The organism is Thioalkalivibrio sp. AKL10, assembly GCF_000381845.1.
Taxonomy (GTDB): domain Bacteria; phylum Pseudomonadota; class Gammaproteobacteria; order Ectothiorhodospirales; family Ectothiorhodospiraceae; genus Thioalkalivibrio; species Thioalkalivibrio versutus.
Map to the genome: position 1 here is coordinate 56,513 of NZ_KB907142.1, position 228,520 is coordinate 285,032.

Below are 228,520 nucleotides of genomic sequence, written 5' to 3' on the forward strand. Positions count from 1 at the left end.
CGCATCATCCCAGGCGATATTGCTGATGGCATAGGTTTTGAGATAAGGAAGCCCTTCCGGGTGGTACAGCACTTCCCCGATAAAGCCGTATTCGCTGTGGGTCAGCTCGAGGATGTCCGCAAGCAGTCCGTCGAAGGCCTGCCTGCGGTCCTCGTCGGTATCACGAATGAACTCCGACTGGGCACGGGTGATGACGTCGCCGAGCCGCCGCAGGTCGCCGAGGGCATCGCTTAGCGCCTGCTGTTCAGTGGAGTCGATTTCCGCCTCGACCGCATCGGCGAGGTCACGCAGGGATCGGCGCTCGTCCTCGCTCAACTGCCGCGGCTGGCCGTCAATCAGGCAAAGGGTGCCCACGCGGTAACCATCAGAGGTGACAAGCGGCGCGCCGGCATAGAACCGGATCTGCGGCTCCCCGGTAACCAGCGGGTTGTCGGCAAACCGGGAGTCCGCGCGCGCGTCGCGGATTTCGAGGATATCGTCCCCGAGAATCGCGTGACCGCAAAAGGAGATGTCACGCCCGGTCTCCGGGGCCTCGAGCCCCTGCCGGGACTTGAACCACTGCCGGTCCTCGTCGACCAGCGAAACCAACGCGATCGACACCCCGAACATCCGCCTGGCCAGACGCGTGAGTCGATCAAACCGCTCCTCGTCCGGGGTATCCAGGAGCCCCTTTGCCCACAGCGCTCGCAACCGTTCCTGTTCGTTTCCGGGGCGGGGAGGCGTTTTCAACCGGGTTTTCCGTGGTTAGGGGTCGATAGACCACGATACTGCCACGTCTCACCCCCCATCCCAACAGGTGTAATGTGCCACCCTACTGGGTACTTCCAGGGAAACACTGCATTCGTGTCCAGGCGGATGTTTACTCCCACTCGATGGTGGCGGGGGGCTTGCCGGAGGTGTCGTAGGTGACGCGCGAGATGCCGGGGATCTTGTTGATGGTGCGGCGCGAGACGTGGTCGAGGAAGTCATACGGCAGGTGCGCCCAGCGCGCGGTCATGAAGTCGATGGTCTCGACGCACGCAGTGCGACCACGTAGTCGTAGCGTGGGCCATCGCCTATCACGCCCACCGACTTCACCGGCAGGAAGACCGCAAAGGCCTGCAAGGTCTTGTCGTACAGGTCCGCCTTGCGGAGCCCCCCTGATGAAGGTCGCATCGGCCCGGCGCAGCAGGTCAGCGTATGCCTTCTTGACCTCGCCGCGGATGCGCACGCCCAGGCCCGGCCCGGGGAACCGGTGGCGATAAACCCTCCCGGTGGGCAGACCTAGCACCACAGGGCCATCGCCACCCAGCTCGCGGACCCGCTCGGCCATGTCACGGCCACTGATAGACGCCGCGGTTGAGCGCATCACGAATGGCCGAGATCAGCTTGTTGCCTCTCAGCGTCGCGCCGGTAAAGGCGTCAATGTCGTCCACCACCTCCTCCGGCGCGTAGAGATCGAATAGGGCCGATAGCGGCCGCCCTTCGAGGTAATCGATGGCCTGACGGTGCTGGCGCATCACGGCATGAAGTTCCTCGTGCTCCTCAAGCGCCAGATAATCCACTCCCTGGTAGCTCAGGTACCGGAACCGGACGTTGTGGAAATGATGGTCCCGCAGATCGAACTGGATATTGACCTGCATCGCGCCCCGGTCCGAAAACACGCCTCGATAGCGCCCGTCCAGGTACGTCCCGGGCGACAGGCCGAGCAGCACCCGGCCCGGCGGATGGGTGGCGGGTTCCCGCGTGGGCGCTGAAGCCTCGGGCCGTGCCTGGGGTGCCGGTGCATCGGCCAGTTGCCCTACCCGGTACTGTTCCAGCATGACGGCGGCCCTGGGGCTGTGCGGACGCCCGGGCGTCTTGTTGTACCAGCCTTCGGTGGCATCACGGCCGCACCACTCCAGTATCACGTCCTCGGAGGTGGGGTGACGCGGAATATAGTCCGTCACTTCGTACACCTGGCCATCAATGGCCTTCCAGCAGCTCTCGGCACTGTCGTGGGCCGCGAGTTCGGGTTCCGTCACCAGGCGCTGATCGTCGTGGGTCTCGCGGGTCTCCGCGACCAGCGCGCTGACGGCCCAAAGGGTGACGATCACGGTGCAGAAGGCCACGAACGCGGTGTAGGCAATCTTGTTCACGGTCATAGGAAATCAAACGCCTCCGTATGAATGCGGCCCCTGGGTACACCGGCGCGGCTTAGCAGACCCATCAGGTGCTGCACCATGCCGGGCGGCCCGCAGATGTAGATCTCCCGTTCCACCAGGTCCGGGCAATGGGCGCGGATGAACGCTTCGTCCACGGGGCCGCGATCCTGGAAATAATGGATCTGTGCATCGAAATGCGGGTGCCCCTGCGCGATCTCCCGAAGCTCGTCCATGTAATAGGCGCGGTCCGGTCGATTGGCCAGGTAGATCAGGGTGACCTCCGGCCCGGCCCCGGGCTCCCGCTGGAGGGCCCGGGCGCCGGACACGAAGGGCGTAATGCCGATGCCGCCACCGAACCAGAGCTGCCTGCGTTGCGGCTCGCATCGCTCGAAGAACTGCCCGTAGGGGCCCTCGATCTGCACGGCGGTTCCCGGTGTCACCGTCTGCAATGCCCGGCTGGCGTCGCCCAGGGCCTTGATGCCCACCCGGACAACGTCCTCGCCTGGCGCCGAAGAGATGGTGTAGGGGTGCTCTTCTCCCCGGCCGGCTTCCAGGCCCGGGTCGTGGGGGGTGAGGTACATGAACTGTCCCGCGGCATGAGACATGGCCCGGCCCCTCGGGGCGAGGGTGATCTCCACCACGTTGGACGCAAGGGCGGTCACGGCATCGACGGTATAATCATGGCGCCCCAGCCGGGGCGACAGCACCTTGCGCCAGAGCACTGCGGCAACCGCCAGGGCCGCGAGCCCCCACCAGAGCAGCGCATGCTCCACCAGCATGACCGCGTGCGCGAACGCCAGCAGGAACGCGGGCACCGACAACAGGTGCAGACGCTTCCAGCGCTGGTAATGCGGCCTGCCGAAAAACTGAAAGGTGGGCGCGAGAAAGATCAGCATCAGCGCCAGTGCGCCCCAACCGATGCATACCGCCCCGTGTTCAAGGGGCGGAAAGATCACCTGTACGGCCGCTTCCGGAGAAATGGGCAGCGCCCCGAAGGCCAGCCACACCACGTGCAGCATGATCAGGATGAAGGCCGCGAAACCCAGTATCCGGTGCAGGGTCCAGATGCGCGGCAAACCGCCGAACCAGCGATCCAGGCCCGGCAGGCGCACACTCAGCATTGCACCGACCAGCAGCGCGCTCAGACCCAGCACGCCGGCCAGGTGACCGAGCGCCGAGAGCACCTCGGCCGCGCCGGCGCCCGGCCGCGGCCACCAACGCGGCCACGCCACCAGTACCGGCAGCAGCAGCAACACCACGACAATCCAGTCACCCGCTCTGATGCGTCTGAACATGGGATCCGTTTATTCCAGGAAGTCCACCTCGGCACAGTCTAGGTAACCGCCGATCAATGTACACGCTCGCGTTAGTGCACCGTGTCTTCCGAGGCAAGGCGTAGCCCCACGGCCGGTAGTCGTGCTACCGGCCGTGGGCTAAGCAGGATCCTGAAGCCTCCGCTATGACGCCGGTCAGCACCCGCCATTGCGAGTCTTTCCAGTCACTCCCACTCGATGGTGGCGGGGGGCTTGCCGGAGATGTCGTAGGTGACGCGGGAGATGCCGGGGATCTCGTTGATGATCCGCCGCGAGACGTGGTCGAGGAACTCGTACGGCAGGTGCGCCCAGCGCGCGGTCATGAAGTCGATGGTCTCCACCGCGCGCAGGGCCACCACGTAGTCGTAGCGCCGGCCGTCGCCCATCACCCCCACCGACTTCACCGGCAGGAAGACCGCGAACGCCTGCGAGGTCTTGTCATAGAGATCGGCCTTGCGCAGCTCCTCGATGAAGATCGCGTCGGCGCGGCGCAGCAGGTCGGCGTATTCCTTCTTCACCTCGCCGAGGATGCGCACGCCCAGGCCCGGCCCGGGGAACGGATGGCGATAGACCATCTCGGTGGGCAGGCCCAGCTCGACACCGATCTTGCGCACCTCGTCCTTGAACAGCTCACGCAGCGGCTCGACCAGCCCCAGCTTCATGTTCTCCGGCAGGCCGCCCACGTTGTGGTGCGACTTGATCACGTGGGCCTTGCCGGTCTTGGAGTCGGCCGACTCGATCACGTCCGGGTAAATCGTGCCCTGGGCCAGCCACTGCACGTTGTCGAGCTTTGCAGCCTGTTCGTCGAACACGTCGATGAACAACCCGCCGATGATCTTGCGCTTGGCCTCCGGGTCCTGGATGCCCGCCAGGGCGCTCATGAAGCGCTCCTCGGCATCCACACGGATCACCTGCACACCCATGTGGCGAGCGAAGGTCGCCATGACCTGGTCACCCTCGCCCTCGCGCAGCAGCCCGGTATCCACGAACACGCAGGTCAGCTGGTCGCCGATCGCCTTGTGCAGCAGCGCGCCCACCACCGAGGAGTCCACCCCGCCGGACAGGCCCAGTACCACGTGATCGTCGCCGACCTGCTCGCGCACCCGCGCGGCCATGTCGTCGATGATGTTGTCGGCCGTCCACAACGCCGCGCAGCCGCAGATATCGTGCAGGAAGCGCTCGATGATGCGCTGGCCCTGGGTGGTGTGGGTCACCTCGGGGTGGAACTGCACGCCATAGAAGCCGCGATCCGGATCGGCCATGCCGGCGATCGGTGCGGAATCGGTGGAGGCCATCAAGCGGAAGCCCTGCGGCAGCTCGGTCACGTGGTCGCCGTGCGACATCCACACGTCCAGCAGACCATAGCCCTCCGGCGTAGTGTGATCCTCGATGTCACGCAACAGCGGCGTATGGCCACGGGCGCGCACCTGGGCATAGCCAAACTCGCGACGCTCCGACGGCTCGACCCGACCACCCAACTGCGCGGCCATGGTCTGCATGCCGTAGCAGATGCCCAGTACCGGAACCCCCAGCTCGAACACCGCGTCCTCGGCGCGCGGGGGCTGGTCGACATTCACCGACTCGGGGCCGCCGGAGAGGATGATCGCAGTGGGATTGAACGCCCGGATGTCGGCCGCCGGCATGTCCCAGGCATGCACCTCGGAGTAGACCCTGGCCTCGCGCACGCGGCGGGCGATCAGCTGGGTGTACTGGGAACCGAAGTCCAGCACCAGAATGCGGTGGGCGTGAAGATCCTGGGTCATGAGGTCATCCGGTATCCCGGCCTGCGGGCCGGGAGTATGTCAGGTAGGGATACCCGGCCATCGTGGCCGGGTCAGTCCATGCGGTAGTTCGGGGCTTCCTTGGTGATCGCCACGTCGTGCACATGGCTCTCGCGCATGCCGGCGGCGGTCACGCGGACGAAATGCGGCTTGGTCCGCATCTCTTCGATGTTGTGTGCGCCGACATAGCCCATGGACGAGCGCAGCCCGCCCATCAGCTGGTAGATGATGGCGACGATCGAGCCCTTGTACGGCACCCGGCCCTCGATCCCCTCGGGCACGAACTTGTCGGCCGAGCTGTTCGGATCCTGGAAGTAGCGATCCGAGGAGCCCTGCTGCATCGCGCCCAAAGAGCCCATGCCGCGATAGATCTTGTAGGAGCGGCCCTGGTACAACTCGACCTCGCCCGGGGCCTCTTCGGTCCCGGCGAACATCGAGCCCAGCATCACGCAATCGGCGCCCGCGGCGATCGCCTTGGCCAGGTCCCCGGAAAAGCGCACGCCCCCGTCGGCGATCATCGGCACACCCGTGCCCTTCAGCGCCTCGGACACATCGGAGATCGCCGTGATCTGCGGCACGCCCACGCCGGCCACGATGCGGGTGGTGCAGATCGAGCCCGGCCCGATTCCGACCTTCACGCCGTCGGCCCCGGCCGCGACCAGCGCCTTGGCAGCATCGGCGGTGGCGATGTTGCCACCGATCACCTGCACGTCCGGGTAGTGCTTCTTTACCCAGGCGACGCGATCCAGCACGCCCTGGGAATGCCCGTGCGCGGTATCCACCACCAGCACGTCCACCCCGGCCTCGACCAGCGCGGCCACGCGCTCATCGGTGCCCTCACCCACACCCACCGCGGCACCCACGCGCAGACGGCCCCGCTCGTCCTTGGAGGCATGCGGGTGCTCGGTGGACTTCTGGATGTCCTTGACCGTGATCATCCCGCGTAGCTGGAAGTCGTCGTTGACGACCAGCACCTTTTCGATCCGGTGCTTGTGCAGCAGCTCCAGCACCAGCTCGCGGTCGGCCCCCTCGGGCACGGTAACCAGGCGCTCGCGCGGGGTCATGATCTCCGAGACCGGGGCGTTCATGCGGGTCTCGAAGCGCAGATCGCGGGAGGTCACGATACCCATCAGGTCGTTGCCGGAAACGATCGGCACGCCGGAGATGTGATTGGCGTCGGTCAGCGCAACCACGTCGCCGATGCTCGCATCCGGGCCGATGGTGATCGGCTCGCTGATCACACCGCTTTCGTATTTCTTGACCTGCCGGACCTCGGCGGCCTGGGCCTCCGCCGACATGTTCTTGTGCACGATCCCGAGCCCGCCCTCCTGGGCCATCGCGATCGCCAGGTTGGCCTCGGTGACCGTGTCCATCGCGGCCGACACCACCGGGGCGGACAGCGTGATCTCGCGGGTAATCCGGGTACTCAGGTCGACATCACGCGGAACGACATTCGAATGCCCCGGGATCAGCAGTACATCATCAAAGGTAAGGGCTTCACCGAGTATCCGCATGCACCACTCCAGGCCAGGCCCGCCGGGACGCAAGGGGGAAAATCCCGGGGGCGGATAAATAGCCGTTCAGTATAGAATTCGGGCCCTTCCGGGACAAGCACAGACACACATGCAAGGGCCGTGCGCAGACGCCCGGACAGCACCCTGATAGGATGCGAATCCATCCCGAGCCCCCTGCCAGGCGAGACCCATGCCCGAGCGCGCGCCTACGGCCCGCATCACCCGACGCACCGCGCTGGCCCTGTTGCTGGCCCCCGGCCTCGGCCTGGCCACTGCGTCCAGCGCTCGCGCCGACTGGTGGCGCTTCGGTCAGGACATGTTCCGCTCGCTGATCACCCGGCCACCGGAATTCGCCGGGTTGTCGACCGCCGAGCTGATCGAGGCGGTGCACGAGGCCCTGGTCATCGCGACCCACGCCGCCTCCGAGACCCTCAGCCGGCGCAACGGCTTCTACGGCAACCCGGACGTGCGCATCCCCCTGCCCGAGGTGCTCGCCACCACACGGCGATCGCTGGGCCGACTCGGCATGGCCGCGCCGCTGGACACCCTGGAGGAGCGCATGAACCGCGCGGCCGAGGATGCGGTATGGCAGGCCCGGGAACCCTTCATCCGGGCGATCTTCGCGCTCGATCTCGACGATGCCCGCGGCATCCTGCTGGGGCCCGAGGACGCCGCCACCCGCCATCTGGAAACACAGATGCGGCCGCGCCTGACTGAGGCCATGCGTCCCGCGATCGAGCACAGCCTGGACGCCGTGGAGGCCATGACGACCCACCGCGAGCTGGAGTCGCGGATGCGCGACATCCCGTTTCTGGCAAACGTCCGCCTGGACCTGGCCGAGCATGTGCTGGAGCACACCATGGACGGCCTGTTCCACGCCCTCGCGGAAGAAGAGGCCCGCCTGCGGGTCGACCCCGTCGGGCGCGGCACCGATGTCTTCCAGCGCGTCTTCACCCGTCTGTAACCATCGAGCCCCTCATGAGCGACGCCCCCGTCTTTTCCGTAACCGAGCTCAACCAGTGTGCCGACGGCCTGCTACGTGACGGGCTTGGCCTCGTGCGCGTGGAGGGCGAGGTATCGAACCTGCGTCAATACGCATCCGGGCACCAGTACTTTTCGCTGAAGGACGAGAACGCCTCGGTGAGCTGCGTGCTGTTCCGCGGACGCTCCCGCCAGGCCGCCCGCTTTGCCGACGGCGACGCCGTACAGATCCAGGGGCGTGCCGGAATCTACGGCGCCCGCGGGCAGTTCCAGCTGATCGTCGAGGCCCTGCAACCGGCCGGCGAGGGCCGCCTGCTGGCCGCCTTCCAGCGCCTGAAGGAAAAGCTCGCCGCCGAGGGCCTGTTCGACGCCGAGCGCAAGCAGCCACTGCCCGCCTGGACCCACCGCCTGGGCGTGATCACCTCCACCCAGGGCGATGTGCGCCACGACATCGAACGCACCCTGGCGCGGCGCTTCCCGCTGTTGCTACCGGTCACGCTTTACCCCACCGCGGTGCAGGGTGCCCAGGCCGCCGGCCAGATTGTCGCGGCCCTGGAACAGGCTGCGGCCGAGGGCCGGGTCGACGTGCTCATCCTCGCCCGCGGCGGCGGCTCCCTGGAAGATCTGCAGGCCTTTAACGAGGAGAGCGTCGCGCGCGCCATCGCCGCCTGCCCGATCCCGGTGGTCAGCGGCGTGGGGCACGAGACCGACACCACCATCGCCGATTTCGTCGCCGACCTGCGCGCCTCCACGCCCACCGCCGCGGCGGAGGCTGTCAGCCCGGATGCCGCGACCCTGCGCCACCAGCTAGCGCGGGCCCGCGAACGCCTGAGCGGGCTGCTGGGCCAGCGCGTGGCGCGCCACCAGCAGACCCTGACCGCCCTGCATACGCGCCTGGAACGCCGCCACCCGCGGCAAATGCTGGAACGCGATGCCCAACGCCTGGACGACCAGCGCGAACGCCTGCAGCGCGCCTGGTCGCGCCTCGAGGAACGCGCCCGGGTGCGGTTGCAACACGCCCGGTTGCGTCTGGCCGGCGCCTCGCCCGGCACCCGCCTGGCATCCGCCCGCATGCGCCTGGATCACCTGCGCCAGCGCCTGGTGCGGGTACGCCCGGACCACGACATCCTGCAGCGGCGCGAGGCCCTCGCCCGCCTGCAACGCCAACTGCAAACGGCCACCCACCAGGCCCTCGTCGCCCGCCAGCGGCAGCTTGACGCCACCGCGCGCCAGCTGCGTTCACTGGGCCCGGAGGCAGTGCTGGAACGCGGCTACGCGATCCTGCAGACCACAGAGGGCGAAGTCCTGCGCGCCGCGGATCAGACCGCCAGCGGCGAATGCGTGCATGCACGTCTGGCGCGCGGGCGCCTGGACCTGGAAGTCACCGCCACACACGGCGACAACTGAGCCGCGGTCTCCCGGCCTTTAACCACCGACGGCACACAGACAATCGCGTGTAACAGGAAGACGGGAATCGCGCGAAGGGGTAAGAAGGAAGTGGGTAGCCTGGGGTCAGCACCTGCAAGGCCATCCCGGCCGCAGCGCGGCGGAGAGCCGGGATGGCCTCCGTCACGCACACCCCCACCAACGTGCCCGCCCCCACCGCCGGGAACCCGGATACCTGGTCAGCACACCCCAAATCCCGTAGGAGCGTGCTTGCACGCTCCCACAGCTGTGGTTCCACAGACCCACGCAGGACAGCAGCATCCGGTGGCAGTCAGGAGAGCAGGACGAGATTGTCCCGATGGATCAGCTCCGGCTCGAGCAGGTAGCCGAGCTCGGCCTCGATGCGATCGGCACGCTGGCCGCGGATACGCTGAATCTCGCTGGCCGCGTAGTTCGTAAGCCCCCGTGCCACGGCGGTCCCGTCCGGATCCACGCAGGTCACGACCTCGCCGCGGCGAAAATCCCCCTCGACGCTGACCACACCTACCGGTAGCAGGCTGCTCCCCGATTCGCGCAGCACGCGTGCGGCCCCGGCGTCCAGCTGCAGCTGACCGCGCGAGTGCAGCTGGTCCGCCAGCCAGCGCTTGCGCGCCGCCAGCGGTTCGCGGTCCGGCTTTAGCCAGGTGCCCAGTGCTTCGCCCTTCAGTACCCGCCCCATCACCTGCGCCTCGCGTCCGGAGGCAATCACGGTATGCGTGCCGGAACGGGCCGCGCGTTCGGCAGCCAGCAGCTTGGTTGCCATGCCACCCCGGCCCAGGCGACCGAAATCGGCTGCCACATAGCGGTGAAGCCCGGCATCCGAGGCCCGGCCCTCCTGGATCAAGCGGGCATCCGCATGCTTGCGCGGATCGCGATCGAACAGGCCATCCTGGTCGGTCAGGATCAGCAGCAGGTCGGCCACCACCAGGTTGGCCACCAGCGCGGCCAGGGTATCGTTGTCGCCGAGCCGGATCTCCTCGTAGGCCACGGTGTCGTTCTCGTTGACCACCGGGATCGTGCCCATCTCGAGCAGGGCCAGCATGGTGCTGCGGGCATTCAGGTAGCGCGAGCGGTCGGCGAGGTCATCGTGGGTCAGCAGGACCTGCGCCGCATGCAGATCGTGGCTGGCGAACTCGCGCTCGTAGGCCTGAACCAGGCCCATCTGCCCGACCGCAGCGGCGGCCTGCACGTGGTGCAACTGGTGCGGGCGCTCGGTCATGCCCAGCCGACGCATGCCCTCGGCCACCGCCCCGCTGGAGACCAGGATCACCTCCAGCCCGCGCCGGCGCAGCGCCGCGATCTGGTGCGCCCAGGACTCCAGCGCCGGGCGGTCGAGCCCGGCGCCATCGGCGGTGATCAGCGCGCTGCCAATCTTGACGACGACCCGGCGAATGGCGGGGAGCGCCCGTGTGGCAGACGCTGTCACGCGGGGTCCTCCGGCTTGTCCTCCGGCGTCCCTGTCGCACCCCGCCGATCGGCCTCGGCCGCCGCCTGCGCGGCCTCCTCGACATGACGCATCACCGCCTGCAGCAGGGCGTCCACGCCCTCACCGGTCGCCGCGGAGATGGTAAACACCGGATGCGCCTCGCCCTGGTCCGCACGCACGCGCTCGCCCAGCGCCGCAAGTTCCTCGGCATCCAGCAGTTCCTTCTTGTTCAGCACAATCCAGCGCGGGAGGGCCGCCAGCTTGTCGCTGTGGTGTTCCAGTTCGGTGATCGCGGTGCGCAGGTCCACCAGGGGATCGGCCTCCGGGTCCGGCGGGGACACGTCCACCACGTGCAGCAGCAAGCGGGTGCGGGCCAGATGCTTGAGGAAACGCGTACCCAGACCCGCTCCCTCGGCCGCGCCTTCGATCAGCCCGGGGATGTCGGCGATCACGAAGCTCTGGTTGACCCCGATGCGCACCACGCCCAGTTGCGGGATCAGGGTGGTGAACGGGTAGTCGGCGATCTTCGGGCGCGCGGCCGAGGCCCGCGCCAGCAGCGTGGACTTGCCGGCATTCGGCAGGCCCAGCAAACCGACGTCGGCCAGCACCATCAGCTCCAGCGACAGCTTGCGCAGGTCGCCCGGGGTGCCCGGCTTGCTCTGACGGGGCGCCTGGTTGGTGGAGGACTTGTACCGGGTATTGCCGAGCCCGTGGAAACCACCCTGAGCGACCAGCAGACGCTGACCCTCGTGGGTCACATCACCCAGGATCTCGTCGGTCTCGGCATCGCGCACCTGAGTGCCGATCGGCACTGCGATCTCCAGATCCTCGCCGGAAGACCCCGTACGATTGCGCCCCTTGCCGTTCTCGCCACGCTCGGCATCAAACCGGCGCTGGTAGCGAAAATCGGCCAGGGTGTTAAGGCCTTCGTCGCCCACCAGCCATACGGAGCCGCCATCTCCGCCGTCACCCCCGTCGGGCCCGCCAAAGGGGATGTATTTCTCGCGGCGGAAGCTGACACAGCCATTCCCGCCGTCGCCGGCCTTTACGGTAATGGTGGCCTCGTCGATGAACTTCATTGCTTGCTTCCCGAAGTACAGAACAAAAAAAGCCCCGTCGAACGGGGCTTTTCGCGAACGCTTCGCTGTCCGGCCGGCTTACTGCTGCGGCTGGATGCTCACGAAACGACGGTTGTGCGGGCCACCCACCTTGAAGACGACCTGGCCGTCAACCTTGGCGAACAGCGTATGGTCCTTGCCACAACCCACGCCCTCGCCGGGATGATACTGCGTCCCGCGCTGACGAACGAGGATGTTGCCGGCGCGCACGACCTGACCGCCAAAGCGCTTCACGCCCAGGCGTTTGCTCTCGGAATCGCGCCCGTTGCGGGTACTGCCGCCTGCCTTTTTATGTGCCATGGTTCAGCTCTCCTGAATGCCTGCGGCGATCAGCCGGCGATGCCGGTGATGCGCACGGTGGTGTAATGCTGGCGGTGTCCCATCTGCTTCTGGGAGTGCTTGCGCCGCCGGAATTTCATGATGTGGATCTTCTTGGCGCGGCCATGGTCTTCGACCTTGGCGGTGACCTTGCCACCGTCCACCAGCGGGGCCCCGACGCGGACATCGTCACCCGCACCGACCATCAGCACCTGGTCGAACTCGACCTCGGAACCGGCCTCGGCCTCGAGCTTCTCGATGCGAATCACGTCGCCTTCGGCGACGCGGTACTGTTTACCACCTGTTGCGATGATCGCGTACATTTCCCTGGGACTCCGTTGCGATACCTTGTGTGGACCAGCTGACTGGGAGCTGGTCTCGCGAAAGGGCGGAAATGCTAGCAGCGCTTCTCGCTCGGGTCAATGCCGGGAAGCGGCCAGGCCGCGGGAACGCTCATGGACGGGTACACGTGGACACCCCGTTTTTTCGATCCGGGGCGCGCGGCAACAGCCCTTGACCCATCCGGCCCGCAAACCGCTCCGACGCGCGCCCGAACTTGTACATTAGGCAGCGTTTCCCTAGCATGCCTTCGCCCCTCACGACCACCTCACATGAGCCTGCTTGCCTACCCCCATGCCCATTGAAGCAATCCGAGAACTGGCGGCCGACGACATGCAGGCCGTCGACCAGTGCATCCGCGAGCGCCTTAGCTCGCCGGTGGTGCTGATCAACCAGCTCGGACACTACATCATCCATTCGGGCGGCAAGCGCCTGCGACCGCTGCTGGCCACCCTGTCAGCGCGGGCCTGCCATGTGCAGGGCCAGGATCCGGTGACCCTGGCGGCGGTGGTGGAGTTCATCCATACCGCGACCCTGCTGCACGACGATGTGGTGGATGCCTCCGAACTGCGCCGCGGCAACGAGACCGCCAACCACATCTTCGGCAACGAGGCCGCCGTCCTGGTCGGTGACTTCCTCTACTCGCGCGCGTTCGAGATGATGGTCGAAGTCGGCTCCATGCGGGTCATGGAGATCCTCTCCCACGCGACCAACGTGATCGCCGAGGGCGAGGTGATGCAGCTGATGAACTGCCACGACGCCGACGTCGACGAGCAGCGCTACATGCACGTGATCCAGTCGAAGACCGCCAAGCTGTTCGAGGCCGCCTGCCAGCTGGGCGCCATCCTGGGCGAACGCCCGGAACACGACGAGCAGGCGCTGGCCCGCTACGGCATGCACCTGGGCACCGCCTTCCAGCTGATCGACGACGTCCTGGACTACTCCTCCGATGACGAGGTGACCGGCAAGCGCATGGGCGACGACCTCGCCGAGGGCAAGCCCACGCTGCCGCTGATCCATGCGCTGCGCGTGGGCTCCCCCGAGCAGCAGGCCGTCGTGCGCCGGGCGATCGAAGAAGGCGGCCGCGATCAGGTCGACGCCGTGCTGCAGGCCGTACACGGAACCGACGGCCTGGCCTACACCCGCTCTCGCGCCGAGGCCGAAACCGACGCCGCCATCGAGGCGATCTCCACATTGCCCGATTCGCCCCAGCGTCAGGCCCTGATCGATCTCGCCCGTTTCGCCGTCGGGCGCAACCACTGACGCGGCGCGACCCACGCCGCATGGCGGGTCGACCGTTACCGATAGGATTTTCAGCGCCCGGGGCATGGACACGCCCCGGGAGGCTCGGCATAATAGCGGGCTCGGTTCGGAGTGTAGCTCAGCTTGGTAGAGCACTGCCTTCGGGAGGCAGGGGTCGAAGGTTCGAATCCTTTCACTCCGACCAACCTTCTTCTTGACCCTGGTCTTCCGGCCTGTGGCCCGATTCAAGCGGCCCATCCGGAAGCGGCCAGATCCCGATCACGTTCAGGCCCTGCGGACACGTCCATGACCGCCAATACCCCGGCCGTTCGCGGCACCCTCTATATCGTTTCCGCGCCCTCGGGTGCCGGCAAGACCAGCCTGGTCGCCGCCCTGCTTGAATCGGTGACGGCGGTGGAGGTCTCGGTTTCGCATACCACACGGACGCCGCGCGCCAGCGAGGTCGACGGACAGCACTACCACTTCGTCAGCGCCGAGACCTTCCTCGGGATGATCGAGGACGGCCAGCTGCTGGAACACGCCAAGGTGTTCGACAACTTCTACGGCACCGCGCTCGCCAGTGTCGACGAACGCCTGGACGCCGGGGTGGACGTGATCCTGGAGATCGACTGGCAGGGTGCGCGCCAGGTGCGCGCCGCCGTGCCGGATGCGCATTCCATCTTCATCCTGCCGCCCTCGCGCGACGAGCTGGAACGCCGCCTGCGCGGCCGCGGGCAGGACGAGGAAGACGTGATCCAGCGCCGTCTGCGGGATGCCGAATCCGACTGCACGCATTTCCGCGAGTACGACTACACCGTGGTCAATGCCGACTTCGACCAGGCCGTGCGCGATCTGGCCTGTATCTTCCGCGCCAACCGCCTGCGCACCGTGGAACAGGAGATCCGATCCGCATCCACGATCGGGAATCTGTTGGCGGGCGCGCATGGGTCGGCGTAACATGCAAGTTTCAAGAATTTACTGACCGGAGTATCCGATGGCACGCGTCACCGTCGAGGACTGCCTCGAAAATGTCGAAAACCGTTTCCAGCTGGTGCTGATGGCTGCCCGCCGGGCCCGCCACATTGCCCACGGGAAGGAAGCCCGCGTACCCGAGGACAACGACAAGCCCACGGTGATCGCCCTGCGCGAAATCGCCGCCGGCGTGGTGGGTATCGAGGTGTTCGACGAACACGACGAACGGCCCCAGAACCAGATGCTGGACTTCAGCACCATCCGTCATCTGGAACAGCTGGAAGCCGACGAGCGCTAGGAGATTTTCTGAATGGCCGCTGGGCAGCCAGCTTCGCCCGGGGCCCCCTCCTCGGTACCGGGCGACTCGACCCGATTCCTGATCAGCGATTTATGTTCCGAGCTCGAGTCCTACCTCGAGCCGGAAGAGGTCGAGGAGGTCTATCGCGCCTATCTCCTGGGCGCGGAATCGCACGAGGGCCAGACCCGCAAGACCGGGGAGCCCTACATCTATCACCCGCTCGCCGTGGCTCGCACCATGGCCGAAATGCGGATGGACCACCAGGCGATCAGCGCCGCCATCCTGCATGACGTGATGGAGGACACCGCCACCAGCAAGGACCGTATCCGCGCCGAGTTCGGCGAGGAGGTCGCAGAGCTGGTGGATGGCGTGTCCAAGCTGACCCACCTGCAGTTCCAGTCGAAGGCCGAGGCGCAGGCGGAAAACTTCCGCAAGATGATGCTGGCGATCACCCGCGACATCCGGGTGATTCTGATCAAGCTGGCCGACCGCCTGCACAACATGCGCACCCTCGGTGTGATGCGCCCGGACAAGCGCCGCCGCATCGCCAAGGAAACCCTCGAGATCTATGCCCCGATCGCGCAGCGCCTGGGCATGAATGCCATGCGCCGCGAGCTGGAGGAACTCGGTTTCTCGGCCAAGCACCCCTGGCGCGCCGCGGTACTGGAACGCGCAGTACACCGGGCCGGCGGCAACCGCCGCGAGCCAATGAAGAACATCGAACAGGCGATCTGCTCGCGCATGGAGGCTTCCGGGATCATCGGGCGCATCTCCGGGCGCGAGAAGAGCCTGTACAGCATCTACCGCAAGATGCGCGACAAGCACCACTCGTTCGAAGACGTGTTCGATGTCTTCGCCATCCGCATCATCGTCGACGACGTGGACACCTGCTACCGCTCGCTGGGCGTGGTGCACAACCTCTACAAGCCGGTTCCGGGACGTTTCAAGGACTACATCGCGATCCCCAAGTCCAACGGCTACCAGTCGCTGCACACCATCCTGTTCGGTCCGCAGGGCGCCCCGATCGAGGTGCAAGTCCGCTCCACCGAGATGGATCGCGTGGCCGAGAGCGGGATCGCCGCACACTGGCAGTACAAGGCCGGCAGCGAATCCAGCCGCACGGCCCAGAGCCGGGCACGCGAATGGCTGAAGGATGTCCTCGAGATCCAGAACAGCGTCGGCAACTCCATCGAGTTCCTGGAGAACGTCAAGGTCGACCTGTTCCCTGACGAGGTCTACACCTTCACCCCCGAGGGCGACATCCTCGTGCTCCCGCGCGACGCCACCCCGATCGACTTCGCCTACGCCGTGCACTCGGACGTCGGCAACCGCTGCGTGGCCGCCAAGATCGATCGCCAGCTCGCCCCGCTGTCGGTACGCCTGCAAAGCGGCCAGACGGTGGAGATCGTCACCTCGCCCGGCGCCCGCCCCAACCCGGCCTGGCTGTCCTTCGTGGTCACCGGCAAGGCGCGCACCGGCATCCGCCACTGCCTCAAGTCCATGCAGTCCGAGGAGGCCCGCACCCTCGGCGAGCGCATGCTGGAAAAGGCGCTGGAATCCATGGATACCAGCCTGCCCCGCATCTCGCCGGCCCGCCTGGACCAGATGCTGGACGCAATGCAGCTGGAAGACCTGGACGCGCTGTTGATCGATATCGGCCTGGGCAATCGCATGGCCTCGCTGGTGGCCCGCCAGATGGTCGGCAAGGAAAGCCCCGACCCGACCGCCACAGAGCCCGCCACTACGACCACGCTCGCGGTCAACGGCACCGAAGGGCTGGTGCTGAATTACGCCCGTTGCTGCCACCCGATCCCGGGCGACCCGATCATTGGCCAGTTGAGCGCCGGGCGCGGCCTGGTGGTTCACCGCGAGAACTGCCGCAACGTCCTGCACGAGAGCCGCGACCGGTCCGACCGCACCATCGCGCTGGAGTGGTCGCATGAGCCCCAGCTGCAATTCACCGCCGCCGTACGCACCCGCACCGCCAACCGCCGCGGGGCGCTGGCCGACATGGCCGCGGTCATCGCGGATCACGGCTCCAACATCGAGCACATCTCGTTCAACGAGCAGGACGGCCACTCCACCGCGATGACCTTCCTGCTGACCGTACGTGACCGCCAGCACCTGGCCCAGATCATGCGCGGCCTGCGGCGGCTGTCCGACGTCCTGCGCATCTCGCGCCAGCGCGGCTGACACGCAACGCCCCCGCTGATCCGCCACCCGGCGGGCGGGCTTCTTGCAGGCGCCCCGTGCGCAACGGAAGATCGAGGCATGATCGCCGACATCCTCAACGAAACACTGAGCGTCGCGCTCACCGCGGCGCCCTGGTTGTTGCTGGGCCTGCTGGCCGCCGGCGCGGTCAAGGCCCTGATCCCGGAGGCCGCCCAGCAGCGCTGGCTCGGCGGCGCCGGCCTGGCGGCCACGGCGCGTGCCGCCGTCGTCGGTGCACCGTTGCCGCTTTGTTCCTGCGGGGCCATCCCCACCGCCCTGGCCCTGCATCGCGGCGGCGCCGGTCGCGGGCCCACCACCGCCTTCCTGATCGGAACGCCGGGTGTCGGCGTGGACTCGCTTGCCATCAGCTACGCCCTGCTGGGCCCGGTGATGGCCGTGGCCCGCGCCCTTGGCGCCATCGTCACGGCCATCACCACGGGGTTACTGGTGGGGCGCACGCGCGCCGCGACGGACCCCCCGGAGGCAACCAGGGCCGAACCCGACACCTGCGGCGGATGTTGCGCGAACGACACGGACTGCGCCACGCCCGAAGCCCCAAAACGCCTCTCCGCACGGCTCCGCAGCGGACTGCACTACGCCTTCCACGACGTGCTCGACGATATCCGCCTGTGGCTGGTGATCGGCCTGCTGGTCGCCGGCGCCCTGCTCGCCCTGGTCCCGCCGGCCACCCTGGCCGCCTGGGGCTCGGGCCTGCCGGCGATGCTGGTGATGGCCGTCATTGGCATCCCGATGTACCTCTGCGCGACCGCCGCCACGCCCATCGCCGTGGGTCTGATCGCGGCCGGCGTCTCGCCCGGCACCGTGCTGGTCTTCCTGCTGGCCGCGCCGATCACCAGCCTGGCGACGCTGGGCGTGTTCCGCCGCGAACTCGGCACCCCGGCGCTAGTGCTCTACCTGGCTGGAATCGCAGCCACCACCATCGCGCTGGGGCTCGCCCTGGACGCCGGACTGGCCCACACCGGGGTCGACGTCGCCACCCAGATGGGCGCCGCCGGCGAGTTGCTGCCCGCCTGGCTCGAGTGGAGCACCCTGGTCATCCTGATCGTCCTGGCCACACCGGTCCTGCGCCGGTGGCTGGACCGCCTGATCCCTCACCCACAGCCGCGGAGCGCGTAAATGTCCAATCGTTCCATCGGACTCGATGAACCGCTGTACCACTACCTCCTGGAGCACTCGCTGCGCGAGCCCGACGTACTGGCGCAGCTGCGCGCCGAAACGGCCGGCCTGCCGGAGGCGAACATGCAGATCGCCCCGGAGCAGGGACAGTTCATGGCGCTGCTGGCGAAGCTCATGGGCGCACAGCGCTATCTGGAGATCGGCACCTTCACCGGCTACAGCGCGCTGGCCATCGCCCTCGTCCTGCCGGAGGACGGCGAGGTCGTCACCCTGGACAACAGCGCGGACTGGACCGCCACGGCCCGGCGCTACTGGGAGCGCGCCGGGGTCGCCGGACGCATCCGGCTCGAGCTGGGCGAGGCGCGCAACACGCTGCAGGCGCTGGAGGCCGCCGGCGAGACCGGTCGCTTCGATCTAGCCTTCATCGATGCCGACAAGACCGGCTACCCCGACTATTTCGAACACTGCCTGCGCCTGGTACGTCCCGGCGGCCTGATCCTGATCGACAACACCCTGTGGCACGGTACCGTCGCCGACCCGGACGACCAGCGCGAAGACACCCGCGCGATCCGCGCCTTCAACGACGCCCTGCATCCCGACGAGCGCATCGACCTCTCGCTGGCCCCCATCGGCGACGGCCTGACCCTGGCCCGCCGCCGCTGAAGCAGAGGCTGCTCTGGATTCACCACAAAGCCTCCGGAGCGCATCGAGAAGGACCGGGTCAAGGGCGAATCCTCCACGAAGCCTTTACAGGCAAAGGCCGCTGTCGCCAAGGCCACGGCGGCATATGGCACGGCGCTCCACTGACTGCACCACCCAGCCCGCCTCGACCTCGTCCAGCTCCAGGCGGAATTCGTAGGCACTGACGGCATCGTCGCGCAACCCGGTCAGGCGGACCTCGGCGCGCTCCGGACGCGGCTGGTCGATCTCCAGCCCGGCGTAGTCAACCGCCAGTCCAGAATGCCAGGGGCTGGCCGCCAGCCACGCCATCACCGCGGCACCGGGCATCACCGTGGGCGCCTGCGAAGGCACCACCTGCGCCTCGAAGGCGGTAGGCGCCGGCTCCCAGCCGTCCGGCGCAGTGCCCGCTTTCGGGGCCGAAGCGGACGTGGCACAGCCCGCCAGCAGTACCGTCAGACACCCCCATGCAACCCGCCATCCCCATCGCATCCCGTGGTTCCTCTCGCAAAAATTTCCTTGCGCTCGAACATACCGGACCGCCAAACGTCCTACCATGGCAGAAAGACCAGATCAGTCCGCCGCCCTGCGCGGACCGGGAGGAAGACACCATGACACTGCTCAAGCTGCGCCACATCCTGATGACGAGCCTTTGCGCCCTGTTGCTGGCCGCAAGCCCGCTCCACTCCGACGAGCATGCGTCGGCCGCAGAGGACGACACCACCGCCAGCGAGATGGAAGAACTGCGCGAATCCTGGGCCGAGACCCGCGAGGAGATCCAGGAAGAAAGCACCGAGGCCGGTGAGGCCACCCGCTCGCGCACCCGCGAGACCCTGGACGCGATGGACCGCGAACTCGGCCGCCTGGGCGACAACCTCCGCGAGGGCTGGGATGACCTGAGCGACGCGACTCGCGAGCGCCGCGAACGCGCCTACGACGGACTGGTCGAGGAACGTGACCGCCTGGCCGAATGGTCGAGCGAGATGCGCGAGCGCTCCTCCGGCGCCTGGGGCGGTATTCGCGACGGGGCAAAGGACGCCTGGGGCGGCGTGCGCGACGGCTCGCGCAAGGCCTGGGGCTCGGTGCGTGACGCCTTCCGCGGCGGCGACGAACCGGCCGGGAATGCGGGCGAGCCGGACGTTCAGGACTGATGCGGCGACACCCATCGCTCACCCCCTGGATCGGCAGCGCGGCGCTGATCCTCGCATCCGCCAGCCTGACCGGTTGCGACGGGTTCGGCGGCGCGTCCGGGACCCCCGACCACCTGGAGCGTACCACCGATCCGGAGGTCCTCCAGCGCGGTGAGCGCCTCTACCAGCAGCACTGCGTCGCCTGCCACGGGGCGCAGCGCGAGGGCGCCGAGGACTGGCGCCAGCGCAACCTGGACGGCACCCTGCCGCCGCCCCCGCTGGATGGCAGCGCCCATACCTGGCACCACCCATACTGGCAACTGAAGGACATGATCCGTTTTGGCGCCGAGGCGCGTGGCGGCGCCATGCCCAGCTTCGAAGACACGCTCTCGGAGGCGGATGCCGAGGCGATCATCGCCTGGCTGCAGTCGCACTGGCCGGACGAGATCTTCGAGGCCTGGACACGCTACGACCGCAACCACCCCACCCAGGCCGACTGGGAAGAGGCCATGGGCGAACCCTGGGTGACCCACCCCGACGGCTAACCCGACGCCGAGCCATACGCACACCGCCGCGCAGCCCCGATACAATGCACACGGAATGAGTCGGCCTGTACCGGCGTCATTCGAATGAGACGCTGCGCGGTCACCGCATGGCAGGGAATGCAGTAAAACAAGGACGGCCGGGAGGGGCCCATGCATGATGCCAAACAGCGCGCGTGTCACAGCGAGCACCGGGGGTGCGCGTGAATCGACGCGCCAACGACTTCGCGGCGGTTAGCGAACAAGCCCGTCTGCAAGGCCTGGTCGAGCAGGAACGCCAGGCAAGGCGCCGCGCCGAGACCCTGGCCGAGACCCGGCTGCAGGACGTCTACGCCAAGCAGAAACAGATCGAGCTGCTCAACACCATTGCCTCGACGGCCAACCAGTCGGACTCCATCGCGCATGTTCTGCGCTCGGCCCTCGCGGCCATCGGGCAGTACCTCGACTGGCCGGTGGGGCATGCCTATCTGACCCGACACGACGAAAACAGCGACTACAGAGAGCTGAAACCCACCGGCATCTGGCACCTCGCCGCCACCGAGCCATTCACCGAGTTCCGCGAGAACACCGACAACACGCCCTTTGCCAGTGGCCACGGGCTACCCGGCCGGGTACTGACGAACGGCGAACCGGCATGGATCGAGAACCTGGCCGCGGACGACAATTTCCCGCGGGCACCGCAGGCCGCCGCCAGCGGCCTGCGGTCCGGATTCGCGTTCCCCGTCATGGTCGGCCAGGAGGTCGCCTGCGTCCTCGAGTTCTTCGCCGCCGAACCCACCGCCACCGACCCCGACTTGCTGTGGCTGATGTGGCAGATCGGCGTGCAACTGGGCCGCGTGATCGAACGCAACCGCCACGAAGAACACCTGCTCCACAACGCCTCCCATGACCAGCTGACCGGGCTCCCCAACCGCCGCCTGTTCCACGACCGCCTGGCCCATGCCATTGCCCGCGCCACCCGCGAACCCTTCAACCTGTTCGCCGTGCTGTTCGTGGATATCGACCGCTTCAAGGTCGTCAACGACAGCCTCGGGCACCCGGCCGGCGACGAACTGCTGGTGCGGGTCGGGCGGCGCCTGCTGAACGCCCTGCGCCAGAACGACACCGTCTCGCGGCCCAAGGGGGACGAGGCCAACCGCCCGGACGACACCCTCGCGCGCCTGGGCGGCGACGAATTCACCATCCTGCTGGAAGGCCTGCACGAGCCGGTGGACGCCCTGCGCGTGGCCGAACGCCTGCAGGCCGTGCTGCACGAGCCGTTCACCATCGCCGGGCAGGATATCTACGTCACCGTCAGCATCGGCATTGCCACCCGCCCCTACGGCCAGAGCTGCCCCGCCCGCGAGACCAACGCGGCGGACGACCCCGCGCGCCCGGCCACGCCGGACGACCTGATGCGCGAGGCAGACATGGCGATGTACCGCGCGAAGTCACTGGGCAAGGCCCGCTGCGAGTTCTGCGACCCCGGCATGCAGACCCAGGCGCTGCAAAGTCTGGCCCTCGAGACCGACCTGCGCCATGCGGTGGAGCGCGGCGACTTCATCGTCCACTTCCAGCCCATCGTGTCACTCGGCGAGGACTGCATCACCGGCTTCGAGGGCCTGGTGCGCTGGCAGCGCAACGGCGCGCTGGTCGCGCCGGACGACTTCATCCCGATCGCCGAGGACACCGGGCAAATCCACCTGATCGACATGCAGGTGCTCTACACGGCCTGCTGTCAGCTGGTGCAATGGGGGATCGACCACCCCGAGATGCCGCTGACCATCAGCACCAACCTATCCGCCCGGCAGCTCACGCGCCCGGGACTGGTCGACGAGGTGCAGACGATTCTTGCCGGCACCGGGGTGCCGGCCTCCCAGGTGCGCCTGGAGATCACCGAGACCGCGACGCTCGGCAATCTCGACGAGCTGATCGAGACCCTGCACCAGCTCAAGGCCCTGGGCATCAGCCTAGCAATGGACGACTTCGGCACCGGCTACTCGTCACTCAGCTACCTGCACCGGCTACCGCTGGACATTCTCAAGATCGATCGCAGCTTCGTCTCCGGGCTAGACCACGACGAATACAGCCAGCGCCTGGTTCAGACCGTAATCCACATGGCCCGCAACCTGGGTCTGGAGGCCGTGGCCGAGGGCGTCGAAAGCCATACCCACGCCGCGACGCTGCGCGCCCTCGGCTGCACCCTGGCCCAGGGCTACTACTATTCCCCACCGGTGGACGCCGCCAGCGCCACGGCCCTGCTTTCCGGCGATGCCCTGGTGGGCTGTCGGTAGAACGACCGACGGCTGCATGAACTCGGAAAAGCATGGGGGTGCGTGTCACACGGCCTGCGGTGCCACCCCACGCCGGCGCGCGATCACTTGACGCACCACCAGCTTTTCCAGCTCCACGATCACGAACACCGCCAGCCCGAAAGCCAGGATGCGCGCCCAGTCGTCCGCACCGATGGCGGTAGTCCCGAACAGCGTGTGCATCAGCGGGACATAGGTGAACGCCAGCTGCAGCACCACCAGCACCCCGATCGCCAGCCACATCGCGCGCGAGCGGAACAGCTCCCCGCCCGGTAGCACCGGCTGGTGAATCAGCCGCAGATTCAGCAGGTAGAACGCCTGTCCGGCCACCAGGGTGTTGATCGCCACCGTGCGCGCGACCTCGTCGGCGACCCCGGCAAGACTCTCCATGTAGACGAAGTGCCCGAAGGTGCCGGCCCACAGCAGCAAGGCAACGAACGGGATGCGCCACAGCAGGAAGCCGGACAGCAGCGGGGCATTCGGCGCGCGGGGCGGGCGCTGCATCACCCCCGGCTCGGCGCGCTCGAAGGCCAGCGCCATCGCCAGCGTCACCGAGGTCACCATGTTGACCCACAGCACCTGCACCGGGGTCAGTGGCAGGGCCAGGCCCATCAGGATGGCCATCATGATGGTCAGCGACTGCCCGGCGTTGGTCGGCAGCATGTGCAGGATCGCCTTGCGGATGTTGTCGTAGACCGTGCGGCCCTCCTCGACCGCATGGGCGATGGACGCGAAGTTGTCGTCCGCCAGCACCATCTCCGAGGCCTCCTTGGCCGCTTCGGTACCCTTCCCGCCCATGGCCACGCCCACATCCGCGCGCTTCAGCGCCGGGGCGTCGTTCACCCCATCGCCGGTCATGGCGACGATCCGTCCGCCCGTCTGCAGCGCCTTCACCAGACGCAGCTTGTGCTCCGGCGAGGTCCGCGCAAAGACATCCGTGCGCTCCGCGATCTCCGCCAGCGCGGCATCGTCCAGCGCATCCAGCTCGTGGCCGGCACGCGCCTCGGCATCCCGCCCCAGCCCCAGCTGCTCACCGATCGCCCGCGCAGTGGCCAGGTGGTCCCCGGTGATCATCTTCACGTCGATCCCCGCCGCGCGACAGTCAGCCACCGCGCGGATGGCCTCCTCGCGCGGCGGGTCGATGATGCCCACCAGCGCCAGCAGGGTGAAGCCACCGGCCTCGACATCGTCGAAACGCAGCTCGCCACCGTCCACTTCGGCCTCGCGCACCGCGACCGCCAGCAAGCGCTGGCCACGGGCCGCCACCGCCTCCATCGCCGCGTGCCAGTGTTCCGGATCCAGCGCCTCGCGGGTCTCGCCATCCACCTGCTGCTCGCTGCAAAGCTCCAGCACGCGCTCCGGCGCGCCCTTCAGGAAGATCCGCGCGTGCCCCTCATGGTCGTGGTGCAGCGTAGCCATGTAGCGGTGATCCGACTCGAAGGGGATCACATCGATGCGCGGGTGGCGTTTGCTCTCTAGGGGCACGTCCAACCCGGCCTTGCGCGCAAGCGTCACCAGCGCGCCCTCGGTCGGGTCGCCTTCCATCACCCAGTCGCCATCCTTTTCGTACAGCTGGGCGTCGTTGCACAACAGACCCGCGCGCAGCACCTCGCTCAACAGCGCGTCGTCGTCCGGGTCGATGTCCCGCTCGTCCTCGGAGAACTGGCCCTGCGGCGCGTAACCCACGCCACTGACGCGGATCTCGCGGGTGGCCGTACGCAGGGTCTGGGCGGTCATCTCATTGCGTGTAAGCGTGCCGGTCTTGTCGGAACAGATCGCGGAGACCGCACCCAGGGTCTCCACCGCCGGCAGGCGGCGGATAATGGCATTGCACCGCGCCATCTTCTGCACCCCGATGGCCAGGGCAATGGTCATGATCGCTGGCAATCCCTCGGGGATGGTGGACACCGCCAGGCTGGCCGCAGCCAGAAACATCTCGTCCAGCGGATAGCTGCGCACCCAGTAGCCGAAGGCAAAGGTGGCCAGCGCAAGCACCACGATCACCGCGGCCAGCCAGTGGCCGAACTGCTCCATCTGGCGCACCAGCGGCGTCTCCAGCCCCTCGACCTCGCCGAGCATGGTGGAGATACGCCCGATCTCGGTGTGCTCGCCGGACGCCACCACTACGCCCATACCACGGCCAAAGGCGACCAGCGTGCCGGAGAAGGCCATCCCGCGGCGATCCCCCAGATCCGCCTCCGACTCTACCGCGGCGGTGTCCTTCTCCACCGCCACTGACTCGCCCGTCAGCACGGCCTCCTCCAGACGCAGATTCTTGGTCTCGAACAGGCGCAGGTCCGCAGGTACCCGGTCCCCGGCCTGCAGGTACACGATGTCCCCCGGGACCAGCTGCTCCGCGGGGATCTCGCGCCGCTCGCCGCCGCGCGCCACCAGCGCGCGCGGGGAGAGCATGCGGCGGATGGCATCCAGCGCCTTCTCCGCCTTGCCCTCCTGGACGAACCCGATCAGCGTGTTGATCAGGACCACGGCCAGGATCACACCGGTATCCACCCAGTGACCCAGCAGCGCCGTCCCCAGCGCGGCTACCAGCAGGATGTAGATCAGGACATTGTGGAAATGGCGCAGGAAGCGCCGGAGAACACCCGCCCGTTCGGGCGGACGCAACTGATTGGGGCCGTAGTGCGCCAGGCGCTCCTCGGCCTGTTCTGCCGTCAGCCCCTCGCGCGAGGTCCCCCAGTGTTCGAACGCGGCATCCGCGTTCTGGCTGTGCCATGCCGGGACATCGCGATCCGCGCGGGGGGACTGGGGGTCGGAAAGTTCGGCCATGGGCAACCCATTCGCATGTCAGCGCTGCCCTATCGTCCCCCGGCACCCGGGGAACGGCAAGCCCCAGGGAAACCCTGATCGGTGTATCCCTGGATGCCTGCCTGCCGCATCGGCGAACGGATCAGAACTGCATCCCGACCTTGCCCATCACGCGCATGTTGTCGGCATCCGCGCGGCGGCCGTCGAAACGGTCGTTCTCGGTGAACTGGTAACGCGCCTCCAGCCCCAGGAACCACTGGCGATCCAGCTGGTACTTCAGGCTGCCGCCCACCTGGGCCGCCCACAGGCCGTTCGTCTCGTCGTCCAGCTCGGCCCGCACGTAACCGATGCCCGGACCGAAGCCCAGCGACAGACGTTCGTTCGGCTCGAACATCCAGTGGCTGTTGATCTCCGCGCTGGTCATCTTCAGTGGGTCGTCGCTGTAGCGGGTCACGCTGAAGTGATGACGCAGCACCCCGGTGGCCGGCTGAAACAACTGGCAGTTGGCACCGATCTCGACGCCATAGGCCGCATCCGAACTGGCATCGGAGAGGTCCGGAGAAACCACCCCGCCCAGCAGGGCCACGCTGGGCTCCATGCCGCGCTCGACCGCGCTGGCCTGCGCGAACGGCACCAGCACCAATGCACCCAGGGCCAACATCGACATCGTCTTCTTGTGCTGCATCGCACACCTCCTGATCAATATGAATAAGCAGACGCTAATGGTAGCCCAGCATGGCGTGATCTTCATCACGCGCTTACGGAACGCGTGGCCCGGAATGGAATTTTCCTCCCCGCAGTTGCATCTCTCAGCCGAAGCTCGACCCCGGACGGGGTTTCCTGATCCCTGAAACATTCAGGGGAACCCTCGGCGGCCGAAGGCCTCGAAGGGGGTGAACCCGCCCAATCCGAAAAGGCGAAGTTCGCTCTTCCAAGCAACAAGAAGAACCATCCACTCAGAAGCAAACGGAGGACCTCATGTCCGACCAACCGAATGCAAATCGTCGAAAGTTCCTGCGTCAGGCATCCGCGGCCGTGGCGGCCATCCCGGTGATCAGCATGGCTGGGATGTCCACGGCCAAGGCCGACAACCCCAAGGCCGAGGACGGCCATCGCCACGACTACGTGAACAATGCAGCAGACGCTGCCGGTCACGAGGACTACTCGGAAGGCGAGAAGTGCAAGAACTGCGCCTTCTGGGGCAGCGGTGACGCCGAATGGGGCCAGTGCTTCCACGCTGACTTCCAGGGCGTTCAGGTGAACGCCGCTGGCTGGTGTGACGAGTACGTCGGGGCCTGATCCTGACACCTCCGTCCGGTCCGGGTATCCGGGCCGGACGCTTGCCTCCCGCAGCGCTCCCCCGCTGCGACTTGCATCCCCGCCGCACCTCCCCGCAAGCTAGACCCTCAATTCCGTAAACCGGCCTCACCCTTGCCGAACGTGGCCGAAAGGAATGTGCGTGCCTGACCACTCATCCCGGCCGTCTCGCCGCATCGCCTCCGGCGACCCACGCCCCGACTCGCGAGTCGGCCGCTGATGGATCTCTCGCCCGCCGCTTTCACCATCCTCTACTTGGTCTACGGCCTGGCGTTTTTCTCGCTGGGCGTGATCGCCCTGGTCCTGCCGCGGGGCGATGGCACGCTGCCGTTTGCCCGGCATTTCTGGCTCCTGGCCCTGTTCGGCCTGGTCCATGGCACCTACGAGTTCCTGCAGGCCGCAGGCCTGCACTATCCGCCCGCCCGGGACCTGTGGCTCAACGCCACCTGGCAACTGCTCTCCTATGTGCCGCTGCTGGAATTCGGACGGCGCGCCCTGATCGCCAGCCATGCGCGCATCCGCCTGGATGCCCTGTGGCTGTACCCAGTCATCGTCGCCGGACTGCTGCTCGTCATCGGGATGGCGGAGGATCCGGGCCGCGGCCTCGCCAATGGCGGGCGCTACCTGGTCGGCTTCCCCGGCGCGCTGCTCGTCGGCCTGGCCTTCTGGTTCCTGCTGCGGCGCCCCGCCCTGCGCGCCCCGCAACCCGGCGATCATGGCCGCCACTATCCGGCCGTAGCCACCCTGGCACTGGCCTTCCTCGGCTATGCCCTGCTGACCCCGTTCCCGGGGACCGTCGATCCGGGGCTGCCCGGCTGGCTGCCAACCTATGGCGACTTCCTCGAGGCGACCGGGCTGCCGGTACAGCTGTTGCGCATGTTCACGGCCCTCCTCGCCGGCATCGCACTGATGAGCCTGACCCGTACCCTGGGCACCCAGCAGGGCGACGACCTGCTGCGCATCCTCGACACCATCAACGGCTTCGTCTATCGCTGCCGCAACAACCCGAGCTGGGACGTGATCAATGCCGAGGGCGCGCTCGAGGAACTCACCGGGTACCCGCGCGGGGATTTTGTCGAGGGCCGCATGACGTTCGGCGATCTGGTCCATCCGGATGATCGCGAACGGGTATGGCGCGAGGTCTCGGAAGGCCTTCAGCGCTCCGGTCAGTTTCAGATCCAGTGGCGCATGATGCGGCAGGATGGGGGGGTATGCTGGGTATTCGAACGCGGGGCCGGCACCTACGACGACCGGGGCCGGCTTCGGTACATCCAGGGCCACGTGATCGATGCCGGCGAACTGGTCACCACCAGCGAGAGCCTGCGCGCCAAGACCGACGAACTGGAGGCCTTTCGCTCCACCCTCGATCTGACCCTGGACGCGGTCTTCCTGTTCGACGTCGAGACCCTGCGCTTCATCTACGTGAACCAGGGAGCAGTGGACCAGACCGGCATCCCGCGCGAGGAACTGCTGACCCTGCACCCCTTTGATATCAAGCCGGACTTCCCTGAAGGCCGCTTTCGTCAGCTGATCGAGCCGCTGCGCCGGGGCGTACGCGACCAGCTCCGCTTCGATACCAGCCACCGGCATCGCGACGGCTTCGATGTGCCGGTCGAAATCTCCCTGCAGATGGTGGCGCCCCGCGGCGAGACGGCCCGGTATGTGGCGATCTCGCACGACATCACCCAGCGCAAGCGCAACGAAGAGGCGTTGCTGCAGGCCCTGGCCGAGCTGGAGACCTCGCGCGACGAACAATCCCGCCTGCTGGAACTGACCCAGCGCGAACAGGGGCGCATGGCCGCTCTGCTCTCCGCGATGAGCATCGGCATCCTGTTCGAGGACCGCGACGGCCGCGTGGAATACGTGAACCCGGCCTTCCGCCGGATGTGGGCCATCGACAACCAACTGGAATTGGTGGGACGGGCCTCACGCGAGGTGCTGGAGCACTCCACCCACCGCTTCGCCCGGCCGGACCACGCCTCGCGCCATGTGCTGCACGTGCTGGATACCCACGAGATCAGCGAACGCTTCGAGGTCGACCTGTACGACGGGCGCATCCTCACCCAGGTCTCCTACCCGGTGCACGATACCGACGAGCGCACGATCGGCCGCCTGTGGCTGTACGAGGACGTGACCCACGAGCGCCAGACCGCCCAGCAGCTGGTCTATCTGGCCGAGCATGATGCCCTGACCGGGCTCTACAACCGCCATCACTTCCAGAAGCACCTGGAACACATGATCCACAGCGAACGCCGCCGCAGCGGCCGCTTTGCCCTGCTGTATTTCGATCTCGACGAATTCAAGACCATCAATGACACCTTCGGCCACCGCGCCGGAGACACCGTGCTGGTACGCGCCGCCGGCGAGATCGCGGCACTGGTGCGCAGCCAGGACATCTTCGCCCGCCTGGGCGGCGACGAGTTCGCGATCCTGGTCGACCGCGAATCGGATCAGGAACCGATCGAGCTGGCCGAACGCGTCGGCCGCGCGATCGCCTCGATCCCGTTCCGCTTCCGCGGCCAGAACTACCGGCTCACCGCCAGCATCGGCATCGCCCATTACCCCGAGCACGGTGACAACGTCGAAGATCTGGTGGCCCACGCGGACACCGCGATGTACCAGGCCAAGGACCTGGGCAAGAACACCTGGGCGGTATTCGACCGCAGCCGCAACACCGCCGAGCACATGCTGGAGCGGATGTCCTGGAGCCAGCGCATCGCTACGGCCCTGGAGCTGGGCCACCTGGAGCTGCACTACCAGGGGATCTACGCCATCGATGACGGCCACCTGCACCACCTGGAGGCCCTGGTGCGCATGCGCGACCCGACCAAACCCGACGAGATCGCCATGCCCGGCCAGTTCATCCCGATCGCGGAGAAGACCGGCCAGATCCTGGATATCGACCGCTGGGTGATCCGCGAGAGCATCGCCCGCCTGGCCGGCGACCCGACGATCGCCGGCATCGCGATCAACATCTCCGGGCGCAGCTTCGACGAACCCAGCCTTCCGCAGTACATCGCCCAGCAGCTGGAACAGCATGCGGTCGAACCCCGCCGGCTGATCATCGAGCTGACCGAGACCGCCGCGGTGTCCGAGATGCAGGACGCCCAGCGCTTCATCGAGGCGCTGCAGCACACCGGCTGCACGGTGTGCCTGGACGACTTCGGCTCCGGCTTCTCCACCTTCGCCTATCTCAAGTACCTGGGCGTGCAGATCCTCAAGATCGACGGCATGTTTGTGCGCGACCTGCCCAACAACCGCGACAACCAGGCCTTCATCCGCGCGATGGTCGATGTCGCCCGCGGTCTCGACAAACGCACCGTCGCCGAGTGCGTGGAAGACGGCCCGACCCTCGCGATGCTGGCCGAACTGGGCGTGGACATGGCGCAGGGCTATCACCTGCACCGGCCATCCCTGGAGATCCCCCGCGAACGGAGCGACACGGAATAGGCCCAGCGTTCCTTTCCGGAAAGCGGCTCAGTCCATCACTTCGACACACACTCAACGAGCTCCGCCCCACCCCCCTCGAAACGAAAGCCGACGGCATCCGTCGCGACCCGGAACTCGCCTTCCGCCTGTATCCAGCCCTGTTCCAGGACGCTCGCGTCAACCCGCTCGAACAGCCGCTGCAGCGCCAACGCAGTGGCACCCCGGGCCGCGTATTCCAGGCCGTGGCGCTCCCATCCGGCACGGGCCGCATCCGCCAGTCTCCAGCCGGTCTCGACGAACCCGGCAATCCACAGCGCGCGCAGCACCCCGTCACCCCACTGCTGGCGCAACTGCGCCATCCCGGAACGCGTATCCGCGGCGGCCTCCACCGTCGCGACCAGCGATGCTGGCAACAGCTCGCGCCAGTCACCGCTCTCGAAAGCGCCCGGCATCAAATCCTCGTCGATAATCTGAACGAAGTCCGGGACCGGGTCGGAACCCGTGCGCTGCGCCAGCTGGATCAATGCCCCGGCCTCGTCGCGATAACCGGACAGGGCGAATCCGCACAAGTGATGGTCCACGATGTCGTGCACGAACACCGACGTCGGGATGCGCTCGCCGGCAAAGGGCGTCGCCGCGATCACGTCCGTGCCGCGTCCTGGCAGATCCAGCTTCCAGCCACGCACCCCAAAGCCATCCACCCAGGATTCGGCGTAGTGCACCGGGATGGCCACGCCACCCTCGCCCCCATCCTGCATGCCCCGTTCGCGCGTCATTGGCTCCTCTCCGTTCAAGGTGTCGTCCTTGCACTTTACCGACCGGTCAACTAGTGTGCAAAGACATGGAAGCCATCACCCCCAAAGACACCCGCGGTGCAAGCCGCAAAGCCCTGCTGCAGGCCGCCCGCGACCTCATTGTCACGCGCAGCTACGCCTCCGTCGGCATTGCCGAGATCTGTGCGCAGGCGGGCGTGCGCAAGGGCAGTCTGTACCACTTCTTCCCCGGGAAGGAGGCGCTCACCCTGGCGATGCTGGACGCGCTCTACGCGGACTTCGAGCGCGACGTGCTGATCCCCGGGCTGTCGGGCGCCAACGGGCTCCGCGCTCGCATCGACGCGTTCGTCCACGCGATCCATGCCTTCGAGGCGCGGATGCAGACGGAATCCGGACAGCTGCCCGGCTGCCCCTTCGGCAACCTGGCGGTGGAGATGGGTACCCACAACCCGGCCCTGCGCCAGGCGATCCGGAAGCACCTGGATGCGGTCACCGCACATTTTCGCGCCGTGCTGGACGCGGCCGTACAGAACGGCGAGCTTCCGCCCGAAACCGACACCGCGGCCGCCGCCGAACAGTGGCTGGCGCTGATGGAAGGGATCCTGGTGATGGCCAAGGCCGATCAGGATCCGGCCACGATCCTGCGCCTGGGCCCCGCGCTCGGGGCGCTCCTGCTCAACCCGACCCCGGAGGTCCACCATGAGCGATGAACACTTCCCCCTGCATGACGCCGCCAGCGCCCCCGACGCGAAGCCGGCCTTCGAGCAGGCCGAGCAGACCTTCGGCATGGTCCCCAACCTGATCCGCAAGATGGCCAGCGCGCCAGCCCTGGCGGAGGCCTATCTTTCCCTCAATACCCTGCTGCAGCAGACCTCCATGAGCCCGACCGAGCAGTGCACCCTGTTGCTGACGGTCAGCCGCTATCACGAATGCGACTACTGCATGGCCGCGCACAGCATGACCGGCCGCATGACCGGCGTTCCGGACGGCGTGGTCGATGCGCTGCGCGAGGACCGGCCGATCGACGACCCGAAGCTGGAGGCGCTGCGCCAGTTCACCCGCGCCATGATCGAACAGCGTGGCTGGGTCGACGAGGCCACCCAGCAGGCCTTCCTGGACGCCGGCTACACGCACCCGCAGATACTGGAGGTGATCCTGGCGATCGGCCTGAAGACGCTGTCCAACTACACCAACCACATCGCCGGCACCCCGGTCGACGAGCCCATGGCCGGCGAGCGCTGGACGGCACCGGGCGCATAACCGCGCCGTCCCAACGTCCCCGAAGGAGAAACCAACATGAGCGAAGAAACCGCCGATCTTGTTGTCATCATGATCACCGGGCCGGAGAACAAGCGCCGTCTGCCGTCGGCCTTCTTTCTGGCGGCCACCGCCGCCGCAAGCGAACAGAACGTCATCATGTACTTCACCGGGCCGGCCACGGAACTGCTGAAAACCGGCGTCGCCGAGAACATCCATCCCATGGAGGGCGGCAAGAGCATCGCCGACTTCATGAAGAACGCCATGGACAACGGCGTCCAGATGATGGGCTGCCGGCAATCGCTTGAGCTGAACGGAATGGATGAATCGGATCTGGCCTACCCGGACCTCCCCTTGCTTACGCCCTCGCAGGCCTTGCCTTCGCTGGGGTCGGCCGGCAAAGTCCTGACCTGGTAATCACCCGAGGGGCCGCACCGGTGGCCCCTCTCCGACCGGAGGCGTACAGGGGCGTGCCGGACCATCGCAAGCGCATCCTCCTGCTGTCCGCCTATCGCGCCGACAGCCACGCGGCCTGGGCGGACTGGTTAACCAGCACCTTCGATGCGTTCGACTGGCGGCTACTGGAACTGCCGGGGCGCCACTTCCGTTGGCGCATCCGCGGCAACCCGATCTCCTGGCTGGACGAACTGGCGACCACGGAAGCCGAAGCGGTCATCGCCACCTCGATGGTGGATCTCGCCACCCTGCGCGGACTCCAGCCCCACCTCGCGGCCCTGCCCACGCTCTACTACGTGCACGAGAACCAGTTTGCCTATCCGCTGGGCCCGCAACAGGTGGATTCGGTGGACCCGCAGATGGTGCAGATCTATGCGGCGCTGGCCGCGGACCGCGTCGCCTTCAATTCGGCGTTCAACCGCGACTCGTTCCTGGAAGGGATGGCGACCCTGCTCGGGCGCATGCCGGATGCGGTACCTCCTGGGATACGCGACCGACTGACGGAGCGCAGCGCGATCCTCCCGGTGCCGATCCAGCCAACGGCCGTGGCCGGCGGCACTCGCGATCCGGGCCTGATCCTCTGGAATCACCGCTGGGAATACGACAAGGCCCCGGAGGCCTTTGCCGAGGCCATGCTGACGCTGGCCGGGTCGGGCGTGGATTTCCGTCTTGCCCTGCTGGGGCCGCGGCCGGCGAACGCCCCCGAACCCCTGCAAAAGCTGCGCGAGGCCCTGGGGAACCGGATCATCGCCGATGGCAAGCTGCCCCGCAGCGAATACGACGCGTTACTGGGCCGCGCAGGTATCGTCGTCAGTACCGCCCGGCACGAGTTCCAGGGCCTGGCAGTGCTGGAGGCCAGCGCCGCTGGTGCCACACCGCTGGTCCCGGATGCCCTGGCCTACCGCGAACAATACCCCGATGCCTGTCGCTACCCGCAAGGCGATGTCGACACGCTGACGCAGCGCCTGCAGGCATGGCTGCAACAAGGCGCCCCGCCCGCACCCGACGTCCGCGCGTGGACGCCGGGGCGATTGGAGCCGGACTGGAAACGGATGCTGGACGACCTCGTTATGGGCGACCGCAAGGGATCACAGGTCAATCGCGGCTGACGACGACCCGATCCGACATCTCGTCCTCGGCCACGAACACCGGGCGGATCACGTCGCGGTAATTGCGGATGCGCTGCACGTAGTACACCGGCTGATACCCGCGCGCATAGCCGTAGCGCAGATCCTTGTAGTAACGCTCCTCGGTCAGTAGCGGCAGGATCTCGCGCATGTCGGCCCAGCGATCCGGGTCCCGTCCCAGCTCGCGCGCCAGGCGGCGCGCATCCAGCAAGTGACCCCGGCCGATGTTGTAGGCCGCCAGCGCCAGGTAGGTACGATCCGGCTCGACGATGTCATCCGGCAGCAACCCGTGCTGACGCTGCAGGTAGCGGGCCCCGCCGTCGATGCTCTCCACCGGGTCCAGGCGATCCACGCCCAGCGACTCGGCGGTGCGACGGGTCAGCATCATCAGCCCGCGCACGCCCGTCGGGCTGCGCGCCTCCGGATCCCAGTGCGACTCCTGATAGGCCAGTGCAGCCAGCAGATCCGCGGGCAGATCCGTGCGCTCGGCCGCCTCCTCGAAGTGGGGATGGTACTGGGGCAGGCGATCCTCTATGCGCCGGTTCAGCGCGCGCAGGTCGACGAAGTCGAACTGGTTGATGTAGGCGTAATAGCGCTCGTCCACGAGGTCGCGCAGCTCGCGGCCACCGGCGCCCTGCATCCAGGTGGCGGCCAGCTCGGCGAGCTCGGCATGCTCCGGATCGACATACCACCCCAGCGCGCGCGGCGCGGACAGATCGAAGGCGATGTCGAGATGCGGGAAGGAGCGGCGGTTGTAACGCACGATGTGCGAATCAGCCACGGTGCAGCCGATCTCCTGCCGGGCGACCTGCGCCATCAGGCGCTCGGTGCCGATCTCGCGCACCTCGAAATCGACCGATTCCGGAAGCGCCTCCTCCAGGGTTTCGACGTAGCTACTGCCGGCCGAGACGACCAGATCGACGCCCTCCAGCTCGTCCGTCGAACCCGGCAAGCCGGACAAGTCGCGATGGCAGACGACCTGCTCGCTCACCTCCATGTAGTGCGGACCGCGGCGAAAGCGCTCGTCACGCGACGGCAGATGGGTCAGACCCGCTGCCGCCATGTGCGCCGCGCCGGATTCGAGCGCATCGAGGACACCGGAAACCGAGTCGGCCATGACCCATTCCACCTTCCAGCCATGCGCCAGGGCAAAGCCTTCGACCAGGTCGTGCTCGGTGCCGGACGTCTCCAGATGCTGGTCAAAGTACCAGGTGGTGGGTGCGTTGCGGGTCACCACGCGCAGCGTTCCGGTCTCATCCACGGAGGCCAGGCGATCGCCCGCAGCCGCGTTGGAAACCATCGTTCCGGATTGCCCGTTCTCCGAACCACACCCGGCCAGTAACGCCAGCAGGGCCGCCGGGATCAATGCCCGGAAGGCTCGCCCACAGCGCGCGGAGCGAGTGACCCGTCCCTTGCGCTTCGATTGTTCGGTCATACCGGTTTCCTTCCCGTCGGCAGCCGGCGTCAAACGCCAACCGATTCCATGACGGATCCATGAATGTCCGATACAGAGACTAGGGTTTTGCGGAGTGGTTCTCAAAAATACCCACACTCGCGGGGTTGCAGAATCACCAAGTATCCGTTCACGGATGTTCGGCTCACCCGTGCCGGTGGGCACAAGGGCGACACGCCCTGTACAGTCGAAGTCCGGCCCATCGCCGAGCGAACGACCGCGGCCAGGAACAAGGCCAAAGGCTCCGCCAAACCCAGCGGGCATCCTTGAGGCCAGGGAGGCACTGATCAATTCGCACGCCCGTGCTCGAGTTGATCAGTGCCTCCCTGGGGGAACGCCTCGACATCCGCGCGATCCAATCGCCCGTCACTTGCCAGGAGCGCGACAACATGCCCGTGGAATCCCTTCTCCTCCTCCTGCTCATCGGCGGCATTGCCGGCTGGCTCGCAGGCCTGCTGGTACACGGGTCCGGGCAGGGCATCCTGCTGAATATCGTGGTTGGCGTGATCGGCGCCTTCCTCGGCGGCTGGCTGTTCACCCAGCTCGGGGTGCAGGCAGCCGGACTGATCGGCAGCCTTGCCGCCGCCACCGTGGGCGCCGTGCTGCTGCTCGGTCTGCTTGGCTTGATCCGAAAGGCCTGATCCACCCGATCCAAGGAGTTCTCATGATCCAGATCCTCGGCATCATCCTGCTGGTTGGCGGCCTGATCGCCGCCCTGGTCGGTGTTCAGGACGCCTTCGGCATGCGCGAGCGCGCGGCGCGGCTGTTCCTTGGCCGCTTCACCCGGCGCACCCTCGCGCTGCTTATCGGTGGCGGCGTGGCCGCGCTGATCGGCCTGATCCTGATGACCTCGAAAATGTGATGCGGTTGGCGTGATCTTCCCGAGGCGGTAGGGTCCGCCTCGGGGGAGCCTGCGACCGACACCGGACGCGGCATCGCTGCGGCCCCCGTGGAACAAAAAACGAGGGGAGACCGCATGACTCTGACACCGTCGCGCCGCCTGGCGCTCTCGATCGCCGTTAGCTCCGCCCTGTTTGCCGCCCCCGCAACCCTGATGGCCGCCGGCTTCTACATCCAGACGCAGGGCGCGTCCGGCCTCGGCCGGGCCCATGCGGGGGATGTCGCCGTCGCCTCAAATGCCTCCACCATCTACTTCAACCCGGCCGGCATGACCCGCCTGAAGGGCAACGAACTCCAGGCCGGTGTGCATCTGCTGATGCCCAACTCCGAGGTCAATCAGCGCAGCACCCAGATCCCCGGGCGCGACAGCAGCAACCCCTACGACCCGACCCCGGTGCCCAACCTGTACTGGGCACAGCAGTACTCCGACCGAGTCTGGCTGGGCTTCGGCCTCAGCGCCCCGTTCGGCCTGAAGAATGAGTACAACGACGACTTCTTCGCCCGCTACGACTCACTGGAATCCGACCTGCGCGTGCTCAATCTGCAACCGAGCATCGCGTTCGAGCTGACCGACCGTATCTCTATCGGCGGCGGCCTCGACCTGCAGTACGCCGATGCCACCCTGCGCAGCGCGACACCAGACCCAGCCGGTCTCAATCCGGACACCGACGGGACATTCGAACTCGAGGGCGACAACTGGGATGTCGGCTTCAACATCGGGATGCTGTTCGACCTGAGCGATGCGACCCGCCTGGGCATCCATTACCGTGAAGGCGTCACGCATACCCTCCAGGGCACAGCCACCGCGACGTTATCGACAAACGACCCCCGACGCGCCCAAGTAGGCGACACCATCGTTCAAGGTGGCCAGGCCGACCTGAAGCTGCCCGATATCGCCTCGATTGGCATTCGTCATCGCTTCAGTGACCGCTGGACCGGCCTGGCCCAGTACACTTGGTTCAACTGGTCGAACTTCGACGAGATCCGGATCCAGTTGCCCCAGGGCAACGAGCAGGTGCTGGAACAGAACTACCGCAACAGCTACGCCCTGGCGGTGGGGGCCGAGTACGCGATGAACTCGCGCTGGACCCTGCGTGGCGGCATCCAGTACGACCAGACCCCGACGCAGACCGACGGGCGCAGCACGCGCACCCCGGATGGCGACCGCACCTGGTTCTCCTTCGGTGCCAGCTACGCCAGCAGCGAGCGCTTCACCTTCGACCTGGGCTACAGCTACATCCACATCGCCAGCGAGGATCTCGACATCACGCGCAGCTTTAACGGGACCGACATCAACATGCAGGGGACGACCAAGGGTCACGTGCACGTCCTGTCGGCCGCCATGCGCTACCACTTCTAGCGCCGAATCCGGGGCTGGGCATGCGCCTCGCCCCGTTCATCACCACTCCAGCTCCACTCCGCAGGCCGCCGCCAGGGCGCGTCGGTCGGCGTCGCTCAGGTCGCGCCGTCCGGCGTTGGCCTCGCCCAGGATCGCGTGCATCACCGCCGCCGGGTCGTCCACGTGCTCGATCCCCAGGGCGTGCCCCAGCTCGTGCGCCAGCGTCAGGCGCAGCTCGTCCGCGTCACTGGCCTTGAACACGGTGATGGAGCGCCGCGTGCCCTGCTGCTCGTAGACCGCCATGTCGAAGGCACCGGTCGCGCCGATCTCGCGGTTCAGTTCCGCGACCCGTTCGTTGAAGCCATCGATCTCGCCCTCGAGGTCGCGGATCTCGCGGTTGAGCTCGTCGCGCCGACGCTCCAACGTGCGGCGGCCCTGCTCCAGGTCGTCCCGCGCCGCATCCAGCGCCCGGCGCTGCCGTTCCAGCCGCTCGCGGTTCCCCGCGCTGTGCGCCATGCGTCCGGCATTCCAGGCGGCCACCGCCTCTTCGTACTCGCGCTGGCGCGCCTGAAGGTCCTCCAGGCGCCGCTGGTAACCCGCGGCATCCGCTGCCAGCGCCGAGTGCCGGTGATCCAGACGCTCCTCGCGCTCGGCGATCCCCCGCTTGAGCCGGTCCAGCTCCGCGCGCGCCCGGTCGCGGCTCTCGGCACCCGCCTGGCGCTCGTCGAACACCAGCCGCACCGGCATGCCCTCCCCCTCGCGCTGACGGAAAAGTGTTTCCGGCGTCCGCCCGTCCCACATGCTCACGGCCGCATCCAGGGCCGCCTGCACTGCGTCACGCTCCAGCCGGAAGCGCGGGTCCACAGCCTCCAGATGCAGGGTGATGGGCACCTCGCAGCGCGGCGCGGCCAGGTGCGCATGCCCGGCGGAGCCGCCCGACAAGTGCCCCTCTTGCCACAGGACACCGCCCAGCGCGAGCGCCCCGACACCGCCGACCAGCCATAACGGTATTGCCATTACAGTTCCTCCCTCGCACGCACCCAAGGTACCAGCCAGCGGGTGCCGCCACCCGCGTTTGCCCCGTCATGACGCGCCAGGCACCATTGAACCCATTCGATACCCCCGATTCAGGAGACTGCCATGCTGCGCACCCTTCTTGCCGCCCTGCCGCTCGTTGCCCTGCCGCTCGTCGTCCAGGCCGAGACCCCGAACATCCAGCCCGGTCTCTGGGAAAACCAGACCACCATGATCATGGAAGGCATGGGCGGCATGCCGGACCAGACCGAGACCAGCACCGAGTGCGTCACCCAGGAAGACATCGACCGCGGCGAGAACATCATCGAGGCGCCGGAAGGCTGCACCCTGGACCACGTCGACATGAGCGCCGACCGCATGGACTACACCATGAGCTGCCCCGGCCCGCAGGGCGGACGCATGCAGATGGACGGCAGCATGCGCTTCATGGGTGACCGCGCCGAGGGCGAAATGACCAGCGAGATGGACACCCCCATGGGCCCGATGAACGTGCGGATGGAAATGCGCGGCCAGCGCATCGGCGACTGCTGACCCCCCGTATTCACCACGGAGGTCACAGAGGGCACGGAAACGAAGAACGATCTGGAAAGAGCCGCAAGTACGGGGCGCGACTTGCGTCACTTCAGCCCCCGGACTTTTCTTCGTGCCATCGTGGTCGTTAAGCCCTGCGCCAGAAGAGGATCTGATTGTTGGCCGGCAGGTCGATGACCGCGGCGGGCTCGAGGCCGGCGGCCGTGGCGAGGGCATCCAGGTCGGCGCGGTCACGCACGCCCATGCCCGGATCTTGCGCCCGCAGCATCTGGTCGAACCGGGCGTTGGATTCGGCAGTATGCGAACCGTCGTGGGCAAACGGGCCGTACAGCGCGAACAGCCCACCCGGCGCCAGTACCCGGGCCACGCCGGCAAACAGCGCCTCCACCGCCGGCCAGTGCATGATATGCACGGTATTCGCGCTGTAGACGTACTCGAACGGCCCCTCCGGCCAGGCATCCCGCAGCACGTCCAGTTTCAGCGGGGGCCGCAGATTGGGCAGGGCCGCGTCGCGTCGCCAGGCCTCCACGCCCGGCAGGTTCTCGGCCACGTCACTGGGATACCAGTCGAGATGCGGCAAAACCGCGGCGAAATGCGCCGCGTGCTGCCCGGTGCCGGCGCCGATCTCCAGCACCCGTCCATGCGCAAGGAACTGCGCGCGCAGCTGGGCCAGGATCGGCGCGCGGTTTTGATCCGCGGCCGGGGCATAGGGCTTGTCGGAGGTCATCGCAGCGATCCGTTCACGGGGGACAAGGCAGTATTCTGGACGCCCCGCAACCGCACTGCCATGATCGGGATACACCCTATTTCCAGGCTGCCCTGATGACACCCCGCTTCCGGTTGTTCCTGCCCGCCCTGCTCGTCCTGTTGCTGGTCATCGGCGGCGAGGCGCTGGCCCGCGACATGGCGACCGACCCGGAGCGCCTGCTGCCGGTCGAACTGGCCACCGTCGGGGTGGATGCCGGCTCCGGCACGCCCATCGCGCTGTTGCGACACCCGGCGTCCGGCGAGGTGGTCCCCATCGTGATCGGGACCGACCAGGCCCGCGCGATCCTGCTGGCCATGCACGACATAACACTGTCGCGCCCGCAGACCCACGACCTGATGATCGACCTGCTGGAGCAGATGGATGCGCGCCTGGAACGGGTGATCATTGACGGCCTGGAGAACGGTACCTATCTCGGCTGGCTGGAGGTACGGATCGCCGGCGAGGCCGAACCCCGGTTGATCGACACCCGCCCCAGCGACGGGCTCGCCCTGGCGGTACGCAGCGGGGCCGCCATCCATGTCGCGCCGGAAATCCTGGAGGCCGATGTCGCCTTCGACTACACCCCGCCGGGCGAGGACGAGGTCGTCACCGCCCTCGGCATCACCGTTGTGGAGGCCCGCAACGACCTGCGCGAAGCCCTGCAACTGCCGGACGAATCCGGCGTACTGGTCAGCCGTGCCGCGGGCCGCGCCGCCGCCGCGGGCCTGACCCACGGCGCCCTGATTCTGAAAGTGAACGGGCGCACGCCCACCACCCCGATGGACTTCCTCGAGGCGATCTCCGCGACACCGGAGGGCGAGCCCGCCGAAATCCGCTACTGGCTGGATGGCGAGACCCGCAGTATCACGCTGCCCACGGACGTCCCCGAGATCGAGGAGTCCGACGACGCCCTGACCGTCTGAGCAGAGCCGGAACGGACGCGGGTCAGTCCCGCGGCGGAAGCCGCGGGCGCAGCCAGTCGAGCGTGGCGGTGGTTGCCAGATCATGCTCGCCGGCGGTCGCGCCGGGCGCCAGGTCCTCAAGCACCTGACCGGCCAGCTGCTTGCCCAGCTCCACCCCCCACTGATCGAAGGCGTTGATCCCCCACAGCGTGGCCAGCACGTAGATCTTGTGCTCGAACAGCGCGATCAACGCGCCCAGCGTGGCCGGATCCAGGCGTTCCAGAAGAATCAGCGTGCTCGGCCGATTGCCGGGGAAGGTCCGGTGCGGCGCCAGCGCATCAATCGCCTCCGGCGACTGCCCGGCCGCCGCCATCTCGGTGCGCACCGCGGCCTCGTCCTTGCCCATCGCCAGCGCCTCGGCCTGCGCCACCAGGTTGGCCAGCAGCAACGGGTGCTGCGCCGGCAGGTCGTGCTCGGGGCGGGCCACGCCGATGAACTCGGCCGGGATGAAGCGCGTGCCCTGGTGGAGCAACTGGAAGAAGGCGTGCTGACCATCGGTGCCCACCGCACCCCAGACCACCGCGCCGGTTGCGTCCGTCACGACCTGCCCGTCCAGCCCCACGCGCTTGCCCAGGCTCTCCATCTCCGCCTGCTGCAGGTACGGCGGCAGCAGCGACAGGCGTTCGTCGTAGGGCAGTACCGCGCGCGACTGCGCCCCCAGCAGGTTCTGGTTCCACAAATCCACCAACGCCATGCGCACCGCGGCATTGCCGGAGACCGGCGTCTGGAGCACGTGCTCGTCCATGGCATGGGCCCCGCCGAGAAAGGCACGGAAGCCGTCCATGCCAAGGAGCAGCGCCACCGGCAACCCGATGGTGGACCACACGGAATAGCGCCCGCCGACCCAGCCCCAGAAGCCGAACATGTTGTCCGGGTCGATGCCGAACTCCGTTACCCGGTCGCGTGCGGTGGAGACCGCCACGAAGTGGCGCGCGACGGCCGTGTCGTCCGGCGCATGCCGCAGCAGCCAGGCGCGGGCCGCACGGGCGTTGGTCAGGGTCTCCTGGGTGCCGAAGGTCTTCGATGCGACGATGAACAGCGTGGTTTCCGGATCGGCCTCGCGCAGCACGGCGGAGAGCGCCGCGCCATCCACGTTGGAGACGAACTGCACGGTCAGCGGCACGCCGTCGGCCGTCGCCTGTGCATGCGGCGCAAGCGCCCGGCAGACCATGCGTGGCCCGAGGTCGGAGCCGCCAATGCCGATGTTCACCACGCGACGGATCGGACGCCCGCTGTAGCCACGGTGGACCCCGTCGTGGATCCGTCGCACGAACGTCTCGACCCGGTCGAGCTGCGCATGCACCTGCGGAACCACGTCCGCGCCATCCACTTCACAGTGGGCGTCGCGCGGCAGGCGCAGGGCCGTGTGCAGGGCCGCCCGCCCCTCGGTGGTATTGACCCGCTCGCCGGCAAACAACGCGCGCAGCGCCTCCGATACCTCACAGGCCGCAGCGCGCTCGTACAGGGCATCCCAGGCCGCACCGTCCAGGCGCTGGCGCGTCCAGTCCAGGCGCAACCCGGCGATCTCCTGCACGTCGCGTTGCACGCGATCCGGATCGCGCGCGAACAGCTCGCGCAGGGACTCGTCCGCCAACCGTCGGGCCTCGACCCGCAAGGCACTTTCCATCACCGCACCCACTCCTGCCGTCATCCTGTTTCCTCGATTGTCCCAAGCCCAGAGTGCCGCCCCGGCCCCTGCGTTACAATTAACAGAAAGTCATCCGGCGCCGCCGGTTCCGCACTTGGGGATTTTTTGCATGCGCATCCTGTTCGCCAGCAGCGAGGCCTACGGTCTGGTCAAGACCGGGGGGCTCGCCGATGTCAGCGCCAGCCTGCCCGCCGCCCTGCGCCGGCGGCGCCAGGATGCCCGCCTGGTGCTACCCGGCTACCCCGAGGCCTGTCGCAACCTGGTGGATGCCACCCCGCGCCCGGGTCCGGACGGCGCCCCCTGGCAGATCATCGAGGGCCGACTGCCCGGGACCCGGCTCCCGGTCTACCTGATCGACTGGCCGGAATACTTCCAGCGCGCCGGCAACCCCTACAGCGCCAGCAACGGCATGGACTGGCCGGACAACGCCCAGCGCTTTGCCGGTTTCGCCCGCGCCATCGTGGCGCTGGCGCGGGACGAGGCCGGGCTGGACTGGGCGCCGGAACTGATTCACCTGAACGACTGGCAGACCGGTCTCGTGCCGCTGCTGCTGGACCCGGAGCGCACCGGCGTCGAACGCCCGCGGACGGTGTTCACCATCCACAATCTGGCCTACCAGGGCCTGTTCCCGGCGAGCACCGTGCAGGATCTGAACCTGCCCGCGGACCTGTGGCACCCGGAGGCCCTCGAGTTTCACGACCAGCTTTCGTTCATGAAGGCGGCCCTGATCTTCGCCGACGCGATCACCACCGTCTCGCCCACCTACGCCCGCGAGATCCAGGAACCGGTCCACGGCATGGGGCTGGACGGCGTATTGCGCGCCCGCAGCGCCGACCTGCACGGCATCCTCAACGGGGTCGACTACAGCGACTGGGATCCGGCGCGCGACCGCCACATCGCCGCGCGCTACAGCGCCGAGGACCTCGCGGGCAAGGCCGCCAACAAGGCTGCTCTGCAGACCCGCATGGGCCTGGAGGCCAACCCGGACATCCCGCTGCTGGGCCATGTCGGCCGCATGGTCGACCAAAAGGGTGTCGATCTGCTGCATGCGGCCTGCATGCCACTGCTGGAGGCCGGGCGCATCCAGCTGGCGCTGGTCGGCTCCGGCCAGAAGGACCTGGAACACGCCACCGGCGCCCTCGCCCGCGCTTACCCCGGCCAGGTCGGCGTGCACATCGGCTACGACGAACCACTGGCCCACCAGATCGAGGCCGGATCCGACCTGTTCCTGATGCCGTCGCGCTTCGAGCCCTGCGGGCTCAACCAGCTCTACAGCCTGCGCTACGGCACCCCGCCGGTGGTCCACGCCACCGGCGGTCTGGCCGACACCGTGGTGGATGCCACGCCGGAGAACCTGGAGGCGGGCACCGCCACCGGTTTCAGCTTCACCCCGGACAGCGTCGCCGCCCTCGGCGCCGCCCTGGAGCGCGCCCTGGCGCTGTATACCGCCCGCGGCGACGGCCACTGGGAACAGCTGATGCACAACGGCATGGCACGCGACTTCGGCTGGACCGCCAGCGCCGATGCCTATCTCGCCCTGTACCGCGAACAGCTTCCGCGCCGCAGCCGGCGTGCGAAGGCGGCATCTGCGCTATAATCGCGTCCTTTTCGCGACCTCCCGAACCCCAACCGGCAAGCCCAGGCAGCGGCGATCGTCGTCCTGCGCGCACAGGCCCGATATGACTCGAAGCGATCAACACGACCGATTCCTCCCCAAGGACAAGGAACTGCGCGCCCGCGTGCGCCTGTTCGGGGAACTCCTGGGCAACGTGATTCACGACCTGGAAGGCCAGGCCGTGTTCGACGCGGTGGAGAAGCTGCGCCGCGGCTTCGTCAGCCTGCGCAAGGACGAGGATCCGGACCTGCGCCGCCAGCTGATGGCCAACATCACGCACTTCGACGCCTCGCTGACCGAGCGCGTGATCCGCGCCTTCAGCATCTACTTCAGCCTGGTCAACATCGCCGAGGAAGACCTGTTCTACCGCTGGCGCCGAGCCCAGGTCTCCAGCGGCGAGCCGCTGTGGACCGGCTCCTTCGACCAGACCCTGCGCGAGCTGCATGGCGAAGGCGTCACCGCCGAGGAGCTGGAACGCCTGCTCAACGAGCTGCACTACCAGCCGGTGTTCACCGCCCACCCCACCGAGGCCCGCCGCCGGACCACGATGGAGAACCAGCGCCGCGTGTTCGAGACCGCCGACCGGCTGAACCAGCCGGGGCTGGGCGAGGAGGAACGCCGCCTGATCACCGAGGAACTGGAGACCCAGATCCAGATCCTCTGGCGCACCAACGAGGTGCGGGTAAAAAAGCCGCAGGTTCAGGACGAGATCAAGTACGGCCTGTTCTATTTCGAGGAGAGCCTGTTCGAGGCCATCCCGCAGTCCTACCGCTTCCTCGAGAAGGCCATCCGCCGGATCTACGGCGTCAACCCGGACGGCAGCCTGCCGGTACGCATCCCGGCCTTCCTGCACTTTGGCTCCTGGATAGGCGGCGACCGCGACGGCAACCCGAACGTGACTCCCGAGGTCACCGAGCTGTCCTGCCGCCTGGCAATGGAACAGGTCCTGCGCGAGTACCTCAAGCGGGTCAACCACCTGCGCAACGTGCTGACTCACTCGTCCTTCATGTGCCAGCCGTCGCAGGCATTCCTCGACAGCCTGGACGCCGACTCCAATATCGCCAACGCGGTGTTCCAGGGCGCCTCCGACCGCTTCGAGAGCGAGCCCTACCGGCGCAAGCTCTACATCATGCGCTACCGTCTGCGCGAGACCCTGGGCACCGTGGTGCGCCGGGTCCGCGGCGAGGCCGCCGTGCTGCCGACCAACAGCGCCTATGCCGACGCCCAGGCCTTCCTGAACGACCTCAAGCTGATCCGCGACTCGCTGGTCAGCCATGGTGATCGCAACATCGCCAGCGGCGCGCTGACCGACCTGATCCGCCTGGTCGAGACCTTCGGCTTTCACCTTCACCACCTGGACGTGCGCCAGGAGTCCACCGTCCACTCCGACGCGATCGCGGAACTGCTGCGCCAGTTGGCACCGGACACCGACTACGCCGCGCTGGACGAGACCGGCCGCCAGCAGGCGCTGAGCGAACTGATCGCCTTGGAGAACCTGCCCGAGGTGGACCGCAAGGCCCTGGGCGAGAGCACCCGCGAGACCCTGCGCGTGTTCGAGGTGATCCAGAGCATGCGCCGCGAGGTCGGTCCGGACGGCATCGGCACCTACGTGATCTCCATGACCCACGCCGCCTCGCATGTGCTGGAGGTCCTGCTGCTGGGCCGCCTGGCAGGTCTCGCGGGCAACGACGAAGAAGGCAACCCGTTCTGCCATCTGCGCATCTCGCCGCTGTTCGAGACCATCGAGGACCTGCTGCATGTCGAGGACGTCCTCGAGGGCCTGCTGTCCAACCCGGTGTATGCACGATTGCTGGCCGCCTCCGGCAACATCCAGGACGTCATGCTCGGCTACTCCGATTCCTGCAAGGACGGCGGCATCCTCGCCTCCAGCTGGAACCTCTACGAGGCACAGAAGAAGATCGTCGGCATTACCGATCGCTTCGGCGTGCGCTGCCAGCTGTTCCACGGCCGCGGCGGCACCGTCGGGCGCGGCGGCGGCCCGACCCACGAGTCCATCCTCGCCCAGCCCCCGGCCACGGTGCAGGGCCGGATCAAGTTCACCGAACAGGGCGAGGTACTGTCGTACAAGTACTCCAACGTGGAGACCGCGGTGTACGAGCTGGGCATGGGTGCGACCGGCGTCATGCTCGCCTCGCGCAGCCTGATCCGGCCGCCGCGCAAGGACCGCGACGACTACCGCGCCACCATGCACGAGCTCGCGCAGGCTGGCGAGGATGCCTACCGCGAGCTGATCGACCGCACCGAACGCGTGCTCGATTACTTCTACGAGATCACCCCGGTACAGGAGATCGGTTTCCTGAATATCGGCTCGCGGCCATCGCACCGGCGCAAGACCGACCGCTCCAAGAGCTCGATCCGCGCGATCCCCTGGGTCTTCGGCTGGGCCCAGGCGCGCCACACCCTGCCCGCCTGGTACGGCATCGGCACCGCGCTGGCACAGTGGCGCGGCGAAGACCCCGAACGCCTGGCCCAGTTGCAGCGCATGTACCAGGAGTGGCCGTTCTTCCGCTCGTTGCTGTCCAACTGCCAGATGGCCCTGACCAAGGCCGACATGCGCACCGCCGCGGAGTACGCCCGCCTGTGCAGCGACCCGGAACTGGCCGAGCGCATCTACGTCCTGGTGCGCGAGGAACACAGCCGCACCGTCACCGAGGTGCTGCGCGTGGCACAACTGGACCGACTGATGGACGAAACGCCCCTGCTGGCGCGTTCGCTGCAACGGCGCAACCCGTACCTGGACCCGCTCAACAGCATCCAGATTCACCTGCTGCGCGAGTCTCGCCAGTTCGACGCCGAGGCCGACGACGACACCGACGAAAACCCGTGGCTGTCGCCCCTGCTGCGCTCGATCAACGCGATCGCCGCAGGCATGCGCAACACCGGTTAGGGAGAGGCTGATCACGGGCCGCCCGAGCCGGTGGTCCGCGATCGTCATCCTGCTAGGGAAACGCTGATTAATGTGTACCCTCGCGTTGGCACCCCAGGTTTTCCGAGACAAGGCGCGGTGCGCAGCCGGTAGTGGTTCTACCGGCAACGGCCGCAACGCAGGATCGGGGAACCTGGGGTGCCAACCCCACAAGCGATTGAATGCAGGGGCTCGGCCGCTTTTGCGTGGGAACGGCGTTGCGGTTCCCTTGTGCAGAATGACTGCACGGCAGTCACCGCGCCTTGTTCGCACGCAAAAGCGACTCGAGCGCGAGCGTGCACATTAATCAGTGTTTCCCTAGAATCACGCCATGCGCCTGCTGCTACTGATCGTCGCCATCGTCGCCGTGTTCCTTGCGGTGCGCACCCTCGTGCGCTCCACCAGCAACCGCAAGCAGGTCCACCAGGATGAACGGCCCGAACGCCTGAAAGAGGGCGGCGCGGTAATCCGCTGCGCCTTCTGCGGCGTGCACGTGCCGGAGGCCGAGGCCTACCGCGACGGCGACCGCCTCTACTGCTCACCGCAGCACGCCGAGGTCGACCGCAACCGCTCGGACGCCGACTCCCGCACCGAAGACGACTGACCCTCGTCCATGGATAACCAGTCCGGGGGGAACACGCCGATCGACGCCGACACCCGGCGTTCCGCCTGGCTTTTCGCGCTCTACCGGGTCTTTGTCGCGGCGGTCCTGCTACTGCTCGGGCTGTTCCCGGATACCCCGCTGGGGCTGCATCTCGTCACCCCCCAGTTCTACGCGGTCATCGCCACCGCCTATCTCGCCTTTGCGCTCGTCGCCGCCGCCTTCGCCTGGCGCTGCACCCACAATCCGGACACCACCAGCCTCACCCGTATCGCGTTGATCGGCGGCGCCGGCGACGGCATCGGCCTGATCGCGTTGCTGATCGTCTCCGGAGGGGTTGGCGCCGGCATTGGCCTTCTGCTGGTCCCGGCCCTGGTGGCGGCCGTGCTGCTCTCCAGCGCACGCTTCGCCCTGACCCTGGCCGCGATCGCCACCCTGGCCCTGTTGCTAGCCGAGGGCGTGAGCGCACTATTCCTGCACCCCGCCGATACCGCCATCACCCAGGCGGGGCTGCTGGGTGCCACCCTGTTTGCGGCCGGCCTGCTGGCCCGCCAGTTCGCCCGCCGGGCCGGCGAGACCCGCGCCCAGGTGGAACGCCAGGAGGTGGATCTGGCCAACCTGGCCGAACTGAACGCGCAGATCATCGCGCGCATGAGCGCCGGTGTCATCGCGGTCGACCCGGACGGGTACATCCGCTCCATCAACGAGGCCGCGCGCCGGCTGCTCCCCCCGCGGCCGGGACGCCACCTGTCGTCCCTGTCGCCCTCGGTGGCACGCGTGATCCGCGACTGGCAGCGCAACGGCATGCCCACGACCAGCCAGCAGCTGCCGGGCGACCGCGACCAGCCTGCCCTGCGGATCCGTCTGGCCCCGCTGGGTGACCGCGGCGACCAGGGCAGTCTGCTGATCCTGGAGGACGCCGCCGAACTCCAGCGCCAGGCCCAGGCCGGCAAGCTGCAGGCCCTCGGCCGCCTGACCGCCAGCATTGCCCACGAGATCCGCAACCCCCTGGGAGCCATCAGCCACAGCGCACAGCTGCTCGGCGAATCGCCGGATCTCAAACCTCACGACCAGCGCCTGCTCGACATCATCAACAACCAGAGCAAGCGCGTGAACGAACTGATCTCCAACGTCCTCAGCCTGTCACGCAGGGACGCCGGAGGACGCGAGCGGCTGAACCTTCAGGAGACCCTGGATCGCTTCGCCGAGGAGTTCTGCGGTGCGCTGCAGTTGCCGCGAGAGACCCTGCATGCGCGCATCGAACCGGCCGATTCCGAGATCCAGTTCGACCCCTCCCAGCTCAACCAGATCCTGTGGAACCTGTGCAGCAATGCGCGCATCCATGGCGGCCACGATCAGCCCGACAGCCCGCCCATCGTGCTGCGCGGCGGCGCCGGCCAGGTCGCGCGGGTGGTCAGTCTGGACGTGATCGACGCCGGGCCGGGCATCTCTGCCGAACAGGAAAAGGACCTGTTCGAACCGTTCGTCTCCGGGCGTGCCGGGGGCACCGGCCTTGGCCTGTACATCTCGCGCATGCTGTGCGAAAACAACGGGGCGTCGCTGGAATACGTCCACACACCCATCGGCGGCTGCTTCCGGATCCTGTTCGCCCCCCTGGAAACCGATTCGCCAAAGGAACAAGGCGCATGAGTATCCGCCACGTGCTGGTCGTGGACGACGAGCCCGACATCTGCGAACTTCTCGAGATCACCCTGGCCCGCATGGGCCTTGAGGCCACCACGGCCACCCGACTCGAGCCGGCCCGCGCCCTGATCGCCGAGCACGACTTTGACCTGTGCCTGACCGACATGCGCCTGCCGGACGGCGACGGGCTGGACCTCGTCCGCCACATCCAGAGCGAACGCCCGGAGCTCCCCGTGGCCGTCATCACCGCCCACGGCAGCGTGGATACCGCCGTCCTGGCGCTGAAGCTGGGCGCCTTCGACTTCGTCAGCAAGCCGGTGGACCTGAAACAGCTGCGCGAATTGATCGACGCGGCCCTGCGCCTGGAGCCGGCTGCCTCGATCGCGGAAGAGCCCGGCGACGACGCCACCCCGGCCACCCCCGATGACAGCCCCCTGCTGGGCCAGTCCGAGCCCATGCAGCGTCTGCGTGCCACCATCCACAAGCTGGCGCGCAGCCAGGCCCCGGTGTTCATCTCCGGAGAGTCCGGATCCGGCAAGGAGCTGGTCGCGCGCGAAATCCACCGCCTCGGCCCGCGCGCCGAACGTCCGTTCGTGCCGGTCAACTGCGGCGCCATCCCCGGCGAGCTGATGGAGAGCGAATTCTTCGGCCACCGCAAGGGCGCGTTCACCGGCGCCACCCAGGACCATACCGGTCTGTTCCAGTCCGCCGACGGCGGCACGCTGTTCCTCGACGAGGTCGCCGACCTGCCGCTGCCGATGCAGGTGAAGCTGCTGCGCGCCATCCAGGAACGCGCCATCAAGCCGGTCGGTGGCACCCGCGAGATCCCGGTCGACGTACGCATCCTCAGCGCCACCCACCACGACCTGGAAAAGGCCGTGCGCGAGGGCCGCTTTCGCCAGGATCTCTACTACCGCCTGAACGTGATCGAGCTGAAGGTGCCGCCGTTACGCGCGCGCCGCGGCGACATCGAACGCCTGGCCACGCGCATCCTGCAACGCATCGGCGAGCAGTGGCAGACCGGCGACCTGGAGCTGGCACCCGACGCCCTCGCGGCCCTGCAGGGGCACGGCTTCCCCGGCAACGTCCGCGAGCTGGAGAACATCCTGGAACGCGCCGCCACGCTGTGCGAAGGGCCGCTGATCCGCGCCGGCAACATCGACCTGCCGGCGAACGGTCTGGGCACCGAACCCACCCCGGGCGCGGAGTACGGCGAACCCGAGAACGGCCTCGACGGCGCGGAGAGCGCCCTGGACGACCAGCTCGCCGCGCAGGAACGCCAGGCCATCGCGACCGCCCTGCAGCAGACCGGCGGCAACCGCACGGCCGCCGCACGCCTGCTCGGCCTCAGCTTTCGCCAGTTGCGCTATCGCCTGAAGAAACTCGGGATCGAGTAGTCAAAACCCGGCCTACAACAGCTCGAACCACTCGTTCAGGGCAAACCAGATCACGTAGCCGCCGTACAGCAGCAGGAAGATGACACTGAGCACCGTGATCGGGCGAAACCCCTTCACGTCTACCTGATAGGACACATCCTCCCCCCGCGCACGGCGGCGGCGCACATCCATCCAGCGCGACACCCGCCACCAGACGAACAGCAGGATCAGGATCACGGTCAGAAACTTCAGCATCGGGGTTCGCTTCCTCGCACGGGACTCGCAACAGAGCTGAACGCGACACTACCGGAGAACGCCCGCCGCCGCATCGTCCCCACCACCCGGCGCCCCAAGTGCTGCCTGGCGCCCATCACCCCGGCGTCATCCCGGCCGCAGCCCAGCGAAGAGCCGGGATCTCCGCGGCCATGGCCACCCCGACGCCCGAGATCCCGGATAACCGCTCCGCGGTTTCCGGGATGACGACACAGGGGGTCACGCGCGGCGTCCCGCGTTGTGCTGACCTCTGTGGGAGCCTGCTTGCAGGCGAAGCCCCCGCCAAACCTGAACTGCCTACCCACGCCGCTTCGCATGCCGCGTGGCCGGCGCATTCCACGGATCCTCCGGCCACGGGTGTTTCGGGTAACGGCCCTTCAACTCGCGCCGCACCTCCGGGTAGCCGTTCTCCCAGAAACTCTTCAGATCCTGGGTGACCTGCACCGGGCGCCGCGCCGGCGACAGCAGGTGCAGCACCAGCGCCACGCGACCTCCGGCCACCGCGGGCGTTTCCTCCAGGCCGAACAGCTCCTGCAGCTTCACCGCCAGCACCGGCGGGTCCTGCGTGTAATCCACCCGGTGGGCGGAACCGGAAGGCACCGCGATACGGGCCGGCGCCTCGCGCTCCAGTCGCTGCTGATGCTCCCAGTCCAGCCGCGCGCGCAGGATCGCCACCAGGTCCAGCCGGTCCAGATCGCGCAGCCGCGTCATTCCGGCCAGGTACGGCCCCAGCCAGTCCTCGAGACCGGCGAGTAACGCGGCGTCACCCATGTCGGGAAAGTCCGCCTCCGGCATCGCCTGATGCAGCAGCTGGATGCGCGCGCGCAGCTGGGTCGCCGCGTCATCCCACGGCAGCAGCGCCAGCCCTTCGCGGCGCATCCGTTCACACCAGCGCGGGATCGTGGACGCGGGGTCGTCCAGCGCGACCATCTGCCGCTCGACCACCAGCGTGCCAATGCGGCGGATGCGCGCGTTCTCCAGCCGCGCCCCGTCCTCCACCCAGTCGCAACGCGTCTCGCGGTGGAAAATCTCCGGGGCCTCGCGCTCCAGCGCGGCGAGGTCCAGCGCCACCGCGCAGCGGATACGGGCCTCGCGTTCGGCGTCGGTGCAGTCCACCGCCACCAGGTACTCGGCATGCGCCAGGCGCTCGCGCTCCGACAGCAACGCCCCGCGGCCATTGCCCATCACGAAGCGCCCGGCCTGCCCGCCGCGTGGCCGCGCGATGCGTTCGGGCCAGGCCAGCGCAGCCAGCACCCCCAGCGCCACACCCTCGTCCAGTACGGATTCTGCTGCGCCGGCGCTGTCGTCCAGCCGCGCCAGGGCCTGCTCCAGCCGCCGCAGCCCGGACTTCCAGGCGCGGCCACCCGCACGCCGTGCCTGCACCAGGCGCTCCCCCAGTTCCAGCGGGGCACCCGGCCCGGCCATTCCCGGCTCCTCGACCACCACCGCCAGCTCGCAGGCCAGGCGCGCAAGTCCCCGCTCGCGCGCCCGCAGCAGCATGTGCGCCAGGCGCGGATGCGTCGGCAGCCGCAGCAGGGCGCGGCCGTGATCGGTGATCCGCCCTTCGGCGTCCAGCGCGCCCAGCTCCGCGAGGATTGCCTGCGCGGCGGCCATGCCGTGCGCCGGCGGCGGCTCCAGCCAGTCGAGTTCGGCCACCGCCTCGCCCCAGCCGGCCAGCTCCAGGGCCAGCGGCAGCAGGTCGACCTGTTGCAGTCCGGGTGTCGCGTAGTCCGGGCGCTGTACCTCCTCGGCACGGGCCCACAGCCGGATCGCGACGCCGGGTTCGGTCCGTCCGGCACGGCCGGCGCGCTGTTCCGCCGCGGCCTTCGAGGCGGCGACCGTCACCAGTCGCGACAGCCCGGTGGCGGCATCAAAACGCGGCTCACGGGATAGCCCCGCGTCGACCACCACGCGCACACCCTCGATGGTCAGGCTGGTCTCGGCAATGTCGGTGGCCAGCACCACCTTGCGCTCGCCTTGCGGAGCCGGGCGCACCGCACGGTTCTGCTCCTCCGCCGACAACCGCCCGAACAACGGCGCCACCCGCGCGGGGCCGACCGGCGTCTCCACGGTCTCCCCCAGGCGCGCAGCGACCTCGCGGATCTCGCGCTCGCCGGGCAGAAAGACCAGCACCGAACCCGGCTCGGCCTCCAGTGCCTCTCGCACGGCCTGCGCCACGGCGTCGGCCAGCGGGGCGTCCTTCTTCGGCGGCGCGTAGCGCACCTCCACCGGGAACTGTCGTCCGCGAGCCCGCAATACGGGCACGGGGTCCGCCTCCGGCCCCGCAAGCAGTCGCGCCACGGCCTCGTCGTCGAGGGTGGCGGACATCACCACGATCCGCAGCTCGGGGCGCAGCAACCGGCGCACCTGCAGCGCGAAGGCCAGCGCCAGTTCGGCCTCGGGCCGGCGCAGGTGGAACTCGTCGAACACGACCGCGCCGACATCCTCCAGCAGCGGGTCGGCCTGGATGCGGCGCAGGAACAGGCCATCGGTGACCAGCTCGACGCGGGTTTGCGCCGAGACCTTCTGCTCGTCGCGTACGCGGTAACCAACCGTCTGCCCGACCGGCTCGCCGCGTTGCCCGGCCATGAACGTGGCCGCCATGCGCGCGGCCAGGCGGCGCGGCTGAAGCACGATGACCCGCCCCCCGGATACGGAATCCGCCAGGTGCAGCGGCACCCGCGTGGTCTTGCCCGCCCCCGGTTCGGCCACCAGCACGGCCGCACCGCGCGTGGCCAGCGCGGCATCCAGCGGACTCAGCAGGTCATCCAGCGCCTCGGGCGAGGCATTCGGGGTTTCGGCCATGGGCAGGTCAGTTTTCGACGACGCGGGTACCGGCCTGCACGCGGTCGCCCGGACGGGTCACGACGCGCTCGCCCCCCTCCAACCCTTCCAGGATCTGGGTCGTGAACCCGGAACGGCGGCCCACCTCGACCCGTCGCGGCTCCGCACGCCCGTCCTCGACCACGAACACTGACCACTCGCCACGGTCGCGGAACAACGCACTGGTCGGCACCTGCAGCACGTCGTCACCCTCCCACAGCAGAAACTCGGCCTCCACGCGGTAGCCAACGGCCAGCCCGGCCAGGCGCGCCTCCACCGCATCCAGATCGAGGATCACCGGCACACGCTGTTCGTCCACGCCCAGCGCGGAGATCTTGGTGAAGCCGAATGGCTGCACCCGACGCACCGTGGCGTCCAGCTTCGCGTCTCGACCCCAGTCGGTCAGGCGCACACGCATCCCCGGTACCACGCGCACCGCATCCATCGACAGCAGGTCCACCTGCACCTCCAGGTCGTCCAGATCGCCGACGACCAGTACCGGCTCGCCGGCGCCGATGGTGCCCTCGCAGCAGCGGTAGCGCTCCAGCACTACGCCCTCGGCGGGCGAGCGCACGGACAGGGTATCCGCCTCGGATTCCGGCATCTGGCCGCTGGCGATATCCAGCACCACGCGGGCACTCTCGATCTCGCTGCGCGCGACCTCCACCGCGGACTCGCCCGCGCGCACGGCGGAACGCGCCCGGTCGCGCATCGTCTCCATGCGCTCCATCTCGGTCGCGGACACCGCCCCGCGGTCGAACAACTCCTGGTGGCGGCGATACTCGGACTCCGCGAAACGCGCCTCGGCCCGCAGGTTCTCCAGGTTCGCCTCCGCGCTTTGCAGCCGCGAACGCGCGGCGGCCAGGTTCTCGCGCGCCTGCTCGCGCGAGCGCGCATCCAGCGCCGGCGTCGGCAACGGCTCCAGGCGGAACAACGTATCGCCCAGCGCCACCGCGTCGCCCTCCTCCAGCGCCACCCGATGCAGATAGCCCGCAATCGGCGCCGACACGGTGTAGGTGTCGCGCAGCCGGGTACGCCCCTCCTCGCGCACCGTCTCCTCGAACGCCCCGGCCCGCACCTCGCTCAGCGACACCGGCACCGGCTGCGGCCGCAGCGCCCACACCAGTGCGGCCACCCCCGCCAGCACCACCAACCCGATCGTGATCCGCTTTTTCATCAACATGCCATCAGTCTCGCAAATCCCGCCTCGACGCGCCCAGGGCCACCCCCGAGCAACACGCCCCCCACACGTAGGATGCGACGAGCGAAGCGAATCGCATCAAGACGGCGCCGGGAAGCCGCGCGAATGGCCGGTATCCACGGTTTCGCCACCTTTCTGCATCGGTGGATTCCCGTGGCTTCCAGATGATGCGATTCGCTCCGCTCATCACATCCTACGTCGCTGCCCCGCGCCGCACCCACCCAAATCCGTACCCGTCATTGCGAGGAGCGCAGCGACGAAGCACAAAAGCGCGCAGCGCGTTGAACGGCCGCAGGCCGACCTGAAAGGCGAGCGCAGCGAGTAATCTCCGAAAGCTGGGAATGCGTTCAAGATCCGGCTGTGGTGGTTCCGGATGGAGATTGCCGCGTCGCCTTCGGCTCCTCGCAATGACGGCCGGCCTGCTCGAATGTTGGGCGGTCCTCCGGAATGTCATTCCGCGGCCTTCAGGGCCTGCACACGGTCGAGGCTCTGCAGGCGGCGCCAGGCGAGGAACGCGGTCAGACTGGCCGCGACCAGGATGCCCAGCGCGGCGAAGCCGTAGGCCTGCGGCGTGATCACCAGCGGCACACGCATCAAATCCATCGCGAAGGCCTGGTTCAGCAGCCAGGCGAAACCGGTACCGGTGAGCCAGGCGACCGGGATCGCCGCCAGCGTCAGCACGGCGATCTCGCCCAACAGGATCCAGCTCACCTGGCCACGCGAGTAGCCGAGCACCTCCAGCGTGGCCAGATCGCGGGCGCGTTCGGCATAGGTGATGCGCGCATTGTTGTAGGTCACGGCGAAGGCGATGGATATGGCCAGCGCGACGAATACCAGCGCGAACACGATAATGGTCTCGCCGATGTATTCGCGGATGTTGCGCTCGGCTTCCGCGATCAGACCGACGCTGGCCACGCGCGGTCGATCCGACAGCCGCGCGAACAGCGCTGCCTCCTGCGCGCGGTCGGTCAGCAGCCAGGCCCCGGAGACGGCCGGCCCCTCGCCGATCAGGCGATTCAGCGCCGGGCGGTACATGTAGGCGCCGACGCCGATCGGCTCCTCCACCACCCCGGCCAGCGGGACCGAGACCGTGCGCCGGCGCCCCTCCAGGATCTCCAGCTCCACTGGATCCCCGACGCGCAGCCCCAGCTGCTCCGCCAGGTAGTCGGTCAGCAGGATGCCTTCGTCCGGCAGGCGACCGCGCCCGCCGGCCATCGGCAGCTGACGCAGGCGCGGTTCCGCGTCCAGTCCCAGCAGGCGCACGCGTTCCTCGCGGTTCACCCCGACCAGGCGCACCGGCACCGCGCGGAAGGTCTCCACCGCCAGCACGCCCGGCTCGTGGCGCAGCTCCCCGGCCACCCGCGCCGGCACCGGGTCGGTGAACTGCAAGTCGATGTCCATCTGCAGGACCTGGCCGTACTGGGTATCCAGCATCTGGTCCACGGCGTTCAGCTGGTAGGCGCCCATCAGCAGCAGTCCGCCGGACAGACCGATGCCGATCACCGACAGCACGGACTTCAGCCGGTGGCGCGCGAGGTTGCGCAGGATGATGCGGGTCGGCTGGTCCAGCCCGCGCCACGCTGCCGTGCGCTCCATCCAGCCGCGGTGAAAACGTTCCGGTGCCGGTGGGCGCATGGCCTCGGCCGGGGCCATGCGCACCGCCTGCCAGACCGCGCGGAAGGTGCCGAGCATGGCCGCGCCCATCGCCACGGCCACCGCCAGCACCATCACCCAGGGCTGCAGGCGAAAGCTCATCTCCGGGAAGCGGAAGTACTCGGCGTAGATGCCGGCCAGGCCCTGCGCGGCCCAGGCCCCGAACGCGAGCCCCAGCGCACAGCCCACCAGCACGATGCCGGCGGTCAGCAGGGCGTAGTGCGCGGCAATCGCACCATTGCCGTAACCAAAGGCCTTGAGCACCGCGATCGGCTCGCGCTGCGAGCGGATGATGCGTCCGACCACGACGTTCAGCAGAAACGCCGCCACCGCCAGGAAGATGGTCGGCAGGATCGCCGCCTGGGCGCGCAGCTGGGTCAGCTCCTCGGACAGGAAGCGGTGCGAGAACTGGTCCTCGCGCCCGTAGGCGCCCAGGCCGCCGTAGCGGGCCAGCGCGCGGTCCATGGCCTCGATCACGGGCTCCGGGTCGGCGCCCGCTTGCAGACTCACGGCGACGGAATTGAACGCCCCTTCCATCCCGTAGGCGGCCGCCAGCGCGCGGCGGTTCATCCACAGGATGCCGTAGCGCTCGTAGTCCGGCAGCAGGTCGGTGGGGCTGATCTGGTAGACGAACTCCGGCGACAGCGCGATGCCGCTGATCTGCAGGTCGGTCAGGCGCCCGTCGATGATCGCGCGCAGGGCATCCCCGCTGCCCAGTCCGTGCGCCTCGGCGAAGGCCTCGCTGACCACCACCTCGCGCTCGCGCCCGGGCTCGGGCAGCCGGCCCTCGCGCAGGTAGAGCCGGTTCAGCAGCGGCTCGCCCCCGTCCGGCAGGGAGAGCATGGTGCCCCGGATCGGGTCGTCGAAGCCGGCGACCTCCAGGCGCACCGGGGCCTGCACGCGGGTCTCGATCTGGTTGATGCCCGGCGCGTCGCGGAAGCGTTCCACCGCGCTCTCCGGCGCGCGCGTGATCTCCGCGAACACGTCGGCGAACTGGTATTCCGAGTAGAAACGCTCCTTGGTGATGGTCAGGGCGTCGAGACTGGTCACCGCGATCACCAGCGTCATCACCCCGCTGGCGATCACCAGCGCGATGGCCGCCGCCTGGCCCTTCAGGTGGCCGAGATCGCGCAGGATCTTGCGGTTCAGGGCGCGCACGAGACGGGACCGGCGCCGCTACCAGTGCAACGAGGAAGGAGACTGTCGGCTGGCATTCTCGTGAATCTCGCTCACGCGGCCGTCGCTCAGGTGGATCACGCGATCGGCCATCTCGCCGATCACCGCATTGTGGGTAATGATCGCCACCGTCGTATCCAGGCGCTCGTTGATGTGCTGCAGCACCTCCAGTACGCGGATGCCGGTCTTCGAGTCCAGCGCGCCGGTCGGCTCGTCGCACAACAGCACCGCTGGCTGCTTGGCGATCGCGCGGGCGATGGCCACCCGCTGCTGCTCGCCGCCGGAGAGCTGCGAGGGGAAGTGGTCCATGCGGTCCTCCAGCCCCACCAGCGCCAGCGCCTCCTCCGGCGGCATCGGGTCGCGCGAGATCTCGGTGACAATCGCCACGTTCTCGCGCGCGGTCAGGCTGGAGATCAGGTTGTAGAACTGGAACACGAAGCCGACATGGTCACGGCGAAAGGCCGTCAGCGTTCGCTCGGAGGCCTGTGCCAGGTCCTGGTCGCGGTAGCGCACCTCGCCCTCGGACGCGGTATCCAGCCCGCCCATGATGTTCAGCAGCGTCGACTTGCCGGAGCCCGAGGCCCCCAGCATCACCACCAGCTCACCGGTATAGAGCTCCAGGTCCACGCCGCGCAGGGCGTGGATCGTCACCTCGCCCATGCGGTAGACCTTGGTCACCCCGGCGGCACGGAAGATCACTTCACGCCCGGCGTGCGGCGCATCTGGAGCGGGCGCCGTGGCTGTATTCATGCCGCCCGGGGCGCAACCGATCCTGATCCAGCGGCCAGGCGCTCGGCCGCCGGTGCCGCACCCGTATCGGGCGCGCCGGGCAGGATGCCCCCGTCGCCGTCCAGGCTCATGGACCACAGGCTCAGCAACAACAGCAGGATGATCAGGATCGGGATCAGTACGCGCGGATTCATCAGTCACGCCCTCGCTCGCGGGAATCACCCCATGCTGCCACAGGCCAGCCCCGGGGACTCTGGCCGAAGGGGAAAAGGCCCCGGCGGAACTGCCAGAACTACTGGGTGTCACATCGAATTCCACCTCAGAACGAAAGGATTTACCATGAAACGTTCACTGCTCGTGATCGCGATCGCCGGAACAGTCCCGGGGCTCGGCCTGGCAGAACCCCGCATGGTCGATACCGATCGCAACGTGTACATCCCCTCCGAGGAGGACGGGCGCGCCGTACTGAGCGTCGGCGCGGTGTACAACGACGAAGAGTTCCGTATCCATTACAAGTACGAGACCGACGATCCCAGCTGGTATCACCAGGTCTGGCGCTACGAGGATGGCGACTGGGTCCGCTACGGTTCCGGCGGCCCCGGCCCTGACGAACATGGCCTGTACGAAGACCGCATCTCCATGATGCTGGATGACGGCGCGGTCGACGGCTTCGATCGCCTGGGCGGCTGGATGACTGCCCACGAGGGCATGCGCAGCCTGACCTCCGAGGTGGACTCCGAGGCCGTGACCGAGCATCCCAAGCTGGGTGGGGAACTGGGCCGCAGCGACGTGCGCAAGTACCTGCCCCAGACCCGCACGACCGAAGACCCCACGGAAAAGTCCTGGGACCAGATCAAGGACGACGGGGCCCTGGAGGAGCTGCAGAAAGCCGGGGGCTTTATCGATCTGTGGCAGTGGCGCTCGCATCGCAGCCACCCCATGGGCTACGCCGACAACAACTACGTGCTGCACTACCGGCTGTCCTCCGAGGGGGACAGCATGTTCACCGACAACTGGGACGACGAGCAGGACCAGCCCGCCTGGATGTTCGACCCCGAGCAGACCGGCTCACGCTCCCTCGACTGGGAGGCCCTGCTGGATCGCCAGTACGATCAGGATGACCACTACTACATCTCCGAAGACAATGCGGTCCCGTTCGACCCCGACCACGACTGGGAAGAGGGTGACGTCATCCCGCAACGCTTCCTGCAGGAGCCGAGCGGCAGCCGCGGGGCCATCAGCGCCTCGGGCGCTTACGAGGACGGTGCCTGGCGCATCGCCCTGACGCGTTCGCTGGAAGCCCCGAACGAACGCGACAGCAAGACGCTGGAACACGGCGGCACCTACAACGTGGCCTTCGCCGTCCACAGTGCTGCGGGCGCCCGCTGGCATCTGGTCTCGCTGCCGCAGACCCTGGGTCTGGAGAACGAGGACGCGGACATCGTGGCCCGCCGGGTGGACGGCAACCTCGACGACGCGGAACCGGAGTGGACCGAGATCGAGGTATTCTATCCCGGCCAGATCACCAATCAGTTCCTCCACAGCGAGAAGCACCCCGGACAGGCGCTGGTGCTGGAAGGCGAGCTCGGCGTCCGCGACGAGCACGACCTCGACACCCTGCCAGACTTCATCGTCGACATGGAACGCCACCTGCTCGAACAGGACGACTGAGCCGAACCGCCCCGGAACCTCCGTCCGGGCACGTCTTCAGGGGGCTGCGGACGCACTCGACGGGCGTCGTGCAGCCCCCCTGATTTGTTGTTTTGCGCCCAAATACTTACCCTATGCACATCGCACGACCCGTGACCGGCGCGCCATTCGGGCTTCCAGCGCGCGCCACGGGACGTCCTGTGCCGCCTTCAAAGGCGCGCACGACAACGATTTCAGCCAACGCTAAGGAGCAACAATGTCCGCACTGATCTGTGGGTCCATGGCCTACGACACCATCATGGTGTTCCCCGATCGCTTCAAGAACCACATCCTCCCGGACAAGGTGCACATGCTGAATGTGTCCTTCCTGGTCCCGGACATGCGCCGCGAGTTCGGCGGCTGCGCCGGCAACATCGCCTACAACATGAAGTTGCTGGGCGCGGACCCGACCATCATGGCCACCGTGGGCGGCGACTTCACCCCGTACGCCGACTGGATGGACAAGCACGCCATCTCGCGCACGTTCGTCAAGGAGCTGAAGGACACCTACACCGGTCAGGCCTTCATCACCACCGACCAGGACGACAACCAGATCACCGCCTTCCACCCGGGCGCGATGGGCTTCTCGCACCAGCAGAAGGTCACCGACGCCGACGGCATCAAGGTCGGCATCGTCTCCCCGGACGGCCGTGACGGCATGATCGAGCACGCCCAGCAGTTCGCCGACGCCGGCATCCCGTTCATGTTCGACCCGGGCCAGGGCCTGCCGATGTTCGACGGCGACGACCTGAAGCGCTTCATGAAGAACGCCACCTACGCCGCGTTCAACGACTACGAAGCGCAGCTGACCGCCGACCGCACTGGCCTGAGCCTGGAACAGCTGGCCGAAATGGTCGACGCCATGATCGTCACCCGCGGTGGCGAGGGCTCCGACATCTACACCGGCGGCAAGAAGATCACCATCCCGTCGGTCGAACCGGCCGCGATCAAGGATCCGACCGGCTGTGGCGACTCCTACCGCGCCGGCATCCTGTTCGGCCTGGAAAAGGGCTACGACTGGGAAACCACCGGCCGCATCGCCTCGCTGATCGGCTCGATCAAGATCGCGCACTCCGGCACCCAGAACCACCACTTCACCGCCGAAGAGTTCGCCGACAAGTTCGAAAAGGCCTTCGGCTACCGCTACTAAGCAACGCCGCCGCCCCGGGCACCCGCCCGGGAACGCAAAAGGCCCGGACCGAGTTCGCTCGGCCCGGGCCTTTTTTGTGACTGGATGGCGCCAACAACACCGCCACCCCCTGCCCGCACCAACCGCACCCCCCGTCCATCCCGCCCGCAACGCCATACCCCGTCACCCCGGCCATAGCGCCATACCCCGTCATCCCGGCCGTAGCGACGCGAAGAGCCGGGATCTTCAACGCCAGCCCAACCCCCAAACGCCCGAGATCCCGGATAACCGCTTCGCGGTTTCCGGGATGACGCCGTCTTCCAGACCGCCGCAAGGCTTGGGCCCCACCGGTGGGGGCATCACTGTGGGAGCGTGCTTGCACGCGAAGCCCCTGGCCGCGCCCGACTCTGGCAGGGGCTTCGCCGGCAAGCCGGCTCCCACAAGACATTCCTGCAAGGCTATTCGCCGTAGTGCGTACGCGCCCGGATCACAATCACCAGCAACTGCTCATCCCGAATCGTGTACAGCAGACGGTCCTTGTAGCTGATCCGCAGGGAGTAGTACCCGCGCAGATCACCAACCAGCGCCTTGCCGCAGTACGGGTCGACCGCCACCCGGTTGCGCAGGATCTGCTTCACCTTGTCGCGCAGCTTCGGCGCCAGACGCCGCAAATCCTTCTCCGCTTGACGGGTGAACCGAATGGTCCAGGTCACTGCTTCTCCCCGAACACCTCCTCGAAGCCCAGCGTATCGCCCTCATCCGCCTCGCGGCGGCCCTGCTCGAATTCCTGCCGGAAACCGGGCTCGGAGAGCAGCTCCAGGGTCTCGATCAGGCTGGCGTACTCGTCTTCCGACATCAGCACCGCATCGCCGTTGCGATGCCGGATATGGTAGATCGCGTGCTGTTCGTTCACGCCCTTGATCAGATCGAACAGACCCTTGCGGGCCTCGGTAGCCGTCAGCGTCGTCATCGCCACTCACCCGAAACGTACATAAAGTGGTACATATCGTGCGCCCACCGCACAACCCGGTCAAGACTGAACGGCCCGAAGCGGGATCGGGTCCCTGTAGGAGCGTGCTTGCACGCGAAGCCCCTGCCCGCACCAACCGCTGCCCCCGTCATCCCGCCCGCAACGCCATACCCCGTCATCCCGGCCGCAGCGAAGCGAAGAGCCGGGATCTCCAACGCCAGGCCCAACCCCCAAACGCCCGAGATCCCGGATAACCGCTTCGCGGTTTCCGGGATGACGCCCTCTTCCAGGCCGCCACAAGCCTTGGCCCCCTTTGGGGGCATCACTGTGGGAACGTGCTTGCACGCGAAGCCCCCGCCCGCACCAATCGCCCCCCGTCATCCCGCCCGCAACGCCATACCTCGTCATCCCGGCCGTAGCGAAGCGAAGAGCCGGGATCTCCAACGCCAGGCCCACCCCCAAACGCCCGAGATCCCGGATAACCGCTTCGCGGTTTCCGGGATGACGCCCTCTTCCAGGCCGCCACAAGTCTTGGCCCCCACCGGTGGGGGCATCACCGTAGGAGCGTGCTTGCACGCGAATGCCCCTGCCCGCGTCCGACTCTGGCAGGGGCTTCGCCGGCAAGCCGGCTCCCACAAGGCATTCCTACAAGGCCTCAGTCGCGCTGGTAGGTGCCCACCAGGCGGTTCATGCCGATCACGTGGGGCTCGGCGTGCTCCAGGAACTGCCACAGGGTCAGGCCGGGCGGGAGCTGCAGGTCGGCGTCCAGCGCCAGCAGCCAGAAGAAGTAGTGGTGCTTTCCATGGCCCTCGGGCGGCATCGGCCCGCCGTAGCCGGTGCGGCCGAAGTCCGTCTGGCCGGTCGCGCCCAGATCGGTCGCCTCGGACAGGCCATCCAGATCCGGCGGCAGGTTGTACAGCACCCAGTGCACGAAGCCGTAGGTGCCCGGCTGGATCAACGGCGCATCCGGGTCATGGCAGATCACCGCCAGGGACCCGGCGCCCTGCGGCACGTCCCGCCACCGCAATGCCGGGGAGGTGTCCTCACCCTCGCCGCTGTGGCGTTTGGGGATCGGCTGGCCAGGGCCAAAGGCGGAACTCGACAGCTGCATCTCGGACAGTGCAAAACCCATGGCGTACTCCTTTGCATTACCTACCCGCACGGTAACGCCGCCGACCGCCGGTCTCCAAGCCAGTACGTGAAGCCCGGCGCTTGCAGACCGCGGACGGCACACGGATGATCCGCGCATGCGCAAGCTACTGAAGAAATGGCTGGGCCGGCGGGATCCGCTGGCGTCCGCCGCCCAGGCGGTTGACCATGGCCGCACGGGCATCGAGACCGTCCTGGGGCTGCCGCACCGACTGTCGGTGCCGCTGCTGCGCCGCCACTTCGGCGACGACGCCGAGCCTTCCGACGCCACCTTCCGCGAGACCGGTCGCGACGGTTACTGGAAGCTACCGCCGCCCGCCCCCGAGTTCGAAGTGCACTTGTACGGCGACCCGGACGGCCGCCTGACGCTGGGCACCATCCGCGGGCACGGCCCGTACGCCGGCCTCGTAGTCTTCAGCGAATGGTCGCCGGATCACCCCGCCGCCGTCTGGCAGCTGCGGGTCGAAGAACCGGCCGGCGAGTCCGCCCAGGCCCTGCACGACCACCTGCTCGACCCGGACCGCGCATGACATACCACTGGAAAAAGCGCACCACACCCCCAACGTTGGGTTAAGCAGGCTCGTCGCGGGCGGCGACGCTCGCAGCGAAGGCTGTGACGCAAGAAGGCGGGGCCCTCCGCAAACACTCCACCCAGGCACACCGACCACCATGACGCGAAAGCCCCAGTCCATCTCACTGGTCCTCGGCAGCGGCGGCGCCCGCGGTCTGGCACAGATCGGCGTGATCCGCTGGCTGGAGGAACACTCGGATTACCGCATCCGCTCCATTGCCGGGGCCTCCATGGGGGCGGTGGTCGGCGGCATCTACGCCGCCGGGCAACTGGATGCCTACGAGGACTGGGTAAAGTCCCTGCGCCGTCAGGACGTCTGGCGACTTCTGGACTTCTCCTTCCGCGGTGCCGGGCTGATCCGTGGTGACCGCCTGATCGAGAAGCTGCGCGACATGCTCGGCGACATGGACATCGAGGATCTGCCGATCTCGTTCACCGCCGTGGCCACGGACATCGAGCGCGAACGCGAGGTCTGGCTGAACTCCGGCTCGCTGTTCGACGCCATCCGCGCCTCCATCGCCATCCCCACCGTGTTCACCCCGGTGCGCCTCAAGGGCCGGCTGCTGGTGGACGGCGGCCTGCTGAACCCGGTCCCGATCGCCCCGACCCTGACCGACGACACCGACATCACCCTGGCCGTCAGTCTGAACGGCCGCGTCGGCGAAGAGCTGATCCGTCCCGAGCGCCCCAAGGCGCCCGACCCGGACCGGGAAGAACCCGACAGCGGGTTCCTCAACCACCGCCTGACAGATGCCCTGCCGGATCGCGTCGGCAGCTGGCTGCTGGACTGGCAGGACAAGCTGGGCCTGGGCGAGACCGACCCCGGCCTGAGCCGTGAGCAGGAAGCCCACGCGCTGGGCATGATCGACATCGTCTCCCACTCCATCGAGGCCATGCAGGGCACGATCGCGCGCTTTCGCATCGCCGCCTACAACCCCGAGCACCTGATCGAGATCCCGGTCAACGCCTGCGGCATATTCGACTTCCACCGCGCCGCCGAGATGATCGACCTCGGCTACGAACTCGCCGACCGCAAACTAGGGAGACGCTGACCACCCCCAGTGGGAGCATCCCCGTGGGAGCGTGCCTGCACGCGAAGCCCCTGCCCATATCCTCCCGGCCATCGCCCCCACCAGGTCATCCCGGATAACCGCTTTGCGGTTTCCGGGATGACCGCGCCTTCCAGACCGCCAGCGGCTGGCTTTCTGCAAAGAGGAGGCCTCGGATCAATGCTTGAAGTGCACGAACAGCCGCCCGTGGTTCTTCGAATCCTTCTCCAGGCGGTGATAGCGCGCCTTGACCTCCGGCTGCTGCAGAAAGCGCAGCACGCGCTTCTTCAGCTGCCCGCTGCCCTTGCCGTGAATGATCTCCACCGTCTTGATGCGCTTGTCGCAGGCCTGCTCGATCGCGCCGTTCAGCTCGGCATCGATCCGGCGGCCATTGCGGAAGCACTCGTGCAGATCGATCGACAACCGCGACATCGCGAACCCCGCGAGTAGAGGCTCAGTTCACCGTCACCACGATACAGCGCGCCAGCTGCTGCACCTTGTGCGAGACACTCCCGGAGAGCAGCCCCTGCAGACCCCCAAGGCCGCGCGAGCCCATCACCACCATGTCCACGTCGTGATACTCCGCCTGTTGCAGGATCACCTTGGCCGGAGAGCCGTCTTCCACATGGTGCTCGATGTCGGTCACGCCCAGATCGGTGAAGTATCCGTGGGCCTGTTCGATCAGCTTCTTCGCGATATCCCGCAGCACCTTCGGCGGCACCGCGGCGCCCACGGCCGCACCGCCCGCTGCCAGCGGCGGATCGTTCGGGTCCGGCAGGTCCGAGAGCTGGCGGATATGCGGCGGCACCTCGCCCTGCAGCAGCACGCTGACCAGCACCACCCGGGCGTGATACTTGGACGCCAGATCCGCGGCCACTTCCACCGCCCGCCAGGCGTTGGCGGAACCATCCACCGGCACCAACATGGTCTTCAGTTCCATACCGCGCTCCTTGTTCCTCACCCCGTGGGACCCAGCCGCCTCCGCGGCCGTTCAGTCGCCGCCCAGACTGCCAGAGTTGCCCCCCGCGCGCAGCACTTTTCAGCACCCTATACTGGGCAGAAAATCGGCACAGGAACCGCGATGACCCGCCTGTTCGAAAAGACCTATCTCAAGCCCGGCGCCGCCCCCGGCCACGGCGCCCACGCCACCGAACACCCGCACGCCGCCGACGCCACCGTCTCCGCCTGGCACTACCATCGCGAACAGCTCGTCGAACTCGACCCGCAGCGCACCCTGCGCGAAGGCGTGCCGACCCTCGACGGCGGATTCGTCTGGCTGCACCTGCAGGGGGCCCCCAGTCCGCGCCAATTGCACGACCTGGGCGAGGCCTTCGACCTGCACCCGCTGGCGCTGGAAGACGTGCGCCACCAGGGCCAGCGCCCCAAGGTGGACTTCTTCGACGCGCAAATGGTCGCCATCCTGCGTCAGCCGCGCCATCACAACGGCAACATCGAACTCGACCAGCTCAACCTGTTCGTGGTGGGCACCCACCTCGTCATCAGTGTCCATAGCGGCGCGGCCGATCCCTTCGGGCCGGTCCGCGAACGGATGCGCAACGCCAACCGCAACTTCAACCGGCTAGGCGCCGCGTACCTCGCCTACGCCCTGATGGACAGCGTGATCGACCAGGCCTTCCCCGTGCTGGAACACATCAGCGAACGCCTGGAGACACTGGAAGAGACCGTCCTCGACCAGCCCGACCGCCACACCCTCAACGAGATCCACATCCTGCGCCGCGAGCTCCTTGTCCTGCGCCGCCAGCTCTGGCCCACGCGTGACGTGATCGCCCGCCTCATGCGCGACGACCTCGAGCCCTTCACCCCGGAGCTGTTCCCGTACCTGCGCGACGCCTACGACCACACCATCCAGATCATGGATCTGCTGGAGTCCTACCGCGAGATGGCGGCCACCCTGATCGAGGCCTACATGTCCGCCATCAACCAGCGCTCCAACGACGTCATGCGCGTGCTCACCATCATCGCCACCATCTTCATACCGCTCACCTTCATCGTCGGCATCTACGGCATGAACTTCGAACACCCCGACAGCCCCTGGTCCATGCCCGAGCTCTACACCTACTACGGCTACCCCATCCTGCTCGGCATCATGCTCGCCGTCGTCGCCGTCATGCTCTACCTCTTCCGCCGCCGCGGCTGGCTGTAACAACCCCCACACCCCACCCGTCGTCGCGAGGCCGCAACGCGGCCGCGCCCCGCTGCCACACACCTACCGCCCCACCGTCTTCCCCGGCCTCGCCAAACACCCCCGCCGCAGCCCCACACCCCGTCATCCCGGCCGCAACGCCACACCCCGTCATCCCGGCCGTAGCGCAGCGAAGAGCCGGGATCTCCAACGCCAGCCCAACCCCCAAACGCCCGAGATCCCGCATAACCGCTTCGCGGTTTCCGGGATGACGACACTGGGACAAAGAGCAGCTTCCCGAGCAACAAAGCCAACGACGGACCGGGAACAACGGCAGGGTCGGACCGCGATAACGGGTTTGAGGCCTCGCCCGGCCGGGCTATAGGGACGAAACACCGGGGCGATGGGAGACAATCAAAAAAGCCGGGCGGGGAGCCCGGCTTGTTGAGGGGACTGGGGCTTGTTACCAGTCAGGGGCCCCTTCGTCATCGTCATCGTCGTCGTCTTCTTCGTCGTGGTCACCCATGGAGCCGCCGGCCGCACCACCTTCGGCACCACCGCCGCCCATGGTGCCGCCGCCACCGGCGCCACCAGCACCCCCTTCCGGAGCACCCGCGCCGCCACCGGCAGCGCCTTCGGGAGCGCCAGCGCCTCCTTCAGCACCGGCACCGGCCTCCGGGGCACCGGTATCTGCGCCGGCGTCGCCGCCCGCCTGGGCGTGCGCCGCGCCAAGGCCGCCCAGCGCAAACATGGAACCCAGCACCATCGCGATCGCAGTTTTCTGGAAAGTCGACATCATGGTTCTCTCCTTCAAGTTGGAATCGAGTCACAGCCAACCGAATCGGGCCAGTCAGGCTTTCAATTGACTGCGCCAGGGAAGGAGCAAGGGGGATGCCAAACATGACCCCTGCTGACGAAGATCACATCATCGAAACAAAGTGTGATCGATTCCGCTGGCTCACACCGCAACACTCCACTCCGGAATGATGCAAAACGACACATGGGTTATCGCGACCGGGTCAGAACGCCACACCGCCCACGCGGAAAACAAGATCATGCGCCCGCCAGGGCGAACCGCGCGCCCGAGCTTCGTGCCAGAACCAGAATGCATTCACAGGAAGACACGCAGACCGGAAGGTTCAGGGTTGGCGAGTGCCCAGGGCACCGGACGCCACGGCGCTTCGCGCCTCACGATGACGGGACAGCTGCCCCACATTTGGCAGGCACCAACGCCAAACCCGAAACCCCGGCCGCGGCGCCCCACCCTGTCATCCCGGCCGCAACGCAGCGAAGAGCCGGGATCTCCCACGCAAGCCACCCCACCCGCACCATCCAAACCCCACCAGCCCCGTCATCGCGAGGCCGCAATGCGGCCGCGGCGCCCTTCCAACCGAAGCCACAGACGACAACACCGCCACGGATCGGTAAGGTGACCCCCAAACGAAAACGGACCTTCGTCACATGGAAGTCACCCCCGGCAACCCGGCCCACGCCGCGTTCATCGATCACGACACCGCAACGCCCCTGGCCGCCCCCGAGCAGGTCGAGGCGTTCATCGAGCGCTGGCGCGACACCGGCGGCTCCGAGCGCGCCAACTACCAGCTCTTCCTCACCGAGCTGTGCAAGCTGCTGGAGCTGCCCCACCCCGACCCGGCCAGCGACGACACCGCCGACAACGCCTACGTGTTCGAACGCCGCGTCACCATCCGCAACCCGGACGGCAGCGAGAACCGCGGCTACATCGACCTCTACCGCCGCGGCTGCTTCGTGCTGGAGGCCAAGCAGACCGGCAAGGGCCTGCACACCCAGGGCTGGGACAAGGCCATGCTCGCCGCGCAGAACCAGGCCGACCAGTACGTGCGCGCCTTGCCGCAAGACGAAGGCCGCCCGCCGTTCATCGTCGTCACCGATGTCGGCCGCAGCCTGGAGCTCTACTCCGAGTTCTCCCGCTCCGGCGGCACCTACGTCCCCTACCCGGACCCGAGCCGCCACCGCATCCGCCTGGAAGACCTGCGCGACCCCGAGATCCAGCAGCGCCTGCACCACCTGTGGCTCGCGCCGGACCAGCTCGACGCCAGCAAGCACGCTGCCCGCGTCACCCGCGAGGTCAGCGCGCGCCTGGCCGAGCTCGCCAAATCGCTGGAACAGCAGGGCTTTGAAGTCGAGCGCGTCGCGCACTTCCTCAAGCGCTGCCTGTTCACCATGTTCAGCGAGGACGTCGAACTCCTGCCCAAGGGCAGCTTCACCGCCCTGCTGGAACGCCTGCAGCAAAACCCCGAACACTTCCCCGACGCCATGCGCTCCCTATGGGAGACGATGAACACCGGCGGCTTTGAGGGCCAGCTGATGCACAAGCTGCAGCGCTTCAACGGCGGCCTGTTCCAGAACATCGACCCTATCCCGCTCAACGCCAACCAGATCGGTCTGCTCATCCAGGCCGGCAAGGCCGACTGGCGCTTCGTCGAACCCGCCATCTTCGGCACCCTGCTGGAACGCGCGCTGGACCCGCGCGAACGCCACAAGCTCGGCGCCCACTACACCCCGCGCGCCTACGTGGAACGCCTGGTGATGCCCACGCTCATCGAGCCCCTGCGCGCCGAATGGAACACCGTGCAGGTCGCCGCCGAGGCCTGGCTGCAACAGAACAAGCCCGACAAGGCCCTGGACGAGCTGCACCGCTTCCACCACCGCCTGTGCGAGACGCGCGTGCTCGACCCCGCCTGCGGCTCCGGCAACTTCCTCTACGTCGCGCTGGAACACCTCAAGCGCCTCGAAGGCGAAGTGCTCAACCTGATCCGCGACCTGAGCGCCGGCCAGGCCACCTTCGACACCGAAGGCCTCACCGTCGACCCGCACCAGTTCCTCGGGCTGGAGATCAACCCACGCGCCGCCGCCATCGCCGAAATCGTGCTGTGGATCGGCTACCTGCAATGGCACTACCGCCTGCACGGCCGCCTCAGCCTGCCCGAACCCATCCTGCGCGACTTCCACAACATCGAATGCCGCGACGCACTGATCGACTTTGATGCCCGCGAACCCATGCGCGACGACCACGGCGACCCCGTCACCATCTGGGACGGCATCAGCTACAGGAAAAGCCCCGTCACCGGCGAACTCATCCCCGACGAGACCGCCCGCACCCCCGTCTACCACTACAGCAACCCGCGCCGCGCCGAATGGCCCCCAGCCGACTTCATCGTCGGCAACCCGCCGTTTATTGGAGACAAGGCCATGCGTCGCGCCTTGGGAAATGGGTACGTCGATGCCCTCCGCGCTGTTTGGCGCGAGCTCCCAGAATCAACAGACTTCGTCATGTACTGGTGGCACATCGCCGCCGAGAAAGTCCGCAAGGGCGAAGCCCGGCGCTTCGGCTTCATCACCACCAACAGCCTTCGCCAGACCTTCAACCGCCGGGTGATAGAACCGCACCTCAGCGACAGCAAGCAGCCGCTATCGCTGGGTTTTGCGATACCAGATCACCCCTGGGTCGATAGCAATGATGGCGCGGCGGTCCGCATCGCCATGACCGTTGGAGTGGCAGGTGAAACACCGGGACTGCTGCGAAAAGCTGTCAAGGAGCGAAGCGATGGAGACGACAGTCGTTCAGTTGAGCTCAGCGCCCGTCGCGGCAAGCTGTTTTCCGACCTTACTGTCGGCGCCGACGTCGCCGGTTCCGGAAAGCTAATTGCGAATAGAGGTGTATCTTCGAATGGCGTAATGCTTGCTGGTTCCGGGTTTATCGTAGCACCAGACCAAGCCGCGATTCTTGGTTATCCAGACAAACCAGGAATTCAGCGTGTCATTCGGCAATACCGCAATGGACGCGACCTCACACAAAGGCCTCGCGGTGTGTTTGTGATAGACCTCTTTGGTAGGGATCTTGACGAAATACGCCAAAACTTTCCGGAAACCTATCAGTGGATCTACGAGCGCGTAAAGCCTGAGCGGGACAACAACCGAAGAAAGAAGCTCAAAGAAAAGTGGTGGCTTTTTGGTGAAACTCGCGTCAAGTGGCGGGGGGCCAGTGCAGGCCTCTGCCAATACATCAGCACTGTGGAGACTACCAAGCACCGACTATTCTTTTTCCTTGACGCGGACATCTTGCCTGACCACATGCTTGTGAACATTGCGAGCGATGCGCCGTCCCTTTTGGGGATTTTGGGGAGTCGAGTTCACGTCGTATGGTCTCTGGCGGCGGGTGGTCGGCTGGGCGTAGGCAATGATCCCCGCTACAACAAGACCCGCTGCTTCGAGACCTTCCCCTTCCCGGAACTCGACGACCAGCAGGCCGCCACCATCGGCCACCTCGCCGAACGCATCGACGCCCACCGCAAGGCACGCCAGGCCGAACACCCGGACCTCACCCTCACCGGCATGTACAACGTGCTGGAAAAACTGCGCGCCGAAGAGCCTCTGACCGAAAAGGAACGCACCATCCACGAACAGGGCCTCGTCTCCCTGCTGCGCGAACTGCACGACAACCTCGACCGCGCCGTCTTCGACGCCTACGGCTGGAACGACCTCGCCGACCGCCTCGTCGGCCGCCCCGGCGCCACCACCCCGCTGCCGGACAAACCCGCCGACCAGGCCGAAGCCGAAGAAGAACTCCTCGGCCGCCTCGTCGCCCTCAACGCCGAACGCGCCGCCGAAGAAGCCCAGGGCCACATTCGCTGGCTGCGTCCCGACTACCAGGCCCCCGAAGCCACCCAGACCACCGCCACACTCGAAGCCAAACCCGAGGCCGCCGCCGACATCCCAACCGAACCGGCCAAAAAGCCAACCTGGCCCAAATCCATGCCCGACCAGGTCGAAGCCGTCCGCCGCCTCCTCGCCATCGGCCCCCAAACCCCGGAAGCCCTGGCCAGCCACTTCAAGCGCAAACCCACCAAATCCATCGCCCAGGTCCTCGCCGCCCTCCAAATCCTCGGCCAGGCCACCACTGACAACGACCACTGGCGCCTGACATGACAAACGACCAGCAGCATCAAGGGTTCACCGCCCGGCCATGGCCCCAACCCGCATCGACAGCCGCGCGAACCCCGTGTTAACACCCAACCGGGCCACGCATCCGTCTGATTCCAAATCCATTTCTTACACCGGGCAGCCGGTCCAATATCCAATTGAACACGCGCGCACGTTCATCCAATATCCGTGCGCGCTACCCAATCACTGTTAGGCAGAATGAATGAGTAGTCTCAGTCTGATAGAAAAGCAGAAGTTAGAGCGTGAACTCGGCATGTCGAGTGGCTACGTGCTGGGTTTTTCAAATCGTACTTTCGATGACTTTTTCAGAGAAGTTGTCGGTGTTTCGATTTACGACCCCTACTATGACCAAGCATCGGGCTCAAAAGCTCACAGAACTCGTTCATTCTGGCGGCTGGCAACGGATGAACAAGTCTTGCTGTTTTTGAACGGTCTACTCGAAGGTTGGGAAATCTATTCAGATGAACCTATTCCAAGTTCTGCCGAAAAACTTCTAAAGCAAATTATCCGAAGGCTGGGAGGACATAGCGAACCTGTGGCTCAGCCAGATGGTGAAGAAGCGCGAGTCCAAATTGATGAAAATGTGAGCCAGCGTATCTTCTCCCAATTGATCGAACTGGCTGATATGACGCCACAGAGTCGTGGGTTCGGCTTTGAGCGGTTCCTAAAAGACCTATTTGATGCATACGGGCTTTCTGCGCGCTCTTCGTTTCGTCTAATCGGCGAGCAGATAGATGGCAGCTTTGTATTAAATAAAGAAACTTATTTATTGGAAGCAAAGTGGCAAAACGCCCCGACGGGAGCCGCAGATCTGCACACCTTTGAAGGTAAGTTAAGCCAGAAGGCATCCTGGTCCCGAGGTTTATTCTTGAGTAACAGTGGTTTTTCCAGCGATGGTCTTCAGGCTTTCGGTAAGGGGAAACGGATTGTATGCATGGATGGTTTGGATTTGTCAGAAATGCTTAGACGAAGGCTGGCCGTGGCAGATGTTTTGGAGGCAAAAGTTCGGCGAGCGGCAGAAACAGGCCGACCTTTCATTCCTGTCCGTGAGCTGTTTATCTAAACGTGAGCAAGCCTAACCAGTTGCTGCACGCGGATAAATTACTCGCTACGCTCCTAATTTACCGGTGAGCAAGGCGTTAGAACTTTACGGACATAAGTCAGACTATGGATAGAGAGAAAGAATTGCTGAAAAGGCATCTCAGAGAGATGCTGGAATTGCTAGAAGATCCCGAATTCAGCCCGGCAAGTCTGAGAGCATGGCAGCACTTGTGGCGGTGGGAGGATCACTATTCACATGATATTTCCCGGCGCCTTGCTCGAATCGAAAAGCGACTAGAAAATGGTAATACTGGCCGTTGTGCTCTGTCAGAAGAGCGCAACGGCGCAGGCGTGATTAGGCTAATAACTGGGATGGAGGACCGGCTTTCCGAAGAGCGCAAGTACCTCACCAGTTGGCTAAAGGGTTGCGAAGATATCACTATAGTCGATCCTTACTTCTTTTCATTCGGCGGCCCCAATAAAGTCTTTCGGACCCTGGGCAACTATACGAACTGGTTAGAGAACGGACTTATACCGAGCTCAGCGCAGCAGTTAACCATATTCCATCTGCCGGGACCGAACGGGAAGGTTATTAACTCTTTCAAAGGCTTTTGCAAACGGAAAAACATTAAGCTCGCCCACCATTCGACCAACGAGATTCACGACAGGGTGATCATCAAAAACGGAGAAGTTGGTCGTGCACTTGGTACCTCATTTGGCGGATTTGGAAATAAAATCGCATTTATGCTGGACCTTCCTGATGAGGATTTGCATGCATTCAAAAGAGAACTCCACCGTATTGCCCGGGGAGAGTTCTAACAATGCAAGCCACGGCGACGTCTACTACATTGCGGCTTTGCCTCCATTTCGTAGCCGCGCGTGCTTAGCGGCGTTATGCCTTGAACATACAGGAGCTACGAAATGTCTGGTGAATATAAAACGTTTATTGCGAAACCAGTTGGTGATGATGGTGTAGGTGTAACTGTTTATTGTCACGGTAAAACATACAACTCCCGTCTTGGTGAAGTTGAGGATTGGATAAAATCATTGATGAACTCACAAAACGTACTCAATTATGAAGTTGAAGTACAGGACTCAACATGGGCTGAGGCAACATTGAAGCGAGATGGCTTATTCGAAACTCACTTTGGTGGGAAGTAACTCGCCGCTCTCACAAAATATGAGAGATATTCTGCATAACACGGCGCTTCATCCGACGTCAGGCCGCGACGCGGCCTTCCTCGGCTGAGCTTGGCGTTAGATTTCAAATATGATGCTCTCCAACGATTCACCGTTTCTAAATATTCAGCGATCAAAAAAGGGGACAGATTTATTTTCTCATGGCTAACGTGAGTGTGACGGGGTCGGACCACGGTAATCGTTTGTATTGCACACGATTAAACTGCCCCGAAAGCTTGTTTAACGCCTTTAAGCGCCCATTTCGACGCTGAAATCGGCCGCTGGGGGCGTCTGGCGGAAATCGTGTAAGGCGACGACGGAGAGGCTGTATGGCTCAACTCAGGAGATTCGATGATTCTTAAGGAGAAGGACGGCCCAAGCGGCCAGGATGAACGCTCAAAGGCCGGGCACCAGCAGGAACAGGACGTGGCGTTCTACCTGCGGCGCGAATTCGGCGACGATGAGGGCGTGCGGATCATCAACGACCTGCGCATCGAGCATAACGGGGAGCGCGCGCAGGTTGACCACCTGGTGGTGCACCCCTATGGGCTGGTCATCATCGAGTCGAAGAGCATCTACGGCGAGGTGAAGGTGAACGGCCATGGGGAGTGGTCCCGTAGCTACCGCGGCGACTGGTACGGCATGCCCTCCCCTGTGCGGCAAGCGGAGCTGCAGGAGGCCTTGATCAAGGATCTCCTTCGCCAGAACGTGGAGAAGTTTCTCGGCCGACTGCTGGGCCTCCAGACCCAGATTGGCGGACGTGACTGGCGGACGCTCTGCGCCGTATCCAGCAGCGCGATCCTCCACCGCGACGACATGCCTCGTGCGATCACGAATCAAGTGGTGAAGAGCGAGTTTGTCGCGGGGAAGGTGCGGGAACTGGTCGGCTCGCGGGCGAAGGGATTGGTAACCGTCAAGCCGCGCTTCAGCCAGAAGGAAATCGAAGGGATCGGGGAGTTCCTGCTGCAAAGCCACCTCGGGCAGGGTACAAAGGCGTCGGCCGTGGCCGAGCCGGCCCCGCGTGTCCAGGAGCCGCCCGTTTCCGATAATCCCGAGCCGGCACCAAAGGCGCAGCGAGCGCCGACGCCAGAGCCGCAACCCACCCAAGCCGGGCCCTCGCCGGCTACGAGCCCCAGTCAGCCCTCCACTCTCGCCTGCAAGAAATGCGGCGAGCAAGACAAGCTGACCGGCATGTACGGCAAATACGGCTACTACGTGCGCTGCGACTCCTGCGGCACGAACACCTCAATGAAGGTGCCCTGCCCCGCCTGCCAGTCCCGCAAGGTGCGAGTGACCAAATCCGGCCCGACCTACACCAGCGCCTGCCAGGACTGCTCCAACGAGTGGGTGGTGCTTGAGCAGCGTGGCAGTTCTACCGAGCAGTAGCATCCTGACTTCGACGATTCCAGAGACCCTGAAAAGCGGCGACAAACGTGCGTTGAGGGTTGCGGCGTTACCCCCCACCGGGAGGGCTAGCGTCTGACTGGTATTTGGGAGCGCTACGCGACCGTCCCGCATCAAGCACAAGGCGATAAGAATGGCAAAGTATGAAGTGAAGCAAACCGCGGTAAGCCAGGTGCTGGCTGACGTGCGAAGCGACAAGATTGCGATTCCGGAACTGCAGCGGCCGTTTGTCTGGAAGACGTGGCAGGTTCGGGACCTACTGGATTCGCTCTACAACGGCTACCCGGTCGGCTACCTGATCACTTGGCAATCCGTTGGTGCGAAGCTCAAGGGCGGAGAGGTCGCTGCTCACCAGCAGATTCTGATCGACGGGCAGCAGCGGGTAACCGCCCTTCGCGCCGCGATTGCTGGCCAGCCTGTCGTCGGTACCCGGTATCAGAAAAAGCGCATCGCGATCTCGTTTAATCCTCTAACCGAGGTGTTCGCAACGCAAACGCCTGCGATCCGAAAGAGCAATGAGTGGATCCACGACATCAGCGAGTTCTACTCCGGCTCGAGCCAGCTAACCTTTCTGCGCAGTTATTTCGAAAAGAATCCGGATACCGACCAGCGCAAGGTCGAGGATTCGGTAACGAAACTCGCGGCAATCGAGCACGCCCAGGTCGGCGTCATCTCGCTGGCGGATGATCTGGATGTCGAAACGGTCGCGGAGATCTTTGTTCGCATCAATGCCAAGGGCGTCCCCCTCTCGAGCGCCGATTTCGTGATGAGCAAGATCGCCACCTACGGTAACGAAGGCCGAAACCTGCGAAAGCTGATCGACTATTTTTGTCACCTGGCCGTGGCGGGGCACGCCTTCTCGGACATCAAGGAGAACGACGAGGAATTCGCCGCCACGGAGCATCTTCAGAAAATACAGTGGCTTCGAAATCAGTCAGATGAACTCTTCCAGCCCGAGTACACCGATGTAATCCGCATTACCGGATTGGTTGGATTCAACCGAGGCAAGGCGGGCGCGATCGTGAGCGAACTCTCCGGGCTGGACCCCGAAACCCGGAAGATCGATGAAGCTCGGATTCCGGGTGCCTATGAGCGATTTGGCCATGCCTTGGATCAGTTGGTAAGCAAGACACACATCGAGCGCTTCGTGATGATGATCAAATCAGCGGGGTTCATAGACGCCAGCATGATCGGGTCGAAAAACGCGCTGAACTTCGCCTACGCCTTGTATCTACTGTTGCGTCAGGATGGCGACATGACCGAAGGACAACGGTCTCGGATCATCAAGCGCTGGTTTGTGCTCACCCTGCTCTCGGGTCGGGCTGTAGGGAGTTTTGAGTCGACTTGGGAGACCGATCTGAGACGAATTCGTGAAAGTGGTGCTGAACGTTACCTCGAAATACTCGAGGAGTCCGAGCTCGGGGAGGGATTTTGGAATGTGGCGCTCCCTCAGGAGCTCAACACACCCAGCACTCGCAATCCGGCTTTCCAGACGTATCTCGCGGCGCGGGTTAACAGCGGGGGCCGCGGATTCCTGTCCAAATCGATCAGCGTCGCGCAGATGATCGAAGGTCACGGCGACCTGCATCACATCGTCCCCAAAAACCACCTGATCCAGAACGGGTTTCCTAAGCAGGGGGACTACAACCAGGTGGCCAACTTCGCGCTCACCGAAACGCCTATCAATATCGCGATCAAGGATCGTCCGCCCAAGGAGTACATGGCGTGGATATCCGAGCAGATTGCCACAGGGCAATTTCGGCTTGGCGAGATCACCAATCAGGAAGACCTCAAGGCGAATCTAGCCGAGAACGCCATACCGGAGTTTATCGGGGACGTCACGGCCACCAACTATCAGGAGTTCCTGGAAGCGCGCCGCAAAATGATGGCCGCACTCGTCCGCCGATACTACGAGGCACTGTGACAGCCAGCCGAGCAGACGACGGGTCGGCCCACCACGGTACCGGACTGACTTAAAACGCCTTTCCGAATCAGGCGGACTAATTCAGGGCCTTAAACGGCGCATTCCGGCCCATAAATGGACCTCATGACGGGGTCGGACCACGGTAACCGACTGACTTTACAACGATTGTCGAATATCAAGGGCTGTTCCAAGGCCTTAAACGGCGCATTCCGGCCCATAAAAGGGCTCTTGCTCTGGGATTAGATCCCACTCCGGCACCGCAAAGGGGATCGGTAGAGTCTCGGACCGCTCCGACGGATTGCCGCGGCCTCTTCGAGGCCTCGCAATGACGGCGGGGAATGACAGGGCAGACGTTGCTTTGGCCCTCCGCCTCATATTCGAGTAAGAAATCACGGTTTGATCCGATACTATCCGGAATCCGCGCGACAGTGCGGGGCGCTTGGCCCATGGGAGGGTGGCTCCCCATGCTCGCCCCTTGGAAGGAGTAGTCGATGCAGTTCTCGCAAAAGGTGCAGCGGATCAGCGGGCGGTTGTTGAACGCCATCACGGTCGCTTTCGTGGTCCTGCTGGCGGGCATGATTGTGATTGTGGGCAACAGCCTGTGGCAGAACCAGCGCCTGCTGGACGAGCTACGTCACATCACGGAGGAGCGAGGACAGCGCATCCAGCTGGCGTCCGATCTGCTGGAGGCCGCCTACAATCGCCACCAGACCATGGTGAATCAGGTCATCACCGACGACCCCTTCGAGCGTGATGACCTGATGATGGCGTACCACCGCTGGGGGAACCGGGTCGGCGAGGTGCGAGCGGCCCTCAATGAGCGCGTGACCGAGGATGCGGCGCGGGCAAGACTCGAGGAACAAGATGCCCTGATCCCGGAGATCGTGAGGCTGCAGGACCAGGTGGTGGACCTGGCGGCCCGCGAGGAGATCGCGCCGGCAATGGCGATCCTGAGCGAGCGTCTGTTTGATCTGGATCGGGAGTTCGACAGCTCCATCGAGGCGTTGCGAGCACATGAACGCGCCCAGATGGAAGCGGCAGCCGAGCGCGCAGGCGAAGTCGGGGCGCACACGCAGCGCTTCATGCTGGTGTTCGGTGGTGGCGGCGTGGTGTTCGCGTTGGCTCTGATTCTGCTCACCCGGCGGACCCTGGTGACCATGCACCATGATTTGCGCGAGCAGGCGTCACAGCTCGACGAGGCCGGACACCGGCTGCAGCACGAGGCTAGCCACGACCCGTTGACCGGTCTACCCAACCGGCGTGCTTTCTATAAGCGCCTGCAGGACGCAATCGCCTGGTCCCAACGGACCGGCGAAGCGTTCTCCGTAGGCTTCATCGATCTCGACCAGTTCAAGCCGGTGAACGATCGGTTCGGACACGCGGCGGGCGACGAACTGCTGGGGGTGGTCGCCCGCCGGCTGGAGGAGGCGCTCAGCGAGCCGGCCTGTGTGGCCCGGGTCGGGGGTGACGAGTTTGCGGTGCTACTTTTTGGCGAGGATTCAACCGAAGCCGAGGGGAAGCGACTGCAGGCGGCGGTGTCCCGGCCGGTCCAGCTTGCTGCGGGCGAGGTCACGCTGGCGATGACTCTGGGTTGGGCCTACGGTCCGGGAGACGGCGATCCAGACGAACTGCTGGGGCAAGCCGACCGCGCGATGTATGGTCTCAAGGCGGGGCGCGGGACGTAGCCGGAGAAAGAGGACACCACCTTTCCGATCCGACCCGGCACCGCGAATGCTACCAACAAGGTCTCGGGCCAGTCCGGCCGATTGCCGCGGCCTCTGCGAGGCCTCGCAATGACGCCATCTCACCCTTTTCCCCCGCCCCTTCCGGTCCTGACGACACGCGGCGTACTCTTCTGTAAGAACACGGCCTTGTTTTTCCTCCACGGAAGATAGGATCTCCCCGGGGTCGGGAGAATGGAGGAAGACGGTGTCGGACCACGGTAACTCGGCGAACAGCATGTGAGTGAATGAGGCGTCATAGTGAAAACACTGACTTTCAGGTATTGGGACCGCATTCGATCCAGCTTATGGTTCATCCCCACCGTGATGGCCCTGGGCGCGGTGTTTTTGGCCTTCATAAGCGTCGCCCTGGATAGGCCGGTGACGAACTGGTTGTTGCGTTCGTGGGGCTGGACATTCACCGGTGGAGCCGAGGGGGCCAGCGCCGTGCTGGGGGTCATCGCCGGATCGATGATCACCATCGCTGGAGTTGTGTTTTCGATGACGCTGGTCGCCCTGTCGCTGGCGACGTCGCAGTTGGGGCCGCGCTTGCTCCGCAATTTCCTGCGCGATACGACGACTCAGGTCGTGCTGGGCACGTTCGTGAAAAACGGGGACAGATTTATTTTCTCATGGCTGACGTGACGGCGGACCGCCAGGATGCCGCCGCTCAACGCGACAGCCGATGATCTGCTCCACCTCATCCACAAAACGCTGGTTGCCGGTGAGTTGGCCGCGCTGCAACGCCTCGCGCATCAACGACGGACGGGGGTCGGGGTCAGACCTTGCCTTTTGCCCCCGGACGGGGGTCGGGGTCAGACCTTGCCTTTTGCCCGACCTTGCCTTTTGCCCGACCTTGCCTTTTGCCCCCGCATCAGGGGAGAGGCAAAGGGCAAGGTGTGACCCCGTGATTCCACGAGAGCGACCTACCCCATGGATCGCTGGACTACCCACCCATAACACGGCAGGCCGACGCTAGAACTTTTGCGATCAGGAGATGCGGACACAGCTACGCGGCGTCGAGGACCCGCAACTCAACGTGCAACCCGGCGGCCGCTGCCATGTTCACCAGGGCATCGAGGCTAAACACGTCGATCTTTCCTCGCATCAGATCAGAGACTCGCGGCTGCGTGACTCCGAAGAGTTTCGCGGCCTCGCCCTGTTTCATTTCCAAGCGAACGAGATGGTCCTTGAGGGCCCTCATCAGAGCGGAACGCAGCTTCATGTTCTCCGCTTCTTCCGGGGTGTTCTCAATCGCATCCCACACGCTGTCGAATCGGTGCTCGGTCATTGGCCTATCTCCTGCAGCAAATCGCGATAACGCTGAGCGGCCAAGTCCAGATCGCTCTTGCGGGTTTTTTGTGTCTTCTTCCAGAAGCAATGCAGCACGTAAACCGCATCCCCGAACTTGGCGACATAGAGGACCCGAAATGCTCCGGCCTCGTCTCGAAACAGACTTTTGGGGTCAGACCTTGCCCCCTACCGCATTCCTTGTCGACCGGGTGCGACGAGACGGGTCATCCGAGCGTGTCCGGCAAGGCGTAACTCGTGCTGCGTCCACCGCCCGGGTTCTTCTTTAATGCGCCTCGAGCCACCAAGTCCGCAATGTCGCGCTGCGCCGTATCCTGCGAGCACTTGGCCATCCGGGCCCAACGTGAAGAGGTCATCCCACCTTCGAATCCGTCCAGCAGGCGATTGAGAACCTTGATCTGTCGGGCATTGAGCGGCTCCGTGGCGAAGCGCTCCCAGAATTGGGCCTTGAACAGCACGTGCTCGAGTGCATCCTGGGCGTTGCTCAGCGAACGCTGCAGGCAGCCCAGGAACCATTCCAGCCACAGGGTGATGTCCAGGTCCCCCTGTTTCTGAGTCCGCTCCAGGATGGCGTAATAGTCACTGCGTTCCCGAAGGATCTGCCCGGACATGCTGTAGAAACGTTCCGCCGAACCATCCGCTCGTGCCAGCGCCATATCGGCGATTGCCCGAGCGATACGCCCATTTCCATCCGCGAACGGGTGAATGGTCACGAACCAGAGATGGGCCTGCCCCGCCACCACTAGCGGATCCAGAGGGCCGGGCGCCTTGAACCACGCGACGAAGGCGTCGACCTCCCCCGGGATTCGCTCGGCCGGTGGCGCGGAGAAGTGCACCGTCTCCCGACCAACGGGACCCGACACCACCTCCATCGGCCCTTCATCGTCATCCCGCCAACGCGCGACCGGAATCCGCGTCATCCCGCTACGTCCCGTCGGAAACAGGGCCGCATGCCAGTCGAACAGCCGATCCACTGTCAGTTCACGGTCAAAGGACTTCGTGGCATCCAGCATCAGCTCGACCATGCCGTCGACGTCCCGCCCTGAAGCGGTCAGTCCACCCGCCTCCAGGCCGAGGCGACGTGCAAGCGAGGAGCGCACCTGATCCAGAGGCAGTCGCTCGCCTTCGATCGCGCCGGAATCCACGATATCCTCCGACAGCACGCGAAACGACGCTTCCTCGCGCAGTGCGAATCCCAATCCCTGCATCCTTCCGAGCAGCCGACCCTGCTCGCGCGCGGCCGCAGCCAGCATCGGCGCGATATGTTCCGCGTCCCACTGCCAGTGGGGCCAGCCGGTCAGTTCCCAGATGTATTGCACGGCATTCTCCGCAATCTATGCGTAGATTATGCGGGTCAATCTCCGCATTTCCAAGCGGCTTCGGAGTCAGACCCTGCTTGTTGCCCATGAAGCGCGGTCACATAACGGGTCCGGTCACATAACGGGTCGGACCACGGTAACAGACTGACTTTAAACCGATGGTGGAATCTGAAGGGCTGTTTCAGGGCCTTAGACGGGGCATTCCGGCCCATAAATGGGCTCTTGCTCTGAGATTAGATCCCACTCCGGCACCGCAAAGGGGATCGGTAGAGTCTCGGGTCGCTCCGACGGATTGCCGCGGCCTCTTCGAGGCCCCGCAATGACGGTGGGCCGGGCTTGCGTGCGCTCAAACGCCACGAACCGTGAGCGGAGGTCTGGTGGCTGCCTAGTTCTTCTTCGACGCTCCACCAGGGAGGTGCGGCAGGCGTTCGCTTCGCCAGACGCGGACAACCCTCACCCGACCGGGATCACCCCGGTACACGATGCGGCACGGTGGATGGACGACCTCTCGCAGGAACGGCTGGTCAAATTCGGGCACCACCCTGCCGATGTCGGGGTGGTCGTTCTTCAGGGCCTGGACTCGTTGGAAAATCTCTTGCACCAGCGTCGGTCCGACCTCCGGCACGCCTTGCTCCGAGTACCACTCCTGCATCTGCTCGAGATCGCGCAGGGCGGTTTCGGCAAACGTGATCGTAATGCCGGGCATATTGCTAGTTGAGACCGAGCTGCGCCCTGGCCTCGTCCAGCGAGACTTCCCGGCCGGCCTCCAGGTCCGCCAGACCCGCGACGACGGCCCGCATGAATTCCCGCTCTTCCTCGGCCTTTTCGTAATCCGCCACCGACTGCACCACGGCAACACCCCTGCCCCGGCTAGTCAGCAGTACGGGCCGGTGAACCTCGGCCACGTGTTTCATAACCCGTCCGGGATTCGCCTTCAGGTCGGTCAGGGGGACCAGGTCTTCGGAAAATTTGATCATCACGATCCGCTCCATCATAAGCCGCCGTTAGGGCGGACTATAGCGCCTGTTAAAAGGGCCATGGAGAGCACTCTGTGTAAGCAAGACGGGGGCGGACCACGGCGACCAGGCGTATTCCGGCCCACAAATGTGCTCTGACCACGAGAAAAGGAGAAAGAGGACACCCATCTCCTTCCGGACGCCACGCCGTCATCCCGGAAGCCGCGCAGCGGTTATCCGGGATGACAGTGCCTGGCGTCGCGGTCGTGCCGCGCTGGTTGCACCCGGTCAACTAGGGAGATGCCAGTGTCTATGCCGCCACCAGCCTCTTGACCTTGAGATCCTTCCGGTGCTGCTCCGCATGCCAGAGCTCATATTGAGACTGCTGGTTCAACCAGCTTTCCGCCGAGGTAGCGAACGCGATGGAAAGGCGGATGGCCATTTCGGGGCTGATCCCCGCTTTGCCGTTGAGCACGGCGCTCAGGGTTTTTCGGCTTACGCCCAGGGCTTTTGCGGCTTCGGTCACGGACAGCCCAAGGGGCTCGAGACAAAGCTCGCGCAATACTTCACCCGGATGGGGAGGGTTGTGCATCAACATCGGCGCCACCTCAGTCGTAATCCTCGTAATCAACAATTTCGGCATCTCCATCCTTGAATCGGAACGTCACTCTCCAGTTGCCACTGACGACCACGGACCAGATTCCGGCACGCGCGCCCGAGAGTTCGTGCAGCCGCAGGCCGGGCAGGTCCATATCCGCGGGCCCTGACGCGGCATGGAGTCGGCCCAGAATGAGTCGAAGCCTTTTGGCGTGCACCGCCTGAATCCCCGCAGTGCTGCCAGAGTAGAAAAACTTCGCCAATCCTTTGTGCTTGAAGCTTCGAATCATTCAGAAATCGTACCCTGCAACGTAACAGGTTACAATCCTCGACGGGGGCTGACGGGAAGGACGGGGTCGGACCACGGTAACGGACTGAGTTAACGCGGCTTTGCGAATCTGAAGGGCTATTTCCAGGGCTTAAACGGGGCTTTTGGGCCCGTAAATGGGCTATTGCGGTGACGAGTCGCCGACGAGCGGAGGCGAAGAACTGCGGATGGGGTGCGCTACACTGGGGCGCACCCTTGTCCCGCCATCCATCATGCTGCTCACGTTCCTGATCATGTTCGCCCTGCTGGGGCTTGGCGTCGCGCTGATGCTCTGGCATGCCCGGCTGGTGTTTTCGGTGGAGCTGCGCGATGGCGCTGCCCGCGTGCGGCGCGGCAAGCCGCCGTCCGGCTTCGTGAGGGGCTGCGAGGACGTCGCACGACGTTACGGGCTGACGCAGGGCCGGATCCAGGCCGTGCGCACCGACCGGGGTGTCGAGTTGCGCTTCTCCCGCCACCTCCCACCGAAGACGCATCAGGCCTTTCGCAACGTCTGGACACCCCCGCCCGGCGGAGGGGGAGGCGGCGGCATGCGCGCGACGGGATAGCGAGGCGCGGGGCTCGGGGTCAGTCCCTGGCTTTTGGTCCCGTGGCAATCGAGCGGCATCCAGGCCACTCCGACCGATTGCCACGGCCTCTTCGAGGCCTCGCAATGACGAAGGGGCCAAGTTCGCAAAAAGCTTCACACCGCATGCATTATATGAGCGGGTGCGAACCTGAATTCTGGGTGGTTCGCGTAGAGATGGCGGGTACTAGCCCCGCGGAGCCAAGGGGGCGATGTTGAAGCTGACTATCGAAGAGCCGGGACCGTATCGGTTTGCCCTGAGCCATCTGGGCTTTCGCCCGTTCTTCTTGCTGGCAGGGCTGTACGCCGTGCTGGTCGTGGGTCTGTGGACCTGGCTCTACCAATTCGACATGGCGGCGCTGCCCACGGCCGCCTTTGGCGGGCCCTTCGCCTGGCACGGCCATACCCTGATCTTCGGCTACGCCATGGCGGTGGTCGCCGGGTTCCTGCTCACGGCTGTGCGCAACTGGACCGGGGTACAGACGACCCACGGGCCCGCGCTGCTGGTGTTGGCCGGGCTCTGGCTCGGCGGCCGGGTGGCGGCGTTGTTCGGGGACCCCGGCCTGGTGGCCATGGCGCTGTTCGATCTCGGCTTTACCCTGTGGCTGCTGGCCGCCCTGGCCCGCCCGGTATGGCAGACGCGCCAATGGGCCCAGCTCGCCGTGATCGGCAAGATCGCGCTGCTGGGGGCCAGCAACGGATTGTTCTACCTGGGCGCCTTCGATCTGCTGGATGGCGGCCAGCGCCTGGGACTCTACTCCGGGGTCTATCTGGTGCTGTCGCTGATCCTGATGATGGGGCGCCGGGTCATCCCGTTCTTTATCGAGCGCGGGCTGGATGGTGCCTTTACGCCGGTGAACCGGGACTGGCTGGACCGCCTCGCCCTGGTGCTGTTGCTCGCCTTCTGGCTGGTGGAGGTGTTCCTGCCATGGGCCCCGGTCGCGGCGGGGCTGGCGGCTGGGCTGGCCGTGGCGCATGGCATGCGCTGGGCGGGCTGGCATACGCCGGCGCTGTGGCGCAAGCCATTGCTCTGGGTGCTGATGATGGCCTACGGCTGGATCGTGGTCGGCTTTGCCCTGCGGGCCGTGGCCGAATTCACGCCCCTTAAGGAAACACTGATTAATGAACACGCTCGCGTTGGCACCCCAGGTTTTCCGAGACAAGGCGCGTCGTGCAGCGGGTAGTGGTTCTACCCGCAATCGGCGCAACGCAGGATCGGGGAACCTGGGGTGCCAACCCCACAAGCCGATGAATGCAGGGGCTCGGCCGCTTTCGCGTGCGCACGGCGTTGCGGTTCCCTTGTGCAGAATGACTGCACGGCAGTCACCGCGCCTTGTTCGCACGCGAAAGCGACTCGAGCGCGAGCGTGTTCATTAATCAGTGTTTCCTTAACCCGATGGCCGCGCTGCACGCCTTCACCTACGGGGGCATCGGCATGATGACCCTGGGGATGATGACGCGCGTCGCCCTGGGCCATACCGGACGTAACGTGTTTGACCCGCCGCGGGTCCTCGGGCTGCTCTTCGGCTTGCTGGCCATCGGGGCGCTGGTACGGGTGGCCGGCCCCCTGCTCTGGCCGGCCTTGACCGCCAGCTGGATGAGCGCCTCGCAACTCCTGTGGATCGCGGCCTTCGCCGGGTTTCTCTGGGTTTATGCCCCGATGCTGGTCAAACCGCGCGTCGACGGGCGTTACGGCTAGCTACCGAACTGCCGAGGCCGGACCACGGCAACCGATTGGCTTAACGAGCTTGTCCGGGTTCGAAGGGCTCGTTGAAGGTCCTGGACGGCCCGACCTGAGCGTCGAAACAGGCGTTGGGTGAAGGCCGGACGGCGTTTACCACCCGGAGGCCGAGTGGGTGCGGGCTCGCAGGGGCCAGACACGCCTGGAGGATCAGGCGCGGGCGGTTGCCCTCCGGCGGTCGCGGGAGCCGAAGGACGGGGGCGACCGGGAATTCGCGCACCGGGCAGCAGTAGCCGAACCCTCGGCACAAAAAAACGCCCGGGATGGTCCCGGGCGTCCTGGTCTGCATGCCGGGCAAACCGCCCGGTTCAGGCCGCGCTTACTGCTGGTACTGCTCCAGATCGAAGCGGTCGGCGTTCATCACCTTGGTCCAGGCCCTGACGAAGTCCTTCACGAACTTCTCCTCGTTGTCATCCTGGGCGTACACCTCGGCGTAGCTGCGCAGGATGGAGTTGGAGCCGAACACCAGGTCGATGCGGCTGGCAGTCCACTTCACCTGGTCGCTCTTGCGGTCACGGACCTCGTAGATGCCGTTGTCCGCAGACTTCCAGGCGTTGGCCATGTCGGTCAGGTTAACGAAGAAGTCGTTGGTCAACTGGCCTTCACGGCCGGTGAATACGCCATGCTTGCTGCCGCCATGGTTGGTGCCGAGTACGCGCATCCCGCCGATCAGCACGGTCATCTCCGGCGCGGTCAGACCCATCAGCTGGGCACGATCGAGCAGCATCTCCTCCGGCTTGACCACGTAGTCCTTCTTCAGCCAGTTGCGGAAGCCATCCGCCAGCGGCTCCAGCGGCGCGAAGGAGTCGGCGTCGACCATCTCGGCGCTGGCATCGCCACGCCCCGGATTGAACGGCACCAGGACATCGTATCCGGCCGCCCGGGCGGCCTGCTCGATGCCCACGCTGCCACCCAGCACGATCAGGTCGGCCACGCTGGCGCCGGTCTCGGCGGAGAGCTGCTCGTAGACCTTGAGCACCCGGTCCAGGCGCTGCGGCTCGTTGCCCTCCCAATCCTTCTGCGGGGCCAGGCGGATATGGGCACCGTTGGCGCCGCCGCGCATGTCGGAGCCGCGGAAGGTGCGGGCGCTGTCCCAGGCCGTGCTGACCATCTCGGCAATGCTGAGGCCACTCTCGGCGATCTTCTTCTTGGTCGCCTCGACGCAGTAGTCGGTGTTGCCGGCCGGCACCGGGTCCTGCCAGATCAGGTCTTCCTGCGGCGCTTCCGGACCGATGTAGCGGGTCTTGGGGCCCAGGTCACGGTGGGTCAGCTTGAACCAGGCGCGGGCGAAGCAGTCCTGGAAGTACGCGGGATCCGCCATGAACTTCTCGCAGATGGCCCGGTACTTCGGATCCATCTTCATCGCCATGTCGGCGTCGGTCATGATCGGGTTGTGGCGGATGGAGGGATCGCTGGCATCCACCGGCTTGTCCTCCTCCTTCATCTCGATCGGCTCCCACTGCCAGGCGCCGGCGGGGCTCTTCTTCAGCTCCCACTCATGGCCGAACAGCAGGTCGAAGTACCCCATGTCGAACTTCGTCGGATGGGTGGTCCAGGCACCCTCGATGCCCGAGGAGACGGCGTTGGCGGCCTTGCCCTGCATGTTGGGATTCTTCCAGCCGAAGCCCTGTTCCTCGACATCGGCCCCTTCGGGATCCGGACCCAGCGCACCGGCATCGCCATTGCCGTGGCACTTGCCCACGGTGTGGCCGCCGGCGGTCAGCGCCGCGGTCTCTTCATCGTTCATGGCCATGCGGGCGAAGGTCTCGCGGACCTGCTCGCCGGTCTTGAGGGGGTCGGGCTTGCCGTTGACCCCTTCCGGGTTCACATAGATCAGGCCCATCTGGACGGCTGCCAGGGGGTTCTCCATGGTGTCGGGCTTGTCGACGTCGCCGTAGCGCTCGTCGGAGGGTGCCAGCCATTCCTTCTCTGCACCCCAGTAGGTGTCCTTCTCGGGATGCCAGATATCCTCGCGCCCGAAGGAGAAGCCGAAGGTCTTCAGACCCATGTTCTCGTAGGCCACGGTCCCGGCCAGGATCATCAGATCCGCCCAGCTGACCTTGTTGCCGTATTTCTTCTTGATCGGCCACAGCAGGCGGCGCGCCTTGTCCAGGCTGACGTTATCCGGCCAGCTGTTGATCGGCGCGAAACGCTGGTTGCCGGTGCCGCCGCCACCGCGGCCATCGGCAATACGGTAGGTGCCGGCCGCGTGCCAGGACATGCGGATCATCAGCCCGCCGTAATGGCCCCAGTCGGCCGGCCACCACGCCTGGCTCTCGGTCATCAGCGCGTGCATATCCTTCTTCAGGGCGTCGAAGTCGAGCTTCTTGACCTCTTCCCGGTAGTCGAAGTCCTCGCCCATCGGGTTGGTCTTGCGGTCATGCTGATGGAGGATGTCCAGGTTCAGCGCTTCCGGCCACCAGTCCATGACCGAATGGCCAGCGGCGGTCTCGCCGCCATGCATGACCGGGCATTTGCCCATGTTCTGATGCTCACCCATATCGTTCTCCATTTTTTCGCTGCGTTCAGCTGGTTCGTGTTTCGGAAGCCGTCATCCATATGTCATCGATGGCTTTCCTCAGGGACCGCAAGCCGTTCCGACCCTGGGCCACCTTCGGCCAGGGTGGCTTCACTGTCCACCTGCCCTTGAAGCTAGGCCTCACGAGCCATTAGTTCCAGTTGATATTCACCATGATCGAGATAGCCTCCCGCTATCTTTACGCGAGAGGCTCTACAGCGCGATGGGCTACAAGATGCTCTCGATCGCTCGGCGCAGCTCGGGGGACCCGGGGCCAGCCTGGCTGGGGAAGTGCGCCACCACCCGCCCCTCTCGGTCCACCACGTACTTGTAGAAGTTCCAGCGCGGGGCGGCGGCCTGGCGGGCCAGTTCGCGAAAGATCGGGTGGGCGTCCGCGCCGCGCACACTGATCGGCCTGAACATGTCGAAGGTGACGCCGAAGTTCTCGAAGCACACCCGGGCGGTTTCGGCCTCGTCGTCGGCCTCCTGATTGAAGTCGTGGGAGGGGAAGCCCACCACCTTCAGCCCCTGGTCCCGGTAGTCCTGATGCAACTGTTCCAGCCCACCGAACTGGTCGGTGTAACCACAATGGCTGGCGGTATTGATGATCAGCAGCGGATGGCCCTGAAAGCGTTCCTGCAGGCTGACAATCTCGGACGCGTGCAACCGGCCCAGCTCGTGCTGGAACAAGGCCTCGGTATCGGGCTCCGTGGCGGTTGCGCAGGCCATCGGCAGCACCAGCAACAGGGAAGCGAACAAGGGCGCAAAACGGGACATCGCAAGTCTCCACAGGGGCTCGGCCTTCAGACCAGCGGCGCACCTGTGGGTTCTGTGGAGGGCCGGTTCGTGACTGCCAGCCCGGGGCCACGATGGCGCCGAACATCCTCCATTTCGGTGCTCCCTTTTGGACATGCCATAGCCTCACGGGCATGACGGGCGTACCCTTGATCGCAGACATCAACGAAGTCTCTAGCCGATGATTGCCTACACCCGCCCGCTCCTGCTGCTTGCCATCATCCTGCCGCTGACCACGGGCTGCACGGCCGTGAAGGTCGCCGGTGCCACGGGAAGCGCCGCCGTCAGCGTCACCACCGGCGCCGCCAAGGCGACCGGCAAGACCGCCGGAGCGGTGGGACGTGCCGTCACTCCGGGCAGCAAGCAGGACAAGGACGACGACTGAGATACCGGCCGGCCGGGGACGGACGCAAGCCGCGAACTGCGTTTACTCGGCGCTCCTGACCGCAACGGCCGCTCCAAGGGCGCGCACGCTGGCCCCTGGGCCGCAAACGGGGCCCTTGCACTCCGAGAGCATGCGGCCAAGGGGAATGGCCGCCCCGTTTCTGAGCTTGCCGGGCCCGCGTGACGGTGGCAGGTCTTATCCACCGACGCCTTCACTTCCCCGCTCGCATGGCAGTCCTGCCCGCCACCAGGCGAGCATGCCGCCGCGAAGCTGGCGGGCCTCGTAGCCGCGGGCCCGCAGCTTGCGCACGGCGGGGATGCTGCGGTGTGCACTGAGGCAGATGGCCACCACGGGACGATCGGGATCGAGTTCCAGGTCCGCCAGGCGTCGCTTGGAAAACTGCGTGATCGGGAGGTGACGCGCGCCCGGGATACGACTCCGACGATGCTCGACACCGGTGCGCACATCCAGCACTTGCACCTGGGCGTTCTCCATCGCCTGCGCCAGTTCCTCGGGGCTCATTTCCGGCACGCGGCCGAACGGCCACCACTGGCTCAAACCCATCGTGATCACCTCCTGTCCACGGGCAAGAACGCGGTCGAACTTTGTCTTGTGCCCCGTACCTAATTCGCGACGCGGCGAGGATGGGCTGTTCTCAGCACTGACCGCGCGAAAAACCATCGCCGAAAGGAAAATCATTATGGATCATCACGACGAAGAGTTTCTCCGTCGGGCGCAAGCCGCGCGCGCTCGCATCAAGGAGATCGAGCCGCAACAGGTAGACGCCAGCCTGGCATCCGGTGCGGTGGCCATCGATGTGCGCGAACCCGGGGAGTACCAGAAAGGCAGCCTGCCGAGCGCCCGCAATGTAGCGCTGGATTCCATCACGCGTCAGATCGAGGGAGTCGCACCAGACAAGGACGCGCCCATGGTCTGTTTCTGCAATGGTGGAAACCGCGGGGCATTGGCGGCGGCCCAGCTGGTGGATCTGGGCTATACCAATGTCCAGTCCATCGCCGGGGGACTGCGCGCCTACCAGAAGGCAAACGACACCTAAGAGAGCTCCGCCTGACGACCGGATGGTCTTGGGGTCCAGCTTCGGATTTTCCGACCTTGCCCGTTGCCCCCGCCCTAAGGAAGCACTGATTAGCCACAAGCGTCAGCCAGGTCCAAGGACGGTGCGGGCTCGGGTGTGTCCATCCAGCACCCGGTGGCCGACGGTGGCCCTGGAGCGCAGCGGTAGGCGCCCAGCGGCTCCACGCGCCTCCTTCTTCGTCATCCCGGAAACCGCGTAGCGGTTATCCGGGATCTCGGCGGCTGCTGGGGTTGTCCCGACGGGGGAGATCCCGGCTCTTCGCTTCGCTCCGGCCGGGATGACAGTGCAGGGGCAAGGGCTATTGTCGTCCCCGGATGATCCCCGTGACTGGCTGACCCTGATTGTTAATCAGGAAAGGGGAAGACGGGGCAGATCTCGGTCTGCGCCCGCGCGAGGGCTCACAGGCGTTGGCAGGTGTACCGTTCGCCGGACGCGTGCTCGACCACGAGGCGCGTGGGCGATTCGGCGACGATCCGCGTGACCTCCGTATGCGGGAGTTCCGGTAGCCGCGTAGTGATCTGCCGGATCAGGTGGCGCTGGAGTTCGACACCTGATGGGGAGCCGGGCGACAGGTCCAGGGCTTCCACGGTGAGTGTGATCTGCTGCTCCTCGCGCTGCCACTGCCCCTCGCTGGTCGCGATCAGCGTGAGCGGCCACAGGCCGAACTGGGCCACGGCGTCGCCCTCGCTCTTGTACCGCCCGTCCGGATGCAGACGGGAGCGCGTATCGAGCTGCAGATTCAGTTGGCTCGAGCCAATGGTGGCCAGTTGCATTACGGCAGGACAGGCCCAGTCGCCGTCCAGCTCCGTGGTGTCCGCCCAGGCTGCGCCGGCGAAAACCAGGGAGATGCAAAGACCCAGCACGGGCCACGATCGATTCATCAAACGCGTCTCTCCAATCCAGTCTGGCTTTCCGGCACGGGCAGTAGGCGCGGGCAAAGGGCAAGGTTTGACCCCGTAGGGCTTCGGTTATGCGCCTGCTCCCCTCCAGCGCCCCGAATTCGTGGGGCTTCAGCCGATTACCACGGCCCCTTCGAGGCCCGCAATGACACAGCACTGCGGGGTTATTGGTTCGGCTTTGGATACGCGCCCCACCCTCGCCTGCGCGGGTCCACGCCGCAGGTTGAGCCGAGTACGGTGCGCTGACCGCAGGACGCCCCGTTCGGACTCTGGGTGTGACCGACTGCTTCGTCGGTTCGATGTCACACATAAGCGTTAGTCGTCCGTTATGTTACGCTGCGCGGGAGCCTCGCGCGCCCTGAAGGCGCTCTTGACGGGGCCCGACCAGGAGAGACTGCGGTGCGATCAGTCACGCATGCACACCTTCCCGCGCTGGCCTTGGTAATGGCCGGCTTTCTGCCCTTGGCACTCCCGCTGCCGGCCCTTGCCGACGACGGTGGGTATCGGCTGCTCAAGCTGGATGGCTACAAGGTGAAGTGGGGAGACCAGCAGTTAGGGGTGGGGGCCAGCATCAGCTATGCCTTTGCCGGGGAGGCGTTACGGTTCGATGATGCGCACAACTGCCGCGATCTCGCACCGATTGACGAGCTTCTGGGCGAAGCCCTCTCCATGGAGACGCTGGATCGCGAGGCCGCGGCGGCGTTTCGGGTTTGGGAGCGCGCGGCCGGTCTGTCATTCCACAAGGTAAGCGATACCCGGGAGGCGGATATCATCCTCGGTGCCCAGGGGCAGCCGCGTGGACGGGCATTCGCCAACGTAGCCTACGCACCCGATGCGGACGATTTCTCCAACGTTTCCTACTCGTCCGATGCGGAAGTGGATGTGCGCACCATCGAACAGTCGCTGGTGTGTCTGAATCCTGCACACGAGTGGAAGGTCGGATTCGACGGCAACAAGGATGTGTACGACATCCGCTATACGCTGACTCACGAGATCGGTCACGCCATCGGCCTGGACCATCCCGGGCCATCCGGGCAGGTGATGGGATTCAGGTACACCGAGGACTTCGCCGACCTGCAGCCCGGCGATCTGCGCGGAGTCCAGCGGCTCTACGGGCGCCCCGCCGATACCCTCGACACCCAACTGGCCGAGATGCCGACCGAGGACGGGGAAAGCGCATTCACCAGCGACCTCTTCCTTGACCCGAACGGCCGTATCGTGCCCGTGACCGGTGTCGATAGCGGCCTTGGCATCGGCGAGAAGTAGCTCCGAGTCAATTCAGGGGCAGGTCTTTCCCATGCCCCTGCTCCACCACGAGCGGCCCCCACCCGTAGCACGCCAACCGATTGCCGCGGCCCCGCGACAGGACGTCGCATACGTGGCCGGTTACCGTAGAGTGACCGTACCGATGGGCCAAGGCGGGGCCGGCTCCCGGCAAGGGACTCATTACCGGAGACGGGACCCCGAAAATTGAGTGCGGATAAACCCTCGGCAATACGTGGATCGGAAGGCATTTGAAAGACAACCCCCTGCCGTTTTGCCCCTCTTCTGCCTGGTGGCTGACCGCATGGCTGGCCGGCGGGATGTTGCTTGCTGGCTGTGTCGGCGGGCCGCCATCGGCGGAGCCACCCGTCGCCACGGGGGCCGCGCCGCAGGAGCAGCCCGCCGCCGCGGCAGACGGACCCGCGGAGGGCTTCGCCAGCCTCCGGGACGAGATCCACTACTACCTCGAACGCCTGTCGGATCGCGCGTTCACCGAGACCTACGGGGGCGAGGAGCATCCGCGTACCTGGTACACCGCGGCCGAGGCGCTCGGCCGGATCGGTGCGCCGGCGGTCCCGCATCTCGTGCCCTACCTCGATTCCGATGATCCGTGGGAACTGAAACTCGCGCTGTACGCCCTGATGCTGGCTTCGCAGGATCCGACGGTGACCTCGCAAACCGGGGGCGAGTACATCCGCCTGGGAACCGTCCTCGACGAACGCGAGAACGTGGCCAACCGGGCCCTCGCCCGCGACTGGTGGGAACGCTGGGGCCACCTCTGGGATTAGCAAGCGCATCCGCGCTCGAACGAGCAACACGGCACGGGTGACGAAGCGCTTACTGGATAGACGATACGGGACCGACATGGCAACGCCCCCGCCAGGGTCAGCGCGACGCGGTGTCCGACACACGCATCAACGCACAACACGCGTTCGGCAAGCGCAGGAGGCCCGAATGGGAATATCGGCGCGGGCAGTGGCGAGGTCCAGGCGCTGCTTGATGATGGTGGCCTCCTCGTTGCGTCCGAGGCGCATCAGGCACTCGTGGTAGCCGTGCAGCGCCCAGACGTTATCCAGATGCTGGTACGGCCGCGGTAGCGCGGAGTCAAAGCCGAGGTCCTCACGGTATAGCTGCGCTGCCGCCGCGACCTCGCCCTGTTCCAGAAGCAACGCGCCACAGGCGTGGCGAGTCGGCTGCATCCACCCCCAGGGTTCGTCAAAGGGAAGCCCATCGTCCTGCTTGATGGCCTGGCGCAGGAAGGCGAAGGCCTCGTCGTAGTTGGCCTTGCGGTACTCCAGCTCTCCGTTCAGCATCGCACGGGCGATCGCGAGAATATCGCGGCAGCGATTGTTGAACAGGTAGCGAGTGTCGGGCATGCATGCCGCGGCGGCCTCGAAGCGCACGCGCTGTTCCTCGCCCTCCTCGATGCGACCGGTGGCGGCGTTGGCCACGCCCTTCGCGTAGTGGGTCAGCGCGGTGCTGAACGCATACAGCTCGGGGTCGGCAGGCAGCGGGGTGTCGATCAGTTCCTGCCAGCGCCCGAACCGCACCATTACGTGCAGGTGCATCGGCACGAAGGACTCCAGCCAGTCGGCCATTGGTGGCGATTCGATCCGCAGAAGGGCCTCCGGAATGGTGGCGCGCAACCCCTCCGCTGCCTCGCACGCGTCAGTATATCGGCCTTGGAACATCGCGCCGTACAGCTTGAAGTGGTAGTTGTGAGAGCGGTAAAGGGTGTAGAAATTGATGGCGCCTTCGCGCTCCAGATACTTGCTGTCGGCCGCGATTGCCTCATTGTTGATCCGCACCACGTTGTCGTACTGACCGCACAGCACGTCGATGTGCGAGGCCATGTGTTGGAGGTGGCCCGCGTCCGGCACCAACCCACGCAGCCGGTCGCAAACCCGCAGGGCGCGCTCCGGGTGCGGCGACATCTCCATCAGGTGTACGTAGTAGTGGAGGATGCCGGGGTGCCTGCGCGCCTCTTCGCGATAGAGCGCAGTCTCCAGCACCTCGGTGGCCTCGACCGTGCTGGCACCTTCCGCCGGGGCGTTGGCCTTCAGGTCCCACAACTGCCAGGGAGTGCGGTTCAGCAGGGCCTCGGCAAACAGGGCCACCACATCGAGGTCTTCGCCGTGTTCGCGGTACACCGCGCGCATGGCATCGGCGTAGTCGTCACTCCAGCGCTCGAGTGCGCCCACAGCTGGCGGCTCTGCCGTCTGGCAGCGTACCTGCAGCGCGTTGATCAGCGCCTGCTCCACCGGACTGCTGGTGGCAGCCTGCTGCGCCCGGGCCAGTGCCGTCGATCCGCGTGACAGGGAGTCTGCCAGCTCCGAATCGGCGAACGCCTCCCACGGCTTGTTGTAGTTCGGGCCAAGCGCCCAGGCGATGCCCCACCACGCCATCGCGCACTCGGGGTCATGCTCAATGGCCGTTTCGAAGCAACGGATGGCCTCCTCGTGGTTGAATCCATAGCCCCACAAGAGCCCGCGATTGAACCAGAGCCGAGCCTCCGGCGACGGTGAAGAAATACCCCGACGGTAGGGCCCAAGGTCGTAATAGCGTTCCATGATCCGCCTCCAACATCGTTCCGGATCATTACTTCAGATCATAGGCAGAAGAGACCAGAGCTGCTGCCGGTAGACGCCGGGCCGGAAGAAGGCGAATGCCACGGGTGGCTCCCGGATCGAATCTTGGCCGTTGCCTCTCCCTGCGCGACCGTAAGGAGACCAACTTCGTGGCACTTCGGCCGATTGCCACGGCCTCTGCGAGGCCTCGCAATGACGTTGCCCTGGCGTTTCGGCACGTGGGGAGATGAGCGCCCTGCCCTCGCCATCCGGGGCTTGTTGGGCCATGCTCCATGCTGCGGGCAGATGAAGACGGGGCCCGTGTCGCGGCGCCGGGCAGGAGCCGTTACCTCGAACGACAAGGAGCATGCGCATGAACCTGGAGAAGGTGATCTTCGGCTTTTTCATCATCCTGGCGTTCACGCTGAACTTCGGGTTCTTTCTCGGCGAGATCGATGATCCGGCGCACCACAATGTGTACGAGCTGTTCGCAGCCATCGTGGTAAACGTCATCGCGACGGCCCTGAAGCTGGGGGACCGGACGCAGACCGGGGCGTTGCTTCTGGCCAGTTCGCTGGTCGCGGTGCTGCAGTTGATCGCGGCCGCGGCCGTATGGGCCTATGCGAGCCACGTGCATGCCGGGGGCATGGATGCGATGTTCATGGCCAGCATCGTCTCCCTGGCGGGCGGGGCCATGGTGGCCAACCTGATCTCCGTGCTACTACTGATCGCGGATACGGTGGCGCTGCGCCGCTGACGGCGGCCGCGAGCGCTACAGACACCACAAGCCGTGGGGCCCACGATCAACAAGGTGCTGTTCCTGTTCCTGCGGCGCATGCGGGCACCCCTGCTTGCGCTGACGGCGGCCTACGCGATCTCCGTTCTCGGCCTGGTGCTGATACCCGGCGTGGACGATCAGGGGGAGCCTTGGCGCATGGATTTCTTCCATGCGTTCTACTTCGTGACCTACATGGCCACCACCATCGGCTTCGGCGAGATCCCCCACGCCTTCACCGAGGCGCAGAGGATGTGGACGGTGTTTGCCGTTTACCTGTCGGTGGTGGCCTGGCTGTATGCGATCGGCAAGATCCTCGCACTGATCCAGGACCCGGCCTTCCGCCTGGCCGTCAGCCAGCATGCGTTCGACCGCACGATCCGCAAGCTGCAGCGACCGTTCCATATCGTGTGCGGTTATGGCGACACCGGGGCCCTGGTGGTGCGTTCCCTGCTCGGGCGCAATGGCTTTGCCGTGGTGATCGACCAGAACCCGGACCGCATCAACGAGCTGGTCCTGGAGGATTACCCGCTGCAGATCCCCGGTCTGTGCGCGGATGCCAGCATCGCCAATCGCCTGCTCGATGCCGGGCTCCTCAACCCGCACTGCCAGGGTGTGGTGGCGCTGACCAGCGACGATGCGGTGAACCTGCGGATCGCCATTGCCGCCAAACTCCTTAACCCGGAGCGCCCCGTGATCTGCCGTGCCGAGAGCCACGACACAGAGAAGAACATGGCCTCGTTCGGGACTGACCAGGTCATCAACCCGTTCGACATCTTCGGCCAGCGCCTGGCCCTCGCGCTGCATTCCCCCGCGCATCACCTGTTGCACGAGTGGCTTGGGAGCATCCCCGGGAGCCCGCTGCCGATGCCGATCGACCCGCCCTGCGGTCGCTGGATCCTGTGCGGCTTCGGGCGCTTCGGCAAGGCCGTACATGCCGGGCTGATCCAGGAGGGCGTGGAGGTAACCCTGGTGGAAACGGACCCCGAGGGCGCGGACTGCCCGCCCGACTGCATCAAGGGCCGCGGCACCGAGGCGGACACCCTGCACGAGGCCGGCATCGAGAGCGCCTCCGGGATCGTGGCCGGAACCGGCCGCGACGACTACAACCTGTCCATCGTGATGACCGCGCGCGAGCTGAACCCGGACCTGTTCATGGTCGGACGCCAGAACCGCGAGTGCGATTCGCTCCTGTTCGCGGCGGCCGACCTGCCGCTGGTGATGCGCCACGACCGGGTGATTGCCGAGGCGATCCTGGCCCATCTGACCTCGCCGCTCCTGCCGCGCTTCCTGGAACTGAGTCGCAACCAGACAACCGACTGGGCGAACGAGCGAGTCAGCTCCATCACGGCCGTGGTCGGCGACCGTGTGCCGGCCATCTGGACCGAGCAACTGGACGAAGGGACAGCCCCGGCCCTCCTTGCCCATCTGGAGCAGGAGCCGGTGACCCTGGGCCAGTTGCTGCGCGCCGACCATCCCGAGCGCCAGCGACACGCCTGCATTGTGCTGCTACTACGGCGCGAAGCCGGAGGCGAGGATATCCTCGCGCCCGACGACAACACGCCCCTGCAACCCGGCGACCACCTGCTGTTCTGCGGCCGCTTCGCGAGCGCCCTCACCATCTCGCACACCCTGCGCGACCCGCACGCCCTGCGCTACCTGCTGACCGGCGAAGATACCCCGGAAGGCTGGATCTGCCGTGCCCTCCGCGCGGCCCGCAGACAACCGGCCTGAGGCACGCAAGGCAGACCCGCCAGCACGCAAGTCCGTAAACGCGCATAGACAGAGGCAAACGGTTGGGGACCGATACCGTTCCGCCCCCACACCCGGTCATCCCGGACACCGCAAAGCGAAAGCGGTGAGCCAGAACCTCCTCGCCGGGGCTCTTCAACCCGGAGATCCCGGCTCTGCGCTGCGCTCTGGCCCGGATGACGGGATGTGTTTTGTCGCGAGTGACCGTGCCAGGTGTTGCCTTACCCCCAACCAAGCTAATCGGCGCCCAGGCCACGAGTGAAAAAGAGGTGCCCCCGCGGTTCCAGGCGTTGTTCGTGGCGGGCCGAAGGCTCCCGGCATAATGCCCGCGCAGCAATCAGGAACGACCGCTGAACAAGGTAGACCGTCCGATGGCGACCGTGAAAAGTACCTGTTACGAGTGCGATGCCAACTGTGCCATCGACGTCACCCTGGACGCCGTCGGCGAGCCGGTCGCCATTGACGGCCCCGACTGCCCGCGCTGCTACGTCCAGCTCGACCGGCGCAACCATCCGGAGCGCCTGCTGTACCCGCTGCGGCGAACGGGCCCGCGCGGCAGCGGCCAGTTCGAGCGCATCTCCTGGGACGAGGCACTGGACACCATCGCCGAGCGCCTGCGCGCCACCCGCGAGGAACACGGGGCCCCGGCGGCGGCCTTCTTCGCCGGCTATACCAAGGAGGCCCGGCCGCAGCTCCAGCGCCTGGCACATGCCTTCGGCTCGCCCAACTACCTGACCGAGAGTGGCTGCTGCTTCTCCTCCACCAAGGTGGCGGAGGAGGTGACCTTTGGCACCAAGATCAAGACCTCCTCCACCGTCGCCTCGGATGCCACCCGCTGCCTGCTGGTGTGGTCCACCAACCCGCGCGGTTCCATCCCTCCGTTCCACCAGCACCCCCTGGCTGCGACCCGCCCGGGCTGCGCGACCGTGGTGGTCGACCCGCGGGTGACCCCGCTGGCGGAGCAGGCCGAGGTGCACCTGCAGATCCGCCCGGGTACCGATGGCGCGCTGGCGCTGGGCATGCATTACCTGATCTTCGAAAACGGCTGGCAGGACCAGGCCTTCCTCGACGAATGGGGCAGCGGCGTGCAGGCCTTCCGCGACTACGTGGACGAATTCCCGCCGGAGCGTGTCGCACAGATCTGCGGCATCGACGCGGCCGATCTGCGCCGCGCCGCCGAGCTCTATGCCGCCAACGCGCCGGCGCAGATCATGCTTTCGCCCACCGCCACCGTTCAGCACAGCAACGGCTTCCAGAACCACCGCGCGGTGATCCTGCTGGCCGCGGTGGCCGGCAACATCGACCGCGAGGGCGGCAACCGCTTCTTCAACGACAAGGTCACGCCGAAGCCGATCGACCTGTTTGACCACTGCCGCGAGAACCTGCCGCCGCGCATCGGCGACGAGACCTTTCCGGTATGGACGGCCCACTGGCCGGCGGCGCAAAGCATGCTGCTGCCGGATGCCATCCTCGAGGGGCAGCCACAGCCAGTCCGCGCCCTGCTGGCGATGGGCATCAACACCGCGATGTGGCCGAACTCGAAGCGCATGGAACAGGCGCTAGGCGCGCTGGATTTCTTCGCCGCCTCCGACTTCTTCCACAACCCGGCCACGCGCATGGCGGACATCGTGCTGCCGGCCGCCACCAGCCTGGAACGCGCGGCGCTGATCGCCTACCCCGGCTGCAACTTCCGCGGCGAACTGCGCTACCGCCACGCCGCCGTTGCCCCGCGCGGCGAGGCGCGCCCGGATGGCGAGGTATTCCTGGAGCTGGGCGTGCGCCTGGGGATGGCAGAGCAGTTCTGGAACGGCGACCTGGAGGCCAGCTGGGCCGAGGCCGCCGAGGGCATACCGGAGACCATCCGCGAACAGGTCTATAACGACCCGGACGGCGTCACCGTGTTCGCCAAGGCGCTGGACGACATGCTCGAGTACGGCTTCGAGGAAGGCGACCGCCAGTACCGGATCAACGGGTTTCGCACGGTCAGCGGCAAGGTGGAGTTCGACGCCGCGGAACTGCGCGCGGCCGGGCACGACGGCCTGCCGGTCTACCGTGAGCCGGCGGAGAGCCCGATCTCCACGCCGGAGCTCGCCCGCGACTATCCGCTGGTACTGACCAGCGGCGCCCGCCACAAGCACGCCACCCACTCGCAGCACCAGCACCTGGAGCGCATGCGCCGGGCGATGCCGGAGCCGCTGGTGGAGCTGCACCCGATGGATGCCGCCGCGCGCGGGATCGTCAACGGCGACACGGTAGAGGTGCGCTCGCCACGTGGGCGCGTGGCGTTCGTGGCCAAGGTCACGGACCGCATCAAGCCCGGCGTGGCGCACTGTCAGCACGGCTGGAACCACGCCAACGTGAACGAACTGACCGACGACCGCGCGCTGGACCCGATCAGCGGGTTTCCCGCGTTCAAGTCGCTGCTGTGCGAAGTGGAGCGCCTGGCGGCGGGCCACGCAACGCGCCAAGCGGAGGCCGGGTAGTGCCGTTTGTCGGTGTCCTCCCCGAACGCGAGCATCTCTTCCGGCCCGAGCCGTGCCGCGAGGTGGCCGTGTCCGACGCCGCCGCCTGGCGGCTCAATCCGGACCACCGGCATGTCTATGACAAACTGCATCTGGCCCTGGATGCCGGACTGACCGCCGCGCCCTGCGGCGTGGCACCCACGGACCTCGGCATCGCGGCGGACGCCGAGGTGTTCGTCAAGCCGATCACCAACCTGGCCGGCATGGGGCTGAACGCACGCACCATGCCGGCCGGCGACGTGCCGGCAGAGCCCGGCAGCTTCTGGTGCCAGCGCCTGCAAGGTACCCACACCAGCACCGACTGCCTGGTGGAGAACGGCGCGGCCCGCTGGTTTGCCCACACCCGCGGTTCGGAGGCGAAGGACGCCGCCCGCCCGATCTACTGGGAGATCGGCGCCGCCGCGCCCGAGATCGAGCCCTGGATCGCCGACTGGGTACGCCGCAACCTGGCCGGCTACAGCGGCCTCTGCAACATCGAACTGATCGGCGGCCGGCCGATCGAGGCCCACCTGCGCGGCTCCAACGGCTTCTTCGACTTCTACGGCCCGGAGTTCATTCCAGCCTGGGTCGCGCTGGCCGACGGCGAGGCGTTCACCCCGCCCCCGCCCATCCCCGGTGGCTTCGTGATCTCGGTGTTCGGCGAGGCCGACCTGCACGATGACGACTTCCGGGCCGCCGAGGCGGCCGGCGTGAACCTGCAGCCCGATCCCTCCACCCCGGGCCGCGCCGCCATCCTGCGCTGCCGTGACCGCGAGGCCGGCTTCGCCATCTACCGACGACTCACCGGGCACACGCTGTAGCCAAGGCGCACCGCTTCCGGAGCTGGCGTAGTCAGCGCGGATACCAGGATCAAGCGTGACAGGTCGAGACAGGGCAAAGGATTGGGACCATCCCCATTCCGCGCCCCCGCCTGCGTCATCCCGGACACCGCAAAGCGGTGAGCCGGGATGACGGAGCGTGATTTGTCACGGGTTCCGGGGCCAAGCCTGAGTCCTCTCTCCACCCCGGCCGATCGGCATCCGGGACAGTCCGGCCGATTGCCGCGGCCTCTATGAGGCCTCGCAATGACGGGGAATGGGACCCGCGAACGGTTGGGGTCAGCGGGATACCGGCGCAGGGTCACTGCACCTGATTGGCCCACATGCCCCGTTGCGCAGGAAGCGCGAGTGCCTCGTCCCCGTCATTGCGAGGAGCGCAGCGACGTGGCAATCCAGCCAGCCGGCTGGCTCAGCGTACGGAGAGCCGCATGGTCATGGCGTGGGTTGCGCCCGCGGCAAGCGGGTAGGCATCGTCCAGGGCGTTGGCGACTTCGACGCAGACCGTCTTGCGGTACTGGTCGTCGGGCATGTCGGCGAACGACTGGACGCCTTCCGGGCCGGGGTTCCACAGCACGCTGCTGGCGCTGTTCTCGCGTTCGATGACGATCTCGCGCGCGTTGCCCCGATCCTCGATCACGAGCGTGCCCGGGTGGCCGACGAACACCTGCTCCATCGGGGTCGTCATGGCGACGTCGCCGGACTGCGTCCCGCGTTCGCCGTCCGCCAGCTTGTCGATCCGCGTGGTCCCGTCCAGCCCGCGCACCACCAGGCCTTCGGCCTCGCCCACGCCGAAGTAGGTGTGGAAGGCCTCCGACACACGCCACTCGCGATTGCTGCGGTTCTCGCCCTCCAGCGTCATCTCCAGGGCCTCGCCCAGGGTGACGTGCAGGCGCAGCGAGAACTCCAGCGGCCAGGCCTTGCGGATGTCGTCGTCCGGGGTCAGCACGAACACGACGTGCGTGGCATCGCCGACCGATTCCACGGACTCGACATCCCAGAACGCATAGCGCGCGATCCCGTGCCCCTTCTTGTGTTCGTCGCTCGGGTCGGGGCCCAGCGCGGCCGGATCGTACGGGCCGAACCATGGCCAGCAGACGGGGACCCCGCCGCGCACCGGTTTCTTGCCGTCGTACAACGCGGTATCGCTCACCCACAGCACATCGGCACCACCCTTCGGGCGATAGCTCAGCAGTGTCGCGCCAAAGGTCGTGAGCGACGCGCTGCCGTGCGCGTTCTCGATATCGACCATCACCAGTGCATCCTGCTGGCGAAACCGCACTTCGGGATGCGGAAACTGTTCCGTGAGCGCTGCAACCGTCATCTGATCTCTCCTGTCCGACAAGGGCCGAAGCGTAGCAGACCCCGTGGTGCGTCGAGTGCCTGCACGGGCGCCGGGATCAAGGGCGCCGGATCAGGTCGGGCCTTCTGCCCCGGCATTGCGACCGACCGGCGGCCCAGCACGCTCCGACCGATTGCCACGGCCTCTGCGAGGCCTCGCAATGACGTGGTGCCCCGTAGAAGGACGAGGGATGACAGGTCGGGAAACAGCAGCTAGATTGTGGGCGCGACCGATCAATGGGCTCGCGATGTTTCCAGGGAGGGAAACGATGAAGAAAGGATTCTCTAGTTCTGTCCGCGCGGGGCATGTGCGCCCTGCCGCCCCATGCCGCGTTACCCGCCCGCCACCTCGCCGGCTTCTCGCCGCCACGGCCGGGCTGTTCCTGCTGATATTCGGCCTCGCCAGCCCGGCAAGCGCCGACGAGCGGCCCGAGATCCTGAACATCCTGAGTCAGTTCGTCGCATCCAGTACGGCCGCGGCCCGCTGTGACGATATCGATGACGACCAGATGGTCGCGTTTCTGGCCAACCAGCAAATGATCTACCTGCAATCCGTCATGGCGCTGGAGGACCAGCACCCCGAAGCGACGGGAGAACAGATCGCGGCCACCCTGCTGCGTGGCCAGGAAGACATCCAGACCCAGGTAAGGCAGCGCATCGACGAACACGGCTGTGACGATCCGAATGCCCAGGCTCTGATCGAACTGTTTGCGATGCAGGCCGAGTGGCGGCCGGGCCGCTCACCCCAGAGTGACACCGAGTAGGACCCGACGGGGTCGCTGTCACACGCTGCCACAGGGGACGTGCGCATGTGGATGCTGGCTGGATTGGTCACGATGATCGGAATGGCGGTCATTGGATACCGCCACAGGATGGAGGATCGCTGGCAACTTCGAGCCCTGACATTTATCAACCCGTACACGGGTAAACGGATGGGCGCTCCGCCCGAGGGCGCACTTTACAGCGAGCAGCAAACCGGAAATCGACGCGCACCCTGGCAACGTATCGGTTTTGATCAGGCGCCGGATATCGAACTTCGCGTCAAAGCCCGGCGCTGGTGGGACTACCCCTTTACGGCGATCGGCCTCTCCGTGGCCTGCCGCACAGGGAGCCGGTCGTTCGACCGAGCCTTTTACCTGGTCACGGACCAGCGAAGTATCTGCCGCGCGCTCAAAGGTTGCGCCACGACGCAGGCGCGGATGCTTCGCCTCCTCGATGAATGTGAAAGGCAGAACGTACGGTTCCGTCATTTCCGTGTTCGGCGTCAGCGGATCTGGGTCGAGGTTGTGTCGTCGAGGCGGCGCAAGGCCCCATCGCGAATGGCCCTCGCCCGAGCATTCGTCCCGCTTTTGCGCGACATTTCGGAGGCCTTGGAAGCGGAAATTCCCGTCGCGGTACGTGGACGCAGGGAACCATTTGCATGGAAGGCGGCGCTCTTCGCGGGCGCCAGTTCGGCGCTTCTGGTCGGCGGACTGGTGCTGCTGGCACCCATTATGTTCTCGCCCCTGCCGGCACCCGCCAGCATGGTGGGTCTCCTGTCACTTGCGCTCCCTGTGGCCGCGATCGTAATCGGCTCGCTGATGGCGCTGACCATCGTGCTGCTCGGACGGACTTCACGAACGCATCTGGTCCTGCTCGAGCTGGCCCTGGCGGGTTACCTGGGTGCCCTGATGACCAGCTACGGCCTGCTGCGCGAAGCGAATATGGCGTTCGATCAGGCGGCACCCAGCCAATATGTGGTTGAGGTGCAGGAGAAGACCACCCGGAGGAGCAGCCGGGGTGGCACTCGCCGTTACCTGCGCGTGGACGGCTGGGGTGGACCCCAGCCGGGCTCTGGGGTACGGGTCGGAAGCGCGCTCTACCGGTCGGTGCGCGAGGGAGACTCGCTGCTGCTGAAGGAATACCCGGGCCGGCTCGGCGTTCCCTGGATCCAGATGCACACCGCGCTTCCGGACACCCGGAACGCGTCCGGAAGCGCGGAGTAATCATTCAGGGGCACAGGGGAATTCAGCATGGGGATCGTAAAATTGGTGCTCAAGGTCGCCACGCTCGTGGCGCTGGCCGTCTCCAGCGTGATTTTTGTCTGGTTCCTGGCCTGGGTGTTTTGGCTGGCCAGCGGCTATTTCTCACCGGATCAAGGGCTCAACCAGGTCTTCGACGAAACCTCCCAGCGCATTGCGCGGGAACAGGGCCTGAGCGAAGAGGAGTTCACGAGGGCCCGGCTCCTCTTTGAAGCGAGAAGCCTGTTCGCCGCGCTCGCAGGGTTGTGGGGCTGGATCGCCCTCTATGCGGGCGCGTTCATGATGAACCGGCCTTTCGGCAAGGTGCCACTGGCTATCAAAATGGGGCTGGTCGCGGGCATTCTGGCGTCTCTTGCCATGCCGTCCACCGGCATAACGCTCGCAAAGTACCCGATCATCACCGCCATGCTGCTATTCACCATCTGGTGGCTGAACACCTCAAACGCCCCGGCCGGGAAGAGCCTATCTGAACCGTCAAAGGGTTCGGAATAAGTGCGGCTGGGTACTGTATCGCATATGCGACACAGTACCGGGAGGTTGAGCCGGAGACGGGCCATGAAGAATGCGACGTTACCCGCCCTGCGGGTCAGTGATGCGTTTCGCCACCAGGTCGAGCAGGCCCTGGGCGAGGAAGAAACGCTATCGGCGTTTATCGAGGATGCCGTGCGTCACGAGATTCACCGCCGCCAGGCGCACGCCCAATTTCTGGAGCGCGGGCTGGAATCGGCGCGTAACGCCCAGGAGACGGGTGTGTACTATCCGGCGCAATCGGTCCTGGACGAGCTCGACCAGATGTTGAGCACGAAATAGCCCGTCAACCGGAGGCTCAAGGATGAGTTACTCGGCCCGCTTTACGGCGCAGGCGCGCGACGACCTGATGCGGCTTGTCGCATTCCTGGCAGAACAGGATCCGACAGCCGCAAACCGCGCCCGCACGGCCATTGGGCAGGCCGTATCGCTACTGGAAACTTTCCCGCTGAGCTGCCGTACGCTGGACCCCGCCCATCCCCGCATCCGAGAGCTCCTGATCCCTTTTGGCCGTTTGGGCTACGTGGCCCTGTTCGAAATTGACGATGCCGAAAGGGTCACCCTCCTCGCGTTTCGCCGTCAGCGCGAAGACGACTACTTCTGACATTTTCCTGCCAGGCATACGCCATCGAGAGCATCGAGGCCCTGTGGGCGGGTCCGACCGATTGCCACGGCCTCTGCGAGGCCTCGCAATGGCCGGTGTGGGTACGGCTGTCAGGCGGGTAGCGGCAGCCGGCCCTGGTAGTGGAATTGGGTCAGGGGAAAGTCGTGCAGGGCGCCGTCGCGGGGCTTGAGGAAACGGACGTGGTCGGCGGTGAGCTGGCACAGCCAGGGATCCTGGCGCGTGGGTTTGTTGCGGGTAAACGGGCGCGCATTGAAGAGCCCGAGGTTCAGGCCGGCCTCGTGATCGCGGGCGGACGGGTATTCGAACAGGTCGATGCCGGCCTCGCGCAGCGCGGCGCCCAGGGCCTGGGTGGCCTGATAGTCGGCGGGATGACGCAACAGGTCCGCGTGTTCAGCGAACGGGCGCTGATCGAGCTGCAAGCCATTGGGGCTCTGGTAGCGTGCGGCGAACAACGTGTGCTGGGTATCGAGCTTTCGCGGTGGCGGGGTCGCCATGCCATGCCAGAACACAAACCGGTAGTAGGCTGCCTCGGCGAGGACCGTGCGCTCGCGCAGGGCGCCGTAGAACAGGCTGGGTTCGTGGCGACGGCCGAAGCGCGAGCCGTGACGTAGCGGCGGGTAGCGAAACGGCGTCGCCAGCAGGTAGTGCAGCCGTTCCGTACCCGGACGCCGGGGCGGCTTGGTGGCCTCCAGCATCTCTTCCAGAACGGCCTGGCGGTCGAGCGAGCTGACAATCTGGTTGGTGGCAACCTGCTCCTGGCTCTCCACCAGGCGCAGGACCTCCCCCCTCAGCGTGACACGCGGCGCCGCTTCGACCAGGGCATCCCAGTCCGGCATGTCAGGTTGCCCTCATAGCTTGCCGCGGATCGCGTCGAGGTACTCCAGCACCCCCACCAAACCCTGAACCGTGCGGATCTGCTCGGCGGGCACGCCTCCGGTGTGGTGGTTGTGCGTCTGCATCCAGTGTTTCATCGCACCGGCATCCCCGCCGGTGAGGACATAGAGCGCGCGATAGCAGCGAATCAGCAACAGCGCCAGCTCACCCGGCTTGCTGGCCGGATCGATGTTGCCCCGGCTGATGTCCGTACGCCCGCGTCCGACCACCTCGCCCAGCTCCGCCTGGGTCAGGCCCAGCGCCTTGCCGGCATTGACCAGCGCCTCGCGCAGGACCTCGGAACGTTCCGGGGCCAGAAGCTCTGCAGTGCTCATGACTCACCTCCAGACAAACAGAAGTAAGCACATACTAGCACTCCATGTGCATACTGCACACTCAAACCCTGCGCGACCTTTGGCCATCCGGCACCGCACGCGCCCATCGGTCCGGCCGCGCGAGACGCAACCGCGTGTTCGAGTGCTACGATCGGCGCGACGGATTCATTACGCCCTGCCCCAGACTCATGCAGGTCGGGGCACCACCGGAGAGGACTCCATGCTGATCACGCTGCTGTTGATGATTGTGTTGCTGCTGGTGGCGGGCGCCTTGCTGATCTGGCAGGCAAGCATCATCTTCAGCCTGGAGATCGCGGACGGAACGCTACGGGTGCGGCGCGGCGACCCGCCGATGCACTTCGAACACGCGGCACGGGATATCGTCCGCCGCTACGGCATCAAGAACGGCCGCCTGACGGCCGTTCGCACCGGCAAGGGTCTGCGCCTGCGCAGCTCGTCCTCCATCCCGAAGGAGGCGCACGGTGAACTGCAGGGCGCGCTCCAGCGCGTGAAGGTGGGCCAGAAACGCCGCAAGAAACGCCGGTAACGCGCCCAGGCCAGACCGGCGCCACCACCGCACAACGTGGCCGGCATCAGTCAGCGGCCGCGAGCAGACTGGCGTTGCCGCCGGCGGCGGTGGTGTCGATGCACAGGTGGCGCTCCACCACATAGCGCTCCGGCGCGATCAGGGCGGTCTCCAGCGCAATGATCGGCCCGTCGCGCTGCGCCAGCGCCTTGCGCAAACTGCGGCTCCACTCGCTGTTACCGACCGCGGCGACCGCTACCAAACCGTTGAGTACAGCCAGCGTTTCCGGCTCGACGACGCCGTCGATCCCCTGCAGCGGGACGTCGGCCTTTTGCAGCGCCCGCGCGGCGCGTTCGGCACCCGGGACTACCATGACCACCGGACACCCCGCCCCCAGCGCCTGCACCGCCTGCGCCAGTGCAACCTCCGCACTCGGCCCCAGGCACAGCACCGGACCGCGGGGATAGAGACGCAGGCGATTACTCTCGCCGGTCGGCCCCGGTAGCGTCTGCGGACTCGTGTCGAACGCCGCGGTCTCCGCCAGGGCCTGGCGCAGCAGCCCCGCGCGCTCCGGCAGCGCCTTGCGCAGCACCTCCATCCGGTCGGTGCGCGCGGCCCAGTCACCGGCATCCAGCGCGTCCAGGGCCCGCTGCAGGGTATCCCGTGCAACCCCGGGGGCCTCCGCATCCGGCGCCGCGGGTTGATCCGCGGCGACCGGCGGGCGGCGCCCGAAACGGGTCAGGTATAGCGGCCCGCCCGCCTTCGGGCCGGTGCCGGAGAGCCCCTCGCCGCCGAACGGCTGGGAGCCGACGATGGCGCCGATCTGGTTGCGGTTCACGTACTGGTTGCCCACGCGCAGACGCTCGACCACCTGCTGCACGCGATCGTCGATGCGGGTATGCAGGCCGAAGGTCAGGCCGTAACCGCGGGCATTGATGGCATCCACCACGGCGTCCAGATCCCGCGCGCGAAAGCGCGCGACGTGCAGCACGGGGCCGAATACCTCGCGCTCCAGGGCCTCGATCCCCGAGAGCCGGACGATGGAGGGGGCGACAAAGCGTCCGGTCTCCGGCACCGGCAGCGCCTTCATCAGGCGTCCCTGCTCCTTCTGCGCCTTCAGGTAGTCGCGGATATCCGCCTGTGCCTCGGCATCGATCACCGGCGAGACGTCGGTCGCCAGTTGCCAGGGATCGCCGATGGTCAGCGCGTCCATCGCGCCCTGCAGCATCTCCAGCAACCGGTCATGGGCCTCGTCCTGCACGTAGAGCATGCGCAGCGCCGAGCAGCGCTGCCCGGCGGACTGGAAGGCGGAGGCAAGGATGTCGCGCACCGCCTGTTCGGTCAGCGCGGAGCTGTCGACGATCATCGCGTTCAACCCGCCGGTCTCGGCGATCAGGACGGCGTCCGGCCCGGCGTTGTCCGCCAGACTACGATGGATCCGCTGCGCCACCTCAGTGGAGCCGGTGAAGCAGACCCCACTGATGCGCGGATCGGCGGTGAGCGGCCCGCCGACGGACGGGCCGTCACCCGGCAACAGCTGCAGGGCGGTCTCCGGCAGGCCGGCCTTGCGCATCAGCTCCACCGCGCGGGTGGCGATCAGCGGGGTCTGCTCGGCCGGTTTGGCCAGCACGGTATTGCCCATCGCCAGGGCCGCGGCGACCTGCCCGGTGAAGATCGCCAGCGGGAAGTTCCACGGGCTGATGCAGACGAACACCCCGCGCGGCTCCAGCTCCGCCTCCTGTTCCAGCCGTTCGGCCTCGCCGGCGTAGTAGCGCAGGAAGTCGGCCGCCTCGCGCACCTCGGCGATGCCGTCCCACACGGTCTTGCCGGCCTCGCGGTTGGTCAGCGCGATCAGCTCGGGGGCGTGCGCCTCGTAACGCTCCGCGATGGCGCGCAGCAGGTCCGCCCGTGCCGCGACCGGATGCGCCGACCAGTCGACAAACCCCATCAATGCGGCGCGCAGGGCCTGCTCGACTTCCTCCACCGTGGCCTCGCGCACCTCCCCCACCACATCGTCGGGATCGGCGGGAGAAACCGCGTCGCGCGTTTCGCCCTGTGGCGCATGCCCCGCGGCCAGCATCGGCGCTGCCTGCCAGCGCGTCCGCGCGAAGGCCTCGCGCGCCTCGAGCAGCGGCAGGATGGAGGCGGGCTCGTTAACGCAGTAGCCACGCGAGTTCTGCCGCTGCGGCTGGTAGAGATCGGCCGGGTCGCGGATCGCCGGGTTGGCGATGGTGTCGCCCAGTGCCTCCAGATCGGCGAGCGGGTCGCGGGCGATCTCCGCCGGCGGGATGGCGCTGTCCACCACCTGGTTGACGAAAGAGCTGTTGGCGCCGTTTTCCAGCAGGCGACGCACGAGATAGGCCAGCAGGTCGCGATGCGCACCCACCGGGGCGTAGATGCGGCAGCGGGTGCCAGCCGTTGCCTTGACGATGGCGTGCACCGACTCGCCCATGCCGTGCAGGCGCTGGAACTCGAAGCCGCCGCGATCGTCTCCGGCCATGGCCAGCACCGCCGCACAGGTATGCGCGTTGTGAGTGGCGAACTGCGGGTAGATGCGGTCGCGCCGGTCCAGCAGCATCTGCGCGCAGGCGATGTAGCTGACATCGGTATTCACCTTGCGCGTGAACACCGGGAAGTGTTCCACGCCCCGTTCCTGCGCCAGCTTGATCTCGGTATCCCAGTAGGCGCCCTTGACCAGGCGCACCATGATCCGCCGATCGAGGCGCTCCGCCAGGGCGTCAAGCGCCTCGATTACCGGCGCCGCCCGGCGGCCGTAGGCCTGCACGACCACGCCGAAGCCGTCCCAGCCGGCCAGCTCCGGATCCGCCAGCAGGGCCTCGATCACGTCCAGCGACAACTCCAGGCGATCCTGCTCCTCGGCGTCGATGTTGAAGCCGATCCCGGCCTGCGCCGCCTGCCGAGCCAGTTCCCGTGTCCGCGGCACAAGTTCCGCCATCACCGTCGCGTGGTGGGTGTACTCGTAGCGGGGATGCAACGCGGAAAGCTTGACCGAGACGCCGGGACTGGAACGGACGTCGCCCTGCGCCTGCTTCGCGATCTCCGCGATGGCCGTGGCATAAGCGCGGTGATAGCGCCGGGCGTCGGCATCGGTGCGTGCGGCCTCGCCGAGCATGTCGTAGGAATAGGTGTAGCCCTCGCGCTCCATCTCGCGCGCGTTGCGCATCCCCTGGGCAATCGTCTCGCCGAGCACGAACTGGCGCCCCAGCAGTTTCATCGACTGCGCCACGGCAGTACGCACCAGCGGCTCGCCGACCCGCCGGATCAGCCCGCGCAGTGCGGCGGCCGGGCGCTGCGGGTCATCGCTCAGCACCTTGCCGGTCAGCATCAAGGCCCAGGTAGAGGTGTTCACCAGCGACGACGAGGAATGCCCGAGGTGGGCGCCCCAGTCGGAGGGCTCGATCTTGTCCTGGATCAGCTCGTCGATGGTCTCGGCGTCCGGCACCCGCAGCAGGGCCTCCGCCAGACACATCAGACCGACACCCTCCTCGGTGGACAGGCCGTACTCGGCGAGGAAGCTCTCCAGCATCGACGGCGATGTGTCGGCGCGCACCCGCTCGACGATGCGCGCGCCCTCGGCCGCGATACGGGCGCGGGCCTCGGCATCCAGCCGGATGCCGGCCCGCAGGTCGCGCAGCACGGCCGCCTCGTCGGCCCCGTATGCCGCCCGGATGCGGGCACGATACGGGTCGAGGACAGTGTCCTGCTGGGATTCGGGCTGCTGCATCGGCCTGCTCCCGTGTAAAGGGGGTCGCTATACCCGGCCCGGGCGCCTTCGGTCACCTTACCCGGTGTAAGCGCAGACCCGGGCGCAGGGCATCACATGTGACCGGTCTTCACGTAGATCAGCGTCTCCTCCTCCACCCAGGGGTCGTGCTGACTCGAATGCGGACTGCGGATCCACGTGCCCGCGGGATAGCGCCCGTGCTCGTCGATGAACTCGCCGGACAGCACGAGGATCTCCTCGCCGCCCCAGTGCCGGTGGGGCTGGAAGTGTTCGCCGGCCGGCCAGTGCACCAGTGCGGTGTGTTCGGCACCGAAGCTGTGCAGATGCAGGACGCGCAAGCCGCCGATGCCAGGCTGGAAGAGCGCCGAGTGGGTATCGACCACCACCTTCTCGCGATCCTCGGGCGCGAACTGCTCCAGCTTCACGAACAACGTGCAGCCGGGATCCGAGTGCGGCGTGTGGCGGGAACCCGGCGGATTGCGCAGGTAGGTGCCGGCGGGATAGTCACCGGTTTCGTCGGAGAACACGCCGTCCAGTACCAGGATCTCCTCGCCCAGCGCATGCGTGTGCGGCGGGAAGCGGGCTCCGGGCTGGAACTGCACGATGCTGGTGGCGCGGCCCGCTTCCGCCTGCTCGCGTTCCAGCGGCTTGCGCACCACGCCGTCGGCACGGCTGCCGCTCCAGGGCTGCGCCGACGTCTCCACGACCACCGGCCGGTTCAGATCCAGGTTCAGGGCTCCCGTCATGCGCGCTCCGATCGTCTCTTCAGTCGAACGCGGTGCCACGCAATTAGTTCCTTGCCGGGAAGGGCACGGGCATTCAGTGGTGGTGGCCCGGATGGCCGTGATGATGGCCATCTCCCGGGCTGTCTTCCGCCTCGCCGTGATAACCGCGGGCCTGCCGATAGCGCACCTTCTGCTCCTCGCTGAGCAACGCATCCATCTTCAGGTGGTAGGACAGGTGCAGGTGGCGCAGGCGGCCGCGCAGCTCGCCGATCGCGACCGTGAGCGTCTCGATGGTATCGCTGGAGATCGCGCCCTCCGCGAAGCGCTCGTCCAGTTCCCTTTCGCGCTCCACGATGCGCCGGCCCAGTTGGCGCGCCTGCTCCCGCATGGTCTCGAACAGCCGCTCGGTCTCGCGACGTTGTTCGCTCGTCAGGCCCAGCTCCGCTGCCACCTCGAGCACATGCAGAGGGCCCGGGTAGCCGTGCAGCTCGGCCGGCAGCGCCATCCCCATGCCGCGCCCTTCCAGGAGATCTTCGGTCTCCTGCGCGGAGAGTGCCTTGATCTCGCGCTCCTGCAACCCGGAATACGGATTGGCCGCGGCCGATGCGGACATCACCAGCGCAAGGCTCGCGCCCATCAACCCCGAAAACGCGATAACACGATGCATGCAGGAATCCCCTGGCAAGAAATGGCGTCTGGATTGTAGCGCCCAGACCAATCACGGGACACCGAACCGCTCACGGACGTCTAGACTCCGGATCGATACTCATAAAAAGGCAAAAGGACGCGACATGCTGATTATCGGATTGATTGTGGTCGTCGCCGCGCTGGTGTTCGCCACGGCGAAACTGCGCGTACATCCGTTCCTCGCCCTGCTGATCGCCGCCTTCGCAATGGCACTCATCGGCGGTATCGCGCCGCGCGAGGCGATCAGCGTCATCAACGACGGCTTCGGTAGCACTCTGGGCTACATCGGCATCGTGATCGCCCTGGGGACGATCATCGGGGTCATCCTCGACCGCACCGGCGCGGCCGTGGTGATGGCGGAGGCGATCATCCGCGCGCTGTCCGACCGCTTCCCTACCCTCACGGTCTCGATCATCGGCTACATCGTATCCATCCCGGTGTTCTGCGACTCCGGCTACGTGATCCTGAACTCGCTGAAGAACGCGCTGGCCAAGACCGCCGGCATCTCGGTGGTGGCCATGAGTGTCGCGCTGGCGACCGGGCTGTTCGCCACGCACAACTTCGTGCCGCCCACCCCCGGCCCGATTGCGGCCGCCAGCAACATCGGCATCGCCGATGCCCTGGGCCTGGTGATCCTGGTGGGGCTGTTCGTCTCGGCCGTAGCGGCCGCGGTGGGCTGGCTGTGGGCCAGCCGCTACGCGCATGCCAATGACGAAGAGCTGCTGGAACCGGACCCGATCAGCGAGGCCACCGGGCAGGAGGTCGAGAGGGAAGAGATCAAGCTGGAACACCGCCCGACGACCCTGGGCGCGTTCATGCCGATCCTGGCACCCATCGTGCTGATCTCCATCGGCTCCGTTGCCTTGCTGGCCACCCGCGACACCGAGGCCGGGATATTCGCCAGCGCACTGATCTTCCTCGGCACCCCAGTCGTGGCGCTGGCCATCGGCGTGATCTTCGCGCTGCTGCTGATCAAGGGCGCCGGCATCAAGGACCGCTTCCACCAGATGACGGTCGACGCCATCCTGCTGGCGGCCCCGATCATCCTGATCACTGGGGCCGGCGGCGCCTTCGGCAACGTGCTGCGCGAGACCCCGATCGGCGATCAGCTGGGCGACCTGCTGAGCGGTCTGGGTCTGGGCCTGCTGGTGCCGTTCCTGATCGCGGCGGCGCTGAAGTCCGCCCAGGGCTCGTCCACCGTGGCACTGGTCACCGCCTCCAGCATGATCGCGCCGATGCTGGCCTCGCTGGGGCTGGATTCGACCATGGGAATGGTCCTGGCCGTGATGGCCGTGGGTGCCGGTGCGATGACCGTCTCGCACGCCAACGACAGCTTCTTCTGGGTGGTCACCCAGTTCAGCCGCATGAAGGTGTCCACCGCGTACAAGGTGTTCACCACCGCCACGCTGCTGCAGGGCATCAGCGCGATGATCACCATCTACATCCTGGGCCTGATCTTTGTCTGAACGACTCCGGGTCGTCGTTTGCCCGGACAGCTACAAGGGCAGCCTGGAGGCCGAGGACGTGGCCGCCGCCATGGCCCGCGGGGTGCACGCCGCCCGACCGGATGCCCGGGTACGCTCCCTGCCCATGGCGGATGGCGGCGAGGGCACGGCGCGGCTGGTCAGCCACACCCTCGGCTGGGCCTGGCACCTGTCGGATGTGACCGGCCCCACCGGCACCCACCTGAGCGCTGGCTGGGGCTGCGATCACCGCGAGCAGCGGGCCGTGATCGATGTCGCCTCTGCCTGCGGGCTGGACCGGATCCCCGACGACCGGCATGACCCTTGGCAGCTCCACAGCTTCGGCGTCGGCGAACTGATGCGGGCGGCCCTGGACGCCGGCGCCGAACACCTGATGATCGGCCTCGGCGGCAGCGGCACGGTGGACGGCGGCGCGGGCATGCTGGCCGCCCTGGGCGTGCGCTTCCTGGATGCCGAGGGACACGCGCTTGCGCCCCACCCGGCCGGCCTGGCCGATCTCGCACGGGTCGATTTCGACGCGCTGGACCCGCGCCTGGGCCGCATCGACATCACCGTGCTGAACGATGTGGACAACCCCCTGACCGGGCCGCATGGCGCGGCGGCGGTATTCGGCCCGCAAAAGGGCCTGAAGGCGGCCGACATCCCGGCGATGGATGGGCACATGGAGCACCTGGCGCGTTGCATTGATGCCGCCGGGCACCTCCATCGTCCCACCGACACCCCGGGCGCCGGCGCCGCCGGTGGGCTCGGGTTCGCACTGGACTGCGTCCTCGGCGGTAGCGCGCGCATGGGCGCGGGCTACCTGGCCGAACTGATCGGGCTGGACGCCGCGATCCGCGAGGCCGATCTGGTCATCACCGGCGAGGGCCAGCTGGACGGCCAGACCTCGCACGGCAAGGTGGTAGCAGAAGTCGTGCGCCGCGCCCGAGAACTGCGGGTCCCTGTGGTGGCGATCGCCGGCTCCATCGCCTGCGACGAGGCCGAGATCGGCGCCTTCGGCCTGAGCGACGCCCGCGCCCTGTGCGACGGCAGCATCACCCTGGACCAGGCCCTGGCCCGCCCCGCACACTACATCGCCGAGCGCACCCGTGCCCTGATCGAGGCGGCCGAACCGGGTGTCCGACCGTGAATCAGCGGAATGCTCCCGTCTGAAAGGAACGTGTTCGGTTGATCCGGGTCCGACTCGCAGCACGGATCGATACGAACCCAAAGGAAGACCCCATGACCAAGCACGATGACGCGCTTTTTCGCCCCTACAGCCTGGGCCCGCTGGAGCTGCCGAACCGGGTGCTGATGTCCCCGCTGACGCGCTCGCGCGCCGGGCAGCCAGGCGACGTGCCCACTGATCTGAACGCCGAGTACTACGCGCAGCGTGCCGGTGCCGGCCTGATCATCAGCGAGGCCACGCAGGTCTCGCCGCAGGGCAAGGGGTATGCGTTCACCCCGGGCATCCACTCGCAGGAGCAGGTGGACGGATGGCGCAAGGTCACCGAGGCCGTGCATGGCGCCGGGGGACGCATCCAGGCGCAGCTGTGGCACGTCGGCCGCATCTCGCGCCCGGAGCTACAACCCGACGGTCAGAAGCCAGTCGCCCCTTCCGCGATCCAGCCGGAGGGCGCCTATACCTTCATCAGTGCCGAATCCGGCATGGTTGAAGTACTGGAGCCGCGCGCGCTGGAACTCGACGAGTTGCCGGGCATCGTGGAGCAGTATCGCCAGGGCGCGCAGAATGCCAAGGCGGCGGGCTTCGACGGCGTGCAGATCCACGCCGCCAACGGCTACCTGCTGGACCAGTTCATCCGCAGTGGCAGCAACCACCGCACCGACGCCTACGGGGGCTCGGTGGAGAACCGCATCCGCCTGCCGCTGGAGGTGGTGCGCGCGGTGATCGAGATCTGGGGTCCGGAGCGCGTGGGCATCCGCGTGAGCCCGACCGGCAGTTTCAACGGCATGCATGATGATGATCCGCTGGAAACCTACAGCGCCTTCGCCGAGGCCCTGGACGCCACCGGCATCGCCTACATCGAGGTGGTGGAGGACTCGTTCCAGGGCAACCACGAAACCGGCCGCCCGGAATCCATCATCGACGCCATCCGCGCGCGCTTCAGCCAAACCTACATCGGCAATGGCGCCTACAGCGCCGACGAGGCCCGCGAGCGCATCGCTGTCGGACGCTGTGACCTGGTCACCTTCGGCCGCCCGTTCATCGCCAACCCGGACCTGCCCGAGCGCTTCCGCCAGGGTGCCCCGCTCAACGAGTGGGACGAAGCCACCTTCTACGGCGGCGACGAACACGGCTACACCGACTACCCGGCGCTCACGTGACCCGTGGCTCTTTCCGGCCGTCGGCAGGGCCTCTGAATTAACTAGACGGCGACGTCGGCCAGGTGGCCCTTGCCCTCCAGCCAGGCGCGGCGCTCGCCGGCGCGTTTCTTGCCGAGCAGCATGTCCATCAGCTGCATGGTGTCGTCGGCGGCGTCGAGGGTGAGCTGCACCAGACGCCGAGTGTCCGGGTTCATGGTGGTCTCGCGCAGCTGTAGCGGGTTCATCTCGCCCAGCCCCTTGAAACGGGTCACGGAGATCTTGCCCTTCAGTTTTTCTGCCTCGATGCGTTCCAGCACGCCAGCCTTCTCGTCGTCGTCCAGGGCGTAGAAGGTCTGCTTGCCGACGTCTACACGATAAAGCGGCGGCATGGCGATATACACGTGCCCCCGCTCCACCAGCGGCCGGAAGTGCTTCAGGAACAATGCGCACAAGAGCGTGGCGATATGCGCGCCGTCGGAGTCGGCATCGGCCAGGATGCAGACCTTGCCGTAGCGCAGCCCGTCCAGGCTGGCCTGGCCCGGGTCCACGCCCAGGGCCACGGAGATGTCGTGGATCTCCTGCGAGCCGAGCACCTGGTCCGGGTCCACCTCCCAGGAATTCAGGATCTTGCCGCGCAGCGGCATGATCGCCTGGAAATCGCGATCGCGCGCCTGCTTGGCGGAGCCGCCAGCCGAGTCGCCCTCGACCAGGAACAGCTCGGTGCGTTCGAGGTCCTGGCTGGCGCAGTCGGCCAGCTTGCCCGGCAGGGTCGGGCCCTGGGTAATCTTCTTGCGCACCACCTTGCGGCCGGCGCGCTGGCGCTTCTGTGCGTTCTGGATCGAGAGTTCCGCGATGCGCTCGCCCTGCTGCGGGTGCTGGTTCAGCCACAGGCTGAAGGCGTCCTTGACCACGCCGGAAACAAACGGCGCGGCCTGGCGCGAGGACAGCCGCTCCTTGGTTTGCCCTGCGAACTGCGGGTCCTGCATCTTGAACGACAGCACGCTGGCCACCCTCTCCCAGACATCCTCCGGGGCCAGCTTGATGCCGCGCGGGAGCAGACTGCGAAACTCGCAGAACTCGCGGACCGCTTCGGTCAGGCCGGTGCGCAGGCCGTTCACATGGGTACCGCCCTGGGTGGTCGGGATCAGGTTTACGTAGCTCTCGCTGACCACCTCGCCGCCCTCCGGCAGCCAGGTCACGGCCCAGTCGGCGGCCTCGGTCGCCCCGGCGATCGAACCCATGAACGGCTCCTCCGGCAGGCGCTCCAGACCATCCAGGGCCTCCACCAGATAGTCACGCAGCCCGGCGGCGTAGCACCATTCGCAGGCCTCGCCAGTCGTCTCGTCACGGAAGGTTACGGTCAGGCCCGGGCACAGCACGGCCTTGGCGCGCAGGATGTGCTTGAGTCGGGGCACCGAGAACCGCGGCGAATCGAAGTACTGCGGGTCCGGCCAGAAATGCAGCGTGGTGCCGGTATTGCGCTTGCCGACGTCGCCGACCGCCTCCAGGTCCTGCGTTTTGTAACCGCCGGCGAAGGCCATGCGGTACTCGCGCCCATCGCGCTTGATCTGGATCTCCAGCCGCTTCGACAGCGCGTTCACCACCGACACGCCAACCCCGTGCAGGCCGCCGGAGAACTGATAGTTCTTGTCCGAAAACTTTCCGCCCGCGTGCAGGGTGGACAGGATCACCTCGACCCCGGGGCGTTTCTCGCGCGGGTGCAGGTCCACCGGCATGCCGCGGCCGTCGTCGCTGACCGAGACCGAGTCGTCCTTGTGCAGGATCACGTCGATGCGCTTGGCGTGGCCGCTGATCGCCTCGTCCACCGAGTTGTCGATCACCTCCTGCGCCAGGTGGTTCGGGCGGGTCGTGTCGGTGTACATGCCCGGGCGCTTGCGCACCGGGTCCAGCCCCTCGAGGACCTCGATATCGGATGCGGAATAGCTCACGTGATGGTTCCTGTGTCGATTGCGCACTCGCGGATGCGCGAAGGGTAGCAAATCAGGGCTGCTTGCAATCGCCCCCATGATCCCAACAATGCTGTGCAGATTTCGTATTCAAGTGTTTCAGGAGGGTTCCCATGGCAGAAGCCGCAAGCGCAACCGGCGACGATATCCTCGACGTCACGCAGGAAAACTTCCAGCAAGCGGTGCTGGACGAGTCCCACCAGCGCCCGGTGGTCGTGGATTTCTGGGCCGCCTGGTGCGGACCGTGCCAGCAGTTGATGCCGCTACTTCAGCAGCTCGCCACGCAGTACGCCGGCAAGTTCCGCCTGGCCAAGGTCAACAGCGACGAGCAGCAGGCCCTGGCACAGCAATACGGTGTGCGCAGCCTGCCGACCGTCATGATCTTTCGCCACGGCAAGCCGGCGGATCAGTTCATGGGCGTGCAGCCGGAGCCGAACATCCGCGCGATGATCGACCAGTACCTGGAGAAGCCCTCCGACAAGCTGATCGAACAGGCGCGCGAGCAGGCCAAGACCGGCGACGTGGACGGCGCCCTGGCGACCCTCAAGGCCGCGCTGGAGGAGGACCCCGACAACGGCGACCTGCGCATCGAGCTGGCGCGCGCCCTGGCCCAGTCCGGCGATCCCGAGGCGGCCGAGACCGAACTCGCCAAACTGCCGCTGGATCAAAGCGAGAAGGAAGAGGCCAAGACCCTGCGCGCCCGCCTGGTGTTTGCCAAGACGGCGGCCGGCGTCGACCCGCAGGCGCTGGCCAAAGAACTGCAGAAAGGCGACCCGCGCCCCGAGGCGCTGGAGCAGATGGCTGCCTACGCGATGCTCTCCGGACGCGCCGAGGAGGCGCTGGGGCTATACCTGCAACTCATGAAGCAGCACCGCGCCTATAACGATGGGGCCGGCCAGCAGGGCCTGCTGGCCGCGTTCAAGGTGCTGGGGGATGACCACCCGCTGGTCGGGCAGTATCGACGGCAGATGGCGTCGCTGCTCTACTGAACAGGGCCCGGTTGCCGGCGCAGCATCCCTCCAACCGGCTATGGCCTCGACCACGCCCCATCGGCCAGAGGCTGGCCTCCTGCACGTCGGTATCCCCGGATATCGACGTGCAGGAGCCGAGCCCCTCGGCGATCGGGCGCTGGTCAACCACCATCGATCCGAGATTCCCCTGCGACGGGAACCGCGGTGTGCAGGTCAAGCGCGGGCGGGGGCTTCGCGAGCAAGCTCGCTCCCACAGGGGGCTTCCCACCTGTTGCACGACCTATTGCCTGGCGACGACCTCGCCGGTGAGTTGGGTGCCGGCGGCAAGGGTGGAGTAGATGGTGCCCTTCTGCACGTTGCGGTGCAGCAGCTCGACCATTTCCTCATCGGCATCGGTGCCGACCTCGACGCGATACTCGATCTTCGCGATGGCCGGTGGGTCGTCCTGGCGCCAGCCGCGCAACTGGATGGAGATGCTGTCCACCTCCATGCGCAGCATCGGCAGGGCGCGCTGGATGCCGCGCACCATGCAGGCACCGAGTGACGCCAGCAAAAGCTCCGGGGGACCAAGGGAGACGCTGATTGAATCGCGCATCCGCGCTCGAGTCGCTTTTGCGTGCGAACAAGGCGCGGTGACTGCCGTGCAGTCATTCTGCACAAGGGAGCCGCAACGCCGTGCGCGCGCAAAAGCGGCCGAGCCCCTTCGGGGTTGGCACCCCAGGTTCCCCGATCCTGCGTTGCGGCCCTTGCCGGTAGCACCACTACCGGCTGCGCACCGCGCCTTGTCTCGGAAAACCTGGGGCGCCAACGCGGATGCGCGATTCAATCAGCGTCTCCCTAAGCATCGTCGCGCCCGTCCATGTCGGTGTCCAGGGTGACTTCGGCCTGCTTGGCGTGCGCCAGGCTGCCGTGCGCGTCCACCCGTTCGACGTTCAGCTGATACTCAAGCATGTCATCTCCATCCCGCAGCCGGATCGCAATGCGCGACCCGGCGCCTGGATATCAGTTACTGCCGAGGATGCGCTCGATCACCGCCTGCGGTTCCTGGTAGCCGGACATCTGTTGTCCGCTCTCCGTGATCAGTGCCGGGGTGCCGCGCAGCCCAAGTTGCTGGCCCATGGCCATGTGCTGATCCTGCGGCGTGGCGCAGCTGCCGTCGATGTCGTTCAGCTTGTCGCCTTCCTTGGCCCGATCCATCGCGTCTTCGCGGTCATCCGCGCACCAGATGCGATCCATGATCTCCGGAGAATCGCGACCGAGGACCGGGAACATCAGGTAGCGCACCTTGATGCCAGCCGCCAGATACTCCGGCAGGTCCTGGTGGATTTCGCGGCAGTAGGGGCAGTTCGGGTCGGTGAAGATGTTCAGCACACCGCGAGTGTCACCGTTCGGCGAGTAGGTCACCAGCTCGCTGTCGCCGATGGCGGCGAACATGTCGGCGCGCACCCCGCTGAGCGCGGCCTGGGTCAGGTTCTCGCGGGTGTCCAGATCGACCAGGTTGCCCTGAATCAGATAGCGGCCGTCCCCGGACACATAGAGGATATCGGTGCCGTAGCGCACCTCGTAGATGCCAGCCATCGGGGTCTCCCGGATGCTGTCGGCCTCGGCATCCGGAATCACCCGGGCCATGGTTTCCTCGATGGCATCGGTCGCCATGACCGGGGTGCTGAACACGGCCAGGGCCGCGGCAAGGGGAAGAACGCGTTTCAGGAGCATGGATTCTCTCGTGTCAGTACAGAAAACAGAGCCAGTCTAGCAGCCCCCACGCGGGGAACCTGCGAAAGCTGGCAAGAGTGCGTAATAGACGTCAGCCGCGGGGATGATGTTCCGCATGCAGGCTTTGCAGACGGGCGCGTGCGACGTGGGTATAGATTTGCGTGGTCGAGAGGCTGCTGTGGCCCAGCAGCATCTGCACCACGCGCAGGTCCGCCCCGTGATCGAGCAGGTGGGTCGCGAAGGCGTGGCGCAGGGTATGCGGCGACAATGGCGATTCGATGCCGGCACTCCGTGCATGAGCCTTGATACGGTACCAGAAGGCCTGGCGCGTCAGCCCGCGCCCGCGGCGGGTGACAAACACCGCCTCGCAGGGCGGGTGGCCATCCATCAGGTCCGGCCGCGCCTCGCGCTGGAAACGGGCCAGCCAGTGCGCCGCCTCCTCGCCCAGCGGCACCAGGCGTTCCTTGTCGCCCTTGCCGGTGATGCGCACCACGCCCTGACGGCTGTTCACCTCCGACTGCTCCAGGCCCACCAGTTCCGACACGCGCAGGCCAGTGGCGTACATCAGCTCCAGCATCGCGCGGTCGCGCAGGCCCACAGCGGTCTCGAGGTCGGGCGCCTGCAACAGGGCGTCCACCTGGGCCTCGGACAGACTGGCCGGTAACGGGCGTCCGGCGCGGGGCGATTCGATCCCGGCACTGGGGTCATCCTCGCGCTCGCCCTGATAGACCCGATAGCGATAGAAACGCCGGATGCTGGACAGCGCCCGGGTAATGGACTTCGGCCGGGCCCCGGCCTGCATGCGCGCGCTGATGTACCCCAGCAGGTCGGGCGCCCCGGCGGTCTCCAGGTCCACGCCCCTGGGCTCCAGCCAGTGCGCCAGGCCCTCCAGGTCGCGGCGGTACGCCGCCAGGGTGTGATCGGAGAGCCCCTCGACCGCCCAGAGCTCGTCCAGGAAACGATCGAGGGGCGACGAGGTCGTCTCGGCGCTGGTCACGCGTTACGGCTGGCCGCCCCCGGGATTGCCCGGATTGCCCGGTGCCCCCGGGGTCTCGGCGCGGAATTTTCCGGCCAGGCTCTCGAACACCTTGGTCAGTTCCAGCGGCAGCGGGAAGAAGATGCTGTTGGCGGTGCCGTTGGTCGACATGTCGGCCATGGTCTGCAGGTAGCGCAGCTGCAGCGCGGCCGGGCTCGCTTCCATCTTCTGCGCGGCCTGCACCAGCTTCTCGGCCGCCTGCAGTTCGCCCTCGGCGTGGATGACCTTGGCGCGGCGTTCGCGCTCGGCCTCGGCCTGGCGGGCGATCGCACGGATCATCGAGTCGTCCAGGTCGACGTGCTTGATCTCGACGTTGGTGACCTTGATGCCCCAGGCGTCGGTCTGCGAGTCGAGGATCTCCTGGATGTCGTTGTTCAGCTTGTCGCGCTCGGAGAGCATCTCGTCGAGATCATGCTTGCCGAGGACCGAGCGCAATGTGGTCTGCGCGAGCTGGCTGGTCGCGGCGTAGTAGTCTTCCACCTGGATCACCGACTTGGCCGAATCCACCACGCGGAAGTACAGCACCGCGTTGACCCGTACCGTCACGTTGTCCTGGGAGATCACGTCCTGACTGGGTACGTCGAGGGTGATGATGCGCAGGTCGATCCGCACGATCTGCTGGATGCCCGGGATGACGATGATCAGGCCCGGACCCTTGACTGCCTGGAACCGCCCCAGAAAGAAGATGACGCCACGCTCGTACTCGCGCAGCACCTTGATCGACATCACGATGATGGCGATCAGGATGACTAGCGGAACGACAAAGAAACCGAGATCGTTCATGTCCTGCTCCTTCTACGTTGTGAGTACTGCACCGACCGGTCAGCCGGTCGATGCAGTGCCCGGGGTGTCCTCTTCGGTCGCGGGTTCGACCTGCAACTTGAGTCCGTCGATGGCGGTCACCCGCACCTTCTGCCCCTCGCGCACGGGTGCCGAGGTCTCCGCGTTCCACTGCTCGCTGTGGACCCAGACCCGGCCACTGCGTTCAAAGTCCTCGCGTGCCTCGCCGACCATGCCGATCATCTCTTCATAACCGGTGGCGGGCTTCTTGCCACGCAGCTTGAACAACCGGCCCAACACCCAGACCGACAGGATGCCGATGGCGATGGCCGTGCCAATCACCAGCGGCAGAGCCACATTCAGGTTGGGATCGTCCCACAAAATAATCGAACCGGTCGTAAACGCCACGATTCCTCCTATGCCCAGGGCCCCGAAACTGGGCACAAAGGCCTCCGCGATCATGAAGATCATCCCCAGCAGCATCAGCGCCAGGCCCGCGTAGTTCACCGGCATCACCTGCAGCGCAAAGAACGCCAGGATCAGCGCGATCGAGCCAATCACGCCGGGATAGATCGCGCCCGGATTGGCCAGCTCGAAGATGATGCCGTAGATCCCCAGCAGCATCAGGATATAGGCAATGTTCGGGTTGGTGATCACGGACAGCAACTGGGTGCGCCAGTCCGGGTCCATGCGCACGATCTCCAGTCCCTCGGTGGAGAGTGTGCGCTCACCGTCGTGCATGCGCACGGTATGCCCGTCGATCTGGGCGAGCAGGTCGTCCAGGTTGTCCGCCACAAAGTCGATGACGTTCTGCTCCAGCGCCGCGGAGGCGGTCAGGTTGGAACCCTCGCGTACCGTCTCCTCCGCCCAGTCGGCGTTGCGATCATAACGCTCGGCCAGACCGCGTATGTACGAGACCGCGTCCTCCAGCACCTTCCGCCCCATCGCGTCGTCGCCACGCCGCGGGGCCGCCTCGTCCTCCAGCAGCTCTTCCTCGCTGGCCGGCTCCACCTCGCCATTGGCCGTTCCGTTACCGTCCGCCGCCGTATCCGTATCATCGTCGCGCGCGTCGCCACGGGCCTCGTCGGCGTCCTCGTCGTCGCGGGCGTCCTCGCCCGCTTCCGGCGGATCCATGCCCGGGAGCCCACCGCCCCCCATCTGCACCGGCGTGGCCGACCCCAGATTGGTGGCCGGGGTCATGGCCGCAACATGCGACCCATAGAGCATGTAGGTCCCGGCACTGGCCGCGCGCGAGCCGGCCGGGTGGACATACGTCACCACCGGCACGTCCGATTGCAGGATGTTCTTGATGATGCTGCGCATACTGGAATCCAGTCCGCCGGGGGTATCCAGCATCAGGATCAGGATCTCGGCGTCTTCCGCCTCCGCGCGTTCAATGCCGCGACGGATGTAATCGCCGGTGGCCGGGCCGATGGCGTCCTCCACGGTCAGCATCAGGCCGTGGCGATCCCCGGTATCGGCCATACTCGCCGCGACCAGCCAGCCCGCACCGAGCACCAGCAAGGCCAGCCACAACAGATGTCGCCAAGGGCGCCATCCGCCCTGTCCCGCGTTGCGCCCGAATGGAACCCGCATGGGCTTCCTCTCCCGTCAGGATGGATTCGTCGTACACTGCGTGCGCACACGCGACAGCCGACACCACCACGATAAACCAAAGCCCGGACCGGCGCCGAACCCGCAGACCCGCATGGAAACGCAGGCAATGCAGACCCCGCCCGAAACCCTCACCGCCGTGATCCTGGCCGGCGGCCAGGGCCGCCGCATGGGCGGGTGCAACAAGGGCTGGGTCGAGTACCACGGGCGCCCGCTGATCGAACACGCGATCGAGCGCCTGCAGCCCCAGGCCGCACAGCTGGCCATCAGCAGCAATACCGATATCGACCGCTATCGGGCGCTGGGGTTTCCCTGTCTGTGCGATCGGCACCCGGATTACCGCGGCCCGCTGGCCGGGATCGCGGCGGCCTTCGCAGCCTTCCCCGGCCAGAACCTCCTGTGCGCCCCGGTGGACGCCCCGCATTGCCCGCGGGATCTCGGCGAACGCCTGCAACAGGCCGTGGACCGGGAACACGCCCCGGCCGCGGTCGCCCACGACGGCGAACGGCTGCAGCCGCTGTTCGCGCTGCTGCGCCCGACCCTGGCGCAGGCCCTGCTGGACGACCTGGAGCGCGGGTCCCTGGCCGCAGGACGCTGGTTTCGCGACATGGGGGCAATCCCCGTCGATTTCTCCGATCAGCCGCAGGCGTTCGCCAACATCAACACACCGGATGACCTGGGGAGGGACTGATCATGATCGCTATACTCTCGATCCCGAACCGCAGTGCCCGGGAACGACGCCCATGACCCAACCGACCATCCCCTCGCCCCTGCCCCGCATCGCCTTCGCCGCCTGGAGCGGCAGCGGCAAGACGACCCTGCTCAAGGGCGTGATCCCGGCCCTGCGCGCCCGTGGCCTGCGCCCGGCAATGATCAAGCACGCCCACCACGAGTTCGACGTGGACAAGCCGGGCAAGGACAGCTTTGAGCTGCGCCACTCCGGGGCGGACCAGATGCTGGTCGCCTCCGGGCGGCGCTACGCCCTGATGGTGGAGACGCCGGAGACCGACGACGGCCGCGTGCCGGATCTCGACATGCTGTGCGCGCGGCTGGACCCGCGACGCTCCGACCTGATCCTGGTCGAGGGCTTCAAGCAGTGGGACCTGCCGAAGATCGAGGTGCACCGCCCGTCGGTCGGCAAGCCGCCGCTGTACCGCGAGGTCGCCGGGGTGATCGCGGTGGCCACCGATGCCCCGACCCTGGACTTCGACGGCCCACTGCTGCCGGTCAACGACCCCGACGCAGTGGCTGCCTTCATCATCGACTACCTGAATATCCATCCCTGAAGCGGAGACATCCCATGCCCGAGGCTGCCCCCGGTTGCGACGAATTCGACCCCAGCGCCAAGACCCTGGAACAGGCCCGTGCCGCGATCCTGGAGGCCTGCCGGACGATCACCCAGAGCGAACAGGTCACGCTGGAAGAGGCCCTCGGGCGCACCCTGGCCCAGCCGATTCACGCACGCATCGACGTGCCACCGGCGGCGGTCTCGGCCATGGATGGCTACGCCCTGCGCGCCGCGGACGCAACGGACGGGGCCTGTCTCGCACTGGTGGGCACATCGGCGGCCGGGCATCCCTGGGATGGCGAGCTGCAGCCCGGCCAGTGCCTGCGCATCCTGACCGGCGCGGTCGTCCCGGCCGGGGCCGAACTGGTCATCATGCAGGAGCAGGTGCAGCGGGACGGGGAATCGATCACCCTGCAAAACGGCGGCCTGACAACGGGACACAACATCCGTGGACCGGGCAGTGACACCGCCGCCGGCAGCCCGCTATATGCTTCCGGGCAGCGCATCGGCGCCGCCGAGATCGGGGTCCTGGCCAGTCAGGGTATCGCCCGGGTAAGCGTGCTGCGCCGGCCGCGCGTGGCCTTCTTCTCGACCGGGGACGAACTGGTCCCCGTCGATCAACCGCTGGGCCCGGGACAAATCCACGACAGCAACCGCCACACCCTGCGCGCGCTGCTGAGCGCCTATCCGGTGGAGGTACTGGACTACGGCGTGATCCGCGACACCGAGGCGGAGGTCTCACGAGCCCTGACCCGGGCCGGTGCGGACGCGGACATGATCATCACCACCGGGGGCGTCTCGGTGGGCGATGCCGATCACGTGACCCGCGTACTGCAGGCCTCGGGACAAGTCGGTTTCTGGAAGCTGGCGATCAAGCCCGGACGGCCACTGGCATTCGGACAGTTCGGCCGCGCGCATTTCTTCGGCCTGCCCGGCAACCCGGTGGCGGTAATGACCACCTTCGCCCTGCTGGTACGCCCGGCCTTGCTGCAGCTGGCCGGGCGCGACGCGACCGAGCCGCAGACCCTGAACGCCCGCCTGCTGGAGGATCTGTACAAGACCCCGGGCCGCAAGGACTTCCAGCGCGCGTTACTCGAGACTGACGACCGCGGCTGGGTGGTCCGCGCCGCCGGCGGCCAGGGCTCGCACCAGCTGCGCGCGATGAGCGAGGCCAACGCCTACGTGGTTTTGCCCCGCGAGTCCAGCGGGGCCCGGGCGGGGGATTGGGTGGAGGTGCTGCCGTTCCGGGAGATCTTCCCGGAGGTGTGATCCGGGTTGCCGGCCGCGCTCAGGGGGACTGGACGAGCGCGGCGAATTCCCGCTCCAGCAGGGCCTCGTCACCCAGGTTGAGCTCGACCAGGCGCCGCAGGTGCGAGGCGGATTCGAGCGGCATCGCCTCGATCTCCACGCCCAGCCACAGGCCTTCATGCCAGCACACGCGGCCCTCGACGGTGATGCGCGCCTCGCCGCTGAGCGGGATATCGACGCTGACCTCGTCCCCATCGGCCAGGACCGGAAGATCCGCGCCCTCCAGCAGCACCCCCTTCAGGGAGATATCCTCCACGCGAACCGCGCAGTCCCCGCCGTCGGTGAGCAGGGTAGCCGGAAATTCCAGAGGGATACGTTGAAAGCGTCGCTCCATACGGCAAGACTACGCCCACTCCGCGCCTGCGGCCAAATCCAGAACCATCCGGGAATCCCATGACCGAAACCGCCGCCTCGTCCGCCGACGGCCAGCCGACCAGCCTGCTCCGCCGCCTGGCCGCCATCGTCTACGATGCCCTGCTGCTGGTAGCGATCTGGATGGTCCTTGGCCTGCTGGTGGTTGTCCTCGGCAATACCACCGGGCTGTACTCGCCGCGTGTGCACTTCGTGCTCAACCTGATCGTGGCCTGGGGCTTCTTCTACTGGTTCTGGACCCGCACCGGACAGACACTTGGCATGCAGGCCTGGAACATCCAGCTGCGCACCGAGGGGGGCCACGCGGTCAATGCCTGGCAGGCGACGCTGCGCTACCTGGTCGCGGTGGCCCAGTGGCTAGTAATCCTGATGGCGATCTGGGCGGTGCGCGAGCACGGCGCCGTGGCAATCACCGTGGTCACGGCGGCGGCGCTGTTCGCGCTCGGCCTGTCGCAGTTCCACCCGCGCCGCTGGATGCTGCACGACTGGCTCTCCAGCACCGAACTGGTACGCATCCAGGGCCTCGCCAAGCCCCGCTGGAAACAGAACCGCAAGAGCTGATCCCGAGCCGGTTTTTTATTTCACCACGAAGCACACGAAGACGGGCAAGGTCAAAAGCCGTCCTGATGAGCGATCACGTTCAACCAGCCGCCGGATCGTAGGGGCGTAGGATGGGATGAGCGCAGCGAATCCCATCAAGGAACGGGCACAACGCGGGAAATGGTGCGTTTCGCTGCGCTCAACAGCACCCTACCGCGGCGGAAGGAGCCTGCCTTTGGGAGAACGTTCCCTGCAATGGGCTGAAGCTCGTTGCTAATTGAACAACCCTCAGGGGGCGAGCCAGAGGCCGAGGTCGTCCAGGGCCTCGGCAATCTCGTCGGCGATGCGACGGTAACCACGGGCGTTGGGGTGCACGGGGTCGGCACGCAGGTCGCGCTCGGACAACACGCCGGAGAGCACGCCCTCGATCAGGGCCACCTGTTCCTCGCGGGCGAGTTCGCGATAGATCGGATCGTCCCGCAGGCGCCCGGTGGCGGCCCCCAGGGCCGAGGCCCGCGGCACCCCCAGCAGCAATGGCTGGGCCCCGTGTTCATGCACCGCTGCCACCAGGGCGCGCAAATCCTCCTTGACCGCGGCGGGATCGCGCTGGCGCAGAAAGTCGTTGCCGCCCAGCCAGATCAGCACCAGGTCCGGCTGGTGTTCGCGCAGGCTGGGCTCCAGGCGCCCGCGGGCGCTATTGGCGCGGTCGCCCGGCACCCCGTCGTTGATGAGCGTCCAGCCGGTGATCGCCGCCAGCCGCGCCGGATAGTCCTCGCCCGAGCCCGCCCCGGTCCCGTGGGTCACGCTGTCGCCGAAGGCGAGCACCGTGGCCTGGCGCGGGAGTGGCTCGAAGTCGCCCGGGCCCGCGCCACCACAGGCCGCCAGAAGGGCCGCCAGCAGGATCAGGAACCCGCCGCGCAGCCAGCCCCTCATGTCTGACGCCCCATGCGTTGCAGCGCCACCAGCGCAAGGATCAGGAACAGCACCACCGGCAGGCTCGCCGCAACCACCGGGGGCAGGTTGTAGACCAGCCCCAGATGGGTCATCGCGCGCATCACGATGGCGAACGACACGCCGATGGCGATGCCGATGAACAGGCGCCGCCCGGCACCACCCTCGCGCTGCGAGCCGAACAGGAACGGGATCGCCAGCAGCAGCATCACGAAGGTGCTGGCCGGCAGGGTCAGTCGCTGCCAGAACGCGACCTCGTAGGGGGCCGAGTCCAGGCGATTTTCCTGCAGGTAGTCGATATAGCGCGCCAGGTTCTGCGCCGCCATCTGGCTCGGCTCGACCACCAGTACGTCGAAGTACTCCGGCGCGATCAGGCGCTCGATGGTCTCCTCCTCCAGGCGTTCGGCCTCGACGCGCTCCAGCGACAGCCGCGAACGCTCCACGCCCTGCAGCCGCCAGGCCCCGTCCTCGTACTGCGCGCTCTGGGCGCGCGTGATCTCGCGCGGCTCGCGGTTCGCATCCACCTCGATGATGCGTACGCCGATCAGGCGATTGCCCGGCAGCACCGCATCCGCCTGCACCATGCGCTGGCCATCGCGCGCCCAGAGCCCGATGGGGCTCACACTCAGCTGTTCATCGAAGGCGCTGGCCTTCAGGTTCTGTGCGCGGCTCTCGGCGGCCGGGGCGAAGAATTCGCCGACCACCACCATCACCACCACGACCACCAGCCCGGCCTGCATCACCCAGCCGATGAAGCGCCCAAGCGTCATCCCGGCGGCCCGCATCGCGGTCAGCTCGCTGTTGGCAGCCAGATTGCCCAGCCACAGCAGTCCGCCGAGCAGCGCCGCCGGGGGCAGCATGTCGTACATCCGCCGCGGCAGGGTCAGCGCCACATACAGCAGCGCCTCGGTCAGGCCATAGTTGCCACGCCCGGTGTCACGCAGCTCGTCAATCAGCGCGAAGACCGCATCCAGCGCCACCAGCAGGACCACGGCCAGCGCCGTCCCGATCAGGACCTGACGCATGATGTAGCGACCCAGCACGGTCGTCACGAAGCCACCTCGTCACGCTCGACGCGGCGAGGGCCGCCACCCGCGCCCCGGCCAAGGCCCAGCATGCCCTTGCGCCAGGCCAGCCACAGCCAGAGAACCAGCATCAGGCCGTGCGTCCACCAGAGCCCCAGGGCCAGTGGCGTGCGGCCGTCCGCCAGCTGCCCCTGCCCCAGGATCAGGAAGTTCGCGTACAGCACATAGACGCCGATCGCCGCCGGGATGCGGGCATAACGCCCGGAACGGGGCGGCACCTGGGCCAGCGGCAGTGCAATCAGGGTCAGCACCAGGATGGACAGTGGCATCGCAATGCGCCATTCGAGCTCCGCACGGTGTTCCGGCCGATCACGCTCCGCCCACAGCTGAAGCGTCGACATCGCGTTCAGCGAGCGCCGCCCGGCCCCGGCATCCGGTTCGGTGATCTGGGTCCGCAGTCGCTCGAACTCGAGCATGCGGAAGCTGCCCTCGCCGGGCACGCCGACATGGCGATAGCCGTTCTCGAGGATCAGGAAACCACTACCCTCGGCCCCCGGGTCGGGAATCGCGCGCTCGGCTACGGTCACCTGCGCCTCGCCGTCGACCTCGCGGTAGATGAACACCTCCAGCAGGGCCTCGCGGTCCTCGCTCAAGCGCTCGGCGAAGAAGACCTGCTCGCCAACCCGCGAGCGCAGGAAGCGCCCGGGCGTGATGCCGACCAGGTCGGAGCGTGTCTCGGCGAGGTCGCGCAGTTGATCGATCTGGGCCTCGGTGCGTGGCACCACCAGCGTCATCAGCACCAGCAACAGCAGCGTGGCTGGCGCAGCCACCCAGAACAGCGCGCGATAAAACGCGGCGAAGGACATGCCGCTGGCCTGCAGCGCCACCAGCTCGCTGTCGCGCTGCAACCGGCCCAGCACCAGCATGAAGGCCAGGAACAGCGCCACCGGCCAAAGGAACACAATGCCCTTGAACGCGCCGAAGGCGACCATGCCCGGCAGGAAATCCACGGGGATACTGCCCTCGGCGACATCGCGCAGCACCCGCCCCAACACGCCGCCGATGATCACCAGCAACAGCACGACGGTGACCGCGGTCTGCGTGACCAGCAGCTCGCGGGCGATAAGACGCTCGGCGCGGCGCAGGATCATGCGCGCATTACCCCGCGGCCCGCGCGGCGCGTGGTCGGGCGCCGCTTGGCGCTGGTACCATGATCGAACTCATTTTCGGGAGGCATTCATGCAATTCTCCGTCACCACCTCGACCCTCGACAAACCCCGCGCCGGCATCCGCGCCGCCGGGATCGCCCACAAGCGCAAGCCGGCCGCGGGCGCCACCGCCCTGGATGCCGCGCGCGATGGCGAGATCACCGCCCTGCTGAAGGCCGGCGAGATGGACGGCGAGGCCGGCAGCCGGCTGTTGCTGCCTACCGGTGGAGGCAAGGGTAACGCACTCCTGATCGGCCTGGGCGCGAAGAAAGACTTCGACGCCCGCGCCGCGCGCAAGGCGGCGCAGACGTTGGCGGCCGCCCTGGTCGAGCGCCCCGCCACCAGCGCGGTGATCGCGGTGGCGGACTTCCAGCCGCGCGGCAAGGACATCGCCTGGACGGTGCATACCCTGGTGGCGGCGATCTCGGATGCCGCCTACCGCTTCACCCCGTTCAAGGGCAAGGAGAAGACCACCCCGGTGAAGCTGGAGAAGATCCAGCTCAGCGTGGAGCGCGACGAGGCCGAGGCGGCGAAGCGCGCCTGCAGCGAGGCTGCGGCGATCGCCACCGGCGTCAATCGCGCCAAGGACCTGGGCAATACCCCGCCGAATGTCTGCTACCCGGAGAGCCTGGCCGACACCGCGCGCGAAATGGCGAAGCAGAACAAGAAGCTGAAGACCACGGTGCTGGACGAGAAGGACCTGGAGAAACTCGGCGCCGGCGCAATCCTGGCCGTAGGCAAGGGCTCCGAGCGCCCGCCGCGCCTGATCGCCATGGAATACTCCGGCGGCAACAAGGGCGACGCCCCGGTGGTCCTGGTCGGCAAGGGCATCACCTTCGACACCGGCGGCATCTCGCTCAAGCCCGGTGCCGAGATGGACGAGATGAAGTACGACATGTGTGGCGCGGCCAGCGTGTTCGGCGTGATCGAGGCCTGCTGCGAACTGGAGTTGCCGATCAATGTGATCGGCGTGGTGACCAGCGCCGAGAACATGCCCGACGGCCGCGCGACCCGCCCCGGCGATATCATCACTACCCTGTCCGGGCAGACGGTGGAGATCCTGAACACCGACGCCGAGGGCCGCCTGGTCCTGGCCGACGCCCTGACCTGGGTCGAGCGCTACAAGCCGAAGGCGGTGATCGACATCGCCACCCTGACCGGTGCCTGCATCATCGCGCTGGGGCACCAGGGCGCGGCCGTGCTCGGCAACAACGAGCGTCTGGCCAAGGGCCTGCTGGCCGCCGGCGAGGAGAGCGGGGATCGCGCCTGGCAGCTCCCGCTGTGGCCGGAGTACCAGGAACAGCTGAAGAGCAATTTCGCCGACATGGCCAACATCGGCGGGCGCCCGGCCGGCACCATCACCGCCGCCTGCTTCCTGTCGCGCTATACCGAGGACTACACCTGGGCGCATGTCGACATCGCCGGCGTGGCCTGGAAGAGCGGCAAGGAAAAGGGCGCGACCGGGCGCCCGGTGCCGATGCTGATGCGCTACCTGCTCGACCAGGCCTGATCGCGGTCCGGCGGGCATGACCCACGTCAGCTTCTACCTGCTCGAGGACCCGGCCCCGGAGGCACGCCTGCGCTTCGTCTGCCGTCTGGCAAAGAAGGCCAGCGGGCAGGGACATCGAGTACATATCCATACCGGCTCGCCGGAGCTGACGCGCACCCTGGATGAATGGTTGTGGACCTTCGAGGACACGGCCTTTCTGCCGCACAGCACCGACGTGCGCGACACGGATGTCCCGGTCTCCCTGCACGAGGCGCATGCGCCGTCGGATCGTTGCGACGTGCTGATCAACCTCGCCCCCGAGGTCCCGGAGTACTGCGGGCGTTTCGAACGGGTCGCCGACATCGTCGGTGGCGACGAGACGGGGCGCGAGGCCGGCCGTAGCCGCTACCGCTTCTTCAAGGAGCGCGGCTACCCGCTGGAACACCACAAGATCCAGTAACGACCGCGGGAGACGCCGATCCGACACGCGGCGGCGGGTCGGGGATCTCGCGCAGCCAGGCCTCCAGCTCGAACAGGGGCAACCCGACCACGTTGGTGTAGGAGCCCTCGATCCACTCGACAAAGGCGGCGCCGCGGCCCTGGATGGCGTAGGCACCGGCCTTGCCGTGTGGCTCGCCGGTCGCCCAGTAGGCCTCGATGTCGGCCGGGCTCAGCTCGCGCAGGCGTACCCGGGTCGTCACGTGACGGGCGCGCAGGGCCTCGCCGGGGCGCCAGAGGGCCATGCCGGACACGACCCGGTGCTCGCGTCCGGACAGCCGCCCGAGCATGGCGGCGGCGTCGGCGAAATCCGCGGGCTTGCCCAGTGCGTCGTCGTCCACGGCGACCACGGTGTCGGCCGCCAGCACCCACTGGCCGGAAGCCAGGCGATCGCGAGCCGCCTCCGCCTTGGCGACGGCCAGGCGCTCGACCAGGGCCTCCGGCGTCTCGCCCGGCCGCGCGCTCTCGTCCACGTCCATCGGCGCCACCTCGAAGGCGAGCTGGACCTGCTCCAGCAGTTCCCGCCGACGCGGCGAGGCGGAGGCGAGCAACAGCGGCGGCGTCAGGCTCATGCGGGACTCAGGCGCGGTGATAGGGGTGGTTGTTCAGCAACGACCACGCGCGGTAGAGCTGCTCGGCGACCAGCACCCGCACCAGCATGTGCGGGAAGGTCAGCGGCGATAGCGACCAGGCCCATTCGGCGCGGGCACGCACGGCCTCGTCCAGCCCGGCGGCCCCGCCAATCACCAGCGCGACGTCGCGACCGTCCGCCTGCCAGTCCTCCAGGCGCTTGGCCACACCCTTGGTGTCGACCGCCTTGCCGCGCTCATCCAGCAGGATCACGCGCGCACCCTCGGGAATCGCCTTCAGCAGGATCTCGCCCTCGCGGCGCAGGAGCGTGGTGGTGTCCATCGACTTCGCGCCCGAGGGGCCCGCCAGCGCTTGCAGGTTCAGCTCCAGCTCGCGCGGCAGGCGCCCGGCGTATTCGGCGAAGCCGTCCGCCACCCAGTCGGGCATGCGCTTGCCGATCGCGATCAGGTCCAGGCGCATCGGGCGAAGCCTCGCTCGGCGTTCAGCGCCGCAGGCGCCGGACCCGCTCCAGGCTGGGGTCCTCGGGGGCGGCCTTTTCGGTGTCCGCGGCCTCCTCCGCCATCCAGAGCTTTTCCAGGTTGTAGAAGTCGCGGGTCTCCGGGAGCATCACGTGAACGATCACATCGTTCAGGTCCACCAGCACCCACTCCTGGCTCTCCTGACCCTCGACCCCCAAGGGCGGGATGCCGGCCTGCTTGGCCTCGGTGGCCACCGACTCGGCGGTGGACTGCACGTGACGCCCCGAGGTCCCGGAGGCGATCACCATGAAATCCGTCAGCGTGGTCTTGCCACGCACGTCGATGGTGCGGATGTTCTGTGCCTTCATGTCGTCCAGAGCGGTGGTCACCAGCTCCAGGAGTTGTTCGCTGTTCATTGTGTCGGTCATGTCCCGTGATTGCGGTTCGACCCGGCCCGGTACAGACCGTGGTCCTGGATGTAGCGATTGACGGCCCCGGGGAGCAGGAAGCGCGGGCTGCGCCCGGCCTGCAGTTCGTCCCGGATGGCGGTGGCGGAGATGTCGAGCTGGGTCACCGGCTGGAAGTAGACCAGCCCCCCGGGCGCCTTGCGCAGCGCCGCCGGGTCGTGCGTCGCGGCGTTCCCCAGCCAGCCGCCCAGATCGTGGGAGGCCGGGCTGCCGGGGCGGTGCGAGACCACGATATGCGCCAGCTCGAAGATCTGCTGCCAGCGGTTCCACGATGGCAGCCCGGCGAAGGCGTCCATGCCCATGATCAGCACCAACGGCGCGTCCGGCCCCAGCTCCTCGCGGAAACTGAGCAGGGTATCCACGGTGTAGGACGGCCCCTGACGATCCAGCTCGCGACGGTCGGCGACGAATCCCGGTACGTCCGCAATCGCCTGCTCCACCATCGCCAGGCGGTCGTCGCTGCCGGTGCCGGGGCTCGTGCGATGCGGCGGTACGTGGCAGGGGATGAAGTGCACGCGCTCCAGCCCCAGGTGCTGCTGGATCTCCAGCGCCGGGCGCAGGTGGCCGAAGTGGATCGGGTCGAAGGTGCCGCCGAGGATCCCGATCACGCGGGGATCGCCCCAGGGAGACGCTGATTCAATCGCGCGTCTCCCTTAGCCACGTACATGGCCGTCGCCGAACACCACGTACTTGAGCGTGGTCAGCCCGTGCAGGCCCACCGGACCCCGGGCATGCAACTTGTCGGTGGAGATGCCGATCTCCGCGCCCAGGCCGTACTCGAAGCCGTCGGCGAAGCGGGTGGAGGCATTCACCATGACCGAGCTGGAGTCCACCGCGCGCAGGAAACGCCGGGCGCGGGTGTAGTCCTCGGTCACGATGCTGTCGGTGTGGTGCGAGCCATAGGTATTGATGTGATCGATCGCCATATCGAGGTCGTCGACCACGCGGATCGCGAGAATCGGCCCCAGGTATTCGGCCACCCAGTCGTCCTCGGTGGCTTCCGCGATGTCGGCCCCGCTATCGGCGAGGATGGCGCGGGTGCGCGCGCAGCCGCGCAGGCTCACCTGGTGCTCGCCCAGGACCGTGGCCAGGCGCGGCAGGAAGGCCTCGGCCTGGTCCGCGTGCACCAGCAGCGTCTCCATGGTGTTGCAGGTGCCGTAGCGCTGGGTCTTCGCGTTCACCGCGACGGCCAGCGCCTTGTCGGCATCCGCACCGCCATCCACGTACACGTGGCAGACGCCGTCCAGGTGCTTGATCACCGGGATCTGCGACTCGTTGCTGACGCGCTCGATCAGGCCCTTGCCGCCGCGCGGGACGATCACGTCCACGTACTGCGGCATGCGCAGCAGCGCGCCGACCGCCGCGCGGTCGGTGGTCGGCACCACCTGCACCGCCTCGCGCGGCAACCCCGCCTGCTCCAGCCCGGCCTGGATAATCGCGGCCAGGGCCTGATTGGAATGCAGCGACTCGGAGCCGCCACGCAGGATCGCCGCATTGCCGGACTTCAGGCACAGCGCGGCGGCGTCGATGGTCACGTTCGGCCGCGACTCGTAGATGATCCCGATCACGCCCAGCGGTACGCGCATCTGGCCGACCTGGATACCGCTCGGCTGGTAGGCCATATCGGAGATCGTGCCCACCGGGTCGGGCAGCCCGGCTACCTGGCGGCAGCCCTCGATCATGGTGTCGATGCGGGCATCGGTCAGCGCCAGGCGATCCAGCATCGCGGCGTCCAGGCCGCGCTCGCGCCCGGCCTCCAGGTCACGGCTGTTGGCCTCATTCAGCTCGGCGCGGCGCGCGACGATGCCCTCGGCGATCGCATGCAGTGCGGCGTTCTTCGCCCCCGGCTCGGCCTCGGCCATACGCCGCGATGCGGCGCGCGCAGCGCGGCCGAGCGCCTCGACCTGGGCGACCACGCCGCTGGTAGCGGTGGATTCAGTGGGGTTCACGGCAGCGTTCATGCAGTCAGACTCGTTGAGAATTCAGTGCGGGTTCGGGTCGGGTCAGCGGCCGCCCCGCCATACGGGCCACCAAGTCTAGCAACCCCTGCCTGGCATTGCCGTTTTCCTGACCCTTGATGACCCGATCCACGCGCGCGGCCTCGCCCAGCAGGCCCCGCGCCGCGCTCAGGTCCAGGCGCGACATTGCCTGGCGCAGGGCCTTCTGGCCGTCGCCAAAGCTGCCCTGGAAGGCCTCGCGGTCGGGCGCGCCGGCCGCCTTGCGCTCCATCGCCTGCACCAGCAGCCGGCACTCGCGCGCCAGCGCCCACAGGATCAGCGGCTCGGCCTGCCCCTCGTCCAGCAGCCCCTCCAGCATGCGCAGGGCGTGGCGGACATCGCCGCGCAGCGCGGTCGGGGCCAGGGCAAACAGCTCGAAGCGCGCGGAATCCGTGGTGGCCTCCGCCAGCACGGACTCGTCGATCTCGGTCACGCCGGCCAGCGCCAGCTTCTCGATCTCCTGGCGCGCGGCCAGCAGGTTGCCCTCCACCCGCGCGACCAGCAACGCCAGCGCCGGGTCGGTGATGCGCAGACCGTTCCTCTGCAGCCGCGCACGGATCCAGCTACCCAGCTGGGCCGGCGGCACCGGGCGCGCGTGGATCACCACCGCACGGTTCTCCAGGGCCTTGAACCAGGCCGCCCGCCGCATGTCGCGATCCGGCCGCGGCAACTGCAGCAGCAGAACCAGGTCAGCCTGCGGGTCGCCGGCGTAGGCCTTCAGGTGGTCGCCACCGGTCTTGCCCGGCTTGCCGGTCGCCAGGCGCACGTCCAGCACCGTGCGCTCGGCAAACAGCGACCGGTCGCGGATCGCGGCCTCGAACGGGCCCCAGTCCGATTGCGCGGTCAGGTCCAGCACCGTGCGCTCCAGGAAGCCCTGCTCGCGGGCGGCAGCGCGGATCGCATCGGCCGCCTCGATCGCCTGCAACGGCTCCTCGGCCAGCAACAGGTAGATCGGCGCGAGCCCGCGCGCCAGATCCTGCTCCAGGCGGGCGATATCCAGCGCCATTACGGGGCCGGGTCCTCCGCGGCTTCGCGCAGGCTGCCGTCCGGCTCGATCAGTGCGGCGATCCGGCGCTGCAGCTGGCTGACGATGTCGCGGTCCATCGCCTCGCGCAGGGTGGATTCGCGCTCGCCCCGGCTGAGCACCGCGGTGCCATCGAACAGATAGATGCGCGAGGCGCGCAGTGGCCCCAGGTCGACCGCCTCGCCGTCCACCGGGCGCAGGCGCGCGTCGACCGTGCGCACCAGTTCGTACTCGGACACCCGCGCGGCCTCGGTCACCGACAGCGTGCGGCGCTGATCGTTGACCGAACGGATCTCCAGGATCGCACCCTGGCCCTCCGGGCGCTGGCGCACGACGTCCACGCCCGAGGAGCCCAGGGTCACGGCCAGTTCGCGGTACAGCGAGTCGCGCGCATTGATGCCAGTGATCTGCACCGGATTCAGTGTCTCCGGCCACTCGCTACCGCCACGCAGCTGAAAGCCGCAGGCGGCCAGCGCGGCCACCAGGACCAGTACCAGACCCGCGCGCAAAAGGGCGCTCATTGCGGCTTCACCACGAAATTGACCAGACGGCCGGGAACAACAATCACCTTGATCACATCCTGCCCCTCGATATGGCGCTGCACGTTCTCGTCGTTGCGCGCAACGGTCTCGATCGCGTCCTTGTCGGCCCCGGACGGGACCGCGATCTCGGCACGGCGCTTGCCGTTCACCTGCACCGCCAGGGTCTCCTGCGCGGCCTGGCGTGCGGCCTCGTCGACCTGCGGCCATTGCGTGGCGGCCACCAGCTCGTCGTGACCCAGGGTCCGCCACAGCGTTTCGGTCACGTGCGGGATGATCGGGGCCAGCATGCGCACGATGCCCTCCAGCGCCTCCTGGCGCACGGCCGGGGCCCCGGCGGCGTCCTGCGGGAACTTGCCGAGGTCGTTCAGCAATTCCATGTTCGCGGCCACCGCGGTGTTGAAGGTCTGGCGCCGGCCGATGTCGTCGGTAACCTTGGCGATGGTGTCGTGCAGCTTGCGCCGCAGCTCGCGCCCGGCATCGTCCAGCGCGTCCGTGTCCAGCGCCCCGGGCGACTCGCCGCCCACGTGCTCGTGGACCGCGCGCCACAGGCGCTTGATGAAGCGATGCGCGCCCTCCACGCCGGAGTCGGACCATTCCAGCGACAGGTCCGGCGGGGCCGCGAACATGGTGAACAGCCGCGCGGTATCCGCGCCGAAGCGCTCGATCAGGGCCTGCGGGTCCACGCCGTTGTTCTTCGACTTGGACATCTTCTCCATGCCGCCGACCACGACCGGCGCCCCGTCCTCGCGGTGGCGCGCGGCCTTCACCGAACCGTCCTCGGCGCGTTCCAGTTCGACGTCCGCCGGGTTGATCCAGTCCTTCCCGCCGTCAGCACGCTCGCGGAAGAAGGTCGGTGCGATCACCATGCCCTGGGTCAGCAAGCGGGTGAACGGCTCGTCGGAGGCCAGCAGGCCCTCGTCGCGCAGCAGCTTGTGGAAGAAGCGCGCGTACAACAGGTGCAGCACCGCGTGCTCGATGCCGCCGACGTATTGATCCACCGGCAGCCAGTGGTCGGCGCGCGCATCCAGCATGGCCGTGTCGTTGTCGGCACAGGCGTAGCGGGCGAAGTACCAGCTGGATTCGAAGAAGGTGTCGAAGGTATCGGTCTCGCGCCGCGCCGGCTGCCCGCATTCCGGGCACGGGGTCTCGAAGAATTCGGGCATGCGCGCCAGCGGCGAGCCGGCCCCGTCCGGGATCACGTCCTCGGGCAGGCGCACCGGCAGGTCGGCTTCCGGCACCGGCACCGCCCCACAGGCCTCGCAGTGGATCACCGGGATCGGGCAACCCCAGTAGCGCTGGCGCGAGATACCCCAGTCGCGCAGGCGGTAGTTGCGCCGGCGCCGGCCGATGCCGGTCTGCTCCAAGTGCTCGGCGATCGCCGCCTTGGCCGCCTCCGATGCCTGGCCGTCGAAATCACCGGAGTTCACCAGCACGCCGGCCTCGGTGAACGCGGCCTGCTGCACATCGACCGTGGCGCCATCCGCCGGGGCGATCACCTGGCGGATCGGCAGGCCATATTTCGTCGCGAACTCGTGGTCGCGCTCGTCATGCGCGGGCACGGCCATCACCGCGCCGGTGCCGTATTCCATCAGCACGAAGTTGGCGACCCAGACCGGGACATCCTCGCCGGTCAGTGGGTGGCGGGCGGTGAAACCCAGCGCGCGGCCCTTCTTCTCCATCGTGGCCAGGTCCGCCTCGGCCACCCCGCCCTGCGCGCAGTCGGCGACGAACGCGGCCAGCTCGGCGTCCTGCTCCGCCAGCGCCTGCACCCGTGGGTGCTCCGGCGCCAGCGCCATGTAGGAGACGCCGAACAGGGTATCCGGGCGCGTGGTGTAGACGGCCAGCGCCTCGCCACCGTCCACCGCGAACTCGAGCTCCACGCCCTCGGAACGCCCGATCCAGTTGCGCTGCATGGTGCGCACCTGGTCCGGCCAGCCGTCCAGCTCGTCCAGGGCCTCCAGCAGTTCGTCGGCGTAGTCGGTGATGCGCAGGAACCACTGCGGCATCTCGCGGCGCTCGACGACCGCCCCGGAGCGCCAGCCACGGCCCTCGATCACCTGTTCGTTGGCGAGCACGGTCTGATCCACCGGGTCCCAATTCACGGTCGCCTTCTTGCGATAGACCAGGCCTTTCTTCAGCAGGCGCACGAACAGCCACTGTTCCCAGCGGTAGTAATCGGAATCACAGGTGGCGAACTCGCGCGACCAGTCGTAGGCAAACCCCAGGCGCTTGAGCTGGGTGCGCATCTGCTCGATGTTCTGGCGGGTCCAGGCCGCCGGCGGCACGTGGTTCTGCATCGCCGCGTTCTCGGCCGGCAGGCCAAAGGCGTCCCAGCCCATCGGCTGCAGCACGCTGCGCCCCTGCATGCGCTGGAAGCGCGCGATCACGTCGCCGATGGTGTAGTTGCGCACATGCCCCATGTGCAGCTTGCCCGAGGGATACGGGAACATGGACAGGCAGTAGAACGGCTCGCCGGCGGCATCCTCGCGCGCACGGAAGCAGTCGGCCTCCTCCCACTGGCGCTGCACCTGCGCCTCGATCATCTCCGGGGAATACTGCTCCTGCATGTGGCCCACCTGCCCTGTGTGTTCGCGTGAAACAAAGAACTGCGCAGAATACCAGTCGCCCCCACCCCCTCCAAGCGGCTGGGAAACGGCCCGGCCACCCCTCGCCACACGTCTTCGATGTGATATCCGTCACGCAACTCCGGGAACAGTACCCCCACCTGACTGCCACAAGACCTACATTCAAAGAAAGCGGTTGGCAAAACGTTCCAAGGAGGCAGGTTATGAGCGAAGAGAAAGACGTGGTCCCCATGCTCCAGCGCGCCTATCCCGAGGACTTGGGGGAAACGGTCCCCGAACACACGCCGGAGACGGATTCCCCGGCCATCCGCGAGATCGCGACGGAGGACCTGGGCACCTGGCTCGGCAAAGGCTGGCGGGACCTCTGGCAGATGCCAGTGGCCCTGGTGCACGGCCTGGTGATCACCCTGGCCGCGCTGATCCTGCTGGGCCTGTCCTGGAATCAGCCGTGGATGGCCTTCTCGCTTCTGGCCGGCATCCTGCTCCTCGGACCCGTACTCGCCGTCGGTGTGAACTACCTCGCGCTGCAGAAAGAGCGCGGCGAGCCGGGCGGTTCCGGCCTCGGCTGGCTGGGGCCGATGGGTGGCTCGATCTGGGCCTTTGCCGCGCTGCTGGCCATCCTGTTCGTGATCTGGGCCAGCTTTGTGTGGATGTGGATCGCGGTGCTTAACATCGGCGAAATCGCGGTCATGGGGCAGTTGCATCACCTGGTGGGCGCGATGCTCAGCAGCGGCGCCGGCATTATCTCGCTGGTCGGGGTGGTGGTGGCCGCCATTGTGTTCGGCCTCGCGGTATTCGCCCTCAGCCTGGTCACGATCCCGGCCCTGCTGGATCACCGGATACGCGATGATGCCCCGCAAAAGAGCCTGATCGAATCGATCGGGGTCAGCCTGAAGGCCTTCAGCCACAACCCGGGTACGCTGATCCTGTGGGGTCTGATCATCACCGCGCTGTTCATGGTCTCGGTGGCAACCGCGCTGCTGGCGCTGATCGTGATCTTCCCCTGGCTGGGCTTTGCCATGTGGCACGGCTACCGGGATCTGGTCGACGCCCGTTAATCCCCAGCGACGCCCCACGCGATGGGTCCGACCCCGCGTCGGGCCCATGCCAGTCCACCTCGCGCTCCATCTCGGGTCGGCGAACGGAAGCCCCGGGGGACACCAATTGATGCCCCCTCAGGCATCCTCCCCGGAGGGGCCGCCCGGCGTGGCTTCCGCATCGTCATCGCGGGACCCGCGCCGATGGCTCAAACGCGCAAACGCCGCCAGGCGATCGGCGACCACGCGGTTGAAGCTGCCCGCCGGGAACCCCCCCCACGCGCCGCGTTCACCCGCCGTCATCCCGGTCAGGAGCTCGATGGCCTCGTCCACCGTGGCTACGGGGTAGACATGGAATCGTCCCTCCGCGATCGCCTCGCGGACGTCGTGGCGCAGCATCAGGTTCTCGACATTACTCCCCGGCAACAGCACACCGTGACCATCCAGTTCGCCGGCCTCGCGACAGACGTCGAAGAAGCCCTCGATCTTCTCGTTGACCCCACCCACGGCCTGGACCTCGCCATGCTGGTTGAGCGAGCCGGTAACCGCCAGCGACTGGTGCAACGGGATCCGCGCGATCGCCGACAACAACGCGCAGGTCTCGGCCACCGAGGCGGAATCCCCCTCGATGTCGCCATACGACTGCTCGAAGGCCAGGCTGGCGGACAGCGAGAGCTCGGCGTCCTCGGCATAGTGGCTGGCGATGAACCGGGACAGGATCATCACCGCCTTGCTGTGCACCGGGCCACCCAGCTTGGCCTCGCGTTCGATGTCGACCACATGGCCCTTGCCCGAGCGCGCGGTCGCGGTGATCCGGATTGGCCGCCCGAACATCGCGTCGCCCAGCTGCAGCAGCGACAGCCCGTTGACCTGGGCAATCTGCGCCCCACTGGTGGCGATCAGCACCACCCCGCGACGGATCTGCTCCAGGCTGCGGCGCTGTAGCCGCGCACCGCGCTCCTGGCGTTCCCGGATGGCCTGTTCGACATGCCCGGCGCCGACGACGTCCGCGCCGGCCTCCCTCGCCCAGTGATCGGCCTCCAGCAGCAGGTCGCGCAGGGTGCGATCGTGGGCCGACAGCTTGCACTGGTCGCCGGCCAGACGGCTGGCATGCTCGATCACGCGCGCCACCGCCTCGCGGTTCAGCGGCCGTAGTTCGACACGCCGCGCCATCGTGGCCAGCATGCGCGCATACAGCACATGACTGGCGTCGCTGCGGTCCAAGTCGTCCTCGAAGTCGGCCTCGACCTTGAACAACTCAAGGAAGTCCGGATCGAACGCGGACAGCAGGTAGTACAACAGGCGATCACCGATCAGCACCACCTTCGGGGCCACCGGAATGGGATCCGGCTCCAGCCCCACCGCACTCACCAGCCCGAACAGGCGCTCCAGGGACTCGATGCGGATCTCGCCGGAAAACAGGACCCGTTTGAGGCTCTCCCAGGCCAGCGGCTGCGTCAGCACACGCCGGGCATCCACGATCAGGTAACCGCCACTGGCCCGGTGCAGGGCCCCGGCGCGCACCAGCGAGAAATCGGTAACCAGGGCCCCCTCGTGCACCTGGTGCTCGATCAGGCCGGTCAAGTGCTGATGATTCGGCAGGTCCTCGTAGATCACCGGGGCGCCCCGCGTGTCCGCGTGATCCACCAGCAGGTTGATGCGAAACCGTTCCAGCAGCCCCTCGGGCGGGGCATGGCTACGGCCGCCGCGAAACGCCTCCGCGTGTCTCACCACCTCGTCGAGGATCGCCTCCAGATGCTCGACCACCGCCGGCCGGTGTGACCATTTCTCCTTCAGCTCGTGGATCGGGCCGCCCAGGGCCCATTGCAGCATCTCCGCATTCAGGGCCCGAATCTTCTCCTGCAGCTCCTTGCGCAGGCGAGGCACCTGGTGCATGACCTGCTGCAACTTCTCCTGCAGCTCCTCGACCTTCTCGTCGATGCGCCCGCGTTCCTCCTCGGACAGTGCGTCGTATTCCTCCGGCTTGAGGATCTCCCCATCGCGCATCGGCGCGAACGAGAAGGTGTGTGGCGCGCTGATCAGGGCAATGTCGTGCGCCTCGGCCTCTTCCTGCACCTTGCGCGCACCCTCGGTCTGGGCCTCTTCAGACCCATCCTTCAGCTCCTGCAGGCGCCGCTGGTATTCCTCGCTCTCGAACGCGGCCGGGATACTGGCATGCAGGTCTTCGATCAGACGGTCCAGGTCCGCCTGAAGGGTCCGGCCCTCGCCGGCCGCTAGACGAACGGCCCGCGGACACTCCGGCTGCTGAAAGTTGAACACGTAGCCCCAGTCCGGCGGGGCAGACTCGTCGGCCGCGCGGCGCTCCAGAAAGCGTCGCACCAGGTCGTGCCGCCCGCTGCCTGCCGGCCCCAGCACGAACAGGTTGAAACCATTGCCACGCATCGACGCACCGAATTCGAGCGCACGCAGCACGCGTTCCTGGCCACAGGGCAACTCGAGCGCCTCCAGCGTCTCGGTGGTCTCGAAATCCAGATGCTCTGGCGGGCACCGCTGGTAGACCTGCTCCGCGGTCAGGGATGCGGGTCGCGTCATATCCGTCTCCACTGTTGTTAGCCCCTACCTTGCGGGAGATGCAGCTCAATATGCACCCCCTGATTGCCGGTAACCAACGAAACCCGCTCCCGTGACGCTAGTGCGGCCCGGCCATCGTGCTACCTTGGACGCATTGACCATCCGAAACGTCCCCGAGCGGGACACACAGCAACATATCGATCAGCGAGGAGCAGCGCATGAGCGACAAACCCAGGGATACGGCCCCGGAACACGACCAGGAACGCGAGCACCGGTTGAGCGATGCGTACCACCGCATGCTGAACGAGGTCACCGAGGATCTCGAAAAGCTGGAGGACAAGACCAGCAAGGCGATCACCGAGGCTCTGGAGAACGCCCGCGACCGCGTGCAGAAGGCCAGTGACCTGACCCGCGAAGAGGCTCACGAGGTGATGGACTACCTGCGCCGCGACCTGCAGGATCTGGGCGCCTACCTCGACAACCGCAGCTCCGACTGGCGTGGCTGGCTGCAGATCGATCTGGGTCTGATCGAGGCCAGCATCAAGAACGCCCTGGAACGCATCGCCGACCGCACCCGGGTCGAGATCACCGAACTGACGGCGCGCGCCCAGGTAATGGGCGAGTGGCACACCGGCGAGATCACCGGCCCCGGCGAATTGCTCTGCAAGCAATGCGGCCATCCCGTGCACATGACGAAGGTCGGCCGCATCCCGCCGTGCTCCAACTGCCACAACACGACGTTCCGTCGCGGCCCCGGCGGGACCGAGGCCGAATAACCCGTCAGCGTCGGCGGCGACGGCCGACCGCGGCACCGGCAACCACCAGCACCAGCGCGGCCAGCACGGCCGGCCCCGCCCCGGTGGCGGTTGCCGGCGTCACGCCGTGGCGAGGCTGCAGCGTGCCCGTGACTACCTCGCGGGTGAAGATTCCCGAACGCTCGAGTATCCGGCCATCGGCATCAATCAGGGCCGAGATGCCGGTATTGGTTGCCCGGATCATCGGGCGCCCGGTCTCCACCGCCCGTACCCGGGCAATCTGCAGATGCTGGGCCGGGGCGAGGCTGTCGCCAAACCAGGCGTCGTTGGAGACGTTGACCAGGAACCCGGCCTCTGGCAGCGCGGCGCGGATGTGGCGCGAATATGCCGCTTCGTAGCAGATGCTGACCCCGGCGGTCTGACCGGCCACCCGCATGCGCCCGTCGCCGGTGCCCGGGGAAAGGTCGGACATCGGGATCGCCAGCAACCGGTCCAGCCAGTCGAGCTGGCCGCGCAACGGGATGTACTCGCCGAAGGGGACCAGCTGGCGCTTGTTGTAGCCGGCCCCGGTGGTCACGTTGACCACCGAGTTGTACACATGGCGTCCGGCCGAAGCATGGTCGAAGACCCCAGTCACCAGTTCGCTGTCATGCTCCGCCAGCGACTGGGCGAGCTGCCCGAGTGGCTGCTGGACCTCGACATAGAACGCGGGGATCGCGGTCTCCGGCCAGACCACCAGGTCCACCTCACCCGCCTCGCGGGTCAGTTCCTCGTAGACCCCCAGCGAATACTCGATGCCATCGGCATCCCACTTGCGCGCCTGATCGATGTTGCCCTGGACCATGGCCACCGAGATCGTCTCGCCGCCCGGCTCCACCCAGCGCGCGAGCCCCAGCGACAACGAGGCGATCACCAGGGCCCCCACCAGGCCCGCGCCCAGCCAGCGCTGCCGGGTCAGAAACACCAGGACCAGCGCCACGGCCAGCAGGGCTACCACCAGCCCCGCCCCCAGCTCGCCGACCAGTGGCAGCCAGGGCTGCAGCGGCGTGTCGAGCACGGTGTGGCCGAACAGCAGCCAGGGAAAGCCGGAGAACAGCCAGGAACGCGCCAGCTCCATCAGCACCAGGCCACCGGCCAGCGCCAGCAACCCGGCCGGACGCCCCAGTGGCAGGAAGCGCGCCGCCAACCCGGCCAGCAACGCCGGATAGCCCGCCAGGGCCAGTACGAATAGCACGGTAATCAGCGAGGCGACCACCAGCGGCGCCTGCCCGAACACCAACAGGCTATTGAAGATCCAGCTCACCCCCATCCCGAAGAATCCGAGGCCGAAGGCATAGCCCGTCCACGCGGCTCGGCGCGGTCGGGCACCCGGCAACAGGGCGAACCACACGGCCAGGGCCAACGGGGCGGCCAGGAACCAGCCAACCGGGGCAAAGGCCAGGGTTGCACCCGCCCCGGCCAGCAGGGCAACGAGCCCGGAGGCCCAGGGCGGCAGGCGTTCGACAAGGGTCTGCATGCCGATCAGGGGATGTGGCGGTCGTCCGGCTCCCGGGCCGGACCATCGAACGGCTGCGAGCCTTCACCGGTGGCAGCCTGCATGTCCGGCTCCGGCAGGCGCATCTCCAGCAGGTGCAGGCGCCGATTGTCGGCGCGCAGGACGCGGAACTGCATGCCATCCACGACGATCTGTTCGCCACGGCGCGGGACATGCCCGAAATGCGACAGCACCAGGCCCCCGATGGTGTCGAAGTCGTCCTCGCTGTAGGCGGTCTGGAAGTAGGCGTTGAACTCCTCCATCGGGGTCAGCGCCTTGATGGTGTAACGCCCGCCGGGGTGCTGCATGATCTGGGTCAGGTAGTCCTCGACATCGTGCTCGTCCTCGATCTCGCCAACGATCTGCTCCAGAACGTCCTCGATGGTCACCAGGCCGGCCACGCCGCCATACTCGTCCACCACGATCGCCATGTGGTTGCGGCTCAGGCGAAATTCCTTCAGCAACACGTTCAGCCGCTTGCTCTCCGGCACGAACACCGCCGGGCGCAGGATCTCCTGCATATCGAAGGCGGCATCGTCCGGCTCGCCAAAGAAGCGCAGCAGGTCCTTGGCGAGCAGGACGCCGACCACCTCGTCGCGGTGATCCCCCACCACCGGCAGGCGCGAATGCGCGGAAGCGACCACGTCCGGGAGGAACTCGGAGAGCCCGGCGTCGCGGCGCACCACTTCCATCTGCGCGCGCGGGATCATGATGTCGCGCACCTGCATGTCGGCGACGTTGAGCACCCCCTCCAGCATGGTCAGGGCCTCGGGATCGACCAGCTCGCGGGCGTGGGCACCGCGCAGGCACTCGATCAGCTCGTGTCGGGTCGCCGGCTCGCGGCGCGGGCGCAGGATCTCGCCGGCGCGGATCAGCCAGCGCCGCCAGATCGGTTGTTCGTCGGGTTCGGGTTCAGGCATCGGGGGCGGTTCCGGCAGGATGCGGCGACAGGACGCGGGCCGGAGGGTCGGCATCGTAGGGGTTGGGATAGCCTAACCCGGCCAGGATCGAGGACTCAATTGCCTCCATCCGCGCGGCCTCGTCCGGCGTCTGGTGATCCATGCCCTGCAGGTGCAACATCCCGTGCACCACCATGTGGTGGTAATGGGCCGCCAGCGTCTTGCCCTGTTCCGCCGCCTCGCGCGCCAGCACCGGCACGCACAGGACGATATCACCGAGATAGGCGCTCGCCTCGGGGGGCAAGCCCGGCGGCAGCGCCGGCGCCGGGAATGACAGCACATTGGTCGCGTAGTCGCGTCCCCGGAAGGTGTGATTCAGCGACTGGCCCTCCTCGGCCTCCACCAGGCGCAGAGTGACTGTGGCCGCGCCCGCCCCGCGCCAGGCGGCGCGGGCCGCCCGGTGCAAGGTGGTGGGGCCGGGCAGACCGGCACGCGGAACAGCGTATTGCACCGCGATTTCAAGCGCCATCGGCACTCCGCCCGGAACCGGGCTCCGACTCCCCAGCCGGCTTGCCAGACGCATGGTCGTGGGCCTCGTAGGCCTCGACGATGCGCTGCACCAGCGGGTGTCGCACCACGTCACCGGCCTGGAAACGGGTGATATGCACCCCCTCCACGCCCTGCAGGATCTGCATCGCGTGCTTGAGGCCCGATCCCTGCCCCCGCGGCAGGTCCACCTGGGTGATGTCGCCGTTGACCACCGCAGTGGAGCCGAAGCCGATGCGGGTCAGGAACATCTTCATCTGCTCGAGGGTGGTGTTCTGCGCCTCGTCGAGGATGATGAAGGCCTCGTTCAGGGTGCGCCCGCGCATGTAGGCCAGCGGCGCGACTTCGATCACCTGGCGTTCCATCAAGCGTGCGGTCTGATCGAAGCCCATCAGTTCGTACAGGGCGTCGTACATCGGCCGCAGGTAAGGGTCGATCTTCTGCGCCAGATCGCCGGGCAAAAAGCCCAGGCGCTCGCCGGCCTCCACCGCCGGACGCACGAGCACCAGGCGCTGCACGCGGTCCTGCTCCAGTGCGGCGACCGCGGCGGCCACCGCAAGGTAGGTCTTGCCGGTCCCGGCCGGGCCGATGCCAAAACTGAGATCGTGCCGCGCGATCGCGGACAGGTATTTCGCCTGACGCGGGCCGCGACCCCGGATCACCGCGCGTTTGAGGCGCAACGTGGGATCGTCGCCCGTGCCCTCGGGCTCCGCCAACCCCTCAACATGGGCGGTCTGCAACGCAGTATGCACCTGCTCCAGGCTGACCGGTTCTTCCTGCGCCATCCGGTGCAGGTCGTGGATCAAGGCCCCGGCCGCCTTCACAGCACCGCCCGGCCCGGTGAGATTGAAGCGCGGCCCGCGATTGTGCACGGCCACGCCCAGGCGCGACTCGATCAGGCGCAGGTGGGCATCCAGCGGCCCGGAGATCCGCGCGAGCGTCTCCTGGTCACCAGGCTCCAGGGTGAAATCCAGACGATTGGCCATGAGTCGGTTTCCCTAGGCGCCGACGGCGGCGGGCATTGTCCGCTCCACCGTGCGCCCGCGCAGGGAATGTGCCAGGGCCTCGGTAATCTCGACCGGGATCAACTGCCCGATCAGGCCGGGGTCCCCGGCGAAGTTGACGATGCGGTTGTTCGCCGTGCGCGCGGCCAGTTCGCCGGGGTTGCGCTTGGCCGGACCTTCTACCAGTACCGGCTCGATGTTGCCCACCATGGACTCGTTTCGCGCGCGGCCGTTCTGCTCGATCAGGGCCTGCAACTCGGCCAGACGGGCCTTCTTGGTCGCCATCGGCACGTCATCCGGCAGCGATGCGGCCGGGGTGCCCGGACGCGCGCTGTAGATAAAGCTGAAGGAGAAATCAAAATGCAGCTCCTCGATCAGCTTCATCGTCGCGGCGTGGTCGGCGTCGGTCTCGCCGGGGAAGCCGACGATGAAGTCCGAGGAGAGATCCAGGTCCGGGCGCGCCTCGCGCAGGCGGCGGATCTTGGACTTGTATTCCAGGATCGTGTGGCCGCGTTTCATCTGCGCCAGGATGCGGTCGGAGCCGCTTTGCACCGGCAGGTGCAGGTGACTGACCAGCTTCGGTTCGTCGGCAAAGGCCTGGATCAGCGAATCGGAAAACTCCACCGGGTGCGAGGTAGTGAAGCGGATGCGCTCGATCCCGTCGACCGCCGCAACATAGTGGATCAGCAGGGCCAGGTCCGCAGTGTCGCCGTCATCCATTGGCCCGCGGTAGGCATTCACGTTCTGCCCCAGCAGGTTGATCTCCCTGACCCCCTGCGCGGCCAGCGCGACCACCTCGGCAATCACGTCGTCGAACGGGCGGCTGATCTCGTCGCCGCGCGTGTAGGGCACCACGCAGAAGCTGCAGTACTTGGAGCAGCCTTCCATCACCGAGACGAACGCACTCGGACCGTCGGCCTTCGGCTCCGGCAGGCGGTCGAATTTCTCGATCTCGGGGAAGGAGATATCCACCACCGGGGCGCGCTCACGGCGCACCGACTGGATCATGGCCGGCAGGCGATGCAGGGTCTGCGGGCCGAACACCAGATCCACGTACGGGGCCCGGGCGCGCAGGGCATCGCCCTCCTGACTGGCAACACAACCGCCCACACCGATGATCACCTCCGGCCGGCGTTCCTTGATCTGCCGCCAGCGCCCCAGTAGCGAGAAGACCTTCTCCTGCGCCTTCTCGCGAATGGAGCAGGTGTTCATCAGCAGCAGGTCGGCCTGCTCCGGATCATCGGTACGCTCCGCCCCGTGCAGCTCACGCAGTGCGTCGAGCATGCGATCGGAGTCGTACTCGTTCATCTGACAGCCGTGCGTCTGGATGTAGACCTTGCGGATCATGCTCTCGGTACTTCGCTAGTGGGTGAACAGTGGCTTATATGGACGTTAAAACGGGACGTCGTCGTCATCGAAGCCGCCGCCGGAGGCCGGCGCGTTGCTGCGGTTGCCGCCTTGCTGGCCACCGCCGCCGTAGGCATTGCCGCCGCCATAACCCGGGTCCTGGTCGAAACCGCCACCACCGCCGCCACTGCCACCGCGACCGCCGATCAGCTGCATCTCGTTGGCCACGACCTCGGTGCTGTAACGATCATTACCGGATTGGTCCTGCCATTTGCGGGTCTGGATCTTGCCTTCGACATAGACCTGCGAGCCCTTGGACAGGTACTGCGCGGCGATATCCGCCAGGCGCCCGAACATCACCACCCGGTGCCATTCGGTGTTCTCGCGCTTCTCGCCGGAGTTCTTGTCGGTCCACTGCTCCGACGTCGCCAGACGCAGATTGGTGACGGTAACCCCGTTCGGGGTCTCGCGCTTTTCCGGGTCGGCCCCGAGGTTGCCGAGCAGGATGACTTTGTTGACGCCGCGGGCCATGGGGCCTCCTTGTGTCCAGCATGGAGAAACAGATTCGGTAGTGTAGCAGCCCACCCCGGCCGCGACAGTGCACCGGTCCGGGATGTGGACAGATTCGCGCGGCCAGCCGGGGAGGCATTGCGCGCGTTCTACGCGCCTGGCTTACGCGCCAACCAGGCTGTCAGCTCGGGGGTGTCCGGGCCTCCTGGCTCCACCTTCAGGTACAAGGAACCGGCATCCGGTGACAGGTCCGCCTCGTGCACGCCGGGCCATGCGGCAAGCGCCCGCAGCAGTTCCGCGTCACGACCGGACCAGTGATCGGGTACCGCGACCACCCGGTTCGACCGGTAGCGCGGATGCATCCCGCGGGCGATCCACCACCAGGCCAGCAGCAACGGCACCCCAGCAAGGAACACCCCGACCGGCCCGACCAGTGTCAGCAGGACACCTCCCAGCACGCCGCCGGCGAAGATCCCAAGGAACTGCGCGGTGGCAAAGCCGCCCATCGCCGTGCCCTTGTGGGCGACCGGCGCCACGCGCGCAACCAGCGACGGCAGTCCCGCCTCAAGCAGGTTGAAGGCGGCAAAGAACAGGACCATCAGCGCCGCCAGCGTCCACAGACCGCCGCCGTCCAGCACCAGCAGGGCCAGCAGGATCTGCACCCCGGCCAGCAGGGCGATCGCCCCGCGCAGCACGCTGTGCACGCGCCGGCGGCGCTCGCCGAAGATGATCCCCGGGAGCATCAGCGCGAACCCCGCCAGCAGCACCGGCACATAGAACTTCCAGTGGCTGGCACCCGCTAGCCCGAGCGTCTCCACCAGCAGCACCGGGATAACCAGAAAGTTCGCGGCCAGGACCAGGTGCAGCACGAAGATGCCGAGGTTCAGGCGCAACAGATCCGGGGCGCGCAGCACGCGGGGCAGTGCCGACCAGACCGGCACCATGTCCGGGTGTGCCCGCGCCCGTGCCGGGGTTGGCACCCAAAGGAACAGGATCACGATCGCAACCAGCCCGAGCAATGCCGACAGGCCGAAGATCCCGGACAATCCCGCCGCCTGGTCCACCACCGGGCCCAGGGCCATCGCTGCGGTGAAGGTCAGGCCGATGGTCAGCCCGATCACGGCGAGCGCCCGCATGCGCCGTTCCTCGCCGACCAGGTCCGCTGTCAGGGCCAGGATCACCGCTGCCACCGCACCCGCCCCCTGCAGGGCACGCCCGAGGATGATGCCGTGGATGGTCTCGGCGACCGCGGCCAGCACACTGCCAGCAACGAACAGCAACAGCCCGGCGAGGATCAGCGGCTTGCGCCCCACCCGGTCCGACAGAAGCCCGAACGGGATTTGCAGCACGGCCTGGGTGAGTCCGTAGATCCCGAGCGCCAGGCCCATCAGCAGCGGGGTTGCGCCGGGGATACGGTCGGCATGCAGCATGAACACCGGCAGGACCATGAACAGGCCGGCCATGCGCACGCCATAAATCGCCGCCAGCCCAGTGGTGGCGCGCAGCTCGCGGGGATTCATGGCGTCCGGGACCGACGCGGGCAAGAAGAGCTCTTCATGTCCGGGGAGTTTACCGGCAAGCGCGCCGGGGAAACCATGGCGAGCGCGGCCCGGGTGTTACCATGGATGGTTTGCGGCGCCCCAATGAAAACACTGATCCGTGTTTTCGCTTGCGCGCCGCGCGACGTAACCCAGTGGAGTCGATCCAGCCCCATGGACAGCATCAGCATTCGCGGCGCCCGCACCCATAACCTGAAGAACGTGGACCTCGACCTGCCGCGCGAACGGCTGATCGTGATTACCGGCGTTTCCGGTTCGGGCAAATCCTCGCTGGCCTTCGACACCCTGTTCGCCGAGGGCCAGCGCCGCTACGTGGAGAGCCTGTCGACCTACGCCCGGCAGTTCCTGTCGATGATGGAAAAGCCCGACGTCGACCAAATCGAGGGTCTGTCGCCGGCGATCTCCATCGAGCAGAAGAGTACCTCGCACAACCCGCGGTCCACCGTCGGGACCATCACCGAGATCTACGACTACCTGCGCCTGCTGTTCGCGCGCGCCGGCGAGCCGCGCTGCCCGGAACACGGCGAGACCCTGGCCGCCCAGACCATCTCGCAGATGGTCGACCAGGTACTCGATCTGCCAGAGGGCGACAAGGTCATGCTGTTGTCGCCGGTGGTCCGCGGCCGCAAGGGCGAACACCACAAGATGCTCGAGGCCATGCGCTCCCAGGGCTACCTGCGCGCGCGTATCAATGGCGAGATCCACGACCTCGACGCCTTGCCGGCGCTGGACCCCAAGCGCAAACACAACATCGAGATCGTGATCGACCGCTTCCGCGTGCGCGAGGACCTGCGCCAGCGCCTGGCCGAGTCCTTCGAAACCGCCACCGAACTGGCCGATGGCCTGGCGCTGATCGCGTGGATGGACGAGCCGGAACGCGAGCCGATGATCTTCTCGGCGCGCTACGCCTGTCCGATTTGCGGCTATGCCCTGCGCGAGCTGGAGCCCCGGCTGTTCTCGTTCAACAACCCGGCAGGCGCCTGCCCCACCTGCGACGGCCTCGGTGTGCACCAGTTCTTCGACCCCGAACGGGTCGTGTCGCAGCCCGAGCTAAGCCTCGGTGGCGGGGCCGTACGGGGCTGGGATCGGCGCAACGCCTGGTACTTCAGCCTGCTGACCAGTCTCGCCCGGCATTACGACTTCGACGTGGAGGCCCCTTGGCAGGAATTGCCGGCCGAGGTCCGTGCGGTGGTCCTGCATGGTTCGGGCACGGAGAAGGTCAAGCTGTCGACCCCGGCCGCCAACGGCCAACTGCGCACCGACGAACGCGTGTTCGAGGGTGTGATCCCGAACCTGGAGCGGCGCTACCGCGAGACCGACTCCGCGGCAGTGCGCGAGGAACTGGGCCGCTACCAGGCGGAACAGCCCTGCCCCGACTGCCACGGCACGCGCCTCAACTCGGCCGCACGCAACGTCTTTGTCAGCGACATGACCCTGCCCGAGGTCACGCACATGAGCGTGGCCAACGCGCAGGCCTTTTTCGACGACCTCCGCCTGCCGGGACGCTTCGCCCAGATCGCCGAGAAGATCGTGCGCGAGATCTCCGCGCGCCTGGGGTTCCTCAACGATGTCGGCCTCGACTACCTGACCCTGGACCGCTCCGCCGACACGCTTTCCGGCGGCGAGGCCCAGCGTATCCGCCTGGCCTCGCAGATCGGCTCGGCCCTGGTCGGGGTGATGTACATCCTCGACGAGCCATCAATCGGGCTGCACCAGCGCGACAACGCACGCCTGCTGAAGACCCTGAGCCACCTGCGCGACCTCGGCAACACGGTCATCGTGGTGGAGCATGACGAGGATGCCATCCGACAAGCCGATTATGTCGTGGATATCGGGCCCGGCGCGGGTCGCCACGGCGGCCGCATTGTGGCGTCGGGCACCCCGGAGGCGGTCGCGAATCATCCCGATTCCCTCACCGGCGCATACCTGCGCGGCACCCGCTGCATCCCGGTGCCGGACCAGCGGACGCAGCCCGACGCGGAGCGCGAGATCCGCGTAATCGGCGCGCGTGGCAACAACCTGAAGGGCGGTGATTTCGCCTTCCCCACCGGGCTGTTCACCTGCGTGACCGGGGTCTCGGGCTCCGGCAAGTCCACCCTGGTCAACAACACCCTGTACCCGGCCGTCGCCACCGCCCTCCATGGCGGGCGCCACCACATCGAGGATCACGACCGCATCGACGGGATGGAGTTGATCGACAAAGTGGTCGACATCGACCAGAGCCCGATCGGGCGCACCCCGCGCTCCAACCCGGCCACCTATACCGGCCTGTTTACGCCCATACGCGAACTGTTTGCCGCAACCGGCGAGGCCCGCTCTCGCGGCTACAAGCCCGGGCGCTTCTCGTTCAACGTCCGTGGCGGGCGCTGCGAGGCCTGCCAGGGCGATGGCGTGATCAAGGTGGAAATGCACTTCCTGCCGGACGTCTTCGTCCCCTGCGACGTCTGCAAGGGCCATCGCTATAACCGCGAGACCCTGGACGTGCGCTACAAGGGCAAGAATATCCACGAAGTCCTGGAGATGACCGTCGAAGAGGCCCTCGACTTCTTCCAGCCGGTACCGGTGATCCACCGCAAGCTCGAGATGCTGATGGAGGTGGGCCTGTCCTACATCCAGCTGGGGCAGAATGCCACCACCCTTTCCGGTGGCGAGGCCCAGCGCATCAAGCTCGCCCGGGAGCTCTCCAAGCGCGATACCGGTCGTACGCTCTACATCCTCGACGAGCCGACCACCGGCCTCCATTTCGAGGATATCGCCCAGCTCCTGCGCGTGCTCCACCGCCTCCGCGACCATGGCAATACCATCGTCGTGATCGAGCACAACCTCGACGTCATCAAGACCGCCGACTGGCTGATCGATATCGGCCCGGAAGGCGGTAGCGGCGGCGGTGAACTCCTCGTGGCAGGCACTCCCGAAGCGGTGGCCGCCGCAGCCCACAGCCACACCGGGCAGTTCCTTGCACCGCTGCTCCCCGCCGCAAGCTCTTCTCACGCCGCCCACGGTTAACGACCCGCGGCCCTTTCCATCTCCACGGGCTGCGCGCCTGCGCACCGTCCCCACAGACCGCGCTTCCCTCTCTCTTTCTAAATTCGCCGTTACCCAGACGCAAGAAAGCCGGCCCAAGGCCGGCTTTCCGAGCGCTCAACCTGCGAGCGCGCTTTCCTCTGGCGACGGACCCTCAGGCGGCTTCGCCTTCTCCGGCATCCAGTTCCGGACGATCCACGAGTTCAACGTAGGCCATCGGGGCATTATCACCCGCGCGGTTGCCGCACTTCAGGATCCGCAGGTAGCCACCGGGCCGCGCCTGGTAGCGCGGACCCAGTTCGGCGAACAGCTTGCCCACAATCTCCTTGTCACGAAGACGGGCAAACGCCAGCCGACGGCCGTGAACGCTGTCTTCCTTGGCCAGCGTGATCAGCGGTTCGGCGACGCGACGCAGCTCTTTCGCCTTGGGCAGCGTGGTCTTGATCAGTTCGTGCCGGAACAGGGCCACGGACATGGCCTGAAACGTGGCCTTGCGGTGCGAGCTGTTGCGGCCAAGCTGACGGCCGGAATGACGATGACGCATGAGAGGCTTCCTCTAAAAAACGATGGGCGCGGGGCGCCGTGATTACTCGTTGTCGTCGCGCAGACCCGGCGGCGGCCAGTTCTCGAGACGCATGCCGAGCGACAGCCCGTGGGTCGCCAGCGTGTCCTTGATTTCAGTCAGCGACTTCTTGCCGAGGTTCGGCGCACGCAGCAGCTCGACCTCGGTGCGCTGGACGAGATCCCCAATGTAGTACAGGTTCTCGGCCTTCAGGCAGTTGGCCGAACGCACCGTCAGTTCCAGCTCGTCCACCGGACGCAGCAGCACCGGGTCGATCGCACCACCCACGGCACCCGCCACTTCGGCCGACTCTTCTTGCAAGTCCACGAACGGCGCCAGCTGGCCCTGGAGGATCGTCGCGGCTTGACGCACGGCGTCATCCGGGGCGATCGCACCATTGGTTTCGAGCTCGAGCACCAGGCGATCCATATCGGTCCGCTGGGCCAGACGCGCGCTTTCGACGCGATAGGACACGCGGCGAATCGGGCTGAAGCTGGCGTCCAGCAACAGTCGACCAATACCCGTGTCATCCCCACCCTCGGCTTGCCGACGCGTGCTGACGGGTTCGTACCCGCGACCCGCGCGAGCCGTCAGAGTGATGTCCAGATCCACGTTCTTGGTGATCGTCGCGATCACGTGTTCCGGGTTCACCACCTCGACATCATGGTCGACCTGAATGTCGCCGGCCGTCACCACGCTCGGACCCTTCTTCCTCAGGGTCAGCGTGGACTCGTCGCGGCTGTGCATCCGCAGCGCAACACCCTTCAGGTTCAGCAGGATGTCGACAACATCTTCCTGTACCCCTTCGATGGTGGTGTACTCGTGCAGCACGCCTTCAATCCGGGCCTCGACAATGGCGGCACCCGGGATGGACGACAGCAACACACGTCGCAGGGCATTGCCCAGGGTGTGGCCGAAGCCGCGTTCCAGCGGCTCGAGGGCGACCTTGGCCTGATTCCGATTCTCGGCCTCGACCTCGATCTGCTGTTTCTTGACCAGTTCGTTCGACTGCATTGTGACTCCTGGCGCCAGGCCGAAAAACGATTACTTCGAGTACAGCTCGACGACGAGCGACTCGTTGATGTCCGCAGGCAGATCGGAACGATCCGGGATCGCCTTGAACGTACCCTCGAACTTGCTGGTGTCCACTTCGATCCAGCTCGGGAACCCGGTCTGCTCGGCCAGCGTCATCGAGTCCTGGATGCGCACCTGCTTGCGCGCCTTCTCCCGGACCGTAACCACGTCGGACGGCTGCACCTGGTAGGCCGCGATGTTGACCACCTGGCCGTTCACCTGGATCGCTCGATGCGCAACCAGCTGGCGCGCTTCGGAGCGGGTGGAGCCGAAGCCCATGCGGTACACCACGTTATCCAGACGACCTTCCAGCAGCTTCAGCAGGTTCTCACCCGTCGAGCCCTTGCGCTGAGCGGCCTTCTTGTAATAGTTGCGGAACTGCTTTTCCAGCACGCCGTAGATGCGGCGAAGCTTCTGCTTCTCGCGCAGCTGCACGGCGTAGTCCGACAGGCGAGTACGGCGTTCACCGTGCTGACCCGGCGGCTTGTCGAGCTTGCACTTTGTTTCCAGCGCACGGACCCCACTCTTCAGGCCCAGGTCCACGCCTTCACGGCGACTCAACTTGCATTTCGGTCCAATGTAACGAGCCATTCTTCAACTCCAGCCTTAAACGCGGCGTTTCTTGGGCGGCCGGCAGCCGTTGTGAGGGATCGGGGTTACATCACTGATGTTCGTGATCTTGAACCCCGCATTGTTCAGCGCACGTACCGCCGACTCGCGACCCGGACCCGGGCCCCGCACCATCACGTCGAGATTCTTCACGCCGTGTTCGGCCGCAGTCGTCCCGGCGCGCTCGGCCGCGATCTGCGCAGCGAACGGCGTCGACTTGCGGGAACCACGGAAGCCCGAACCACCGGAGGTGGCCCAGCTGATCGTGTTCCCCTGCCGGTCGGTGATCGTGATGATCGTGTTGTTGAACGTGGCGTACACATGAGCCACGCCCTCGGCGATATTTTTGCGGACCTTTTTCTTGGTCCGTGTTTGCGCTTGTGCCATGTACCTGAGATCCCAGTCTGATTACTTGCGAATCGGGCGACGCGGGCCCTTTCGGGTGCGTGCATTCGTCTGCGTCTGCTGACCGCGCAGCGGCAGGCCGCGACGGTGGCGCACGCCACGGTAGCAGCCCAGATCCATCAATCGCTTGATGTTCATGCTGACTTCCCGGCGCAGATCCCCTTCCACGGGGATCTTGTCGATCTGGGCGCGCAGCGCATCCACTTCGGCATCCGTCAGATCCCGCACCTTGATGTCCCGACGCACACCCGCCCCATCGCAGATCAGGCCGGCCCGAGTCGGGCCAATGCCATAGATCGCGGTCAGCGCGATTACCGTGTGCTTCTGGTCAGGAATATTGATTCCAGCGACGCGAGCCATCCAACTTCTCCATCAAAATCCGGCAAAGCCGGCTATAGTAGCAATGATTATGCGTTACGCCAAGCTTCAGCCCTGACGCTGCTTGTGGCGGGCGTCGGAACAGATCACCCGGACCACGCCATTACGCCGAATGACTTTGCAGTTCCGGCACATCGGCTTTACAGATGCACGTACCTTCATGGTCTTTCTCCTGGTCTAGCGGATCCCGGTCCCGCCGAAACCCTTCAGATTCGCTTTCTTCATCAAGCCTTCGTACTGGTGGGACACCAGATGCGACTGCAACTGCGCCATGAAATCCATCACCACGATCACGATGATCAGAAGCGAGGTCCCGCCAAAGTAGAAGGGCACGTTCCAATACAGGATCAGGAACTCCGGCAGCAGGCACACTGCGGTGATGTACACCGCCCCCACCGCCGTCAGTCGAGTCATGACCCCGTCAATGAATCTCTCGGTCTGGACACCTGGCCGGATCCCCGGAATGAAGGCGCCCTGCTTCTTCAGATTTTCCGCCGTATCGCGTGAGTTGAACACCAGCGCGGTATAGAAGAAGCAGAAGAAAATAATCGCAGCCGCATAGAACATCACGTACAGCGGCTGTCCCGGGGCCAGCGTCGTCGAGATCTCGCGCAGCCAGTCCATCCCTTCAGCCTGGCCGAACCACTGCCCCAACGTCGACGGGAACAGAATGATACTCGACGCGAAGATCGGCGGGATCACCCCGGCCATGTTCAGCTTCAGCGGCAGGTGCGAGGACTGGCCACCGACCATCTTCCTTCCCACCTGGCGCTTGGCGTAATTGATCGTCACTCGGCGTTGCCCGCGCTCGACGAACACCACGAAGGCGGTCACCGCCAGGGCCAAGACGATCAGAATCACCACGAATGCTGCCGCCAGTTCTCCGGTGCGGGCCAACTCCAGGGTTCCGCCAATCGCGCCCGGAAGCCCTGCGACGATACCGGCGAAGATGATGATCGAGATCCCGTTGCCAATGCCGCGTTCCGTAATCTGCTCACCCAGCCACATCAGGAACAGCGTCCCCGTCACCAGCGAGACCACCACGGTGAAGATAAAGATCGGGCCGGGGTTGAGGGCCATCGGCATCCCCTGGATGGTCTGACCATTCAAGGCAATCCCGATCCCGATACTCTGGAACAGCGCGAGCGCCACGGTCCCGTAGCGCGTGTACTGCGTAATCTTGCGCCGTCCCTGTTCGCCCTCTTTCTTCAACTGCTGGAGCGCCGGTACGGTCGCGGCCAGAAGCTGCATGATGATGGCGGCCGAGATATACGGCATCACCCCCAGGGCAAAGATCGACAGGCGCTCCAGCGCCCCCCCGGAAAACATGTTGAACATGTCCAGGATGGTCCCGCTTTGCTGTTCGAAGAACTGCGAGACGGCCACCGGGTTAATACCGGGCACCGGAATGAATGTACCGATCCGGTACACCACCAGGGCACCCAGAACGAACAGCAGGCGTTGGCGTAACTCGGTAAAACCGGTGAGCCCGCCACCGGAACGTGCTGTCGCTCCACGTGCCATTATTTAGGCCCCAACGCTCCCGCCAGCGGCTTCGATCGCCGCCCGCGCACCCTTGGTGACGCCCACGCCCTTCACGGCACAGGCCTTCGAGACTTCACCGGAGGCGAAGATCTTGGCGCTCTGCGCATCGCTGCGCACGACGCCTGCAGCCTTCAGGGTGTCCAGGGTCACGTCGCCGTCGACCTTGGCCAGTTCGCTGAGACGCACTTCGGCCGAATACTGTTGCTTGCGCGAGCGGAAGCCCACCTTGGGCAGGCGACGCTGCAGCGGCATCTGGCCGCCTTCGAAGCCGACCTTCGTGTAACCACCCGAGCGAGACTTCTGGCCCTTGTGGCCGCGGCCGCCGGTCTTGCCCAGACCGGAGCCAATCCCCCGACCGACGCGCTTGGCCGGCTTGCGGGCACCGTCGGGGCTGGAAATGTTATTCAGTCGCATGATTAGACTTCCTCTACCTTCAGCAGGTACGAGACCTTCTTGACCATGCCCAGGTTCTCGGGCGTGGCCTCAATGATCGCGCTGCTGTGGGTCTTGCGCAGCCCGAGTCCACGCACGCACGCCTTGTGCGTGGCGATACGGCCGGCGGTGCTGCGTACCAGTGTCAGTTTCAGCTTGCTCATGGCTTAGCTCTTCACTTCGTCGACGGACTTGCCGCGCTTGGCCGCAACCCGTTCCGGCGAGTTCACCATGGTGAGCCCGTCGATGGTCGCCTGCACGACGTTGATGGGGTTGCGCGAACCGACACACTTGGCCAGCACGTTACGCACGCCCGCTACTTCGAGCACTGCGCGCATCGCGCCGCCGGCGATGATCCCGGTACCCTCAGAGGCCGGCTGCATGTAGACATTGGCCGCGCCATGATGCCCGTTCACCGCATAGTGCAGCGTGCCTTCATTCAGCGACACATTGCGCATTTCCATGCGCGCCTGCTGCATTGCCTTCTGAATCGCAGCCGGCACCTCGCGCGCCTTCGCGTATCCGTATCCGACTCGTCCCTCGCCATCACCGACGACGGTCAGTGCGGCAAACCGGAACTGCCGGCCGCCCTTGACCACCTTCGCAACGCGGTTGACGCCAATCAGCTTTTCCTGGAGGCCGTCCTGCGCTTCGCTTACATCGTTACGTGCCATTTCTCTCTCCGCTCGATCGCGTTTGACTAGAACTGCAGGCCGCTTTCACGGGCAGCGTCGGCAAGTGCCTTCACCCGTCCGTGATAACGAAAACCCGCGCGGTCAAACGCGACCTGTTCGATCCCTGCTTTGCGCGCACGCTCCGCGATGGCCTGGCCCACGCGGGCGGCGGCCTCGGCGTTGCCGGTGGAACCCCCGGCATTCTTCAGATCCTTTTCCACGGTCGACGCCGCGGCAAGCACCGCGTCGCCCGAGGGGGCAATGATCTGCGCGTACATGTGGCGCGGCGTCCGGTGGATACAGAGACGATGCACCCCCAGCTCACGGATCTTGAACCGTGCGCGCCGCGCCCTCTTAAGTCTGGCCTCTTTCTTGTCCACTGGTGCCTACCTACTTCTTCTTGGCTTCTTTGCGCATGATGCGCTCGTCTTTGTACTTCACGCCCTTGCCCTTGTAGGGCTCCGGCGGGCGGAAGGCGCGAATATTCGCTGCCACCTGGCCCACCTTCTGGCGATCCGTTCCCTTGACCACGACCTCGGTCGGGGTCGGTGTCTCCACCGTCACGCCTTCCGGAATGTCGAAGTCGATCGGATGCGAGTACCCGAGCGTCAGGTTCAGCTTTGCGCCCTGCATTTGGGCGCGATAGCCGACGCCGACCAACTCCAGCGCCCGGACGAACCCTTCGCTCACCCCGTGGACATGATTGCCCAGGAGTGCCCGAATAGTACCCGCCAACGCGACATTCTTCGCGTCCTCCGTGGCCTTCACTCGAACCACCCCGTCCTCGACGGTAACGATCACGGCCTCGGGGCAGGTGAGCTGTAGCTCGCCCTTCGGACCCTTGATCTTGATCTCGCTGTCCGACTGCTCGACGGAGACGCCTTTCGGCAGCTTGATCGGCAGATTTGCAATGCGCGACATGGCTGATTCCTCAGTAAATCTTGCAGAGGACTTCGCCGCCCTGGCCTGCGGCCCGGGCAGCGCGGTCACTCATGACACCCTGTGGCGTGGAGACCACGGCAACCCCGAGACCGGCGTTAATCCGCGGCAGCTCGTCCTTGCCGCGATAAATCCGCAGGCCCGGACGCGAGATCCGCTCGACGGTCTCGATGACCGGCCGTCCCTCGAAGTACTTCAGCTTCACCACCAGCTTCTTCTGGGCAACTTCGCCCTCGACCTGGATGTCGCCTACGAAACCCTCATCGGCGAAGACCTTAAGGATTCGCTCCTTGGCCTTGCTGAAAGGAATGGCGACCTGCTCCTTGTTCGCACGCTGGGCGTTGCGAACACGGGTGAGCATGTCGGAAATCGGATCGGTCATCATCGGTTCAAATCTCCTTACCAGCTCGCCTTGCGCAGGCCCGGAATCTCGCCCTTCATGGCGTGTTCGCGCAGCTTGTTGCGCCCCAGGCCAAACCGGCGGTAATAACCTTTCGGCCGACCGGTGACGCCGCACCGGTTCGTCTGCCGAACGCGCGCGGAATCACGCGGCAGCTTTTGCAGCGCATGCATGGCCGCCAGGCGTTCTTCGGACGACTTGGTCTCGTCGACCAGGATCGCCTTCAGCTCGGCCCGCTTGGCCGCGTACTTGTTGACCAGTCGCTCGCGCTTTTTCTCGCGTTCGAGCATCGATGTCTTTGCCATGTGCGCCTACCTCGGTTACTGCCGGAACGGGAATCGGAAGGCCTCCAAAAGGGCCTTGGCTTCCGCGTCCGTTCTTGCACTGGTGGTAATCGTGATGTCCATGCCGCGCAATTTGTCGACACGGTCGTAATCGATCTCCGGGAAGATGATCTGTTCCTTGATGCCCATGCTGTAGTTGCCACGGCCATCGAAGGCTTTCGCGGAAAACCCGCGGAAGTCCCGCACGCGCGGCAGCGCTACGCTGATCAGGCGATCCAGGAACTCGTACATCTGCCGCCGGCGCAAAGTGACCTTGCAGCCGATCGGATAGTCATCGCGGATCTTGAACCCGGCGATCGACTTGCGCGCCTTGGTCACCACCGGCTTCTGCCCGGCAATGGCCGTCATGTCGCTGACCGCGTGCTCGATCACCTTCTTGTCCGCAACGGCATCACCCAGACCCATATTCAGGGTCACCTTGGTGACACGCGGGATTTCCATCACGTTGGCATAGCTGAACTGCTCGCGCAGGGCCTGCTTCACCGTGGATTCGTATTCTTCTCTCAAGCGTTCCATAAAACCGTCCGTCCCGCGTTATGCGTCCACGACTTCGCCGTTCGAGCGGAAGACCCGCACCTTACGGCCGTCTTCCAGGGTCTTGAACGACACGCGATCACCCTTGTCGGTTGCTGGGTTGAAGACCATCACGTTGGACACATCGATCGGCATTTCCTTCTCGATGATCCCACCGCCGACACCCTGTTGCGGGTTCGGCTTCTGATGCTTCTTCACCATGTTGATGTTCTGAACCAGAACCTTGCCATCGAGGACCTTGATAATGGTGCCCCGGCGACCCTTGTCCTTGCCAGAAATCACGACGACATCGTCGCCTTTGCGAATCTTGTTCATCACGTCCTCACAGCACTTCCGGGGCGAGGGAGATAATCTTCATGTACTTCTCCCCTCGCAGTTCACGCGTCACCGGCCCGAAGATACGGGTGCCGATCGGCTGGTGCTGGTTGTTCAGCAGGACCGCGGCGTTGCGGTCGAAGCGGATCAGCGATCCATCCGCACGGCGCACGCCCGCGGCCGTGCGCACCACGACGGCGTCATAGACATCGCCCTTCTTCACCTTGCCACGCGGGATCGCATCCTTGACGCTCACCTTGATGACGTCGCCCACCCGGGCGTACCGGCGGTGCGACCCGCCCAGCACCTTGATGCACTGGATGCGTCGGGCACCGCTGTTATCGGCGGCCTCGAGCACGGTCTGCATTTGAATCATGACTTATCTCCTGGCAGCCGATTCAGAGAGCGTCCTGCCCGACCACTTCGATCAGGGCATGATGCTTCTGCTTGGAAATCGGCCGGCATTCACGGATACGAACCCGATCGCCCATGCGCGATACATTTTCTTCGTCATGGACGTGCAGTTTCGTGCTGCGACGAATGAACTTCCCGTACAGCGGATGACGGACGCGACGCTCGACAAGAACCGTGCGGGTCTTGTCCGTCTTGTCGCTAATCACGCGCCCGACGACGGAACGCTGAGTCCTGGAACCTTCTTCGGTCATTGTCTTAACCTGCCCTTCTACGTTCATTCATCAGCGTCTTGATCTGCGCGATCTCGCGCCGCACCTTGCCGACACGATCCGGGCGCGCCAGCTGCCCGACCGACTTCTGCATGCGCAGGCCGAACTGTTCCTTGTAGAGCGCTTCCAGCTCCTGGTCCAGATCGCCGTCCGACTTCTTTCTGAGCTCTTCTGCTTTCATCACATCACCTGCCGACGGGTAAACACCGTCTTGACCGGGAGCTTGGCGGCGGCCAGACGCATTGCTTCACGCGCAACGTCTTCATGCACACCTTCCATCTCGTAGAGCACGCGGCCGGGCTGGATCTTGCAGACCCAGTACTCGACACCGCCCTTGCCCTTGCCCATGCGCACTTCAAGCGGCTTCTTGGTGACCGGGACGTCCGGGAACACCCGGATCCAGATCTTCCCGCCACGCTTGATGTGACGCACCATCGCACGCCGCGCCGCCTCGATCTGGCGCGCGGTAATGCGACCGCGTTCCACGGCCTGAAGGCCGTACTCGCCGAAGCTGACCTTGGCGCCGGTGGAGGCCATGCCCCGGTTCCGGCCCTTGAACTGCTTGCGGAATTTGGTTCTTTTTGGCTGCAACATGGTCTATGTCCTAGCTCGCGTTGGCCGCAGCGCGCGTCCCTTCGACCGGTTCCAGGCCGAAAACTTCGCCCTTGAAGATCCACACCTTGACGCCGATGATCCCGTAGGTCGTACGCGCCTCGGCGAAACCGTAATCGATGTCCGCACGCAGGGTGTGCAGCGGTACGCGGCCTTCGCGGTACCACTCGGAACGCGCGATCTCGGCGCCATTGAGGCGACCGGCCACGTGCACCTTGATACCCTGAGCACCCAGGCGCATCGCGTTACCCACGGCGCGCTTCATCGCACGACGGAACATAATGCGGCGTTCAAGCTGCTGGGCGATGCCTTCCGCGACCAGCTGAGCTTCGATCTCGGGCTTGCGCACCTCTTCGATATTGATCTTGACGTTGCCCTGCTCCAGGCCCGTCTCGGCTGCCACTTCGCGGCGCAGCTTCTCGATGTCCTCGCCCTTCTTGCCAATCACAATCCCCGGACGTGCCGTGTGAATCGTGATGTGCGCGGCCTTGGCGGGACGCTCGATGGTGATTCGGCTGACCGACGCGTGGGCAAGTTTCTTCTGCAGAAACGTGCGCAGCTTGATGTCGTTGTTCAGCGTTTCACCAAACTCGCGACCGTCCGCGTACCAGGTCGCCGACCACGGGCGAGAAATGCCCAGCCGGATGCCGGTTGGATGTACTTTCTGACCCATGGTTAGTTCGCTCCCTTCTCGCTCACGCCCACTACAATGTGGCTAGTGCGCTTCATGATGCGGTTGCCGCGACCCTTGGCTCGCGCCTGCATGCGCTTGAGAACCGGGCCTTCGTCGATCTGGATGCGCGAGATGCGCAGCTCGTCGATGTCTGCACCGTCATTGTTCTCCGCATTGGCAATCGCGGACTCCAGCACCTTTTTTACAATCGCTGCCGGCTTTTTGGGGCTGAAAGTCAACTCGTTCAGAGCCTCTTCCACCCGCATACCACGAACCTGGTCGGCGACCAGCCGCGTCTTCTGCGGCGAGATGCGCGCGTAGCGCAGTTTTGCAATCGTCTCCATCGTTCGTCCTCAGCGCGACTTCTTGTTGGCGATGTGACCCTTGAAGGTCCGCGTCAACGCAAACTCGCCCAGCTTGTGGCCGACCATGTTTTCGTTGACCAGCACCGGAATATGCTGACGCCCGTTGTGTACCGCGAGGGTGAGACCCACCATCTGCGGGATGATCATCGAGCGGCGCGACCAGGTCTTGATCGGACGCCGATCGTTCTTCTCGAGCGCCTCATCCACCTTCTTGCGAAGGTGATGATCGACGAACGGGCCTTTCTTCAGTGAACGCGGCATGCTGGCACTCCGTTACTTCTTGCGCCGACGCACGATCATGCCGTCGGTACGTTTGTTGTTGCGGGTCTTGTAACCCTTGGTCGGGCGGCCCCACGGGGTCACCGGGTGACGCCCGAAGTTGCGACCTTCACCACCACCATGCGGGTGGTCGACCGGGTTCATCGCGGTGCCACGCACGGTTGGGCGGACACCCATCCAGCGTTTGGCACCGGCCTTCCCGAATTTCTTGAGGCTGTGCTCGCTGTGACCGACTTCGCCGATCGTGGCCCGGCACTCGGACTGGATGCGGCGCATCTCACCGGAGCGCAGGCGAATCGTCGCGTGCGCGCCTTCACGTGCCACGACCTGGGCCGAGGCACCGGCGGACCGCGCAATCTGCGCTCCCTTCCCCGGCTTCATCTCGATGCAGTGAATCACCGTGCCCACCGGAATGGAGCGCAGCGGCATCGCGTTACCCACGCGAATCGGGGCCTGCGAGCCGCTAGTCACGGCATCACCCTGCTTCAGCCCGCGGGGCGCAATAATGTACCGGCGTTCGCCGTCAGAGTACAGTACTAACGCCAAATGAGCGCTGCGGTTCGGATCATACTCCAGCCGCTCGACCTTGCCGGGCACGCCGTCCTTGTTCCGCTTGAAGTCAACGATGCGGTAGCGCTGCTTGTGGCCACCACCGACGTGCCGCGTGGTAATGCGGCCAGCGTTGTTGCGGCCGCCCGAGCGAGTCTGCTTTTCGAGCAGCGCCGCGTGCGGCGCCCCCTTGTGCAGACCCTCGCCGCGGATCTTCACCGCGTGACGGCGCCCGGCAGAGGTCGGATTGGTCTTGATAATCGCCATGACTAGACCTGTTCTCCTTCACCCATGTCGATGCTCTCGCCTTCAGCGAGGGCCACATAGGCCTTTTTCCAGTGGTTGCGACGCCCGAACATGCGACCGAAGCGCTTGTTCTTGCCCTGCTGGTTCAATGTGCGCACGTGCTCCACCCGAACCTCGAACAGCTTCTCGATCGCGGCCTTGATCTCGGCCTTGTCCGCATCCGGCAGCACACGGAACACGTATTGCCCCACTTCGCCGGCGTTGGTCGACTTCTCCGACACCACCGGACCCTGAATAATCTGCATCAGACGCGAATTCATGCCAGCCACTCCTCAAGCTTGCGGATGGCGCCTTCCGTAATCACGACCGTATCGGCCCCGACCAGGTTGGCGGGATTGACACCGCTCACATCGATCACATCCACGTGCGGGACGTTGCTCAACGCACGTTCGGTCATCGCGTCATCCTCGGCCAGCACCACCAGCCCCCGCTCCAGGCCGAGCTCGCCGAGCTTGGCAATGCCGTCACGGGTCTTGCCCGACTCGACGGCGAATGCAGCGACCACTTTCAGGCGATCCTGCCGCAGCAGTTCGGAGAGGATGGACGCCATAGCGGCGCGGTACATCTTCTTGTTCAGCTTCTGCGAGAAATCCTGAGTGCGCGCAGCGAACACCTTGCCGCCACCCGTCCACAGCGGGCTGCGAATCGTACCAGCGCGAGCCCGCCCAGTCCCTTTCTGGCGGAACGGCTTGATGCCGCCTCCACTGACCTGGGCCCGGGTCTTCTGGGCACGGGTCCCGCTGCGGGCGCCGGCCAGCTGAGCGACGACGCTCTGATGCACCAGTGGTTCATTGAAATCCCGCTCAAAGCAGGTGGCGGACAGCTCCACGCTGGCCCCGGTATCGGCAGTCGTAACTTGCATTGTTTTAACCCTTCGCCTTCACGGCCGGACGAATCATCACGTCGGTACTCGGCGCGCCCGGCACGGCACCCTGAACCAGGACCAGGCTGCGATCAGCGTCGACGCGCACCACCTTGAGGTTCTGGATGGTTTTGCGCTCGGCGCCCATGTGCCCGGCCATCTTCTTGCCCTTGAACACACGGCCCGGGCTCTGGTTCTGACCAATGGAACCGGGAGCGCGATGCGCCAGCGAGTTACCATGGGTCGCGTCCTGGGTGCGGAAGTTGTGACGCTTCACGGCACCCTGGAAACCCTTGCCCTTGCTCTGAGCGGTCACATCCACGATCTGCCCCTCCTCGAACCGGTCGACGGTGATTGCATCACCGGCAGCCAGGCCTTCGAGGTCGGTCTCGTCGACGCGAAACTCCCACAGACCGCGCCCGGGCTCCACCGACGCCGCGGCGTAGTGCCCAGCCTCCGGCTTGCTTACCCGGGACGGCTTGCGCGAGCCCGCCGTCACCTGGACCGCGTTGTAGCCGTCGCCTTCGGTGCGCTTGATCTGGACCACGCGATTGTTGTCCACCTGTAGCACCGTAACCGGCACAGAGACGCCATCGTCCGTAAAGACGCGCGACATGCCGAGCTTGCGACCGATGAGTCCAAGAGCCATTACAAAACCCCTTCCGTATCAGACGGCGCTGACAAGCGCCCTAAAGCCGTGGCCCGGCGAAAATTCCGCCGGGCCACGGAAAGCCCAATAGTATGGCAGAAAATTTAACGTTAGTTAAGCCTGATCTGAACATTTACGCCTGCAGCCAGATCCAGCTTCATCAGGGCATCCACGGTCTTGTCGGTCGGATCGAGGATATCCATCAGTCGCTTGTGCGTGCGCAGCTCGTACTGGTCCCGCGCGTCCTTGTTGACGTGCGGCGAAACCAGGACGGTGTACGCCTCGCTCTTGGTCGGCAGGGGGATCGGGCCCTTGACTCGGGCACCGGTCCGCTTCGCAGTCTCGACGATCTCGGCCGCGGAACGGTCGATCAGTCGATGATCAAAGGCCTTCAGACGAATTCGAATGCGCTGGTTAGCCATCTGGTTCACTCAATAATCTTGGAGACGACGCCGGCGCCCACAGTGCGGCCGCCTTCGCGGATCGCAAAGCGCAGACCGTCTTCCATCGCGATCGGATTGATCAGGGACACCGTCATCTTCACGTTGTCACCCGGCATCACCATCTCGGTGCCTTCCGGAAGCTCCACCGAGCCCGTCACGTCCGTCGTGCGGAAGTAGAACTGCGGACGGTACCCGTTGAAGAACGGCGTGTGACGACCGCCCTCTTCCTTGCCCAGGATGTACACCTCGGCTTCGAAGTGCGTGTGCGGGGTAATCGAACCCGGCTTGCACAGCACCTGACCACGCTGGACGTCGTCACGCTTGGTGCCGCGCAGCAGAATTCCGACGTTGTCGCCCGCTTCGCCCTGATCCAGCAGCTTGCGGAACATCTCGACACCGGTGACGGTGGTCTTCTGCGTGTCGCGAATGCCGACGATCTCGATCTCTTCGCCCACCTTCACCACGCCGCGCTCGATACGACCGGTCACCACGGTGCCGCGACCGGAGATCGAGAACACGTCTTCCACCGGCATCAGGTACGCGCCGTCCACGGCACGCTCCGGCTCCGGAATCCAGGTGTCCATCGCCTCGACCAGCTTGTAGATCGCCGGGGCGCCCACTTCGCTCTCGTCACCTTCCAGCGCCTTCAGCGCGGAACCGGTGATGACCGGGGTGTCGTCACCCGGGAAATCGTACGAGGACAGCAGGTCGCGGACTTCCATCTCGACCAGCTCCAGCAGCTCCGGATCATCGACCATGTCGGCCTTGTTCAGGAATACCACGATGTACGGAACACCGACCTGACGCGCCAGCAGGATGTGCTCGCGGGTCTGCGGCATCGGGCCATCGGCCGCCGACACCACCAGGATCGCGCCATCCATCTGCGCCGCACCCGTGATCATGTTCTTCACGTAGTCCGCGTGACCGGGGCAATCGACGTGCGCATAGTGACGAAGGTCGGATTCGTACTCGACGTGCGCGGTCGCAATCGTAATACCGCGGGCCTTCTCTTCCGGCGCGTTGTCGATCTGGTCAAACGCACGGGCTTCACTACCGTACTTCTTCCCCAGCACCGCCGTCATCGCCGCCGTCAGCGTCGTTTTCCCATGGTCCACATGACCAATCGTACCTACATTCACATGCGGCTTCTTACGCTCGAACTTTTCCTTGGACACAGCTCAAACCTCTTTACAGTTCTTTCAAATAACGCGAATTCGGGATCAGGACGCTTTGGCGGCTACCGCCTCGGCGATCTGCGCGGGGGCCTCGGCGTACTTCTCGAATTCCATCGAGTAGGTCGCGCGACCCTGACTCATCGAGCGCAACTGGGTCGAGTAGCCGAACATCTCGGACAGGGGAACCTCGGCCCGCAGCAGCTTCTGCCCGGCGACGTCTTCCATGCCCTTCACCAGCCCACGACGGCGATTGAGGTCGCCCATCACATCGCCCATGTACTCTTCGGGTGTCTCCACCTCGACCTTCATCATCGGCTCAAGAAGCACGGCGCCGGCCTTCAGCGCGCCTTCCTTGAAGGCCATGGAGCCCGCAACCTTGAACGCCATCTCGTTGGAGTCAACGTCATGGTAGGAACCGTCGAACAGCGTGACCTTCACGTCCTCGACCGGATAGCCGGCGAGCACACCATTGGACATCTGCTCGGCCACACCCTTGTTGACCGCCGGGATGTAGTCCTTGGGCACCACACCGCCCACGATGGCGTTCTCGAACTGGTACCCGCTACCGGGTTCCAGCGGCTCGAGGCGCAGCCACACGTGGCCATACTGGCCGCGACCGCCCGACTGCCGCACAAACTTGCCTTCCTGCTCGACCGTCTTGCGAATGGTCTCGCGGTAGGCCACCTGGGGCTGCCCAACGTTCGCGTCGACCTTGAACTCGCGCTTCATGCGGTCCACCAGCACCTCGAGATGGAGCTCGCCCATACCCGAGATGATGGTCTGACCGGACTCTTCGTCGGTATGCACCTTGAAGGACGGATCTTCCTGCGCCAGCTTGTTCAGCGCGATGCCCATCTTTTCCTGGTCGGTCTTGGTCTTCGGTTCGACCGCGATGGAGATCACCGGCTCCGGGAACTCCATGCGCTCGAGTTCGACCGGGTCATTCGGATCGCACAGCGTCGTACCGGTGTAAAGATCCTTCAGGCCCACTACCGCGCCGATGTCGCCTGCACGCAGCTCCTTGATCTCCTCACGGGAGTTGGAGTGCATCTGCAGGATGCGCCCAATCCGCTCGCGGCGGTTGTTTTGCGTATTCAGCACCGAGTCCCCGGCCGACAGCACGCCCGAATAAACGCGGACGAAGGTCAGGGAACCCACATAGGGGTCGGTCATGATCTTGAACGCCAAAGCCGCGAAGGGCTCGTCGTCCGACGCGTGCTTGGCCACCGGCTCTTCGGTGCCTGCTTTCACGCCCTTGATCGCCTTGACCTCCTCCGGAGAGGGCAGGTACTCGACAACCGCATCCAGCATTGCCTGGACGCCCTTGTTCTTGAACGCGGAACCGCACAGCATCGGGACAATCTCGAGCGCCAGGGTCCGTTGACGCAGGCCCGACTTGACCTCTTCCTCGCTGAGGTCACCCTCGTTGAGGTACTTGTCCATCAGCTCTTCGTTCGCCTCGGCGGCGGCCTCGAGCATGTTCTCGCGCCACTTGTCGGCTTCGGCCTTCAGGTCATCGGGGATGTCCTTGTACTCGAAGCTGATACCGAAGTTCTCTTCGTCCCAGTAGATCGCCTGCATCTTGACCAGGTCGATCACACCCTTGAACTGGTCCTCGGCGCCAATCGGCAGCTGGATCGGCACCGGGTTGGCCTGCAGGCGCTCCCTCATCTGCTCGTAGACGCGCAGGAAGTCGGCTCCGGCGCGGTCCATCTTGTTGACGAACGCGAGACGCGGCACGGCGTACTTGGTCGCCTGACGCCAGACCGTCTCGGACTGCGGCTGCACACCGCCCACGGCGCAATACACCATGACCGCCCCGTCGAGCACGCGCATGGAACGTTCGACCTCGATGGTGAAGTCCACGTGCCCGGGCGTATCGATGATGTTCACTCGATGCTCGTCGAACTGCTTGGCCATGCCGGACCAGAAGCTGGTGGTCGCCGCGGAGGTAATGGTGATCCCGCGCTCCTGCTCCTGTTCCATCCAGTCCATCGTGGCGGCGCCGTCATGCACCTCGCCGATCTTGTGCGACAGACCGGTATAGAACAGGACGCGCTCGGTCGTCGTCGTCTTGCCGGCGTCGATGTGCGCGCTGATCCCGATATTCCGGTAGCGCTTCAGTGGTGTCTTGCGTGCCACGGTGAGCCTCTCTAAATCTGGTTTACCAGCGGAAGTGAGCGAACGCCTTGTTCGCTTCCGCCATGCGGTGAGTGTCTTCGCGCTTCTTGACGGCCGAACCCTTGCTGTCCGAGGCGTCCATCAGTTCGCCGGCCAGCTTCAGGGCCATGGTGCGCTCGCCCCGCTTGCGGGCGGCCTCGACCACCCAGCGCATGGCCAGCGCATCCTGACGCACCGAGCGCACTTCCACCGGAACCTGGTAGGTCGCACCACCAACGCGGCGGGACTTCACCTCGACACGCGGGCGAATGTTGTCCAGGGCGCGTTCCAGCGCACCCATCCCGTCGCCCTGCTTGGACTCGATCTGGTCCAGGGCGCCATAGACGACCTGTTCGGCGACGGACTTCTTGCCGTCACGCATCACCGTGTTGATGAACTTGGCCAGGCGCTCGCTTCCGAACTTCGGGTCGGGGAGGATGTGACGCTTGGGGGCTGCTGCTCTTCTAGACATGTTTCAGTTCCCGGACTGGATCATGGATCACGGTTAGGATTTGGGACGCTTGGTGCCGTACTTGGACCGGCCCTGCATGCGCTTCTGCACACCTTGGGTGTCCAGGCTGCCGCGCACCGTGTGGTAACGCACACCCGGGAGATCCTTAACACGGCCGCCACGAATCAGGACCACCGAGTGCTCCTGCAGGTTGTGGCCTTCCCCACCGATGTAGCTACTGACTTCGTAGCCGTTGGTCAGCCGCACGCGCGCAACCTTGCGCAGCGCGGAGTTCGGCTTCTTCGGGGTGGTCGTGTAGACACGGGTGCAGACCCCGCGCTTCTGCGGGGAACCCTGCAGCGCCGGCACGTCGCTCTTTTCGACGGGGCGCTTGCGGGGCTTGCGTACCAACTGGTTGATCGTGGCCATGAAACCCTTTCTCCTAGCCTAAAAATAACGACAGGCCGGCGCCGAGACCGGACTGTCGAGGGAGCGGAAGTCTAATCGCCGCCCCCGTGAGTGTCAAGGTGGGACGGGTCACTCGGACCCGTCTTCCGTGGTACCCGGGTCGGTCGTGGCCGGTTCGGAGTCGGCGATCACCGCCGGCGCCTCCGCGACCGTCTCGAACTCGGGCATTTCCAGTGCGCGCTTGCGGCGGCGCTCCTTGTGATAGGCGAGGCCCGTCCCCGCGGGGATCAGGCGTCCGACAATCACGTTTTCCTTCAGGCCGCGCAGATCATCACGCGCACCGCGGGTCGAGGCCTCGGTGAGCACGCGGGTGGTCTCCTGGAAGGAGGCCGCAGAGATGAACGACTCGGTCACCAGCGACGCCTTGGTGATACCCAGGAGGACGCGCTCGTAGGTTGCCGGCTGCTTGTCGGCACCCAGCTGCTCGTTCTCCTCCAGCACCCGAATGCGATCCACCTGGTCCCCGGCGAGGAACTTGGTGTCGCCGGCGTCCTCGATGTTCACCTTGCGCATCATCTGGCGGACGATCACCTCGATGTGCTTGTCGTTGATCTTCACACCCTGGAGACGGTAAACGTCCTGGATCTCCTGGACCTGGTACTCGGCCAGGGTGGTGACACCGCGCAGACGGATGATGTCATGCGGATCCAGTTCACCGTCCACCACGACCTCGCCACGCTCGACGCGCTCGCCTTCGAACACGTTCACGGTACGCAGCTTGGGAATCATCATCTCGACCGGGTCACCCTTGTCCGGGGTGATCACGAGACGCTGCTTGCCCTTGGTCTCCTTGCCGAAGGACACGGTGCCCGAGATCTCGGCCAGCACCGCGGGCTCCTTGGGACGCCGCGCCTCGAACAAGTCGGCCACACGCGGCAGACCACCGGTGATGTCACGCGTCTTGGAGGATTCCTGCGGCAGGCGGGCAATGACGTCACCCACCTCGACCCGGGCGTTGTCCTCCAGGTTGAAGATCGCATTGGCCGGCAGCATGTACTGCGCGGGCATGTCGGTCCCCGGGATGTACACCTCGTTGCCGTCGTCGTCCAGCAGCTTGACCGTCGGGCGCAGATCCTTGCCCGCCGTAGAGCGGCTCTTCGGATCCAGGACCACGTTGGACGACAGGCCGGTGAACTCATCGGTCTCCTTGGTGACCGTCACGTTCTCCACGAAGTCCGCGAGGCGCAGGTTACCGGCCACCTCGGTGACGATCGGATGCGTATGCGGATCCCAGCTGGCGACTTCCTGGCCGGCTTCGACGGCGTCGCTGTCGTGGACCGTGATAAGCGCGCCATAGGGAATCTTGTAGCGCTCCCGTTCGCGACCCTGATCGTCGATCACACCCAGCTCGCCCGAGCGCGAGACCGCGACCAGGTTGCCGGCCTTGTTGGTGACCGTCTTCAGGTTATGGAGACGGACAGAACCGGAGCTCTTCACCTGGATCGCACTGACCGTCACGGCACGGCTCGCGGCCCCGCCGATATGGAAGGTCCGCATCGTCAGCTGAGTACCCGGCTCGCCGATCGACTGTGCGGCGATGACGCCCACGGCCTCGCCGGCGTTGACCTCGTGGCCACGCGCCAGATCACGCCCATAGCACTTGGCACAAATGCCCTGGCGGGTCTCGCAGGTAATCGCGGAACGCACCAGCACTTCGTCGACCGAAGCGGCATCCAGGGAGTCCACCATCGCTTCATCGAGCAGCGTCCCGGCGGGGATCAATACCTCATCCGCACCCGGGCGAAGCACGTCGACCGCAGTGGTCCGCCCGAGCACGCGATCGCGCAATGGCTCGACCACATCACCGCCTTCGATGATGGGCTTCATCAGCAGACCCTGCTGGGTCCCGCAATCCGGCTGGGTTACCACGACGTCCTGCGAGACATCCACCAGGCGGCGGGTCAGGTAGCCCGAGTTTGCGGTCTTCAACGCCGTATCGGCCAGCCCCTTACGGGCGCCGTGGGTGGAGATGAAGTACTGCAAGACGTTCAGACCTTCGCGGAAGTTCGCGGTGATGGGCGTCTCGATGATCGAGCCGTCCGGCTTGGCCATCAGGCCACGCATGCCGGCCAGCTGACGAATCTGCGCGGCGGAGCCACGCGCACCGGAGTCGGCCATCATGAAGATCGAGTTGAACGAATTCTGCTCGACCGTCTCGCCGTCCTTGTTGACGACCTTCTCCTTGCCGAGCCGCTCCATCATGGCCTTGGCGACCTGGTCATTACAGTGAGACCAGATATCCACCACCTTATTGTAACGCTCGCCCTTGGTCACGAGACCCGATGCGTACTGGTTCTCGATCTCCTTAACCTGTTCTTCGGCGCCCTGCAGGATCGGCTGCTTCTCGTCCGGGATCACCATGTCTTCGGCGCAGAAGGAGACGCCGGCACGGGTGGAGTAGTAGAAGCCCGCGTACATCAGCTGGTCCGCGAACACCACCGTATCCTTCAGACCCAGGCGGCGATAGCACTGGTTGATCAGGCCGGAGATCGCCTTCTTGTTCAGCTCGCGGTCGATCAGCTCGAACGGCAGACCCTTGGGCATGATGCGCGACAGGATCGCGCGACCCACGGTGGTCTCCAGGCGCAGGTACGGCAGGCTCTCGCCCTCGCCCACCTCGGCCATGGTGTCCGCAATCCGCACGGTAATACGTGCGTGCAGGTCGACCTGCTTGTGCTCGTAGGCGCGGTGGACTTCATCCACGTCGGCGAACGTCATGCCTTCGCCTTTCGCGTTCACCTTCTCGCGCGACAGGTAGTAGAGCCCCAGGACAATATCCTGCGACGGCACGATGATCGGCTCGCCGTTGGCCGGGGACAGTACATTGTTGGAGGACAGCATCAGCGTGCGCGCCTCCAGCTGGGCCTCCAGCGACAGCGGCACATGCACGGCCATCTGGTCACCGTCGAAGTCCGCGTTGAACGCGGCGCAGACCAGCGGGTGCAGCTGGATCGCCTTGCCCTCGATCAGCACCGGCTCGAACGCCTGGATACCCAGGCGGTGCAGGGTCGGCGCGCGGTTCAGCATGACCGGGTGCTCGCGGATCACCTCTTCCAGGATATCCCAGACCTCGGGACCTTCCTTTTCCACCGCCTTCTTGGCGGCCTTGATGGTGGTCGCGAGACCACGGCGCTGCAGCTTGCCGAAGATGAACGGCTTGAACAGCTCCAGCGCCATGCGCTTGGGCAGACCGCACTGGTGCAGGCGCAGGGTCGGGCCCACCACGATCACCGAGCGACCGGAGTAGTCGACACGCTTGCCCAGCAGGTTCTGGCGGAAGCGACCCTGCTTGCCCTTGATCATGTCAGCCAGGGACTTCAGCGGGCGCTTGTTGGTACCGGTGATGGCACGGCCGCGACGGCCGTTGTCCAGCAGCGCGTCCACGGACTCCTGCAGCATGCGCTTTTCGTTGCGCACGATGATGTCCGGGGCATTCAGCTCCAGCAAGCGACGCAGACGGTTGTTGCGGTTGATCACCCGGCGGTACAGATCATTGAGGTCGGACGTCGCAAACCGGCCGCCATCCAGCGGCACCAGCGGGCGCAGGTCCGGCGGCAGTACCGGCAGCACCTTCATGATCATCCACTCCGGCTTGTTGCCGGAATCGAGGAAGGCCTCGACCAGCTTGAGCCGCTTGCCGAAGCGCTTGATCTTGGTCTCGGAACCGGTCTCGCTCAGGTCCTGGCGCAGCTTCGTGGCCTCGGCCGGAAGATCCATTTCCTTCAACAGACTCAGCACGGCCTCCGCGCCCATCAGCGCGGTGAAGTCGTCACCGTGCTCTTCCATCGCCTCGAGGTATTCCTCGTCGGTCAGGAGCTGGCGCTTCTCCAGCGTGGTGAAGCCCGGATCGGTGACGATGAAGGACTCGAAGTACAGGACCTTCTCGATGTCCTTCAGGGTCATGTCGAGCAGCAGGCCAATACGGGACGGCAAGCTCTTCAGGTACCAGATGTGGGCAACCGGCGAGGCCAGATCGATATGGCCCATGCGCTCGCGCCGGACCTTGGTCTGGGTCACTTCGACGCCGCACTTCTCGCACACCACGCCACGATGCTTCAGGCGCTTGTACTTGCCGCACAGGCACTCGTAGTCCTTCACCGGCCCGAAGATCTTCGCGCAGAACAGGCCATCACGTTCCGGCTTGAACGTCCGGTAATTGATGGTTTCCGGCTTCTTCACCTCGCCAAAGGACCAGGAACGGATCTGGTCCGGGGACGCAAGACCGATGCGGATCGCATCGAACTCTTCCGGCTGGGTCTGTTGCTTGAACAGATTCAGGAGGTCTTTCATTCGCTTGCCTCACAAACTTGGTTTCGAGGGGCGCACTGCGCCCCATCGGATCACAATCGGATCGGAGAAGATCAGTCCTGCTCGAGCTCGATATTGATGCCGAGCGCCTTGATCTCCTTCATGAGCACGTTGAACGACTCGGGGACGTTGGCCTCCATGTGGTGCTCACCGTCAACGATGTTCTTGTACATCTTGTTGCGGCCCTGCACGTCGTCCGCCTTCACCGTCAGCATTTCCTGCAACGTGTAGGCGGCGCCGTAGGCCTCCAGTGCCCAGACCTCCATTTCGCCGAAGCGCTGACCACCGAACTGCGCCTTGCCGCCCAGCGGCTGCTGGGTGACCAGCGAGTACGGGCCGGTGGAACGTGCATGCATCTTGTCGTCGACCAGGTGGTTCAGCTTCAGCATGTGCATGTAGCCCACGGTGACCGGGCGGTCGAAGCCGTCCCCGGTGCGCCCGTCGTACAACTGGGCCTGCCCCGTTTCCGGCAGGTCCGCCAGACGCAGCATCTCCTTGATCTCAGCCTCTTCGGCGCCGTCGAACACCGGCGTCGCCATCGGCACGCCGCCGCGCAGGTTGCGGCACAGGGTGATGATCTCGGGGTCCGACATGGAGTCGAGGTCCACCTTGCGTTCGCGGTTGTTGTAGATCTTGTCGAGGAACTCGCGCAGCTTGGCGATCTCGCCTTGTGCCTCGAGCATGCGGTTGATCTTGTGGCCGAGACCTCGGGCCGCCCAACCCAGGTGCACTTCCAGCACCTGGCCGACGTTCATGCGCGAGGGCACGCCCAACGGGTTCAGCACCACGTCGACCGGGGTACCGTCCTCGAGGAACGGCATGTCCTCTTCCGGCACGATCATCGAGATCACGCCCTTGTTCCCGTGGCGACCGGCCATCTTGTCGCCCGGCTGCAGGCGGCGCTTCACGGCCACGTAGACCTTGACCATCTTCTGCACGCCTGGCGGCAGGTCGTCGCCCGCGGCCAGCTTGGCCTTCTGGTGCTCGAACTTCTTCTCGAACGCCTCGTGCTGATCCTTGATCTGGCGACCCAGGTCTTCCAGCTGGCTGTTGACCGCATCGTCCTGCAGGCGGACCTCGAACCACTTGTCGCGGGACAGCCCCTGCAAATACTTCTTGGTCACCTTGGAGCCATCACCCAGCCCATCCGGGCCACCGGCGGCGGTCTTGTTGACCAGCAGCCGCTCGACGCGGGCGTAGATGTCATCCTCGTAGATGCGCAGCTGGTCCTTCAGGTCCTTCTGCACAGCGGCGAGATCGTCGGCCTCGATCGACCGGGCGCGGGCGTCTTTCTCCACACCGTCACGGGTGAAAACACGCACGTCGATCACCGTCCCCTCGATGCCGGACGGCACACGCAGGGAGGTGTCCTTCACGTCCGAGGCCTTCTCGCCAAAGATCGCCCTCAGGAGCTTCTCTTCCGGCGTCAACTGGGTCTCGCCCTTCGGCGTGACCTTGCCGACCAGGATGTCGCCCGGGTTCACCTCGGCCCCGACGTAGACCACGCCGGACTCGTCCAGCTTGTTCAGCAACGACTCGGAGACGTTCGGGATATCCGCGGTGATCTCTTCCTGGCCCAGCTTGGTGTCACGAGCGACACAGTTGAGCTCCTCGATGTGGATCGTGGTGTAACGATCCTCCTGCACCACGCGCTCCGAGATCAGAATCGAGTCCTCGAAGTTGTAGCCATTCCAGGGCATGAACGCGACCATCATGTTCTGCCCCAGCGCCAGTTCGCCCAGATCCGTCGACGAGCCATCGGCAATCGCGTCACCGCGGGCGATTTCGTCGCCCACCGCAACCAGGGGACGCTGGTTGATGGAGGTGTTCTGGTTGGACCGCGAGTACTTGGTGAGGTTGTAGATATCCACGCCCGGCTCGCCGGCGACGGTTTCGTCGTCGTTCACACGGACCACCACACGACCGGCGTCCACCGAGTCCACCGTACCGCCGCGCTTGGCGACGATCGCGGAGCCGGAGTCGATGGCAACGGCGCGCTCGATACCGGTACCCACCAGCGGCTTGTCGGCCCGCAGGCACGGCACGGCCTGACGCTGCATGTTCGCGCCCATCAGGGCGCGGTTGGCATCGTCATGCTCCAGGAAGGGCAGCAACGCGGCGGCCACCGACACGATCTGCTTCGGCGAGACGTCCATGTACTGGATCTTGTCCGGAGACGAGATCGTGAACTCCTCCTGATGACGGCAGGACACGAGGTCATCGCTCAGGCGACCTTCCTCGTCCATCGCCGCGTTCGCCTGGGCGATCACGTACTGGCTCTCTTCGATCGCGGAGAGGTAGACGATCTCCTCGGTCACCTTGCCCTCTTCGACCTTGCGATACGGCGTCTCCAGGAAGCCGTAGCGGTTGGTGCGGGCATACACGGCCAGCGAGTTGATCAGACCGATGTTCGGCCCTTCCGGAGTCTCGATCGGGCACACGCGACCGTAATGCGTCGGGTGCACGTCGCGCACCTCGAAGCCGGCACGTTCGCGGGTAAGCCCGCCCGGACCCAGGGCCGAGATACGCCGTTTGTGCGTCACCTCGGACAGCGGGTTGTTCTGGTCCATGAACTGCGACAGCTGGCTGGATCCGAAGAATTCCTTGACCGCGGCGGCCACCGGCTTGGCGTTGATCAGTTCCTGCGGCATCAGGCCTTCGCTCTCGGCGACGGTGAGACGCTCCTTGACCGCGCGTTCGACACGCACCAGGCCAAGGCGGAACTGGTTTTCGGCCATCTCGCCCACGCTGCGGATGCGACGGTTGCCCAGGTGGTCGATGTCATCGGTACGGCCGTTGCCGTTACGCAGGTCAATCAGCACCTTCAGGACATCCAGGATGTCTTCCGGCGACAGCACGCCCGCGCCCTCGTCGGTATCGCGACCCACGCGGCGGTTGAACTTCATCCGGCCCACGGCGGACAGGTCGTAGCGATCTTCCGAGAAGAACAGGTTGGAGAACAGGTTCTCCGCCGCGTCCTTGGTCGGCGGCTCGCCCGGGCGCATCACGCGGTAGATCTCGACCTGGGCCTCCAGCTGACTCTTGGTCGGATCCAGACGCAGCGTATCCGACATGTACGGACCGTGGTCGTAGTCGTTGGTGTAGATGGTCTCCAGCGACTTCACGCCCTCGGCGCGCAGCTTGTCGAGCATCTCCTGGGTCAGGGCGTCATTGGCATTGGCGATCAGTTCCCCGGTGGACTCATCCACCACGCCCTTGGCCAGCACCCGACCCAGCAGGTATTCGTCCGGCACCCGCAGGGTGTTGATGCCGGCCTTCTCGATCTCCCGGATATGGCGCGGCGTAATACGCCGACCGGCCTCGACAATGACGGTTTCGCCATCGGTAATGTCGATCACGGCAGTCTCGCCGCGCATGCGCTCGGGGATCAGGTCCAGCTCGCCGCCGTCATCGTCGAGGGTGAGCTGATTGAATTCGAAAAAGGTGGTGAGGATCTCTTCGGTATCCATACCCAGTGCGCGCAGCAGGATCGACGCCGGCAGCTTGCGGCGACGGTCGATGCGCACGAAGACCCCGTCCTTGGCGTCGAACTCGAAATCGAGCCAGGAGCCGCGGTACGGAATAATGCGGGCGTTATAAAGCAGTTTCTGTGCACTGCCCTGGGTCTTGCCCTTGTCGCTGTCGAAGAACACGCCCGGCGAGCGGTGCAACTGCGACACGATTACGCGTTCGGTACCGTTGATGACAAAGGTGCCGTTCTCGGTCATGAGCGGCATTTCGCCCATGTAGACTTCCTGCTCCTTGACCTCCTTGACCACAGTGGAACCCGCCGGGGCTTCCTTGTCGTGGATCACCAGGCGCAAGAGGACACGCAGCGGGGCCGCATAGGTCACGCCACGGATCTGGCATTCCTTCACGTCGAACATCGGTTCGCCCAGGCGATAGCTCACATACTCGAGCTGGACATGACCGGAATAACTGACGATGGGGAAAACCGACTGAAACGCCGCATGCAGGCCCATCGGATCCCGCCCGTCGGGCGCTCGGTCCGCCTGCAGGAAATCCCGATAGGAGGTCAGCTGGGTTTCCAGCAGGTACGGGACTTCGAGGATCTGGGGACGCTTCCCGAAGTCCTTGCGGATACGTTTCTTTTCGGTATAACTGAGGGCCATGGCTTACCTCGGAGGCTAGCTGAACAACGCGCGACAAAACACGCGCCACCACGGGCTGAGGCTGGCGACCAAACGGCCGCCAGCCTCAGGGCTTCGTGATGTACACGAAAACAACAGGCGCAAGCGCCTTCTTACTTCAGTTCGACGGTGGCGCCCGCGCCTTCCAGCTCCGCCTTCATCTTCTCGGCCTCGTCCTTCGGAGCGCCTTCCTTCACGGTCGCCGGCACGCCTTCGACCATTTCCTTGGCTTCCTTCAGACCCAGACCGGTCAGGCCACGGACGACCTTGATGACGCCGACCTTGTTCTCGCCGAAGCTCGACATCACGACGTCGAACTCGTCCTTGACTTCAGCGGCAGCGGCTTCGCCACCAGCGGCAGCCGGGGCGGCCGCAACAGCGGCAGCGGCGGACACGCCGAACTTCTCTTCCATCTCGCTGATCAGGTCCACAATCTCCAGGACCGTCATGTTGCCGATGGCTTCCAGGATATCTTCTTTCGAAACGGCCATTTCTTAATCTCCTAACGGGTCGAGCCCGAATTCATTCAGTACATGCTGCAGAAGCAGGCTTGAAGGGTTCTTCAGGCTGCCTGCTTCTGATCACGGATTGCTGCAACGGTACGCACAAGCTTGCCCGGGACTTCGTTCACCGTACGGGCGAACTTGTCGAGCGGTGCCTTCATCGTGGCGAGCAGCTGCGAGAGCGCCTCGTCACGGGTCGGCAGGCTCGCGAGGCGATCGAGATCGTTCGCCCCCATGAGCTGCCCACCAAAGGACACCAGCCGGACCTTCAGCTGATCGTTTTCCTTGGCGAAGTTCTTCACCAGGCGTGCCGCGGAGCCAGGCTCCTCTTCACTGAAGGCAAGGATCAGCGGACCCTGCAGCTCGGGCTGCATGCACGCGAAATCCGTACCCTCAATGGCACGCTTGGCGAGGTTATTCTTCACCACCCGCAGATAGACCCCGGTAGTGCGGGCCTGCCGACGAAGGTCGGTCATCTGCGCGACCGAGAGACCCCGGTACTCCGCGGCGACCGCGGAATGCGCCGAGGCAGCAACCGTAGCCAGCTCCGAGACAATCGCCTTCTTGTCGTCGAGATTCAAAGCCACGTTGACTCTCCTCTAGTAAGACCACCCGGAGGTGATCGTGAAACCGGGCGAACCCGGCACTTCGGTGCTCCCGTCGCAGGTACTTCCTGAATCGGGTGACACCATCTGCGCAGGCTGGGGTATTAAGCCGGGCCCTGGAGCTCGGCGCCTGCGGTCTTGGATGGCGTGCCGCTTGCGCGACAGCCGACCAAAAACCGTATTTTCTTGCTTAGAGCTCCAACGAGCCCTGATCGACCTTGACGCCCGGACCCATGGTGGTCGAGACGACCACGGCCTTGACGTACTGCCCCTTGGAGGTCGCCGGCTTCATCTTCAGCAGATCGGCCAGCAGGGCGTTCAGATTGTCGGTAAGGGAATTCGTGTCGAAATCGGCCGCGCCAATAGTGCAGTGGACAATCCCGCCCTTGTCGGTGCGGTAGCGCACCTGACCACCCTTGGCATTGGTCACCGCGGTGGCCACATCCGGGGTCACGGTGCCGACCTTCGGGTTCGGCATCAAGCCGCGCGGGCCGAGGATCTGGCCGAGCTGGCCGACCACGCGCATCGCATCCGGGGAGGCGATCACCACGTCGAAGTCCATCTGGCCGGCCTTCACCTGTTCGGCGAGGTCGTCCATGCCGACGACATCGGCCCCGGCTTCCTTGGCGGCATCGGCGTTCGCACCCTGGGTGAACACGGCCACGCGCACAGTCTTGCCATTGCCATGCGGCAACACGGTGGAACCGCGCACCACCTGGTCGGATTTGCGCGGGTCCACGCCGAGGTTCACGGCAACGTCCACCGACTCGCGGAACTTGGCCTTGGGCAGGTCACGCAGGAGATCAAAGGCTTCGGTGACCGGATACAGGTGACCCGGCTCCACCTTCTCGCGATAGGCCTGCATACGCTTGGAAAGCTTCGCCATGTCAGAGACCCTCCACTTCGAGGCCCATACTGCGGGCACTGCCGGCGATGGTACGCACGGCGGCATCGAGATCAGCCGCGGTCATATCCGGTTCCTTGGTCTTCGCAATTTCTTCCAGCTGGGCGCGCGTCACGGTGCCGACCTTGTTGGTGTTCGGCTGACCGGAACCGGACTGAATGCCGGCCGCCTTCTTCAGCAGGACCGCCGCCGGGGGCGTCTTGGTAATGAACGTGAAGCTGCGATCCGCATACACGGTGATCACCACTGGAATCGGCAGACCGGGTTCCATCTCCTGGGTCTGGGCGTTGAACGCCTTGCAGAACTCCATGATGTTCACGCCGCGCTGACCCAGCGCCGGGCCCACGGGCGGGCTCGGGTTGGCCTTGCCAGCCGCCACCTGAAGCTTGATATACGCTTCGATTTTCTTTGCCATGAGGACTCCCTCGGGTGCGAACGCCTTGCGGCTCCCCGATTAACAGGTGATGACGCTTGCGCGTCTCAGGTTTTCTCGACTTGGTGGAACTCGAGTTCCACGGGCGTCGACCGCCCGAAAATCTGAACCGCCACGAGCAGACGACTCTTGTCGTAGTTGACTTCCTCGACCACGCCATTGAAATCGTTGAACGGGCCGTCGATTACGCGGACCATCTCGCCCACCTCGAACAGCACCTTCGGACGCGGCTTCTCGGCACCTTCCTGCATGCGCTGCAGAATCGCGTCGGCTTCCTTGTCGCTGATCGGCGCCGGACGGTCCGCGGTGCCACCGATGAAGCCGAGCACGCGCGGCACGGCCTTGACGAGATGCCAGGCCTCGTCGTTGAGGTCCATCTGAACCAGGACATAGCCGGGGAAGAACTTGCGCTCACTCTTGCGCTTCTGGCCGTCCTTCATCTCGACGACCTCCTCGGTGGGCACCAGGATCTCGCCAAAGTGGTCCTGCATGCCGAAACGCTCGATGCGCTCCTCCAGGGACCGCTTCACCTGTGCCTCGAAACCCGAGAATGCCTGTACGACGTACCAGCGTAGTGCCATGGGGAAAATCCTGCTGCTTATCCGATGAACCGACTGATGCCCCAGCCCAGGAACATGTCCAGGAGCCAGAGCATGATCCCCACCAGGATCACGACGGCAATGACGATCAGCGTGGTCTGGGTCGTCTCTACGCGGGTGGGCCACACCATCTTGCGCACCTCGGTGCGCGCGTTGCCCATAAAGCCGGCGAGCTGGCTGCCCTTGGCGGTCGTCATCGCGATCCCGATGGCGACCCCGACGACGGCAAGCAGCCCGAGGACGCGAATCAGAGTGGATTCGTCCTGGAACCAATAGAAGCCCATGACGCCGGCAATCAGCAGCGCCACGGCCACCGCGAGCTTGACGGTATCAAGCACGCCGGTCTGTTCCGATTGTTCACTCATGAATACGTATCACCCGGTGCTGCCGCCATCTCGAAGATGGCAGGCCAGGAGGGACTCGAACCCCCAACCTGCGGTTTTGGAGACCGCTGCTCTGCCAATTGAGCTACTGGCCTAGAAATCGAATCGACAAGAAACAAACGCGAGAGACGACGCACACGGCGCCGCCTCTCGCGGTCAGTCTGTCAACTTGTCTACTATATCACTCGATGATCTTGGAGACGACGCCGGCGCCCACAGTGCGGCCGCCTTCGCGGATCGCAAAGCGCAGACCGTCTTCCATCGCGATCGGATTGATCAGGGACACCGTCATCTTCACGTTGTCACCCGGCATCACCATCTCGGTGCCTTCCGGAAGCTCCACCGAGCCCGTCACGTCCGTCGTGCGGAAGTAGAACTGCGGACGGTACCCGTTGAAGAACGGCGTGTGACGACCGCCCTCTTCCTTGCCCAGGATGTACACCTCGGCTTCGAAGTGCGTGTGCGGGGTAATCGAACCCGGCTTGCATAGCACCTGACCTCGCTGGACGTCGTCACGCTTGGTGCCGCGCAGCAGAATGCCGACGTTGTCGCCCGCTTCGCCCTGATCCAGCAGCTTGCGGAACATCTCGACACCGGTGACGGTGGTCTTCTGCGTGTCGCGAATACCGACGATCTCGATCTCTTCGCCCACCTTCACCACGCCGCGCTCGATACGACCGGTCACCACGGTGCCGCGACCGGAGATCGAGAACACGTCTTCCACCGGCATCAGGTACGCACCGTCCACGGCACGCTCCGGCTCCGGAATCCAGGTGTCCATCGCTTCGACCAGCTTGTAGATCGCCGGGGCGCCCACTTCGCTCTCGTCACCTTCCAGCGCCTTCAGCGCGGAACAAAAAAAAAAGTCGTATGAGGACAGCAGGTCGCGGACCTCCATCTCGACCAGCTCCAGCAGCTCCGGATCATCGACCATGTCGGCCTTGTTCAGGAACACCACGATGTACGGAACACCGACCTGACGCGCCAGCAGGATGTGCTCGCGGGTCTGCGGCATCGGGCCATCGGCCGCCGACACCACCAGGATCGCGCCATCCATCTGCGCCGCACCCGTGATCATGTTCTTCACGTAGTCCGCGTGACCGGGGCAATCGACGTGCGCATAGTGACGAAGGTCGGATTCGTACTCGACGTGCGCGGTCGCAATCGTAATACCGCGCGCCTTCTCTTCCGGCGCGTTGTCGATCTGGTCAAATGCACGGGCTTCACTCCCGTACTTCTTGCCCAGCACCGCCGTCATCGCCGCCGTCAGCGTCGTTTTCCCATGGTCCACATGACCAATCGTACCCACATTCACATGCGGCTTCTTACGCTCGAACTTTTCCTTGGACATCTCTCGCTTCCCCGGATCGTGACGCTAAAACTCAACAGCGACGCAGGTTGTACGCTGACATTAATATGGAGCTCATGACCGGATTCGAACCGGTGACCTCTTCCTTACCAAGGAAGTGCTCTACCGACTGAGCTACATGAGCCGAACTACCGCCAGGGCCTCGCCCGACATCGTGCGGGCCAAATCTGGAGCGGGTGATGGGGATCGAACCCACATCATCAGCTTGGAAGGCTGAGGTTCTACCATTGAACTACACCCGCAGAACCCTGGCTTGCCGCACCACCGTCCGCTTCTGGCCGCTGGCTTGAAAAACCCGATGGTGGAGGGAGGAGGATTCGAACCTCCGAAGGCTGAGCCAGCAGATTTACAGTCTGCCCCCGTTGACCGCTTGGGTATCCCTCCTCGATCAAGCCGCGTATTCTGAACCAGCGCGAAGCACAGCGTCAAGCACCCGCTGAATTACCCCTCAAGGGGGCGAACCACAGCCTTGTCATTTGCAGGGTTGATTCCTATGATCGGAGCTCAGCAAGGGGCTCTCGGCTGCCTGGCAGCGCGTTTCCCTTCCGCCGCGGACGCACGTAGAGTGTGGCCCATCACTAGGTTTGTATACGCAGAGGCCCATGGCGAATACCACTACGGCACCGCGGCTACCCGGGCTGGCGAAGCGCCTGGTCGAGGCCGGCCTGATCGCGGAGGACATCGCCTCCCAGCTGGTCGAGGAAGCCCAGTCCCAGCAGACGCCGCTGATGACCCTGCTTGCCAGCAAGGGCCAGGTGGCGGAAGCGCGCCTGGTCGAGGCCGCCGCCGAGGAGTTCGGGCTCCCGGTATTCGACCTGGGGAGCTTCGATGCGGAACTTCTGCCCAAGGATCACCTCAACGAGAAGCTGATCCAGAAGCACCATGCCCTGCCACTGATGGCACGCGGCAATCGCCTCTACATCGGCGTCTCCGACCCGACCAACCTGGGCGCCACCGACGAGTTCAAGTTCGCCACCGGCATGCCCGTCGAGGCCGTCCTGGTCGAGCCACACAAGCTCGACCGCCTGATCGACACGGCACTGAGTGCCGCCTCGTCGCTGATGGACGACCTTGGCGACGACGGCCTCGACGGGCTGGCCATCGAATCCGGCGGGGAGGATGACAAGGATTCCTCCGACACCGCCGAGGGCGCGGATGACGCCCCGGTGGTGCGCTTCGTCAACAAGGTCCTGATGGACGCCATCAATCGCAAGGCGTCGGATATCCACCTCGAGCCCTTCGAGAAGGACTTCCGCGTGCGCTTCCGCATTGACGGGGTGCTGCACGAGGTCGCCCACCCACCCAATTCCCTGGCGCCGCGCATCACTGCGCGCGTCAAGGTGATGTCGCGCATGGACATCGCCGAACGCCGCGTGCCGCAGGACGGGCGCATCAAGCTGAAGCTGTCGCGCACCCGCGCGATCGATTTTCGTGTCTCGTCCCTGCCGACGCTTTACGGCGAGAAGATCGTGATGCGTATCCTCGATCCCAGCAGCGCGGCGATGGGCATCGATCAGCTGGGGTACGAGGAACATCAGAAAGAGGCCTACCTCAAGGCGCTCAGCCGTCCGTACGGCATGATCCTGGTCACCGGCCCCACCGGGTCGGGGAAGACCGTGTCGCTGTACACCGGGCTCGGCATCCTGAACACCGCCGACCGCAACATCTCCACTGCGGAAGACCCGTCGGAAATCAACATGCCCGGGGTCAACCAGGTCAACATCAACCCGAAGGTCGGGCTGACCTTTGCCAGCGCGCTGCGCGCGTTCCTGCGCCAGGACCCGGACGTGATCATGGTCGGGGAAATCCGCGACCTGGAAACCGCCGAGATCTCCATCAAGGCGGCCCAGACCGGTCACCTTGTGCTTTCCACGCTGCATACCAACGACGCCCCGCAGACGCTCACCCGTCTGGCCAACATGGGCGTGCCACCGTACAACATCGCCTCCTCGATCCTGCTGATCATTGCCCAGCGGCTGGCGCGGCGGTTGTGCCCGAACTGCAAGGAACCGGAAAAGCTCCCGGAAGAGGCGCTGCGCAAGGAAGGCTTTACCGACGCCGACATCCAGACCGGTGTGGTCTCCTATCGCGCGGTGGGCTGCGACCAATGCACCAACGGCTACAAGGGCCGGCTGGGGATCTACCAGGTCATGCCCATCAGCGACGACATGCAGCGCGGCATCCTGGAGGGCTACAACTCCATGCAGCTCGCAGAACAAGCAGAAAAGGAAGGCATCGAGGACCTGCGACGCGCCGGCCTCGTGAAAGTAATGGCGGGGCTGACCAGCCTCGAGGAAGTCAATCGCGTGACCAAGGACTAGTGCCGCAACCGGCACGGGTCACCAGCTACAGGGGGACAGGGGGATGGCCGACTCCGGGACGATCTACACCTGGGAAGGACTGAACAAGAACGGCGCCCGGATCAAGGGCGAGACTCCGGCCGACAACGAGGCCACGGCCCGTGCCGAGCTGCGCAAGAATGGCATCAACGTCATCAAGATCCGCAAGAAGCCAAAGTCGCTTCTCTCCGGTGGAAAAAAGAAGGTCGTCCCCGCGGACATCGCCTACTTCCTGCGCCAGATGACCACGATGCTGGAGTCCGGCGTGCCCCTGGTGCAGGCCTTCGAGATCGTCGGCCGCGGGAACGAGAAGCCCGCGATGCGCGATCTGGTCCTGAAACTGAAGGCAGACGTCGAGGGCGGCGAGACGTTTGCCCAGGCCCTGTCCAAGCACCCGAGACATTTCGACGACCTGGTCACCAATCTGGTCGAGGCCGGCGAGCAGGCGGGGACACTCGAGACCCTGCTGGACAAGGTCGCCACCTACAAGGAAAAGACCGAGGCCCTGAAGGGCAAGATCAAGAAGGCCCTGTTCTATCCGGCCGCGGTGGTCGTGGTGGCCATCGTGGTGACCGCGATCCTGCTGATCTACGTAGTCCCGCAGTTCGAGGCCCTGTTTACCGGCTTCGGTGCCGACCTCCCGGTATTCACCCGCATGGTGGTCGACCTCTCGGAGTTCACCCAGAGCTGGTGGTGGGCCATCCTCGGGGTCATGGTCGCCATCGGGTTCGTCTTCGTTCAGGCCCGGCGGCGGCTGCCACGTTTCGCCCGTTTCCTCGACATCATGGTCCTCAAGGCCCCGGCTTTTGGCCCGATCCTGCGCAAGGCCGCCATCGCCCGCTTTGCGCGAACGCTGTCGACCATGTTCTCCGCCGGGGTGCCGCTGGTGGATGCCCTGACATCGGTCTCCGGCGCCACCGGCAACGCCGTCTACCGAGAAGCCACCCTGCGCATGCGCGACGAGACCGAGGCCGGCGGCCAATTGCAGTGGTCCATGCGCAATACCGCCGTGTTCCCCAACATGGTGGTGCAGATGGTCGCGATTGGCGAGGAATCCGGCTCGCTGGATTCAATGCTGTCGAAAGTCGCGGATTTCTACGAGGAAGAGGTCGACAACGCCGTGGACAGCCTGTCCAGCCTGCTGGAACCGCTGATCATGGTGGTCCTCGGCGTGCTGGTCGGCGGCCTGGTCATCGCCATGTACCTGCCCATCTTCCAGATGGGTCAGGTGATCTAGGGGATGCTGGCAGAGATCGGAGCCCAACTGGGCAGCTGGGCACTGCCGATTGCCGGGGTGTTCGGGCTGCTGATCGGCAGCTTCCTGAACGTGGTGATCGCGCGCCTCCCGGTGATGCTGGAACGCGAGTGGGAGACCGAGGCGCGCGCGATCCTCGAGCACGCGCCGAACGACGAGCGCGAGCGCTTTGACCTGATCCGCCCGCGCTCGCGCTGCCCGCAATGCCAGCGCCCGATCCGGGCGCTGGAAAATGTGCCCATTCTCAGCTTCCTGTTCCTGCGCGGTCGCTGCCCCGGGTGTGGCACCCGCATCAGCTGGCAGTATCCCGCAGTGGAGGCACTCACCGCGCTGCTCTTCGTGGTAACGGTCTGGCACCTGGGGCCCGGTAGCGCCGGGCTGCTGGCGCTGGTCTTCACGGCCGTACTGATCGCCGCCTCCGGGATCGATGCCCGGACGACGCTACTCCCCGATCAGCTCACCCTGCCGCTTTTGTGGCTCGGGCTGCTGGTCAACATCCCCGGTACCTTCACCGACCTGCAGTCCGCCGTGATCGGTGCTGCGGCCGGTTACCTGACCTTGTGGCTGATCTTCCACGGCTTCCGCCTGCTGACCGGCAAGGAGGGCATGGGCTTCGGTGACTTCAAACTGCTGGCGGCGCTGGGCGCGTGGCTCGGCTGGCAGGCGCTGCCGGTCATCCTGCTTCTGGCCTCACTGGTCGGCGCGGTGGTCGGGATCGCGCTGATCCTGCTGCGCGGGCGCGATCGCAACATCCCGATCCCATTCGGGCCCTATCTCGCCGCTGCCGGGTGGCTCGCCTTGATCTGGGGCGACGAGCTGCTGGCCCTCTATTTCCCGCAAGGGTTTTAGGCGAACGTCATGCTGCGGGTCGGACTCACCGGGGGGATCGGCTGCGGCAAGAGTCGCGTTGCAGGGCTCTTCGCCAGCCTCGGGGCACCGGTACTGGATGCCGACACCCTGAACCGCGAACTCCAGACGCCGGGACACGATCTCTACGCGGCCATCGTGGACCGCTTTGGCCCCGGCATACTCGATGCCCGCGGCCACCTGGACCGCGGTGCCTTGCGCAGCCGGATCTTTGCCGACCCGGCCGAACGCCAGGCCCTGGAGGCACTGGTTCACCCGGCGGTGGAGGCCGCTATCGAACAACGCCTGGCCGCGCTACCAGAGACCACACCCTATGCCGTGATCGTGGTGCCCCTGCTGTTCGAGGCCGGCTGGGAGGCGCGTTTCGATCACGTCGTCGTGGTCCATTGCGAGCCCGGCGAACAGATCGCACGCGTAACCCAGCGGGATGGCCGCAGCAGCGCAGAGGTAGAGGCCATCCTCGAGGTCCAGATGAACCCGGACGAGCGCCGCCGACGCGGGGACAGCGAGATCCTCAATACCGAACAGACGTCGGATGCCGAACTGGCGAACCAGGTAGCAGAACGCGACACTGCCCTGCGCGAGCTGGCCACCGCCATCCGCTCGCGGGTGGAAAACCGCCCCCCGAATAGCTGATACTGCGGAAGTTCCTGGACCAGCATGCGCCTCCAGTCCTCCTGCCCAACGGGTCCGTCGTGAGCCAATCCCTGACCTTTGAACAACCGCTGCATGAACGTGTACGCCTCCTGCTGCGGCTGGAGGCCCTGAACGCACGCTTCGGGGATGCACTGGAGTCCGGGCGGGCCTTCGATCATCACGAGGCCCTGGTCTCGCTGGTGGACATCTACGCCCTGGTCACCCGGGTAGACATCAAGCGCGAACTGATGGGCGAGATCGAGCGCCAGACGGTCAACCTGACCCGACTGGCCAACCAGCCGGGCATCGATGCCGATCGCTTTCGCGAAACCATGGATGCACAGAAGCGGTTGCACGATGCCCTGGAGGAACAGGCCGGCGCGCTCGATCACCGCGTGCGCGGCAGCGAGTTTTTCTCCAGCGTGCGCCAGCGCATGGCCCTGCCCGGCGGGGCCTTCGACTTCGACCTGCCGATCTACCACTACTGGCTGGCCCAACCGAATCAGGCGCGCACCGAGCTTCTTCTGGAATGGTTCCAACCGCTGAACACCGTGGCCGAGGCGACCGCCCAGGTGCTGCGCTACATGCGCCACTCGGGCAACGCGGAGCCGGTGACCGCCGAGGACGGGTACTTCGAGCGCAATCTCGATACCGCCCACGCGTGGCAACTGATCCGGGTGACGGTCGACCCCGCTCTGGGGGTCTACCCGGAAATCAGCGGCGGGCGCCAGCGCTTTACTGTGCGCTTCTTCGCCCCCGGCGATTTCCGCGAACGCCCCGTACCGGCGCATGTCGACGTGCCGTTCCGGCTCTGCTGCTGCGCGATCTGAGGCAGGGCCCTGGGCGCCTGGAAGGCCCGGATTCAGTCCAGCAAGCCCCGAATGGCCGCAATACCCTGCGCACCGGCCGCCCGCGCCCGGGGCAGGCTGACGGCAGACATCCCGCCGAGCGCATAGACCGGCAGCGCCGCACCCCGCACCCAGTCCGCAAAACGCCCCCAGCCCAGCGCCTCGGCACCGGGATGCGTCGCGGTCGCCTGCACCGGCCCCAGCACCACGAAATCCAGCCCCAGGGCCGCCGCCCGCTTGAGACCGGCACGGTCGTGAACCGAGGCGGCCACCCAGCCAGCGGACGCCGGACGCGCATCCAGCTCGCGCCAACGCCGCTCGGGGAGATGCAACCCCACCCGCGGAAAATCCGCCAGCCAATCCGGTGGCGCATTCGCCAGTACCGGGATGCCCAGGGCATCGGCGGGCCCTGTGATCGCCGCGAGAAAGTCGCAATAGTCGACCCGGCCCAAGTCCGGCGCACGCACCTGAACCATGTCAGCCTGGCCCGCACGCAGGGCCTTGGTTACTCGGCCGGCGATGCCAGCGGCCTGCGCGGCGTCGCCCGGTGACGGTGTGATCAGATAACGCTCGGGCAGGCGCAAGACGTTGAGCATCGCGCGATTCGCCGCCGGGAAATCCGCGGGGTCCAGGTCCACCGGGGCACGCCACTCCATAGGCTGGGCCTCGCGGCCACGGGGCGCACCCGACCAGGCCGTCACGCGGAACACATGCAGACGAACCGCGCACTGCCCATAGTCGTGTTCGACCGTCAGACACTGAACCGCCGAATCGACACCGACGCCAAGCTCCTCGTCGAGTTCGCGCTGCAGAGCCACCGCGGGGGATTCGCCGCTCTCGACCTTGCCACCGGGAAACTCCCACAGCCCGGCCAGGTGCTGCGCGTACCTGCGACGCGTAACCAGCACGCGACCCTGGTTGTCGCGGATCAGTCCGATCGCGACCTCGACCGGAGGGGAAGGCGCCGGCTCAGGACCGGTATTCGGCATTGATGCGCACGTACTCGTGGGAGAAGTCGCAGGTGTACTTGCGCGTCCGCGCGTCACCCCGGCCCAGGTCGATCCGGATGTGGATCTCCTCGGCGTCGAAGGCACGCTGGCCGTCGGCCTCGGCGTATTCCGGGGCACGCCCGCCGTCGCGGACAATCTCGACGTCATTCACACGGATCGCCACGCGCTCGATCACCAGATCCGGCACCCCGGCGCGCCCCACGGCCGCGAGGATGCGGCCCCAATTGGGGTCGGAGGCGAACAGCGCAGTCTTGACCAGCGGGGACAGCGCGACGGTCTCGGCGACCTGCGCCGCCTCCTCACGCGACCGCGCACCCACCACCTCGACGGTCACGAACTTGGTGGCACCCTCGCCATCCCGGACGATCGCCTGGGCCAGCTCCAGGCAGACCGCGTCCAGAGCCGCGGCAAAGGCGACCCGATCGTCCGCTGTGACGAGCCCCGCCCCACTCGCGCCACTGGCCATCACCACCACGGCGTCGTTTGTGGAGGTATCCCCGTCCACGGTGATCGCGTTGAAGCTGTCGCGATTGGCCTCGCGCAGCAGACCGTCCAGCGCCTGCGCCTCGATGGCAAGGTCGGTCCCGATAAACGCCAGCATGGTCGCCATGTCGGGGTGGATCATCCCCGAACCTTTGGCGATACCGGTCAGGGTCACCTCGCCCTGCGACAGTGCGACCCGACGGCTGACACCCTTGAGCACGGTGTCAGTGGTCATGATCGCGCGTCCCGCCTGCATCCAGGCATTGGGCGCCAGGCCCGCGTGCAGCACGGGCAGCGCCGCGATGATGCGTTCCACCGGCAGCGGCTCGCCAATCACCCCGGTGGAAAATGGCAGGACTGCCTCCGCCGGGTCGCCCGTAACCGCGGCCAGGGCCTCGCAGCAAGCGCGCGCGGCGGCGAGCCCGGGCTCGCCGGTCCCGGCATTGGCATTACCGGCGTTGATCAGCAGCCAGCGTGCCCCGCCCGCTGCCTGGTGCTCCGCGGCAACCACGACCGGCGCGGCGCGAAAGGCATTGTTGGTATAAAGCGCCGCAACGGTCGCGTCGGGGCCGGCATCGATCAACACCAGATCGTCGCGCCCGGGATAGCGAATCCCTGCCGCGACCGCGGCCACGCGAATCCCCGGTACCGGTTGCAGTGCCTCCGGGGCGTTCAATCCTACGGCCATGGGCTCAGTGTCTCCCTACAGCTTGCCGTGGCAATGCTTGAATTTCTTGCCCGAACCACACCAGCAGGGCTCGTTGCGGCCCAGCTTGGGCTCGTCGCGTCGGTAGGGGGCCTCGCCGCTCGCAACCGGTTCGCGCGGCTCGGCGTCACCTTCGGCTCCAGCCTTCAGGGGGCTGTCGGGGTTCTGGTGCTGGAACTGCAGATCATCCTCGGCGGGGGCCGCCTTCTTCGGCTGCAATGCCTCGACCTCCTCCGGTGAGCGCAATTGCATGCGCAGCAGGAACTTCACCACGTCGTGCTTGATGCGTTCCAGCAGGGACTGGAACATCGCGAAGGCTTCCTTCTTGTACTCCTGCTTCGGGTTGCGCTGGGCGTAGCCACGCAACCCAATACCCTGGCGCAGGTAGTCCATCGCCGCCAGGTGTTCCTTCCACTGGCTGTCCAGGACCTGCAGCATCACGTCGCGCTGCAGGCGGTTCATGGTCTCGTCACCCAGCTGCTCGCGCTTCCGGGTCAGCAGCGCGCGGGCATGCCCGATGATCCGCTCGCGCAACGGCTCCTCGTGCAGGTCGTCCTCGTCGTCCAGCCACTGCTGGACCGGAAGGTCGAGCCCGAACTCGCCGTTCAGGGCCTGCTGCAGGCCCTGGATGTCCCATTCGTCCTCGATCGATCCCGGCGGCATGTACGGGTTGATCAGGGCGTTGACCACATCCTCCACCAAGGTGTCGATGGTTTCGCTGATGTCCTCGGTGGTCAGCAATTCAGCACGCTGGTCGTAGATCACCCGGCGCTGATCATTGGCGACGTCGTCGTATTCCAGCAGCTGCTTGCGGATATCGAAGTTGTGCGCCTCGACCTTGCGCTGCGCATTCTCGATGGCGCGCGAGACCCAGGCGTTCTCGATCGCCTCGCCCTCCTTCATGCCCAGACGCTGCATCAGGCTGCGCACACGCTCGGATGCAAACACCCGCATCAGGTTGTCTTCCAGCGACAGGAAGAAGCGGCTGGAGCCCGCGTCACCCTGGCGGCCGGAGCGCCCGCGCAACTGGTTGTCGATCCGTCGCGACTCATGGCGTTCGGAGCCAATGATGTGCAGACCACCGGCCTCGATCACCGTGTCATGACGGGCCTGCCAGTCGGCCCGGATTGCCTCCTGCTGGGCGCTGTCGTCCGGGTCGACTTCGGCCAGTTCGGCATCCAGCGCCCCCCCCAGCACGATATCGGTACCACGCCCGGCCATGTTGGTTGCCAGCGTCACCGCCTTCGGGCGACCCGCCTGGGCGATGATCGCGGCCTCGCGCTCGTGCTGCTTGGCGTTCAGCACCTCGAACGAGATCCCGGTCTTCTTCAGCGCTTCAGCCAGCCGCTCGGAACTCTCCACCGAGGCCGTCCCCACCAGGACCGGTTGACCGCGATCCACGCACCACTGGATCTCCTTGATGATGGCGGTGTACTTCTCCTCCTGGGTCAGGAAGACCAGGTCCTGCATGTCGTCGCGCACCAGCGGCTTGTTGCCGGGGATCACGACCACTTCCAGGCCATAGATGGTCTGGAACTCGTAGGCCTCGGTATCGGCCGTACCGGTCATGCCTGCGAGCTTCTCGTACAGGCGGAAATAGTTCTGGAAGGTGATCGACGCCAGCGTCTGGTTCTCGCGCTGGATCGGAACCCCTTCCTTGGCCTCGATCGCCTGGTGCAGTCCCTCCGACCAGCGCCGGCCACCCATGATGCGGCCGGTAAACTCGTCGATGATCTGGACCTTGTTGTCGCGCACCAGGTAGTCGACATCGCGGTGGAACAGCGCGTGGGCACGCAGGGCCGCATTCAGGTGATGCAGTACCGCGATGCTCGCAGAGTCGTACAGGGTCTGGTACTCCTCCAGCAAGCCGGCCTGGCGCAGGAGTTCCTCGGCCTTCTCGTGACCCTCCTCGCTGAGGAAGACCTGCTTGGCCTTCTCGTCGACGAAGTAGTCACCCTCGCTCTCTTCGTCTTCCTGACGGGTCAGCTGGGCCGGGATGGTGTTCAGCCGCTCGTAGAGCTCGGAGCTGTCGCCGCTGGGGCCGGAGATGATCAGCGGGGTCCGCGCCTCGTCGATGAGGATGGAGTCGACCTCGTCGACCACCGCAAAGTTGAGTGCGCGCTGCACGCGCTGATCGGCCGAGAAGGCCATGTTGTCGCGCAGATAGTCGAAGCCGAACTCGTTGTTCGTGCCATAGGTAATATCGGCGGCATAGGCCTCGCGCCGGGTCGCCGGACGCATCTGATCGAACCCGCCTTCTTCTGCGTGGTACTCCGGGTCAAAGAGATAGGAGGCGGAATCCACCCCCAGACCGCCGGAGCTATTCACCACGCCGACCGTCAGACCCAGTGCGTCGTACAGCCGCCCCATCCAGGCCGCATCGCGGCGGGCCAGGTAGTCGTTCACCGTCACCACATGCACGCCGTCGCCGGTCAATGCATTGAGATAGGCGGGCAGGGTCGCGACCAGGGTCTTGCCCTCACCCGTGCGCATCTCGGCGATGCGACCGTCGTTGAGAACCATACCGCCGATCAACTGGACGTCGAAGTGGCGCAGCCCCAGGACCTGGGCACTCATCGCGCGACAGACCGCGAAGGCCTCCGGCAGGAGCTTCTCCAGATTCTCGCCCTCGCCCAGGCGGCGCTGGAATTCCTGTGTCTTGTGACGCAGCTCGTCCTGCGACAACGCCTCGGTGGAGTCGGCCAGGGCATTGATGCGCTCGACCGCGCGGGTGTAGCGCTTGAGGATGCGATCGTTGCGACTACCGAAAATCTTCTGTACGAGCTGCTTGACCATGGGGATCCGAAAGGGTTGGCTGAAACCCGGCTAGGATAAACGATCCGTCAGGGAAACGCTGTGGCCAAGAGACGCGCAGCCGGTCATGCCCCTGCGGGGCCGAGAAGGACCGCGGAGGGTCAGTCCCGATCCTGGAGAAAATGATAGGGATTCAGGGCCTGGCCGGCGTCGACCACCTCGTAGTGCAGGTGGGTATCGGTCGCGCGACCGGTGCGCCCCATCTTCGCGATCACCTCGCCAGCCTCCACGCGCTGCCCGGGCTCGACCAGGATTTCCGCGTTGTGTGCGTAGCGCGTATTCAAGCCGCCGCCGTGCGCGATCTCGACGAGCTTGCCGTAGCTGCTCCGGCGGCCCGCGAATACGACCAGACCACCGCCCGCGGCGCGGATGTCCGAGCCTGGCCGCCCGGCAAAATCCATCCCCGAGTGGAAGCGGCGGTTCCCGGTGAACGGGTCTTCGCGATAACCAAACGCCGAGCTAATCCAGGCGTCATCCTCCACCGGGCGAAACTGCGGGGACAGCGCCTCGCGAGCCGCCTCCTGGCGTAGCTCGGAACCTACCGTCTCTACGGCGGCGCTGCGACGACCCAGAAGGTGTTCCAGCGCCAGCAAGCGGTCATGGATCTCCAGCGGAGAACCCGGTCCGTCCAGCAGCGGGCCGCCCTGGCCGCCAACTTCCGGCTCCAGTGCGGCCACGTCCAGCCCTAGGGAGTCGCCAACCGAGCGGAGGCGCAGATCCACCCGCGTCAGCTGGCGTTCCAGCGCGACCACACGGTCAACCAGGTAGTTCAAACCTTCACGTGCTGCCTCGCGTTCGGCCGTCTCCACCACGATCGGATCCAGCGTGTTTGCGACCGGGATCCTGACCACCTCGCGCTGGCTTTGCCCCGCCAGGTAGGCGGTCACAACCGCCGCCACCACCAGCAGCGCGAGCAGGGTGCCCGCCAGCGCCACGCCCCACAACGGAAGACGTGCACAAAGACCATCCGGACGTAGTACGATCAGCTGCATGCGATTCCTCTCACTCCTTCCGCCGCGGACTGCCGGAGTCCCTCGATGACGCCGCAGCGGATTACCCGCTTCATCGCCCGCGACTTTTCCGCGCACTCCAGCCGCGACCGCGGCGTGGAACGCGCCCTCGAGGGACTGGTCGGCAACGCCCTGCAGGCTGGCCGACTGGCGTTCACCCTGCGCGAGGACACCCTGGTCGCAATCTGCGCGAACCGCGGGCTGGCCACCGAACTGCGCTTCCAGCAGCGCGAACTGCTCAAGACCTTGCGTGCCGCGGGCTTCGAGGGCATCGAACAGATACGTATCCGGCTGACCAACACCCCACGCCCCCCCCAGCCCACCACGCGACTGGAGCGCCGCGAGATCCCGGATGCGGCCCGCCGCATCCTGGCCGATACCGCCAGCAGCATCCAGGACCCCGGGCTGGCCGGCGCCCTCGAACGCCTCGCCCGGGCGGCCAGGCCGTCACCGAAGCGCGACTGACCTACCTCACCCTGGAACATGTGTTCCAGGGTGAGGTCAGCCCGCTGGAGTCGGTGCCAGCTGACCGAAGGAGATCGGCAGGCGTTCGCTCGGGTCCTCGAAGGTCACCTTCTCCCAGGCGGTCTCGTCGGCCAGGAGCTGACGGATCAGCTGGTTGTTCAGCGCATGCCCGGACTTGTGGCCAGTGAACGCACCGATCAGGCTGTGACCGAGCAGGTACAGGTCCCCGACGACGTCGAGGATCTTGTGCTTGACCAGTTCGTTGTCGTAACGCAGCCCGTTTTCGTTGAGGATCTTGTAGTCATCGAGGACCACGGCGTTGTCCAGGCTGCCGCCCAGCGCCAGCTGATTCGCCCGCAGGGCCTCGATGTCGCGCATGAACCCGAAGGTCCGGGCACGCGAGACCTCCTTCACAAAGGAGGTGGACGAGAAGTCCAGCTCTGCGCGCTGGCTTCCGTCGGTAAACATCGGGTGTTCGAAATCGATACAGAAACCGACCTTGAACCCCTCGTAAGGATCAAAGCGCACCCACTTGTCGTCCTCGCGGACTTCCACGCTGCGCTTGACCCGAATGAATTCCTTGGGCGCGTCCTGCTCCTTCAGCCCGGCGGACTGCAGCAGAAACACGAAGGGACCGGCACTGCCGTCCATGATGGGCACCTCGGCGGCGCTCACATCGACATGCAGGTTGTCGATTCCCAATCCGGCAATGGCCGAGAGCAAATGCTCCACGGTCGAAACCCGGACGTCTCCATTGACCAGCGTGGTGGACAGCCGCGTGTCGCCGACATTGTCGGCACAGGCGCGAATCTCCACGGACGGATCAAGATCGCAGCGATGGAACACAATCCCGGTATTCACCGGAGCCGGACGCAGGGTCAGCACCACCTTTTCTCCGGTATGCAGTCCCACTCCGGTCGCCCGAATGCTGTTCTTGAGCGTTCTTTGCCTGATCAACGAATTGAGCCTCTCTCTTCCAGGAGAGCGCATAAGGGGAGCCCGGGCCCTCCCGGGCTCCTCATGCACACAACGATTACCGCATTATTGCAGGATTCCGCTCGCCCTGCATGTACAGCCGCGCTCAGTCGGCTTGTTTACGCAGGAAGGCCGGAATATCCAGCACATCAATGCCTTGCTGCTGATTGTAGTCGACCGCCAGGTTGTCACCGCCGCGCCGCTTGACGGTCGGCTGGTCGAGGTCGACTTCGACATCGGAACCGACGGCCCTCTTCGGCTGGGCATCGACCACTCGCACCTGCGGCCGTTCGGACTGCGTCGCTGGCGCGCCAAGCCCCGTGGCCACCAGGGTCACCCGCAGTTCATCGGTCATCTCGGGGTCGATGACCGTCCCGACCACGACATTGGCATCTTCCGAGGCCAGGGCCTTCACCGCCTCGCCGACTTCCTCGAACTCGCCGATCCCGACATCCATGCCACCGGTCACGTTCACCAGGATGCCGCGGGCACCGGAGATATCGATGTCCTCCAGCAAGGGGCTGGCGATCGCCGCTTCGGCGGCCTCGCGCGCACGATCCTCGCCGGTGCCGGTGCCGGTGCCCATCATCGCCATGCCCATCTCGCGCATCACGTTGCGCACGTCGGCAAAGTCGACGTTGATCAGACCCGGACGGGTGATCAGCTCGGCGATGCCCTGCACCGCGCCGAACAGCACGTCGTTGGCAGCCTTGAAGGCATCCAGCAGCGTGGTGTTCTTGCCCAGCACCGTCAGCAGCTTCTCGTTGGGGATGGTGATCAGGGAATCGACCTGTTCGGTCAGCGCCTTGATCCCGGACATCGCGACCTGCATGCGGCGCTTGCCCTCGAACGGGAACGGCTTGGTGACCACCGCGACCGTCAGGATATTCATCTCCTTGGCGATCTGCGCCACCACCGGGGCGGCACCGGTACCCGTACCACCGCCCATGCCGGCGGTGATGAAGACCATGTCGGCGCCCTGCAACAGATCCTGGATGCGTTCACGGTCCTCCAGTGCAGCCTCGCGACCGACCGACGGATCCGCCCCGGCCCCCAGGCCCTTGGTGATGTCGCCGCCCAGTTGCAGCAGCGTCTTGGAATCCAGGCTCTTCAGAGCCTGGGCATCGGTGTTGGCACAGATGAAATCGACGCCTTCCAGCTGCGAGTTGACCATGTGCTGCACGGCGTTGCCGCCGCCGCCCCCAACGCCGACGACCTTGATCGTCGCGTTCTGGCTATAGGTGTCCATCAGTTCGAACGTCATGATTGCGTCCTCTCGTTGCGTGTGTAGTACATAAACTTCTGTTTACCTGCGTCATGGCCGGAGAGCGGTCCGGCCTCCTAAAATTCCGGGGCCCCGATCATCAGAACTGTCCGGAAAACCAGCGCTTCATGCGCGCCCATACGCCCTGGAACCCGCTGCTCACGGGCCGGGCCTCCTGCTCCGCGCGCGACTCGCGGGCGTAGAGCAACAGCCCCACCCCCGTCGCGTGGATCGGATTCTTCACAACATCCAGGAGCCCGGTGACGCGTTGCGGCACCCCCAGGCGTACGGGCATGTGAAAGACCTCTTCGGCGAGGTCCACCACACCTTCCATTCGGGACGAGCCACCGGTGAGCACCACTCCGGCGGCAATCATTTCTTCGGTGCCGCTGCGGCGCAGTTCCGCTTGCACCAGCTGCAACAATTCCTCGTAGCGAGGCTCGACCACGGAGGCGAGCGTCTGGCGCGACAACCTGCGTGCGGCACGATCGCCGACACCGGGCACCTCGATGCTCTCGCTCGGATCGGCCAGCGAGCGCAGCGCGCAGGCGTACTTGATCTTGAGTTCTTCGGCGTACTGGGTCGGGGTGCGTAGCGCGACCGCGATGTCGTTGGTGACCTGATCGCCGGCGATCGGGATGACTGCGGTGTGCATGATCGCGCCGTGGGCAAACACCGCGATGTCCGTAGTGCCACCGCCGACGTCCACCAGACACACGCCCAGGTCCTTCTCGTCCTCGCTCAGGACCGAGTAACTGGAGGCGAGCTGCTCGAGGATGATGTCGTCCACCCGCAGCCCGCAGCGCTCCACGCACTTGACGATGTTCTGCGCGGCGGAGACCGCCCCGGTCACCAGGTGCACCTTGGCCTCCAGCCGCACCCCGGACATCCCAATCGGCTCGCGGATGCCCTCCTGCTCGTCGATGATGTATTCCTGCGGCAGCACGTGGAGGATGCGCTGGTCGGCCGGGATGGCGATGGCGCGCGCGGCGTCGATCACCCGGTCCACATCGCCGGCGACCACCTCGCCGTCCTTGATCGCGACCACCCCGGTGGAGTTGTAGCTCTTGATGTGCGAACCGGCGATCCCGGTATAGACCGAGTGGATCTCGCAGCCGGCCATCAGCTCGGCCTCCTCCACCGCGCGCTGGATCGACTGGACGGTGGACTCGATGTTGACGACCACGCCCTTCTTCAGCCCGCGCGAGGGCGAGGAACCGATGCCGATGATCTCGATCTCGCCTTCCTCGGTCAGCTCCCCGACCACCGCCTCGATCTTCGAGGTCCCGACGTCGAGGCCGACGATCAGACCGGGTTCCGACTTCTTTGCCATCATCTTTCTGCGTCCTGTCGTTCGTGTCATCGGGCGTTCCCCGCACCGTCATCCGCCGCATCCGCCCAGGCCACCGCCAGCCCGTGGGGGTAACGCAGGTCGATCCGTTCCACCGGGGCGTCGCGATAGTCGCGAATCGCCGGGGCCGCGCGGACCAGTTGTCCCAGTCGTGCCAGATCGGCATCGCGCCCCATCAGCACGCGTACGCCGTCCGCCAGGTGGATGGTCCAGTCGTGGCGTTCGCCCTCTTCGAGACCGGCGACCTCCAGCCCGGCATCGGCCAGGCGTGCGGAGACCTCCAGGTAGCGATGCATCAGCACCACCTGGCGCCCGTCGGTCCCGGCGAGTGCCGGCAGGCCCTCCCAGTCATCCAGCGCCACCGGGCCAAACAGGCGCCCGTGGCGATCGACCAGATGGTCCTCGCCCCACTGCGCCACCGGCACCGGCTCGTGAATCTCCACCACGAGGGTGTCCGGCCACTGACGCCGCAGGCGCACCGCGTCCACCCACGGCTGGCCCTCAAGCGCAACGCGCAGGCGTTCGAGCTCGACACCGATGAAGCCCGGCGCATGGGTCCGGACCATCTCGTGCACCGCGGCGACATCCGCATGCTGCGGATTGCCGGTCACCTCGACATGCTCGATCGGCAACCAGGCGTCCGGGTCGAACTGCAACCAGGCCAGCGCGCCCAGCACCAGCACCGCGGCCAGCCCCATGCCCGACATCAGGCGCAGCCCCGGGCCAGCCATCCGGCGCAGCGGCGACGGTCCCCGCGCCTGCGGGCGGCGCGCGGGTCGCGTTGTGCGGCGTGCGTTCAACGCAGTCCCCCACACTCGAAACTGGAATCGAGGATGCGCAGGCACAGCTCGTCGAAGTCGATGCCCGCCTGCGCGGCGGCCTTGGGCACCAACGAGTGGTCGGTCATGCCCGGGATCGTGTTCACCTCGATGAGGAAGTTCTCGCCATGTTCGTCCTGCAGGATGTCCACTCGTCCCCAGCCGCAACCCTCCAGCGTCGCGAAGGCGGCGATGGCCATGGACTGCAACTCCAGCAACGCGCTGGAATCCAGCGGCGGCGGGCAGATGTAGCCGGTATCGTCGGCCTCGTACTTGGCGTGGTAATCGTAGAAACCGTCCGGGGTGCGAATCTCCACCACCGGCAACGGCTCGTTGCCGAGGATCGCGACGGTGTACTCGCGTCCGCTGATCCACTGCTCCGCGAACACCTGCCCCGGCTGCAACCGCGCGGCCTCGAAGGCGGCCGGCAGATCGGCCACCCGATCCACCCGTGTGATCCCCAGGCTGGAGCCGCCGCGCGCGGGCTTCACGATCAACGGCAGGCCCAGTGCATCGGCCACCGCGTCGGGGTCGAACCCCGGCGTGAGCAGACGATAGGGGGCGCTCGGCAGATTGCTCCCCGCCCACAGCCGCTTGCAGGCCAGCTTGTCCATGCCCAGTGCGGAACCGAGCACGCCGGTCCCGGTGTAAGGCATGCCCGCCATGTCCAGACAGCCCTGCAGGGTCCCGTCCTCGCCGCACTCCCCGTGGAGCACGATGAAGACCCGGTCGAAGTTCTCCAGGGCCAGGCAGCGAGCCGTCTCGCGGGTCAGGTCCAGGGGATGCGCATCGACGCCCTGGCGCTGCAGTGCCGCCAGCACCGCCTGACCACTGTGCAGCGAGACCTCGCGCTCGCCAGACCAGCCACCCATCAGGACCGCGACACGGCCATAATCTTGTGCACTTCGCTTGCTCATGCCGTTCCCTCGCTTGCCTCGTGCGTCGCCCCTGGCCGACCCAGGACCCGGACCTCGGGCTCCAGGTGCACCCCGAACTGCCGCTGCACCTCGTCCTGGGCATGACGCAGCAACCATTCGATATCGGCGGCGCGCGCGCTGCCGTCGTGGGTGATGAAATTCGCGTGCTTGGGGGAGATCTCCGCCGCCCCGTGGCGCAGTCCCTTCAGACCGGCGGCCTCGACCAGGCGCGCGGCGTGATCGCCCTCCGGGTTGCGGAACACCGACCCGCAGGACGGCAACCCCAGCGGCTGCTTCGCGGATCGTTCGCGCAGCAACTCGCGGATGCGCCGGGTCCCGACGTCAGGGTCACCCGCGGCCAGCTGCAACACGCAGCCGGTGAACCACTCCGCCTCGGGACCGTGGACACTGCGGTAGCCGATCGTGTAGTCCGCAGGAGTGCGGGTATGCAGTTCGCCGCGCGCATCCACCGTGGAGACCGCCTCCACCAGCGGCCAGATCTCGCCACCCCAGGCGCCGGCGTTCATCCGCAGCGCGCCGCCCACGGTCCCAGGGATGCCGGCCAGGAACTCGGCCCCGACCAGCCCCTCGCGGGCCCCGAAACGCGCGGCCTGGGCGCAGGCCAGCCCGGCCCCAAGCAGCAGGCGATCGCCGTCCAGGCGCCGGCGTTCGTTCAGCACTCCGGAAAGATGCACGACCAGGCCGTCCAGCCCGCCGTCACGAATCAGGACGTTGCTGCCCAGGCCGAGGAAGGTGACCGGCATCTGCGGCGCGTGCGTCGCGTGGTCGCGCAGGGCAGCGACCAGGTCGTCAAGGTCCGCCGGCTGGAACAGCCAGTCGGCCGGGCCGCCTGCGCGCCAGGAGGTCAGCCCGGCCAGCGGAACCTGCGCCTGCAACCGGCCACGCGTGGCCTGCGCGAACGGAGTCATCGGCGAGTCCACAGCGCGGGCAGCCATCATGATTCCTCCTCGCCGGCGGTTCCCAGCTGCTGCGGGAGCAGACCGGCCAGACGGCCAATATCGCCGGCACCCTGGGCGAGCACGACATCGTCCGGCCGCAGCATCCCCGCGAGCACACCGATCACATCCTCTGCGCGCTCGACAAACACCGGCTCCACCCGCCCGCGCAGACGAATGGCGCGCGCCAGGCTGCGGCCATCGGCGCTGGGGATCGGGTCCTCCCCGGCGGCATACACCTCGAGCAGGATCAGGACATCGGTCTCGGACAGGGCCTCGGCGAAGTCCTCGAACAGATCACGCGTGCGGGTATAACGATGCGGCTGGAAGATGGTGATCCGGCGGCGACCGGGCCAGGCATCGCGCGCGGCCGCCTGAGTGGCAGCAATCTCGCGCGGGTGATGGCCATAGTCGTCGACCAGGGTCAGGGCCCCCTGTGCGGTCCGCAGCTCCTGCACCTGGAAGCGCCGCCCAATACCCTGGAAGCGCGCCAGCGCGGCCTGGATCGCCTCGGGGGCGACCTCCAGCTCGTGCGCGACAGCCGCCGCCGCCAGGGCATTGAGCACGTTGTGGCGCCCGGGCAGGTTCAGCGTCACCGGGAACGCAGCCTGACCGGGCAACGCGAGGTCGAAGTACATGCGCACGCCTTCCTGGCGCACATTCAGGGCGCGCACGTCGGCGTCCTGTTCGATGCCGTAGGTCAGGCGCGGGCGCTCCAGTTCCGGGTACAGATCACGCACCTGCGGGTCGTCGGCGCACAGCACGGCAATGCCGTAGAACGGCAGGTGGTGGAGGAATTCCAGGAAGGTCGCCCGCAGCTGGCCAAAGTCGTTGCCATAGGTCCCCAGGTGATCGGCATCGATATTGGTCACGATGCTGATCATCGGCTGCAGATGCAGGAAGGACGCGTCACTCTCGTCGGCCTCGGCCACCAGATAGTCCCCGGCGCCGAGATTCGAGTGGCTCGCCGTGCTGTTTAGGCGTCCGCCAATCACAAACGTCGGGTCCATCCCCGCCTCCGCCAGCACACTGGCGACCAGGCTGGTGGTGGTGGTCTTGCCATGGGTCCCGGCGACCGCGATGCCATAGCGAAAGCGCATCAGTTCGGCCAGCATCTCGGCGCGGCGCACGATCGGGATGCCGCGCCGACGCGCCTCCTGGACCTCGGGGTTGCTCGGATTGATCGCACTGGAAACCACCAGCACGTCGGCATCGGCCACGTTCGATTCGGTATGGGCCGCCACCACCGGGATGCCCATGCCCTTCAGGCGTTCGACCATCGCCGACTGCCCGAGATCGGATCCCGAGACCTGATATCCCAGTTGATGCAGGACCTCGGCGATCCCGCTCATGCCGGATCCCCCGATCCCCACACAATGGATCCGGCGGATACGACGCATCGCATGGCGTGGCAGGCGCGGGGCATTCATGACGATCCCTCCCGGCGGGCGCCCGCCATTTCCATGCAGGCATCGGCCAGGCGCCGTGCGGTGTCGGGGCGGGCCTGTGCGCGGGCCAGCAAGGCACGCGCACGCAGGGCCTCGCGGTCCAGCGGGGCGACCAGCTCGTAGACCCGCTGAGCGTCCAGCTCGGCATCCGCGACCCGCCAGGCGGCACCGGATTGCACCAGGGCCTCGGCATTCGCGGTCTGATGATCGTCCACCGCATGTGGATAGGGCACGAAGATCGCCGGCACGCCGGCCGCGGCCACCTCGGCCACGGTGAGCGCCCCTGCGCGGCAGATCACCAGGTCCGCCCAGGCATAGGCCGCGGCCATGTCTTCGATAAAGGCGCTGATCTCCGCCTCCAGACCTGCCTCCGCATAGGCGGCCTGGGCCTCGTCGAGGGTGCGCTCGCCCGCCTGGTGACGGATGTTCAGCGGCTGCTCCTCGGCCACGCGCGCCAGCCCGGCGGGCAGCGTGCGGTTGAGCGAACGGGCGCCCAGGCTGCCGCCCAGGACGAGGAGGTTCAGGGCGCCCTCGCGCTCGTCGAAGCGCGCCTCCGGCGCCGGGAGTTCCGCAATCGCGGCGCGCACCGGGTTGCCCACCACCGTGACCGCCACCCGCTCGGGGAAGCTGTGCTCGGAGCTGGCATAGACCCGGTCCGCCACCTTCGCCAGCCAGCGATTGGTCAGACCGGCCACGGCGTTCTGTTCGTGGATCGCCAGCGGCCGGCCCATAGCGGCCGCCATTAGTCCCCCGGGGCCGGCGGCAAACCCACCAAAGCCAATCACGGCATCCGGGCGCAGACGCGTCATCAGACCCAGGGCGGCCCACAGCGAAATGCCGAGCCGCCAGGGTGCGAGTGCCAGCCCGACCAGGCCCTTGCCGCGGATGCCGGCGATTGGAAGCGTATGCAGCTCGATCCCGGCCGCCGGCACCAGCCGCGATTCCACGCCGCGGGCCGTGCCCAGCCAGCGCACCTCGGCACCGCGTTCCCGCAGCAGGGTGGCCACTGCCAGGCCCGGGAACACATGGCCCCCGGTGCCGCCGGCCATAATCAGGATGCGCGGGGCCCTCATGCGGCACCCCCACGCCGGCGGCGCGCCGGGGGTGCGGCGCGCGGGGCGGGCACCTGGGCCTCGCGGTACACGCGCATCACCAGGCCGATAGCCGCCAGCGAGACGATCAGCGAACTGCCGCCGTAACTGAGAAACGGCAGGGTCAGGCCCTTGGTCGGAAGCAGCCCCATGTTCACCGCGAGGTTCAGGAACGCCTGCAGGCCCATCCAGATGGCCACGCCAAAGGCCAGATGCGAGCCGAAGGCGTGCCCTGCGCGCTCGGCGTACAAACCGATCTGGATGCAGCGCCAGACCAGGACTCCGAACAGCGCGATGAGGGCCACCACACCGACGAAGCCGAACTCCTCGGCAAACACTGCGAACAGGAAATCGTTGTGCGCCTCGGGCAGGTAAAAGAGCTTCTGCACACTGTTGCCGAGCCCGGCCCCGAACCAGCCGCCGGAGCCGATCGCGATCAGCGACTGGGTCAGCTGGAAACCGGTGGCGAATGGATCCTGCCAGGGATCGAGGAAGGCCGTCAGGCGCGCCACGCGGTAAGGCGCCGCGACCGCGACGACCGCCATCCCCGCCGCGATGGTGCCCGCCAGCGCGGCGAACTGCCAAAGCTTCGCACCGGCCAGGAACAGCATGCCCATGCCAATCGCCAGCATGATCGCGGCGCCGCCGAAGTCCGGCTGCAGCAACAACAGGATGGTGCCCACCCCAAGCACGATCAGCGGGCGGATAAAACCGAGGAAGTGCAGGCGGAGCGTCGAATAGTGACGCACGATGTAGCCGGCGAGGTACATCACCACCAGCAGCTTCACCAGCTCGGCGACCTGCAGGTTGAACATCCCCAGCGGGATCCAGCGGGTCGCGCCGTTGACCGTGCGCCCGACACCCGGGATCAGCACTGCGATCAGCAACGCCATCACCAGGATCAGCAGCCACGGCCCGGCGCGTTCCCAGCGCGCCAGCGGGACCACCCAGAGGAAGGTCGCCACCGCAAGCCCGATGGCGGCGAAGATGACCTGGCGCTGGAAGAAGTGCCAGGTGTTGCCGAAATAACGTTCGCCCAGCCCCATGGAGGCGGACGCGACCATCACCAGGCCGATCCCCAGCAGGATCGCCGCGACGGCGAGCAGGGGCAGGTCCACATGGTCGCGCAGGCCGGCGACCAGGCCGCGATCCGGGAGTCCGAGGCGGGTGCTGGAGATACTCATGCTGCCAGCTCCCGCACCGCGTGCGCGAAGTCGTCGCCGCGCGCCTGATAATTCGGGTACATGTCCAGGCTGGCGCAACCGGGCGACAGCAGGACGGTATCGCCCGGTTCCGCCCAGGCAGCGGCCTGCGCAACCGCGGCGGCCATATCGTCCACGCGCTGGACCGGGACCACGGAGGCCAGGGCCCGGGCGATCATTGGCGCGTCCTCGCCGAGCAGCACCACACCACGGACCTTGCCCGGGACGTAATCGGCCAGCGGCGCAAAGTCCTGCCCCTTGCCCTGCCCGCCCGCGATCAGCACCAGCGGCCCGGGCGTACCGCGCAGGGCCGCCAGGGTCGCGCCGACATTGGTGCCCTTGGAGTCATTGATGTAGGCGACACCGCCCACTTCGGCAATCCACTGCGAGCGATGCGGCAGACCGGCAAACTCGGCCAGGGCCGCCATGGCGCGTGCGCGCGGCTCGCCCGCCTCCAGCCACGGCCAGACCAGGGCAAGCGCGGCCAGGGCGTTGGCCCAGTTGTGCTGTCCACGCAGACGCAGATGGCCGGTCGAGAGAAGGACCTGGTCACCGCGCACCAGGTCCGGAGCATCCGCGCTGGACGGGCGCACCCCGAAATCGTCCGGGCCGGCCGGCGCATCGAGACCGAAGGAGATCACCTTCAGACCCGGCGGCAGGGTGATCTCGCGCAGCCAGGCGTCCTCGCGGTTCAACACACCGCGCTCGGCGCGATCCAGGATGCGGGCCTTGGCACGCACATACGCATCCAGATCGGCGTAGCGATCCAGGTGATCAGGCGAGATATTCAGGATGGCGGCGGCCGCTGGCGCCAACATGTCGCTGCGCTCCAGCTGGAAACTGGACAGCTCCAGCACGTACAGGTCCGGGGCCTGCTCCAGCAGGTCCAGCGCCGGGGTGCCGTAGTTACCACCCACCGCCACCCGCAGGCCGGCGGCGCGCAGCAACTCGCCGACCAGCGCGGTCACCGTGCTCTTTCCGTTGGAGCCGGTAATCGCGATGACTGGGGCGCCCGCCTGCTCGGCGAACAGGTCGATGTCTCCGGTCAGGCGGGCACCGGCGGCACGCGCCCGTTGCAGGACCGGGTGCTCCAGTGCGACCCCGGGCGAGACGATGATGCGGGCAAAGCCCGCGGCGTCCAGTCGATCCAGCGGCCCGACCCAGGCATCGGCCAGCCAGGCCTTGGCACCCTCGGTCTCCAGCGCGGCCGGCGCCATGCGGGTATCGGTGATCGCGAACGGCTCACCCTGCGCACGCAGGAAGCGGGCAACCGACACGCCGGTCGCCCCCAGGCCCACGATCAGGTTGTTGTCGCCGGTTCGCGTCATGGGATCAGCGCACCTTCAGGGTCGCAAGACCGACAAGGACGAACACCACGGTCAGGATCCAGAAACGCACGATCACGCGCGGCTCCGGCCAGCCCTTGAGTTCGAAGTGGTGGTGCAGCGGCGCCATGCGGAAGATCCGCCGCCCAGTGAGTTTGAAAGAGGCGACCTGGAGCATCACCGAAAGCGTCTCCAATACGAAAATGCCCCCCATGATCAGCAACACGATCTCCTGACGGGTGATGATCGCCAGCATGCCCAGGGCCGCGCCCAGCGCGAGCGCCCCGACGTCGCCCATGAAGACCTGCGCCGGGTAGGTGTTGAACCACAGGAATCCCAGCCCGGCGCCGACCAGGGCGGAGGTAAAGATCACCACCTCGCCCACGCCGGGTACCGCCGGAATACCGAGATAGTCGGCGAATACCGCATGGCCCGCCGCGTAGGCGAACACGCCCAGGGCGCCGGCCACCAGCACCGCCGGCATGATCGCCAGGCCATCCAGCCCATCGGTCAGGTTCACGGCATTGGAGGACCCCACGACCACCAGCCAGACCAGCGGGATGAACAGCCAGCCCAGGCTGAACTGGATGTCCTTGAACACCGGCAGGTAGAAGGTCGTCTCCACCGGCCCCTGCGCGGTGTACATAATCACCCCCGCGGCGACCAGGGCGAACAGCGTCTGCCACAGGAGCTTGGCGCGCGCCGAGAGGCCCTTGCTGTTGCCGTAGCGCAGCTTCAGGTAGTCATCCCAGCCACCCACGGCGCCGAACGCCAGGGTGGTCAGCAGCACGAGCCAGACGAAGCGGTTGGTCAGATCGCTCCACAGCAGGGTCGCCGCCGCCACTGCCACCAGAATCAGGGCACCACCCATGGTCGGCGTGCCGGCCTTGGTCAGGTGCGACTCGGGACCGTCATCGCGGATCTGCTGGCCGACATTGCCGACCGTCAGGCGGCGGATCATCGCCGGCCCGATCAACAGCGCGATCGCCAATGCGGTAACCACCCCGAGGATGGCGCGAACGGTCAGGTACTGAAAGACCGTGAAGCCGGAATAGAACTGGCTCAGGTATTCAGTCAGCGCGAACAGCATTCGCCACCTCCGGCGCTGACGAGGCCAGGTCCAGCCCCTCGATGATCTGTTCCATGTGCTGGCTGCGCGAGCCCTTTACCAGGACCGTGGTGCCCTCCCCCAGGAGGTCCTCCAGGCGCGAGCGCAGCGCGGCGTGGTCGGCAAACCACTCGCCGCCGTCGCCAAAGCCCTCGGCGCTGTCGCGCGCGGCATCGCCCAGCGCCAGGCAGTGTTCGATACCCACCGCGCGGGCCAGGTGCCCGGTTTCCCGGTGCAACGCCGGCGTGGCGGCGCCCAGTTCACCCATGGCACCCAGCACCAGGATGCGCCGACCGGGCATCGCCGCCAGCACCTCGAGCCCGGCCCGCAGCGAGTCCGGATTGGCGTTGTAGCTGTCGTCCCAAATCCGCGCGCCGCTGACGTGCCACAGCTCCTGCAGACGGCCGCGCACCGGCTTCCAGCGGGTGAGCCCGTCGACGATTCGGTCAATCCCGATACCGACCGCGTTCGCCGCGGCCGCGGCCGCCACGGCATTGGCTGCGACGTGGCGACCGGGGCCGGCCAGGCGCAGATCGCGGACGGCGCCGAGGATGGACAGACGCAGCCGGTCCGGGGCCTGCCACATGCCTTCCACCTCGCCGCCACCCTCCAGCGAGAAGCGCTGGCAGTGGTGATGCTCGTTCAGCGACAGCCAGTAGTCGGCAAACGGATCATCCAGATTGATGACCGCGGTGCCGCCCTGGGCCGGGAGACCGGAGTAGATCTCGGCCTTGGCATGGGCGACGCCCTCCAGGCTGCCGAAGCCCTCGAGATGGGCCCGACCGGCATTGGTGATCATGGCGACCTGCGGTTCGACCCAGCGCGCCATGCGCCCGATCTCACCGGCATGATTGGCGCCCAGTTCGATGACCGCGTAGTCGACTTCACAGGGCATCGCCAGCAATGTCAGCGGCGCGCCGATCTCGTTATTCAGGTTGCCCGCGGTGGCATGCACCGACCCAACCCCCTCAAGGATGCAGCGGAGCATCTCCTTGGTCGTGGTCTTGCCATTGGAGCCGGTCAGGGCAATCACCCGCGCGCGGCTCTGGCGCCGCCAATGGCGGCCCAGGCGGCCCAAGGCCTCGCGGGTATCGGCCACGATGATCTGCGGCTGTGGCACATCGAGCGCCCGCTCCACCAGCAGCACGGCCGCCGGCAGGTCGGCACCGACCTGTGCGTGGGCATCGAAATTCGGCCCCTTCAACGCGATGAACAGCGCTCCCGGGCACGGCTCGCGAGTGTCCGTAAACACGCCCTCGAAGGCCGTGTCGGGGGCCCCTTGCAGGCGCCCATGGACCGCCTCGGCCAGTTCCTGGCTGGTCATTCGAATCATTGTCCCTCCCCCCTGATCGCGCGGTCCTGGCCACGCCTGTCCTGCGGGTGCCGGCACGCCCGGGCCTGCACCTGTTCGCGGTCGCTGAACGGATAGCGCTGACCGCGGATCTCCTGGGTCGTCTCGTGACCCTTACCGGCCACCAGCACCACATCCCCGGCAACGGCCTCGGCCAGCGCACTGGCAATCGCTGTTGCGCGATCGCCAATCTCGTGGCATTCGGCGGAATCGGCGCAGCCGGCAAGGATCTCGGCGCGGATCTCGGCCGGGTCTTCTCCGCGCGGGTTGTCATCAGTCACGAAGATCACGTCGGCCTCCCGGCAGGCCACCTGGCCCATTGCCGGGCGCTTGCCGCGATCGCGGTCGCCGCCGCAGCCGAACACCACGCTCAGGCGCCCGCGTACATGGGGTCGAAGCGCCTGCAATGCAGCCTCCAGGGCCTGGGTGGTATGTGCGTAATCGACCACCGCCAAGGCCCCGTTAGCGAGCGGGAAGCGCTCCATGCGGCCGGGCACGCCGGGGAGTTCGGCGACTGCCGCGATCGCCTCCTCGCGCTCTACCCCGAGGCCCTGCAGGGTGGCGAGGGTCGCCAGCAGATTGCCGACCTGAAACAGGCCGAACAGGGTGGAACGAACCGGATAGGCCCGGCCATCGGCCTCGAGGGTGAAACGCAGCCCTTCGGCAGTGGCCTCCACGTCTCGGGCGCGCAGATCGGCGGGTGCGCCCAGGGCACTGTAGGTCAGGGCCTGAACGCCCGCCGGCAGATGCTCCACAACCTGGCGTCCAAAGGCATCATCGATATTCAGGACCGCCGTTTGCAGGCCAGGCCAGACAAACAGCCGCGCCTTGGCTGCCGCATACGCCTCCTGACTACCGTGGAAATCGAGGTGATCGGAGCTCAGTCGGGTGAGCACCCCGACGCTGATCGGGGCTCCGGCGAGGCGCCCTTGTGCCAAACCGTGCGAGGAGGCCTCCAGCGCCACGGCACCACAACCGGCCGCGGCCAGCTCGGCCAGGTGGCGATGCAGGTCCAGTACGCCCGGGGTCGTGTGTCCGGTATCCACCAGGTGGCCCGGTCGCCCGACGCCGAGCGTGCCGATCAGACCGGTGGGCCGACCCAGGGTCTCCAGGGCCAACGCGATCAGGTGCGTGACCGAGGTCTTGCCGTCGGTACCGGTCACCGCCACCAGCGGGGCCGCCTCCGGCCAGCTACCGAACAATCCGCGCGCCATCTGCGGCAGCCGTTCCCGCAGGCCCGGCACATGGAGCATCGGCACAACAGGGAATGTTTCCGGGGTTCCGGCCTCGTCCCACAGGATCACGCCGGCACCCCGTGCCACGGCATCGGCAGCATGCGCCAACCCATGGCCGTGCGTGCCGGCCAGGGCCACAAAGGCGGTGCCGGGCGCGACCCGGCGGCTATCCTGAACCAGGTCGGCGACCGGCAAGTCCGCCAGGTCGGGGCGCAGGAGATCGGCCGGCAACAAATCGCCCAGCACCGGTCCGGCCTCGCCTCGGGTATCACGGGCGGCCATCATGTCGTCCCCTCGTGATCTGCGGCCAGGCGCATGGGGACCTCCGGCATCGCGTCCGGGCGCACGTTGAACATGCGCAGGGCCGAACCGACGACATTACGGAACACCGGCGCCGCGACCGCCCCACCGTAGTAGACGCCGGCATCCGGCTCGTCGATCACCACGGCCATGACAAAACGCGGATCGGAGGCCGGGGCCAGGCCGACGAAACTCGAAAAATAGCGGTCCTCGGTATAACCGCCCGGACCGCTCTTGCGGCTGGTACCGGTCTTGCCGGCCACGCGGTAACCGTCGATCGCCGCCTGACGCGCGGTGCCCTCGGTACCGATCACATGTTCCATCATTGCCAGCACCTGGCGGGCAGTACGCGGAGTCATCACCTGCGCCGACTCGCGCAGATCGTCGGCAGTGCGCACCAGACGCACCGGCACCCGCTCGCCGTCATTGGCAAAGGCGGTGTAGGAGGCCGCCATCTGCAACGGCGACAGCGACAGCCCGTAGCCATAACCGAGCGTGGCCTGTTCGACCTCGCGCCAGGTGGTGAAATCGCGCAGACGCCCCGTGGCCTCGCCCGGGAAATGGGTACCCAGCGCCTGCCCGAAGCCCGCCTGATGCAGGGTCTTCCAGAAACGATCCGCGGGGGTATCCAAAGCCAGCTGTGTGGCCCCGACATTGCTCGAACGGGCGATCAGGGTGGTGAGGTCGATCGTCCCGTAGTCGCGCAGGTCGCGCACGGTCAGGCGCCCCACCCGCATGGTGCCGGGGCCGGTCTCCAGCGTGGTGTTGGCATCCACCACACCGGCATCCAGGGCGGCCGCCACGGTAAACGGCTTCAGCACCGACCCGGGCTCCATGGTATCGGTGATGGCCCGGTTGCGGGCGCGATCGGAACGGATAGCACCGCGATTGTTCGGGTTGAATCCGGGCTGATTGACCAGCGCCAGGATCTCGCCGCTGCGGGCGTCCAGAAGGACAGCGGAGCCGCCACGGGCATTGTGTTCGGCGACCGCGGTCTTCAGTTCGCGGTACGCCAGATATTGCAGGCGCTGATCCAGGGTCAGGGCCAGGGTGTTGCCGTCACGCGCGGGGCGGATACTGGCGACATCACGGATGCTGCGGCCATAACGGTCGCGCAGCACCCGCTTGGCGCCCGGATGACCGGACAACCACTGGTCAAAGGCCAGTTCCACGCCCTCCTGGCCCTGATCGTCGATATTGGTATAGCCCAGCACATGCGAGGTGGCCTCGCCATGCGGGTAATAACGCCGGAATTCGCGGGTCAGGCCGACGCCCTGGATGCGCAGGGCCGCTACGCGCTCGGCCTGATCCGGCAACATTTGGCGGCGCAGGTAGATGAATTCGCGCGAGGCACGCGCCTCGATACGCTCCGCCAGCCAGTCCGGCTCCACCTCCAACGCCGCGGCCAAATCCGGCCAGCGCTCGCGCTGGCCCATCAAGTCCTGCGGGTTGGCCCAGGCGGTCTGCACCGGGGCCGAAATGGCCAGGGGTTCGCCGTGACGGTCGGTAATCATGCCGCGGTTCGCGGACTCGGTCAGGGTGCGCACCTGGCGCTGCTCGCCCTGCTTGGTCAGGAAGTCGCGCTCCAGGACCTGCAGATCGACGGCGCGCAACAGCAACGCGGCGCTCGCGACGGCGAACACGGCGATCACGACCTTCAGACGGCCACCACTGATCTGCCGCTTCAGCGCGCCCACGAGCTACCCCCGATCACCACGATGCGATCCGAATCGGGCTGAATCATGTCGAGACGCTCGCGCGCCTGCTCCTCGACCCGGCCCTGGGTCGCCCAGGTCGATTGCTCGATCTGCAACTGCGTCCACTCGAGATTCAGGACATCGCGCTGGCTCAATGCCTGCTGCTGGTCGATAAAGGCCTGGCGCGACTCATGCTTGGCCGCCACCACCCCAACCGCCGAGGCAAACACCCCGGTTGCCAGCGCCACCGCCAGGAGCCCGCGCGCAACCATCAGAGTCGCTCCCCGACACGCAGCACGGCCGAGCGCGAACGCGGATTGATGCGCTGCTCCTCGCGATCGGCATGGATCGGCTTGCCGACCGGGCGCAGCTTGCGCTCCGGCTCCTCCGGCATCACCGGAAGGCCGCGCGGCAGGCGCACGCTGGACACCGGCTTGCGCAGGGCCTGCTTTACCAGTCGGTCTTCCAGTGAATGGAAGCTGATCACCACCAGCCGCGCACCAGGCGGGAGCACATCGGGGATCGTCGCCAGCCACTGCTCCAGCTCGGACAGCTCCGCGTTCACGAAGATGCGCAGCGCCTGGAAGGTTCGAGTGGCCGGGTGCTTTCCGGGCTCGCGTTTCGGGACCGCACGGCGAACGATCTCGGCCAGTTCGCCGGTGCGGCTAAGCGGTGCCTCGGTGCGTGCAGCCACAATGGCCCGGGCAATGCGCCGCGAGTGGCGCTCCTCGCCGTATTGATAGATCACATTCGCGATCTCGGTCTCGTCGGCCCGCGCCAGCCACTCCGCCGCGCTCTCGCCGCTGTTCGGATCCATGCGCATGTCCAGCGGGCCGTCGTGCTGAAAACTGAATCCGCGCTCGGGCGTATCCAGCTGGGGCGAGGACACGCCCAGGTCCAGAAAGACGCCGTCCGGACCCCGGTCCGGCGAACGCCGTTCCAGCGTGGCGGCCATGGTCGAGAACGGCGCGGCCTCGAAGGCAAAACGCGGATCATCGGCAAACGAGGCGGCCGCCGTGGCGGCCTCCGGATCGCGATCCATGGCCAGCAGCCGGCCGTCCGGGCCCAGGCGATCCAGGATCGCCCGGCTGTGTCCACCGCGGCCGAAGGTGCCATCGACGTAAAAGCCGTCAGCGCGCACGGCCAGGCCCTCCAGCACCGCGTCGCGCAGCACCGGGATGTGGGAGACGGCTTCCATGTCCGTCACAACGCGATGGACTCGAGCGCTTCATCATCCACGTCACCCCCCAGCACCTGGGCGCAGGTCTCCTCCCAGGCGGCCTCGCCCCAGATCTCGAACTTCTTGCCCTGGCCCAGCAGCACCACCCGCTTTTCCAGGCCGGCGTACTGACGCAGGGGCGGGGGCAGCAACAGGCGGCCGCTGCCGTCCAGCTCGCACTCGGTGGCATGGCCCACCAGCAGGCGCTGCAGATTGCGCACCTTGGGATTCATGTTGGGGCGGGACATCAGGTTCTGCTCAATGCGCTCCCACTCGGGGAACGGGTACAAGAGCAGGCAGCGGGAGGGATCAACCGTGATCACCAGCTGACTGTTGCAGCTCGCAGCGAGGTCGTCGCGATACCGCGCCGGCATGGCCAGGCGGCCCTTCGCATCCAAATTGAGCTGGCTAACGCCTCGAAACATCGCTGATAACGGTGGTTACCCACCTTTCCCCACTTTGCCCCACTTTCCGACACTATAGGTACGGGCATCCTCCAGAGTCAAGAAAATCGACCCCGAAAAACGAAAAATAAGCGTTGAATCACAGAGACTTAGCGCACCCACCCCGAGGCGGACGAAAGAGCGGGGAGAAGGGCATTAAAAGCCTCGCGTTGAGGCTCAAACTTAATGCATCACCTTACAAGTTTGCCGCACACACAGCCGTGTACGCGCAGACCGGGGCGGCCGCGGGGGCTTGATCGTGGGAAAAAGTGGGAGCCGGCCGTAAGCCGGGTTCTGTCGAGGACAGTCATTCATCTGGGACGTCCGTCACCGGACGCCTCGAGCAGCCTACCCGGGTGCGATGCGGGCCACACCATGCACCCCTATTTGGCCTTGCTCCGGACGGGGTTTACCCTGCCACGAACTGTTACCAGTCGCGCGGTGCGCTCTTACCGCACCATTTCACCCTTACCTGTACCCGGCGAACCGGACCATCGGCGGTATGTTTTCTGCGGCACTTTCCGTCGGCTCGCGCCGCCCAGGCGTTACCTGGCGTCCTGCCCTATGGAGCCCGGACTTTCCTCCACATCCGAGGATGCAGCGACTGCCTGGCCGACTCCCGCGCTCCTTGTACGCCGCCGCGTGCGCGAACGCAAGCCTTTTCAACGGCCTGCCGGCCTCCGTCCACAACGAAGCACACCAAGACACGAAGGACGTCAAGAGCAGCCCACAGGAAGAGGGGACGATCGGAAGGCAATCAATTCAACGAACGACAGGGTTATCGCCACGATGCCGGAACGCAGCCAGCCATCCCCGCCAACAATGATTATTTCCGTTCTTCCAAACCTTCCTGCCGATGGCTTCTAACCTAGATCCGCTGCGTGTCTGCGCACGCTTCATTGCGGACCCAAACCGTCCTATCCTCCGGCGTCCTTGAGGGCGAGGGCGCGGGCGTAGACGCGGTTACGCGGCAGGTCGGTGGCATCGGAGAGCAGGCGGGCCGCGCGCTTGAGGGGGAGTTCGTGCAGCAGTGCCGCGAGCAGGCGCTCGTGCTCGTCGGACAGGGGCATGTCGGCCTCGCCGCCCGTGTCGGGCGCGGGCGCCGGGGCCAGGATCAGCACGAACTCGCCGCGGGTGCGGTTGCTGCCGGCATCCAGCCAGGCCGGCAGTTCGCCGGCGGGGCCGCGATAGTGTTCCTCGAACTGTTTGGTCAACTCCCGCGCCAGGAAGACCTCCCGCCCCGGTGCCAGCTGCGCCAGGTTGGCGGCGGCCGCGCGAACACGGTGCGACGATTCGAACAGAATGGTGGTCACCGGCTGGACCAGCAATGCCTCCAGCCGCCGCTGGCGCGCCCCGGCGGCATGCGGCAGGAAGCCCTCGAAGCAGAAGCGGTCGGACGGCAGCCCGGCAACCGCCAGCGCCGCCAGAGGCGCACTGGGACCCGGTACGGCGCGCACATCCAACCCGGCCTCGCGCGCCGCCCTCACCAGCCGAAACCCCGGGTCCGACACCAGCGGCGTGCCGGCATCGGAAATCAGCGCGACGGACTCCCCCGCCCTCAGCGCCTCCAGCAGCGAGGGAATACGCTCCGCCTCGTTATGCTCGTGCAGGCTGACCAGCGGCGTGTGCACGCCCAGATGCGCCAGCAGCCCGGCGCTGTGTCGCGTATCCTCCGCCGCAATGCGCTGCACCCGACCGAGGACCTCGCCCGCCCGCGGGCTCATATCTCCAAGATTACCAATCGGGGTAGCCACCACCCACAACGTGCCCCAGTTCGTTGACACGGCCTGATGCGCTTTCAATACTGACTCCTCATTCGCTGACGAACCGCTATCGTGACCCGAATCCCCGAACGCGCCGGGCATACCCGGCCCCTGTCCCGTCTTGCCCTGTTGCTGCTGGCCACGGCCATCGTGGCGGGCTGTGCCACGCCGCGCCCGGATCCGGAGCCGCCCCCGGACGCCGAGGTGCGGCCGGACCTGGCCGAACTGCCTCCCGAGGTACGCGCCAGCCTGCTGCTGAGCGAGGCCCGCTCGCGGCCGGAGCCCGACCTGGTGCGCCGCGCCATCGAGGCCGTGCTGGCGCTCGATCCCGCGACGCCGGACCAGCTGGACCGGGCCGAAGCCCTGTGGGCCGAGCTTCCCGACGCCGCGCGTGACACCCAGGAAGCCCGCCTTCTAGGGGCGCGACTCGCAGCAGCGCAACGGGATTGGGAGCTCGCCCGCGAACGACTGGGTGCAGACGACCCGGACGACCCCACGCGATCCCCGGAGGTCTATCGCCAGGGGCTTGCCCTGCACGCCCGGATGCTGGAACAGGAGAGCCAATGGTATCAGGCCCTGGACACCCGGCTGCGCCTGGACCGCCTGCTGATCATGGAGCCCGACACACACGCCGAGAATCAGCAGCGCATATGGGGGCTGCTCGCAGCCCTGCGCCCGGCCCAGCGCGACCGGATCGTGGGCAACCACCCGCCGGATGGGGATGCCTGGGTCAGCCTGTTCCGACTGCTGCGCGCCGCCGATACCGAGGAACAGGCGCACCTGGCCGCCGGATTGTGGCGCGAGCGCCATCCCGCGCATCCGGCCAACAGCCTGCTGCCGGAACTCGTCGCCAGCCACCCGCTGGTCGCGGACGCGCCTGGGGACACCCTGGTGCTGCTGCCACTGTCGGGCGACCTGGCCGCACTGGGCAACGCCATACTCGACGGAATCACCCGCGCCTACTACGCGGAGGGTGGCGGCAACGGCCGGCTGATCGTGCGCGACACGCGCGGCGAGCCGGACGGCGCGGCCGCCCTGTACCGGCGTGGCGTGGACTCCGGCGTCGCGCGCATCATCGGTCCGCTGCGGCGTGAGTCGGTAAGCCAGGTGGCCGCTAGCGATCAGACCCTCCCGACCATCCTGCTGAACCGCACGGAAGTCTCGACCCCCAGCGAACTCACAACGCTGGCCTTGAATCCGGAAGAGGATGCCCGTGCGGTGGCCGACCGGGCGGCCCGCGCCGGCTGGCATCACCCGCTGGTGCTCCTGCCGGAAGGGGCCTTCGGCGATCGCGTGGCAAGTGCCTTCCGGGCGGCATTGGCCGACGAGGACCGGCGCCCGCGAGACGTCATTCGCATCCAGCCCAGCGCCGGGGAGCTGAACGCCACCATTGGCAACGCACTCGGCATCCAGCAGAGCGAGGCGCGCATTCGCGATGTGGCACGCCGGACCGGACTGGAACTGGAAGGCGACCCTCAGGTGCGCGCGGATGTGGACCACATCTTCATTGCCGGCACGGCGCCGCAAATTCGGCGCATCGTGCCGCATCTCCATTTCCACCGGGCCAGCCAGCTCCCGATGATGGCCACGCCCCATGTCTATTCCGGACGCCCGGATGCCAATCGCGACGCCGATCTTAACGGGATCGTGTTCCCCGATACCCCCCGGCTGTTCGACCGGGTGAGCCCCCTGGCGAACGACGGACAAACGCCCGACGAGGCACTCCCCCGGTTCGTCGCCCTGGGCATGGACGCGATGCGCCTGAGCCTGCGCCAGGACGGGATTCGCAACGCCCCCCATCATCAGCTAACCGGCGGCGCTGGCACCTGGAGCCTGAACCCCTTCAACCACGAGTGGGTGAGAGAACCGGCCTGGGCGCGCTTCGAGGGCGGCGAGCCCCGACGCATCGACGTACACCCCGGAGAATCCTGAGTGTTTCGCCCGGGTGCCTCGGGGCAGGCCGCCGAGAAGCGAGCCGCGGACCACCTGGAGGCACACGGGCTGCAGATCCGTGCGCGTAACGTCCGCCGCCCTTACGGCGAGCTCGACCTGGTCGCACTCGAGGACGATACCCTGGTGCTGGTGGAAGTACGCAAGCGGAGCCACCCGAGCTTTGGGGGCGGCGCAGAGAGCATCGACCGGCGCAAGCGTGAACGCCTGTTGCGGGTGGCCGAGGCGTACCTGCAGGAAAGCGCCTGGAACGGCCCGGTCCGCTTTGATGTGATGACCCTGGATGGCCAGGACCGGATCGAATGGCTGCAAGACGCCATCCAGGCATCCACCCCGTGAGCGCCCACCGATGACCCCTCTGGCTCGCGAACTGGAACAGCTCCTGGCGCCCGGCGATCGCCTACTCGATCCCGCGGACTGCTGGACCTACGGTGCCGACAACTCGAAGCTGCATGCGGTGCCCGACGCCGTCGCCTTCCCACGGGACGCCGATATGGTGCGCGAGCTGGTGCGCCTTTGCCGGCGCCTCGGCGTGGCCCTGACCAGCCGCGGACGCGGCACCGGCACCACCGGTGCCGCGGTCCCGGACCATGGCGGGCTGGTGGTGTCATTCGAGCACATGAACCGCATCCTGGAGGTGGATCCGGATAATCGCTGGCTGATCGCGGAGCCGGGCGCCACCAACGGCGAGATCCAGCAGGCGGCAGGCGCCACGGGCTTCTTCTGGCCGCCGGACCCCACCAGTAGCGCCTATTGCACGCTCGGTGGCAATCTCGCCTATAACTCCGCCGGCCCGCACGCGGTCAAATACGGCACCCCGCGTGACAACACCCTGGGCCTGTCCGGCGTGGCCGGAACCGGCGAGGCATTCCGCACCGGCGTCCATACCACCAAGGGGGTGGTGGGCTACGACCTCACCCGTCTGCTGATCGGATCCGAAGGGACCCTGGCCGTGCTCACCGAGGCCACGTTGCGCCTGACACCCAAGCCGGAAGCGACCCGCCTGATCCAGGCGGTCTACCGCGATGTCGACGCCGCGGCCCGGGCCGTATCGCGGCTGATGGCGCGCGCCGAGGTCCCGTCGGCGCTGGAGTTCATGGACCATTCCGCGATCACGATGATCCGCGCCTACGCGCCGGATTGCCCCCTGCCCGCCGCTGCCGGCGCGATCCTGATGATCGAGACCGATGGCACCGAAGCCGGCATCGAGGCCACCACCGCCGGCATCCGGCGCGCGGCCGAGGGCGAAGGCTGCGTGCAGACCCTCAGCGCCGACACCCCGGAAGAGGCCCAGGCGCTCTGGGCCGTGCGCAAGGCCCTGTCACCGGCGTTACGCACGGTGGCGCCGAAAAAGATCAACGAAGACGTGGTCGTGCCGGTCTCGCGCATTCCCGACCTGATTGCCGGGCTCGACCGGCTGGCCGCGGAACACGCCATCAAGATCGTGAACTTCGGCCATGCCGGGAACGGCAACATTCATGTAAACCTGCTGGTGAACCCGGATGACCCGGCAGAACTCGCGGCGGCGGAGCGTTGCCTGGACGGCGTCTTCACCCTGGTGTTGTCGCTGGGCGGGACGCTCTCGGGCGAACACGGCATCGGGCTGGTGAAGCGACCCTATATCAGCCGGGAACTGGACCCGGTGGCACTGGGACTGATGGCCGGCATCAAGCGAACGTTCGACCCGGACAACATCCTGAACCCTGGCAAGGCGCCCGGACCCGCCTAGCCAGGTACCGGGCAAGGGAATCCCCTCCCCAGCAGGGCCCGGAAAAGAAAAGGGCCCCCGTAAGGGGCCCTACTTCACGACCTTCAGTGCCGGCCCCTTGCGCTTCGGGGTCGGCGAATCCTCCCCGCCCCCGTCATCACCAGAGCCGTCCGGAGGCGTGCCCGGACCGTCGTCGTCGGGGCCGGGCCCCGGCTCGCTGCCGAACATCATCCCCTGACCGTTCTCGCGCGCGTAGACCGCGAGCACCGCTTGCATCGGCACAAAGACATCCATCGGGCTGCCCGCGAACCGGGCCGAGAAGGCCACCGCCTCGTCACCGATGTTCAGGGCCTGCACTGCGGTCGGACCGACATTGAGCGTGATCTTGCCCTGGTCGACGAACGCCTCCGGAACAATCACCCCTTCGACTGTGGCGTCGACCAGGAGATGCGGCGTGAAGCCGTTATCCGTAACCCACTCCCACAGAGCCCGGAGCAGATAGGGGCGCGACGAAGTCACAGGCGAAGCTCGCGCTCGGCCTCGGTCAGACTCACCTGGAACGATTCACGCTTGCAGACGCGATCGGCATATTCCTGAATCGCCTGCGGCAACGCCGTCAGATCGATGCCCACGGCGGGAAGCCGCCACATCACCGGGGCGATGGCACAGTCCACGATCGAGAACTCGTCGCTCAGGAAATACGGCTTGAGCTCGAAGATCTCGGCCGAGCTGACCAGGCTTTCGCGCAGGATCTTGCGCGCCTTGGTCAAGCCGGAGCCTGAGGCCTGGTTGACGGCATCGAGACCCTCGTACCAGTCACGCTCCACGCGATAAAGCGCCAGCCGCGCGGCCGCCCGCGAGACTGGATCCACCGGCATCAGCGGCGGATGCGGAAAGCGTTCATCCAAGTACTCGGTGATGACGTGCGTGCCGTACAGGGCCAGGTCGCGATCCACCAGGGTCGGGACCTCGTTGTACGGGTTCAGGTCGGAGAGATCCTCGGGCAGTTCATCGGGCCCGAGATTGACGACATCCACGGCGATGTCCTTCTCCGCAAGGATGATGCGCACCCGGTGGCAACGCACGCAGTCGTGAGCAGAAAACAGGGTCATAACGGAACGACGGTTGGCGACCAGCGCCATGGCTTTCTCCCTAGGGAAACACTGATTGATGTACACGCTCGCGCTCGAGTCGCTTTTGCGTGCGAACAAGGCGCGGTGACTGCCGTGCAGTCATTCTGCACAAAGGAGCCGCAACGCCGTTCCCGCGCAAAAGCGGCCGAGCCCCTGCTTTCAATCGTTTGTGGGGTTGGTACCCCAGGTTCCCCGATCCTGCGGTGCGGCCCTTGCCGGTAGAACCACTACCGGCTGCGCACCGCTCCTTGTCTCGGAAAACCTGGGGTGCCAACGCGAGTGTGTACATTAATCAGCGTTTCCCTGGCCCGGCCGAACGGTTTCCGGTGCCGGGCAGACGGTCAATAACACCGGCGCGCGATCATCCCTGATCGGCGCGCCGGTTACGGTTCATGCCGCCTAGTGTACGTCTTTCCAGTACTCCTTTTTCAAGAAGTAGGCGAGAATCGTGAAGATCCCGAGGAAAATCAGTACGTACAGGCCAATTCGCTGACGATCCAGCTGCATCGGCTCGCCCATGTACGAGAGATAGGTCACGATGTCGCGCACGGCACGATCGTACTCGCTGGGCGTCATCTGGCCGGAGCGCACCAGTTCGAGACGCTCGTTACCATCCTCGTCGACGACCTTTTCCTGCCAGCCCTGCAGTTCCCACAGCACGTGGGGCATGCCGACGTTGGAGAACACGTCGTTGTTCGCGCCCAGCGGGCGCGACTCGTCGATGTAGAAGCTCTTCAGGAAGGTATAGACCCAGTCCTCGCCATTGATGCGCGTGGTCATGGTCAGGTCCGGCGGGACCACACCAAAGGCCTCTTCGCCATAGTCTTCGCTCATGGCGTTGGTCATCAGCGAACCGACGCCAACGGGATCACCGGCCTCGTCGGTGATGAAGATGAAGTTCTCCTCCACCTGCTGCTCGGTCAGGCCGATATCGCGACCCACGCGGTTGTAGCGCATGTACTCGGTCGAGTGACAGGCCATGCAGTAGTTCATGAACAGGTTGGCACCGCGCTGCAACGAGGCCTCGTTGGTCACGTCGATGTTGGCCTTTTCCAGGTCACCGTCGTACCCTGCCGCCGAGGCGGCCGGGACGGTGAACAAAGCCGCAGCGGCCAGGAATGTAGTTGCAATCAGCGTTTTCATTACGAAGTCACCCTTTCCGGAACGGCACGGTCACGGCCCAGGCCACGTGCGAAGGCAGGGACCACCATGGTCACGAACAGATACACGGTCGGAATCAGCCAGGACCACATCAGCAGGCCCGCGCTATCGGGGTCGAAGCGCAGGATGTCGTAGAAGGAGTAGATACCCACCACCACGGCAAACGCGATCAGGCTGAAGACCATGGACCGTTCCTTGCTGAGGAACCACAGCACGAAGAAGAACGCGAAGTAGACCGTGGAGAAGCGCAGGCTCATCTCGCTGACCTCGCTGGTGGCCTGCTGCAGGCCCAGCCATCCGAGGATCACGAAGGCCACCACGAACACCGCCAGGTTGAACTTGGCCGCGAACGAGCGATAGCGCATCGACAGGACCGGGTTGCGATCCAGCCAGGGGATGAAGAACAGCATCACCACCGCGGCGCCCATCGCCATCACACCCAGGAACGGATCCGGCACCGAACGCAGGACCGAGTACATCGAGGTGAAGTACCAGACCGGCGGAATCAGGTCCGGGGTCACCAGCGGATCGGCCGGGATCATGTTGTCGGCCTTCAGGAACAGGCCACCACCGGTCGGGAAGAAGAACATGATCACGGCGAAGACCATCAGGAACACGCCGACGCCCACCAGATCCTTCACGGAATAGTAGGGGTGGAACGGGATGCCATCCTTCGGGATGCCATTCTCGTCCTTGTGGTCCTTGATGTTGATGCCGTCCGGGTTGTTGGAACCCACTTCGTGCAGCGCGATGATGTGCGCGGCCACCAGCATGATCAGCACCAGCGGCAGGGCAATCACGTGCAGTGCGAAAAAGCGGTTCAGCGTGGCGTCGGACAGCAGGAAGTCACCGCGAATCCAGGTCACCAGGTCCGGCCCGATGTACGGGATCGTCTGGAACAGGTTCACGATGACCTGCGCGCCCCAGTAGGACATCTGACCCCACGGCAGCAGGTAGCCGGCGAAGGCCTCGGCCATCAGTACCAGGTAGATCAGCACACCGAAGATCCAGATCAGCTCGCGCGGCTTCTTGTAGGAGCCGTAGAGCAATGCCCGGAACATGTGCAAATAGACGACCACGAAGAACATCGAGGCGCCAGTGGAGTGCATATAGCGGATCAGCCAGCCCCACTCCACATCGCGCATGATGTACTCGACCGACGCAAACGCGAGTTCGGCGTCGGGCTTGTAGAACATGGTCAGGAAGATGCCGGAGACCACCTGGATGACCAGCACCAGCAGGGCCAGGGAACCAAAGAAGTACCAGAAGTTGAAGTTCTTCGGTGCGTAGTACTGCGCCAGATGCTCGTTCCACATCTGGGAGAGCGGGAAGCGGGCGTCCACCCAGCCCAGCACACCGCCCTGGATCTTGGTATCAGGATTGCTGGCCATCAGATCGCCTCCCCGTCTTCATCTTCACCAATGACTAGCAAGGTATCGTTCCGATACATGTGCCGCGGGATCACCAGATTGGTCGCCGCGGGCATGTTGCGGTACACGCGACCAGCCAGGTCGAAGCGCGAACCGTGGCAACCGCACAGCCAGCCGCCCTGCCAGTCGGAACCCATCTCGGGATCGCCGATCTCCGGGCGGTAGCTCGGCGAGCAGCCCAGATGGGTGCAGATACCGATGACGACCAGGATCTCCGGCTTGCGCGAGCGGTACTCGTTCTGCGCATATTCCGGCTGCTGGCTTTCCACTTCGGAGTCGGGATCGCGCAGGCGATCGGCCACCTCGGCCAAACCGGCAACCATCTCGTCGGTGCGCCGCACTACCCAGATCGGCTGGCCACGCCACTCGACGCTGACACGCTGACCCGGCTCGACAGCGGCCACGTCGAACTCGACAGGGGCCCCGGCTGCCTGAGCGCGCGCGCTGGGCTGCAAGGACGCCAGGAACGGGGCCGCGACTGCGGCGACCCCGGCTCCGCCTACGACGGATGTCGCGGCGACGAGGAACCGGCGACGGCCTCGGTTTACGCCTTGGTTTGCCATGTTTGTCTCTCCAAACAACGTGTTGAAATCGTGTTCCCGCGGCCGCAAAGGAGGGCGCGGCTGGCACGCGAAGGGGCTTGCCGCACGCGCGAATACCCATCTGGGCGGGCTGTAAAATGCGATAGAATTCCCGAACACGCTAATAAGGTCAAGTAGATTGCCGCCTTAAGACCGAGCATTGCACTCGGTCTCACGCCCCCGAAAACCTTATAAGCAGTTGATTATAAATTTGCTTGTTCCGGGCGCTGCCAACGCCCCGAAACCGCACATTCTGCACCACAATCTCGCAGCGCGCGGCCCGTGAGGGCGACATCGCTCAGGCGGGATTGTCGATCTCGATGAACTCGTGTTCGAGGCCGAAACGCTCCCTGCACCACTGCCCCAGGGCCTGGGCCCCGTAACGCTCGGTCGCATGGTGTC

General features: G+C 66.2%; 216 protein-coding genes, 5 tRNA genes, 1 other RNA gene and 7 pseudogenes (2 of these 229 cut by a window edge). 80 read left to right on the plus strand and 149 right to left on the minus strand.

Annotation, left to right across the window (positions count from 1 at the left end; genetic code table 11):
• From G333_RS0100280 to guaB, 6 genes and pseudogenes are all read right to left on the minus strand, one after another.
• Positions 1-663 carry the 5' end (the start) of a PAS domain S-box protein gene (locus tag G333_RS0100280; RefSeq protein WP_081624503.1) on the minus strand. It extends 2,676 nt beyond the left edge of the window, so only the first 663 of its 3,339 coding nucleotides appear in the window; its start codon is at positions 661-663; the stop codon falls past the left edge of the window.
• Positions 664-859: 196 nt separating this feature from the next.
• Positions 860-1,306: pseudogene (locus G333_RS14470) on the minus strand (GMP synthase (glutamine-hydrolyzing)); the annotation flags it as partial.
• A gap of 7 nt (positions 1,307-1,313) precedes the next feature.
• Entirely contained in the window at positions 1,314-2,123 is an 810-nt protein-coding gene (locus G333_RS0100290) for a cytochrome b5 domain-containing protein (RefSeq protein ID WP_018951323.1), read from the minus strand.
• Positions 2,120-3,418: a ferric reductase-like transmembrane domain-containing protein gene (locus G333_RS0100295; protein WP_019627372.1), complete on the minus strand. Its 1,299-nt coding sequence runs from the start codon at positions 3,416-3,418 to the stop codon at positions 2,120-2,122. Before G333_RS0100295 ends, G333_RS0100290 begins: the two co-directional genes overlap by 4 nt.
• A gap of 203 nt (positions 3,419-3,621) precedes the next feature.
• On the minus strand, positions 3,622-5,199 hold the full coding sequence (guaA, locus tag G333_RS0100300) for a glutamine-hydrolyzing GMP synthase (protein WP_019562637.1): 1,578 nt from the start codon (positions 5,197-5,199) through the stop codon (positions 3,622-3,624).
• A gap of 71 nt (positions 5,200-5,270) precedes the next feature.
• On the minus strand, positions 5,271-6,731 hold the full coding sequence (gene guaB / locus G333_RS0100305) for an IMP dehydrogenase (RefSeq protein WP_018650432.1): 1,461 nt from the start codon (positions 6,729-6,731) through the stop codon (positions 5,271-5,273).
• Between the two features lie 190 nt (positions 6,732-6,921).
• Between guaB and G333_RS0100310 the strand changes: the two genes are divergently transcribed.
• Together G333_RS0100310 and xseA are read left to right on the plus strand one after the other, a co-directional pair.
• A complete protein-coding gene (locus G333_RS0100310; RefSeq protein WP_019562636.1) occupies positions 6,922-7,695 on the plus strand; it encodes a DUF4197 domain-containing protein in 774 nt (257 codons plus the stop codon).
• A 14-nt stretch (positions 7,696-7,709) separates the two neighbouring features.
• A complete protein-coding gene (gene xseA / locus G333_RS0100315; RefSeq protein ID WP_018951325.1) occupies positions 7,710-9,119 on the plus strand; it encodes an exodeoxyribonuclease VII large subunit in 1,410 nt (469 codons plus the stop codon).
• Positions 9,120-9,429: 310 nt separating this feature from the next.
• On the opposite strand, the gene proB is transcribed toward xseA, so the two are convergent.
• The 4 genes from proB to rplU all read right to left on the minus strand — a co-directional run bounded on the left by proB (position 9,430) and on the right by rplU (position 12,322).
• Positions 9,430-10,563 (minus strand): glutamate 5-kinase, encoded by a 1,134-nt coding sequence (gene proB, locus G333_RS0100320; protein ID WP_018176510.1) that lies wholly within the window; start codon positions 10,561-10,563, stop codon positions 9,430-9,432.
• On the minus strand, positions 10,560-11,642 hold the full coding sequence (gene cgtA / locus G333_RS0100325; RefSeq protein WP_019627373.1) for an Obg family GTPase CgtA: 1,083 nt from the start codon (positions 11,640-11,642) through the stop codon (positions 10,560-10,562). Before cgtA ends, proB begins: the two co-directional genes overlap by 4 nt.
• A gap of 78 nt (positions 11,643-11,720) precedes the next feature.
• The gene (rpmA, locus tag G333_RS0100330) at positions 11,721-11,981 is read right to left on the minus strand and encodes a 50S ribosomal protein L27 (protein WP_017941884.1); all 261 of its coding nucleotides are present in this window, start codon (positions 11,979-11,981) and stop codon (positions 11,721-11,723) included.
• 29 nt (positions 11,982-12,010) lie between these two features.
• Positions 12,011-12,322, minus strand: coding sequence for a 50S ribosomal protein L21 (gene rplU, locus G333_RS0100335; protein WP_018146302.1), 312 nt, complete (start codon positions 12,320-12,322; stop codon positions 12,011-12,013).
• 310 nt (positions 12,323-12,632) lie between these two features.
• Between rplU and ispB the strand changes: the two genes are divergently transcribed.
• The 7 genes from ispB (at position 12,633) to G333_RS0100370 (ending at position 18,861) form a co-directional block, all read left to right on the plus strand.
• Positions 12,633-13,601: an octaprenyl diphosphate synthase gene (gene ispB / locus G333_RS0100340; RefSeq protein ID WP_018167977.1), complete on the plus strand. Its 969-nt coding sequence runs from the start codon at positions 12,633-12,635 to the stop codon at positions 13,599-13,601.
• Between the two features lie 107 nt (positions 13,602-13,708).
• Positions 13,709-13,785, plus strand: a tRNA-Pro gene (locus G333_RS0100345).
• Between the two features lie 101 nt (positions 13,786-13,886).
• Positions 13,887-14,537: a guanylate kinase gene (gmk, locus tag G333_RS0100350; RefSeq protein WP_018146304.1), complete on the plus strand. Its 651-nt coding sequence runs from the start codon at positions 13,887-13,889 to the stop codon at positions 14,535-14,537.
• 37 nt (positions 14,538-14,574) lie between these two features.
• A complete protein-coding gene (rpoZ, locus tag G333_RS0100355) occupies positions 14,575-14,850 on the plus strand; it encodes a DNA-directed RNA polymerase subunit omega (protein WP_018146305.1) in 276 nt (91 codons plus the stop codon).
• A gap of 12 nt (positions 14,851-14,862) precedes the next feature.
• Positions 14,863-17,043 carry a bifunctional GTP diphosphokinase/guanosine-3',5'-bis pyrophosphate 3'-pyrophosphohydrolase gene (gene spoT, locus G333_RS0100360; RefSeq protein WP_018146306.1) on the plus strand — a complete coding sequence of 727 codons (2,181 nt, stop codon included), beginning with the start codon at positions 14,863-14,865 and terminating at the stop codon, positions 17,041-17,043.
• A 78-nt stretch (positions 17,044-17,121) separates the two neighbouring features.
• Positions 17,122-18,198 (plus strand): SO_0444 family Cu/Zn efflux transporter, encoded by a 1,077-nt coding sequence (locus G333_RS0100365; protein WP_019627374.1) that lies wholly within the window; start codon positions 17,122-17,124, stop codon positions 18,196-18,198.
• Positions 18,199-18,861: a class I SAM-dependent methyltransferase gene (locus G333_RS0100370; protein WP_019627375.1), complete on the plus strand. Its 663-nt coding sequence runs from the start codon at positions 18,199-18,201 to the stop codon at positions 18,859-18,861.
• An 84-nt stretch (positions 18,862-18,945) separates the two neighbouring features.
• Here the strand turns inward: G333_RS0100370 and G333_RS15345 are convergent, their stop codons facing one another.
• The gene (locus tag G333_RS15345; protein WP_369772870.1) at positions 18,946-19,368 is read right to left on the minus strand and encodes a hypothetical protein; all 423 of its coding nucleotides are present in this window, start codon (positions 19,366-19,368) and stop codon (positions 18,946-18,948) included.
• A 119-nt stretch (positions 19,369-19,487) separates the two neighbouring features.
• Here G333_RS15345 and G333_RS0100380 point away from each other — a divergent pair, with 119 nt between their 5' ends.
• The 3 genes from G333_RS0100380 (at position 19,488) to G333_RS0100390 (ending at position 22,821) form a co-directional block, all read left to right on the plus strand.
• A complete protein-coding gene (locus tag G333_RS0100380; protein WP_019627376.1) occupies positions 19,488-20,027 on the plus strand; it encodes a hypothetical protein in 540 nt (179 codons plus the stop codon).
• The gene (locus G333_RS0100385) at positions 20,027-20,551 is read left to right on the plus strand and encodes a cytochrome c (protein WP_019562630.1); all 525 of its coding nucleotides are present in this window, start codon (positions 20,027-20,029) and stop codon (positions 20,549-20,551) included. Before G333_RS0100380 ends, G333_RS0100385 begins: the two co-directional genes overlap by 1 nt.
• A 194-nt stretch (positions 20,552-20,745) precedes the next feature.
• Positions 20,746-22,821 carry a bifunctional diguanylate cyclase/phosphodiesterase gene (locus G333_RS0100390; RefSeq protein ID WP_019627377.1) on the plus strand — a complete coding sequence of 692 codons (2,076 nt, stop codon included), beginning with the start codon at positions 20,746-20,748 and terminating at the stop codon, positions 22,819-22,821.
• A 45-nt stretch (positions 22,822-22,866) separates the two neighbouring features.
• Here the strand turns inward: G333_RS0100390 and G333_RS0100395 are convergent, their stop codons facing one another.
• Together G333_RS0100395 and G333_RS0100400 are read right to left on the minus strand one after the other, a co-directional pair.
• Positions 22,867-25,626, minus strand: a complete 2,760-nt coding sequence (locus tag G333_RS0100395) for a cation-transporting P-type ATPase (RefSeq protein WP_019627378.1) — start codon at positions 25,624-25,626, stop codon at positions 22,867-22,869.
• A 121-nt stretch (positions 25,627-25,747) separates the two neighbouring features.
• Positions 25,748-26,290: an outer membrane beta-barrel protein gene (locus tag G333_RS0100400; protein WP_018650443.1), complete on the minus strand. Its 543-nt coding sequence runs from the start codon at positions 26,288-26,290 to the stop codon at positions 25,748-25,750.
• A 293-nt stretch (positions 26,291-26,583) separates the two neighbouring features.
• Here G333_RS0100400 and G333_RS0100405 point away from each other — a divergent pair, with 293 nt between their 5' ends.
• Together G333_RS0100405 and G333_RS0100410 are read left to right on the plus strand one after the other, a co-directional pair.
• Positions 26,584-26,904: a high-potential iron-sulfur protein gene (locus G333_RS0100405; protein ID WP_018938000.1), complete on the plus strand. Its 321-nt coding sequence runs from the start codon at positions 26,584-26,586 to the stop codon at positions 26,902-26,904.
• A 237-nt stretch (positions 26,905-27,141) separates the two neighbouring features.
• A complete protein-coding gene (locus G333_RS0100410) occupies positions 27,142-30,372 on the plus strand; it encodes an EAL domain-containing protein (protein ID WP_019627379.1) in 3,231 nt (1,076 codons plus the stop codon).
• A 35-nt stretch (positions 30,373-30,407) separates the two neighbouring features.
• On the opposite strand, the gene G333_RS0100415 is transcribed toward G333_RS0100410, so the two are convergent.
• A complete protein-coding gene (locus G333_RS0100415) occupies positions 30,408-31,127 on the minus strand; it encodes a hypothetical protein (protein WP_019627380.1) in 720 nt (239 codons plus the stop codon).
• Positions 31,128-31,192: 65 nt separating this feature from the next.
• Here G333_RS0100415 and G333_RS0100420 point away from each other — a divergent pair, with 65 nt between their 5' ends.
• Genes G333_RS0100420 through G333_RS0100435 form a run of 4 tightly spaced genes read left to right on the plus strand, consistent with a single transcriptional unit; the run spans position 31,193 to position 33,946 of the window.
• A complete protein-coding gene (locus G333_RS0100420) occupies positions 31,193-31,834 on the plus strand; it encodes a TetR/AcrR family transcriptional regulator (RefSeq protein WP_019627381.1) in 642 nt (213 codons plus the stop codon).
• Positions 31,824-32,384 (plus strand): carboxymuconolactone decarboxylase family protein, encoded by a 561-nt coding sequence (locus tag G333_RS0100425; RefSeq protein WP_019627382.1) that lies wholly within the window; start codon positions 31,824-31,826, stop codon positions 32,382-32,384. Before G333_RS0100420 ends, G333_RS0100425 begins: the two co-directional genes overlap by 11 nt.
• Before the next feature lie 36 nt (positions 32,385-32,420).
• Positions 32,421-32,798 carry a DsrE family protein gene (locus tag G333_RS0100430; RefSeq protein ID WP_018176524.1) on the plus strand — a complete coding sequence of 126 codons (378 nt, stop codon included), beginning with the start codon at positions 32,421-32,423 and terminating at the stop codon, positions 32,796-32,798.
• 53 nt (positions 32,799-32,851) lie between these two features.
• Positions 32,852-33,946, plus strand: a complete 1,095-nt coding sequence (locus G333_RS0100435; protein ID WP_019627383.1) for a DUF3524 domain-containing protein — start codon at positions 32,852-32,854, stop codon at positions 33,944-33,946.
• On the opposite strand, the gene mltF is transcribed toward G333_RS0100435, so the two are convergent.
• Positions 33,933-35,399, minus strand: coding sequence for a membrane-bound lytic murein transglycosylase MltF (gene mltF / locus G333_RS0100440; protein ID WP_019627384.1), 1,467 nt, complete (start codon positions 35,397-35,399; stop codon positions 33,933-33,935). The genes G333_RS0100435 and mltF overlap by 14 nt on opposite strands.
• Positions 35,400-35,806: 407 nt before the next feature.
• Between mltF and G333_RS0100445 the strand changes: the two genes are divergently transcribed.
• The 3 genes from G333_RS0100445 (at position 35,807) to G333_RS0100455 (ending at position 37,677) form a co-directional block, all read left to right on the plus strand.
• Positions 35,807-36,058 carry a GlsB/YeaQ/YmgE family stress response membrane protein gene (locus G333_RS0100445; RefSeq protein WP_018938007.1) on the plus strand — a complete coding sequence of 84 codons (252 nt, stop codon included), beginning with the start codon at positions 35,807-35,809 and terminating at the stop codon, positions 36,056-36,058.
• A gap of 23 nt (positions 36,059-36,081) precedes the next feature.
• Positions 36,082-36,279: a DUF3185 family protein gene (locus G333_RS0100450; RefSeq protein ID WP_018146324.1), complete on the plus strand. Its 198-nt coding sequence runs from the start codon at positions 36,082-36,084 to the stop codon at positions 36,277-36,279.
• A gap of 114 nt (positions 36,280-36,393) precedes the next feature.
• Positions 36,394-37,677 (plus strand): OmpP1/FadL family transporter, encoded by a 1,284-nt coding sequence (locus G333_RS0100455; protein ID WP_019627385.1) that lies wholly within the window; start codon positions 36,394-36,396, stop codon positions 37,675-37,677.
• Between the two features lie 39 nt (positions 37,678-37,716).
• On the opposite strand, the gene G333_RS0100460 is transcribed toward G333_RS0100455, so the two are convergent.
• The gene (locus tag G333_RS0100460; RefSeq protein WP_019627386.1) at positions 37,717-38,673 is read right to left on the minus strand and encodes a matrixin family metalloprotease; all 957 of its coding nucleotides are present in this window, start codon (positions 38,671-38,673) and stop codon (positions 37,717-37,719) included.
• Positions 38,674-38,796: 123 nt separating this feature from the next.
• Here G333_RS0100460 and G333_RS0100465 point away from each other — a divergent pair, with 123 nt between their 5' ends.
• Positions 38,797-39,222 carry a DUF3617 family protein gene (locus G333_RS0100465; protein ID WP_018938010.1) on the plus strand — a complete coding sequence of 142 codons (426 nt, stop codon included), beginning with the start codon at positions 38,797-38,799 and terminating at the stop codon, positions 39,220-39,222.
• Between the two features lie 127 nt (positions 39,223-39,349).
• Here the strand turns inward: G333_RS0100465 and G333_RS0100470 are convergent, their stop codons facing one another.
• Positions 39,350-39,949, minus strand: a complete 600-nt coding sequence (locus tag G333_RS0100470) for a DUF938 domain-containing protein (protein ID WP_019627387.1) — start codon at positions 39,947-39,949, stop codon at positions 39,350-39,352.
• Between the two features lie 95 nt (positions 39,950-40,044).
• On the opposite strand from G333_RS0100470, the gene G333_RS0100475 reads away from it, so the two are divergent.
• Positions 40,045-40,893, plus strand: coding sequence for a bifunctional nuclease domain-containing protein (locus G333_RS0100475; RefSeq protein WP_018938012.1), 849 nt, complete (start codon positions 40,045-40,047; stop codon positions 40,891-40,893).
• A gap of 22 nt (positions 40,894-40,915) precedes the next feature.
• On the opposite strand, the gene pgi is transcribed toward G333_RS0100475, so the two are convergent.
• Positions 40,916-42,559 (minus strand): glucose-6-phosphate isomerase, encoded by a 1,644-nt coding sequence (pgi, locus tag G333_RS0100480; protein ID WP_019627388.1) that lies wholly within the window; start codon positions 42,557-42,559, stop codon positions 40,916-40,918.
• A 130-nt stretch (positions 42,560-42,689) separates the two neighbouring features.
• On the opposite strand from pgi, the gene glgA reads away from it, so the two are divergent.
• The 5 genes from glgA (at position 42,690) to G333_RS0100505 (ending at position 50,763) form a co-directional block, all read left to right on the plus strand.
• The gene (gene glgA, locus G333_RS0100485) at positions 42,690-44,177 is read left to right on the plus strand and encodes a glycogen synthase GlgA (protein WP_018938014.1); all 1,488 of its coding nucleotides are present in this window, start codon (positions 42,690-42,692) and stop codon (positions 44,175-44,177) included.
• 82 nt (positions 44,178-44,259) lie between these two features.
• Entirely contained in the window at positions 44,260-47,103 is a 2,844-nt protein-coding gene (ppc, locus tag G333_RS0100490; RefSeq protein WP_019627389.1) for a phosphoenolpyruvate carboxylase, read from the plus strand.
• Between the two features lie 349 nt (positions 47,104-47,452).
• Positions 47,453-47,725, plus strand: a complete 273-nt coding sequence (locus tag G333_RS0100495; protein WP_018146333.1) for a PP0621 family protein — start codon at positions 47,453-47,455, stop codon at positions 47,723-47,725.
• Positions 47,726-47,734: 9 nt separating this feature from the next.
• The gene (locus tag G333_RS0100500; RefSeq protein ID WP_019627390.1) at positions 47,735-49,372 is read left to right on the plus strand and encodes a PAS domain-containing sensor histidine kinase; all 1,638 of its coding nucleotides are present in this window, start codon (positions 47,735-47,737) and stop codon (positions 49,370-49,372) included.
• Entirely contained in the window at positions 49,369-50,763 is a 1,395-nt protein-coding gene (locus G333_RS0100505; protein ID WP_019563869.1) for a sigma-54 dependent transcriptional regulator, read from the plus strand. Before G333_RS0100500 ends, G333_RS0100505 begins: the two co-directional genes overlap by 4 nt.
• 12 nt (positions 50,764-50,775) lie before the next feature.
• On the opposite strand, the gene G333_RS0100510 is transcribed toward G333_RS0100505, so the two are convergent.
• The 6 genes from G333_RS0100510 to G333_RS15130 form a co-directional block, all read right to left on the minus strand.
• Positions 50,776-50,997 carry a hypothetical protein gene (locus G333_RS0100510; protein WP_018950603.1) on the minus strand — a complete coding sequence of 74 codons (222 nt, stop codon included), beginning with the start codon at positions 50,995-50,997 and terminating at the stop codon, positions 50,776-50,778.
• Between the two features lie 315 nt (positions 50,998-51,312).
• Positions 51,313-53,820: an ATP-dependent helicase HrpB gene (gene hrpB, locus G333_RS0100515; protein ID WP_019627391.1), complete on the minus strand. Its 2,508-nt coding sequence runs from the start codon at positions 53,818-53,820 to the stop codon at positions 51,313-51,315.
• Positions 53,821-53,827: 7 nt separating this feature from the next.
• On the minus strand, positions 53,828-55,021 hold the full coding sequence (locus tag G333_RS0100520; protein ID WP_019627392.1) for an efflux RND transporter periplasmic adaptor subunit: 1,194 nt from the start codon (positions 55,019-55,021) through the stop codon (positions 53,828-53,830).
• Between the two features lie 468 nt (positions 55,022-55,489).
• Positions 55,490-57,850 (minus strand): ABC transporter permease, encoded by a 2,361-nt coding sequence (locus tag G333_RS0100525; RefSeq protein WP_019627393.1) that lies wholly within the window; start codon positions 57,848-57,850, stop codon positions 55,490-55,492.
• Between the two features lie 18 nt (positions 57,851-57,868).
• Positions 57,869-58,618: an ABC transporter ATP-binding protein gene (locus G333_RS0100530; protein WP_019627394.1), complete on the minus strand. Its 750-nt coding sequence runs from the start codon at positions 58,616-58,618 to the stop codon at positions 57,869-57,871.
• Positions 58,615-58,791: a hypothetical protein gene (locus G333_RS15130; protein WP_018146341.1), complete on the minus strand. Its 177-nt coding sequence runs from the start codon at positions 58,789-58,791 to the stop codon at positions 58,615-58,617. The genes G333_RS0100530 and G333_RS15130 overlap by 4 nt, the downstream gene beginning before the upstream one ends.
• A gap of 145 nt (positions 58,792-58,936) precedes the next feature.
• On the opposite strand from G333_RS15130, the gene G333_RS0100540 reads away from it, so the two are divergent.
• Positions 58,937-60,268, plus strand: coding sequence for an ethylbenzene dehydrogenase-related protein (locus G333_RS0100540; RefSeq protein ID WP_019627395.1), 1,332 nt, complete (start codon positions 58,937-58,939; stop codon positions 60,266-60,268).
• Positions 60,269-60,503: 235 nt separating this feature from the next.
• Entirely contained in the window at positions 60,504-61,436 is a 933-nt protein-coding gene (locus G333_RS0100545) for a carbohydrate kinase family protein (protein ID WP_019627396.1), read from the plus strand.
• Positions 61,437-61,873: 437 nt separating this feature from the next.
• Here the strand turns inward: G333_RS0100545 and G333_RS0100550 are convergent, their stop codons facing one another.
• The 3 genes from G333_RS0100550 to G333_RS0100565 all read right to left on the minus strand — a co-directional run bounded on the left by G333_RS0100550 (position 61,874) and on the right by G333_RS0100565 (position 63,517).
• Positions 61,874-62,128: a type II toxin-antitoxin system mRNA interferase toxin, RelE/StbE family gene (locus G333_RS0100550; RefSeq protein ID WP_018650466.1), complete on the minus strand. Its 255-nt coding sequence runs from the start codon at positions 62,126-62,128 to the stop codon at positions 61,874-61,876.
• Positions 62,125-62,385, minus strand: coding sequence for a type II toxin-antitoxin system Phd/YefM family antitoxin (locus tag G333_RS0100555; protein WP_018146344.1), 261 nt, complete (start codon positions 62,383-62,385; stop codon positions 62,125-62,127). Before G333_RS0100555 ends, G333_RS0100550 begins: the two co-directional genes overlap by 4 nt.
• A gap of 655 nt (positions 62,386-63,040) precedes the next feature.
• Positions 63,041-63,517, minus strand: coding sequence for a YbhB/YbcL family Raf kinase inhibitor-like protein (locus tag G333_RS0100565; RefSeq protein ID WP_019627399.1), 477 nt, complete (start codon positions 63,515-63,517; stop codon positions 63,041-63,043).
• A gap of 115 nt (positions 63,518-63,632) precedes the next feature.
• On the opposite strand from G333_RS0100565, the gene G333_RS0100570 reads away from it, so the two are divergent.
• A complete protein-coding gene (locus tag G333_RS0100570; protein ID WP_019563876.1) occupies positions 63,633-64,064 on the plus strand; it encodes a hypothetical protein in 432 nt (143 codons plus the stop codon).
• Between the two features lie 139 nt (positions 64,065-64,203).
• The gene (locus tag G333_RS0100575; protein WP_019627400.1) at positions 64,204-65,157 is read left to right on the plus strand and encodes a patatin-like phospholipase family protein; all 954 of its coding nucleotides are present in this window, start codon (positions 64,204-64,206) and stop codon (positions 65,155-65,157) included.
• 174 nt (positions 65,158-65,331) lie between these two features.
• On the opposite strand, the gene G333_RS0100580 is transcribed toward G333_RS0100575, so the two are convergent.
• Both G333_RS0100580 and G333_RS0100585 read right to left on the minus strand, forming a co-directional pair.
• Complete coding sequence (locus tag G333_RS0100580) at positions 65,332-65,586, minus strand: Smr/MutS family protein (protein ID WP_018146348.1); 255 nt, start codon at positions 65,584-65,586, stop codon at positions 65,332-65,334.
• Between the two features lie 22 nt (positions 65,587-65,608).
• Positions 65,609-66,094, minus strand: coding sequence for a universal stress protein (locus tag G333_RS0100585; RefSeq protein WP_018146349.1), 486 nt, complete (start codon positions 66,092-66,094; stop codon positions 65,609-65,611).
• Positions 66,095-66,235: 141 nt separating this feature from the next.
• Here G333_RS0100585 and corA point away from each other — a divergent pair, with 141 nt between their 5' ends.
• A complete protein-coding gene (gene corA / locus G333_RS0100590; protein ID WP_019627401.1) occupies positions 66,236-67,318 on the plus strand; it encodes a magnesium/cobalt transporter CorA in 1,083 nt (360 codons plus the stop codon).
• Between the two features lie 442 nt (positions 67,319-67,760).
• Here the strand turns inward: corA and G333_RS0100595 are convergent, their stop codons facing one another.
• Positions 67,761-68,096: a hypothetical protein gene (locus G333_RS0100595; protein ID WP_018168017.1), complete on the minus strand. Its 336-nt coding sequence runs from the start codon at positions 68,094-68,096 to the stop codon at positions 67,761-67,763.
• Positions 68,097-68,758: 662 nt separating this feature from the next.
• Here G333_RS0100595 and G333_RS0100600 point away from each other — a divergent pair.
• The 8 genes and pseudogenes from G333_RS0100600 to G333_RS0100620 all read left to right on the plus strand — a co-directional run.
• Positions 68,759-72,265 carry a DNA methyltransferase gene (locus tag G333_RS0100600; protein WP_019627402.1) on the plus strand — a complete coding sequence of 1,169 codons (3,507 nt, stop codon included), beginning with the start codon at positions 68,759-68,761 and terminating at the stop codon, positions 72,263-72,265.
• A gap of 217 nt (positions 72,266-72,482) precedes the next feature.
• Positions 72,483-73,343, plus strand: a complete 861-nt coding sequence (locus G333_RS14495) for a restriction endonuclease (RefSeq protein WP_196800513.1) — start codon at positions 72,483-72,485, stop codon at positions 73,341-73,343.
• Positions 73,344-73,447: 104 nt separating this feature from the next.
• The gene (locus G333_RS15005; RefSeq protein WP_155986101.1) at positions 73,448-74,140 is read left to right on the plus strand and encodes a hypothetical protein; all 693 of its coding nucleotides are present in this window, start codon (positions 73,448-73,450) and stop codon (positions 74,138-74,140) included.
• A 102-nt stretch (positions 74,141-74,242) separates the two neighbouring features.
• Complete coding sequence (locus G333_RS15010) at positions 74,243-74,482, plus strand: hypothetical protein (protein WP_155986102.1); 240 nt, start codon at positions 74,243-74,245, stop codon at positions 74,480-74,482.
• Positions 74,483-74,851: 369 nt separating this feature from the next.
• Entirely contained in the window at positions 74,852-75,886 is a 1,035-nt protein-coding gene (locus G333_RS0100605; protein WP_019627403.1) for a nuclease-related domain-containing protein, read from the plus strand.
• A 151-nt stretch (positions 75,887-76,037) separates the two neighbouring features.
• Positions 76,038-77,828 carry a DUF262 domain-containing protein gene (locus tag G333_RS0100610; protein ID WP_019627404.1) on the plus strand — a complete coding sequence of 597 codons (1,791 nt, stop codon included), beginning with the start codon at positions 76,038-76,040 and terminating at the stop codon, positions 77,826-77,828.
• Positions 77,829-78,319: 491 nt separating this feature from the next.
• Positions 78,320-79,513 (plus strand): diguanylate cyclase domain-containing protein, encoded by a 1,194-nt coding sequence (locus G333_RS0100615; protein ID WP_019627405.1) that lies wholly within the window; start codon positions 78,320-78,322, stop codon positions 79,511-79,513.
• Positions 79,514-79,810: 297 nt separating this feature from the next.
• Positions 79,811-80,155, plus strand: a pseudogene (locus tag G333_RS0100620) (DUF2254 family protein); the annotation flags it as partial.
• A gap of 24 nt (positions 80,156-80,179) precedes the next feature.
• On the opposite strand, the pseudogene G333_RS15210 reads toward G333_RS0100620, so the two are convergent.
• The 8 genes and pseudogenes from G333_RS15210 to G333_RS0100650 all read right to left on the minus strand — a co-directional run.
• Positions 80,180-80,317: pseudogene (locus G333_RS15210) on the minus strand (transposase); the annotation flags it as partial.
• 241 nt (positions 80,318-80,558) lie between these two features.
• Entirely contained in the window at positions 80,559-80,840 is a 282-nt protein-coding gene (locus G333_RS0100625; protein ID WP_019627407.1) for a helix-turn-helix domain-containing protein, read from the minus strand.
• A pseudogene (locus G333_RS14500) lies at positions 80,837-80,998 on the minus strand (type II toxin-antitoxin system RelE/ParE family toxin); the annotation flags it as partial. The gene G333_RS0100625 and the pseudogene G333_RS14500, both read right to left, overlap by 4 nt.
• A 68-nt stretch (positions 80,999-81,066) precedes the next feature.
• Positions 81,067-82,179 (minus strand): Fic family protein, encoded by a 1,113-nt coding sequence (locus G333_RS0100630; protein WP_019627408.1) that lies wholly within the window; start codon positions 82,177-82,179, stop codon positions 81,067-81,069.
• Between the two features lie 385 nt (positions 82,180-82,564).
• Complete coding sequence (locus G333_RS0100635; RefSeq protein ID WP_019627409.1) at positions 82,565-82,885, minus strand: type II toxin-antitoxin system RelE/ParE family toxin; 321 nt, start codon at positions 82,883-82,885, stop codon at positions 82,565-82,567.
• Positions 82,886-82,889: 4 nt separating this feature from the next.
• The gene (locus tag G333_RS0100640; protein WP_019627410.1) at positions 82,890-83,174 is read right to left on the minus strand and encodes a type II toxin-antitoxin system Phd/YefM family antitoxin; all 285 of its coding nucleotides are present in this window, start codon (positions 83,172-83,174) and stop codon (positions 82,890-82,892) included.
• Positions 83,175-83,445: 271 nt separating this feature from the next.
• Positions 83,446-83,733 (minus strand): HigA family addiction module antitoxin, encoded by a 288-nt coding sequence (locus G333_RS0100645; RefSeq protein WP_026340849.1) that lies wholly within the window; start codon positions 83,731-83,733, stop codon positions 83,446-83,448.
• A gap of 10 nt (positions 83,734-83,743) precedes the next feature.
• Complete coding sequence (locus tag G333_RS0100650; RefSeq protein ID WP_026340850.1) at positions 83,744-84,022, minus strand: type II toxin-antitoxin system RelE/ParE family toxin; 279 nt, start codon at positions 84,020-84,022, stop codon at positions 83,744-83,746.
• A 250-nt stretch (positions 84,023-84,272) separates the two neighbouring features.
• Between G333_RS0100650 and G333_RS0100655 the strand changes: the two genes are divergently transcribed.
• The 3 genes and pseudogenes from G333_RS0100655 to G333_RS14160 all read left to right on the plus strand — a co-directional run.
• On the plus strand, positions 84,273-84,605 hold the full coding sequence (locus G333_RS0100655) for a DUF3634 family protein (protein WP_019627412.1): 333 nt from the start codon (positions 84,273-84,275) through the stop codon (positions 84,603-84,605).
• A 229-nt stretch (positions 84,606-84,834) separates the two neighbouring features.
• Positions 84,835-85,725: pseudogene (locus G333_RS14155) on the plus strand (NnrS family protein); the annotation flags it as partial.
• Between the two features lie 284 nt (positions 85,726-86,009).
• Positions 86,010-86,321 (plus strand): annotated as a pseudogene (locus G333_RS14160) (NnrS family protein); the annotation flags it as partial.
• 361 nt (positions 86,322-86,682) lie between these two features.
• On the opposite strand, the gene katG reads toward G333_RS14160, so the two are convergent.
• Together katG and G333_RS0100670 are read right to left on the minus strand one after the other, a co-directional pair.
• Positions 86,683-88,875: a catalase/peroxidase HPI gene (gene katG, locus G333_RS0100665; RefSeq protein WP_019627413.1), complete on the minus strand. Its 2,193-nt coding sequence runs from the start codon at positions 88,873-88,875 to the stop codon at positions 86,683-86,685.
• 234 nt (positions 88,876-89,109) lie between these two features.
• Positions 89,110-89,658 (minus strand): glutathione peroxidase, encoded by a 549-nt coding sequence (locus G333_RS0100670; RefSeq protein ID WP_018650485.1) that lies wholly within the window; start codon positions 89,656-89,658, stop codon positions 89,110-89,112.
• 199 nt (positions 89,659-89,857) lie between these two features.
• Between G333_RS0100670 and G333_RS0100675 the strand changes: the two genes are divergently transcribed.
• Positions 89,858-90,061: a hypothetical protein gene (locus G333_RS0100675; RefSeq protein WP_018938832.1), complete on the plus strand. Its 204-nt coding sequence runs from the start codon at positions 89,858-89,860 to the stop codon at positions 90,059-90,061.
• 195 nt (positions 90,062-90,256) lie between these two features.
• Here the strand turns inward: G333_RS0100675 and G333_RS0100680 are convergent, their stop codons facing one another.
• Complete coding sequence (locus G333_RS0100680; protein WP_019627414.1) at positions 90,257-90,625, minus strand: rhodanese-like domain-containing protein; 369 nt, start codon at positions 90,623-90,625, stop codon at positions 90,257-90,259.
• A 136-nt stretch (positions 90,626-90,761) separates the two neighbouring features.
• On the opposite strand from G333_RS0100680, the gene G333_RS0100685 reads away from it, so the two are divergent.
• Positions 90,762-91,118: a rhodanese-like domain-containing protein gene (locus tag G333_RS0100685; RefSeq protein WP_019627415.1), complete on the plus strand. Its 357-nt coding sequence runs from the start codon at positions 90,762-90,764 to the stop codon at positions 91,116-91,118.
• 437 nt (positions 91,119-91,555) lie between these two features.
• Here the strand turns inward: G333_RS0100685 and G333_RS0100690 are convergent, their stop codons facing one another.
• Entirely contained in the window at positions 91,556-92,038 is a 483-nt protein-coding gene (locus tag G333_RS0100690) for a hypothetical protein (RefSeq protein ID WP_019627416.1), read from the minus strand.
• A 462-nt stretch (positions 92,039-92,500) separates the two neighbouring features.
• Here G333_RS0100690 and G333_RS0100695 point away from each other — a divergent pair, with 462 nt between their 5' ends.
• The gene (locus G333_RS0100695; RefSeq protein WP_019627417.1) at positions 92,501-93,322 is read left to right on the plus strand and encodes a matrixin family metalloprotease; all 822 of its coding nucleotides are present in this window, start codon (positions 92,501-92,503) and stop codon (positions 93,320-93,322) included.
• Positions 93,323-93,639: 317 nt separating this feature from the next.
• Positions 93,640-94,107 carry a HEAT repeat domain-containing protein gene (locus tag G333_RS0100700; RefSeq protein ID WP_019627418.1) on the plus strand — a complete coding sequence of 156 codons (468 nt, stop codon included), beginning with the start codon at positions 93,640-93,642 and terminating at the stop codon, positions 94,105-94,107.
• A 126-nt stretch (positions 94,108-94,233) separates the two neighbouring features.
• On the opposite strand, the gene G333_RS0100705 is transcribed toward G333_RS0100700, so the two are convergent.
• On the minus strand, positions 94,234-95,889 hold the full coding sequence (locus G333_RS0100705; RefSeq protein ID WP_231373001.1) for a tetratricopeptide repeat protein: 1,656 nt from the start codon (positions 95,887-95,889) through the stop codon (positions 94,234-94,236).
• Between the two features lie 370 nt (positions 95,890-96,259).
• On the opposite strand from G333_RS0100705, the gene G333_RS0100710 reads away from it, so the two are divergent.
• From G333_RS0100710 to G333_RS0100725, 4 genes are all read left to right on the plus strand, one after another.
• Positions 96,260-96,643: a DUF6394 family protein gene (locus G333_RS0100710; protein WP_018146378.1), complete on the plus strand. Its 384-nt coding sequence runs from the start codon at positions 96,260-96,262 to the stop codon at positions 96,641-96,643.
• Positions 96,644-96,676: 33 nt separating this feature from the next.
• Positions 96,677-98,395 (plus strand): TrkA family potassium uptake protein, encoded by a 1,719-nt coding sequence (locus G333_RS0100715; RefSeq protein WP_019627419.1) that lies wholly within the window; start codon positions 96,677-96,679, stop codon positions 98,393-98,395.
• 389 nt (positions 98,396-98,784) lie between these two features.
• Positions 98,785-100,896 carry a molybdopterin-dependent oxidoreductase gene (locus G333_RS0100720; RefSeq protein WP_019627420.1) on the plus strand — a complete coding sequence of 704 codons (2,112 nt, stop codon included), beginning with the start codon at positions 98,785-98,787 and terminating at the stop codon, positions 100,894-100,896.
• Positions 100,896-101,735: a hypothetical protein gene (locus G333_RS0100725; protein WP_019627421.1), complete on the plus strand. Its 840-nt coding sequence runs from the start codon at positions 100,896-100,898 to the stop codon at positions 101,733-101,735. Before G333_RS0100720 ends, G333_RS0100725 begins: the two co-directional genes overlap by 1 nt.
• 427 nt (positions 101,736-102,162) lie before the next feature.
• Here the strand turns inward: G333_RS0100725 and G333_RS0100735 are convergent, their stop codons facing one another.
• Entirely contained in the window at positions 102,163-103,074 is a 912-nt protein-coding gene (locus G333_RS0100735; RefSeq protein ID WP_019627422.1) for a D-hexose-6-phosphate mutarotase, read from the minus strand.
• 325 nt (positions 103,075-103,399) lie between these two features.
• Between G333_RS0100735 and G333_RS0100740 the strand changes: the two genes are divergently transcribed.
• From G333_RS0100740 to G333_RS0100765, 5 genes are all read left to right on the plus strand, one after another.
• Positions 103,400-103,855, plus strand: a complete 456-nt coding sequence (locus G333_RS0100740; RefSeq protein WP_019627423.1) for a hypothetical protein — start codon at positions 103,400-103,402, stop codon at positions 103,853-103,855.
• A 45-nt stretch (positions 103,856-103,900) separates the two neighbouring features.
• Positions 103,901-105,076, plus strand: coding sequence for a hypothetical protein (locus G333_RS14165; RefSeq protein WP_019627424.1), 1,176 nt, complete (start codon positions 103,901-103,903; stop codon positions 105,074-105,076).
• Positions 105,077-105,103: 27 nt separating this feature from the next.
• Positions 105,104-105,604, plus strand: a complete 501-nt coding sequence (locus G333_RS0100755; RefSeq protein WP_019627425.1) for a hypothetical protein — start codon at positions 105,104-105,106, stop codon at positions 105,602-105,604.
• Positions 105,605-105,667: 63 nt separating this feature from the next.
• Complete coding sequence (locus G333_RS0100760; RefSeq protein WP_019563665.1) at positions 105,668-105,922, plus strand: YlcI/YnfO family protein; 255 nt, start codon at positions 105,668-105,670, stop codon at positions 105,920-105,922.
• 22 nt (positions 105,923-105,944) lie between these two features.
• Positions 105,945-106,244 carry a type II toxin-antitoxin system RelE/ParE family toxin gene (locus G333_RS0100765; RefSeq protein WP_019627426.1) on the plus strand — a complete coding sequence of 100 codons (300 nt, stop codon included), beginning with the start codon at positions 105,945-105,947 and terminating at the stop codon, positions 106,242-106,244.
• 110 nt (positions 106,245-106,354) lie between these two features.
• Here G333_RS0100765 and G333_RS0100770 read toward each other — a convergent pair whose 3' ends face one another.
• Both G333_RS0100770 and G333_RS0100775 read right to left on the minus strand, forming a co-directional pair.
• Positions 106,355-107,101, minus strand: coding sequence for an RES family NAD+ phosphorylase (locus tag G333_RS0100770; protein ID WP_019627427.1), 747 nt, complete (start codon positions 107,099-107,101; stop codon positions 106,355-106,357).
• Between the two features lie 12 nt (positions 107,102-107,113).
• Complete coding sequence (locus G333_RS0100775; protein WP_019627428.1) at positions 107,114-107,473, minus strand: MbcA/ParS/Xre antitoxin family protein; 360 nt, start codon at positions 107,471-107,473, stop codon at positions 107,114-107,116.
• A gap of 220 nt (positions 107,474-107,693) precedes the next feature.
• On the opposite strand from G333_RS0100775, the gene G333_RS0100780 reads away from it, so the two are divergent.
• On the plus strand, positions 107,694-108,020 hold the full coding sequence (locus tag G333_RS0100780) for a DUF3634 family protein (RefSeq protein WP_019563662.1): 327 nt from the start codon (positions 107,694-107,696) through the stop codon (positions 108,018-108,020).
• A 46-nt stretch (positions 108,021-108,066) separates the two neighbouring features.
• Here the strand turns inward: G333_RS0100780 and putA are convergent, their stop codons facing one another.
• The 3 genes from putA to G333_RS0100795 all read right to left on the minus strand — a co-directional run bounded on the left by putA (position 108,067) and on the right by G333_RS0100795 (position 113,136).
• Positions 108,067-111,744 (minus strand): bifunctional proline dehydrogenase/L-glutamate gamma-semialdehyde dehydrogenase PutA, encoded by a 3,678-nt coding sequence (gene putA / locus G333_RS0100785; protein ID WP_019627429.1) that lies wholly within the window; start codon positions 111,742-111,744, stop codon positions 108,067-108,069.
• 92 nt (positions 111,745-111,836) lie between these two features.
• Positions 111,837-112,490 (minus strand): cupin domain-containing protein, encoded by a 654-nt coding sequence (locus G333_RS0100790; protein WP_019627430.1) that lies wholly within the window; start codon positions 112,488-112,490, stop codon positions 111,837-111,839.
• Positions 112,491-112,563: 73 nt separating this feature from the next.
• A complete protein-coding gene (locus G333_RS0100795; RefSeq protein ID WP_018938811.1) occupies positions 112,564-113,136 on the minus strand; it encodes a Spy/CpxP family protein refolding chaperone in 573 nt (190 codons plus the stop codon).
• A gap of 124 nt (positions 113,137-113,260) precedes the next feature.
• Between G333_RS0100795 and G333_RS0100800 the strand changes: the two genes are divergently transcribed.
• The 3 genes from G333_RS0100800 (at position 113,261) to G333_RS0100810 (ending at position 116,965) form a co-directional block, all read left to right on the plus strand.
• A complete protein-coding gene (locus tag G333_RS0100800) occupies positions 113,261-114,622 on the plus strand; it encodes a GntP family permease (RefSeq protein WP_018938810.1) in 1,362 nt (453 codons plus the stop codon).
• Complete coding sequence (locus G333_RS0100805) at positions 114,615-115,769, plus strand: glycerate kinase (protein ID WP_081624486.1); 1,155 nt, start codon at positions 114,615-114,617, stop codon at positions 115,767-115,769. The genes G333_RS0100800 and G333_RS0100805 overlap by 8 nt, the downstream gene beginning before the upstream one ends.
• 92 nt (positions 115,770-115,861) lie before the next feature.
• Positions 115,862-116,965 carry an alkene reductase gene (locus G333_RS0100810; protein WP_019627432.1) on the plus strand — a complete coding sequence of 368 codons (1,104 nt, stop codon included), beginning with the start codon at positions 115,862-115,864 and terminating at the stop codon, positions 116,963-116,965.
• Between the two features lie 41 nt (positions 116,966-117,006).
• Here G333_RS0100810 and parE read toward each other — a convergent pair whose 3' ends face one another.
• Entirely contained in the window at positions 117,007-118,893 is a 1,887-nt protein-coding gene (gene parE, locus G333_RS0100815) for a DNA topoisomerase IV subunit B (RefSeq protein WP_019563629.1), read from the minus strand.
• Between the two features lie 131 nt (positions 118,894-119,024).
• On the opposite strand from parE, the gene trxA reads away from it, so the two are divergent.
• Positions 119,025-119,900, plus strand: coding sequence for a thioredoxin (gene trxA, locus G333_RS0100820; protein WP_019568423.1), 876 nt, complete (start codon positions 119,025-119,027; stop codon positions 119,898-119,900).
• 262 nt (positions 119,901-120,162) lie between these two features.
• Here trxA and G333_RS14170 read toward each other — a convergent pair.
• The 5 genes and pseudogenes from G333_RS14170 to G333_RS0100845 all read right to left on the minus strand — a co-directional run.
• Positions 120,163-120,453 (minus strand): annotated as a pseudogene (locus G333_RS14170) (OsmC family protein); the annotation flags it as partial.
• A gap of 431 nt (positions 120,454-120,884) precedes the next feature.
• Complete coding sequence (locus tag G333_RS0100830; RefSeq protein ID WP_018168174.1) at positions 120,885-121,598, minus strand: DsbC family protein; 714 nt, start codon at positions 121,596-121,598, stop codon at positions 120,885-120,887.
• A 91-nt stretch (positions 121,599-121,689) separates the two neighbouring features.
• Positions 121,690-122,595 (minus strand): site-specific tyrosine recombinase XerD, encoded by a 906-nt coding sequence (gene xerD / locus G333_RS0100835; RefSeq protein WP_018168175.1) that lies wholly within the window; start codon positions 122,593-122,595, stop codon positions 121,690-121,692.
• A gap of 3 nt (positions 122,596-122,598) precedes the next feature.
• A complete protein-coding gene (locus G333_RS0100840; protein ID WP_018168176.1) occupies positions 122,599-123,417 on the minus strand; it encodes a slipin family protein in 819 nt (272 codons plus the stop codon).
• Positions 123,418-123,456: 39 nt separating this feature from the next.
• On the minus strand, positions 123,457-125,010 hold the full coding sequence (locus tag G333_RS0100845) for a nodulation protein NfeD (protein WP_019627433.1): 1,554 nt from the start codon (positions 125,008-125,010) through the stop codon (positions 123,457-123,459).
• A gap of 127 nt (positions 125,011-125,137) precedes the next feature.
• Here G333_RS0100845 and mobA point away from each other — a divergent pair, with 127 nt between their 5' ends.
• The 3 genes from mobA to glp are packed head-to-tail and all read left to right on the plus strand — an operon-like array spanning position 125,138 to position 127,585.
• Positions 125,138-125,719, plus strand: coding sequence for a molybdenum cofactor guanylyltransferase MobA (gene mobA / locus G333_RS0100850; RefSeq protein ID WP_018168178.1), 582 nt, complete (start codon positions 125,138-125,140; stop codon positions 125,717-125,719).
• A gap of 52 nt (positions 125,720-125,771) precedes the next feature.
• The gene (mobB, locus tag G333_RS0100855) at positions 125,772-126,314 is read left to right on the plus strand and encodes a molybdopterin-guanine dinucleotide biosynthesis protein B (protein ID WP_018168179.1); all 543 of its coding nucleotides are present in this window, start codon (positions 125,772-125,774) and stop codon (positions 126,312-126,314) included.
• A 14-nt stretch (positions 126,315-126,328) separates the two neighbouring features.
• A complete protein-coding gene (gene glp, locus G333_RS0100860) occupies positions 126,329-127,585 on the plus strand; it encodes a gephyrin-like molybdotransferase Glp (protein ID WP_018168180.1) in 1,257 nt (418 codons plus the stop codon).
• 19 nt (positions 127,586-127,604) lie between these two features.
• Here the strand turns inward: glp and G333_RS0100865 are convergent, their stop codons facing one another.
• Positions 127,605-127,958, minus strand: coding sequence for a PilZ domain-containing protein (locus G333_RS0100865; RefSeq protein ID WP_018168181.1), 354 nt, complete (start codon positions 127,956-127,958; stop codon positions 127,605-127,607).
• A 59-nt stretch (positions 127,959-128,017) separates the two neighbouring features.
• Here G333_RS0100865 and G333_RS0100870 point away from each other — a divergent pair, with 59 nt between their 5' ends.
• A complete protein-coding gene (locus G333_RS0100870; RefSeq protein WP_018650502.1) occupies positions 128,018-128,557 on the plus strand; it encodes an RDD family protein in 540 nt (179 codons plus the stop codon).
• Positions 128,558-128,824: 267 nt separating this feature from the next.
• On the opposite strand, the gene G333_RS0100875 is transcribed toward G333_RS0100870, so the two are convergent.
• Genes G333_RS0100875 through lptF form a run of 3 tightly spaced genes read right to left on the minus strand, consistent with a single transcriptional unit; the run spans position 128,825 to position 131,663 of the window.
• A complete protein-coding gene (locus tag G333_RS0100875) occupies positions 128,825-129,469 on the minus strand; it encodes a GDSL-type esterase/lipase family protein (protein WP_018168183.1) in 645 nt (214 codons plus the stop codon).
• Positions 129,466-130,539: an LPS export ABC transporter permease LptG gene (gene lptG, locus G333_RS0100880; protein WP_018168184.1), complete on the minus strand. Its 1,074-nt coding sequence runs from the start codon at positions 130,537-130,539 to the stop codon at positions 129,466-129,468. Before lptG ends, G333_RS0100875 begins: the two co-directional genes overlap by 4 nt.
• The gene (gene lptF, locus G333_RS0100885) at positions 130,536-131,663 is read right to left on the minus strand and encodes an LPS export ABC transporter permease LptF (protein ID WP_018952069.1); all 1,128 of its coding nucleotides are present in this window, start codon (positions 131,661-131,663) and stop codon (positions 130,536-130,538) included. The genes lptG and lptF overlap by 4 nt, the downstream gene beginning before the upstream one ends.
• Before the next feature lie 88 nt (positions 131,664-131,751).
• Here lptF and G333_RS0100890 point away from each other — a divergent pair, with 88 nt between their 5' ends.
• Both G333_RS0100890 and G333_RS0100895 read left to right on the plus strand, forming a co-directional pair.
• Positions 131,752-133,230, plus strand: a complete 1,479-nt coding sequence (locus G333_RS0100890; RefSeq protein WP_018938789.1) for a leucyl aminopeptidase — start codon at positions 131,752-131,754, stop codon at positions 133,228-133,230.
• 16 nt (positions 133,231-133,246) lie between these two features.
• Complete coding sequence (locus G333_RS0100895) at positions 133,247-133,669, plus strand: DNA polymerase III subunit chi (RefSeq protein ID WP_018938788.1); 423 nt, start codon at positions 133,247-133,249, stop codon at positions 133,667-133,669.
• Here G333_RS0100895 and G333_RS0100900 read toward each other — a convergent pair.
• Genes G333_RS0100900 through leuS form a run of 8 tightly spaced genes read right to left on the minus strand, consistent with a single transcriptional unit; the run spans position 133,626 to position 141,353 of the window.
• Positions 133,626-134,279 carry a nucleoside triphosphate pyrophosphatase gene (locus tag G333_RS0100900; protein WP_019563625.1) on the minus strand — a complete coding sequence of 218 codons (654 nt, stop codon included), beginning with the start codon at positions 134,277-134,279 and terminating at the stop codon, positions 133,626-133,628. The genes G333_RS0100895 and G333_RS0100900 overlap by 44 nt on opposite strands.
• Positions 134,280-134,286: 7 nt before the next feature.
• On the minus strand, positions 134,287-134,757 hold the full coding sequence (rlmH, locus tag G333_RS0100905; protein ID WP_018938786.1) for a 23S rRNA (pseudouridine(1915)-N(3))-methyltransferase RlmH: 471 nt from the start codon (positions 134,755-134,757) through the stop codon (positions 134,287-134,289).
• A 22-nt stretch (positions 134,758-134,779) separates the two neighbouring features.
• Positions 134,780-135,172 (minus strand): ribosome silencing factor, encoded by a 393-nt coding sequence (gene rsfS, locus G333_RS0100910; RefSeq protein WP_018146421.1) that lies wholly within the window; start codon positions 135,170-135,172, stop codon positions 134,780-134,782.
• Between the two features lie 8 nt (positions 135,173-135,180).
• Positions 135,181-135,831, minus strand: a complete 651-nt coding sequence (nadD, locus tag G333_RS0100915; protein WP_018952072.1) for a nicotinate-nucleotide adenylyltransferase — start codon at positions 135,829-135,831, stop codon at positions 135,181-135,183.
• A 45-nt stretch (positions 135,832-135,876) separates the two neighbouring features.
• Positions 135,877-137,184, minus strand: coding sequence for a glutamate-5-semialdehyde dehydrogenase (locus tag G333_RS0100920; protein WP_019568430.1), 1,308 nt, complete (start codon positions 137,182-137,184; stop codon positions 135,877-135,879).
• Positions 137,185-137,188: 4 nt separating this feature from the next.
• Positions 137,189-138,226, minus strand: coding sequence for a DNA polymerase III subunit delta (holA, locus tag G333_RS0100925; protein WP_019568431.1), 1,038 nt, complete (start codon positions 138,224-138,226; stop codon positions 137,189-137,191).
• Positions 138,226-138,765, minus strand: a complete 540-nt coding sequence (gene lptE / locus G333_RS0100930; RefSeq protein ID WP_026287982.1) for an LPS assembly lipoprotein LptE — start codon at positions 138,763-138,765, stop codon at positions 138,226-138,228. Before lptE ends, holA begins: the two co-directional genes overlap by 1 nt.
• Complete coding sequence (leuS, locus tag G333_RS0100935; protein WP_019627434.1) at positions 138,762-141,353, minus strand: leucine--tRNA ligase; 2,592 nt, start codon at positions 141,351-141,353, stop codon at positions 138,762-138,764. The genes lptE and leuS overlap by 4 nt, the downstream gene beginning before the upstream one ends.
• Positions 141,354-141,574: 221 nt before the next feature.
• Between leuS and G333_RS0100940 the strand changes: the two genes are divergently transcribed.
• Positions 141,575-142,429: a DUF2189 domain-containing protein gene (locus G333_RS0100940; RefSeq protein WP_018146427.1), complete on the plus strand. Its 855-nt coding sequence runs from the start codon at positions 141,575-141,577 to the stop codon at positions 142,427-142,429.
• A 117-nt stretch (positions 142,430-142,546) separates the two neighbouring features.
• On the opposite strand, the gene G333_RS0100945 is transcribed toward G333_RS0100940, so the two are convergent.
• The gene (locus G333_RS0100945) at positions 142,547-144,961 is read right to left on the minus strand and encodes a Lon protease family protein (RefSeq protein WP_019627435.1); all 2,415 of its coding nucleotides are present in this window, start codon (positions 144,959-144,961) and stop codon (positions 142,547-142,549) included.
• Between the two features lie 197 nt (positions 144,962-145,158).
• On the opposite strand from G333_RS0100945, the gene G333_RS0100950 reads away from it, so the two are divergent.
• Entirely contained in the window at positions 145,159-145,716 is a 558-nt protein-coding gene (locus tag G333_RS0100950) for a zinc ribbon-containing protein (RefSeq protein ID WP_018938778.1), read from the plus strand.
• A gap of 4 nt (positions 145,717-145,720) precedes the next feature.
• Here the strand turns inward: G333_RS0100950 and lnt are convergent, their stop codons facing one another.
• The 7 genes from lnt to G333_RS0100985 form a co-directional block, all read right to left on the minus strand.
• Positions 145,721-147,211 (minus strand): apolipoprotein N-acyltransferase, encoded by a 1,491-nt coding sequence (gene lnt, locus G333_RS0100955; RefSeq protein ID WP_018168197.1) that lies wholly within the window; start codon positions 147,209-147,211, stop codon positions 145,721-145,723.
• Positions 147,212-147,216: 5 nt separating this feature from the next.
• A complete protein-coding gene (locus G333_RS0100960; RefSeq protein ID WP_018176983.1) occupies positions 147,217-148,149 on the minus strand; it encodes an HlyC/CorC family transporter in 933 nt (310 codons plus the stop codon).
• The gene (ybeY, locus tag G333_RS0100965; protein WP_018952077.1) at positions 148,142-148,657 is read right to left on the minus strand and encodes an rRNA maturation RNase YbeY; all 516 of its coding nucleotides are present in this window, start codon (positions 148,655-148,657) and stop codon (positions 148,142-148,144) included. Before ybeY ends, G333_RS0100960 begins: the two co-directional genes overlap by 8 nt.
• Positions 148,647-149,660 carry a PhoH family protein gene (locus G333_RS0100970; RefSeq protein WP_019563619.1) on the minus strand — a complete coding sequence of 338 codons (1,014 nt, stop codon included), beginning with the start codon at positions 149,658-149,660 and terminating at the stop codon, positions 148,647-148,649. The genes ybeY and G333_RS0100970 overlap by 11 nt, the downstream gene beginning before the upstream one ends.
• A gap of 12 nt (positions 149,661-149,672) precedes the next feature.
• Positions 149,673-151,025 carry a tRNA (N6-isopentenyl adenosine(37)-C2)-methylthiotransferase MiaB gene (gene miaB, locus G333_RS14175; RefSeq protein WP_018168201.1) on the minus strand — a complete coding sequence of 451 codons (1,353 nt, stop codon included), beginning with the start codon at positions 151,023-151,025 and terminating at the stop codon, positions 149,673-149,675.
• 45 nt (positions 151,026-151,070) lie between these two features.
• Positions 151,071-151,556 carry a single-stranded DNA-binding protein gene (ssb, locus tag G333_RS0100980; RefSeq protein ID WP_018146435.1) on the minus strand — a complete coding sequence of 162 codons (486 nt, stop codon included), beginning with the start codon at positions 151,554-151,556 and terminating at the stop codon, positions 151,071-151,073.
• 128 nt (positions 151,557-151,684) lie between these two features.
• A complete protein-coding gene (locus G333_RS0100985; RefSeq protein ID WP_018168202.1) occupies positions 151,685-153,055 on the minus strand; it encodes an MFS transporter in 1,371 nt (456 codons plus the stop codon).
• 192 nt (positions 153,056-153,247) lie between these two features.
• Between G333_RS0100985 and uvrA the strand changes: the two genes are divergently transcribed.
• Positions 153,248-156,100, plus strand: a complete 2,853-nt coding sequence (gene uvrA, locus G333_RS0100990) for an excinuclease ABC subunit UvrA (RefSeq protein ID WP_019627436.1) — start codon at positions 153,248-153,250, stop codon at positions 156,098-156,100.
• Positions 156,101-156,272: 172 nt separating this feature from the next.
• On the opposite strand, the gene rplQ is transcribed toward uvrA, so the two are convergent.
• The 45 genes from rplQ to G333_RS0101210 all read right to left on the minus strand — a co-directional run bounded on the left by rplQ (position 156,273) and on the right by G333_RS0101210 (position 187,643).
• Positions 156,273-156,662, minus strand: coding sequence for a 50S ribosomal protein L17 (rplQ, locus tag G333_RS0100995; protein ID WP_018146438.1), 390 nt, complete (start codon positions 156,660-156,662; stop codon positions 156,273-156,275).
• Between the two features lie 42 nt (positions 156,663-156,704).
• The gene (gene rpoA / locus G333_RS0101000) at positions 156,705-157,694 is read right to left on the minus strand and encodes a DNA-directed RNA polymerase subunit alpha (protein WP_018168204.1); all 990 of its coding nucleotides are present in this window, start codon (positions 157,692-157,694) and stop codon (positions 156,705-156,707) included.
• Between the two features lie 30 nt (positions 157,695-157,724).
• Entirely contained in the window at positions 157,725-158,345 is a 621-nt protein-coding gene (rpsD, locus tag G333_RS0101005) for a 30S ribosomal protein S4 (RefSeq protein WP_018146440.1), read from the minus strand.
• A gap of 15 nt (positions 158,346-158,360) precedes the next feature.
• Positions 158,361-158,750, minus strand: coding sequence for a 30S ribosomal protein S11 (gene rpsK, locus G333_RS0101010; RefSeq protein ID WP_017941093.1), 390 nt, complete (start codon positions 158,748-158,750; stop codon positions 158,361-158,363).
• Positions 158,751-158,771: 21 nt separating this feature from the next.
• Positions 158,772-159,128 carry a 30S ribosomal protein S13 gene (gene rpsM, locus G333_RS0101015; protein WP_018139891.1) on the minus strand — a complete coding sequence of 119 codons (357 nt, stop codon included), beginning with the start codon at positions 159,126-159,128 and terminating at the stop codon, positions 158,772-158,774.
• A 66-nt stretch (positions 159,129-159,194) separates the two neighbouring features.
• Positions 159,195-159,308 (minus strand): 50S ribosomal protein L36, encoded by a 114-nt coding sequence (rpmJ, locus tag G333_RS14520; protein ID WP_077277041.1) that lies wholly within the window; start codon positions 159,306-159,308, stop codon positions 159,195-159,197.
• 15 nt (positions 159,309-159,323) lie between these two features.
• The gene (gene secY, locus G333_RS0101020) at positions 159,324-160,670 is read right to left on the minus strand and encodes a preprotein translocase subunit SecY (RefSeq protein WP_018146441.1); all 1,347 of its coding nucleotides are present in this window, start codon (positions 160,668-160,670) and stop codon (positions 159,324-159,326) included.
• 3 nt (positions 160,671-160,673) lie between these two features.
• Positions 160,674-161,105 carry a 50S ribosomal protein L15 gene (gene rplO / locus G333_RS0101025; RefSeq protein WP_019627437.1) on the minus strand — a complete coding sequence of 144 codons (432 nt, stop codon included), beginning with the start codon at positions 161,103-161,105 and terminating at the stop codon, positions 160,674-160,676.
• A gap of 2 nt (positions 161,106-161,107) precedes the next feature.
• Positions 161,108-161,287: a 50S ribosomal protein L30 gene (gene rpmD, locus G333_RS0101030; protein WP_018146443.1), complete on the minus strand. Its 180-nt coding sequence runs from the start codon at positions 161,285-161,287 to the stop codon at positions 161,108-161,110.
• Between the two features lie 3 nt (positions 161,288-161,290).
• Entirely contained in the window at positions 161,291-161,797 is a 507-nt protein-coding gene (rpsE, locus tag G333_RS0101035) for a 30S ribosomal protein S5 (RefSeq protein WP_018146444.1), read from the minus strand.
• Positions 161,798-161,823: 26 nt separating this feature from the next.
• Positions 161,824-162,177 (minus strand): 50S ribosomal protein L18, encoded by a 354-nt coding sequence (gene rplR, locus G333_RS0101040; protein WP_018168206.1) that lies wholly within the window; start codon positions 162,175-162,177, stop codon positions 161,824-161,826.
• Positions 162,178-162,187: 10 nt separating this feature from the next.
• On the minus strand, positions 162,188-162,718 hold the full coding sequence (rplF, locus tag G333_RS0101045) for a 50S ribosomal protein L6 (RefSeq protein ID WP_019627438.1): 531 nt from the start codon (positions 162,716-162,718) through the stop codon (positions 162,188-162,190).
• 10 nt (positions 162,719-162,728) lie between these two features.
• Positions 162,729-163,121, minus strand: a complete 393-nt coding sequence (rpsH, locus tag G333_RS0101050) for a 30S ribosomal protein S8 (RefSeq protein WP_018146447.1) — start codon at positions 163,119-163,121, stop codon at positions 162,729-162,731.
• A gap of 14 nt (positions 163,122-163,135) precedes the next feature.
• Positions 163,136-163,441 carry a 30S ribosomal protein S14 gene (rpsN, locus tag G333_RS0101055; protein WP_019563614.1) on the minus strand — a complete coding sequence of 102 codons (306 nt, stop codon included), beginning with the start codon at positions 163,439-163,441 and terminating at the stop codon, positions 163,136-163,138.
• A gap of 15 nt (positions 163,442-163,456) precedes the next feature.
• Positions 163,457-163,996, minus strand: a complete 540-nt coding sequence (gene rplE / locus G333_RS0101060; protein ID WP_018146449.1) for a 50S ribosomal protein L5 — start codon at positions 163,994-163,996, stop codon at positions 163,457-163,459.
• Positions 163,997-164,014: 18 nt separating this feature from the next.
• The gene (gene rplX / locus G333_RS0101065; protein WP_018146450.1) at positions 164,015-164,329 is read right to left on the minus strand and encodes a 50S ribosomal protein L24; all 315 of its coding nucleotides are present in this window, start codon (positions 164,327-164,329) and stop codon (positions 164,015-164,017) included.
• Positions 164,330-164,336: 7 nt separating this feature from the next.
• Positions 164,337-164,705: a 50S ribosomal protein L14 gene (gene rplN, locus G333_RS0101070; RefSeq protein WP_018146451.1), complete on the minus strand. Its 369-nt coding sequence runs from the start codon at positions 164,703-164,705 to the stop codon at positions 164,337-164,339.
• 22 nt (positions 164,706-164,727) lie between these two features.
• On the minus strand, positions 164,728-164,994 hold the full coding sequence (gene rpsQ, locus G333_RS0101075) for a 30S ribosomal protein S17 (protein ID WP_018146452.1): 267 nt from the start codon (positions 164,992-164,994) through the stop codon (positions 164,728-164,730).
• Between the two features lie 4 nt (positions 164,995-164,998).
• Positions 164,999-165,193, minus strand: coding sequence for a 50S ribosomal protein L29 (gene rpmC / locus G333_RS0101080; RefSeq protein WP_018168209.1), 195 nt, complete (start codon positions 165,191-165,193; stop codon positions 164,999-165,001).
• On the minus strand, positions 165,193-165,606 hold the full coding sequence (gene rplP / locus G333_RS0101085; RefSeq protein WP_017941078.1) for a 50S ribosomal protein L16: 414 nt from the start codon (positions 165,604-165,606) through the stop codon (positions 165,193-165,195). Before rplP ends, rpmC begins: the two co-directional genes overlap by 1 nt.
• Positions 165,607-165,616: 10 nt before the next feature.
• On the minus strand, positions 165,617-166,297 hold the full coding sequence (rpsC, locus tag G333_RS0101090) for a 30S ribosomal protein S3 (protein WP_018146454.1): 681 nt from the start codon (positions 166,295-166,297) through the stop codon (positions 165,617-165,619).
• 2 nt (positions 166,298-166,299) lie between these two features.
• Positions 166,300-166,641 (minus strand): 50S ribosomal protein L22, encoded by a 342-nt coding sequence (gene rplV / locus G333_RS0101095; protein WP_018146455.1) that lies wholly within the window; start codon positions 166,639-166,641, stop codon positions 166,300-166,302.
• A gap of 9 nt (positions 166,642-166,650) precedes the next feature.
• On the minus strand, positions 166,651-166,923 hold the full coding sequence (gene rpsS, locus G333_RS0101100; protein ID WP_018146456.1) for a 30S ribosomal protein S19: 273 nt from the start codon (positions 166,921-166,923) through the stop codon (positions 166,651-166,653).
• A gap of 12 nt (positions 166,924-166,935) precedes the next feature.
• Positions 166,936-167,757 carry a 50S ribosomal protein L2 gene (gene rplB / locus G333_RS0101105; RefSeq protein WP_018168210.1) on the minus strand — a complete coding sequence of 274 codons (822 nt, stop codon included), beginning with the start codon at positions 167,755-167,757 and terminating at the stop codon, positions 166,936-166,938.
• 2 nt (positions 167,758-167,759) lie between these two features.
• On the minus strand, positions 167,760-168,056 hold the full coding sequence (gene rplW / locus G333_RS0101110; protein WP_018146458.1) for a 50S ribosomal protein L23: 297 nt from the start codon (positions 168,054-168,056) through the stop codon (positions 167,760-167,762).
• On the minus strand, positions 168,053-168,658 hold the full coding sequence (rplD, locus tag G333_RS0101115; protein ID WP_018168211.1) for a 50S ribosomal protein L4: 606 nt from the start codon (positions 168,656-168,658) through the stop codon (positions 168,053-168,055). The genes rplW and rplD overlap by 4 nt, the downstream gene beginning before the upstream one ends.
• Positions 168,659-168,662: 4 nt before the next feature.
• Positions 168,663-169,307, minus strand: coding sequence for a 50S ribosomal protein L3 (gene rplC, locus G333_RS0101120; protein ID WP_018146460.1), 645 nt, complete (start codon positions 169,305-169,307; stop codon positions 168,663-168,665).
• 110 nt (positions 169,308-169,417) lie between these two features.
• Positions 169,418-169,729: a 30S ribosomal protein S10 gene (gene rpsJ / locus G333_RS0101125; RefSeq protein ID WP_017941070.1), complete on the minus strand. Its 312-nt coding sequence runs from the start codon at positions 169,727-169,729 to the stop codon at positions 169,418-169,420.
• 5 nt (positions 169,730-169,734) lie between these two features.
• Complete coding sequence (gene tuf / locus G333_RS0101130) at positions 169,735-170,925, minus strand: elongation factor Tu (RefSeq protein ID WP_018168213.1); 1,191 nt, start codon at positions 170,923-170,925, stop codon at positions 169,735-169,737.
• Positions 170,926-170,970: 45 nt separating this feature from the next.
• Entirely contained in the window at positions 170,971-173,067 is a 2,097-nt protein-coding gene (fusA, locus tag G333_RS0101135) for an elongation factor G (RefSeq protein WP_019627439.1), read from the minus strand.
• Between the two features lie 22 nt (positions 173,068-173,089).
• A complete protein-coding gene (gene rpsG / locus G333_RS0101140; protein ID WP_018143874.1) occupies positions 173,090-173,557 on the minus strand; it encodes a 30S ribosomal protein S7 in 468 nt (155 codons plus the stop codon).
• Positions 173,558-173,590: 33 nt separating this feature from the next.
• The gene (rpsL, locus tag G333_RS0101145) at positions 173,591-173,965 is read right to left on the minus strand and encodes a 30S ribosomal protein S12 (RefSeq protein ID WP_018143873.1); all 375 of its coding nucleotides are present in this window, start codon (positions 173,963-173,965) and stop codon (positions 173,591-173,593) included.
• Positions 173,966-174,073: 108 nt separating this feature from the next.
• Positions 174,074-178,294 carry a DNA-directed RNA polymerase subunit beta' gene (gene rpoC / locus G333_RS0101150; RefSeq protein ID WP_019627440.1) on the minus strand — a complete coding sequence of 1,407 codons (4,221 nt, stop codon included), beginning with the start codon at positions 178,292-178,294 and terminating at the stop codon, positions 174,074-174,076.
• Positions 178,295-178,365: 71 nt separating this feature from the next.
• Entirely contained in the window at positions 178,366-182,445 is a 4,080-nt protein-coding gene (rpoB, locus tag G333_RS0101155; protein ID WP_019627441.1) for a DNA-directed RNA polymerase subunit beta, read from the minus strand.
• A 131-nt stretch (positions 182,446-182,576) separates the two neighbouring features.
• On the minus strand, positions 182,577-182,954 hold the full coding sequence (rplL, locus tag G333_RS0101160) for a 50S ribosomal protein L7/L12 (protein WP_018143870.1): 378 nt from the start codon (positions 182,952-182,954) through the stop codon (positions 182,577-182,579).
• A gap of 71 nt (positions 182,955-183,025) precedes the next feature.
• Entirely contained in the window at positions 183,026-183,547 is a 522-nt protein-coding gene (rplJ, locus tag G333_RS0101165) for a 50S ribosomal protein L10 (protein ID WP_018143869.1), read from the minus strand.
• Between the two features lie 214 nt (positions 183,548-183,761).
• Positions 183,762-184,457, minus strand: a complete 696-nt coding sequence (rplA, locus tag G333_RS0101170; protein WP_018167856.1) for a 50S ribosomal protein L1 — start codon at positions 184,455-184,457, stop codon at positions 183,762-183,764.
• Position 184,458: 1 nt separating this feature from the next.
• Positions 184,459-184,890: a 50S ribosomal protein L11 gene (gene rplK / locus G333_RS0101175; protein ID WP_018650512.1), complete on the minus strand. Its 432-nt coding sequence runs from the start codon at positions 184,888-184,890 to the stop codon at positions 184,459-184,461.
• A 65-nt stretch (positions 184,891-184,955) separates the two neighbouring features.
• Positions 184,956-185,489, minus strand: a complete 534-nt coding sequence (gene nusG / locus G333_RS0101180) for a transcription termination/antitermination protein NusG (protein ID WP_017940468.1) — start codon at positions 185,487-185,489, stop codon at positions 184,956-184,958.
• A 17-nt stretch (positions 185,490-185,506) separates the two neighbouring features.
• On the minus strand, positions 185,507-185,872 hold the full coding sequence (secE, locus tag G333_RS0101185) for a preprotein translocase subunit SecE (RefSeq protein WP_018167854.1): 366 nt from the start codon (positions 185,870-185,872) through the stop codon (positions 185,507-185,509).
• Between the two features lie 37 nt (positions 185,873-185,909).
• Positions 185,910-185,985, minus strand: a tRNA-Trp gene (locus tag G333_RS0101190).
• Positions 185,986-186,071: 86 nt separating this feature from the next.
• Entirely contained in the window at positions 186,072-187,241 is a 1,170-nt protein-coding gene (gene tuf, locus G333_RS0101195; protein WP_019627442.1) for an elongation factor Tu, read from the minus strand.
• Positions 187,242-187,307: 66 nt separating this feature from the next.
• Positions 187,308-187,383, minus strand: a tRNA-Thr gene (locus tag G333_RS0101200).
• 44 nt (positions 187,384-187,427) lie between these two features.
• Positions 187,428-187,501, minus strand: a tRNA-Gly gene (locus G333_RS0101205).
• 57 nt (positions 187,502-187,558) lie between these two features.
• Positions 187,559-187,643: transfer RNA gene (locus G333_RS0101210), tRNA-Tyr, on the minus strand.
• 218 nt (positions 187,644-187,861) lie between these two features.
• Between G333_RS0101210 and pilB the strand changes: the two genes are divergently transcribed.
• From pilB to zapD, 5 genes are read left to right on the plus strand one after another with little or no spacing between them, the layout of a single operon-like run.
• Positions 187,862-189,580: a type IV-A pilus assembly ATPase PilB gene (pilB, locus tag G333_RS0101215; RefSeq protein ID WP_018168214.1), complete on the plus strand. Its 1,719-nt coding sequence runs from the start codon at positions 187,862-187,864 to the stop codon at positions 189,578-189,580.
• Between the two features lie 43 nt (positions 189,581-189,623).
• A complete protein-coding gene (locus G333_RS0101220) occupies positions 189,624-190,835 on the plus strand; it encodes a type II secretion system F family protein (RefSeq protein WP_018144450.1) in 1,212 nt (403 codons plus the stop codon).
• Positions 190,836-190,838: 3 nt separating this feature from the next.
• A complete protein-coding gene (locus G333_RS0101225; RefSeq protein ID WP_019627443.1) occupies positions 190,839-191,702 on the plus strand; it encodes an A24 family peptidase in 864 nt (287 codons plus the stop codon).
• 9 nt (positions 191,703-191,711) lie between these two features.
• Positions 191,712-192,356: a dephospho-CoA kinase gene (coaE, locus tag G333_RS0101230; protein WP_019627444.1), complete on the plus strand. Its 645-nt coding sequence runs from the start codon at positions 191,712-191,714 to the stop codon at positions 192,354-192,356.
• A gap of 59 nt (positions 192,357-192,415) precedes the next feature.
• Positions 192,416-193,186 (plus strand): cell division protein ZapD, encoded by a 771-nt coding sequence (zapD, locus tag G333_RS0101235; protein ID WP_018939032.1) that lies wholly within the window; start codon positions 192,416-192,418, stop codon positions 193,184-193,186.
• Positions 193,187-193,218: 32 nt separating this feature from the next.
• Here zapD and G333_RS0101240 read toward each other — a convergent pair whose 3' ends face one another.
• The 4 genes from G333_RS0101240 to G333_RS0101255 form a co-directional block, all read right to left on the minus strand.
• Positions 193,219-194,193 (minus strand): Nudix family hydrolase, encoded by a 975-nt coding sequence (locus tag G333_RS0101240; protein WP_019627445.1) that lies wholly within the window; start codon positions 194,191-194,193, stop codon positions 193,219-193,221.
• On the minus strand, positions 194,174-195,385 hold the full coding sequence (gene argJ, locus G333_RS0101245) for a bifunctional glutamate N-acetyltransferase/amino-acid acetyltransferase ArgJ (RefSeq protein WP_019563206.1): 1,212 nt from the start codon (positions 195,383-195,385) through the stop codon (positions 194,174-194,176). The genes G333_RS0101240 and argJ overlap by 20 nt, the downstream gene beginning before the upstream one ends.
• 15 nt (positions 195,386-195,400) lie before the next feature.
• Entirely contained in the window at positions 195,401-198,199 is a 2,799-nt protein-coding gene (secA, locus tag G333_RS0101250; protein WP_018168220.1) for a preprotein translocase subunit SecA, read from the minus strand.
• A gap of 119 nt (positions 198,200-198,318) precedes the next feature.
• A complete protein-coding gene (locus tag G333_RS0101255) occupies positions 198,319-199,209 on the minus strand; it encodes a M23 family metallopeptidase (protein WP_018168221.1) in 891 nt (296 codons plus the stop codon).
• Positions 199,210-199,254: 45 nt separating this feature from the next.
• Here G333_RS0101255 and G333_RS0101260 point away from each other — a divergent pair, with 45 nt between their 5' ends.
• Positions 199,255-199,692, plus strand: a complete 438-nt coding sequence (locus tag G333_RS0101260) for a DciA family protein (protein WP_018168222.1) — start codon at positions 199,255-199,257, stop codon at positions 199,690-199,692.
• 36 nt (positions 199,693-199,728) lie between these two features.
• Here G333_RS0101260 and lpxC read toward each other — a convergent pair whose 3' ends face one another.
• The 19 genes from lpxC to rsmI all read right to left on the minus strand — a co-directional run bounded on the left by lpxC (position 199,729) and on the right by rsmI (position 220,149).
• The gene (gene lpxC / locus G333_RS0101265) at positions 199,729-200,649 is read right to left on the minus strand and encodes a UDP-3-O-acyl-N-acetylglucosamine deacetylase (protein WP_231362625.1); all 921 of its coding nucleotides are present in this window, start codon (positions 200,647-200,649) and stop codon (positions 199,729-199,731) included.
• Positions 200,650-200,773: 124 nt separating this feature from the next.
• Positions 200,774-201,931: a cell division protein FtsZ gene (gene ftsZ / locus G333_RS0101270; protein ID WP_018144460.1), complete on the minus strand. Its 1,158-nt coding sequence runs from the start codon at positions 201,929-201,931 to the stop codon at positions 200,774-200,776.
• A gap of 100 nt (positions 201,932-202,031) precedes the next feature.
• Positions 202,032-203,267 (minus strand): cell division protein FtsA, encoded by a 1,236-nt coding sequence (gene ftsA, locus G333_RS0101275; RefSeq protein ID WP_018168223.1) that lies wholly within the window; start codon positions 203,265-203,267, stop codon positions 202,032-202,034.
• A 23-nt stretch (positions 203,268-203,290) separates the two neighbouring features.
• Positions 203,291-204,013, minus strand: a complete 723-nt coding sequence (locus G333_RS0101280) for a cell division protein FtsQ/DivIB (RefSeq protein ID WP_019627446.1) — start codon at positions 204,011-204,013, stop codon at positions 203,291-203,293.
• A 65-nt stretch (positions 204,014-204,078) separates the two neighbouring features.
• Positions 204,079-205,017 (minus strand): D-alanine--D-alanine ligase, encoded by a 939-nt coding sequence (locus tag G333_RS0101285; protein WP_019627447.1) that lies wholly within the window; start codon positions 205,015-205,017, stop codon positions 204,079-204,081.
• Entirely contained in the window at positions 205,014-205,976 is a 963-nt protein-coding gene (gene murB, locus G333_RS0101290; RefSeq protein WP_019627448.1) for a UDP-N-acetylmuramate dehydrogenase, read from the minus strand. The genes G333_RS0101285 and murB overlap by 4 nt, the downstream gene beginning before the upstream one ends.
• Positions 205,973-207,403, minus strand: coding sequence for a UDP-N-acetylmuramate--L-alanine ligase (gene murC / locus G333_RS0101295; protein ID WP_018168227.1), 1,431 nt, complete (start codon positions 207,401-207,403; stop codon positions 205,973-205,975). Before murC ends, murB begins: the two co-directional genes overlap by 4 nt.
• Positions 207,400-208,494, minus strand: coding sequence for an undecaprenyldiphospho-muramoylpentapeptide beta-N-acetylglucosaminyltransferase (gene murG / locus G333_RS0101300; protein WP_026340853.1), 1,095 nt, complete (start codon positions 208,492-208,494; stop codon positions 207,400-207,402). The genes murC and murG overlap by 4 nt, the downstream gene beginning before the upstream one ends.
• Positions 208,491-209,696 carry a putative lipid II flippase FtsW gene (gene ftsW, locus G333_RS0101305; protein ID WP_018952160.1) on the minus strand — a complete coding sequence of 402 codons (1,206 nt, stop codon included), beginning with the start codon at positions 209,694-209,696 and terminating at the stop codon, positions 208,491-208,493. Before ftsW ends, murG begins: the two co-directional genes overlap by 4 nt.
• Positions 209,693-211,042, minus strand: a complete 1,350-nt coding sequence (gene murD / locus G333_RS0101310; protein ID WP_019627450.1) for a UDP-N-acetylmuramoyl-L-alanine--D-glutamate ligase — start codon at positions 211,040-211,042, stop codon at positions 209,693-209,695. The genes ftsW and murD overlap by 4 nt, the downstream gene beginning before the upstream one ends.
• A gap of 4 nt (positions 211,043-211,046) precedes the next feature.
• Complete coding sequence (gene mraY, locus G333_RS0101315; RefSeq protein ID WP_018176146.1) at positions 211,047-212,129, minus strand: phospho-N-acetylmuramoyl-pentapeptide-transferase; 1,083 nt, start codon at positions 212,127-212,129, stop codon at positions 211,047-211,049.
• Positions 212,110-213,480, minus strand: a complete 1,371-nt coding sequence (gene murF / locus G333_RS0101320; protein WP_026331182.1) for a UDP-N-acetylmuramoyl-tripeptide--D-alanyl-D-alanine ligase — start codon at positions 213,478-213,480, stop codon at positions 212,110-212,112. Before murF ends, mraY begins: the two co-directional genes overlap by 20 nt.
• On the minus strand, positions 213,477-215,018 hold the full coding sequence (locus G333_RS0101325) for a UDP-N-acetylmuramoyl-L-alanyl-D-glutamate--2,6-diaminopimelate ligase (protein WP_019627451.1): 1,542 nt from the start codon (positions 215,016-215,018) through the stop codon (positions 213,477-213,479). The genes murF and G333_RS0101325 overlap by 4 nt, the downstream gene beginning before the upstream one ends.
• On the minus strand, positions 215,015-216,730 hold the full coding sequence (locus G333_RS0101330; RefSeq protein WP_018168233.1) for a penicillin-binding protein 2: 1,716 nt from the start codon (positions 216,728-216,730) through the stop codon (positions 215,015-215,017). The genes G333_RS0101325 and G333_RS0101330 overlap by 4 nt, the downstream gene beginning before the upstream one ends.
• Positions 216,718-217,002, minus strand: a complete 285-nt coding sequence (gene ftsL / locus G333_RS0101335) for a cell division protein FtsL (RefSeq protein ID WP_018168234.1) — start codon at positions 217,000-217,002, stop codon at positions 216,718-216,720. The genes G333_RS0101330 and ftsL overlap by 13 nt, the downstream gene beginning before the upstream one ends.
• Entirely contained in the window at positions 217,002-217,928 is a 927-nt protein-coding gene (rsmH, locus tag G333_RS0101340; RefSeq protein WP_018168235.1) for a 16S rRNA (cytosine(1402)-N(4))-methyltransferase RsmH, read from the minus strand. Before rsmH ends, ftsL begins: the two co-directional genes overlap by 1 nt.
• Positions 217,929-217,933: 5 nt before the next feature.
• A complete protein-coding gene (mraZ, locus tag G333_RS0101345) occupies positions 217,934-218,374 on the minus strand; it encodes a division/cell wall cluster transcriptional repressor MraZ (RefSeq protein WP_018144475.1) in 441 nt (146 codons plus the stop codon).
• 286 nt (positions 218,375-218,660) lie between these two features.
• Positions 218,661-219,012: RNase P RNA component class A (gene rnpB / locus G333_RS14440), an RNA gene on the minus strand.
• 297 nt (positions 219,013-219,309) lie between these two features.
• Positions 219,310-220,149: a 16S rRNA (cytidine(1402)-2'-O)-methyltransferase gene (rsmI, locus tag G333_RS0101350; RefSeq protein WP_196800519.1), complete on the minus strand. Its 840-nt coding sequence runs from the start codon at positions 220,147-220,149 to the stop codon at positions 219,310-219,312.
• Between the two features lie 78 nt (positions 220,150-220,227).
• Between rsmI and G333_RS0101355 the strand changes: the two genes are divergently transcribed.
• The 3 genes from G333_RS0101355 to G333_RS0101365 are packed head-to-tail and all read left to right on the plus strand — an operon-like array spanning position 220,228 to position 223,834.
• Positions 220,228-222,087: a penicillin-binding protein activator gene (locus G333_RS0101355; protein ID WP_019627454.1), complete on the plus strand. Its 1,860-nt coding sequence runs from the start codon at positions 220,228-220,230 to the stop codon at positions 222,085-222,087.
• Entirely contained in the window at positions 222,088-222,444 is a 357-nt protein-coding gene (locus G333_RS0101360; RefSeq protein ID WP_019627455.1) for a YraN family protein, read from the plus strand. It begins immediately after the preceding gene.
• Between the two features lie 10 nt (positions 222,445-222,454).
• On the plus strand, positions 222,455-223,834 hold the full coding sequence (locus G333_RS0101365) for an FAD-binding oxidoreductase (RefSeq protein ID WP_018144479.1): 1,380 nt from the start codon (positions 222,455-222,457) through the stop codon (positions 223,832-223,834).
• A 69-nt stretch (positions 223,835-223,903) separates the two neighbouring features.
• On the opposite strand, the gene G333_RS0101370 is transcribed toward G333_RS0101365, so the two are convergent.
• The 6 genes from G333_RS0101370 to G333_RS0101395 form a co-directional block, all read right to left on the minus strand.
• Entirely contained in the window at positions 223,904-224,332 is a 429-nt protein-coding gene (locus G333_RS0101370) for a ClpXP protease specificity-enhancing factor (protein ID WP_018938174.1), read from the minus strand.
• Complete coding sequence (locus G333_RS0101375) at positions 224,329-224,955, minus strand: glutathione S-transferase N-terminal domain-containing protein (RefSeq protein ID WP_018144481.1); 627 nt, start codon at positions 224,953-224,955, stop codon at positions 224,329-224,331. The genes G333_RS0101370 and G333_RS0101375 overlap by 4 nt, the downstream gene beginning before the upstream one ends.
• 390 nt (positions 224,956-225,345) lie before the next feature.
• A complete protein-coding gene (locus G333_RS0101380) occupies positions 225,346-226,089 on the minus strand; it encodes a cytochrome c1 (RefSeq protein ID WP_018938175.1) in 744 nt (247 codons plus the stop codon).
• Entirely contained in the window at positions 226,089-227,498 is a 1,410-nt protein-coding gene (locus G333_RS0101385) for a cytochrome b N-terminal domain-containing protein (protein WP_018168241.1), read from the minus strand. The genes G333_RS0101380 and G333_RS0101385 overlap by 1 nt, the downstream gene beginning before the upstream one ends.
• The gene (gene petA / locus G333_RS0101390; RefSeq protein WP_026287943.1) at positions 227,498-228,100 is read right to left on the minus strand and encodes a ubiquinol-cytochrome c reductase iron-sulfur subunit; all 603 of its coding nucleotides are present in this window, start codon (positions 228,098-228,100) and stop codon (positions 227,498-227,500) included. Before petA ends, G333_RS0101385 begins: the two co-directional genes overlap by 1 nt.
• Positions 228,101-228,416: 316 nt before the next feature.
• Positions 228,417-228,520 carry the final stretch of a Nif3-like dinuclear metal center hexameric protein gene (locus G333_RS0101395; protein ID WP_018952167.1) on the minus strand. 646 nt of this gene lie beyond the right edge of the window, so the window shows 104 of its 750 coding nt (coding positions 647-750); the start codon falls outside the window, past its right edge; its stop codon occupies positions 228,417-228,419.

Coding starts and splice junctions, on each gene's coding strand:
- G333_RS0100290 (WP_018951323.1), bottom strand. CDS start 2,123: ATGACCGTGAACAAGATTGCCTACACCGCGTTCGTGGCCTTCTGCACC.
- G333_RS0100295 (WP_019627372.1), bottom strand. CDS start 3,418: ATGTTCAGACGCATCAGAGCGGGTGACTGGATTGTCGTGGTGTTGCTG.
- guaA (WP_019562637.1), bottom strand. CDS start 5,199: ATGACCCAGGATCTTCACGCCCACCGCATTCTGGTGCTGGACTTCGGT.
- guaB (WP_018650432.1), bottom strand. CDS start 6,731: ATGCGGATACTCGGTGAAGCCCTTACCTTTGATGATGTACTGCTGATC.
- G333_RS0100310 (WP_019562636.1), top strand. CDS start 6,922: ATGCCCGAGCGCGCGCCTACGGCCCGCATCACCCGACGCACCGCGCTG.
- xseA (WP_018951325.1), top strand. CDS start 7,710: ATGAGCGACGCCCCCGTCTTTTCCGTAACCGAGCTCAACCAGTGTGCC.
- cgtA (WP_019627373.1), bottom strand. CDS start 11,642: ATGAAGTTCATCGACGAGGCCACCATTACCGTAAAGGCCGGCGACGGC.
- rpmA (WP_017941884.1), bottom strand. CDS start 11,981: ATGGCACATAAAAAGGCAGGCGGCAGTACCCGCAACGGGCGCGATTCC.
- rplU (WP_018146302.1), bottom strand. CDS start 12,322: ATGTACGCGATCATCGCAACAGGTGGTAAACAGTACCGCGTCGCCGAA.
- ispB (WP_018167977.1), top strand. CDS start 12,633: ATGCCCATTGAAGCAATCCGAGAACTGGCGGCCGACGACATGCAGGCC.
- gmk (WP_018146304.1), top strand. CDS start 13,887: ATGACCGCCAATACCCCGGCCGTTCGCGGCACCCTCTATATCGTTTCC.
- rpoZ (WP_018146305.1), top strand. CDS start 14,575: ATGGCACGCGTCACCGTCGAGGACTGCCTCGAAAATGTCGAAAACCGT.
- spoT (WP_018146306.1), top strand. CDS start 14,863: ATGGCCGCTGGGCAGCCAGCTTCGCCCGGGGCCCCCTCCTCGGTACCG.
- G333_RS0100365 (WP_019627374.1), top strand. CDS start 17,122: ATGATCGCCGACATCCTCAACGAAACACTGAGCGTCGCGCTCACCGCG.
- G333_RS0100370 (WP_019627375.1), top strand. CDS start 18,199: ATGTCCAATCGTTCCATCGGACTCGATGAACCGCTGTACCACTACCTC.
- G333_RS15345 (WP_369772870.1), bottom strand. CDS start 19,368: ATGCGATGGGGATGGCGGGTTGCATGGGGGTGTCTGACGGTACTGCTG.
- G333_RS0100380 (WP_019627376.1), top strand. CDS start 19,488: ATGACACTGCTCAAGCTGCGCCACATCCTGATGACGAGCCTTTGCGCC.
- G333_RS0100385 (WP_019562630.1), top strand. CDS start 20,027: ATGCGGCGACACCCATCGCTCACCCCCTGGATCGGCAGCGCGGCGCTG.
- G333_RS0100395 (WP_019627378.1), bottom strand. CDS start 25,626: ATGGCCGAACTTTCCGACCCCCAGTCCCCCCGCGCGGATCGCGATGTC.
- G333_RS0100400 (WP_018650443.1), bottom strand. CDS start 26,290: ATGCAGCACAAGAAGACGATGTCGATGTTGGCCCTGGGTGCATTGGTG.
- G333_RS0100405 (WP_018938000.1), top strand. CDS start 26,584: ATGTCCGACCAACCGAATGCAAATCGTCGAAAGTTCCTGCGTCAGGCA.
- G333_RS0100410 (WP_019627379.1), top strand. CDS start 27,142: ATGGATCTCTCGCCCGCCGCTTTCACCATCCTCTACTTGGTCTACGGC.
- G333_RS0100415 (WP_019627380.1), bottom strand. CDS start 31,127: ATGACGCGCGAACGGGGCATGCAGGATGGGGGCGAGGGTGGCGTGGCC.
- G333_RS0100420 (WP_019627381.1), top strand. CDS start 31,193: ATGGAAGCCATCACCCCCAAAGACACCCGCGGTGCAAGCCGCAAAGCC.
- G333_RS0100425 (WP_019627382.1), top strand. CDS start 31,824: ATGAGCGATGAACACTTCCCCCTGCATGACGCCGCCAGCGCCCCCGAC.
- G333_RS0100430 (WP_018176524.1), top strand. CDS start 32,421: ATGAGCGAAGAAACCGCCGATCTTGTTGTCATCATGATCACCGGGCCG.
- mltF (WP_019627384.1), bottom strand. CDS start 35,399: ATGACCGAACAATCGAAGCGCAAGGGACGGGTCACTCGCTCCGCGCGC.
- G333_RS0100445 (WP_018938007.1), top strand. CDS start 35,807: ATGCCCGTGGAATCCCTTCTCCTCCTCCTGCTCATCGGCGGCATTGCC.
- G333_RS0100450 (WP_018146324.1), top strand. CDS start 36,082: ATGATCCAGATCCTCGGCATCATCCTGCTGGTTGGCGGCCTGATCGCC.
- G333_RS0100455 (WP_019627385.1), top strand. CDS start 36,394: ATGACTCTGACACCGTCGCGCCGCCTGGCGCTCTCGATCGCCGTTAGC.
- G333_RS0100460 (WP_019627386.1), bottom strand. CDS start 38,673: ATGGCAATACCGTTATGGCTGGTCGGCGGTGTCGGGGCGCTCGCGCTG.
- G333_RS0100465 (WP_018938010.1), top strand. CDS start 38,797: ATGCTGCGCACCCTTCTTGCCGCCCTGCCGCTCGTTGCCCTGCCGCTC.
- G333_RS0100470 (WP_019627387.1), bottom strand. CDS start 39,949: ATGACCTCCGACAAGCCCTATGCCCCGGCCGCGGATCAAAACCGCGCG.
- G333_RS0100475 (WP_018938012.1), top strand. CDS start 40,045: ATGACACCCCGCTTCCGGTTGTTCCTGCCCGCCCTGCTCGTCCTGTTG.
- pgi (WP_019627388.1), bottom strand. CDS start 42,559: ATGGAAAGTGCCTTGCGGGTCGAGGCCCGACGGTTGGCGGACGAGTCC.
- glgA (WP_018938014.1), top strand. CDS start 42,690: ATGCGCATCCTGTTCGCCAGCAGCGAGGCCTACGGTCTGGTCAAGACC.
- ppc (WP_019627389.1), top strand. CDS start 44,260: ATGACTCGAAGCGATCAACACGACCGATTCCTCCCCAAGGACAAGGAA.
- G333_RS0100495 (WP_018146333.1), top strand. CDS start 47,453: ATGCGCCTGCTGCTACTGATCGTCGCCATCGTCGCCGTGTTCCTTGCG.
- G333_RS0100500 (WP_019627390.1), top strand. CDS start 47,735: ATGGATAACCAGTCCGGGGGGAACACGCCGATCGACGCCGACACCCGG.
- G333_RS0100505 (WP_019563869.1), top strand. CDS start 49,369: ATGAGTATCCGCCACGTGCTGGTCGTGGACGACGAGCCCGACATCTGC.
- G333_RS0100510 (WP_018950603.1), bottom strand. CDS start 50,997: ATGCTGAAGTTTCTGACCGTGATCCTGATCCTGCTGTTCGTCTGGTGG.
- hrpB (WP_019627391.1), bottom strand. CDS start 53,820: ATGGCCGAAACCCCGAATGCCTCGCCCGAGGCGCTGGATGACCTGCTG.
- G333_RS0100520 (WP_019627392.1), bottom strand. CDS start 55,021: ATGTTGATGAAAAAGCGGATCACGATCGGGTTGGTGGTGCTGGCGGGG.
- G333_RS0100530 (WP_019627394.1), bottom strand. CDS start 58,618: ATGAATACAGCCACGGCGCCCGCTCCAGATGCGCCGCACGCCGGGCGT.
- G333_RS15130 (WP_018146341.1), bottom strand. CDS start 58,791: ATGAATCCGCGCGTACTGATCCCGATCCTGATCATCCTGCTGTTGTTG.
- G333_RS0100540 (WP_019627395.1), top strand. CDS start 58,937: ATGAAACGTTCACTGCTCGTGATCGCGATCGCCGGAACAGTCCCGGGG.
- G333_RS0100545 (WP_019627396.1), top strand. CDS start 60,504: ATGTCCGCACTGATCTGTGGGTCCATGGCCTACGACACCATCATGGTG.
- G333_RS0100555 (WP_018146344.1), bottom strand. CDS start 62,385: ATGACGACGCTGACGGCTACCGAGGCCCGCAAGGGTCTGTTCGATCTG.
- G333_RS0100565 (WP_019627399.1), bottom strand. CDS start 63,517: ATGGGTTTTGCACTGTCCGAGATGCAGCTGTCGAGTTCCGCCTTTGGC.
- G333_RS0100570 (WP_019563876.1), top strand. CDS start 63,633: ATGCGCAAGCTACTGAAGAAATGGCTGGGCCGGCGGGATCCGCTGGCG.
- G333_RS0100575 (WP_019627400.1), top strand. CDS start 64,204: ATGACGCGAAAGCCCCAGTCCATCTCACTGGTCCTCGGCAGCGGCGGC.
- G333_RS0100580 (WP_018146348.1), bottom strand. CDS start 65,586: ATGTCGCGGTTGTCGATCGATCTGCACGAGTGCTTCCGCAATGGCCGC.
- G333_RS0100585 (WP_018146349.1), bottom strand. CDS start 66,094: ATGGAACTGAAGACCATGTTGGTGCCGGTGGATGGTTCCGCCAACGCC.
- corA (WP_019627401.1), top strand. CDS start 66,236: ATGACCCGCCTGTTCGAAAAGACCTATCTCAAGCCCGGCGCCGCCCCC.
- G333_RS0100595 (WP_018168017.1), bottom strand. CDS start 68,096: ATGATGTCGACTTTCCAGAAAACTGCGATCGCGATGGTGCTGGGTTCC.
- G333_RS0100600 (WP_019627402.1), top strand. CDS start 68,759: ATGGAAGTCACCCCCGGCAACCCGGCCCACGCCGCGTTCATCGATCAC.
- G333_RS14495 (WP_196800513.1), top strand. CDS start 72,483: ATGAGTAGTCTCAGTCTGATAGAAAAGCAGAAGTTAGAGCGTGAACTC.
- G333_RS15005 (WP_155986101.1), top strand. CDS start 73,448: ATGGATAGAGAGAAAGAATTGCTGAAAAGGCATCTCAGAGAGATGCTG.
- G333_RS15010 (WP_155986102.1), top strand. CDS start 74,243: ATGTCTGGTGAATATAAAACGTTTATTGCGAAACCAGTTGGTGATGAT.
- G333_RS0100605 (WP_019627403.1), top strand. CDS start 74,852: ATGATTCTTAAGGAGAAGGACGGCCCAAGCGGCCAGGATGAACGCTCA.
- G333_RS0100610 (WP_019627404.1), top strand. CDS start 76,038: ATGGCAAAGTATGAAGTGAAGCAAACCGCGGTAAGCCAGGTGCTGGCT.
- G333_RS0100615 (WP_019627405.1), top strand. CDS start 78,320: ATGCAGTTCTCGCAAAAGGTGCAGCGGATCAGCGGGCGGTTGTTGAAC.
- G333_RS0100625 (WP_019627407.1), bottom strand. CDS start 80,840: ATGACCGAGCACCGATTCGACAGCGTGTGGGATGCGATTGAGAACACC.
- G333_RS0100635 (WP_019627409.1), bottom strand. CDS start 82,885: ATGCCCGGCATTACGATCACGTTTGCCGAAACCGCCCTGCGCGATCTC.
- G333_RS0100640 (WP_019627410.1), bottom strand. CDS start 83,174: ATGATGGAGCGGATCGTGATGATCAAATTTTCCGAAGACCTGGTCCCC.
- G333_RS0100645 (WP_026340849.1), bottom strand. CDS start 83,733: ATGTTGATGCACAACCCTCCCCATCCGGGTGAAGTATTGCGCGAGCTT.
- G333_RS0100650 (WP_026340850.1), bottom strand. CDS start 84,022: ATGATTCGAAGCTTCAAGCACAAAGGATTGGCGAAGTTTTTCTACTCT.
- G333_RS0100655 (WP_019627412.1), top strand. CDS start 84,273: ATGCTGCTCACGTTCCTGATCATGTTCGCCCTGCTGGGGCTTGGCGTC.
- katG (WP_019627413.1), bottom strand. CDS start 88,875: ATGGAGAACGATATGGGTGAGCATCAGAACATGGGCAAATGCCCGGTC.
- G333_RS0100670 (WP_018650485.1), bottom strand. CDS start 89,658: ATGTCCCGTTTTGCGCCCTTGTTCGCTTCCCTGTTGCTGGTGCTGCCG.
- G333_RS0100675 (WP_018938832.1), top strand. CDS start 89,858: ATGATTGCCTACACCCGCCCGCTCCTGCTGCTTGCCATCATCCTGCCG.
- G333_RS0100680 (WP_019627414.1), bottom strand. CDS start 90,625: ATGGGTTTGAGCCAGTGGTGGCCGTTCGGCCGCGTGCCGGAAATGAGC.
- G333_RS0100685 (WP_019627415.1), top strand. CDS start 90,762: ATGGATCATCACGACGAAGAGTTTCTCCGTCGGGCGCAAGCCGCGCGC.
- G333_RS0100690 (WP_019627416.1), bottom strand. CDS start 92,038: ATGAATCGATCGTGGCCCGTGCTGGGTCTTTGCATCTCCCTGGTTTTC.
- G333_RS0100695 (WP_019627417.1), top strand. CDS start 92,501: ATGGCCGGCTTTCTGCCCTTGGCACTCCCGCTGCCGGCCCTTGCCGAC.
- G333_RS0100700 (WP_019627418.1), top strand. CDS start 93,640: ATGTTGCTTGCTGGCTGTGTCGGCGGGCCGCCATCGGCGGAGCCACCC.
- G333_RS0100705 (WP_231373001.1), bottom strand. CDS start 95,889: ATGGAACGCTATTACGACCTTGGGCCCTACCGTCGGGGTATTTCTTCA.
- G333_RS0100710 (WP_018146378.1), top strand. CDS start 96,260: ATGAACCTGGAGAAGGTGATCTTCGGCTTTTTCATCATCCTGGCGTTC.
- G333_RS0100720 (WP_019627420.1), top strand. CDS start 98,785: ATGGCGACCGTGAAAAGTACCTGTTACGAGTGCGATGCCAACTGTGCC.
- G333_RS0100735 (WP_019627422.1), bottom strand. CDS start 103,074: ATGACGGTTGCAGCGCTCACGGAACAGTTTCCGCATCCCGAAGTGCGG.
- G333_RS14165 (WP_019627424.1), top strand. CDS start 103,901: ATGTGGATGCTGGCTGGATTGGTCACGATGATCGGAATGGCGGTCATT.
- G333_RS0100755 (WP_019627425.1), top strand. CDS start 105,104: ATGGGGATCGTAAAATTGGTGCTCAAGGTCGCCACGCTCGTGGCGCTG.
- G333_RS0100760 (WP_019563665.1), top strand. CDS start 105,668: ATGAAGAATGCGACGTTACCCGCCCTGCGGGTCAGTGATGCGTTTCGC.
- G333_RS0100765 (WP_019627426.1), top strand. CDS start 105,945: ATGAGTTACTCGGCCCGCTTTACGGCGCAGGCGCGCGACGACCTGATG.
- G333_RS0100770 (WP_019627427.1), bottom strand. CDS start 107,101: ATGCCGGACTGGGATGCCCTGGTCGAAGCGGCGCCGCGTGTCACGCTG.
- G333_RS0100775 (WP_019627428.1), bottom strand. CDS start 107,473: ATGAGCACTGCAGAGCTTCTGGCCCCGGAACGTTCCGAGGTCCTGCGC.
- G333_RS0100780 (WP_019563662.1), top strand. CDS start 107,694: ATGCTGATCACGCTGCTGTTGATGATTGTGTTGCTGCTGGTGGCGGGC.
- putA (WP_019627429.1), bottom strand. CDS start 111,744: ATGCAGCAGCCCGAATCCCAGCAGGACACTGTCCTCGACCCGTATCGT.
- G333_RS0100790 (WP_019627430.1), bottom strand. CDS start 112,490: ATGACGGGAGCCCTGAACCTGGATCTGAACCGGCCGGTGGTCGTGGAG.
- G333_RS0100795 (WP_018938811.1), bottom strand. CDS start 113,136: ATGCATCGTGTTATCGCGTTTTCGGGGTTGATGGGCGCGAGCCTTGCG.
- G333_RS0100800 (WP_018938810.1), top strand. CDS start 113,261: ATGCTGATTATCGGATTGATTGTGGTCGTCGCCGCGCTGGTGTTCGCC.
- G333_RS0100810 (WP_019627432.1), top strand. CDS start 115,862: ATGACCAAGCACGATGACGCGCTTTTTCGCCCCTACAGCCTGGGCCCG.
- trxA (WP_019568423.1), top strand. CDS start 119,025: ATGGCAGAAGCCGCAAGCGCAACCGGCGACGATATCCTCGACGTCACG.
- G333_RS0100830 (WP_018168174.1), bottom strand. CDS start 121,598: ATGCTCCTGAAACGCGTTCTTCCCCTTGCCGCGGCCCTGGCCGTGTTC.
- G333_RS0100840 (WP_018168176.1), bottom strand. CDS start 123,417: ATGAACGATCTCGGTTTCTTTGTCGTTCCGCTAGTCATCCTGATCGCC.
- G333_RS0100845 (WP_019627433.1), bottom strand. CDS start 125,010: ATGCGGGTTCCATTCGGGCGCAACGCGGGACAGGGCGGATGGCGCCCT.
- mobA (WP_018168178.1), top strand. CDS start 125,138: ATGCAGACCCCGCCCGAAACCCTCACCGCCGTGATCCTGGCCGGCGGC.
- mobB (WP_018168179.1), top strand. CDS start 125,772: ATGACCCAACCGACCATCCCCTCGCCCCTGCCCCGCATCGCCTTCGCC.
- glp (WP_018168180.1), top strand. CDS start 126,329: ATGCCCGAGGCTGCCCCCGGTTGCGACGAATTCGACCCCAGCGCCAAG.
- G333_RS0100865 (WP_018168181.1), bottom strand. CDS start 127,958: ATGGAGCGACGCTTTCAACGTATCCCTCTGGAATTTCCGGCTACCCTG.
- G333_RS0100870 (WP_018650502.1), top strand. CDS start 128,018: ATGACCGAAACCGCCGCCTCGTCCGCCGACGGCCAGCCGACCAGCCTG.
- G333_RS0100875 (WP_018168183.1), bottom strand. CDS start 129,469: ATGAGGGGCTGGCTGCGCGGCGGGTTCCTGATCCTGCTGGCGGCCCTT.
- lptF (WP_018952069.1), bottom strand. CDS start 131,663: ATGATCCTGCGCCGCGCCGAGCGTCTTATCGCCCGCGAGCTGCTGGTC.
- G333_RS0100890 (WP_018938789.1), top strand. CDS start 131,752: ATGCAATTCTCCGTCACCACCTCGACCCTCGACAAACCCCGCGCCGGC.
- G333_RS0100895 (WP_018938788.1), top strand. CDS start 133,247: ATGACCCACGTCAGCTTCTACCTGCTCGAGGACCCGGCCCCGGAGGCA.
- G333_RS0100900 (WP_019563625.1), bottom strand. CDS start 134,279: ATGAGCCTGACGCCGCCGCTGTTGCTCGCCTCCGCCTCGCCGCGTCGG.
- rlmH (WP_018938786.1), bottom strand. CDS start 134,757: ATGCGCCTGGACCTGATCGCGATCGGCAAGCGCATGCCCGACTGGGTG.
- rsfS (WP_018146421.1), bottom strand. CDS start 135,172: ATGAACAGCGAACAACTCCTGGAGCTGGTGACCACCGCTCTGGACGAC.
- G333_RS0100920 (WP_019568430.1), bottom strand. CDS start 137,184: ATGAACGCTGCCGTGAACCCCACTGAATCCACCGCTACCAGCGGCGTG.
- holA (WP_019568431.1), bottom strand. CDS start 138,226: ATGGCGCTGGATATCGCCCGCCTGGAGCAGGATCTGGCGCGCGGGCTC.
- lptE (WP_026287982.1), bottom strand. CDS start 138,765: ATGAGCGCCCTTTTGCGCGCGGGTCTGGTACTGGTCCTGGTGGCCGCG.
- leuS (WP_019627434.1), bottom strand. CDS start 141,353: ATGCAGGAGCAGTATTCCCCGGAGATGATCGAGGCGCAGGTGCAGCGC.
- G333_RS0100940 (WP_018146427.1), top strand. CDS start 141,575: ATGAGCGAAGAGAAAGACGTGGTCCCCATGCTCCAGCGCGCCTATCCC.
- G333_RS0100945 (WP_019627435.1), bottom strand. CDS start 144,961: ATGACGCGACCCGCATCCCTGACCGCGGAGCAGGTCTACCAGCGGTGC.
- G333_RS0100950 (WP_018938778.1), top strand. CDS start 145,159: ATGAGCGACAAACCCAGGGATACGGCCCCGGAACACGACCAGGAACGC.
- lnt (WP_018168197.1), bottom strand. CDS start 147,211: ATGCAGACCCTTGTCGAACGCCTGCCGCCCTGGGCCTCCGGGCTCGTT.
- G333_RS0100960 (WP_018176983.1), bottom strand. CDS start 148,149: ATGCCTGAACCCGAACCCGACGAACAACCGATCTGGCGGCGCTGGCTG.
- ybeY (WP_018952077.1), bottom strand. CDS start 148,657: ATGGCGCTTGAAATCGCGGTGCAATACGCTGTTCCGCGTGCCGGTCTG.
- G333_RS0100970 (WP_019563619.1), bottom strand. CDS start 149,660: ATGGCCAATCGTCTGGATTTCACCCTGGAGCCTGGTGACCAGGAGACG.
- miaB (WP_018168201.1), bottom strand. CDS start 151,025: ATGATCCGCAAGGTCTACATCCAGACGCACGGCTGTCAGATGAACGAG.
- ssb (WP_018146435.1), bottom strand. CDS start 151,556: ATGGCCCGCGGCGTCAACAAAGTCATCCTGCTCGGCAACCTCGGGGCC.
- G333_RS0100985 (WP_018168202.1), bottom strand. CDS start 153,055: ATGAATCCCCGCGAGCTGCGCGCCACCACTGGGCTGGCGGCGATTTAT.
- uvrA (WP_019627436.1), top strand. CDS start 153,248: ATGGACAGCATCAGCATTCGCGGCGCCCGCACCCATAACCTGAAGAAC.
- rplQ (WP_018146438.1), bottom strand. CDS start 156,662: ATGCGTCATCGTCATTCCGGCCGTCAGCTTGGCCGCAACAGCTCGCAC.
- rpoA (WP_018168204.1), bottom strand. CDS start 157,694: ATGCAGTCGAACGAACTGGTCAAGAAACAGCAGATCGAGGTCGAGGCC.
- rpsD (WP_018146440.1), bottom strand. CDS start 158,345: ATGGCTCGTTACATTGGACCGAAATGCAAGTTGAGTCGCCGTGAAGGC.
- rpsK (WP_017941093.1), bottom strand. CDS start 158,750: ATGGCACAAGCGCAAACACGGACCAAGAAAAAGGTCCGCAAAAATATC.
- rpsM (WP_018139891.1), bottom strand. CDS start 159,128: ATGGCTCGCGTCGCTGGAATCAATATTCCTGACCAGAAGCACACGGTA.
- rpmJ (WP_077277041.1), bottom strand. CDS start 159,308: ATGAAGGTACGTGCATCTGTAAAGCCGATGTGCCGGAACTGCAAAGTC.
- secY (WP_018146441.1), bottom strand. CDS start 160,670: ATGGCACGTGGAGCGACAGCACGTTCCGGTGGCGGGCTCACCGGTTTT.
- rplO (WP_019627437.1), bottom strand. CDS start 161,105: ATGCGACTGAATAACATTTCCAGCCCCGACGGTGCCCGCAAGCCGGCC.
- rpmD (WP_018146443.1), bottom strand. CDS start 161,287: ATGAGCAAGCTGAAACTGACACTGGTACGCAGCACCGCCGGCCGTATC.
- rpsE (WP_018146444.1), bottom strand. CDS start 161,797: ATGGCACGTAACGATGTAAGCGAAGCGCAGGACGGCCTCCAGGAAAAG.
- rplF (WP_019627438.1), bottom strand. CDS start 162,718: ATGTCGCGCATTGCAAATCTGCCGATCAAGCTGCCGAAAGGCGTCTCC.
- rpsH (WP_018146447.1), bottom strand. CDS start 163,121: ATGATGACCGATCCGATTTCCGACATGCTCACCCGTGTTCGCAACGCC.
- rpsN (WP_019563614.1), bottom strand. CDS start 163,441: ATGGCAAAGACATCGATGCTCGAACGCGAGAAAAAGCGCGAGCGACTG.
- rplE (WP_018146449.1), bottom strand. CDS start 163,996: ATGGAACGCTTGAGAGAAGAATACGAATCCACGGTGAAGCAGGCCCTG.
- rplX (WP_018146450.1), bottom strand. CDS start 164,329: ATGAACAAGATTCGCAAAGGCGACGATGTCGTCGTGATTTCTGGCAAG.
- rplN (WP_018146451.1), bottom strand. CDS start 164,705: ATGATTCAAATGCAGACCGTGCTCGAGGCCGCCGATAACAGCGGTGCC.
- rpsQ (WP_018146452.1), bottom strand. CDS start 164,994: ATGACCGAAGAAGGTTCCAGGACTCAGCGTTCCGTCGTCGGGCGCGTG.
- rpmC (WP_018168209.1), bottom strand. CDS start 165,193: ATGAAAGCAGAAGAGCTCAGAAAGAAGTCGGACGGCGATCTGGACCAG.
- rplP (WP_017941078.1), bottom strand. CDS start 165,606: ATGTTGCAGCCAAAAAGAACCAAATTCCGCAAGCAGTTCAAGGGCCGG.
- rpsC (WP_018146454.1), bottom strand. CDS start 166,297: ATGGGTCAGAAAGTACATCCAACCGGCATCCGGCTGGGCATTTCTCGC.
- rplV (WP_018146455.1), bottom strand. CDS start 166,641: ATGGAGACGATTGCAAAACTGCGCTACGCGCGCATCTCGCCGCAGAAG.
- rpsS (WP_018146456.1), bottom strand. CDS start 166,923: ATGCCGCGTTCACTGAAGAAAGGCCCGTTCGTCGATCATCACCTTCGC.
- rplB (WP_018168210.1), bottom strand. CDS start 167,757: ATGGCGATTATCAAGACCAATCCGACCTCTGCCGGGCGCCGTCACGCG.
- rplW (WP_018146458.1), bottom strand. CDS start 168,056: ATGAATTCGCGTCTGATGCAGATTATTCAGGGTCCGGTGGTGTCGGAG.
- rplD (WP_018168211.1), bottom strand. CDS start 168,658: ATGCAAGTTACGACTGCCGATACCGGGGCCAGCGTGGAGCTGTCCGCC.
- rplC (WP_018146460.1), bottom strand. CDS start 169,307: ATGGCTCTTGGACTCATCGGTCGCAAGCTCGGCATGTCGCGCGTCTTT.
- rpsJ (WP_017941070.1), bottom strand. CDS start 169,729: ATGGCTAACCAGCGCATTCGAATTCGTCTGAAGGCCTTTGATCATCGA.
- rpsG (WP_018143874.1), bottom strand. CDS start 173,557: ATGTCTAGAAGAGCAGCAGCCCCCAAGCGTCACATCCTCCCCGACCCG.
- rpsL (WP_018143873.1), bottom strand. CDS start 173,965: ATGGCCACGATCAACCAGTTGGTACGCAAGCCCCGCAAGCGCCCCGTC.
- rpoC (WP_019627440.1), bottom strand. CDS start 178,294: ATGAAAGACCTCCTGAATCTGTTCAAGCAACAGACCCAGCCGGAAGAG.
- rpoB (WP_019627441.1), bottom strand. CDS start 182,445: ATGGCCCTCAGTTATACCGAAAAGAAACGTATCCGCAAGGACTTCGGG.
- rplL (WP_018143870.1), bottom strand. CDS start 182,954: ATGGCCGTTTCGAAAGAAGATATCCTGGAAGCCATCGGCAACATGACG.
- rplA (WP_018167856.1), bottom strand. CDS start 184,457: ATGGCGAAGCTTTCCAAGCGTATGCAGGCCTATCGCGAGAAGGTGGAG.
- rplK (WP_018650512.1), bottom strand. CDS start 184,890: ATGGCAAAGAAAATCGAAGCGTATATCAAGCTTCAGGTGGCGGCTGGC.
- nusG (WP_017940468.1), bottom strand. CDS start 185,489: ATGGCACTACGCTGGTACGTCGTACAGGCATTCTCGGGTTTCGAGGCA.
- secE (WP_018167854.1), bottom strand. CDS start 185,872: ATGAGTGAACAATCGGAACAGACCGGCGTGCTTGATACCGTCAAGCTC.
- tuf (WP_019627442.1), bottom strand. CDS start 187,241: ATGTCCAAGGAAAAGTTCGAGCGTAAGAAGCCGCATGTGAATGTGGGT.
- pilB (WP_018168214.1), top strand. CDS start 187,862: ATGGCGAATACCACTACGGCACCGCGGCTACCCGGGCTGGCGAAGCGC.
- G333_RS0101220 (WP_018144450.1), top strand. CDS start 189,624: ATGGCCGACTCCGGGACGATCTACACCTGGGAAGGACTGAACAAGAAC.
- G333_RS0101225 (WP_019627443.1), top strand. CDS start 190,839: ATGCTGGCAGAGATCGGAGCCCAACTGGGCAGCTGGGCACTGCCGATT.
- coaE (WP_019627444.1), top strand. CDS start 191,712: ATGCTGCGGGTCGGACTCACCGGGGGGATCGGCTGCGGCAAGAGTCGC.
- G333_RS0101240 (WP_019627445.1), bottom strand. CDS start 194,193: ATGCCGAATACCGGTCCTGAGCCGGCGCCTTCCCCTCCGGTCGAGGTC.
- argJ (WP_019563206.1), bottom strand. CDS start 195,385: ATGGCCGTAGGATTGAACGCCCCGGAGGCACTGCAACCGGTACCGGGG.
- secA (WP_018168220.1), bottom strand. CDS start 198,199: ATGGTCAAGCAGCTCGTACAGAAGATTTTCGGTAGTCGCAACGATCGC.
- G333_RS0101255 (WP_018168221.1), bottom strand. CDS start 199,209: ATGCAGCTGATCGTACTACGTCCGGATGGTCTTTGTGCACGTCTTCCG.
- G333_RS0101260 (WP_018168222.1), top strand. CDS start 199,255: ATGACGCCGCAGCGGATTACCCGCTTCATCGCCCGCGACTTTTCCGCG.
- ftsZ (WP_018144460.1), bottom strand. CDS start 201,931: ATGACGTTCGAACTGATGGACACCTATAGCCAGAACGCGACGATCAAG.
- ftsA (WP_018168223.1), bottom strand. CDS start 203,267: ATGATGGCAAAGAAGTCGGAACCCGGTCTGATCGTCGGCCTCGACGTC.
- G333_RS0101280 (WP_019627446.1), bottom strand. CDS start 204,013: ATGGCTGGCCCGGGGCTGCGCCTGATGTCGGGCATGGGGCTGGCCGCG.
- G333_RS0101285 (WP_019627447.1), bottom strand. CDS start 205,017: ATGAGCAAGCGAAGTGCACAAGATTATGGCCGTGTCGCGGTCCTGATG.
- murB (WP_019627448.1), bottom strand. CDS start 205,976: ATGATGGCTGCCCGCGCTGTGGACTCGCCGATGACTCCGTTCGCGCAG.
- murC (WP_018168227.1), bottom strand. CDS start 207,403: ATGAATGCCCCGCGCCTGCCACGCCATGCGATGCGTCGTATCCGCCGG.
- murG (WP_026340853.1), bottom strand. CDS start 208,494: ATGAGGGCCCCGCGCATCCTGATTATGGCCGGCGGCACCGGGGGCCAT.
- ftsW (WP_018952160.1), bottom strand. CDS start 209,696: ATGAGTATCTCCAGCACCCGCCTCGGACTCCCGGATCGCGGCCTGGTC.
- murD (WP_019627450.1), bottom strand. CDS start 211,042: ATGACGCGAACCGGCGACAACAACCTGATCGTGGGCCTGGGGGCGACC.
- mraY (WP_018176146.1), bottom strand. CDS start 212,129: ATGCTGTTCGCGCTGACTGAATACCTGAGCCAGTTCTATTCCGGCTTC.
- murF (WP_026331182.1), bottom strand. CDS start 213,480: ATGATTCGAATGACCAGCCAGGAACTGGCCGAGGCGGTCCATGGGCGC.
- G333_RS0101325 (WP_019627451.1), bottom strand. CDS start 215,018: ATGATGGCCGCCCGTGATACCCGAGGCGAGGCCGGACCGGTGCTGGGC.
- ftsL (WP_018168234.1), bottom strand. CDS start 217,002: ATGGTTGCGCGCGGGCTCCTGGCGGTGGCGCTGGCAACCGGGGTGTTT.
- rsmH (WP_018168235.1), bottom strand. CDS start 217,928: ATGGAAGCCGTCTCCCACATCCCGGTGCTGCGCGACGCGGTGCTGGAG.
- mraZ (WP_018144475.1), bottom strand. CDS start 218,374: ATGTTTCGAGGCGTTAGCCAGCTCAATTTGGATGCGAAGGGCCGCCTG.
- G333_RS0101365 (WP_018144479.1), top strand. CDS start 222,455: ATGACCCCTCTGGCTCGCGAACTGGAACAGCTCCTGGCGCCCGGCGAT.
- G333_RS0101375 (WP_018144481.1), bottom strand. CDS start 224,955: ATGGCGCTGGTCGCCAACCGTCGTTCCGTTATGACCCTGTTTTCTGCT.
- G333_RS0101380 (WP_018938175.1), bottom strand. CDS start 226,089: ATGAAAACGCTGATTGCAACTACATTCCTGGCCGCTGCGGCTTTGTTC.
- G333_RS0101385 (WP_018168241.1), bottom strand. CDS start 227,498: ATGGCCAGCAATCCTGATACCAAGATCCAGGGCGGTGTGCTGGGCTGG.
- petA (WP_026287943.1), bottom strand. CDS start 228,100: ATGGCAAACCAAGGCGTAAACCGAGGCCGTCGCCGGTTCCTCGTCGCC.